Consider the following 225,901-nt stretch of genomic DNA (forward strand, 5'->3'; position numbering starts at 1 on the left):
GCTGTTACCGTCTTACTGCCCGTGTTTAACGGCGCTGATTTCATTCAGGAAAGCATCGACTCCATCCTCGCGCAAACGCTGCCCGACATGGAGCTGCTGGTGATCGACGATGGCTCTCATGACCACACCCGCGACATTCTTGCGCGCATCGACCATCCCCGTTTTCGCACCCTGCTGCTGGCCGACAATGGCGGCGCGGCCAATGCGCTGAATCAGGGCTGGCAGCAGAGCGACAGTGACTTTGTCGCCTTAATGGATGCCGACGATATCGCCCTGCCGCAGCGGCTGGAAAAACAGCTGCAACTGATGAAAAGCCGGCCGCGCGTTGCCGCCTGTGGCGCACAGGTGCGTATGTTTGGCAGCCACTACAATCGGGTAACCCTGCCGCAACAGGACGGGGCGATTAAAGCCAACCTGCTTGCCGCCGTCAGCAACATCGCTAATCCCACCGCCCTTATCCGCCGCCGTACGCTGGATAAGCTCGGCTTACGCTGGGATCCGGCGATGCAGGGGATTTTCGACTGGGCATTCTGGTGTGAGTTGATGTTGCACAAAGCGGAACTGGCCAATCATCCGGATGAGCTGCTGCGCTATCGCATCCACCCGCAGCAGCAGTCGCGCGATCAGCGCCCGCTGCGGCCGCTGTTTATGCAGACCCGACTGAAACTGATGGCGCAGTTGTTTCCGCGTTTGTCAGAAGAGCAGCACCGCACCGCGGAGCCGTTGTTGCAATGGGTGAATCCGCCAGGCATGTCGATCGCGGCGTTACAGACAGGACTGACGGTGCTGGAGCAGTTGCTGCGCCAGCCCGCCAGTGCGCTGGGGGAAAGTCGGGCCGCGCGTGATGCGTTGATTCTGCGCTGCATCACGCGCTGGCAGGAGGCGCTGGAGCGCGCCGGTTAATCAGGGAATAATGTGGTTGGCTTTCAGCCGATCAAACAGTTCAAAGAAGCAGTCACGCGTGCTGCGGTAGCCGGTGAAGCCCGCCTTGCGGCTTTTGCTGATGTCGGTGAACACCTCCATCGGCCTGCCGAGATCGGCATCGGTGTGCCACCATGATGCCAGGCGCGTAACGTCTGCTTCTTTCAGATCGTAGCGCGCAGCAATCTCGCGCCACTGCGCATCGGCCTGCTGCATGCGCGCTTCCAGCGGCTGCGGCTCGCCATCAAAACCCACTGGCTCGATATCAAAATAGCGGGCGATTTCGCCCCACATCCATTTCCAGCGGAAAACGTCGCCGTTGACCACGTTGAAATCCTGGTTTTTGGCATTTTCGCTGGTGGCCGCCCACAGCAGCTGATCCGCCAGCAGATGCGAATCGGTCATGTCGGTGACCCCTTCCCACTGCGCCTGCGAGCCAGGGAAAACAAACGGCTGATTGTTGACCTTGCACAGCGTGGCGTAAACCGCCAGCGTCTGGCCCATGTTCATGGCGTTGCCCAGCGCAAAACCGATGATGGTATGCGGACGGTGCACGCTCCAGCTGAAGTGATACTTTTCCGCCGCGGCGAACAGTTCATCTTCCTGGGCATAGTAGAAGTTGTCGACCGGCTGACGGCCCTGCTCCTCACGGAACGGCGTCATCGGCACGTCGCCCTTGCCGTAGGCGTCGAACGGACCGAGGTAATGCTTCAGGCCGGTGATCAGCGCGGCGTGACCACCGGTTAAGCGATCGCCCAGCGCCTCAAGCACGTTGCGCACCATCGCCGCGTTGACCCGAATGTTCTCTTTCTCATTTTCCTGCCGCGCCCAGACGCTGAAAAATACGCTGTCTACCGTAATATCTTTCAGCGCCTCTTTCACCGCCTCGGCATCGGTCAGATCGACCTGAATCGCCTGACAGCCTTCCGGCACTTTGGTGCGGCCACGTGACAATCCCCATACCTGCCAGTGTTGTGTGGTCAGTGTTTCCGCCAGCGCCGTGCCATTGATACCACTGACGCCAACAATAAGTGCGCGCGAGGTCATAAAAACTCCCGTGTTGTCTGAATGAAGGGCTAATTATAGTGCAGTCAGCTGATTCCACCGGCCGAGACACAGCCTGTTGCATTTCAGTTTCCGGCAGCGGGATGGTGCATCACGATCTGAAACTGCAGCAGGGTGTTGCCTGCATTGGCGTAGCTGTGCGTTACATCGGCAGCAAAGCGCAGCGTTTCGCCCGCCGTCAGGCGCAGCCAGCGTGCTTCAATCTGGATCGCCAACACGCCACGAATTACCCAGATATGCTCCACCACGCCGGGCGGGTGCGGTTCTGAATCCCTGCGTGCGCCTGGCGCCAGCTGCAACAGGCACATGCTCATATTGAATTCGCTGTCATAGGGAAACAGCTCAGCGATCGAAATCGGCTGGTCTGGCACCTGCACCAACGGCTGGGCCGGTTCAGTGTCCAGTGATTCGGGCTCAATGAAAGTGGCTAACGGGACATGAAAACCGGTGGCGATTTTCCACAGCGTTGCTACCGTAGGACTTGATTCAACACGCTCGATCTGACCAAGCATCGCTTTACTGACGCCAGTATGCGCGGCCGCTTCTGTCAGGCTCCAGCGGCGTTGTTGCCGCAATAGTTTGAGTTGCTCAGCGATATATCGGCCTAATTTATGCATAGTGCTTCCTGAAAGTCATCAATTCTTGTGCGCTATAGCGCACGCCGCTCACTGGACGTTATAACGCACATAAGGAGTTGGTATGTCTGGTTCACTCACACATCGTGATTTTGCTCTACCTGCCGTTGTCGCCGGACTGGTTGCTGTGCTGGTGAGCTATACCAGTTCAGCAGCCATTATTTTTCAGGCAGCGCAATCGGCGGGTGCCACCCTCGAACAGATTGGCAGCTGGCTGGTCGTGCTTGGCGTGGCGATGGGCATCACCACCATCGCCCTGTCGTTGAAATATCGCCTTCCGGTGTTAACCGCCTGGTCAACACCCGGAGCGGTGGTGCTGATAACGGGCTTTCATAACGTTACGTTAAATGAAGCGGTCGGTGTATTTATATTCTGTAACGCCTTGATTTTACTCTCTGCGCTGACCGGACTGTTTGCGCGTTTGATGCGAATAATACCACAGGCGATCTGCGCGGCGATGCTGGCCGGCATTCTGCTGCGCTTTGGTTTAAACGCCTTTACCGGCCTGCAACAGAATCTGATGCTGTGTGGCGCCATGTGCCTGGTTTTCGTCGCTGGCAGGCAGTGCATGCCCCGCTATGCCATTCTGTTGACCCTGCTGATCGGGCTGGCGGTGGCCATGGCGCAGCATGCTATTCATCTGCCGTCACAACCGCTGCGTTTCAGCCTGCCTGAATTTATCGCGCCACACTTTTCTCTTTCCGTTCTGCTGGGCGTCGGCATTCCGTTCTTCATTGTCACCATGGCATCGCAGAATGCGCCCGGTATCGCGGCATTGCAGGCTGCAGGCTATCAGCCACCGGTCTCATCGCTGATTGGCTGGACCGGTTTTACCGCGCTGCTGCTGTCGCCGTTTGGGGGGTTCTCGGTCTGTATCGCCGCCATCACCGCAGCAATTTGCATGAGCGAAGAAGTACACGCTGACCGCCAGCGCCGCTATACGGCAGCCGTAGCGGCGGGTATGTTTTACCTGATCGCCGGTGCGCTGGGTGGCGCGGTCGGCTTGTTGTTCAGCGCCCTGCCTGCGGTGTTGATTCAGACGCTGGCTGGCCTCGCGCTGTTGGCTACCCTTGCCAGTAGCATTCAGCAAGCGCTGGCGCGGGATGCCGAACGCGACGCGGCGATGATCGCTTTCCTGGTAACGGCCAGCGGCATCGAACTACTCGGCATCGGTGCGCCGCTATGGGGCCTCGTTGCAGGCTTACTGACCTGCGTTATTCAACGCCTGCTCAGCCCGCGTACACCTCATTAATGGTCATGCTGCCGTGGTATTGCTAAACCAGTACAACGGTAGCGCAAAAGGTTTACCGTCAACCTAATGACTAATTCTCAGTTTACTTCATCCGCTACGTTACTAATAAAAAACCCACTCGGGCACCAGCAAAGTTGTACAAGCCATGACAACCTTGTCCAATATTAAGGCGAGCAACAACCGCCTGCAGTTAAATAGCATCACCCTATAATCTACAGCGAAATAAAAGTAACAATTGCTAGCATTGAATCAAATTCACACATCGCCATGCATCTCAAAAAAAGAATTCACCTGCAATTAAACGCGGCATCATTAATAAAAGGAGGACGTAAAGAATTTTAAATAGAAGACAGAGAAGAAGAGCCAGTGCATGCTGTAATTTCTCCCGACGATAAATCGCAATATCGCCGGGAGAAATTGACTACAAAATAGTAACGAAGGACGTAACGGATGAGCTGGGGTTGCCGTCTTCAGCAGCCTTAGCTGGCATTGTTGGTTTCCGCAGCCTGCGCGGGCTTGCGTCCGCCGCCATGGCTGTTCTTGCCGCCCTTGCGGCCTGCTTCAGACGCCTTTTCAGGGTTATTTTTAAAGTTACCGCCACTGCGCTGTCCACCAAGCTTTCCAGCTTCAGATGCGCGCTGACGATCCATTGCAAAATTACCTGCACCACCACGATGTTGAGCCATGGTAAAACTCCTCTTTGACATAACGTTAAATACGCCGCGCAAAAAAGGCGCACAGCGAGAGTACGAGCACCATTAAATGTATCGGGTTTCATAACAAGCGCAAGGTAAAATATATAAATTTCACGATTCAAAGGGAGATCGGTTAAATTATCCATGCTGCTTACTTCGCAGCCCTTTAAATACGGGAACTTTACAGATGAGAATACATTATAAGAAAACTCTTAAAATCTCCATGACACCGCGTACTGTTATTTAATCAGTGATAATCGGCCCCATCTTATGCAAAGCACATTATTTTTTTGACAGGAAAAAAATGAAGAAGTGGTATCGCTGCGCCCTGGTCTGTGAACAACGCAAATTCGTCGCACTGCTGCTGGGTGCGCACGTCTATTTATTGATGGAAGATGGTACGACTATTAAACATTCCCGCGCATGGCTAGCAATTAATAACAAACATTTTATCGCAGTGGAGTAAGCCCGGAGCGTTAAATGTCACACGGTTTTACCTGCGGTCACGCCAGTTTCCTCTGCTTATGCGATCCCCATTGCGCAAAAAACCACCGGCCGTGATGAAAACAGCCCGCTTTAACGCTCTTATCAGGCGTTTGATTTGCCATAATCAGAATTAAAATCATCACAATCGCAGATATCACCCTATTTTCTGCCTCTGGCAACGTCACAAAAGGGCTCAGCAGGTGACAAAAACATTTCTTCGTAGCGGCACGCTTGATGCCGTACTGGCACTCGGTGAAAACGGCCAGCCGGTGTTCGCCTCCGCCCGACAGCTGCGCGAAACGCTGCGCCTGCGCAAGCAGCACGCGCTGGCTGACTGTCTGGCCATTCCGCAGATCAACGACGCGGGCGACCGCCTCGACTGGTACGCGCCCTTTTCTGGCCGTCTGAAATCCTGGCGTTCCGCCAGCGACAGTGAAAGACGCCACGCTATTCAGCTACTCGAAAGCCATCAGCTCAGCGTGAATGCCCTGAGCCAACAGGCGTTGCAGGCGGAAAAACCCGCCATGAAGCTGTTTGGCGCCCTGCTGAGCAAAGCCTTTCAGTTTCCTGACTGCCAGTACGTTTATCTGGTGGATGGCAAGCCGGTCATTACCTTTTGGGGCTTTGTCGAACTGGATAAAAAAGCCCGTCAGGATGCGCTGGAGTGCCTGCGTGACACCCTTGATGAAGAACCGCCGCTGCTGGTGCAGCCCGCCGACGCGCCGCCGGTCATCGTTGTCCCTCCCGTCGTCATGGTGCCTGAAGCCGTGGCGGAACCGGCGGTGATTGCGCCGGAAGCCGAGCCAGAGAGTGTTGCCCCATCGCCGGTCATCGCCGCGCCGGTGAGTCAACCCCGTCGCCGACTGCCGATCTGGTGGCTATTGCCGCCGTTAGCGATTGCCGTTGCCGGTGCGGTGGTGTTTCTGACGCCGTCGCAGCAGCCGCCTGTGGCCAGTGCGCCCGTCGCCAGCGACCCGACGCCTGCACGCGCGCCAGCCATTCAGCTCTCTGCACAGAAACTGGCGCAGACGCTGCCACTGCTACCGGCCAGCGTTGCCTCCGTCGCTCCGGCTGCGGCTGCTGCGCCCGAAGCGGCAACCGCAGCCAGGCCCGCAGCCAAAGATGATCTGGTGATCACCGCCGATACCATGCGCATCGGCTCGACCCGCTTCCTTGATGGCCGCTGGCGCGTTACGCTGCCTAATGCCACCCAATCCACCGGCAAACCTGTCACCCTGCGCTATACGCTGCGCCGCGGCAAAGGCAGCGCCAGCGTGGTACAAAACGACGGCCTGCGTTGTCAGGCAGATGAAATCACCGCTGGCTGGACCAGCACCGGCGATCTGGCGATCAACAGCCGCTTTACCGCTAAATGCAGCGATGGCTCGCGATACCGCATGCCGCAGCTGGTCTGTAAACAAGGTGACGGCGCCGCCCAGTGCGAAGCGCAGTTTGGCGAGACCGCCTCCCCGATGACAATCAAGCGCGAGAGTAAGTAAGCATGCTGGCAACCATTACCGACAATCTGCAAAAGATCGCTTTAATTGAAGAGAGCGGCATTCAGTTTCTCGACTTTGCGCTGCGTGTCAGCGACAGCAGCCAGACGCGGAAATTCGTGCGTCAAACCGCTAACGGCCCGCTGCTGGCGCTGCAACAGGTAGAGAACAGCGATAAGTGCCTGCTGATGCCGCAGAACGGCGGTACCGCCGAAGTGGTCAAGGCGGAATCCAGCGTGGTGCTGGCAGACTCGCTGGCGCTGCTCGACAGCCTGTGGTTGCCGCTGCCGATCCTGCGCTGCACCGCGCCGCGCAACTTTATTGGCGGCCCGGAAAACTGGGCGCGGGTACAAATTCTTGCGCTGCCCCAGCCGGATGCCGAAGGCAACACGCACCGCATCTGTCTGGCTTTTGATACCCGCCTGCTTGGCGACGGTGACGAACAGCTTGGCCTGTGCGCCAGCGACGCGCAGAACGGCGTCAATTTTGCCCTTGCCTGGCACAACTATGAGCTGGGCGAGTTTCTCGATCTGCCGTGGGTGGATGGCTGGCTGCGCGAAGTGTTCAGTCAGCAAGTCAGCGCCCTGCAGCAGCGCCGTGAGGCGGATATCAATTCAGCGCTGCGCGAATTTGAGTATCAGGCGCACTACCTTAATTTACTGGCGCTGCTTGGCAGCCAGCTCGGCCTTAGCGATATTCATATTCACGCGGCCACGTTGCAGGAGCCGGTGGTGAATGTCGATCTGATCCTCGATGTCGGTAACTCGCACACCTGCGGCGTGCTGGTGGAAGATCACGCCGATGAGAGCAACGGCCTGAAGCAGACCTATGAGCTGCAGCTGCGCGATCTCTCCCGCCCGCACTATGTCTATAACGAAATGTTCGACAGCCGGGTGGAGTTCGCCGAGGCGCGCTTTGGCAAAACCCATTTTTCCGTGCAGAGCGGCCGTGAAGAGGCGTTTGTCTGGCCTGCGCTGACCCGCGCCGGTCGTGAAGCGAGCCGCCTGGCGTTGCAGCGTACCGGCACCGAAGGTGCGACCGGCCTCTCCAGCCCGCGCCGCTATTTATGGGACGAAGAGCCATGGCTGGCAGGCTGGCGGTTCAATCAGGATCAGGAGCCGATGGCCGCGGCCAGTCCGCTGATGACCCTGTTAAATGATGAAGGCGAACCGCTGTACGCGCTGCCCGCCGACGAACGTCTGCCGGTATTTTCCGCGCAGTACAGCCGCAGCGCACTGATGACCTTTATGCTCTCCGAGCTGCTGGCGCAGGCGTTGATGCAGATGAACAGCGCGGCGCAGCGGCAGAAAATGCCGCACGTTACGGCGCCGCGTCAGCTGCGACACATTATCCTGACGCTGCCGTCGGCAATGCCAAAGCCTGAACGTGAGATTTTCCGTCGCCGCATGCAGCAGGCGATCGCACTGGTGTGGAAGGCGCAGGGCTGGCATCCGCAGGATGCGGGCTTTGACAGCGAGGCGGATAAAGCACTGAGCCGTAAACCGGTGCCAGACGTCCAGATGGAGTGGGATGAAGCAACCTGCGGCCAGATGGTTTGGCTGTTTAACGAAACCCAGGTGAACTTTGCCGGTCGCGCCGAAGCCTTTTTTGCCAGCATGGCGCGCCCCGATCGCCCGCGCGATGCCGACGAACCGGCGGGCAAGAGCCTGCGCATCGCGTCGATTGATATCGGCGGCGGCACCACCGATCTGGCCATCACGCAATACACGCTGGATGATGGCCAGGGCAATAACGTCAAAATCAACCCGCGCCTGCTGTTCCGTGAAGGCTTTAAGGTGGCGGGCGATGATATCCTGCTCGATATTATTCAGCTTTATGTGCTGCCCGCGATGACCAGCGCGCTGCGCAAAGCGGGCGTCGCTTCACCCGATGCGGTGATGAGCAAACTGTTTGGTTATGACCGGGTTGATGCGCACGCCACGCTGCGTCAGCAGGTGACGCTGCAACTGTTTATTCCGCTGGCCGAGGCGGTGCTGGAGCAGTATGAGCGCTTTGATCCGCTCGACAGCCGCGCCGAAATTGATGCGCTGTTTGGCGAGTTGCTGAGCCAGCCACCGACGGCGGCGGTGCTTGATTTTGTTAACGGTGAGATTCAGCGCGTCAGCGACAAGCCGTTTAACGTGCTGCAACTGCCGCTGGTGGTCAGCCTGGCTCAACTGCACAACGAATTTCTCCAGCATCGCATGGCAATTATTCCGGCGCTGCGCTCGATGGCGGAAGTGGTGTCGCTCTACGGCTGTGACGTGCTACTGCTGACCGGACGCCCTTCGCGTTTTCCTGGGGTGCAGGCGTTGTTCCGTCATTTGCAGCCGCTGCCGGGCAACCGCATTCTGTCGCTGGAGGGCTACCACACCAGCGACTGGTATCCCTTTAATAAAGATGGCCGCATCGACAATCCGAAATCCACGGCGGCGGTGGGCGCGATGCTCTGCCTGCTGGCGCTGGATTTGCGCCTGGCGAGCTTCTATTTTCGCGCCGGCGATTTTCAGCCTTACTCAACCATTCGCTATCTCGGCCTGCTGGATGAAAACCAGGTGCTTAGCGAAGAGAACGTCTGCTACAGCGAGATCGACTTTGATGACGCCAGCTATGCGCTGGATCGTAAAGCGAGCCTGCAGATCCGCGGCAACGTCTGCCTTGGCTTCCGCCAGCTGGATAACGATCGCTGGCCCGCTTCGCCGCTTTACAGCCTGAGCATCACCGACACGGCGCTGGCGCGCAAAGTTGCCGGCGAGAACCTGCTGCGTGTTAAGCTTGCCATCGCGGCCGGGGAACAAGGCCATGAGACGCTGGAGATCAGCGAAGCCCGGCTGGATGATGGCACGCGCGTGCCGTTACACCAACTCAGCCTCAAACTGAACACGTTATCTGGCAGCGGCAATGCCAATGCGCAGTACTGGATCGACAGCGGGAGCGTATATAAGCGATGAAAGTGGTAACGCCGAAACAACAGACCACCCAATTGACCAAACAGTTAACCGCCCTGAATAACGGCATCGCCGCCGCGCTGGAGTGGATTGAGCAGACGCGCGATCGCACACCGCGTCTCGATTTAGAAGCGGATGGCCTGGCGCTGCGCCTGCGCCGTCATCGCCGTCAGCTGCACGGCATGGCTAACAGCCTGGCGCGCGACAACAGCCTGGCGCTGTATGGTCATTCACAGCCGGGCAAAGCCTGGTTGCTGAAAGAGATGGTGGCCGATGCGCAGGGCCATCTGGTGACCACCCTTGGCGGTAAGCAGCTGGAGTGGTTCAGCCACATTAACCCCGGCCATCAGGATTATGGTGTGGTCACGCGTTTCAGCCATACCGCTGAGGTAAAGTCCGCCGCCTGGCCGGTGGCCATTAGCCTGTTCAACGAAGGCGAAGTGACCCGCATGATGCTGGCCGCCTGGCGGCAACAGCCAGGCACGCCGCCCACCAGCCAGGCGATCGATAATGCCCTGAGTCAGTTGCAACGTCACCGGCAGAGCGAGCCGGTAGCCGGTCTCGACAGCGATGAGCTGGTGGCACTCTGGCAATGGAGCGCGCGTCACGATGCGCAGCACAACGCGCTGTTTGATCGTCACTTCTGGCCGCAGGCGCTGGAGCTGGCGCCGTGGCTGTCGGTGGATGACCGTGCGCGCCTGTTCGCCCTGCTGTGGGCAGAAGATGACACCCTGACCGAAGCCTGGCGCCAGCTGGTGCATCAGCTGCATCAATGGAAGCTGGCCACCCGCGTGATGGCGCCGCTGTCGCTGCTGGTGGATGAGTCGCAGCTACCGGCCGAACTGTTGATCAACCCGCAGGCGGCCGATGGTTTTGGCCAGTCGCAGGATCGCCAGCTGGAAATTTGCCCAATGAACGGCAACCGCATGGGAAAACCGCAGCCGGTGGCGCTGGCTACCCTGCTGCTGCTCAGCCGTGAATTGCTGATCCCGCTTGATACGCCGCCGCGTCAGGCGATTTTCGATCAGGCAGATATGCTGGATATTCCCGCCTGGGGCGAGCCGGAAGATGAAGATACCCGTTTTGAACGCCGTCGCAGCCAGCAGCGCAATCCGCTGGCCGCACGCTTAATGGCCGCGCGCCGCGCGCTATTTCTCAGCAGCTACGCCGAGCGCCGCGCTATCGATCTGATTCTGGTGTGCAACGCCGCCAGTGAGCGCGCCGATGCGGCGACGGCAGGCAAACTGCTCGGCGACTGGGCCAGCCAACAGCCCGCGGCGGAAAAACCGCGCCTGCTCTGGTCGATTACCCGTCACGATGCGCGCCATCGTCAGCAGCACAGCGTCGATGAAGCCGTGCAGCGTCGCGTGGGTCAGCCCGGCAGCGATTGGGGAACCATGCTGGTGGAGGATCGCGCCGGCGTCGATCGTATGGCGAGCTGGCTGGAAGCGGAGATCCGTCCGGAAACCAGCCGTCAGCAGCTGGCAGAACAGCTTACCGCGCTGCAGCAGGAGATCGCCGAAACCCTGTTTGCCAACTGGTTGCAGGCCGATGCCACGCCACAGCAGGCAGAGCAGAAACAGCAAATCGCCAATCGCCTGCTGAAGGCCCTGCAGCACCGTACCGGATTACATGGCGAGCTGCTGGAGCGTCTGCAACCGTCGCGTGAAGCGCTGCGTCAGCTCTGGCTCCAACCCGAACGTCAGCATGTTGCCGCCGCCGCAGGCCCGCAGCAGCACTTTGGTATTGGCTTTGAATTTGATCTGTTCAACGATGCGCCGGTGACCACGCCGTCGCAACCGGGCCGCGATGCCGCCGACGATGAGAGCCAGTTCGCCCGTCAGGTACAGCGTTTCTGGTTGCAGCATCTGCGGGCACTGCCTGACAGCAGCAGCCTGCTGAGCCTGCTGGATGTGGATAAAACCACGCTGACCCAATTGATTGAAGAGCTGATCGATGCCAGCTTCCGGCTTGATATTGCCGGTGCCCTGCAACGTGCGCTCAGCGAGCATGAGCTACCGGGCGGCAATCGTGAAGCCAAGGCCGATCGCCAGGTATCGCGGGCGCTAACCGTACTCGGTGATTTTGTGGCCTGGCTCGGTTTTTCTCAGCTGCCTGAGGCGCAGCGACCGGCCAGCCGGGTCAATCCGGGCCAGCCGATTTTTGCCCGCCCGCCAGGGCCGTCAGTAACCTTTGGCCAGGCCAGTCGCCTGACCAAACTCTCTGCCACGCCCGCTAACAATACCGCGTTCTATATTTACGACTGGCTGGTTGGGCTGGATCGGCTGATCGTTGATAACAACGGCTACGCCAGCGGCCGTGAACTGGATGCCGCCGCGCGCAATGCGCTGGCAGATATCGTGCGTCAGTTTGCGCCGGTCAAACGGTTCTAATCGATCCTCACGTTGAGCTGGCCCGCCAGCTCAACTTCCGCTTCCCGTAACAGGGCAATCAGCGCCGCAAAGGTTTCCTGCCTGGCGGCGCTGTGCAGATGGCACAGCGCAATCTCCGCCGGTAACGGCATTTCACCGGTTAGCACATCCCATAACGCATCGAGGTTGTTGCCAAAATGCGCGCCGCTGTGGGTCAGCCGGACGAAATGGCGATAGAAGGCGCTCATGTCGGCGATCTGCCGAAAATCAAAGCTCAGCCGGTGCAGCGTCATCACGGCATCCGGGTAAAAGTGCGATAGTGATCGCGCGTCAGCCAGACGGTGCCGCTGGTTGACCAGATCAGGCGGTCGGCGTTGCGGTGTCCGCACTGGTAATTCACATCGGCTTCAAAGAAGCGTTCTCCGGCTGCGGCGGGCAAACGCCCTTCACGATTGGCAAAACGATCGCCACCGATGGCATGGCCCGGCAGACTCACGCATAAATTGCCTTTGGCGGGATCCCAGCCCTGACGACGCGCCTGACTTTTTGTCAGGTAAAACGCAGGTAACTGCTGATGTTGTTGAAGATAACGGGCAACCACCGGCGCAGCGGTGAGCGCACTGATGTCCTGTTGGGCCAACGGAGGCGCGGAAAAATGGGGTTTCAGGCCGATCCAACAGACGATCAGCGCAGCAGCAAGAACGATCCAGCGAAGTGTTGACATGATTAACAGAGAGCGAAGTGAACGAACTGCGAACTATAACATTTTTTGAGCGTAACGCGGGCCGACGGTGAGATCGGCCCAACGCGCACATGACTATCCGCGGCTGGCGGTCTGGCTGCTGCTGTTATTGCGGTGTTGATGCGCATAAGTGCGACGCCATGCGCCTGGCGCCTGGCCAAACTGGCGTTTAAAGCTACGATTAAACGACTGCTGTGAATCGAATCCGAGGGCGATCGCCACGTTAAGGATCGGTTCGTTACTGGTGGTCAGGCGATCGGCTGATTTCTTCAGCTTTTTCTCGCGGATGTACTCACCCAGCGGATGGCCGGTATGTTCTTTAAACATACGTTGCAGATGCCATTTGGAGTAGCCAGCCCGTTCAGATACGGTATCGAGATCAAGGCGGCCTTCAATGTTGTTGTCAATCCAGTTAATCAGATCGTGAATAAATACGTCGGTTCTCATTCTCTGTCTCCCGTCGCGGCAGCGAACAGTATTAGTATCAGTTGCAATTACATTTAAAATGGCCCACCTCGGCGTTTAATGCAAGTTTTATTATTACATTTTCGTCCCTGCTCGGCGTGTGGCTATTGCTGTGTCATACCGATGAGCGCCCGACTGGCCTGTCTTTACAGGATAAATGTATCTGTCACTCTTGCAGATACATTTACCACTTCTTACAATTCAGTGTCGTTGCCGCAGCGCCGATCCGCTTTTTCTTTAGCGCTAAGTAAATGCAATGTCTTGTAAATTGCGCGCCCTGCCGCCGATTTGCCGCCAGACTTATAGCCGATCATATTGCGACCGGCCCGCCTGGCCGGTGCACATCAAGGAGAAAAACCGTTATGCTTACGCTTTCCCGCAGCGCACTGCTTTGTGGTGCCCTGCTCGGCTCTACCGCCGCCGTTGCCGCCACGCCGGTTTATGGCCCGGAGTTACAGGGCTTCACCTATCCCTATCCGCTGCAGCAGTTCAGCTTTCAGTCGCAACAGCAAACGCTGCACATGGGTTTTATGGACGTGCAGCCACAGGGCAAGGCAAACGGCCATACGGTGGTGCTGATGCACGGCAAAAATTTCTGTGGTGCCACCTGGCAGGCCACCATTGCCGCACTGAGCAGCAACGGCTATCGCGTCATCGCGCCGGATCAGATCGGTTTTTGCAGCTCCAGCAAACCGGCGAGCTATCAGTACAGCTTTCAGCAGCTGGCGGACAATACCCATGCCCTGCTGAAAAGCCTGCATGTTGATAAGGCGATCGTGATCGGCCACTCCACCGGCGGCATGCTGGCCACACGTTACAGCCTGAGTTATCCGCAGGCGGTTGAAAAAATGGTGTTGGTGAACCCGATCGGGCTGGAGGACTGGAAAGCCAAAGGCGTGCCGTGGCGCAGTGTCGATCAGTGGTATCAACGTGAACTGAAAACCAGCGCGGCGGGCATCAAGCAATACGAACAGAAAACCTACTACAGCGGCCGCTGGGATAAATCGTACGATAAATGGGTCGATATGCTGGCGGGCCTGAACAATGGACCGGGTAAAACGCGGGTGGCATGGAACTCGGCGCTGATTTACGACATGATTTTTACCCAGCCGGTTTACTACGAGTTCAAAGACCTTAAGGTGCCAACCACGCTGATGATCGGTACCGATGACACCACCGCCATTGGCAGCGATATTGCGCCAGCGGCGGTTAAGTCACAGCTGGGTAACTATAAGCAGCTGGGCAAAACGGTTGCCGGCCTGATTCCCGGCGCTCAGCTGATTGAGTTTCCGGGCCTGGGGCACGCACCGCAGATGGAAAAACCTGACCTGTTCCATCAGCGCCTGCTTGGTGTGCTGCAAAAGTAATAAAAAAGGGCCGCTTTTGCGGCCCTGTTTGCCCGTGTTGAGGGCTATTTTTTCTCGCTGCTCTGCTCGCAGATATCCGGCACGCGTAAGCAGCCGCTGGTATCACCTTTCTCCAGCTCAAGCAGCGCATCGGCGATGGTGCGTTTTTGCAGCACCTCCAGCGACGCCTGCTCCGCCTCTTCGGCGATCGCCTTGAAGTACCAGCAGGTATTGGCGCTCACCACGCAGCGCGCCTGAACATCCGGTCGCGACGCCCACAGCTTTTTGTCTTCAATCACCGAGCTGTAGATATCACGCAGGGTAATCTCATTAGCTGGACGACCCAGGTGAATCGAACCGGTGCGGCCGAGCGTCGACACAATAATGCCGTCTCGGGTTAAAGGCACCATCAGCTTGCGGATCAAGCTGGGGTTGGCTTCAAGGCCGTAAGCGAGAATAGCGCTGGTAGAGCGTTTACCCATTTGCTCCGCCATCGCTACGCTTAAGACCATCTGCAAAGCTGTCGGGAAGCGGTAATCAAGCATTTGATATTCCTGAGTAGCGGTGAATCTTATTCTTTTTCGCACCGGGGCTGTGAATGTTCATAGGCGATAAATATAACAAACACTGTTGCTTTTTAGAAGCTGGTCAGATGTGCGGGGCACGTAATAACCATTTTGCCGACGCTGCCATGCTGGCTGAACGCCTGTTTTTCAGGCTCTCAGCGAATACAGCGTGACGTTGTCACCACGTCGGCACTTATTGTGGCGAACGGCGTGCTATCAACACGTATCTCAACCCGAGCACCAACAGCACGTTAATCAAGGCCAGCAGGCATAACAGCCAGAGTGTAGCGCTGGCCCCTGCCCGATCGAAAACATAACCGCCAATCACTGGCGTCAGCGCCTGGCCGATCAGTGCCGGGCGGGCCATCCTTCCTACCACCAGCGCATACTCCTCCGGCGGCACCATCGCCAGCGGCAGCGTACCGCGCACAATCGCCCGCAGGCCATTGCCGGCACCGTAAAGCAGCATGCTGAGCAGCGCCATGCCGGGCCAGATCGCCAACACAATGATGCCAATGGCGACCAGCGCTACCGAGAAAAAGGCGGTCCAGATCGGATGCCCGCGCCGAAAGGCGATGTCGACCAGACGGGATCCAACCTGGCAAGGCCCAAGAATGGCGCTGATGCCCAGCGCGGCGGCCAGCGAATATCCGCTCGCCTGCAACAGCGTGATCAGCTGCAGCGACATCGCGGTCATGATCACCGATGCGAGGGTAAAAATGGCGCATAACAGCCAGAACAGCTGCGGAGCCAGCGAACTGCTGCGCGTTATGGTCGCCGGGCGAGCTGCCCGTTCTGCCGCCGACGTGGCAGGCAACGCGTAGAGATAGATGGGAATCACGCTAATCAACAACAGCAGCGCACAGAGATAGCAGGCGTCACGCCAGCCAAAAAGGTGAATCAAACCCGCCGTGCCCGGCCACACCAGCGAGGTGCAAAAGCCGGAGATCAGCGTAATGCCGGTAATCATGCTGCGCGCCTGGCCGCCGTACAGCGTGCCTAAAACGGAAAACAGCGCGTCGTAGAGCCCCATCGCCATGCCAACGCCAATCACGCACCATGCCAGGAAGAACAGCGCATAGTGATGAGCGAAACCCATCATCACCAGCCCCACCGCCATCACTATGCCGCTGCCCGCCAGTAGTCGCCGTCCGTGGCCTGCGGCGATCAGCCGACCGGTTAACGGCGCCAGCAGGCCCGAAATCAAAATGCTGGTGGAGAGCGCACCGTAAACCCACTGCTGCGACCAGTGCGTTTCAGCGATAATCGGCCTGGCCATCACCGCCAGTAGATAAAACGATCCGCCCCATGACAGGATTTGTACCACGCCAAGCAGGAAAATTGGCATAAGGCCGGGCTTAACAGAGTGAACAGGCACTATCGCGACTCTGGCTATAAAAGGAGAGCAGCAGAGTAATGCAACCCCGGCAGAGGGTAAACCCTGATTGACAGCAACGATATAATCTGATGGAAAACCAATTATAAGTTCAAATTATTTGAAAGAATTCAATTTATTTGTTTAGCGGAGGTAATGTGTATTCTGCAAAGGCGCTGAATGTGCTTTAATCAGCTCATTCTGGTCAGATCACTGGCTGATGCGCTTGACGTCAATAATAATCATTTTCACCTGAAAGCTCATTACAGCGGATCCGATTGGCAGATTAATCTGATATTCATGATTAATGGCCTTTTTGCAATTTATCCTAAAGAAGTATTTTTTCAAGAAGTTATGATGCAGACATAACGCAAATCAGGATAAATCAGGCTATATTATCGCTGCGCTTATAAATGAATATTTGAGGTATAAAGAGGTACAAGGCGCCTATTCTAATATTTTCAGCGCCACTAATTTTTAATAAAAAATTCTCGGCTATAGTTATTTAGCCTGATTGTCTTGATTTGACTTAACACAGCAAAAGAGGTGACCTTTCATGGGTAAATATTATTACGTCAACAAAAATTCTGGATATAACGACAACCACGTCGTCCACGCATCAGGCTGTTCGTGGCTGCCAAAAATTAGCCAGCGCCAGTTTTTAGGCACCTTCTATTCTGTGAACGCCGCCCTGCAGCAGGCACGGAAATTTTATCAGGGTGCCATGGCCTGCGATGAATGCTGCCCGATCATGGTAAAAAAAAGCCTGACCACTCAGAATAAATCGGCCCTGAACATGATGGCGAAATTCTGATAACCCTGGTGCTCACGCCGTCACGCGTGATGATCAGGCGCAAGACGCGCGGCTGGAAATGCGCTGGATCCCTCTCCGGCGCATCAGCTTTTCGCGACAGGCCGCAAAATCTCACCTTTTTTTCGGTCCGCTGTTTTACTTTTCTGCCTGATAGACCACAATAAGCTCATTCAAAATTGTGACGGACATCACTTTCCGTCCGGTGGGTTTTCGCGTCGGCGAAAGGTCTCTCTTCTCTTATAAGTTATTGAACGCCATGCAAACATCTACTGTTTCTCGTAAAAAGGCCTGGGTGCGCGTTGTGCTGCTCGCCGTGGCTGCCTTTGTCTTTAATACCACCGAATTTGCACCGGTTGGTTTGCTCTCGGATATCGCCGACAGTTTTGCCATGAAAACCGCTGACGTTGGCATCATGCTGACCATTTATGCCTGGGTTGTGGCGCTGATGTCACTGCCGCTGATGCTGGCAACGCGCAACGTTGAGCGACGACTGCTGCTGGCGCTGCTGTTTATCCTGTTTGTGGCCAGCCATCTGTTATCGACCTTTGCCTGGAGCTTTGCTTCGCTGGTGGTCTCTCGCATTGGGATTGCGCTGTCGCATGCGGTGTTCTGGTCGATTACCGCCTCGCTGGCTATTCGCGTGGCGCCTGCGGGCAAAAAAAACCAGGCGCTGAGCATGCTGGCCACCGGCACCGCGCTGGCGATGGTGCTTGGCGTCCCGATTGGTCGTATTGTCGGCCAGGCGCTGGGCTGGCGCACCACCTTTGGCATGATTGGGCTGTCCGCGCTGGTGTTAATGCTGATGCTGCTTAAGCTGCTGCCGAAGTTGCCAAGCGAGCACACCGGTTCCCTGAGCAGCGTGCCGATGCTGTTTCGCCGACCGGCGCTGGTTAGCCTGTATGTCCTGGTGACGCTGGTGGTGACTGCGCATTACACCGCCTACAGCTATATCGAACCCTTTATGGAAAGCGTGGCGGATCAGGGCGCGAATTTCACCACCCTGCTGCTGCTGGTGTTTGGCTCCGCCGGGATTCTGGGCAGCATCATTTTCAGCACGCTGGGCAATAAGTTCCCGTCTGCACTGCTGATCAGCGCCATTGCGCTGGTGGTGCTGTGCATGGGCTTGCTGTTTTTTGCCGCCACGCACCCGGGTGCGATCATGACGTTGTGCGTGATTTGGGGCATGGCGATGATGATGATTGGCCTGGCGATGCAGGTGCGGGTACTGTCACTGGCACCGGATGCAACCGATGTGGCGATGTCGCTGTTTTCCGGCATCTATAACATCGGCATTGGCGCCGGTGCGTTGATCGGTAATCAGGTCAGTATTCATCTGGCGATGGCAGATGTGGGCAATATTGGCGCGATGCTGGGACTGGTGGGCTTGCTGTGGTGTGTGTGGATTTTCCGGCGCTATCCGCAACTGCGAACCAACGGATAAATGAAGCAGGCTGGCAGGCGCCAGCCTTTGCTTTCAATCTTAATTATAAACGGTTGCCGTGCCATACAGACTGCTGCTGCCAGAGGTCGAAATCATGCGGTAGGATTTGGCTCCTGCCGCGTTGGCCTTTCCCGATAGCTGGCTCTCCAGCGACATCAAAGACGTACTGCCGGTGGCATTGACCGCGATAACCTGCGGCCGCTGCGCCTCGTTGAGTGTACCCTGCTGCGCTGCGAAGCCGGTTAGCGGTGATATGCCAAATGCAACCAGCGCCACTACCAGAATGCTTTTCATGATCGCCTCTCGCGTTTCATTCAACTCGTCGATTACTGATAAATGACTGCGGTGCCGTGCAGGTTGTTCTGGCCGCTGGTAGAAGTAATACGGAACGATTTTGCGCCCGCTTCTTCCGCTTTGGCATTCAGTTGTGCTTCCAGCGAGCCCAGGTTGGCGCCGCCCTGTGCGGAAATGGTACCGATAGCCTGCTGCTGAGCCGGTTCCTGGGTCACCACATCAGCGGCAAAAGCACCCCATGAAGCGGCAGATAAAGCGATAGTAGCAAGGATCATTTTTACGTTTTTCATGGTCGTCTCTCTTTAATTTTTCAGGGTTATCAGGTTGCCGTCGTTATTAACTTAACGATCGATAACTAAATGATAGGCCTCCCCACCTCTGTCGTCAATATTATTTTTTAATGACCGTTAATTTAATAAAACCCTTATACGAAAAGGCCTGCAGGGCCGATCTCATCACTCAATCCCGGCAGCTTAACGCCCACAGAGCACAAAGCGTCAAAGCCAGCTGACGCGGCAGCGGTTGCTCTTGATTAATTTATTAATGAACGGTAATTTAATTGGACACTCCATCCAGCCAAATGAGGATCTATGAGCGTTACGCAGGAAACAAAAGTAAAAAAAGGGCGCGGTCGCCCCAAACTTTTTGACCGCGAACAGGCTCTGGATCGCGCACTGGAACTGTTTTGGGCGCACGGGTATGAAGCCACTTCGCTGGCCGATTTGGTCGCCGCGACTGGGGCAAAAGCCCCGACACTCTACGCCGAGTTTGAAAATAAAGAGGGATTGTTCCGTGCGGTGATGGAGCGCTATGTGGAGATGTTCTCAGCCCAGCGTAATGCCACCCTGCAATGCAAAGAGAGCGGCGTTGCCACCGGTATCGAAAACTATTTTCGCTCCACCGCGGCCTGCTTTACCGATCGTGATAAGCCTGCGGGCTGCTTCTTTATCTGTACATCGACGGCGCTGTCGGCCGATTCAGAAGAGATTGCTGACATGCTGCGTAAAAAGCACCGCAGTCAGGAAGCGACGCTGAACGCCTTTTTACAGGAGCGTAAAGCGTTGGGCGAACTGGCCGAAGCCACGGACACCGCGGCGCTGTCGCGCTATTTGACCTGCGTGTTGCAGGGGATGTCGGTGCGCGCACGGGAAGGTGCCGATCGGGCTGAACTCGACGGCATTGTCGATACCCTGATGCAGCTGTGGCCGATGTTGTCCGGCGTGTGCCATCAAAAAACGGGCCGCTAAGCGGCCCGTGGGTTTATTCCAGCCAGAACACCGGCTTTAACTCATGACTGACCGGGCTGTTATCGGCATTGCACACCATCAACTCTCGCATCGATGCCCACCAGCGCTGGCACACGTCGGTTTCGGCAACGGCCTGCCAGCGCGCCTCTGACTCAATCTCTACGCTGGCAAACAGCAGGCTGCGCCCGACGTCGAGATAGATAGCGTAATGGTGCGCGCCATGCGCCTTCAGCGTTTCCGCCAGCTCAGGCCAGATCGGCGAATGACGCCGCTGATATTCAGCATGGCAGTGCGGAAACACCTCCATGACAAAGGCTTTACGCACCATGTGCCGGCCCTACGTCCAGCGCCGCCTGCCAGGGCTTGACGTTAAAGCGTTCGCCCAGCGCAATCAGCTCGTCGGTAGTAATGCCCTGGCGCATGCCGCCCATCGACAGCACTTTGACCACCACTTCCGAGGCTTTTTCAGCGGTATCAATCAGGCCAAACGCCTCATCCAGCGTTGGTCCGGTACCAAAAATGCCGTGGAATGGCCACATCACCAGCGTATGCGAGCGCATCTGCTCGGCGGTTTTAGCGCCGATACCATCGGTGCCCGGCACCATCCACGGCAGAATGCCAACGCCATCGGGGAAGACCACCAGACACTCGGTGCTGCCTTCCCATAACAGGCGGGTAAAGCGGGCGGCATCCAGCTCAACCACATAGCTCAGCGCCATGAAGTTGGTGGCATGGCAATGCATGATGACGCGATCCTGGCCATTGGTGACCGCTTTGCGCACGCAGTGTGACTGAAAATGCGAGGCGAGCTCCGAGGTCGGCACGCCGCCGTTACTCAGTCCCCAGTGAACTTTGCAGGAGAGCCCTTTGTCGTCAACCTGCAGCAGCGCCAGGCTGTCGGCGGGATCGAGCTGCACGTTGCGGAAAAATTTGCCGGAGCCGGTGACCAGAAACCAGTCATTAGCCAGCGCGGGCGCAGGCTGACTCAATTCAATACAGCGCGGTTCAGCGTAAAAATCCGCGGCCCACGGCTGTACTTCTTCTGCCGTCAGGCGCAGGCTGACGTTGCCGCCATTGCGTTCGTCCCAGCCCTTTAGCCACATATCACTGGTGGCTTTGACCATGCCCTGTACAAAAGGCGAAGTTAGTATGCTTTGCATCGATAATCCTTAACGTTGAGACAGAATCTGTTGTTCGTAATCACGGACGTTGCTTAACCAACTGGCATCCGCTGGCACGTCGTGGCGCAGGCACCAGGCTTCCCACACCGCCTGCCACGGCAGCGATTTTTGCTCTTCCAGCAGCGCTAAACGGCTGGTGAAGTCACCCTGCATTTCCAGCTGACGCAGCTGGTCGGTTGGCTCCAGCAGCGCGCGCAGCAGCGCTTTTTTAGCGTTGCGCGTGCCGATAACCCAGGCAGCAATGCGGTTGATCGAGGCGTCAAAAAAGTCGAGTCCGATGTGCACTTTGTCAAACAGCTGCTGACGCACAATCTCGCTGGCAATCGCCTGCGTTTCATCATCCAGAATCACTACGTGATCGCTGTCCCAGCGCACCGGACGGCTGACGTGCAACAGCAGGCGCGGCACATAGAGCATGGCGGTGGAAATTTTGTCAGAGATGGTTTCCGTGGGATGGAAATGCCCGGCATCCAGCGTCAGCGCGGTCTGGCGACTGGTGGCGTAACCGAAATAGAACTCGTTGGAGCCGACGGTGTAACTTTCGGCGCCGATGCCAAACAGTTTGCTCTCTACCGCATCAATGTGGTGCTGCGGGTTAAGCTTTTCGCTGATGATCTCATCCAGTGCCGCCAGCAGGCGCTGACGCGGCGCCATCCGGTCTACCGTCAGATCTTTCATGCCGTCCGGCACCCAGATATTCATCACTGATGGCGTACCGAGCTGCTCGCCAAAGTAAGCGGAAATTTTGCGGCTCGCCTTGCAGTGATCGATCCAAAACTGGCGAATGGCATCGTCGGCATGCGCCAGCGTAAAGCCGTCGGCGCTCAGCGGATGCGAAAAGCAGGTCGGGTTAAAATCGAGGCCAATCTGATGCTGTTTCGCCCAGCTGACCCAGCGGCTGAAATGCTCGGGTTTGATGACATCGCGATCTACCGGCTCATCGCTGTCCAGATAGATAGCATGCAGATTCAGCCGCTTGGCGCCCGGAATCAATGACATCGCCATATCGAGATCGGCGCGCAGCTCTTCCGCGCTGCGGGCCCGGCCCGGATAGTTGCCGGTGGCCTGAATGCCGCCGGTCAACGTACCCTGAGGATTTTCAAAACCACGCACGTCATCGCCCTGCCAGCAGTGCATGGAAACAGGAAGAGTATCAAGCTGCTGCATCGCTGCTTCAACATCGACGCCAATGGCGGCAAAGCGCTGCTTCGCCAGATCAAAAGCCTGCTCAATAAGCCGTGTCATAAACAAAGTTCCTTAGTGGTTTGGCTGAGCGACTGAAAACGCTGCCAGTACGTTAAAGCGTGCTCCTCGGGATGAGGCTGCACGGTGTGCACGGGAAAGTTAGTGGCGATGCAGTGACGCAGCGCCTGAAGATCGGTGAGTTCGCCAAGGGCGATCAGCTGACAGCCGACGTTGCCCAGCGTGGAGGCCTCCACCGGCCCCGCCTGTACCGCCAGATTGCAGTGGTTGGCGCAGAGCTGATTGAGAAAATGGTTCTGGCTGCCGCCGCCCACGATATGCAGCTGGCTAAAGGGTTTGCCGCGCAGCTGCGTCAGCTGATCCAGCACCTGCCGATACAGCATGGCGAGGCTGTCAAAGATGCAGCGCGCCAGCGCCGCGGTGCTTTGCGGCACCGGCATGCCCTGTTCGGCGCAGGCATCCTGAATCGCCTGTACCATGCTGACGGGATTGATAAAACGTTCATCATTGGGATTGATCAGGCTGCGACAGGCGGGCTCAGCCTCAGCGGCGCTCACCAGATCGGCAATATCCGTGACCTGCAGCTCATCGCAGATACGCTGCAACAGCCACATGCCCATGATATTTTTCAGCACGCGGTAGCGCCCTTCAACACCGCCTTCGTTGGTCACGTTAGCCGCCAGTGCCGCGGCGCCGGTATGCGCGTGTGGGCTTTCAAATCCCATCAGCGACCAGGTGCCGGAACTGATCCATGCTGTATCGCTGTGCTCCAGCGGTACAGCCATTACCGCACTGGCGGTATCGTGGCTGGCTACGGCGATCATCGGCACCGCTTTGCCGCTGGCGCTTTGCCAGTAGCCTACGGTGTTACCCGGCTGGGTTGGCTTTCCGAACCAGCTTTTATTGCCGCCCGCCCACGTCAGCAGCGTCTCATCCCACTCACCGCTCTGAATATTTATCAGTTGGGTCGTGGTGGCATTGGTGTATTCCCAGTTCATTTCGCCGGTAAAGCGGTAGTGTAGATAATCGGGAATCATCAACGCATGGGCGACCCGGGCGCACTGCGCCGGTTCGCGCTGACTGAAGGCGCGCAGCTGCCAAAGGGTGTTAAACGGCAGAAACTGAATGCCGGTACGCTGCCACAGCGCCTCACGTCCCCACTGCTGCTCCGCCTGCGCCATCACGCCGTGAGTGCGGCCATCACGATACGAGACCGTTTCACCCACCCGCTCGCCGTGCTGATCGAGCAGCACCATATCCACGCCCCAGGTATCGATACCGATACTGTCGATGTCGATACCCTGCGCATCCAGCATCGCCAGCCCAGCGCGAATCTCCTGCTCAAGCGCGTCGAGATCCCAGCAGTCATATTCGCCGCGCATCACCCGCCGGTTGGCAAAGCGATGGATCTCCTGCAGGGCGAGCGCACCGGTGTCACGGTGATAGCGCGTCAGCATCACCCGCCCACTGGAGGCGCCGAGATCGACAGCTACAACATTGCGTATTGTCATGGCTTTAGTTTCCTGATGTTCCAATGCCATCAGTGTACGTTTCAGCCGTGCGGCCACCTTGCCCGCAGTGCCAGAGCCTGTAACGCGTTGGCAAGGTTACAAAGAAGCATGCGTAGCAGCTCACAAAATAAGGTTTCAACCCGCTGTGATGCTGCACGCATTTCTGACACTTTTAAGCGCTTTCTTGAAGTTTTTGCCTGAATACGCGCTTAGCCTGTTCAAAATTCAAGGTAAGTTCTTTGGTCGCGTAATAGGCTGCAGAATTGTTAAAGGAGGATCAATGATGACCATATTGCACAGCGCAGACTTTTTCGCCGACGGTGATTTTCCCATCACTATCGAGCCACGGGCACCGCAGGATGCGTTTCCCGAGCATCATCACGACTTCCACGAAATCGTGCTGGTGGAACAAGGCGCGGGCATTCACGTGTTTAATGGTCAGCCGCAGAGCCTGTGCGGCGGCTGCGTCTGCTTTGTTCGCGATCACGACCGCCATCTTTATGAGCAGACCGAGAATCTCTATCTGACCAATGTGCTCTACCGCAGCCCGGACGCGTTTCGCTTTCTCAGCGGATTGCAGGATCTGCTGCCGCAGGAGCAGGATGGCCGTTACCCTTCCCACTGGCGCATTGGCAACCGCGTGATGAGCCAGGCGAGCCAGCTGGTGGCGCAAATGACGCCGCTGACGCTGAGCTATTCGCTGGAGAAGCAGGCGCAGCAGGAGCTGTTGTTTCTGCAGCTGCTGCTATTGCTGCGCCAGGGGCGCCATGATGAGCAGAGCAGCGATCAGGAAGCGCGGCTGCATCGCCTGCTCGACTGGCTGAACGATCACTACAGCGAAGAGATTGACTGGGAGGCGCTGGCGGATCGTTTCTCGCTGTCGCTGCGCACCCTGCATCGCCAGATGAAACAGCAAACCGGCATTACGCCACAGCGTTATCTCAACCGGCTGCGGCTGCTGCAGGCGCGCCATCTGTTGCGGCACAGCGAGGCGCGCATTACTGATATCGCTTTTCAGTGCGGGTTTGGCGACAGCAACCACTTTTCCACCCTGTTCAAACGCGAGTTTGGCTGCGCGCCCCGCGCTGAGCGGCAGCATATGCTGTAACCGGAGCGCCCAATGCCGTTGATCCTGTCACGCGATGACTACTTTCCTTCGCCCGCCATGTCGGTTGCGGTGGCTGAACGCATGCCGCAGCCCTCGTTTCCGCCGCATCAACACGCCTTTGAGGAGATTGTGATTGTCTGGCGCGGTAATGGCCTGCATGTGTTAAACGATCGACCATGGCTGATCACCTGCGGCGATATTTTTTATCTGCGTGAAGGCGACTGCCACAGCTACGATTCGGTTAATGATCTGGTGCTGGATAATATTCTGTTCTGCCCGGATCGCTTTACGCTGGGCTTTGACTGGAGTGAGCTGCTGCCACCTCGAACCCCAGATCAATCAGCATCATGGCGGCTGACTACCCGCGGCATGACATTAGCGCGCGGCGTGCTGGTTCAGTTGGAGCGCGAAAGCCGCAAAACCGATCGGCTTTCGGTGCAACTGGCTGAAGCGCTGTTTCTGCAGCTGGCGTTGATTCTGCGGCGTCACCGCTATGTTGCGGATGGCAGCCGGGCCTTGCCGGAAAGTGAACAGTTGGATCTGCTAGTGGCGGCGATTCAGGGACACGGCAGTCGACCTTTTGACCTGACGCTGTTCTGCCAGCAGAACCGCCTCAGTGAGCGCGGTCTGAAGCAACTGTTTCGCCAGCAAACCGGCATGAGCATTGGCCATTACATTCGTCAGCTGCAACTCTGCCAGGCGAAATATCTGTTGCGCACCAGCAGCTGTTTGATTGGCGAAGTGGCCGCGCGCTGCGGTTTTGATGACAGTAACTATTTCTCCGTGGTGTTTACCCGCGAAACCGGCCTGACACCCAGCGCCTGGCGGCAACGCTTTCATCCTGCCAGTAGCGCCATCATCAGCGAGGCGGGCGCGCCCTGACGCGCACCGCCGTTGCACTACGCTGCCAGACCCAGCCCAACGATATTGGCCGCAATAATAATCACTACACATCCCAGCGACAGCACGCCAACCGGACGACGGCCCGCCGATTTCCACTCTTTCAGCAACAGCCCAACCAGGCCACCGCAGAGCACGTACAGGCTCATGTGCAGCATCCAGCTGACAAAGTCATACTGCGGTGGAATTTTTGCATGGCCCCAGGCGTAAAAGAAAAACTGCAGGTACCACATCAGGCCGCCCAGCGTGGCAAACAGCACATTAGCGATCAGCAGCGGTTTTGCCACTGAGAAATCAGCCTTCACCGACAGCGATGATTTAGTGGCCAGACGGATAAAGCAGTAGCCGAGGTTGACGATCGCCCCACCGCCCATGATCACCACATAACTTGGCAACGCGACATACAGTGGGTCGATACCCAGCTGTGCTGCAGCGTCATGCATCGGCTTTGCCGCATCCATGGCAAAGGACATACCGGCTGAGAAAAAGCCGCACATTACCGCCAGCACCAACCCTTTCTTCAGGTTGAACTCTTCAGCGTTGATGCCCAGCGCCCGCTCTTTCAGCAAACCGGCGCGTGACACAATGGCCACGCCGATCACCGCCACAAATACGCCGAGTAGCGTCATCCGGCCTCCGGTGGAGGCAAACAGCTCCATAAAGCGCCCCTGCAGCAGCGGCGTCATCAGCGTGCCGACCACCAGCGTCACGCCGATTGCGATGCCAATGCCCATCGACATGCCAAGATAGCGCATGGTCAAACCATAATTGATGTTGCCAATGCCCCACATCGCGCCGAACAGAAACACCGGCAGCAGCTGCGACAGGCTAAAGGAGGCGTAGTAAGCCCAAAAGTTTGGCAGCAGCACCGCGCTCACCGCCCACGGCAGAATCAGCCAGGAGGTAATGCCGCCCACCGACCACATGGTTTCCCACGACCATCTTTTTACCTGTTTGAAAGGGGCATAAAAGCAGGCGGCACTGGCGGCCCCCACCAGATGCCAGCAGATTCCGGCGATAATGGCACTGTTCATTGTTATTCCTTCGTAAGGTTAAGGCCAACGGGATGCCGGGCCCCTGCCCGGATACGAAGGAGTGTACGGCGAGCCCGATCCTGGCCTCCTTTGAGTGGCTGCCTGCAACCGCAGCGCTCTGGCAATATTCAGGGGGTGCCACAGACCGCGATCACAAATCTGTTTTTCTCCTCTTTTTTGCCCGCATGCAGCCTAAATACATTATTTTCAAGGATTTTTGTAATTTTGTTGCCTTCGGCTGCTCATTATTGCCATTGTTGCCATTAAGGCGTCAAAGCTGGCACTCAGAAAAAGGTGTTTCAGGCTGGAGTAAGCGAACTTCCCCGGTAGTTACTACTTCACCTCAGCCTTATAACATCCTGTTTTACGGAGAACGCTAACATGGCAACAATTCAGAAAAATATGTACATCAACGGTGAGTTCACCGAACACCGCAGCGGCAAATGGATTGACGTAATCAATCCCGCCACCGAACAGCTGATTGCTCAGGTACCGGAAGGCAGCAAAGAGGATGTGCAGCGCGCGATTGATGCCGCCGAACAGGCCCAGGAGGCATGGGAAGCGTTGCCTGCGGTTCAGCGTGGCGTCTGGCTGCATAAAATCGCCGACGGTATCCGTCAGCGTGAGGCAGAACTCACCGCCACCATTGTCGCCGAAGGCGGCAAAACGCAGGGGTTAGCGCAAACCGAAGTGCTGTTTACCGCCGATTATCTCGACTACATGGCCGAGTGGGCGCGGCGCTATGAGGGCGAAATCGTCAACAGCGATCGTCCCAACGAAAACATTTTTGTGTTTAAGAAAGCGATTGGCGTCACCACCGGTATTCTGCCGTGGAACTTCCCATTCTTCCTGATCGCCCGTAAAGCAGCGCCAGCGCTGATTACTGGCAATACCATCGTGATCAAACCGAGCGAAGTCACGCCGCTGAACGCGGTAATTTTTGCTGAAATCATCGACGCGATTGGCCTGCCCGCGGGCGTGTTGAATATCGTCTTTGGTTACGGCCCGGTCGTCGGCCAGGAGCTGGCAGCCAACCCGAAAGTGGGCATGGTTAGCCTCACCGGCAGCGTTAACGCAGGTATTGCCACGATGGAAGCGGCGGCGAAGAATGTCACCAAGGTGTCGCTGGAATTAGGCGGCAAGGCCCCGGCCATTGTGATGAACGATGCTGATATCGATCTGGCGGTGAAGGCCATTGTGGCATCGCGCATGATCAACAGTGGACAGGTCTGTAACTGCGTGGAGCGCCTCTATGTTCAGGAAGGCATCTACGATACGTTAATGGCGCGCCTGACCGAGGCATTTCGCGCAGTAACCTTTGGCGATCCGGCGCAGCAACAGCAGCTGGATATGGGGCCGCTGATCAATGCCGCCGCCCTTGAGCGCGTTGAGCAAAAAGTTGCTGAGGCGGTAGCCGACGGGGCACAGGTGGTGCTGGGCGGTCAGCGTGCAGGCAACACCGGCTATTTTTTCCAGCCAACGCTGCTCAGCCACGTTCGTCAGGAGATGGCGATCATGCACGAGGAGATTTTTGGGCCGGTGCTGCCGGTGACTACCTTCAAAACGCTGGATCAGGCGATCGCCTGGGCCAACGACTGTGAATATGGTTTGACCTCATCGATCTATACCCGCGATCTGAATACCGCCATGACCGCGCTGCGCAAGCTGAAGTTCGGTGAAACCTACGTCAACCGCGAGAACTTTGAGGCGATGCAGGGGTTCCACGCCGGCTGGCGTAAGTCAGGCATTGGCGGCGCTGATGGCCGTCACGGGCTGGAAGAGTATCTGCAAACCCACGTTGCCTATCTGCAGTTCAGCTAACCTTTCCCAACCCGCCAGCATCACGCTGGCGGGTTGCGGCTTATGCCATGCGTTGGCGGCTGCGGAACAGCGCGACGCCACTCAATACCGCGACCATCATCAAATAATAGCCCGGTGCCAGGCTGGTACCGGTTGCGCTGATCAACAGGGTACAAATCAGCGGCGCGAAGCCACCAAACACGGTGACCGCAACGTTATAGCTGATCGCCATGCCGCTGGCGCGCGTATGAATCGGAAACAGATCGGCCATGACCGAAGGCACGGTAGAGAAATAGACCGATTTGAGCAGTGCCAGCCAGCCCACCATCAGCATCAGGGTCAGCGGCGTGGTGTGATTTACCACCATCGCAAACGCGGGATAGATGGTCAGAATCAACAGCCCGAGCGCGCCCCACATCAGCGGCGCACGACCAATTTTCTCAGCCCACAGCCCCATCAACGGTGTCACCACGGTTAAGATAATCCCCGCCAGCAGGGTGGCAGAAAAGGCCACGGAGCTGGAGAGGTGTAAATTTTTGGTGGCGTAGGTTGGCACATAGTTCAGCATGTAGTTAATGGCGGTAGAGACCACCATCAGCCCGATGGCCAGCAGCATCAGCTCTTTTTGCTGCCCGATCAGCGTTTTCAGCGGCGCGGCGCTTTTCTCCGCCTTTTTAAAGCTGGCGGGCTCCTGCACATGCCGACGAATATAGAGGCCCACCGGCCCAATCAGCAGGCCGAAGGCAAAGGGAATGCGCCAGCCCCACTGCTGAATATCCGCCTCACTTAACAGCTGCGTCAGACCAAGTCCAAACGCCGAGGCCATCAGCGTGCTGGCGCCCTGGGTGGCAAACTGCCAGCTGGCAATAAAGGCTTTGCGTTCCGGAAAGTGCTCCACCAGAAAGGCAGTGGAGCTGCCAAATTCGCCCCCGGCTGAAAAGCCCTGAATCAGGCGCGCCAGCAGAATCAGCAACGGTGCTGCCAGCCCAATCGTGGCATAGCCAGGCATACAGGTGATCATTGCGCCGCCCAGCATCATCAAACTGAGCGAAAGCAGCAGCGCATTTTTGCGTCCGGCGCGATCGGCGTAAGCGCCGAGCACGATGGCACCCAGCGGCCGAATCAAAAACGAAACGCCAAAGCTGCCGAAGGTCAGCAGCATCGAAACCGACGCATCGGCAGTGGGGAAAAAGGCGTGAGCGATATAGCTGGCAAAAAAGCCGTAAACCGCAATATCAAACCACTCCAGCGCGTTGCCAATGCAGGTGGCAAACAGCGTTTTGTGCAGATTGGGCTTTATCTGTGTTTCACTGGCAACCAGGCTGCTCATTTTGCCTCCGGCGTGCGATGGGCACGATGACGGGCGATAATCGCATTGCCCTGCTCGCCCAGCTGCCACAGCAGCCGGGTCATGATCAGCAGGCCTTCGCGGGCGATCGATTTCAGCATGTGTTCATTGACGCCGTGCTGGCCGCAGGCGGGATAGGAGTGCGGGATCCACAGCGTCGGCAGACCGAGGATATCAGCAAACACATCATTGGGCAGCGAGCCGCCGAGGTTAGGCAACAGCGCCGGTTTTTTGCCGCTGCTCTCTGCCATGATCGCCAGCGTCCAGTCCACCAACGGGTCAGTGGGATCGAGGCGCGTGGCCGGTGAACCGCGCAGAAAAGTCACCTCAACCTGCGGAAAACCGTGCGCCACCAGATGCGCCTGCAAATGACTGACCAGATTTTGCCAGTCGGTGCCGACCACAAACCGCAGCTGGCACACCGCCGTTGCCGTGGGCGGAATGGCGTTCATTGGTCGTTGCGGGTTGCCGGCGACCATGGACAGCACCTCCAGCGTGTTGGCCGCATAGAGCCGCTCGCTCTGGCTGAGTCCCGCTTCTCCCCAGGTTATATCAGTTTGCGGATCGCCAGGATTTCCGGCCACGATAATGTCACTCAGGATGTCGCGCACCGCCGCGCTCACCGGCGGCGCCTTGAGCGCCGTCACCTGCAGTTGTCCCTGCTGATTAACCAGCGAAGCGATAGCGTTAGCCAGTTGAGTGGCAGGATTACTCAGCAGGCCACCCCAGTTGCCCGAATGACAGGCGTTATCCCGCGCGTTGATGCTCAGCTGGAAATTGACGCAGCCGCGCGAGCCTAAAAACAGCGTGGGTCGTTCGGCATTCACGCGCGGGCCGTCAGAGGCGATGAACAGATCGGCCTGCAGCAGCTCGCCATGCTGCTGACACAGCGCTGCCAGGCCTGGTGAGCTGATCTCTTCGCCCATCTCGAACAGCAAGGTGCAGTTAAAACCCAGATGGCCGCCGCGCGCCTGAAAAATCTGCTGCAGCGCGGCGATGTTTACGCTGTGCTGCCCTTTGTTATCGGCGCTGCCACGGCCATACCAGCGATCGCCCTCTTCGCTAAGCTGCCATGGCGTCAGGCCGCTGCGCCAGTTCTCATCGTCGCCAAACACCACGTCGCCGTGGCCGTAACAGAGCATCGTCGGCAATGCATCATTCTCACGGCGTCGCGCCACCAGAAACGGGCAGTGCGTTGCCTCAGCATTCTCCAGCCAGTGCAGCGTAAAGCCCATTTCCACCAGCGACGGCGCAATCTCCTGATGCAGATAGGCGCGCAGTTGCGCCTGACGATCGCTGCGCTGGCTTTCGGTTGCCATCGCCACCCGACGCGCCAGCACTTCACGAAATTCACCCCGGTCAAACCAGGCGGCGGCCTGTTCACTTACCTGTTCTGCTGTCATTGGCTCTCTTCCTGCACGCTGTGAATGGTTTCATTCCATCTAAGCCAATTAATCGCTTTGCCACAATTATCAAATAAACAAACAAGCGTTGCTTTAAAAGCAAAGGTATAGTGCCCTGTTACAAGGCATGCACCAGCGGGGGGCAACATCATGCTCAGTACGGAGATTCGTTATTTTCTTGCCGTCGCCAGCACCGGCTCGCTCAGCGCCGCCAGTCAGCAACTTTATGTGGCGGTTTCGGCCATCAGCCGCCAGATTCAGCGGCTTGAGCAGCAGGTTGGCGCGCCGCTGTTTGAACGTCATCCGCGCGGCATGATTCTGAATGAGGCGGGTGAGATTTTTGCCCATCACGTCCGCAGGAACATGCTGGAGATGGAGCTGGCAGTGGCGGAAATCAAAGGGTTGAATGCGGTACGCCGCGCCCTGATTCGCATCGCCTGCACCGATGGCATGGCGTTTGATCTGCTGCCGACGCTGATGGCGCGCTTTCGTCTGCAAAATCCCGCGGTCACCTTCAGCCTGCAGATTGCCAGCAGCAGCACGGTGGCAGGGCTGATTCGCGAAGGTGAATGCGACGTGGCGTTTCAGTTCAGCCTGCAACCGGAGCGCGCCGTTGACGTGGTAGCAAGCTGGCCCGCCCCGGTGTTGCTGGCGATGCAACAACAGCATCCGCTGGCCGGTGCGGCAATCGGCCTTGCCGACCTCAGCCATTATCCGGTGGCCCTGCCGCAGCAAGGATCGACGGTGCGTCAGCTGTTTGACCTGACCTGCCATATGAACGGTATTTTTATCGAGCCGGTGCTGACCTGCGACAGTTTTGCCACATTGTGGCACTTCCTGCTCAACACGCCCGGCGCGCTGACGCTGTGCAGCCAGTTCACCGTGCTTTACCAGACCGACAGGCTGGCGCTGAAATCGATTGGTATTAACCAGCTCAGCCAGCGAACCTTGCAGGTGCAGACGCCGACAGGCCGCCGCCGCAGCGCAGCGCTGGCGCTGTGGCTCGATTTTGTCTGCGAAGAGATCACCCGACAGAATCAGCGCATCCAGCCGATGTGGCAGGATGCATGATGATTGAGACGTGGCGTCAATGATAAACGGCCCGCCGGAAGCGACGGGCCGTGCGGAGACTCAACGTGACGTTGTCACGCACAAATCACTGACAAAACAGCGTGATGCTTATTTTGCGATATCAACCTGATAGAAAATATGCTTCCCAAACGGATCCACTTCGTAGCCGGTAACCTCTTTGCGTACCGGTTCAAATATGGTTGAATGGGCGATCATCACCGCGGGCGCCTGGTCATGCATGATCTGCTGCGCTTCGGTGTAGAGCTGGATACGTTTGTTGTGATCCTGTTCGGCGCGCGCGGTGGTAATCAGCTTTTCAAATGGCTGATAGCACCATTTTGATGAGTTCGATCCGCCGTTGGCTGAGGTGCAGCTGTAGAGCGGGCCAAAGAAGTTATCGGGATCGCCGGTTGCGGTGGTCCAGCCCATCAGCGCGGCCTGATGTTCACCACTCTTCACGCGCTTCAGGTATTCGCCCCATTCATAGGTCACGATATTGGCTTTGATGCCCACTTTGGCCCAGTCTGACTGAATCATCTCCGCCATGCGGCGTGCATTGGGATTGTAAGGACGCTGCACCGGCATCGCCCACAGCGCAATGGTGGTGCCAGGTTTGATGCCCGCTTCGGCTAACAGCGCTCTGGCCTTTTCCGGATCGTAGTCGTAATCTTTCAGCGCCTGATCGGCGCTCCAGACGCCCGGCGGCAGGATATTTTTAGCCACCGTCCCGGTGCCCTTGAATACGGCCTCAATGATCGCCGGTTTGTTGATCGCCATGGTCAACGCCTGGCGCACTTTGACATTATCCAGCGGCGCTTTCTGCGTGTTAAACGACAGGAATCCGGTGTTCAGCCCCGCCTTCTGTACCAGCTTAATATCCGGGTTCTCTTTCATGCGCGGCAGATCGGCAGGATTGGGGAACGGCATGCCCTGGCATTCGTTTTTCTCGAGCTTGGCGTAGCGCACCGACGCATCGGGCGTGATGGAGAAGATCAGCCGATCGAGCTTCGCTTTGCCCTGCCAGTACTGCGGAAAGGCGCGATAGAGAATGCGTGAATCTTTCTGGTACTGCACCAGTTCAAACGGCCCAGTGCCGATCGGATCGCTGTCGACCTTCTCCGGCGTGCCCGCCTTCAGCATCGCATCGGCATATTCCGCGGAGTGGATAGAGGCAAAATACCAGGCGAGATCGGCGAGGAACGGCGCTTCGGCATGCGCCAGCGTGAAGCGCACGCTGTGATCGTCGACCTTCTCAATTTTCTTGATCAGCGAACCAAATTCCAGACTTTCAAAATTGGAGTAGTTGCCGCTGGAGACGTTGTGGTAGGGATTTTTGGGGTCCATCTGACGCATAAACGAAAAGATCACGTCGTCGGCGTTAAAATCGCGACTCGGCTTAAACAGCTTGTTGCTGTGGAATTTCACACCATGACGCAGATGAAAGGTATACACCGTGCCGTCTGCGCTGATATCCCAGCGTTCCGCCAGGCCTGGCTGCAGTTCAGTGGTACCGGTTTTAAAATCGACCAGCCGGTTGAACACCGGTACGGCGCTGGCGTCAACGCTGGTGCCGGAGGTATAAAGCTGCGGGTTGAAGTTCTCCGGTGAACCTTCAGAACACCAGACCAGCGTTTTCGCTGATGCACTTCCCGCCAGCGCCATCACCAACGCCGCCAGGGCAAAACGACCTCTTTTTTTCATGCCGATCCTCGCTTTTTATTTGACTTCCGCTCGTTACGGTTGGTAAATGAAATTCACATCTTTTTAATAAATAACATGAAATCGCCGCGTCGCAGAACATTTCTGGCGTGCTATCTATAAGGAAAAATGATGACTGATAATCTTGCCGCTACCCTTACGCAACGTTTTTTTCGCTATCTGGCCGTCAGCAGCCAGAGCGATGCCAGCGCAACCGAGCTGCCCAGCACGCCACAGCAGCATCAGATGGCCCAGCTGCTCGCCGATGAACTCAACGCCATGGGTCTGCACAATGTGGTCATCGATCGTCACGCCACCGTGACCGCACTCAAGCCTGGGACGAAGCCGAACGCGCCGCGCATCGGTTTTATTGCGCATATCGATACCGTTGACGTTGGCCTGTCGCCCGATATTTTTCCGCAGAAGATCGTCTTTCACGGCGATGACGTTTGCCTTAATCCGCAGCAGGACATCTGGTTGCGCACCGCGCAGCACCCGGAAATCCTCGCCTATGAAGGGCAGGAGATCATTTTCAGCGACGGCACCAGCGTACTGGGCGCCGATAACAAAGCGGCGGTCACCGTAGTGATGACCCTGATGGAGCGGCTACAGGGCGATCACGGCGACATCGTGGTGGCGTTTGTTCCCGATGAAGAGATCGGCCTGCGCGGCGCCAAAGCGCTGGATCTGGAGACGCGCTTTAACGTCGATTTCGCCTACACCATCGACTGCTGCGAACTGGGCGAAGTGGTTTATGAAAACTTCAATGCCGCTGCCGCGCAGATTGTGTTTACCGGCGTCACCGCCCACCCGATGTCGGGCAAAGGCGTACTGGTTAACCCGTTGCTGATGGCCCATGACTTTATCAGTCAGTTTGACCGCTATCAGACACCGGAACATACCGAAGGCCGTGAAGGCTATACCTGGTTCAACGACTTGCAGGCCAACGCCAGCGAAGCGCGGTTAAAAGCCTCGGTGCGTGATTTCGATCTGGCACAGTTTGCCGAGCGCAAAAAACAGATTGAGCGCGTTGCCAGTGACATTGCCGCTGCGTATCCCACCGGTAAGGTCGAGGTCAGCATCAGCGACACCTACAGCAATATCAGTAATGCGCTCGGCGACGATCGCCGTGCCATCGACCTGCTGTTTACCGCGCTGGATGAGCTGGCGATCGCGCCAAAAGTGATTCCCATGCGGGGCGGCACCGACGGCGCAGCGCTGTCGGCAAAGGGCCTGTTAACGCCGAACTTCTTCACCGGCGCGCATAATTTTCACTCAAAATTTGAGTTCCTGCCGGTGCCTTCGTTTGTGAAATCTTATGAAGTGGCGGAGAAACTCTGCCTGCTGGCGGCGCGTGACTGAATAAAGGGGCGGCTTTCGCCCCTTTTGTTATTTGCCGGTGGCGACGTCAATGCCAGGGAAATATTTCTTCGCCAGCGCGGTCAGCGTGCCATCCGCCTGCACTTTGTCGATTGCCGTATCCAGCTGCTGCTTCAGCGCGCTGTCATCCTTGCGCAGACCAAAGCCGATGCCGCTACCGAGGATTTTGTCATCTTCTACCGGCTTGCCGATGAAGGCGAACCCTTTGCCCTGCGGCTTATCGAGAAAACCAGACTGACCGGCGGCTGACATCACCAGCGTGCCGTCGAGACGGCCAGCGATCATGTCGTTATAGACCTGATTTTGATCCTGATACGAGGTCACGGTTACGCCTTTTGGCTCCCAGTGTTTCTTCGCGTAGGTTTCCTGAATCGAGCCCTGCAGCACGCCAATGTTCTTACCCTGTAAGCCTTCCGCCGTGGCCTGTTTCAGCCCGGAATCCGCCTTGCCCACCAGCATGCTCGGAATGCGGTACACCGGTTTGGTGAAAGCGATACTCTTTTCCCGCGCTTCGGTGATGTTCATCGCTGAGTTAATGGCGTCAAACTTTTTAGCCGCCAGCGCCGGAATCAGCGCATCAAAACTGCTCTCCACCCAGCTGCAGGAGAGCGCCGCCGCCTTGCAGATCGCATTGCCCAGTTCAATATCAAACCCTTCCAGCTCACCCTGCGCGTTACGGCTTTCAAACGGCGGATACTGCGATTCCACGCCATAACGCAGCGTCTCCTGCGCCAGGACAGAAGCCGATGAAAACAGACCCACAGCCACAAACAGTGCACTTAACTTTTTCATTGATTTTCCCTGCGGTAAGGTGGTTAACGAGGCAGTACCTGACACAGCGCCTGTGCCCCAAGCAGTAAGGTAGCATCATCTTTAGCAAAGGAGAGACGAATCAGCCGGTTATCGGTGCCGTCGGTGTAAAATGCCGACAGCGGAATAGTCGCCACACCGTGGTCGACTATAAGACGTTTTACCATTTCGCTGTCGCTTTCGTCACTGAAATGTCCGTAGCTGGCGAGCATAAAGAATGAACCGGCGGAAGGCAGCAGCCTAAACGGCGAGTCGCCCAGCGCCTGCGCCAGCAGATCGCGCTTGCGCTGATAAAATTCACCAAGCGACAGCCAGGTATGCGGATTGCGCAGATATTCCGCAAAGCCGACCTGCATCGGCGTATCGGCGGAGAACATCATGAACTGATGGACTTTAACCACCTCCTCCATTAGCGCGGCGGGTGCCAGACAGTAGCCGACGCGCCAGCCGGTAACGTGAAAGGTTTTGCCAAATGACGACACCACCACGCTGCGCTCGGCCAGTTCCGCATGGGTGGCCATGCCGCAGTGGCGACGGCCATCAAACAGAATGTGCTCATACACTTCGTCGGAGAGCACCACAATGTCGGTGTGGCGGGTCAGCGCGGCAAGCTGCGCCAGATCGGCATCGCTCAGTACCTGCGCACTGGGATTGTGCGGCGTGTTGATAATGATCATCCGCGTGCGCGGCGTGATTGCCGCACGCACCTCGTCCCAGTTGATGGCGAAATCGGGCTGCTGCAGTTTGAGGGCGATCGGCGTGGCGCCCTGCAGACGCACTACCGGCGCGTAGCTGTCAAACGCCGGCTCAAAGAAAATCACCTCATCACCGGCGTGCACCAGTCCAGCAATCGCCATATAGAGTCCCTGGCTGGCGCTGCCGGTGATTAATACTTCGCTGCCGGCATCGTAGTCACGGCCATACAGACCCAGCACCTTTTCTGCCAGCACTTCGCGCAGCGCAGGTAAACCGAGCATCGAGGCATATTGATTATGACCTTCGCGCATCGCGCGGCTGACCGATTCAACCAGCAGCGGATCGCACGGGAAATTGGGCGCGCCCTGCGACAGGTTAATGGCGTTGTGCTGTGCGGAGAGCTGGCCAATCACGCTGAAAATGGTGGTGCCGACGTCGGGTAACTTCGAACGTGGCGCGACGGCTGAGGACAGGGTCATAATGGCTCCCGCGGAGTGCATAAGATAAGCGTAAAATTGATTAGCTATTCAACGACCTTGTGCTTGAGGCGACAACTGATATGTTGTCATAATAGCCATGCAAAAAACTCATAGCTAAGGATGATCATGCCTCGTCGCCCGCTGCCGTTGAACGCCCTGCACGCCTTTCTGGTCACTGCCCGCCATCTCAACCTGACGCGCGCCGCGCAGGAACTCTGCATAACGCAGGGTGCGGTGAGCCGTAAAATCGCCGCGCTGGAAGCCTGGCTGGGGTTTTCGCTGTTTGAGCGCCATGCGCGCGGACTTTATCTCACCTCGCGCGGTGCGGCGTTGCTGCCCGAGCTGAATCAGGGTTTTGCGTTGATTGCCGACGCCGCCGATAAGGCCACCAGCCAGAGCGCCCGCATGACATTGAAAGCGCCCACCTGCGCCCTGCGCTGGCTGCTACCTAAGCTGATGGCGTTTGAACAGCAGCATCCTGAAATTGAAGTGGCGTTGACCACGACGCTCGATCACAGCCAGCAGCTGGACGGCTTTGATGCCGCCATTCTGTATGGTGCCCCGTTGGATCAGGCCGATGTGCTGTTTGCAGAGACACTGACGCCGGTGGTGAGCCGCTCGCTGCTGGATGGCGACACGCTGTCGCTGGCGGCGCTTTCCCGGCTGACCTTTTTACACCCGACGCAGGATGATATTGACTGGCGCTTATGGCTGCAGGCGCAGCGGGCCGAGGTGAAAATGGCGCGTAATCAATACTTTGATACTATGGATTTGGCGATCAGCGCGGCGATTCAGGGGTTTGGGGTGACGGTTGCCGATGTCACCTTGATTCAGGCCGATCTGGCGAGCGGCCGACTGCATGCGCCGTTCAGCGCCAGCGTGAAAACCGGCGCCGTCTACAGCGTACTGTATCGGCGCCAGGAGACCACGGCAAACCAGGCGGCATTGATCGCCTGGCTGCAGGGCAATTAATCAGAACGACACCCACTCATCGCTGCTGCTGGCAGCGGCAGTGGGCGCAAGACGCGGACGCAATGGTGTTTGCGGAGCGGCAACCGGTGCCGCAGCGGCCTGGGGTGCCAGCCGGAAACGCGCCACTGAACGCTGCAGCTCTTCGGTCTGACGCTCCAGCGCACCGGCGGCGGCGGAAACTTCTTCCACCAGCGAGGCGTTCTGCTGCGTCACGCTGTCCATTTCCGCCACGGCGGTGCCCACCTGCGAAATGCCTTTGCTCTGCTCGTGCGACGCGTCGGCGATCTGCTTCATGATCTCATTCACGTCAGACACCGCTTTTAACATCTCATCCATGGTGCTGCCCGCGGCATTCACCAGCTGAGAGCCTTTGTCGACGCGCTGTACTGATTCACTGATCAGCGTTTCGATCTCTTTGGCAGCACCGGCACTGCGCTGCGCCAGATTACGCACTTCGCTGGCAACCACGGCAAAGCCACGGCCCTGCTCACCGGCGCGCGCCGCTTCTACCGCCGCGTTCAGCGCCAGAATATTGGTCTGGAAGGCGATGCTGTTGATCACGCTGGTAATCTCAGCAATTTTCTTCGAGCTGCCGGTGATCTCCTGCATGGTTTGCACCACGTCATTGACCAGCTCGCCGCCCTTGCTGGCGGTTTTAGTGGCGGTCTGTGCCAGGCTACTCGCCTGTTGCGCGTTGTCAGCGTTGAACTTCACCGTGGCGGTGAGCTGCTCCATGCTGGCTGCGGTCTGCTCCAGCGCGGCGGCCTGCTGTTCGGTGCGTGAGGAGAGATCGTTGTTGCCCATCGAAATCTCGGCCGCGCCGCGATAGATATTGTCGGTGCCGCTGCGAATGGCACTCACCGCATCACGCAGGCTATCCTGCATGGCGTTGAGTAACGGCACCAGCTTGCCGACGCAGTTGCGGCCGAATTCCTGTACCGGATGGCTGAGGTCGCCATCGGCAATAAACTGGAAATGCTGGCGAATTTTATCCAGCGGACGCACCAGCATAGTGACCAGATAACGATCGGTGAACAGCAGGATCACCAGGCCAAAAACCACCGCCGCGATGATGATCGATTTAGTGATATCGGTCAGACGATCGACCGTAACGCGCGTTTGATCGAGCAATTCGCTGGCACGCTGATTGTACTGCTCAGCGCTGGCGCCGAAAGCGCGACTCAGTGCCGGCGTTACGTTGCTGGCGTGCGTGCGAAACGCCGCCAGATCGCCACTTTTGGCCAGTGTCATCTGTGGCACAATGCCGGCATCAAGCAGCTTCTGCCAGCTGTCGATCACCGCAGCTGACGTCGCCGCGTCCATCGGGCCAGGCGCGCCCGCTTTAAATTTCACCAGCTGTGCTTCCATCGCATCAAGCGCGGCAGCGGCTGGCGCGTAATCGGCGGCCTGCGGTGTTTTACCGGCAGCGGCACCGTCCATCACCCGCGCCAGGCGCGTAATAAAACGAAAATATTGGTCATTGCCTTTGCTCAGCAGGGTCATTTGCGACACCAGCTGACGGTCAACAGTATTACCATCGCCCAGCTTACCCAGCGCATGCACGCTGTAGAGACCAACCCCTGACCAAAGAAGACAAAAAACGCCGAGTATCCACAACATGACACTGCGAATAGAGAAGTTTTTAAGAATTGCCATAATGAGTTCCTTGCTGACCCATACTGTTATTGCCCGATACACGCGGGATTAAGCAGGTTATCGGCAGCAAAGAAGGAAAACATAAGAGAAAACGTCGCGGCACTATTTACCCGCGACATCAGTGTGGTTACTTGAGTTTTACCATCGCCTGACGAAACAGCGACAGAATACGCAGCCGACGCTTCATAAAGTTCTCTTTCAGTGAGATATGAGCTTCGCCCTGTCGTCCCAGACAGAGGGTGATGTCATTATCCGGTCGCCAGGCAGGCCACGCGATCTTGCCGTCCAGCGTTGAGGAGAACGGCGTGGCGTAATGGGCAAAGTTAAGCCAGTACTGGCTCACCTCTTCGGCAAAGGCGCGGTCGCCGTCGGTGATTTCCCGACCGGCTTCAATGGCCGGCATCTGATCCAGCGTGTTGAGCGTATAGACGATCTCCGCGCCGTGCCACGCGCCGTCAGGACAGAGATCGCGCGAGCGTTCGGAAACATAGTCGAACCAGTAGCGCCAGCCCGGCATGCCCACCCGGCACTGCGCGGCAACCACCAGCTGACTCATCGCGGTAAAAGCCATATCGCGTGATACTGCCCGGCCCAGCGCGCGATCGTCATGCAGGTCATACATCCAGTTCAGCAGCTTGTAAACCGGCCGCTGCCGACGACGCAGATCCGCCACTAGCGCCGAGGCGTTTACGCCAAAATAGTCGAGCACGCTGCTTTCGTCGCTGTTGCTGCCGATCAATATGGGCAAATTATGTTGCCGGGCGCGGGCAAACACCTTGAGCATGGGCAACGGCAATACCGCATCCCCGGCAATCGGCGTCGGCCCGATGCGCATGCCCGGCGGCAGCAGGGTCAACGCCTCGGCAGGCAACGCGCGCAGCTGTTCGGCGCTGGGCTGCTCAAGGGAGAAATGACAGGCAACTTTTTCGCCTAACGCCAGCGCGTCAGTGCGTGATACGTCGGGCAGTGCATAGGCGCTCTGCACAATGCCTTTGTGAAACAGCCCCTGCGCCAGCGGCGAACAAAACAGCGACAGCACACTGCGCGCGCCGGAAGATTCACCCATGATGGTGACGTTGTGGCGATCGCCACCGAAAGCGGGAATATTGCGTTGCACCCACTGCAGCGCGGCGATTTGATCGAGCAGCGCAAAATTATTGATGGTTTTGCCCGCCGGATATTCCGCATCCAGCGCCGGATGTGCAAAAAAGCCGAGATGGCCGAGGCGATAATTAAGGGTCACCATCACCACGCCGCGCGCGGCCAGGGGTTTACCGCTGTAGGGTGCCAGCGAGCCAGCACCCAGCGCGTAGCCGCCGCCGTGGATCCAGACTATCACCGGCAAAGGGCGAACCGGTTCAATCTCCGGCGTCCAAACGTTAAGATAGAGACAGTCTTCATCCGGCAAAGCGGGATCGCCGCCGCCAATTTCCATGCACACCTCACGGCTCTGCCAGCTGGCGCTGCCCCAGGCCAACGCATCACGGCAACCGTGCCAGGGCGTGACCGCAGCCGGTGGTCGCCAGCGACGTTCGCCTGTCGGTGGCGCGGCGTAAGGGATGCCTTTAAATACCGCGATCTCTCCCTCGGCGGTGCCCGCCAGTTGGCCTTCGGCGGTATTCACCGTGATGTGCTGCTGATTTTTCATTTTCTGTTCCATGGCTTTACCTCTGCTTATTATTTCCGTCAGCAGCGGTCTTGTCCATGTTGTGGGGCGATTTGCAGAGTAAGTCGGGGGGAGACTGGCTGGCAACAGAGCAGGCCCGCTTTCGGATGAAGCGGGCAAAAAAATCAGCTGGCAAAGCGGCTTTTAGCGATCAGCATCAGCGTGGTTAATACCGCCGGGATCGCCAGCAGCAGGAAAACCTGGCTGAAGCTCCAGCCGAGCGTCAGCATTTCAGCACCGGCAAAGGCGCTGAGAATGGCACCGATGCGGCCCACGCCGTGCATCCAGCTGGAGCCGGTCGCGCGGGCATGCGTGGGATAATAGCTGGCGGCCAGCGCGTTCATGCCGGTATTAGCACCGTTGAAACAGAAACCGCTGCAGAAGGCGATACCACTCATGATGGCGGCATGCGCCGGGCTGAAGCCCAGCGTCACGATGGCGATGCCGCCGCAAAAGTAGATCGCGGCCAGCGCCAGATTGGCGTTGAAACGATCCATCAGCCAACCCGCAAACAGCGATCCAACGGTGCCGCCCGCCTGATACATGGCGGTAATAATCGCCGCTTCGGTGACCGTCATGCCGACGTTATTGACCAGCGTTGGCAGCCAGCTGCCAATCAGGTAAACCAGAAACAGCCCCATAAAATAGCTGCCCCACAGCATCAGGCTGCCGAAAAGGTATTGCTGCGACAATACGGTGCTGATGGCGCCCTGCTGCTGAGTGCGCGGATCGGGCAAACAGTAACGATCGCCCACTTGGGTGGTGCCCGGCAGCAGACGCGACAGAATCTGATGAATACGCTCGGCGGGTGCGTGACGAGAAATCAGGAAGCGCACCGATTCCGGCAAAAAGAGGATCAGCAGCGGCAACACCAGCAGCGGCAGAATGCCGCCCAACAGCATCACAGAGTGCCAGCCATAGCGCGGGATCAGCCACGAAGCCGCAAAGCCACCGGCGGCCGCACCAAAGGTGAAGCCGCAGAACACCACGGTAATAATAAAGGAGCGCCGACGCTCGGGGGAAAACTCTGCCACCAGCGTGCCGACGTTGGGCATCGCTGCGCCCAGCCCCAGGCCGGTGAGGAAGCGGAACAGCATCATCTGTTCGATGGAATTGGCCATGGCGGTGGCCAGCGTCCACAGGCCAAAAAAGAACACGCTGAAGATGATAATCATGCGACGGCCGTAGCGATCGGCCAGCGGCCCGGCAAAAATCGCGCCCAACGCCAGGCCAATCAGCGCGGCGCTGATCACCATACCTAGCTGGTGATTGCTGACCTGCCAGATAGCGCGTAACGACGGCGCGATAAAGCCCATCAGCGCGATATCCATGCCATCCAGCGCCACCACGATAAAACAGAGTGCGATGATTTTTTTCTGCCAGGCGCTCAACGCGCTCTGATTAATAAGTTGGCGAACATCAATCGCCTCAGCCTGGCTCGCGCCTGGAAATAGCATTTTTACCGCCATCAGTTTTGGTAAAAAATTTGGCCGCTATGATAGCGGATCGTTAACTATCCCGCCTGCGGATTTTAATAATAATGAGAATTATTCAAAGCAACAGCGTTTCAAGCTGCTGTATTCCAAAAGGTTAATAATTTGGCTTTTATGCAGCAGAGGTGGATTTTGAGCTAAGTCTCTCTTTTACGGCTATTTTTGACGCTGACGCGCAAATGTTAAATATATTTTGCAATAAGGTTAACAAAACAGAGTTTTGTTGCTTGCCTGACCGGCCCTGCATTCACTAATTTGCAGCTATGGACAAAAACTATATTTTTAATCAGCGCATCCGCCTGCGCCACCTATACACCTTTGTTGCCGTTGCGCAGCAAGGCACTTTAGGCCGCGCCGCAGAGACGCTGAATCTTAGTCAGCCTGCCCTTTCCAAAACGCTTAACGAGCTGGAAGAGCTGGCCGGGACACGGTTGTTCGAACGGGGCCGACTTGGCGCGCAGCTCACTACTATGGGTGAACAGTTTCTCACCCATGCCGTACGGGTGCTTGACGCGCTGAATCATGCCGGGCAAAGCTTCAGCCCGGCGGTGGAAGGCCAGCCAGAAATTATTCGCCTTGGCGCACTGACTACCGCAGCAATGGGCATGCTGCCGTTGATTCTCGATCGCTTTCACAAACAGCAACCGCAAACCACCGTTCAGGTGGCCACGCTGCATAACAACGTGCTGCTGGCGGGCCTGAAAGGCGGTGATTTTGATGTGGCGATTGGGCGCATGGCGGACGCCGACATGATGACCGGCCTCACCTATGAACTGCTGTTTCTCGAATCGCTGAAGCTGGTGGTCAGGCCCGATCATCCCCTGCTCAACGACAACGTGACGTTGTCACGGGCATTGCAGTGGCCGGTGGTGATTTCGCCGGAGGGCACGGCACCGCGTCGCATTGCAGAAGCGATGATGGCTGAGCAGCAATGTTCACTGCCAACGCACTGCGTGGAGACCTCATCGACCTCGCTGGCACGGCAGCTGGCGCAGCGTTACAACTACGTCTGGTTTGTGCCTTCTGGCGCAATAAAGGAAGATTTAACGCATAACGCGATGGTTGCGCTGCCGATCGCCTCCAGCGGTCCCGGCGAGCCGGTGGGCATCATTACCCGCACCGGCCACGCGCTGACCCTGAGCGGCGAGATTTTACTGGCGACCATCCGCAAATGCCATTCCGGCTAACGGCTGCGCTTGGCGTGCCGCTCGCGATTATCCAGCCGCGCCTGCTCACTTTTACGCAGGCCCACGTACAGCGCGCCCGAGCCACCATGATGCGGCTGTGCGGCGCAGTAAGTCTGCACCTCCTCAAACTGCTGTAGCCAACAGGCGAGGTAGCTGCGCACCACATTAGCGTGCGATTCGTCATCGCGCCCTTTGCCGTGAATAATAAGCAGGTTACGCAAATTGTCCTTGCGCGCCTGAATCATAAAATTGAACAACGCCTGACGGCAGCTCTCCACTGGCTGACGCCGCAGATTCAGGCTGGCGTCCAGCTGATATTTGCCTAACCGCAGTTTATCGAGCACGCCCTGCTGAATGCCTTCCGCTTTATATTCCAGCGGTGTATCCAGCGGGACCACATCAATAAAATCGCGAGTAAGAAAGTTATCTACCAGCGCCTGCTCGTGTTGCGCACGCGTTAATTTGGGGGTAGGTGATTTCAGCCAGTGAATATTGGCACAATCTTTCAGTGGTGTGACGTCTTCCATGGCGTCCAGAAACAGGTTTTTATCATCAAGGATCATGGTTTCCTCTCACGCCGCTAAGGCCTGCGCTGTGGGCTGATGCACAGACAACCGCGAAAGTTTAGCAAACCCCGCCGGATTGCCTCAACTGGCAACCGAAGAATTCTCGGCGACGCTCGCAATTGGCAATAAAATAAGAAAACCTTATCTCAGATCAAACCGTGGGCTTTTTAATCAAAAAATCCCTGTAATTTATATGCCTTCCTGTCCGGCTATCGGTTTATTCTGATAGGGGAAAATGTTAAAATTGATGTCAGTCAATTATCGTCGAGCGTACATTATGATCCCGGAAAAGAGAATTATTCGGCGCATTCAATCTGGTGGTTGTGCAATCCACTGCCAGGATTGCAGCATTAGTCAACTCTGCATTCCCTTCACTCTGAACGAACACGAACTGGATCAACTGGACAATATTATTGAGCGCAAAAAGCCTATTCAAAAAGGCCAGACGCTGTTCAAGGCGGGCGACGAACTGCGTTCACTTTACGCCATTCGTTCCGGCACCATCAAAAGCTACACCATCACCGAACAGGGCGACGAGCAGATCACCGGTTTTCATCTCGCCGGGGATTTAGTCGGCTTTGATGCCATCGGCAATGCGCAGCATCCAAGCTTTGCGCAGGCGCTGGAAACCGCCATGGTGTGCGAGATTCCTTTTGAGACGCTCGATGACCTCTCTGGCAAGATGCCGGCGCTGCGTCAGCAGATGATGCGACTGATGAGCGGCGAAATCAAAGGCGATCAGGATATGATTTTGCTGCTGTCGAAAAAGAACGCGGAAGAGCGTCTGGCCGCTTTTGTCTGGCGTCTGTCGCACCGTTTTGGCCAGCGCGGCTTTTCTCAGCGCGAGTTTCGTCTGACCATGACGCGCGGCGATATCGGCAACTATCTTGGCCTGACCGTGGAAACCATCAGCCGCCTGCTCGGACGTTTTCAGAAGAGCGGTATGCTGGCGGTGAAAGGCAAATATATCACCATCGAAAATCACGCTATGCTGACTGAACTGGCTGGACAAAGCCGCGGCGCAGCCTGATTCCGTGCCGGATCAATAAATGTTATTTTATTGATCCGGCTGGAACTTTTTCACTTCTTCCGCGACTCTACTTAGGCTATCTTTAAACCAGACTAGCTTTGGAGTAAGGAGTTGCCATCATGCTTAAATTCAATAATATCCTGGTTGCCATCGATCCCCAGCAGGACGATCAGCCAGCGTTGCGCCGTGCGGTTTACCTCAATCAACGCATTGGTGGCAAAATCAAGGCCTTCCTGCCCATCTATGACTTCTCTTATGAAATGACCACCCTGCTGTCGCCAGATGAGCGTACCAACATGCGCAAAGGGGTGATCAGTCAGCGTACCGAGTGGATTCGCGAGCAGGCAGCGGCCTACGTTGAAGCCGGTGTCGATATTGAAATCAAGGTGATCTGGCACAATCGTCCGTTCGAGGCGATTATTCAGGAAGTGCTCAGCCATCAGCACGATCTGGTGCTGAAAATGACCCACCAGCACGATCGACTGGAGGCGGTGATCTTCACTCCAACCGACTGGCATTTACTGCGCAAATGCCCTTGCCCGGTATGGATGGTGAAAGACCAGCCGTGGCCGGTGAATGGCAAAGCGGTTGTGGCGGTCAACTTAGCCAGCGAAGAGCCGCATCATGATGCGCTGAATCAGAAGCTGATTCGCGAAACCACTCAGCTGGCTGAAATGGTTAACCACACCGAAGTGCATTTAGTCGGCGCCTATCCGGTTACGCCAATCAATATAGCTATCGAACTGCCTGATTTTGATCCCAGCGTTTATAACGACGCCATTCGCGGCCAGCACCTGGTGGCCATGAAGGCGCTGCGTCAGAAGTTCAGCATCGGCGAAGAGTTTACCCACGTTGCCAAAGGCATGCCTGAAGAGGTGATCCCGGAGATTGCCCTGCAGCTTGACGCTGGCGTGGTGGTGCTGGGCACCATCGGTCGCACCGGCTTATCTGCTGCCTTCCTCGGTAACACTGCCGAACAGGTGATCGATCATTTACGCTGCGATCTGCTGGCAATTAAGCCAGATGATTTTGTCTCGCCGATTGAGCTGGATAATGATGAAGAGGATTAAGCTGTCGGTATGACGGTGTAATGAGGAAACGGGGCTAACGCCCCGTTTTTTTATGGCCTGACTACGCGTCCAGCGCCTTCAGAATTGCCTCGACGCTCTGTTTGGCATCGCCGAACAGCATCTGCGTATTCTCTTTAAAGAACAGCGGATTCTGTACCCCGGCGTAGCCGGTATTCATGGAGCGCTTAAACACGATGACATTGTGTGCCTTCCACACTTCCAGCACCGGCATCCCGGCAATCGGGCTGCGTGGATCGTCCTGCGCCGCCGGATTCACCGTATCATTGGCCCCGATGACCAGCACCGTGTCGGTATCGCTGAAATCATCGTTAATCTCATCCATCTCCAGCACAACGTCATAAGGCACTTTGGCTTCGGCCAGCAGCACGTTCATATGGCCAGGCAAGCGCCCTGCTACCGGATGAATACCAAAGCGCACCTTAATGCCGCGCTTACGCAGACGCGCGGTAATGTCAGCCACCGGATACTGCGCCTGCGCCACCGCCATGCCATAGCCAGGGGTGATAATTACCGAACTGCTGTTTTTAAGCAGCTCGGCGGTCTCAGCCGCGCTGATTTCACGGTGCTCACCCGCCTCTTCTGCTTCGCTTGCTGCACTGCTGTCGGTACCAAAACCGCCGGCAATCACGCTGATAAACGAGCGGTTCATCGCCTTACACATGATGTAAGAGAGGATGGCACCGGACGATCCTACCAGCGCGCCGGTGACAATCAGCAGGTCATTGCTCAGCATAAAGCCCGCCGCCGCCGCCGCCCAGCCTGAGTAGGAGTTAAGCATTGACACCACGACCGGCATATCCGCGCCACCGATTGAAGCGACCAGATGCCAGCCAAATGCCAGAGCAATCATCGTCATCACCAGCAAGGCAAACGCCTGCGCACCGGTGCTCTCGGTGCTGACAAACCACAGCAGCAGCAGAAACGACACCACCAGCGCCAGCAGGTTAAGCCGATGACGATGCGGTAACATCAGCGGTTTCGACGACAGGCTGCCACGCAGCTTGCCAAAGGCGACAAGCGAGCCGGTAAAGGTCACCGCCCCGATAAAGATGCCGAGGAACACTTCCGTAAGATGAATGTTTTCCATCACCGGCAGCAGGCCTGGTGCATGATCGAGATAGCTGTTAAAGCCGACCAGCACCGCGGCCAGACCAACAAAGCTGTGCAATACCGCAACCAGCTCCGGCATCTGCGTCATTTCAACTTTTTTAGCCAGCCGAATACCAATTGCGCCGCCAATCACCATCGCCACCAGCACCCAGCCGATATTGCCGCTGTAAGGGCCGAAGATGGTGGCCAGCAGCGCTATCGCCATGCCGCTCATGCCAAAAAAATTGCCCTGCTTCGAGGTCTCGTGCTTCGACAGTCCCGCGAGGCTACAAATAAAAAGAATTGCGGCAACAATGTATGCTGCAGTCACTAATCCGCCAGACATGCTGTTACCTCTCAGTGTTTACGGAACATTTTCAGCATGCGCTGAGTGACGGTGAAACCACCGAAAATATTGATGCTGGCAATCAGCACCGCCACAAAAGCAAAGAACGTGACCCAGCCGCCATGACCAATTTGCAGCACCGCGCCAATCACAATAATGCCGGAAATGGCGTTGGTGACCGACATCAACGGCGTATGCAGCGCATGACTGACGTTCCAGACCACGTAGTAACCGACCACGCAGGAGAGCGCAAACACGGTAAAATGCGACAGAAATTCGGCGGGCGCGACGTTAGCCAGCGAAGCAAACAACACAATCGCCAGCGCGATCGGGCCATATTTGCGCCACGGGGAAGCGGGTTTGGCTGGCTGAACCTCGACCGCCGCGGCTTTCGGTGCGGCCGCTTTCGGCGTGGCTGAAACCTGAATCGGTGGTGCGGGCCAGGTCACTTCGCCGTCGCGCACCACGGTCACACCGCGGATCACCACGTCGTCGAAATCAATGGTCACGCGGCCATCTTTCTCTTTGCACAGCAGCTTCAGCAGGTTGACCAGGTTGGTGCCATAAAGCTGAGAAGATTGCGTCGGCAGGCGGCTGGGCAGATCGGTGTAGCCAATGATTTTTACACCGTTATCCGTCACCACGATCTCATCCGCGCGGGTTAAGGCGCAGTTTCCGCCGGTTTGCGCTGCCAGATCGACAATCACGCTGCCCGGTTTCATCGCGGCCACCATTTCTGCGGTAATCAGCTCCGGTGCCGGTTTGCCCGGAATCAGCGCCGTGGTGACGATGATATCGACATCACGTGCCTGAGCGGTGAACAGCGCCATCTCAGCGGCAATAAACGCCGGTGACATCTCTTTGGCATAGCCATCACCGCTGCCCGCCTCTTCTTCGACATGCAGCTCAAGGAACTCGGCACCCATACTCTGCACCTGCTCTTTAACCTCCGGCCGCGTGTCGAACGCGCGTACGATAGCGCCCAAACTGCCAGCCGCGCCAATCGCCGCCAGCCCGGCCACGCCTGCACCAATTACCAGTACTTTGGCCGGTGGCACTTTACCCGCCGCGGTGATCTGGCCGGTAAAGAAGCGCCCAAACTCATGGGCCGCTTCGACAATGGCGCGGTAACCCGCAATGTTAGCCATTGAACTTAGCGCATCCAGCGACTGCGCTCGCGAGATACGGGGCACTGCATCCATCGACATCACGCTGACCTGTTGCGCGGCCAGCTTCGCCATCAGCTCTGGGTTCTGTGCTGGCCAGATAAAGCTGATCAGCAGCGTGCCCGCGCGCATCAGCGCTATTTCGCTGTCGGTTGGCGCATTAACCTTGAGAATAATCTCTGACTGCCAGACGGTAGCCGTGTCGACCACGCTGGCGCCCGCCTCACTGAAGGCGCGATCGTCAAAGCTCGCCCGCTGACCCGCCTGCGCTTCAATAGCCACACTGAAACCCAGCGCGATCAGCTGCTCCACCGTTTTCGGTGTTGCCGCCACGCGGGATTCATTGGGCAGCCGCTCTTTCGGTACACCAATCAACATAATGTTCCCTTTCATCAAATGAACGATATCTTGTTATATAGCGTTTTGAATTAGCGTGATACGACCTGTATCAAACTGTTAATAAGCTACTGAAATTCGGGATAGCGATCTATTGCTTATCGCAAGGCAGGAAGTTTTTGCCTTTATATTGTCGAATTGTTGCGTTGCACTATCCTGCTCTGCGGTGAATGGGCTATTTACTGACATATTCTGCTGAGCCGAATCGTGTCGAAGATGATTTACTGCTGATAAAAAACAAATATTTAACAGCGAGTTAGCTGATTTTCCGTTAAGTCTAACCACGCCAGGTGGTTAATGTGCCGTCGCAGAGGAGATATTTTGCGAAATTGTTATTTTATGCGCGGTAATTTGTTATTTTTTGCCGCGATGAAAATCAATAAAAAGATAACATCGCACAATGTTTTCACAATAAAGCATTGCGAAATAAGCGAGAAAACGATCGGCAACACTATCACCGCTTTATGACATTATTTAATTCCTTATCCTCGGCTTAGCGATAAATATTATGCCTTGCGCGCCGTCTTGCGGAGGGATCGGCCGTCTGCTATGGTGGCTACCGCCTCCGGCGGCGCAGATGCCGTCGTCTATTCCCTCGTGCAGATAACTGACCCTCTCGACAACCGCGTTTCTCCACAGCACGGCCGGGCAGAAAAATCACAGGACGGTGAGGCAGTAAAATGAAAAGCCGATATTGTGGGCGGTGCAGACCGGTGCGTTTTTGATCTTTTTTGCGTAAGGCGAAGGACACTTTATATGAAGCTGAAGAATTCCATTCTGGCGTCAACCCTGTTAACGCTGCTGGCGGCAAATGCCTGGGCAGCCGAGGAGATTTCGCCAGAGAAAGCGGCCACGTTGCAACCATTCGAACGTATTAATGTCAGCGGCCGTTTTAATGCCATCGGCGACGCCAGCGACGCGGTCTCCAAACGTGCCGATGAGATGGGCGCGGCGTATTACTATATTCAGGGTATTAACGATACCAACGGCAACGGTGGCAACTGGCGTGTGACTGCCGATCTCTATCGTGCCGATGCCCCTGCTGCCAGCGATAAGCAAACCTACCGCAAGTTCAACGGTGTACGTGAACTGCCAAAGGCCGAGGCATATCAGCTGGAGCCGTTTGATACCGTTTCAGTAAGCGGGTTCTATCGCAGCCAGCCCGATGTGAATGATGCCATTTCCAAAGCCGCCAAAGAAAAAGGCGCGGAGTCATTCTTTATCGTTCGTCAAATTGATGCCAACAACGGCGGCAACCAGTACGTTACCGCCTATGTTTACAAAGCCGACGCGAAGAAACGTGCGGTGCAGAGTCCAAACCTGATCCCACGTGATTCAGAAGCGGGCAAAGCGGCACTGGCGGCGGGCGGCGCGGCGGCGAAACAGGTTGAACTGCCGGGCGTTGCCTCGTCAGAAACCCCAAGCGCCAGCGTGGGCCGTTTTTATGAAACACAGAGCTCAACCGGCAAACGTTATACCGTCAATCTGCCAAATGGCCAGTCGGTGCAGGAAGTTAACGCCATCAGCGCGGCGCAAATGCAGCCGTTTGATACCGTTACCTTTACCGGTCACTTCGGCACGCCAACTGAAATTTCAGAAGAAGTGGCGAAACGCGGTGCCGCCAAGGGCGCGAAGTATTATCACATCACGCGTCAGTGGCAGAACCAAAGCGGTGGTAACCTCACTGTTACCGCCGATTTGTTCAAGTAATTCACTTCGGGCAGCATTTATGCTGCCCTTTTTGCTTCATCCCCAGTCTTTTCTGCATATCCATGCATTGCACTTGCCTGCCGCTCTCCGTAGAATCAGCCGCCGATAAGTCGGCGCAACGTTGCCCCGAACAGATGATTTTTAACGGCACAGTTGGCGTATAACAGGCCAACGCAGGACAGCATTTTGGAAAAAAAACTTGGTCTTACCGCGCTAACCGCACTGGTTCTCAGCTCGATGCTTGGCGCGGGCGTTTTCAGCCTGCCGCAAAACATGGCGGCGGTGGCCAGCCCGGCCGCGCTCCTGATTGGCTGGGCGATTACCGGCGTCGGCATTGTGATGCTGGCGATGGCGATGCTGCTGCTGACCCGCATCAAACCTGAACTCGACGGCGGCATTTTCAGCTACGCGCGCGCTGGCTTTGGTGAGGTGATGGGCTTTTGCTCCGCCTGGGGCTACTGGCTCTGCGCGGTGATCGCCAACGTCTCCTATCTGGTGATTGTCTTTTCCGCCTTCAGCTTCTTTACCGACACGCCCGATCGGGTGATTTTCGGCGACGGCAACACCTGGCAATCGATGATCGGCGCCTCGGTGCTGCTCTGGCTGGTGCACTGGCTGGTGTTGCGTGGCGTACAGACAGCGGCGGGCATCAATCTGCTGGCCACGCTGGGCAAGCTGGTCCCTATGGCAGTGTTTGTGGTGTTGGCGATTGCTGCGTTTAACCTCGACAAGTTCCGCCTCGATTTCACCGGCATTGAACTGGGCCAGCCAGTCTGGCAGCAGGTAAAGCAGACCATGCTGATTACGTTATGGGTATTTATTGGCGTTGAAGGCGCGGTGGTGGTTTCATCGCGCGCCAGCAATAAGCGCGACGTTGGCCGCGCCACCATGTTAGCGGTGCTGGCGGCGCTGGTGGTTTACCTGCTGGTAACGATGCTGTCGCTGGGCATTATTCCGCGCGCTGAGCTGGCGGAAATGCGTAACCCTTCAATGGGTGGCCTAATGGCGCTGCTGCTGGGCGGTGGCGGACATGTGCTGATTGCGGTTGGGCTGCTGATTTCCGTCTGTGGCGCCTATCTCAGCTGGACCATCATGGCCGCTGAAGTGCCGTTTATTGCCGCCCAACAGGGTGCCTTCCCGCGTTCACTCAGCAAGCAAAATGCCCGTCAGGCTCCGGCCGCTTCACTGTGGCTCACCAACGGCAGCGTGCAAATTTGCCTGATTCTGATCGCCCTGACCCATGCTGATTACAACACGCTGCTGACCATCGCCTCAGAGATGATTCTGGTGCCTTATCTGCTGGTTGGGCTGTATCTGTGGAAAGTGGCGGCGGGCAAACCTAAAGTGCTGTTTGTTGCCGCAGGCGCGACGATTTATGGTTTGTGGCTGCTCTACGCATCGGGGCCGATGCATCTGCTGATGTCCGTGGTGCTTTACGCGCCGGGGCTGCTGCTGTTCCTGTTCGCCCGTCGTGGTGGACGCGGCACCAGCCCGTTGCATATCGCGGAAAAAGCGCTGATGGTGCTGTTGATTGCGGCGGCAGTGCCGGCGGTATGGATGCTGCTGCGTTAGTGCGCGACGGCAGGAATTAACACGGTAAGCCGCTCATCCTGTTGCGACAGCTCGAGCGGTTTGCCATATTCCTGATGGATGGCGGCAAGCTGTTTATCGGATAGCGCATACGGCAGCAAAATATCAAACTGAGCGATCTGCTGCTGCTCAGCCAGCGTGACCAGGCGGGCGAGATTGATCTCATCGCTGACCTGAGTAGAAATGATTTGTAATGCTAATTCTTTCAGGCGGTCGTTGTTTGCCTGTGGCGTGCTGGCTGACTGACGTGTCACCATGCCAAAGATAGGCAGGACGCCGTAAATGGCATCAACAAAGCTCCAGCGTTTCTTACACGAGGCGGAGAGAAAATCAATATAATTGAAGCAGATGCGGCCACCAATTCCAGCCGTTACCGGCGCCTTGTCAGACACTCTCGCTCTCCTCACGTTCATCCCGTTAAACTGCTGTCTGCACCCTTGCAGCTGCCAATGATGGCACAAACCAGGGGCTTGATACTATAGATAGCAGGTTATTTAATATTGATGAATAGAGCTGCAAACTCAGAAAGGATATGCTGCGCTAATCGGTGACCATGGCTCATAAAGATGAATAAAATTGTATTTGTAGAAGATGACGCTGAAGTCGGCGAGCTGATTGCCGCCTATTTAGGCCGACATGATATTCATGTCATCGTTGAGGGCCGCGGCGATCGCGCTGAAGAGGTGATTCAGCGGGAAAATCCTGAGCTGGTCATGCTGGATATCATGCTGCCGGGCAAAGATGGCATGACGCTGTGTCGCGATTTACGCGCCAGCTGGCAGGGGCCAATCGTGCTGCTGACCTCGCTGGACAGCGACATGAATCATATCCTTTCGCTGGAAATGGGCGCCAACGATTACATTCTGAAAACCACGCCGCCCGCAGTGTTACTGGCACGGCTGCGCCTGCATCTGCGTCAGGCAAGCAGCAGCGGCGAAGAGATTGCACCGGTGGCAAGCCGCCACAAGCTGCTGCAATTTGGCACGTTGAGCATCGACCCGGTGAATCGCCAGGTTCAGCTGCAGGACGAAGAGATTGTGCTCTCCACCGCCGACTTTGATCTGCTGTGGGAGCTGGCGACCCACGCCGGACAGATCCTTAATCGCGATGCGCTACTGAAAACCCTGCGCGGCGTCAGCTATGACGGCATGGATCGCAGCATCGATGTCGCGATATCGCGCCTGCGTAAGAAGCTCAACGACAGCGCCACTGAACCCTATCGCATCAAGACCATACGCAATAAAGGTTATCTGTTTGCGCCGCACGCCTGGCAATCGGCATGAGAAAGCTATTTATTCAGTTTTACCTGCTGCTGTTTGTCTGCTTCCTGGTCATGGCGATGATGGTCGGGCTGGTATACAAATTTACCGCCGAGCGCGCGGGACGCCAGTCGATGGATGACCTGATGAAAAGCTCGCTGTATCTGATGCGCAGCGAGCTGCGGGAGATCCCGCCCCGTGACTGGAACAAAACCATCAAGAATCTCGATCTCAACCTGTCGTTTAAGCTGCACATTGAGCCGTTGAGCAAGTTCACGCTCGATCCGCCGACGCTGCGCCGCCTGCGCGCCGGTGAGATCATTGCTCAGGACGATCAATACACCTTTCTGCAGCATATTCCGCGCAGCCACTATGTGCTGGTGGTCGGACCGATTCCCTATCTGTTCTATTTACATGAGATGCGCCTGCTGGATATCGCGCTGCTGGCGTTTATCGGCGTTTCGCTGGCGCTACCGGTATTTATCTGGATGCGGCCACACTGGAAAGAGATGTTAAAACTGGAAGCGGCCGCACAGCGTTTTGGTAAAGGCCATCTTGATGAGCGAATACATTTTGACAGCGCTTCCAGCCTGCTGCGGTTGGGCATTGCCTTTAACCAGATGGCCGATAATATCAACACCCTGGTCGCCAGCAAGAAACGGCTGATTGATGGCATTGCTCATGAGTTACGCACGCCGCTGGTGCGGCTGCGCTATCGACTGGAAATGAGTGAAAACCTGACCGCCAGCGAATCGCAGGCGCTAAATCGCGATATCGGCCAGCTGGAATCGCTGATTGAAGAGCTGCTGACCTATGCGCGTCTCGATCGTCCCCGGGTCGATCTCCAGTTGCAGCGCGTCGATCTCGCCGCCTGGCTTCGGGAACGCATTGAGGATGCCCGTTCGCTCAATCCGCAGCACGATATCGAACTGGATATGCCGCAGCGTGAAAATATTGGCCTGTCCGATAACCGGCTGATGGAGCGTGTGCTGGATAATTTGATCAACAACGCGCTGCGCTATGCGCAACAGCGTCTGCGCGTCAGCCTGTGGTTTGACAGCGGGCTCGCCTGCTTGCAGGTTGAAGACGATGGTCCCGGCATACCGCAGGCGGAACGCGAGCGAGTGTTTGAGCCCTTTGTTCGTCTTGATCCCAGCCGCGATCGCGCCACCGGCGGCTGTGGGCTGGGGCTGGCGATTGTGCACTCTATTGCGCTGGCATTTAATGGCGAGGTACTGATTGAAAGCAGCCCGCTGGGCGGCGCCAGCGTTCGCTTTTGCTGGCCGGTTGATCTACCCTTGCGTACTATCCAGCAGGTTTAATTAAAGATAAATCAGGGAGTTCTGTTATGAGCACCGCCTACCAGCAGCTAACCGCTACCTTTTTGCGCCTGTCGCGCTTTGGCCACCTTTCCGCTATTGCCGGCTGGGATATGCAGACCATGATGCCGCCCGCCGGTAGCCGCGTGCGCGGCGAGGCGCTGGCTGAGCTCAGCGTGTTGCAGCATGAAATCCTCACCGATAAACGCACCGCGGCGCTGCTGGACGAAGCAGAACAGGCGTCGCTGAATGACGTGGAGCGCGCCAACCTGCTCGAAATGCGCCGCGCCTGGCAACAGGCAGCGCTGCTGCCCGCCTCACTGGTTGAAGCGAAATCGATCGCCGGTTCGCGCTGCGAACACGCCTGGCGTCAGCAGCGCCCGGCAAATGACTGGCAGGGCTTTGCTGCCAACCTGAAAGAGGTGGTAAAACTCAGCCGGGAAGAAGCGGCGATGCGTGCCGATGCCAACGGCGGCTCACGCTATGACGCCCTGCTCGACCTGTTTGAACCGGGTATGAACAGCGCACAGCTCGATCAAACCTTCGGCGATTTGAAAACCTGGCTGCCCGATTTGCTGCAGCGAGTGCAGGAAAAACAGGCACAGCAGCCGATCGACTTTCCGCTGGGGCCGTTTGCCGTTGAGGGCCAGCGTCAGCTTGGTCTTGCGGTAATGAAGCAGCTTGGCTTTGATTTCAACGCGGGCCGACTTGACGTCAGCGCGCACCCATTCTGCGGCGGTGTGCCGGAAGATGTCCGCATCACCACTCGCTACAGCGAAAACGAATTCCTCAGCGCGCTGATGGGCGTCATCCATGAAACGGGCCATGCGCGCTATGAACAGAACCTGCCGAAGCAGTGGCCAGGCCAGCCGGTTGCACTGGCGCGCTCCACCGCCATTCATGAGTCGCAGAGCCTGTTTATGGAGATGCAACTCGGCCGCAGCGCCCCTTTCCTGCAGCTCATCCTGCCGCAAATCAAAGCGCAGCTCGGCGACCAGCCCGCGCTGGATGCCGACAACTACATTCGCCTGACGCAGCGGGTTAAATCGAGCCTGATTCGCGTCGATGCCGATGAGGTGAGCTATCCGGCACACGTCATTCTGCGCTACGAAATCGAGCGTGCGCTGATCGAAGGGGAAATCGAGGTAGACGATATTCCTGCTATGTGGGATGAAAAGATGATGGCCTATCTTAATCTTGATACGCGTGGCAACTATCGTGACGGCTGCATGCAGGATATTCACTGGACCGACGGCGCCTTTGGCTATTTCCCTACCTACACGCTGGGTGCGATGTATGCTGCGCAGCTGTTCCAGGCGGTCAAACGTGCGCTGCCACAGCTCGACAGCCTGATCCAAAGTGGCGATCTGCAGCCCATTTTCGACTGGTTGCAGCAGAACATCTGGCAGCACGGCAGCCGTTTCAGTACACAGCAGCTGATCGTTAATGCCACCGGTGAGCCGCTCAATCCGCACTGGTTCCGTCAGCATCTTGAAACACGTTACCTCGGCGCATAAGCTTTTCGGCGGCCTGCGGGCCGCCTTTATCTCTCCCTTTGAGTTGCTGCTTACCCACCGCTGTACAATCGGTTACACGCCGATACCAAACACTCACGGAAACTTGTCATCGCTTCTCATATAGTCTTTTCACCGGCCCCGCAGTGGGCTGCTACATGAAAAACACTTTTGAGGGTTTAACGATGAAAAAATTAGTCACTCTGGTTGTCGCCGCTGCAATGGGTCTTTCTTCAGCTGCGTTTGCTGCTGAAACTACCGCCGCTCCTGCCACAACAGATTCAGCTGCAGCAACTACCCACACCACACATGTTGCTAAAAAGCATCATAAAATGGCGAAGAAAACCGTTGCTCAGAAAGCGCAGGCCGCTAAGCAGCACAAGAAAACCGCTAAAAAACCTGTTGCCCAGAAAGCGCAGGCGGCTAAGAAGCATCACAAAGCCAGCAAAAAACCTGTAGCGCAGACAGCTCAGGCCGCTAAAAAGCACCACAAAGCAGCGACCAAACCTGTAGCACAGAAAGCGCAGGCGGCTAAAAAGCATCATAAAGCCACCAAAAAACCTGTCGCGCAGAAAGCGCAGGCGGCTAAAAAGCATCACAAAGCTGTTAAGAAAACCGCTGCTAAATAAGTTTCATGCAGACGTAATGGTATCAGCGAAACACCCGGTTATGCCGGGTGTTTGTTTAATGGAGGCGCGGAAATGGCCCGTCGCTATCGCTTCGAAATCATTTTATTTGTGATGATCCTCTGTGGGATCGCGGCCGCCTGCTGCTATATTTGAACGCTGTAGCGTGCTGATATTTCGTAGTAAACTCCCTGTTTCACTTTGCACCGTCTATAGTTAACGCATCTGCGACAATCTACTATTTGTTGGTACTTACGCTCTTCTGAGAGAACTATGCGCCTATCTGCTCTGTTTTTGGTTGGACTGTGCTCTGTTTCTTTTACCAGCCACGCTGATGACGATGCACCTGATGCAAACGACACCCGTACGCTTTTTTTTGGCAAAGATGACCGTGTGGCCATCACCGACCCGGCAACTCTGCCGTGGGAAGCGATTGGACAGCTTGAAACGGAGAGCGGAAATCTCTGCACCGCAACGCTGATTTCTGCGCATCTCGCCCTGACGGCTGGCCACTGCCTGCTCACCCCGCCGGGAAAGTTTGACCCGCCGGTTGCCGTGCGCTTTATGGCCAATGCGAAAGGCTGGCGTTACGAAATTCATGATGTGGAAGCACGCGTTGAGCCCTCTTTAGCAAAAAAACTCAAGGCAGATGGCGAAGGCTGGATTGTCCCGGCAAAGGCGGCACCCTTTGATTATGGGCTGATTGTGCTGCGTAACCCCCCTTCTGGCATTACGCCGATTCCGCTGTTCAGCGGCAGTCGCAGCGATTTAACCGCCGCGCTAAAACTCACCGGCCGCAAGGTGACGCAGGCGGGCTATCCCGAAGATCATCTTGATACGCTCTATTCTCACAGCGATTGCCTGATCACCGGCTGGGCGCAAAACGCCGTGCTTTCGCACCAGTGTGACACGCTACCGGGCGACAGCGGATCACCGTTACTGCTGAATACCGCCGACGGCTGGCAGCTGATCGCGGTGCAAAGCTCGGCGCCGGCGGCGAAAGATCGCTATCTGGCCGATAATCGCGCCATCGCCGTCACCTCGTTTCGCGATCGCCTGGAAGATCTGGCGCTGTAAAACAGCGCCCTTGTTTACTGCCCAATTGCCTCCATCGCCTGCTGAATACGCTTCTCTGAAATTGGAAAAGGCGTGCCGAGTTGCTGCGCGAAATAACTGATGCGCAGCTCTTCAATCATCCAGCGGATCTCTTCCACGTCGCTGTCATGACGTCGCGTTGCTGGCAGCTTATTCAGCCAGCTCTGCCTCGCCTGCTCCATCGCCTGCACTTTCAGCATGCGCGCGCGATCGCTGTGCGGATCCACCGGCAGCTTTTCCAGCCGACGTTCAATGCCGTGCAAATAACGCAACGTATCGCCCAGCCTTTTCCAGCCGTTGCCGGTCACAAACCCGCGATACACCAGGCCGCTCATCTGCGCCTTGATATCCGACAATGCCAGTGCCATGGTCATATCGACCCGTCCTTTCAGGCGTTTATTGATGTTAAACACCGCGGTAAGAATCTGCTCGACCTGTTTAGCAATCTCCACCACCGTATCGTTAAGCTCACCGCGTACCTTTTCATGCAGCCGCTCAAACTCTGCGGCTTTCCAGGTTGGGCCGCCAAAGTCGGCAATCAGCTTGTCGATGCCGCAGGCGATGCAGTCGTCGATCAGCTCCAGCACTTTGCCATACGGGTTGAAATAGAGACCCAGCTTCGCCTTATTGGGCAATTTTTCATGCAGGTATTTCACCGGCGACGGCACGTTTAACAGCAGAAGACGGCGCTGCCCCTGCCACATCGCCTGTTGCTGATCGTGTTCGTTATCAAACAGTCGAATGGCGACACTCTCTTTCTCGTCCACCAGCGCGGGCCAGGCTTTCATCTTGTAGCCGCCCCGTTTCTGCTCGAAGTGATCCGGCAGGTCGCCAAAGCTCCAGATATGCAGGCCACTCTGTTCCAGGCCATCATCGGCCACCAGCGACAGCGTTTCCTGCACCTTCTCTTTCAGGCTCGCCTTCAGCGCGTTGAGATCTTTGCCCTCACGCAGCTTGCGATTATGCTCGTCCACCACGCGGAAGGTGATTTTCAGATGATCGGGTACCTGATCCCATTGCCAGGCGTCCCGCTCAATGGTCACGCCGGTCATGCGGCGGAACTCGCGCTCCAGCGCATCCAGCAGCGGCATCTCCATCGCCGTGACGCGCCCCAGAAAGGCGTCGGCGTAATTAGGCGCAGGCACCAGATTGCGTCGTACCGGTTTTGGCAGCGATTTAATCAACGCGACGATCAGCTCACGCCGCACGCCGGGGATCTGCCACTCAAAGCCCGCTTCTTCCACCTGATTCAGCAGCGGCAGCGGAATGTGCACGGTCACGCCATCGGCATCGGCGCCGGGTTCAAACTGGTAGCTGAGCTTCAGCTTGAGATTGCCCTGATGCCAGAAGTTAGGGTAATCGAGCTGGCTAATGTTGCCTGCGCCCTCTTTGATCAGCATCTGTTTGTCAAAGTTGAGCAACTCTGGCGTCTCGCGGCTCGCCTTTTTCCACCAGCTGTCAAAGTGTCGGCCCGACACCACATGCTGCCCGATACGCCGATCGTAAAAGGCAAACAGCGTTTCATCATCGACCAGAATGTCGCGGCGGCGGGATTTGTGCTCCAGATCTTCGACTTCACTGCGTAATTTCTGGTTGCTGCGGAAGAAGGCGTGGCGGGTTTGCCAGTCACCTTCCACCAGCGCATGGCGAATAAACAGCTCGCGTGACAGCACCGGATCGATGCTGCCGTAGTTAACCTTACGGGCCGCGACGATCGGCAGGCCATACAGCGTCACCTTTTCCGTGGCCATTACCGCGCCCTGGGCTTTTTCCCAGTGCGGTTCGCTGTAACTGCGTTTGATCAGATGCTGCGCCAGCGGCTCAATCCATTCCGGATCGATGCGCGCCGCAATACGGCCCCACAGGCGGCTGGTTTCAACCAGCTCGGCCACCATGGTCCACTTCGGCGGCTTTTTAAACAGCGCAGAGCCCGGAAAAATCGAAAAGCGGGCGTTACGCGCGCCGGTGAATTCCTGCTTTTCGGCATCCTTGAGGCCGATGTGCGACAGCAGGCCGCTCAGCAGCGCCAGATGGATTTCGCGGAACGGCGCAGGCTCGCTGTTCACCGGCATGCCCAGCTCACGCACCACCTGCCGCAGCTGAGTATAAATATCCTGCCATTCCCGCACGCGCAGGTAGTTGAGGTAATCGACTTTGCACTGGCGGCGGAACTGATTGCCGGAGAGCGATTTTTGCTGCTCCTGCACGTAGTTCCACAGATTAACCCAGGCCAAAAAGTCCGACTCTTTATCGGCGAAGCGGCGATGTTTTTCATCGGAGGCCTGCTGTTTATCCGCCGGCCGCTCGCGCGGATCCTGAATGGACAGCGCGGCGGTGATAATCATCACCTCGCGCACGCAGCCATATTTCTGCGCCGCCAGCACCATGCGCGCCAGGCGCGGATCCACCGGCAGCTGCGCCAGCTGGCGGCCATCTGGCGTCAGCGTATAGCGCTGATCGTCAACCACCTCAATCGCGCCCAGCTCTTCCAGCAGGCGCACGCCATCCTGAATATGCCGCTTATCCGGCGCCTCAACAAAGGGAAAGGCGCTGATGTCACCGAGGCCCAGCGCGGTCATCTGTAAAATCACCGACGCCAGATTGGTGCGTAAAATTTCCGGATCGGTAAATTCCGGGCGGTTATTGAAATCTTCTTCGGCATAGAGGCGAATACAGATGCCTTCGGAGACGCGTCCGCAACGCCCTTTACGCTGGTTAGCTGATGCCTGTGACACCGGCTCAATCGGCAGGCGTTGCACCTTGGTACGGTAGCTGTAGCGGCTGATGCGTGCGGTGCCGGGATCGATAACATACTTAATGCCCGGCACGGTCAGCGAGGTTTCCGCGACGTTGGTCGCCAGCACGATGCGACGGCCGCTGTGCGACTGGAAAACCCGGTTCTGCTCGGCATTAGAGAGCCGCGCGTAGAGCGGTAAAATCTCGGTATGCGGCAAATCTCGACGGTTCAGCGCGTCGGCGGTATCGCGAATTTCACGCTCACCGCTCATAAAAATCAGGATATCGCCGCGACTTTCGTTGCCCAGCTCATCAACGGCATCAAAAATGGCCTGTAGCTGATCGCGATCGCCCTCGTCGCTCTCTTCGCTGACCGGACGATAGCGTACTTCTACCGGATAGGTGCGGCCCGAGACTTCCACCACCGGCGCATTGTTAAAGTGGCGCGAAAAACGCTGCGGATCGATGGTTGCCGAGGTAATGATCACCTTTAAATCGGGACGGCGCGGCAGCAGCTGACGCAGATAGCCGAGCAGGAAATCGATGTTCAGGCTGCGTTCATGTGCTTCATCAATGATGATGGTGTCGTACTGCATCAACAGGCGGTCCTGCTGGATTTCTGCCAGCAGAATACCGTCGGTCATCAGTTTTACCTGGGTGGTTTCACTGACCTGATCGTTGAAGCGCACCTTATAGCCGATGCAGCCGCCGAGCGTGGTCTCCAGCTCTTCGGCGATGCGGTTGGCGACCGTGCGTGCCGCCAGTCGGCGCGGCTGCGTGTGACCGATCAGCCCTTTAATTCCGCGCCCCAGCGACATACAGATTTTAGGCAGCTGCGTGGTTTTGCCGGAGCCGGTTTCACCGGCCACAATCACCACCTGATGATCGCGAATGGCATCGGCAATCACCTGCTGCTTTTGGCTGACCGGCAAATTTTCCGGGAAAGTGATACGCGGCGTGGCCGCGCGGCGCTGGGCAACCCGCTGTTCCGCCTGGGCAATCTCAGCGGCCAGTGTTTCAGCGATATCCTGCTGCGCAGCGCCCTGTCTGGCTTTTTTAGCGCCCTGCAACCGGCGCATCAGTCGCTGGCGATCGCGCAGCATCAGGTTGTCCAGCCGGGGCATTAGCGCAGAAAGTTGGGCGTGCTGTGAATCTGAAGACATAGTTATATTTACCTGGTCGGCGCGGCGCCGGCTAACGTGCCGCCTGTTACTGACGGCTGAGATGCATTGTTTTGCCACGCATTTTAGCACAAAGCGAAAGGGGCAGGTTTAAGCGGATGTTGTTCAATAAATTCGAACATAGCTCTCGAAATATTCAACTTTCACTGGCAGAAGTTTGTCCCTAAAGTGTACTGCATTGAGCGGATATCCCTCCGCGTAAAACAGGAAACAGACATGAGCAAAGTATTGGTTCTCAAATCCAGCATTCTTGCCGGTTATTCGCAATCAAGCCAGCTGGCTGATTTCTACATTGAGCAGGCTAAAAGCAACGGCGATGATGTCACCGTACGCGATCTGGCTGCTAACCCGATTCCGGTGCTGGATGGTGAACTGGTTGGCGCATTACGCCCTTCCGACGCCGAGCTGAGCGCACGTCAGCAGGAAGCGCTGGCGCTGTCCGATGAGCTGATTGCTGAACTGCAGGCACATGACGTGTTTGTTATTGCGGCACCGATGTACAATTTCAACATCCCGACGCAGTTAAAAAACTATTTTGACCTGGTGGCTCGTGCAGGCGTGACGTTCCGTTACACCGAAGCGGGCCCGGAAGGCCTGATCACCGGCAAACGCGCGATTATCATCTCCAGCCGCGGCGGGATCCACAAAGACACCCCAAGCGATCTGCTGACCCCTTACCTGAAGCTGTTCCTCGGCTTCCTCGGCATCGCTGACGTTGAGTTCGTTTTTGCGGAAGGCATCGCGTACGGTCCGGAAGTGGCAGCTAAAGCCACGGACGACGCTAAAAAATCATTAGAACAGCTTGCTACCGCTTAATTTTTCGCGCTAACACCGCACAGGGACAACCGGCCATTTTCTGGCCGGTTTTTTTTCGCCTGTCAGTCGGCGCCTTTACGCAGCCACTGGCCGTTAATGCCGCGCACGTATTCACCCGCCGCCGCCCGCTGCACCAGCTTTTCGCCCGCAATGCGCGCTACCTCATCGCGGCTAAGGTGATTTTGATCGGCCAACCGCTGATAGTGTTCCCGTCGGCCATCGTTAATGCGTGCCACCAGCGCCTGCGTCTCGGCATCGTCACGCACCGCAGCGAGATAGCCGCTGAAGGTTTCCCCGACCCGTCCCTGCTGCCGCCCCTCTTCCAGCGTCAGTGACCATGCGGCGGGCGTCAGCAGCAGGCCAGCAATCAGCAGTGCCCAGGAGGTTCTCAAAACAGATCGCTCTGATTTTTCAGCAGCGCCTCCACGTCTTTATCCACCTTGATGTGGATCTCATGCTCGATTTTCACATTCATGTTAATGGTGATCGGCTCTTTTGGTGCCGCCACTTCGATACGCGGAATGCAGCCGCTGAGCAGAACCAGCGCGGGCAGGCAGCCGAGTACGTAAACAAACAACCTCATGGTGAATTTTCCTTTTGCGTGGGCAAGCTGGCGTGCTGCTCAATCCAGGATTGCAAGTTATCGCCAAAGCGCAGGCTTCGCCACAGCTGGAACAGATTTTCCTGCTGTTGATAACTGAGATTTACCCGCTGATCGCGGTTACTGAAACGGCTGGTGCCCTGCACCTGCGCGCCGAGCCGGGCGTTGCCCAGATTATCCAGGTTCAATGTCGCCCAGGCGCGCGAAATTTCCATGTAGCGCAGCCAGTCAATCGCTGCCCCGGCGGCGATATTATTGCTGGCGATAGCATCAGCCATATCTTTATCCATCCGCAGCGTCAGATTGCCACTGTTGGCAATCCACCCCTCTTTCACCAGCCATTGCGGATGATTGAGCCACAGCGGCAGCTCGCCGTTGATGCGGCCCGACAGCGCAATTTGCTTGGGTTTAATCGCGGTGATCAGTTCACTGAGGCTAATCGCCTGTAGCTTGAGCACCGCTGCTCGCCGCTGCGGCAGACGCAAGCTGGCCATGCTGACCTGGCCGCCCAGCAGATCGACGCTGAGATTTTGCAGCGTTAACGGCCGCGCCTCATTAAAGGGATACCAGCCCTGAAGCTCAGCATGGATATTTTTCAGCGTGAACTGGTTTTCAATAGCGGCAATTTGCAGGCTGACCGGACGGCGGGCACCAAACTGCCACTGCTGCGCCCTCAGCCGAAACGGCAGGGAAAAATCGACGCCGCTGATGCGATTATCGGGCGTCCAGACGCCGCCATCTTTCACCGCCCAGTGCCCGCCCGCCTCAAATCCCTGATCGGCGGCGGCCGAAAACGCCACCTGCGCGCGCAGCGTACCGCTGTTGATTTTCATTTTCAGATCGGGGCTAAGCAGCGGTTGAAACACGCTCAGCGGCTGCGTCGGCCACCACGCCTGTCCGCGCAGCCGGCTACCATCCCAGCGCCCGTTGACGCTGACCGGGCCAATATTCTGCGCACGCAAAGCGCCTTTAAACTGAAAGCGGGCCGGATCGCTGCCTTTGAGCGCCAGCTCCAGCTGTGACGGCGGCAGGTAGCCACCGCTGGTAAAGCGGGTTTCCTGAGCATCCAGCCTGACGGCCCCCGAAAACGCCGGCTTTTCAGCATCGCGCTGCCAGCGGATGGGCTGCGTCATGGTAAGGCGCGGCGCACGCACAGTGGCCAGACCGTAGCTCAGCTGGTCGAAGCCGGTTGAGAGCCTGTCCAGCGTGATCAGCGTCTCCTGCCAGCTGCCGGTGCCGCGCACATCCCATTTGGCGGCCAGCGGCGCCAGTTCGCCCTCGCCCCAATATTTCCATAACCAGCGGCCTTTATCGGGCCAGAATCCGCGGGCACCGCCGTCGAGATGTAGGCTGAAGCGGCCGAAGCTCGGATCGTGCGCCTTGAGGATCGCCTGCAGGCGCCCATTGACGCCCTGCGATGAGACGCTGACACCGGCCAGCGGCCAGCGTGCCTCGTCCACCTCCAGCGTCGACAGCAGCCGTCCCCGCATGCGCAGCAGCGCGCCGGGTTTGAGCTGCAGCAGCGGATCGGCGAGCGGCCCAACCAGCACGCCGGGCAGCGCGGCAAAAAACTGCAGCGCGGCCAGCTTCATGTCGCCGGTGAGCTGAAACGGCAACTGGCTGTTAAGCAGATCCAGATGGCCCGGCCCAAAACTCAATACCGCATTACCTTTGCCACCGCGCCCCTGCGTCAGCACGTTCAAACGGCCGTCGATCGTGGTGGCGGCCAGCCCTTGCTGCCAGTCGCTCAGCCGCAGGGCAACATTGCCCGCCAGCGGCTGCGTCGCCCACGGCCAGCGCCACTGCCCCCCGTCAATCACGATCTCGCGGTTATCGGCTCGCCACGGCAGCGTCAGCAGCGGCGTTTTATCCTGTGCGGTGCTGAGCAGCAGCGTGCCCTGCTGACCCTGCCAGTGCAGCGCGGCGTTGAGCGGCTCAGGCGCAGCATTAAGCGCCAGCCTGGCCTGTAATTCGCCATCGACCGGCAGGCCGGTAAGAAATTTTCCGAGGTTTAGCTGGCCGCTAAGGGTCAGCGGCGCGGCGGCGGCGATCAGACTCAGCTCATCGACCTTTAGCGTCTGACCGCTGAGGCTGGCATGCAGGCGCAGGTTATCGCCCTGATAATCGATGTGTTGGTGCTGTGCGCTCAGCGCCAGCGTCAGACGCCCGGCAAACTGCTGCCACGGCAAAACGGTGAGCTTATCGAACTGCACATCCGCCGCGGGCAGCATCGCCTGCCATTCAGCCAGTGAGCGTGGCGCGTCCGCGTTCTCCTGCTGCGGCAACCGATCAAGGCATTGGGTGTTGATCTCTACGTCAGCAGCATGCAGCTGCCAGCGATGTTCATGCCAGCCCAGCGAGGCTTGTTTGATCTCAGCCAGCTGGCAAGCCTGCGCATGGTAACGAACCACCGGAAAGAACAGCGCGCCGTCATGCCAGCGCAGATTGCCAGCCAGTTCAATGCGCGTGTCGTCGGGTAGCCAGAAGCCCGCCAGACGCGGTAACCATTGCCCGGTAGTCAGCAGCAGCCCGAGCACCAGCAAAATCAGCGCCAGTATCGCTGCCAGAAAAATCTTTAACGCCCGCGTCATGGCAATAACAACCCTGTTTTCCGGTGGGAAATCCTGTGGCAAATGATGGCATGTTCATCGATTAGGGTGAAGTATTTCCCCTTTCGTCTGTGGCCGAAAACGTTTTATGCTGAGCAGCCGTTATTATGACCCTACTATTCAGGCTACACTGAGACCATCAACCAGAGGAATCAGCGATGAAATTAGCGGTTTACAGCACCAAACAGTATGACAGGAAATACCTGGCACAGGTTAACGAGCGCTACGGTTTTACCGTAGAGTATTTCGATTTTCTGCTCAGCGAAAGCACGGCTAAAACTGCCGTGGGGTTTGATGCGGTGTGCATTTTCGTCAATGACGATGGCAGCCGTGCGGTACTGGAAGAGCTGGCCGAGCTGGGCGTGAAGGTTATCGCGCTGCGCTGCGCCGGTTTCAACAACGTCGATCTCAAGGCAGCGGAGGAGCTCGGTCTGCAGGTGGTACGCGTGCCGGCCTATTCACCGGAAGCGGTGGCCGAGCATACTATCGGTATGATGATGACGCTCAACCGGCGTATTCATCGCGCTTATCAACGCACGCGCGACGCCAACTTTTCTCTGGAAGGCCTGATCGGCTTTAATATGCACGGCAAAACCGCAGGGGTGATCGGCACCGGTAAAATCGGCCTGGCCACGCTGCGGATTTTAAAAGGGTTTGGTATGCGCCTGCTGGTTTCCGACCCCTATCCGAGCGCTGCTGCGCTGGAACTGGGCGCGGAATATGTTGATGTCGCCACGCTGTTTCGCGAATCCGACGTTATCAGCCTGCACTGTCCGCTGACAGAAGATAACTATCACCTGCTTAATGAAGCGGCGTTCAGTCAGATGAAAGATGGCGTGATGATCATTAACACCAGCCGTGGTGCGCTGATCGATTCACAAGCGGCCATTGATGCGTTAAAGCAGCAGAAAATCGGCTCGCTGGGCATGGATGTCTATGAAAATGAGCGCGATCTGTTCTTTGAAGATAAGTCGAACGACGTGATTCAGGATGATGTGTTTCGTCGCCTGTCAGCCTGCCACAACGTGCTGTTCACCGGCCACCAGGCCTTTCTGACCGCGGAAGCGCTGATTGCGATTTCGGAAACCACGCTGAATAATTTACAGCAGGTTACCGCGGGCGAAATTTGCCCCAATCTGGTCAAGGCGTAACCACAACGGCGGCCGCAATGCCGCCTTTTTGTTAACGGGCGCAGCGACCGCCGACCAGCGCACCTTCATCGCAACGACGGCCATTTGCCAGCTGGCACATGCCCACCCGCGAACCATCCAGCTGATGGGAAAAGGCCAGCGTTCCACCGGCGCTATTGCAGTTGGTTTCCGCTAGTGAGGACATCACAACGCTGGGTTGAATATGGGCTGCGGTGGCTTGTTGCGGTGGTTCGTTGTCGTTGTCAACGTCGCTGCTGCAGCCAGAAAGCAGCAGAGCGGCGCCGACAAGCAGAGTAATCGCTGCTTTCATGTATCGGGCTCCGGGAGAGAGAAAAGAGGACGCCTGAGCAGAATATGTCACCTTCTCCATCCGGTCGAGGGCTGACATGATTTTTTACCAAATTAGTTGCCGACAAAATGCAATCGGCCAGCTCTTATTTCACATCCAGGTCCGCATTTGAGTGACACTGTCACCATAAGGCATTTCGCTCAGGGCGTGGTAAAATGAACAGATTATGAAAACCCAAGGAGAACATCATGAGTGATAAAGCGATTGTGATTGTCGCCAAGTTTATGGCGCAACCGGGTAAAGCGGACGAGCTGAAAAAGGTGCTGAGTGCCGGTGTACCGGGAAGCCGGGCCGAAGATGGCAACGTACATTACGATCTCTATCGCAGCGTGGAAGATGGCAACGTCTTTCTGTTTCACGAGCGCTGGAAAAGCCAGCAGGCAGTGGATGCCCACGGTGAACAGCCGCATTTCAAAACGCTGATGGAGCGCTCAGCGCATCTTATTCAACAGCCGCCTGAAATTACGCTGTTTTAAGCGGTAGTCGGGGCGCCTGGCGCCCCGCTTTTCTTATTTACTGCAGCAGCATGGCGCGACAGGTTTTTCCTTTGATCTTGCCCTGCTTGAGTTTAATCAATGCCTGTTTAGCCTGTTTTGCGCTGATGGCCACGTACGCGTGAGTCGGTGTCAGATCAATCTTGCCAATATCAGCAGCATCCACACCCGCATCACCCGTCAGCGCGCCTAAAATATCGCCCGCTCTGATTTTCGCCTTGCGCCCACCATCAATGCACAGCGTCATCATTTTTGCTGGCAACGCTTTGATCGGCTGGTTCTTCAGGCTGGCAGCATCGCTCCACGTCAGCGGCTTTTGCAGATAATCTTCCAGCGCATGCGCGCGCACCATCTCATCCGGCGCGACAAAACTCACCGCTTTACCTTCTTCACCGGCGCGTGCGGTACGACCAATGCGGTGCACGTGCACTTCCGGATCGAAAGAGAGCTGGAAGTTGACCACCATCGCCAGTGATTTGATATCCAGCCCGCGTGCCGCAACGTCGGTTGCGACCAGCACGCGAATGCTGCCGTTGGAAAAGCGGATCAGTACCCGATCGCGATCGCGCTGTTCGAGGTCGCCGTGCAGCGCCAGCGCGTTGATCTCTTTGCTGTTGAGCATCGCCGCGACGTCGTCGCATTCGCGTTTAGTGTTACAAAACACCACGCAGGATGAGGGCTGTTCACTGCTTAACAAGCCGAGCAGCAGCGTGATTTTGTCGCGGCTGCCCACTTCATAAAAGTGCTGTTCAATTACCGGCAGTTCGGTGACATCTTCTGTGGAAACCGCCAGCGCATCGCGTTGAAAACGGGCGCTGATCGCCACAATGTCCTGCGGCCAGGTGGCAGAAAACAGCAGCGTCTGGCGCGACGCAGGCGCGTGGCCAATGATCGCATCCATGTCGTCACGGAAACCCATCTCCAGCATACGGTCAGCTTCATCCAACACCAGCGTACGCAGCTGAGACAGATCCAGCGATTCGCGCTTCAGATGATCGAGAATACGGCCAGGCGTGCCGACCACAATGTGCGGTGCATGCACCAGCGAATCGCGCTGGGCGCCCATCGGCTGGCCGCCGCACAGGGTAAGAATCTTAATATTGCGGGTGAAACGGGCCAGACGGCGCAGTTCATTGCTGACCTGATCCGCCAGTTCACGGGTAGGACAGAGCACCAGCGCCTGGGTCTGATAGATCGTGGTGTCGATCTGCTGTAACACGCCCAGCCCAAATGCTGCCGTTTTACCGCTGCCGGTTTTTGCCTGCGCACGCACGTCGCGCCCTTCAAGGATCGCGGGCAGCGCCGCCGCCTGAATAGGCGTCATGGCGTCGTAACCCATTTCACGGAGGTTATCGAGTTGGCTGGCAGGAAGTTGGGTCAGGGTAGAAAAAGCAGTCACGGGAGATTCTCATTAACAGGCAGATTTGCGGCTGTCAGTCTGGCAGAAAGTCAGGCTGACAGCAATTCTGATGGCCGGTTGACGGGTGGTGCCGATAAAATAATTACCGCGGCTGGCTAACATTCCGTGCCCTTTTCCGTCTCAGCGGCGATTAGCCTAAAATCGCACTGGAAATTAGCACGCTAATCCGTACCATACGGCCAGAGAATCCTTTCCACTGGCCCGAGGCCAGTATGCGTGCAACAGGCCCGAGACATCCGTGACCAGTCAAAAAGAGCAGTACAACCTCAATAAACTTCAGAAGCGCCTGCGTCGTAACGTTGGCCAGGCGATTGCCGATTTCAATATGATTGAAGAAGGCGATCGCATCATGGTCTGTCTTTCCGGCGGCAAAGACAGCTATACCATGCTGGAGATCCTGCGCAATTTACAGCAGAGCGCGCCGGTGAACTTTTCGCTGGTGGCGGTCAATCTCGATCAAAAACAGCCTGGCTTCCCGCAACACATTCTGCCGGAGTATCTGGATAATCTTGGCGTTGAGTACAAGATTGTCGAGGAAGATACCTACTCCATCGTCAAAGAGAAAATTCCGGAAGGCAAAACCACCTGTTCGCTCTGTTCTCGTCTGCGCCGCGGCATTCTCTATCGTACCGCGACCGAACTCGGCTGCACGAAAGTGGCGCTGGGCCATCATCGCGATGACATTTTACAGACGCTGTTTCTGAACATGTTTTACGGCGGCAAACTCAAAGGCATGCCGCCTAAGCTGATGAGCGACGACGGCAAACAGATCGTTATCCGCCCGCTCGCCTACTGCCGTGAAAAAGACATCATTCGTTTTGCCGAAGCGCGTCAGTTCCCGATCATTCCGTGCAACCTGTGCGGCTCGCAGCCAAACCTGCAGCGCCAGGTGGTGGCTGATATGCTGCGCGACTGGGATAAGCGTTTTCCTGGCCGCATCGAGACCATGTTCAGTGCCATGCAGAACGTGGTGCCCTCGCATCTTGCCGACGGCAACCTGTTTGATTTTAAAGCGCTGCAGCATGGCGATCCGATCGTTGACGGTGGCGATATCGCCTTTGACCGCGAAACACTACCGGTACAGCCAGCGGGCTGGCAGCCGGAAGATGGCGACGATGCGTTGCCTGAGCGTTTGCCGGTGATGGAAATCAAATAAACGCCAGCAATAAAAAAGGGCACCTGCGGGTGCCCTTTTTTTTGCTCACATATGTGGCGGCGGATCGAGAATGGGATCCGGATCGCTGGGTGAGGGATCGGGCATCGGTTGCGGTGTTGGAATGGGATCGGGAATCGGCGTTGGGTCAGTTGGGACCGGATCGGAAGCGCGAATAAATGGCATGTCCTTCTCCTGTAATCAATGAGGATGCTGAGGCGCCAAAGCGCACGGGGCATCAGATAACACCCTTTAAGCGTAGGCCAAATTCAGCGATCCTGGCGCGCAGGCAAAAAAAAAGCCGGCGTTAAGCCGGCACATCAAGCATCGAAAGGTGCTATGCAGTAACTCAAATTGGAAGTCAGACAATATGGAGCGCAACGCCCATCGCTTGACGTTGCATTCACCTGCGGGACTAAGTCTGCCTCAGCCCCGGCGGTGAGTTCTTGACCTCGATCAGCTTTTAGCCGGTTGCTGTGGCTAATCTCCTGGCGGCTACAGCCACTTGCGTTTTTTTAACCACATCGCAACCGCCACTACGATCACCACCAGCGACAGGCAAAACACACCAAAACCTAAATGCCATTCGCCGCCGGGAATACCGCCCAGGTTGACACCAAACAGCCCGGTAAGAAATGTCGTGGGCAGGAACAGCATCGCCATCAGCGACATGGTGTAGGTGCGTCGGTTCATTGATTCGGCCATCACCGAGGCGATCTCATCGGAGAGCACGCCGGTACGCGCAATGCCGGAATCGAGATCTTCCAGCCCGCGACCGAGTCGGTCGGCAATCTCCTGCATACGACGCCGTTCATCATCATCCATCCAGCCCAGCTTCTCGCTGGCCAGCCGGGCGTAAACGTCGCGCTGCGGCGTCATATAGCGACGCATTACGATCAGCTGTTTGCGCAGCAGTGCCAGCTCGCCGCGCGGCGGCACCTGCTGATCCATCAGCGCATCTTCCAGCGCGATAATTTTCTCGTGCAGCTCATCGATAAACTCACTGGCGTGATCGGTGAGCGTGTCACATAAATCCACCAGCCAGCCGCCGCAGTCCACCGGGCCGTTACCGTTTTGCAACTCAATCAGCACGTCATCAATGGCGGAGACTTTGCGCCGCCGGGTAGAAACGATCAGTTTGTCATTGATAAAAACGCGCACCGCCACCAGCTGATCCGGCCGCGAATCGCTGTTCAGGTTGACGCTGCGCAGGGTAATCATAAAGCCATCGCCAAGACGACTGACGCGCGGACGCATGCTGTCGCCCGCCAGCCCGTCACGCACGGCATCGGGAATCAGATGGGTTGACTGCAACCATTCGGCGCTGCGCTGCTGCGTGTAGTTAAGATGCAACCAACAGGGCCGATCGCAGTTGATCACGTCGTTCTCCGCAATCGGGATCACGCCGCCCTTGCCGTCAAGCTGGCAGGCGATGATGGCGTCGGAGACCTGGAGAGCTTTACCTTCAATGACGTTCAATTCGGGAGCCTCAATAAAAAAACATGCGCCCTCAGGCGCAGTAAGAAGTCGTGGTGGCGTCAGCGCAACAGGCTGGCTAACGCCTGGCGGTTAATGTTTCAGCAGATAGAGTTCGCGGCTGTAAGCGACATCTTCCGCATTCTGGATCGGATAGCCTTTAACCCAGGGTTTAATCAGCCGCCCATTGGTGTACTGATAAACCGGTGCGATCGGCGCCTGCTCGGCCAGGATATGCTCGGCACGGTTGTAATCATCGTTACGCGCGCTGTCACTGCTCTCCATGCTGGCCTGCGCCATCACCGCATCATAATCGCTGTTCTTGAATCGCGCGATATTGCCACTGTGTCCGGACGTTAACAGGCTCAAAAAGGTGGAAGGCTCGTTGTAATCGCCTACCCACGAGGCGCGGATAACATCGAAATTGCCGCTGTTACGGCTGTCGATATAGGTTTTCCACTCCTGATTTTGCAGCTTCACGTCGGCGCCGAGCGTTTTTTTCCACATGGAAGCCACGGCGATCGCCAGCTTCTGGTGATTTTCAGAGGTGTTATAGAGCAGGTTGAGATGCAGCGGTTTAGAGGGTCCGTATCCCGCAGCGGCCAGCAGCGTCCTTGCCTGCACGTTCAACTCCTCCTGCGAATGCTGCTGCAACATGCTCTGTGCCGGGGTAAAACCCGCGGTGACGTCTGGCGTGAAGTGCCAGGCGGGCTTCTCGCCGGTGCCTAACACTTTCTCAGCGATGATACGGCGATCGATGGTCATCGAGAGCGCCTGGCGCACACGCACGTCAGCGGTGGGCCCTTTTTCAGTATTAAAGGCGTAGTAATAGGTGCCGAGCTGATCCGGCGTATAGACCTCTCCGGGCAGGGTTTTCTTCAGCAGCGCATACATGTTTTTGGGAAAGGATTCGGTGATATCGATATCACCGGCGCGATAACGTTTGGTGGCGCTCGACTCTTCATTGATTGGCAGGAACGTCACTTTGTTCAGCACCGAGTGCGCGTTGTCCCAGTAACGATCGTTGCGCACCAGCACGATTTTTTCATTCACCACGCGGTCCTGCAGCTTATAGGCGCCGTTGCCCACCAGGTTGGCTGGCTGGGTCCAGTCGCTGGCGTGCTGAGCAATAACCGTTTTCGATACCGGATAGAGGCTAAAGTTGGCGGTGAGGCTGGGAAAATAGGGTACCGGACGCACCAGCGTGACTTTCAGGCGATGTTTATCCAGCGCCGTTACGCCGAGCTTATCAACGCCCATACTGCCTTTGGCAATCGCATCGGCATTTTCGATGCCGCTCAACCCGGCAAACCAGGCAAAAGGGGAACTGGTTTTAGGATCGACCAGTCGCTGCCAGCTATAGACAAAATCGTCGGCGGTAACCGGCTCGCCGTTGGACCAGCGCGCGTCTTTTCGCAGGGTGAAAGTCCAGGTTTTGTTATCGCTGCTCTGCCAGCTTTCGGCAACGCCGGGCACCACTTTGCCGCTGGCGTCCTGATTGGTTAAGCCTTCATAGAGATCGCGAATGACCTGAATTTCCGGCAGGCCCACCGCTTTGGCCGGATCCAGCGAGGCGGGCTCATCTTTGATATGCCGTACAATTTCCTGCTTTTCGGCCAATTGCGTGCCGGGTGGCACATCGGCGGCAAACGCAGTGGAACCGTAGCTGGCGACCAGCAGTGCGGTCAGGGTAAAACGCAAATTTATCATCAAGCCATCCTCACGCCGTGCAAGACAGAACGCTGTCGGGAAACAGCAGGCACTGTAGCGCAAATCCTTGATCGGCAAAAAGCTATTTTCTGTTGGGCCGATCCAGGCTAGCTTGTTTTGAGATGACCTTCACAGGAGCCAAAAGATGAGTCCGTTACATCCCCGCCAGGCACGCGGGCAGTTGCATGCCCATCGTGAAGTTTATGGTCAGTCGGTGTTGGGTGCACCGCTGCTCTGGTTCCCGGCTTCGCAGGCGGACGCCGATAGCGGGCTGATTCTTGCGGGCACGCACGGCGATGAAACCGCCGCTATCGCCACGCTCTCCGGTGCGCTGCGAACTCTGCCCGATGCGCTGCGGCGTCATCATGTGGTGCTGGCGGTCAATCCCGATGGCTGTCAGCTGGGTCTGCGAGGCAACGCCCGCGGCGTCGATCTCAACCGCAATTTTCCGGCCGCCAACTGGCAGCCTGGCGGCACGGTTTATCGCTGGAACAGCGCGGCGGATGAACGTGACGTAGCGATCTCAACCGGTGACCGCCCCGCTTCAGAGCCAGAAACCCACGCGCTGTGCGCCCTGATTCATCAGCTCAAACCGGCGTGGGTGGTGACTTTTCACGAACCGCTGGCCTGCATTGACGATCCGCAACACAGCGCGCTCGGGCAGTGGCTGGCGGAGCAAACCGGCATGCCACTGGTAGGCAGCGTCGGCTATGACACGCCGGGCTCGTTCGGTAGCTGGTGCGCCGATATTGGCCTGCTCTGCATCACCGCCGAGCTGCCGCCGATTTCGGTGGATGAAGCGAGCGAATGCTGGCTGCAGCCGATGATCAACCTGCTGCGCTGGCAGGCGTAAGATGCAGCACACCGCTGGTAAAACGCAGCGCGGGTTCAGCATCGACCGCCAGCCAGGTAGGGCCATCAAGATCGGCCCAGGTGGCGCGGGTGGCCAGCGGTAAGGCAGCACGAATGGCGCGTGAGGTGCACAGCATGCAGCCCAGCATCAGACCAAACCCCGCCGCTTGTGCCGCATCGGCCAGCGCCAGCGCTTCGGTTAAGCCGCCGGTTTTATCCAGTTTGATGTTGATCATCTCATAGCGCCCGCGCAGCGCGGGCAGGCTCTCCCGCGTGTGGCAGCTCTCATCCGCGCAGATCGGCAACGGGTGAATAAAGTTGGCAAGGGCTTCATCCTGATCGGCGGGCAGCGGCTGTTCGAGCATCGCAATGCCGAGATCGGCCAGCAGCTGACAGCGCGCCGCCAACCCTTCACTGTGCCAGGATTCATTAGCATCAACAATCAGCGTCGCCTCCGGCACCGCGGCGCGAATCGCCATCAGCCGTTCGGTAATAAAATGATCGTCCATTTTGATTTTCAGCAGCCGCGCGCCGTTCTGCCACAGCGCCAGCGCACTGCTGGCCATCGCTTCCGGCATATCAATGCTGATGGTTTGCGCGGTAATCATCTGTTCCGGCGCCAGCTGCTGCGTCATCTGCCAGAGATCTTCGCCGCGCTGCTGCGCCGCGAGGTGCCAAAGCGCACTGTCAATAGCGTTGCGGGCGGCACCCGCTGGCAGCGCCAGCTGTAACGCCTCGCGGCTCATACCCTCTTCAAGCTGCGACTGCAAAGAGGCGATCTGCGCCAGCACTGATGCTTCGCTTTCACCGTAGCGCGGATAAGGCGTCGCCTCGCCAATGCCCTTCACGCCGTCCTGCTCCAGCTCGACCACCACCACGCCGGTTTCGGTTCGGCTGCCGCGGGCAATCACAAAGGGAGTATGCAGAGGCCAGGCTTCGGGATAAATTTTTACACTACGCATTCCGTTTCCTTGAGGTAAGGTCAACTGGTTACTGGCAGAACAGGAAGGCTCATCACAGGATGCGCACTGTCATCGCAGCGTCACGCTTTTTCGCTATCCCTGACCTGAGCACTTCACTACACTGAATATGATTCTGAACCTAATTAAGGAAAAACTATGTCTCAGACCGTCCATTTTCAGGGCAATCCGGTTAACGTCAGCGGCACGCTGCCTGCGCCAGGCGACGTTGCTAAGCCCTTCACGCTGGTGGCAAAAAACCTTACCGATGTCTCTCTTACAGAGTATGCGGGAAAACGCAAAGTGCTGAATATTTTTCCAAGTATTGATACCGGCGTCTGCGCCGCGTCAGTGCGTAAATTTAATCAGCTGGCGAGTGAAATGGATAACGCCGTCGTGTTGTGCATTTCATCTGACCTGCCGTTTGCCCAGTCGCGTTTTTGCGGCAGCGACGGCCTCAGCAACGTGGTCACGCTCTCCACGCTGCGCGGCACCGATTTCAAAGAAGATTATGGCGTGGCGATCGTTGACGGTCCGCTGAAAGGCCTGGCTGCTCGCGCCGTGGTGGTGCTGGACAGCAATGACAAAGTGCTTTACAGCGAACTGGTGAATGAGATCACCACCGAACCTGATTACGACGCTGCGATGGCCGTGCTGAAATAATCAGTGGCTTCCCCGCGGGGAAGCCTTTTTTATCTCCTATTCGCCGCCCGTCGCTTCCCCTTTCTTCTGACTCAGACCATATTCACGCAGTTTGTTAGCAATTGCCGTATGGGATACGCCCAGCCGTTTTGCCAGCTTACGCGTGCTGGGATAGGAGAGATAAAGCCGGGTCAGCACTGAACGCTCGAAACGGCCGGTGATCTCATCCAGCGTGCCTTCGATCGCCTCTTCGCCCAGCGACACGTCCATCGCCTGCTCAGGCAGGATAATATCCTGTGGGCGCAGTTCATAGCCTTCCAGCTGCGCCAGCGCGCGATAGAGCGCATGCTTAAGCTGACGCACGTTGCCCGGCCAGCTGTAACGCGCAAGATAGGCATTCAGCTGCGGCGACAGACGCGGCCGCGAGATGCCCTGCTCATCGGCAAATCGCGCGACGAACATTTCGGTCAGCGGCAGAATATCCTGCGAGCGTTCGCGTAACGGCGGCAGGTTCAGCGTCAGCACGTTGAGCCGATAAAAGAGATCTTCACGGAAATCACCGCGACGCACCAGCTCCACCAGGTTCTTTTGCGTGGCGCAGATCACCCGCACATCCACCCGCACCTCGTGCTCTTCGCCTACCCGACGGAAGGTGCCGTCATTCAGGAAGCGCAGCAGCTTGGTTTGCATGCGCGGCGTCATTTCGCCAATCTCATCCAGCAACACCGAGCCGCCGTTGGCCTGTTCGAAAAAGCCTTTTTTGCCGGTAAGCGCATTGGGATAGGCACCGGCGGCATGGCCGAACAGCTCGCTTTCCGCCACGTCGTCGGGCAGCGAGGCGCAGTTCAACGCCATAAACGGCTTTTTACCGCGCGCGCTGCGCAGATGACAGGCGCGCGCCAGCATATCTTTACCGGTGCCGGTATCGCCGATGATCAGCAGTGGCGCATCCAGCATCGCCAGCTTGCGCGCCTGATCCAGCACCTGGCGCATTTTCGGGCTAACCGCCACAATGTGCTCGAAATCGGAATCGTCATTGACGCTGAGGTTTTGCAGCTGACGCCCCATGCGCGCGGTGGATTTAAGCATCACCATGGCGCCCACCAGCGCGGTGGTATTGCCTTCCTGCTCATCGGCCAGGTAAAGCGGACGCAGCTCCAGCAAAAAATCGCGGCCATGGATCACCACGTGCTGGGTTTGTGCGTCGGGGCGCTCGCCCTCGAGCCAGCGGCTGAAGTTAAAACCGGGAATCAGGGTGCTGGCATTTTGATTGCGCAGCTTCTGCTCTTCCAGGGCAAACACCAGCTGCGCCGCCGGGTTGGCCAGTTCAATTTTGCCCTTCATGTCGATGGACAACACCGGTTCCGGCATCGCCACCAGCAGCGCGCTGAGCGCCCTGTGCTCGCGTTCTGAAGGCATCCACGACACGGTGCGCACATCGGTTACGCCAGGAATACGACGGATTTCAGCCATCAGTTGGCTAAAGGGCTCAAAGGCCACGGAGGAGAAATTCAGGTAGATACGCCCGATAGGCGCAATTTCGATGCCGCGTAAATCGATACTACGTTCGACCAGCAGATCGAGCAGTTCACGCGTAAGACCAATTCGGTCCTGGCAGAAGACTTCCAAACGCATGGTTTAGCCTTAATCAGATGCGGAAAAAGCGAATAAATAAATCATACGCCAACTTCAGTAACGGCTGTAGCCTGGGTGTCATTTATTGTTGACACCCAGGCCAGCCTGAAGCGCGCTATGTTATCGCGACCACCAGATTATTCACCAGCAACCTTTACTTCAACAGTGATTGAAGCCGATATTTTCGCCATTATCTACCTTATACAGCTACTAAGCAGGTTATAAACAGCATTATTTGCTGCTTTTATCGCCGCTTTTTTGTATCGCCTCTTTTAACTGACTGGTCAGCTCGCCGCGAAAATCGCCCAGACGCGGTTTATCTTTTTCCAGCCACGGCAGCGGACGGCACAGCTCCATCGCTTTAATACCGAGGCGTGCAGTGAGCAGCCCGGCGCCGATACCCTGCGCGGCGCGCGCCGACCAGCGTGCAGCAATATCCTGGGAAATCCAGTCCATGCCCACTTCACGCACCAGCTCTGAAGCACCGGCAAAGGCGATATTCAGCAGCACCAGCCGGAACAGGCGCAGGCGGCTGAAATAGCCCAGTTCGATGCCATAAATGGCAGCAATGCGGTTCACCAGACGAATGTTACGCCAGGCGATAAACGCCATATCCACCAGCGCCAGCGGGCTGACGGCGATCATCAGCGTCGATTCTGCGGCGTGACGGCTGATTTCGCGGCGAGCCTGGCGATCCATCACCGGCTGTACCAGCTGCGCATAGAGCGCTACCACTTCATGATCGTTGTGGGTTTCATGCAGCGAGGCGTGCCAGCGTTGCAGCGCCGGATGACCGTTGTCGAGACCAGCCTGCTGCGCCAGTTTTTCGCAGAATGGACGACCGCGCCCCATGGCCTGACTGTTGAGCAATTCACGCCCGATCTCGCGCTCTTCGGCGCGCTGCCGCAGCTTATACAGCCGACGCCATTCGCTGGCTAATGCGCCAACGCCAGCGATCACTATCAGCGCGCCAGCGGCACCGGCGCCCAGCGTGATCCACTCTTTTTGCAGCCAGGCCTGATGCAGGGTCTGCGCACCCTGCGCCACCACGCTGGCAGCAAACAGCAGCGCCGCAGCGCCGGTCAGCCGCCGCCACAGGCTGCGCTTCGGGCGTAAGGCCTCATCCACCATGCGCTCGCCTGCGCCTTCCGGCAGCGCATTGCTCTCGTCGTCATCGACCGCGACAAAATTCTGCTGCTGCGCGTCAAAATCCACCGCCGGTTTTAGCGGCGGTGATTTCTGCGGTTCCAGTGGCTGTGTAAAATCGATACGCGGTTTAATCGGGGCGTTCATCGCAGTTTATCTCCCAGTAAAAATTCCAGCGCAGCATCCATCCTGATGTGGGGCAACGGACGATCGGTATCCAGCTGCTGTGGCCGAAACTGTTCAAAATGAAAGCCTTGCTCTTGCCAGAACGCGTTGCCCGGCAGACGCGCTGGCACTTCACCCGGATAGACGGTGAGCGGCGTGCCGTCATCCAGACGGTTGCCACGCAAGGCAGGCAGCTTTTCGCCCTGATGATCCACTAACCCGCCCTGCGTTGCCTGCACCGACGCGAGGCCAATGCACTCCATGGCGATGCCTTCAAAGGCGGCGTTTTGCCAGGCGTCCTGCACCAGCTGTTGCAGCAGTGACACCATGTTCGCATGCTGATCGCCGGTAATATGATCGGCCTTGGTGGCCGCAAACAGCAGCTTATCGATCACCGGCGAAAACAGGCGGCGAAACAGCGTGCGCTGACCATAGTGAAAGCTTTGCATCAGCTGGGTAAGTGCCAGACGCATGTCATTGAACGCCTGCGGTCCGCTGTTCAGCGGCTGTAAGCAATCGACCAGCACAATTTGCCGGTCGAAGCGCAGAAAGTAATCTTTATAAAAGCCCTTCACCACGTTCTGACAGTAGTAGTGATAGCGCGCACGCAGCATGCCGATGTTGGTCTCTTTGCCCGCCTGCGCCAGCTTCGCTTCGCCCGCTTCATCCACGTTGGGCCAGGGGAAAAACTGCAGCGCCGGTGCGCCAGCCATATCGCCAGGCAGCACAAAGCGGCCAGGCTGAATAAAATGCAGCCCTTCACGTTTGCAGGTCAGTAAATAGTCGGTCCACGCCTGGGCAATCGCTGCCAGACGGTTCTCATCAGCAGGAGCCAGCGGATCAAGATCCTGACAGAGTGCGCGCCACGGTTTTGCCCATTCGGCCCGATCGCCCTGCAGCAGGCCGGTCATCTGGCGTGACCAGCTGAGATAATCCTGCGCCAGCATCGGCAGATCGAGCAGCCATTCGCCGGGATAATCGACGATTTCAAGGTAGAGCGTGGAGGTCTCTTTGAAATGGCGCAGCAGAGAATCGCGGGATTTGAAGCGCAGCGCCAGGCGCATTTCGCTAACGCCGCGCGTGGGCGTCGGCCAGGCCGGCGGCACGCCATACAGCTGCGCCAGGCCTTCATCGTAGGTGAAACGCGGCGTGCCCATGTTGTGATGCGGCACGCGCTTAACACCGAGCAGTCGCTCATCGCGGGCGGCGGAAAACAGCGGCAACCGTGCGCCGCCGTGAATGTTCAGAAGTTGATTGACCAGCGAGGTAATAAAAGCGGTTTTTCCGCTGCGGCTCAGGCCAGTGACCGCCAGCCGCAAATGGCGGTCGACGCCGCGGTTAACCAGTGAAGCAAACTCATCTTGTAATTTTCTCATCACTTTCCCTGATAAAACGCGCCGTCATCCTTTTCATGGCCCGTGCCAGCAACGGCTCCAGAGCCATCGTTAACAGCAGGCGCAATGGACGACGGGCGACTGATTTCACTGCCCAACCGGCCACGCCCGCCGGGCCATACGTAACGGCGTTGATAATGATAAATTTTCCTGCCGACTTCAACGCGGGGGCCGCGCGGCGGCGGAATGTCGATTGCCATGATGACGGCATGAAAACCTCCAGCAACAGTATAGAAGGTGGCTCGCAACCCGAGCCGGGTAATGATAATCAGAGCTGGCGGAAACGGCTGCGCACGCTGAAGGTTTCAGAAGTCACGTAGCGCTCCATCTCACGGATGGCGGTTTCGCCGCCCTGCAAGGCGTGCTCTAAATCATCCAGCAGCTCACTGGCGCTCGGCGTGCCCTGCTCTTCAGCGTCAGCGGGCATCGGATCGAGCACGAAGCCGAGCGCGAAATAGGCTACCAGCGTGAAGAAAAACAGGCCAAAAATCATCGACAGCACGACGATCACGCGCAGCAGGCGCACCGGAATATCCAGATAGTGAGCCAGACCGGCGCAAACGCCCATCAGCTTGCCCTGCTGCGGAATGCGCCACAGCGTTTTTCCACGAATAGCAATGCGCGTCATGGCTGCCTCCAGTTTGGATGCTCGGCATCGAGAATCGCTTCCAGTGCCTGAATGCGTTCACGCATCCGGCGCGCGTCCTGCGTCATCTGCTGCAGGCGCTGCAAATCGCTGTTAGAAAGTTCGCTGCCCGCGTTGCGACGGCCGCTGTAATGCAGCCACAGCCAGATAGGTGCCACGAACAGAACAAAAATGGTTAGCGGTATCGCTAGAAATAAGGCGCTCATTCAGACTCCTTGCAAAATTAACCCCTCTGCCGGACGCCTTAGCGCGTCCGGCAGCTGTGCTTATTCACCGGCCGGGCGGTTCATCTTCGCTTTCAGTGCCGCCAGCTGCTCGCTGATTTCATCGTCGGCATGCAGTTCGGCAAACTGCTGGTCCAGCGTTTTTGATTTGCCAAAGCTGTGGCTTTCCGCCTCGGCTTCCATATGGTCGATGCGGCGTTCAAACGATTCAAAACGCGCCATTGCTTCGTCAATTTTACCGCTGTCCAGCTGACGACGAACATCGCGTGATGAGGAAGCAGCCTGATGACGCAGCGTTAACGCCTGCTGGCGCGCGCGGGTTTCGCCCAGTTTTTTCTCCAGCTCGCCGATTTCGCCTTTCATGCGCAACAGGCTTTCATCAATCTGCGTCGCTTCGCTGGTCAGCGTTACCATCAGATCGGTCAGCTTCTGTTTTTCAATCAGCGCCGCACGGGCCAGATCGTCTTTGTCTTTACGCAGGGCCAGCTCCGCTTTTTCCTGCCATTCGGCCTGCTGCATATCCGCCTGCTCAATGCGACGGTTGAGCTGCTTTTTCTTCGCCAGCGCACGCGCTGAGGTGGAACGCACTTCAACCAGCGTATCTTCCATCTCCTGGATCATCAGACGAACCAGTTTTTGTGGATCTTCTGCTTTTTCCAGCAGGGAATTAATGTTGGCGTTAACGATGTCAGCAAAACGAGAAAAAATACCCATAATCACGATCCTCCAGGACTGTTTAAAAGTTATCAAGCGCTGGTTTCTCTATTCAATTAGCGTGCCAATTATTAAGCTGCTGTTTTTTAAAAACTTTTAAATTACACGCCACGCAATCCAGCAGGTAATATGGTGAAATTAATCAACATCTGGTGAAATTGATGATGGCCGACCACATTGAAAACCTGTTAGGCGAGTCGAATAACTTTCTTGAGGTGCTGGAACAGGTGTCACGACTGGCACCGCTCAATAAGCCGGTGCTGGTTATCGGTGAACGCGGCACCGGTAAAGAGCTGATTGCCAGCCGCCTGCACTACCTTTCCGACCGCTGGCAAGGGCCTTTTATTTCGCTGAACTGCGCGGCCCTGAATGAAAACCTGCTGGATTCCGAACTCTTCGGTCACGAAGCGGGCGCCTTCACCGGCGCACAAAAGCGCCACCTTGGACGCTTTGAGCGCGCGGACGGCGGCACGCTGTTCCTCGACGAGTTGGCCACCGCGCCCATGCTGGTGCAGGAGAAGCTGCTGCGGGTGATTGAGTATGGTCAGCTGGAACGCGTTGGCGGCAGCCAGCCGCTGCAGGTTAACGTTCGGCTGGTCTGCGCCACCAATGAAGATTTACCGGCGCTGGCGCAGGCGGGTGAATTCCGCGCCGATCTGCTCGACCGCCTGGCGTTTGATGTGGTGCAACTGCCGCCGTTGCGTGAGCGACGCAGCGATATTCTGGTCATGGCGAATCACTTTGCTATTCAAATGTGTCGCGAGCTGGGCATGCCGCTGTTCAGCGGCTTTAGTGAGCAGGCGCAGCAGGTGCTGCTTAACTGGCGCTGGCCGGGCAACGTGCGCGAACTGAAAAACGTGGTTGAGCGTTCAGTCTACCGGCATGCCACAGTGGATGATCCGCTGGATACCATCATTATCGATCCCTTTGCCCGCACCTCGCTGGCGCAGCCGGAAAACACCCAGGTTACGACGCCGCAAGCCTTGCCGACTTTACCGCTCGATCTGCGCCACTGGCAAAATCAGCAGGAACAACAGTTGGTGGAGCAGAGCCTGGCGCAGGCGAAGTTTAGCCAGCGCCGTGCCGCTGAACTGTTAGGTGTGACCTACCATCAGCTACGGGCAATGATGAAAAAACATGGCATTCAGGTTCGCGACGAGCTGAGTTAACGGCAGCCTTGCTGCCCTTCTTTCATCCAGCGCGGGCAAAAAAAAGCCCGCACAAGGCGGGCAACTAATACTGGAAGCAATGTGAGCAATGTCGTGCTCTTCTTCGGCAGAGCCGCCGTTGAAGCGCAAATGAATAGTAATCATTCTCAATATCATCTGTAAAGCAGTTTGTTGAGAATTCTTCTCATTACCACAGCGATATTGGGTGTATTTACAGCAGCCTGTCTTGCGGAATGACGCAGAGAGCCAGCAAATTTGGGCGACAGCGCGGAGTAAGATACACTTTCATTAACGAACTATAGCCCGAAGAATCTATGTCCAGACTTATAATGATGCTCCTTTTGGGGTCAGCGCTGCTGAGCGCTGCGGCCAGATCGGCGCTGCCTGCCGATATTCGTCACAGTGGCTTTGTCTACTGCGTAAACGGCGCGATTAACACTTTTAATCCGCAGCTGGCCAGCAGCGGATTGATTGTCGATACTCTTGCCGCACAGCTTTACGACCGGCTGCTGGATGTGGATCCCAATACCTATCGTCTGGCACCCGAGCTGGCGAGAAGCTGGGAAGTGCGCGACAACGGTGCCACCTGGCGCCTCTATCTGCGTCACGATGTGAATTTTCAAAAGACCGCGACCTTTACGCCCAGCCGTCGGTTGAATGCCGATGATGTGGTGTTCAGCCTGGCGCGGATGTTTGATGTGCATCATCCGTGGCACAACGTTAACGGCGGCAGCTATCCCTATTTTGACAGCCTGCAGTTTACCGACAGCGTGCAGAGCATCAAAAAGCTGGATAACTACACGGTGGAGATCCGGCTCAACAGCCCGGACGCCTCGTTTTTATGGCATCTGGCTACCCATTACGCGCCGGTGCTGTCGAAAGAATACGCTGACCAGCTCACCGCGCGCGGCATGCAGGAAGCGCTGGATCGCGAGCCAGTTGGCAGCGGCCCGTTTATGCTCAGCGAGTACCGCGCCGGACAATATATTCGCCTCGCCCGCAATCCAGGCTACTGGAAAGGCGTGCCGCGCATGCCGCAGGTAGTGATCGACATGGGTGCTGGTGGCACCGGTCGTCTGTCAAAACTGCTGACCGGCGAATGTGACGTACTGGCGTATCCGGCCGCCAGCCAGCTGACGATTCTGCGCGACGACCCGCGGCTGCGCATGACGCTGCGCGCCGGTATGAACATCGCCTATCTGGCATTTAATACCCGCAAACCGCCGCTAAACCGCCCGGAAGTCCGGCAGGCGCTGGCGCTGGCGATTAATAATGAACGCCTGATGGAGTCGATCTATTACGGCACGGCTGAAACCGCAGCGTCGATTTTGCCGCGCGCCTCCTGGGCCTATGACGGCAGCGCGCGCGTGACCGAATACAATCCGCAAAAATCACGCGATCAGTTACGGGCGCTGGGCGTGGAAAATCTGGAGATGTCACTGTGGGTGCCCGCTGCCTCACAATCCTGGAACCCGAGTCCGCTGAAAACCGCCGAGCTGATTCAGGCCGATCTGGCGCAGGTCGGCGTGAAAGTTACCATCGTGCCGGTGGATGGCCGCTTTCAGGAGGCGCGGCTGATGGAGATGAATCACGATTTGACGCTCAGCGGCTGGAGCACCGACAGCAACGATCCCGACAGCTTTTTCCGTCCGCTGCTGAGCTGTGCGGCGATCACCTCGCAAACTAACTATGCGCACTGGTGCAACAGCACCTTTGATCAGACGCTGCATAAAGCCCTGCTGTCACAGCAGCTGGCAAGCCGCATCGACAGCTATAATCATGCCCAGAAAATTCTGGCGCAGGAGCTGCCGGTACTGCCGCTGGCGTCGTCGTTACGTATTCAGGCCTATCGCCATGACATTAAAGGCCTGGTGCTGAGCCCGTTTGGCAACGCCTCGTTTGCCGGTGTTTATCGTGAGGGCGCTACGCCATGATTATCTACTCGCTGCGGCGCCTGGTACTGCTGCTGATCACGCTGTTTCTGCTGTCGCTGGTCAGCTTTAGTCTGAGCTATTTTACCCCCAACGCTCCGCTGCTGGGCGCCTCGCTGCTTGATGCCTGGTGGTTCTGGTTTAAAGGCATGCTGACCTTTGATTTTGGTATCTCGAGCATTAACGGCCAGCCGATCGGCGATCAGCTGCTTGAGGTGCTGCCCGCTACGCTGGAGCTGTGCATCGTCGCCTTTGTTCTGGCGCTGCTGATTGGCATTCCGGTGGGGATTATTGCGGGTGTGATGCGCAATAAATGGCAGGATAAAGCGATCAGTGCCGTCGCGCTGATCGGTTTTTCCATGCCGGTGTTCTGGCTGGCGCTGCTGATGACGCTGTTTTTCTCGCTGACGCTCGGCTGGCTGCCGGTGTCGGGTCGCTTCGATCTGCTCTATCAGGTGAAAACCATTACCGGCTTTGCGCTGCTTGATGCCTGGCTCAGTGATTCGCCGTGGCGCGACGAGATGATGACCAGCGTGCTGCTGCACATGCTGCTGCCGGTGATAACGCTGGCGGTGGCGCCAACCACCGAAGTGATTCGCCTGATGCGCATCTCCACCAGCGAGGTGATCGATAAAAACTATATCAAGGCCGCCGCCACGCGCGGGTTGTCGCGCTTTGCGGTGATTCGTCGCCACGTGCTACACAATGCGCTGCCGCCGGTCATACCGCGGCTGGGGTTACAGTTTTCGTCCATGCTGACGCTGGCGATGATCACCGAAATGGTCTTCAACTGGCCCGGCCTTGGGCGCTGGATGATCAACGCTATTCGTCAGCAGGATTATGCGGCTATTTCAGCGGGCGTAATGGTGGTCGGCGGGATGGTGATCGTGGTGAACGTGCTGTCAGATATTCTTGGCGCGGCAACGAATCCGTTGAAACATAAGGAATGGTATGCCCTCAGATAATATTTATGCCGAGAAGAAGCTGCCTGGCCCATTTCTGCACACCTGGCGGTTGTTTTATCGCGATACGGTAGCGATGATCGGCTTTTACAGTTTCATCGCTCTGCTGTTGCTCTGTATTTTTGGCGGCCTGATGGCGCCGTATGGGCTGGATCAGCAGTTCCTCGGCTATCAGCTGCAGCCGCCATCGTGGTCGCGTTACGGTGACGTCTCTTTTTTCCTCGGCACCGATGATTTGGGCCGCGATGTGCTGAGCCGGCTGTTGAGCGGCGCGGCGCCTACCGTCGGCTCGGCGCTGTTGGTGACGCTGTTTGCTGCGCTCTGCGCCACCGGGCTGGGCATGCTCGCCGGGATGACGCACGGTCTGCGCTCAGCTTTTTTGAATCACCTGCTTGATACGCTGCTGTCGATCCCGTCGCTGCTGCTGGCGATTATCGTGGTGGCCTTTCTTGGGCCGCGGCTGGAGCATGCGCTGTTGGCCGTCTGGCTGGCGATTTTACCGCGCATGGTGCGCGACATTTACAGCGCCATTCACGATGAGCTGGAGAAGGATTATGTTGTCGCCGCCCGGCTGGATGGTGCCAGCAACATCAATATTCTCTGGCATGCGATTTTGCCGAATATCCTCGGCCTGCTGATCGCTGAGTTTACCCGCGCTTTTTCGATGGCGATTCTGGATATCGCCGCGCTCGGCTTTCTCGACCTCGGCGCTCAGCTGCCGTCGCCGGAATGGGGAGCGATGCTGGGTGATTCGCTGGAGCTGATCTACGTTGCCCCCTGGACGGTTATGCTGCCCGGTGCGGCGATTACCGCCAGCGTGTTGTCGGTTAACCTTCTTGGCGACGGCATCAGACGCGCGCTGGATGCGGGAGTGGAATAATCATGCCATTACTTGATATTCGTAATCTGACCATTGAATTTATGACCGCCGACGGACCGGTAAAAGCGGTGGATCGCGTGAATCTTACCCTTAACGAAGGGGAAATCCGCGGCATTGTGGGTGAATCGGGTTCGGGCAAAAGTCTGATCGCCAAGGCGATCTGCGGCGTGACCAAAGATAACTGGCGCGTTACCGCCGACCGCATGCGCTTTAATGATATCGATCTGCTGCAGCTGTCGCCGCGCGAGCGACGTCGCGTAATGGGACACAACGTCTCCATGATTTTTCAGGAGCCGCAATCCTGTCTCGATCCCTCCGCCAGCATTGGCCGTCAGCTGATGCAGGCGATTCCCGGCTGGACATGGAAAGGCCGCTGGTATCAGCGTTTTCGCTGGCGCCACGTGCGCGCTATTGAGCTGCTACATCGCGTTGGCATCAAAGATCACAAAGACATCATGAGCAGTTTTCCCTATGAGTTAACCGAAGGGGAATGCCAGAAAGTGATGATCGCCATTGCGCTGGCCAATCAGCCGCGGCTGTTGATTGCCGATGAGCCAACCAACGCCATGGAGCCAACGACGCAGGCACAAATTTTTCGCCTGCTGAGCCGACTCAATCAGAACAACAGCACCACGATTTTGCTGATCAGCCACGATTTACAGATGCTGAGCCACTGGGCGAACCGCATCAACGTGATGTACTGCGGGCAAACCATGGAAACGGCGCAAAGCGAAGAGCTGATCGCTGTGCCGCACCATCCTTATACTCAGGCGCTGATCCGCGCCATGCCCGACTTTGGGCGGGCGATTCCGCACAAAAGCCGCCTGAATACGCTGCCCGGTGCCATTCCTTCGCTGGAGCATCTGCCGATCGGCTGTCGGCTCGGGCCACGCTGCCCTTATGCGCAGAAAAAGTGCATTGAAACGCCGCGGCTGGCGGGTGGCAAAAGCCATCTCTTCGCCTGCCACTTCCCGCTCAATCGCGGAGGCCAGTAATGAACGATATGCTGCTCAGGGTTAGCAACCTCAGCAAGACCTGGCGTTACCGCACCGGGCTGTTTCGCCGCCAGCACGTTGAGGCGGTGAAAAATGTCAGCTTTACCCTGCAAGAGAGGCAGACGCTGGCGATCATCGGCGAAAACGGCTCGGGTAAATCGACGCTGGCCAAAATGCTCAGCGGCATGGTGCCGCCCAGCGCCGGTGAAATGGCCATCGACGATCATCTGCTGCAATGGGGCGATTACGCCTGGCGCAGTCAGCGTATCCGCATGATCTTTCAGGACCCGTCTACCGCGCTGAATCCGCGCCAGCGTATCAGTCAGATTCTGGAATTCCCGCTGCGACTCAATACCGACCTCGACGCCGTGGCGCGGGAGAAACGCATTATCGATACTTTGCGTCAGGTCGGCTTGCTGCGCGATCACGCCGCCTATTATCCGCACATGCTGGCACCAGGCCAGAAACAGCGTATTGGCCTGGCGCGCGCGCTGATTCTGCAGCCGCAGGTTATCGTCGCCGATGAGGCGCTCGCGTCACTGGATATGTCGATGCGTTCACAGTTGATCAATTTGATGCTGGAACTGCAGGAGAAACACGGTATTGCTTATATTTACGTCACCCAACACCTGGGCATGATGAAGCACATCAGCGATCAGGTGCTGGTGATGCATCAGGGTGAAGTGGTCGAGCGCGGCAACACCGCTGAAGTGCTGGCAAATCCGCAGCACGACCAGACCAAACGGCTGATTAATAGCCACTTTGGTGAACCCTTAACCGCTGAAGCCTGGCGGCAACATAGCGAATGATCCGATAGCGAGGTCAGATTAACGCTCGCTGGAGACTCGTGCTAGAATCGCCGGGTCGATTATCGTCGGTCGCCTGATTTTTAACCTGCGGCCGCCAACAACAATGACCACAAGGACTACAACTATGGGTTTTCTTTCCGGTAAGCGCATTCTGATTACTGGCGTTGCCAGTAAACTCTCTATCGCCTACGGTATTGCGCAGGCGATGCACAAGCAGGGCGCAGAACTGGCATTCACCTACCAGAACGACAAATTGAAAAGTCGTGTGGAAGAGTTTGCGAAAGATCTGGGTTCAAGCATCGTATTACCTTGCGATGTCGCTGAAGATGAGAGCATCACCGCGCTGTTTACCGAACTGGCTAAAACCTGGGACAAATTTGACGGTTTTGTTCACTCTATCGGCTTCGCCCCTGGCGACCAGCTGGATGGCGACTATGTGAACGCCGTTACGCGTGAAGGCTTTAAAATCGCTCACGACATCAGCGCCTACAGCTTTGTTGCCATGGCCAAAGAGTGTCGCGCCATGCTGAACCCAAATTCAGCGCTGCTGACGCTCTCTTACCTCGGTGCCGAGCGCGCTATTCCAAACTACAACGTGATGGGCCTGGCGAAAGCGTCGCTGGAAGCCAACGTGCGTTACATGGCCAACGCGATGGGTCCGGAAGGCGTGCGTGTTAACGCCGTTTCCGCTGGTCCAATCCGCACCCTGGCAGCATCAGGCATCAAAGATTTCCGTAAGATGCTGGCCCACTGCGAAGCGGTTACCCCGATTCGTCGTACCGTAACCATCGAAGATGTCGGCAACTCAGCGGCTTTCCTGTGTTCTGACCTGGCAGGCGGCATCACCGGTGAAATCGTTCACGTTGATGGCGGCTTCAGCATCGCCGCAATGAACGAACTGGAACTGAAATAAGTTTTACAGGGCGAGGTTCTCTCGCCCTGCTCTCCCTGCCTGCACCGCCCACCCTGCGTTATAGCATCTTGCTATTTATTATCACCGATCATTCTTTTGCAGCCTGCCAGCCATAAGCGACGATAGCGACAGCTATTCAGAGCCGCTGCGCCTTCGCGTACCGGAAGCTGTTAATCTGTAAAAGGAATCCACATGGAACATCGCCGCCTCTCCGGCAACAGCCACTGGTATCATGAAACACAATCCTGTCGCTGTTCAGCACCCGCGCCGTCAGGCGACTCTTCTGCCGCCGCTGACGCCTTCCTGCTGGATCTTACCTGGTCTGTTCCGCCGCAGCTGCAGGAGGTTTTTCATACCGCCCGCCATCTCGGCGCGACGCTGTTTCCACAGCATTGCCCTACCTCGTTAACCCATACGCTTTCTCTTTACGATCGTCTGAGCACGGCACTGACCGTGGCGCAGGTAGCGGGTGTGCAACGACTGTGCAATCACTATGCTACCCGACTCTATCCCCTTTCCAGCACCGACTCATCGCGGGAGAGCAATAATCGCCTGACGCAGATGACCCAGTTTGCCCGTCAGCTGGCGATGCAGCCGTCGCTGATCGATGGCGACGCAATGGCTGCGCTGGATGCGGTGGGTCTGACCGAGCCCGACATCGTGACGCTGTGTCAGATTGTTGGCTTTATCAGCTATCAGGCGCGCGTCGTTGCGGGCGTACAGGCGCTAAACGGCCTGCCGGTGCGCTGGCTGCCCGGCCTCAGCGCTGCGCCCGATGCGGACGAGCAGCACCCGCGCGCGGCCTGTACGCTTAACCCGGTCACGTCCGGCTATGCCACGCCTGAACAGCAGCAGGCGGTGCGCTTTGCCGCGACGACGCTCTCTTCTGAGACGCTGCGCTGGCGGCTGGCACACGATGCCAGCGCCCTTAGCGCATGGTGTGCGTTGCATCAACAGCTGGAGACCTTGTCGGCAACGGCATTGGTGATGGCGGTCACTGCGCGCCTCAACGGCAATCGCCTCACCGCGGCTACGCCACCTGATGCAACCTTAACCGCTGAGACGGAGAATGGGCTGATTCAGCTGGCGACGCAGCTGACCCGCCTGCCGGCCACCTTTAGCGCGGCGCATCTGCAGACGTTAAAAGAACAGGGATTTGATGAGCCGACGCTGGCGCTGCTGATTCAGCACGTTGCGCTGGCTAACTGGGATGACCGGCTGCTGCCCGCCTTTACTGGCTAAGGTGCCGACGCAGCTCATCGAAGAAGTGCTGAGCCAGCGGTGACGCCCGCCCTGGTTCAGCTACCACCAGCGCCGCATGGCGCGACATCGGCGGGATATCCAGCTTACGGCGCGCCAGCTGTTGCAGATTGCTTTCCAGCAGATGTCCGACCGGCGCAATCATGCAGCCCAGCCCCACCTCCACCGCCTGCAACAGTTGAAATACCGATGTGGTTTCGAGAATAACCCGCGGCTGCAGTCCTGCATCGCGAAAATGGTTATCAAGATAGCGGCGAAAATAGCGCGTCGGCTCTGCCAGACAGAGCGGCAGATCTTTAAGCTGCGCGATGGTCAGCGCCTCAGCCTGTTCCAGCGCTGGAAAATGGTGCGGATGAAAAACCAGTTCCACGCCTTCATCGGCTAAAAGCTCAGCCTGAAAGTGCAGTTCGCGCAGCGTGGAGAGTTCGAAAAATCCAATACCGGCATCCACCGTATGGCTGTTAAGCGCCTCAAGCAGCTGATCGGCGCTCAGCACCGCGATGCGATAATCGAGCTGGGGATAGCGCTCCTGCACCGCCTTCAGCAATTTTGGCAGTGATATGCTGCACTGCGGCACCACGCCAATGCGCAGCGTGCCATTTACGCCATGCTTGAGCGACTCCACTTCCAGCTTCAGGCCCTGATAAACCGACACGATTTCCCGCGCCCAGGTCAGCACGCGTTCCCCTTCGGCGGTAAAGCCATCAAAATTGTTGCTGCGGTTGATCAGCGACAGGCCAAGCTCACGCTCCAGATTCTTCAGGCGCATGGAGAGCGTTGGCTGACTGACAAAGCTCGCCTCGGCCGCCCGGCCAAAATGGCGTTCGCGCTCAAGATTACAGAGATAGATAAGCTGTTTTATGTCCATTATTTTTATTTATCAACCACTTAAAATTATCATAAAACTAAAATAAAAAAATTATGTACTAAGTTGTGTACTAATAAAAATTTTACCATGCTCATTCTGATGCTTATCTGCCGAATAGCGGCTTTTAGCCTCAGTTAATGCGCGATTTATCTTAGCATGGCAGAAATAGTGGGCTTTGCGGATCAGGCTATGAGCTAAAACGGCAGGCCAAACTGGTCATCGTCGAACGCTTCCAGTCGAGGTTTTATTTTTTCCAGCGCCAGCAGATAGTTGATTCCCTGCGCCAGGGACGTCGGCTGCCCGAACTCCAGCCAGAAGTAAAAGGCATACGTCCGGCCAAACCAGTAGCCGCCGCCGCGCTCCTTAGGGCGCTGGAAGAATACCCACTCACCTTCCCTGAAGTGCTCCAGCTCCTCGCCCCGATACACAACCCTGAAATTACTGTCCTTGCCGCCCATAAACTCACCCCACCAAATAACTGTATAGAAAAACAGTAATATCTGTGGGTAATTTCGATCAGGCGAAATGGCTCAGGAGATTTGTAAGGTGTGGGTTATGCGTCCAGACCGTCAATAGCTTTCATGCGCGACTGAAGTTCGGCAATGATAGCGTCTTGCTTTTCAATTCGGCTGTGCCGTGCTTTGATTGCTGAACCATTAAGAGCGGCGGCGGCTTTGCCCGGATCGATGCTTTTTAGGTCATTAACAATCACGATTTCGTCATTATCTTCACGGCAGCGATACGCGAATTCATCCGGTTGTCTTTGAGTTGTTACGGCATCAGGCAGGTATTTCTCCAGGTCAGCAGCAAGATAGCCAACGCTTCTTCCACTTTCTACCCACCCACCCTCTCCGTCAGGCCTGTCGCGCATTTTAAATGTGACATGGCGAAGATTCAGAACAGCAACCAGAGCAAATTCCGGGTCAATCTCTTTAATGTCTTCTTTAATTCGTTCGTCTGAACCGGTTATCCATCCGCCGGGTGCATATCCAACCCCTGTATATGCGAGGTTGAACAAAGTGATTTCCGAGGTGTTTGTATTATTAACTACGCGGAATTTAAAACCACCATTCCCTCCGCCCCGGTTGCATTGAAGCGTCGCCCCGCCATCATTGTATTCATTCCAGCCTAAATATGTTCCCTGAGAAGATGCAGCCATATCCAGACCGCCTAACGTGGTGCGCCATACCTTCGGCCATTCGTGAACCATCTTCAGTCCGCCGTCATCTTTCAGGATGTCGAGAACGTCCATCTCGTCGGTTTCAACCAAGCGGCGGAGCACGTAATCCGCGTTGATCTCTACCCTTTCGTTTCGACTTGATTTAAGGTCAATGATGCGTTGAGCAATGTCCGGTTTTGTGAGGTTTTCACTACCAATCTTGCGGGCTGTATTATCGCTATACCCCGCCCAAATGGCCGCTTGCGTGGTGTTCAAATCGATGAGGTACTCGCGACAGAACATTTCTTGTTTGTCGGTGAGTGCCATTGTTAAAACGGTATCCTAATGAGAGGTTAAAGACGTAATGAGTTGGTTTACATATGCTACTGCCCCTATTGACTGGAATTGGGAGTTCATGGCTACAGTCGAACAGACAGCTGCGAGAATGGCTGAAAAATCCGCGTCAGATTTTCCTGACGGTGATGAACACAGACTGAGTGAATTAAAGCGATTCATTGATGATTGGGAACATGCACGAAATTTAGCATACTCTGGTTTATGGGAAGGGGACTATAGAGAGCCTCCTAAAGTTTTTTGGATTCCCGATGATCATTCCTTTAGTTATGCCTTTGCATGGAAGCAAGACAATAACGGCACAACTTTCATCGTAAGCCCCGTGCCTCTTCCACATCTTGATCAATACTCTCTGTAAATATCTTTCATTTGTATTGATGCCTGTTAAAAGCAGGCAATACAGAAAACAGACGACAAACAGCACGGTAAGCCGACTCGATGGCCTCCCAGCCTAGTGATGCCACACTACTGCAACAAAAAAGGCCCGCCGAAGCGAGCCTTACATAAAATCAGATTTTTATCTTTTGGGCTGAGTCTTTTTCACTCTCTTGAACGCATCTTCAGTTATATAGAAAATGTGAATCCACATAGAAAAAATGAATACTACAGCAGCGCTGATCCACGCAACTACTGGAAGCCTTACATCAATAAAGCATGCATAAGGAATTACGGACCAACAAAAACTGACATATATGTAGCATATGAAAAGGGGTATAAGGTTCCATCTGCTCAAAATTAATAAGGCAGCGGAAACCCCAAAAACGACCGCAAAGGTAAACCCCAGGGAGACCCGTGCATGCTCAACTGTCATGAACACAAGACAGAGATTAAACGCAATAACCTCGGCAATTATAACCCAAAGATTTCCTACAGATGGGCCGCCGTAAGCTATGCGGTGTAAACTTTGTTTAATTTCTTTCAGATCATCTTCTGTACGCATTTCTATACCCTTCTTTTAAAGCGAACAACGTCCGCGACGGCAAATGAGCCAAAGGTGAACACCCTAACTGTGCTCAGGTATATTTTTTTCCCTTTTTCACAATGCGTTTTCAACATCTTACTAACTCAGTAAGACTGGTTCAAGTTACTTTTATAAAGCCTATTTTGAACAATTCATTTTTAAATCAAATAGATAACTCATGTAGCAATCATCGCATTTTTAGATTTAAACAACTTCATTGATGCATCACGCCTTAAATAGTCCCCCGCAACACCTCACATCATTGCCTGCTGTCATCCCTTGGTTAAAGAGATTCTTAATCGACACAAATCTGTTAAAGATTGCGCACAGTTTTACGATAACTAATCAGTAAAAGGAGGCTGTCATGACAATAAAATGCCCAAAATGTGGATCAGAACAAGTTGATAAAAAGAATTATGCTACCAGAAGCCTATCTGTCTTAGGCGGCGCGGCGGCTGGTTTAGCTGTAGGCCTAAAGGCTTTCGATATAATCTCAGATGATACGAGCTCCGATAGCTCATTGTTTACCAGTGGAAGCATAGTTGTTGCAGCTAGTGCAGTAGGTGCCGCATTAGGCGCCGCAACTGGTGGGGTACTAGTAGGAGCTACCCTTGGTAATCAAATTGACGATAAGGTCTTGGACAATTTTTCATGCTTAAAATGCGACTACTGTTTCTCTAAAGATTAATCACTTAAGGCATTGCTCTCTTATGTACTGCTGCAACCCGGCTATTTGCTTTCCGGCAACTTCGATTCGCTCTCTAAGGGTGAAATAATCCCGCTGAGCGGCGTCAGTAAGTCGGGCGCTGGCTGCATCATCCATGCTGGCGGTACCGGCGGCGGATTGTCTCTGGCAGGTTGCGTTGAGCTGCAACCGACGCTTGCCAGCAGCAACATCGTCATGCAGCTGATCGATAGTGGCTTTAGCATCCGCTAACTCCTTCGTGTATTTCTGGTCGAGGGCTGCAACGCTTTTCTGTCGGCGCTGCATGTCGTTGATGGTTTCCTGTCGCGTTTCCGCCAGGCTGGCTGCTTCGGTGTATTCGTTGTGATAATGCCCGGCTACCGAACCAAACAGGACTATGCAGGCACAAAGCAGGAACCACAGCAACGAACGCCAGTTATTTGCCAGCCAGTTCATCAGCGCTCTCCGCCAGGCACATTGACCGCTCCATATCGCGGCGATTCATCAGTCCACGCCATTTCTGACCACCGGCGTAAATCCAGCGGCGCAGCTCTTCGCAGGCGCCGTCAACATCACCGGCATTAAGTTTCCGTAGCAGTGATGATTTAGAGAACGCGTTTGTGCCAACGTTATAGGTGAAGCTGTAAAGTGCGGCGCGCTGATACTCTCCCAGTGGAATTTTGACCATCCCATCAACAGCTTTCTTGACTGGCTGCAGGTCGTTCCACATTAGGCGATCACATTCGCGGTCGGTGTACTTCTTGCCCTTGATGATGTCGGTGCCGATGTGGCCGTCGCAGACAGTCCAGACGCCTGCCACATCTTTGTAAGGCTCGTACACCCTGCCCTTCTACACCATCCCTACCACCGAGAAATACAGTGGCGATAAGCATGGCTCCGCCGCCTGCAGCAGCAATCAGCTTGTTGCGCAGGCTGTTTGACATAGCCATGGATTAACCTTCTGTGATGTCTGGCGCGGTGGGCCAGCGTTGAAGCGCCTTAATCTGCGCCAGTGTGGCCTTACGTTTGTAGTACCAGTTGATGCCAAGCGTGAACAGCGCCACCAGAATACCGGCCAGCACGCCTACAGCACTCCACTCGTCGGGACTTAACCGGGTCAGGAGACCGTTGGCAATGGTCCCGGCAGATGCGCCATAAGCAGCGCCTGATGCCAGTTTGCTCATATTAAATGCCATATACACCTCCCATGGGGGTCGGTGCTGTGTGTGATTAGAAAAAAATTTAAAGTTCAAGAGCAAGCCGACCGATAATTTGCAAATGCCATAAATAACAAGGAGTCATTATGGAATCGGTATCAAGTTATAAAGAGCTAACCCGAGCAATCGCAATCGACTCAAACAGGATCGAAATTTCAGGAGATATCACTAAAGGAACTGTGAAAATTGTATGCACTGGTTCTGTAACTTGGGTAATAGCCTTTGGTGCCATCGGGATTGCTTATGCAGCTCTTGCTTTAGCCCCAACGACTGCGGGTACAAGTGCTTCAGTTTCTGCGCTTGCAGCCCCAGCTGCTATCGCGACACTAGGATTACCAGCAACCATAGCCGCCATTGCTATTTCAACTGCTGCTGGCTCAATTACGACTCTTAAAAAACTTCGTCGTTACAAAGTCGAGTCATGCAGTGATGGACACGCAATTTTGATAAGAAAATAATTCATTCATTATTAAATTGCTTTCTTTGCAGTCGATAATGCGGGGGAATTGCTGGCTCTCAATAAATGCAGATATCGGCCTGCTTAATTCTGCAAGCTAATGAAAAAATATAACGAACATTTTATAGGCATTTTAATTTATAAATTACGTTTTAAAATGCTGAGCCTCAATAATAATTTGCGAGAATACCCTTATATGGCAAAAAAACATCCGGGAACCTGCCCACATTGCAGAACAACAGTTACTCCCCTCATTTTGGAAGAAAATTTCGTTCGTAGGGATAAATGTCAGTGCACCAACCCAAAATGCCTAGGCATTGTTTACGCTTGCCGATCACCAGGCTGTGACCATTACGCCAAAGGTGGAAATGCATGGGATGAAGAGCTTTGTCCTGCATGTACAAAAGGAATGAGTGAGTCAGCCAAGCCTATTATCGAAAAAGCAGCAGTAGTCATAGCTGGGCTTGCTGTTACAGCAGCTGTTGCCAAGTTTAAAAATGAAGAATCATAAAATCAAAAAGCCCAAGGCGTTACCCTCGGGCTTAAATTCGTTAACGAATGCAGAAATCCCATCGTTGGAGCCAAATTACCACGGTTTCGGGAAAAGTAAATAGCTCACGATAAAATAACGCACTATATTTACTTTACGCTGTGACTTTCGACAGGGAGCGGTTGGCCCATGCCTCTTCAATCTCAAGCTTAGTTATGAGTGAATCGTAAAACGGCTTAACGCTTTTCTTCCAGGTGTCGAGCGATATCTCCTCAGTCACATTGCAGGTTGCCCGATACGCTTCGGTTGAAGGGATTCGCTCATAGCCTCTCCCTGAGCAACGCTTGCAGTCACCCATTACTGGCACGCCCTGCGCTTCTGTCTGTTTGCTATCGAGCGCACGTCCCCGGCCAGAACAGTCGTTACATGATGCTGATACAACTCCGCGGCCCTCGCAGGGTTTGCAGCGCACCCGCACCACTTCGCGCACGTTCCGCTTGAAGCCGCCCGCCAGCGGTGACTTCATCGTGAAAACTTCAGTATCAATGAAGCCAGCGCCCGAACAGCATTTGCATGACTTCAGGCTGACCGCGCTGCGGCAATAATCCAGATAGGCATATGTTGCGAGCACTTGCATTACGGCTGGTTTACTATCACTTCCGAGCTTACGAAGGGCTGCAACCCTGTCGCAGGTTTGAAGTGCATGCTGAGTTAACAAGGTGATCGCCCGAGCACTGTCATGTTTACTGATTCCCATCTTTCCCAGGAACGCGCTGTAGCCCATTTCAGCGCGACTCTGAGCCATACCCATTGCCGCCATAACATCAGTACCCGTCAGTGCTTCTGACGCAGTGGCTGGTGTGGTTGCCGTGTAGTTTGGAGATTTTGGTGAGTGGAATTTAATGGTACTTTCGAGATTCATGCTGTCTCCTGTCTTGTTTTTATCAGCTCTCTGGTCTTCTTCCGGTAATCCGCCGCCAGCTTCTGCAGCTCTTCCCGTGTCCACTTTTTCAGCTCATGCGGACCCATCAGGCGATCGAAAGCGGCCTGGCCGATTTTGGCTATCAGGTTCGGCTTGTACTCGCCGATATTCCCGGACAGGTATGAATTGCAGTGCTCACACTGGAGATGGCAGTTGGTTTCGTCGTAACCCGGCGGCGAGGTAGTCACCCTGCCTGCACCACTCGATGAACTGGCCGGGCGATGGCAGAAACGGCGATCCACTGGCTCGGGCCTGCTTCATACCGGCTGACAGCTGCTGTTTGTTGCTGATGCCGTTCCCGGCGAAGGCGGCGATCCACTGGCGCTTTGCTGCGGCTTCGTCGCGCGGGTCACGCCAGGCGGTGCTGACCGATGCGGGGAATACCTGCTTCAGGTTTGCGAACAGCGCGTCAACCAGACGTTCAACGCCCTCATGCTCGCCGCGCTCGACAGGCTGCGGGCCTTCGCCTGCGATGCGGGAAAGTGCGCCAGCGTCGCGACTCTGAATTGCTGCTACAAGGTTTCTCATATGAAATCGTTCTCCCATGCTTGGCGGCTGTTCCAGTGCTCAACTGGCTGCTGAGGCGCTGGCGTTCTGTTGCGGCCCGGCTGGCTCATCTGCGCCTTCAGCGTTTGCCACTTGGCGCGGAGCTTTGCAGGACTGAGAATGTTGGTCTGCCAGAAGTGATCGGCGCTAGCCCACCTGAAGGTTTCGCAGATATCAGCTCTTTAACCATATGGCCCTGTGAATACACAGGCCGAGGCGAGTGCTTCGGGCAAGAGAGAGGTGGAGCTTACGGCGCGAGTTTACCGCCGGACCTGAGAAGCCTCTTAAATTCGGAAACGTCACGGGTTCCGGCTCTTGCACCCAAGCACTCATTGAGGAAAACCCATGAACAGAAATCAACGACGTATGGCGGCTTTTAACTCCCGCAAAGCATCACAGTCTATCGAGCAGGCACGTTTCGAGCGCCGAATAGTCAGTACCTTATCCAGCTGCAACCAGAGAGTAGAGAAAGCAGTAATCTCACCCTCTCTGCGGGATAAGCATGAGAGCACAGCAATGTGCTTACCAGAAATCGCGATATTCGCTGCCGACTATCGCAACTCAAAAGATATCGTAACGGCGAGGTAAAGTATGGCGGGTGAAATGAAGGCGTCCATACGGATAGACGCCAGTGATGTAATTGAACAGGTTAAGGGTCTGGTTGATTTATTTAAGCTTGAAGCTGGTTCCCTTGAAAGCATCCCTGAACAAAGCATCGATTTGCTGTTTAGCCACGTCAGCACCCTGCTAGACAACGTCGTCGCGAGTGATTTCACGACCACAATCGGCGCAGGAGACGTCAGTGAAATTACTGTCAAAGTCAAAATCATCGGGCCGCTTGATGAGCTCGCTGCCGCAATCCGGGCAGGCGACCTTCATAGTTTTACTCTCCAGCATAATTAGTGCCTTTTTATACTGTTGGGTAGTTCAGATTTTATACAGATTTCTGCTGTTGGGAATAGCAGGAACCACCTCGCCTGATGTGGATAAAAGCAGGCATAAATTATCGAACAGGCGGCCTGATGGCGGCCTTTTTAAAAGCATCTATGGAAGGTCAATTTCTTTCAAACCTCGCTATGCTCGTCCCGCCGATTCGCTAACCATCACTTCGGGTGTCGGGATAAACTTTGAAACTATCAGGTAAACATTATCGAGCACTTTATTGCGCGACAAATATCCTGAAAAAGTAAATTTGTCCCGAGGCAACCTTAACTTCGCTCCGGATTTATCAGTAACGCTGTGCTTTAACCCGTTTTCGGTCATTGCATCTCGCATGCTTATATAAACGCCATTAGCATCAATTTCGCCACAAAATGCGATTGAAATATTAAAACTTGCCATCACGCCCACCTCATCACAGTTAGTTTAAGTTTACTTAACCATGATACTGCAGCTCATTTAGTGCACCAATAAATCCAGTTAGAACAACCATTTTGCCTAATGACAGCTTTTTATGCACAAAAAAGAAGAATAAATAAAGCTGCAAAAAGCCACACCAAAAGAATCATTTGGTTTAACCACGAGGCGGGCAGCTGAAATTGAGCCCGCGTTAGCAGGTAGTGGCTGTAGTAATAATTTTCAAACTACGGGCGCGCTATATTAATTCTAACCACTAAGTTCTGTTGGTGTGTTTTCGTCGCCCCTGTCAGGCGTTCGATTGCTGTTACCTGCCAAGCATGAGTGAAGGGTTAGCGGTGTACCACATTTCGCGCAAGCAGCGCCATGTCTGGTATGGGTGATTTGACAATAATCCGTAAAGACAAACTTTTTGTAACCACAACGAGGGCAGCAAAAGCTCAGGCCACACATACCATCTCCGTGGGTGCCGGATTGGCACCAATAGTTAAATACCTGATAACACAGCCATTAACTCCATATTTAAATCTAACTTAGATCAAATTTTAAGTGTTTTGAACTATTAATTTGTGATTAAAATGCATTTTTTACCTGCATCTGGAAGGAGTGATACCACAAAAATACTTTAGTAATCAGCTCAGTAGTGCATTCACACCGGCGCACTTCGGTGCGATATAGCTGAGAAATCTCATTGACCCGCCAGAAATGACTGGCCCTTATTACTTCAGCTCAAACCTAAACAATTAATCAGGAATCCCACGATGAACTATGCCGTCGTGGGCGCCGCTCAGCTTAATGAATCACTTCTCGACGTAATCACCCGCCGCCTCCGCACTGGCTGGCGCACCCTTCTCAACTTACTGGAGAGCCAGCCATGAAAATCAGCTATTTCAAACGAGCGCAGCAGCTTTGCCGTGAAGCGCAGCTGTACAGCGATAAAGCGAAGTGGGCTATGGCGATGCAACTGTTGCGGAGAGCGTGCCAGTGATGACCTGCAATCCATCAGATGCTTACCAGCGCCAGCAGAAGGAAGCGGAACGCCAGCGCCGCGAGCAAGAAGAGCGCGATCGGCTGGCGGATAACGACTTCATCCGGGCGCTGTACGAGATGATTAACGTGGGAGTGAAGAAATGAAACTCAGCATCAGAGACAACAAAGAGATTGAGGCAATCATCGAAAACCTCTCTGAGGGTGATAAGGAAATTATTGCTGAAGAGGTTGAGCGCCTGGCTGAACTGAAGTGTGCAAATCCCATTATGGGAGCAATTAGCGGATATGAGCCGTCAGAGTTTACCGCGCTGGCCTGCGAGTGGCTGGATGAATCTGACAGTGAGTATCAGGTGAAAGTGAGCGAGGTGCTGTGGGATTTGCTCAACTTTCGCGTAACCCGTGAATATGCCCTCAATATTTTCCGCAACCGGCATAGCTTTGATGAGGTGGCCTGATGGAACCGGGCGTCTACTTCGACATCAGCAACGAGGCGTATCACTCCGGGCCGGGCATCAGTAAGTCACAGCTGGATGATATCGCCATCAACCCTGCAATCTTCCAGTGGCGGAAGCTGGCGCCAGAAGATGACGAGAAGAAGGCCGCGCTGGACATGGGGACCGCCTTGCACTGCGTTCTTCTGGAGCCGGATGAGTTTGATAAGCGGTTCATCGTGGCACCTGAATTTAACCGCCGCACTACCCAGGGAAAGGCCGATGAGAAAGCCTTCATGGAAGACTGCGCCGGGTGCGGGATGACGGTGATGGATGCCGAGCAGGGACGCAAGCTGAAGCTGATGCGCGCCAGTGCCCTCGCCCATCCCGCCGCACGCTGGCTGCTTGAGGCTGAAGGCCACTGTGAAGCCTCAATATTCTGGAACGACAATGAGACGGGGGAGCTGTGCCGCATCCGACCAGACAAATTCCTCAGCTCTCAGCCAGTGGTTGTGGACGTCAAAAAAGTGGCGGATATGTCCCGATTTGCCCGCCACGTTGAGGAATTCCGCTATCACGTGCAGGACGCTTACTACCGCGAGGGATTCAGCCGGCAGTACGGCGAATACCCTCTTTTCGTATTCATCGCCGTCAGCGAGTCGATCGACTGTGGCCGCTACCCGGTGCGCGTCTTTCAGCTTGGCGAAGATGATGTGCAGGTCGGTTATGACCTGTTCCGGCGCGACCTCAACACCTATCACGAATGTCTGGCTTCAGGTAACTGGGGCGGGGTTGAAGAAATTACGCGCCCTGACTGGGCTAAAAGAAAGGACTACTCATGAGCAACGAAATTATGCACCTGCCGGTTAACGAGGCCGACCCCAAAGCAGCCATCTTCAGCCCTACCGGCCTGCAGAAGCTTCAGGCGTTTGCCGAGGTTGTGGCGCAGGGCAAAGCAACCGTGCCCGCCCACCTTGCCGGTAAGCCTGCTGACTGCCTGGCTATCGCATTGCAGGCTGCTCAGTGGGGAATGAATCCTTACGCCGTGGCACAGAAAACACACCTGGTAAACGGCGTGCTGGGCTATGAAGCGCAGCTGGTCAATGCGGTAATCACCAGCTCCACCGCCATGCAGGACCGGTTCAAATACGATTACGGCGGCGACTGGGGCAAGTTCAAGCCGGGCGTGGCGAATGCTGCCAATGAAAAAGGCCTGTTTGTGCGCGTTGGCGCTGTGCTGCGCGGCGAAACGGAAATCACCTGGGGCGAACCGCTCTATATGGAGTTCGTCACCACCCGCAACTCCCCACTGTGGAAAACGGCTCCGAAGCAGCAGCTGGCGTATCTGGCCGTTAAATACTGGGCGCGCCTCTACTGCCCGTACGTGATTCTCGGCGTTTAATCACCGGACGAATTTGAGCAGCAGGAGCGTGCAGAACGCGACGTTACTCCGGTCCGCTCCCGGCAGGATTTGAACAATCTGATCAATAGTAAGCCAGAAAGTCATCCGTCCGAGCAAGAAATTAATACGCCGGCGAACATCAATAACCTGGCTCGTACGCCGGATCAGCTACTTGTCGATTTCACCGAAGCCTCTGCTAATGCTGATTCGGCTTCAAGTCTAGACCGCTGCTACAAATATGCGGCGAAAATGCTGTCTGGAAATACCGGCCACCTAAAGAAAGCTACAGAAATTTATCAGCTGTGCTATACAGAATTAAATAATAAAAATCATTAGCTACATTAATAAAATCGCATAAATATCAACTTAAAAGGAAGAACTTATCATCAAATGCATAAAATTGCCCGCATAATGCGGGCTAAAAATACTTTTCACATAGATGGGGTTTTCCCAACTAAATTAGCACAACCCTTTCAAAAAAATTAATAAATGAAAACCTCAAAATTGCATATACTCCAAAGGATAGGATCATTAACCCAACACCTTCTAATAATAAGACCCACGGGAAACGGTAATTATCAATGGAATATACAATTATAGATAGCAAAAAAACACCACCACCCATGGCACAAATTCCAGCACACCCTATTGAGAGAAGTGAAAAAAACACTACCCACAAAGACTTGTAAAAATTTTCTTCAATTGCCACCAATATAAAACCAATAAAAAAACACACGCCTAACAAAGCACTAAAAAACTTAAAGGATCCATAAGCAATCGCAGACTCCAACCTTAAATCAAAAAGATATAATAAACCACGCCAAGAAGGATCAAATGAATCTGGTATATCAGTTTTGGGCTCAATCAGACCAAAGTAAAAAAAAAATAAAAAATAAGATTGCAAGGGTGATAAAAAGAGCTATTTGAAACAAAGGAATAAAAAACTCTTTAGCTCGATAATTTAATAATTTATCCAATAACCAAAAAATACCTTCTGGCTCTTCAAAATTGACCTTACTGCTTGAAAAACTGCTCCTTACAACTCTTTTCATGTTTAACCTAGACCCCTTATTAATATGATAAAATAAATAAGATAAAATCGCATTATAGAAAAACTTCTCTCATCTGATATTGCTTAGATATAAAACACCGTATAAAACATTTTTAGTGAATGATCAACAGATTTTAATGAATAATTTCATTTTACAGAGCCATGTCTCATGTTTAGCGCATAATTTTTAGATTTATAAATGCCCAGAAAAAACGGATTGGCGATAATAAAAATATTGAAAACACTAACAACGGAATTGAAAAGGTATTCAGACATATGATTGAATCACTATAGTAACTTTGCGCGGCAGTATCAGCGCTGCACTATACGGATTTATCAGAAGGGGAAAAGTGATGGCAGATTGCATAGTTTTTTAAAAAATATAAGGCCCTGGTAAAGCATTCGGCAGAGAACAGCTCAACTTATCTCGTGCTCACAGATGCTAGCACCAAAAATATCGAATCATACTGGATTGATTTTTATGAAAGGCATGAGGGGAACTTGAGGGCTATCTATAAAATTGCATATCAAACTCGCCCGCCAGATGAGGCAATAGAAGCAGCGCTAAATGAACTGAAACCGTATCCAGTAGAGCTCAGGCAATGACTGAAATTAAATTAACCTGCTCCGGCAGGTTTTTTTACGTCAAAAATCGGAGTAACCACCATGCATGCAGTCGATATTGATAATGCCGCTGAGCTGGAGATGCTCAATATTGAAATAGCTCTGGCTAACAGGCCGCGAACAACTATGACATTTACCGGCATCTGCCAAAACGGCGACTGCGGTGAGAAGCTGGAGAAAGGATTCTTCTGCTGTCCTGAATGCAAGGATGACTATGAGCGTATTGAACGCGCCAGGGTGATGCGGAGGGTTGCATGCGCACCTTCACTGCCTACATGGAAGAGTTAATCGACAACGGATATGGCGGCACAGACAAAAGGAAAAATGTCTGGTCCATTCCACGGGCAAGGCAGGCAGAGCAAGTCTGGAATGATTGCCTGCAGCGCAACGGAGTAACGGAGAATGCAGCCTCAGATTGAAAACGCAGTCCGGGCAGTAGCGCGCAAATGCCGCGAGGCAATCATCACCGCTATCAAAGACAAACCCCGAGCCGATTACGACCCCATCATCACCGAAATCCTCAACTTCCACGCCAAACAAATATAGTGCCTGTCGCCCAACACGTTCACGCCTAAATTGTGGCTGACCTACTATGTGCGGCTGGTCGATAAGGAGTCTCGCAATGACGCAGGATGAAATCAGACAACTGCCAAAGGATCGGCTAATTGCCGTGGCTAAGCTTGCAGCTGAAGCGGCCGGGGGCGGTGACTATCACGACCGCATTATTCTTGAAGCCTGTGGTGAACCCGGTGACTTCAATCCGCTGACCACCTGTGCTCACGCGATGATTGTGGCCGCCCGGCTGGAAATGAACATCATCTTTGGCGATTCAGTAGTTCTGGTGACAGAGCCGGACGGTCTGGAATCGCGCACCATCGAATATACAGCTTCTGGCCGCATCGCTGCCATGCGCAAAGCTATCACCCTGCTCGCTGCCGACTCCGCGCAGTATATCTAACCAAACCCATCGACTTTAACTATCGCGCCCTGCGTGAGGAATAACTCTGTCTGAAATCAGCATCCTCGATATGTGCTGCGGCTCCCGTATGTTCTGGATGGATAAGCAGGACAGCCGAACCGTGTTCACAGATAAGCGTGAAGAGACGCATATTTTATGCGATGGCCGGTTACTGGAAATCAGCCCCGACATTATCGCTGACTTCCATGCTCTTCCATTCCCTGACAGCACATTCTCTCAGGTTGTTTTCGATCCGCCTCACCTCGAACGCGCCGGTAAAAAAGCTGGATGCGTAAAAAATATGGCGCGCTGGATAAGCAGAGCTGGCGTGATGATATCCGCGCTGGAGCTGCGTTTAACTGGCGTGAACGACTGATACACCTGTTAACGCTGGCTGGGGCATGTTTTTGCCCTCTTTTTACAGGCTATTTTAATTCTATTGGTTAGCAGAACTGATTTCCCTGGTGCGCTTACTGCTTATTTAGTGGGATACGGCCATGCGTGATCCATACCGATCATCGATAGTGAACCGCTGGCGGCGAAGTACACAATCATTAACGTAAATATTACAAATGCCGTGATTTCAAGAGATTTGATCAGATGATGCTTAGCCATAAATAGCCCTCTTACGGTTGTGTGTATTGAACTGCTCCTGTGTAATTTAGAATGTTACCGGTAAAGTGCAAGCCTGCTTTACATAAGGAAACATAAAGAGTTAGCCGTCTCATAGCGCAGTACGTGAGTGCTAGGAGGGTAAGTGAACAACAGGTTGGAAATGATGAAATTGCAGTGAATGATGTTTGCCCTGGCGCATGGCTTATCTTTCTGCATGAGCTTCAAGGCGGGCGATGCAAATAGCGGAAAATGCCTGATGAGGGATCGGCCAGCAGCCTGCGGGTTTCAACAGATTCAGCGAAAGCGAGCAGAACGCGATAACTCAGACCAAGAGAATGCGCCGTTGCCGCAGGGCAATGGCGCAGGGGTGAGCATCAGAGGATGGCGGCTTCGCTACATCGTTGAGGCGGCTACGTTATCAAGTGCCCGACTAGCTGCTCAGCGATTTAGTCTGTACCAATATTAACGGGCATTTTCTGACCTTGCAGGCCTGCGAATAGGCCAACTCGCAAACGTCACAGAGATCTCTTATATCTGACTCATATTCATATTCCATGTAATAACGAAAGTTGCCATCACAGGGCTGGGTTCTCCAGAATCGTTGCGGCTCCAGCACTTCATCAAGTTGCCTGAATGTCAGGCCCGTTGGGTTATGAAAACCCACTCTTACCAGGTATGTAGTCATGCAACGATTATTCCCCTAACCGTGACCGGGTAGCCAGCCGGTATTAATTCTCATTGAGATAGGAGAAACCTAACCTGAAGGCTTATGGCCGCCACGTTATCAACGGGATAATACCTGAGAATCACCGTAAGCAGCTGAGAGTGAGCACGCGGAAGATAAACGGCGGCAGCTTCCTTTGGTGGTTAAAGAAAGAGTAATGGTATGGCGTGAAAGGTAGAGATGTTTGCCGGACAACGCCGCAGAGAAAAGCAAGGTTGCCAGGCGAGACGAACGTCTCTTATAGGGTGTCGAAAAAGCTGAGAGCAAGGAATGTGCTGAGAAAAGGTGCCTGCTTTCGCGGCAGGCGTTATATCCCTTCCGCGTGGTTAGCCTGCTGAGCGCTGTAATACCGGCTCGGCCTGAAGCTCCAGCAGCTGCATCACTTTATTCATGGTATTCAGCTCATCGGCTGAATAGGTTTTATTGGCTATGAGGTCGATATTCAGCAGTGTCATAATGCTTTCAGCACAGGTTGGGCTGGCCACCGCCATTGACAGCATCGCCTGTCCGACCAGAAAGCAGGTATTTTTATACTGCGGATTCACGTCATTATTCTTAGCCATTTGCCCTCCGGGATAAGTTAACACAACGGATTAAAACAGACACATCAGCTAATGACTACGTCTGATTATCGTCAACCCGATGATTGTAAAAGAGTTCTGAATTATTATGCAGGCAGTTTCATTACGTCTGATTTCCCATTAATTGCGTTGAGCCATCCTTCATTTCAGCCGCAACGGCAGATCAAGCGAGGGCGTGTCGCACTGTCAGCGCAAGCGGATGCCTGGACTTTAACCTGGCATCATTTGCTGTGGATCATCACCCTGAGCGCTGCGTAACAGGCCATTTCCCCCCAACGAAACGTCAAGATTTGTCAATCTTCTTACCGCGCCGTTTTCAGCCGCCGTTACTCTGCCGCCATTCAGTAACCATCTGTTTATTCACTTCTTTTTTGTAGCATATCGGCGCATAGCCGCCCGCTTTGCTCTAGGCACTGCGCCTGCCGCAACTGCTGCCGTTACGGGCGCTGTTAAACGGGCAGGCACAGGTGCCCGGATAGTCAGCGATCGAATCATCGATAATCTGCTGTTTCACTTCATCGTCACTGAGCGCGTTTTTTTTAGCCAGGGCTGGGTTGCCAGAGAGCATGCCCGCTATTAACACCATCAGCGGTAAAAGCGTTCTGCATCGCATCATTATTCCCTCCGTGATGAAGAAGAAAAATTAACCTTTTTCAGCCTGTTTCAATTGGCCGATTAAACAGCAAAAATGCGTTTTTGCGCTGAAATCGTTCGGTGCGGTCAAAATAACGGCACCTGATAACAGGCTATATCGCCGTGACGTTGCTGCTGCGCTTGAGTCCGCGGCGCTTTGCAACTAAACCTGGTAATCTGGCTTGCAACGTTAAGGATGAAAAAATGAAGAAGTGGTTTGTTTCGTACGTGGTAAAGCCGCAGGGTCAGGAGCACAAAACCCTGCATGCGTTTATTGAAGGTGATGACGTTGAGGAAGAACTGACGGCCTATATTTATGGCATCAAAGCGTTGATGAAACTGGAAACGGAAGAGATTACCGTGCTGTCGGTAAGCCTGGTATAAGTGGGAAAAGAGATCGCCCCGCTGCTGCGGGGCGCGTCTTACAGAATATTGCTGTCGCCGTTAGCTTTTACTGAGCACATAGCTGAACACCCTGCCGTTTTTCATCTGCACCGTCAGCGTTTTGCCTTCGGTGGTGTCCATCGCTCTGGCTTCGCTGTATGTCCACATCAGCAGTTGCTGACCATCGGGATAAGGCGTTTCGGTGTCAGGCTGACCAAACAGCGAGATCAGTTCCGTCCGTGTGGTGCTGCCTTTGTGGATTTGTTGCACGCCATCAGCATCGATATTGCGCCCAACTGAGTTTGAACAGGCGCTAATTAATACAATGATCGCGCTGAAAATTATCGCTTTATTCACAACCGGCTTCCTGTGAAAACCTTGAGCTGATGGGTAAATGGCGTAACAGAAGCCGCCCGCAGGTGGCTTGGTGATAACCTGCCCGGTTCAGCGAGCGCGTGGCGCCAGCCAGTGCTCAATGTCGCTGGCAGGAATGGGCTTCGAGCAAAAATAGCCCTGTACCTGATCGCAGCCGTACTGCTTGAGCAGAGTCAGCGTCGCTTCGGTTTCTACCCCTTCAGCCAGCACCGTGTAGTTCAGCTCCTTCAGCATATGAATGATATTACTGACAATAATCCGCGAGGTGGCATCGTTTGCCAGCCGCGTAATCAGCGACATATCAATTTTAACCACGTCCAGCGGCAGATCCTGCAGGTAGCTGATGTTGCTGTAACCGATGCCGAAATCGTCCAGCGAGATGTCAAAGCCGTGTGCTTTCAGCGATTGCAACCCTTCCACCGCCACGCGACTCTCTGTCACTAATTCGTTTTCCAGACATTCGATGCCCATCACCGATGCTGGCAACTGTGCGTCCTGCAATTTTGCCGCCAGCGCATCGGCAAAGCCTGGCTTGGAGAAATCCCGCTCACTGGCGTTAATCGATACCGGAATCAGCGTATATTCCTGATTCCAGGTTTTCAGCTGCGCAATCACGCGATTGATGACCCAATCGGTCAGCTCAGACAGCAGATTGGTTTTCTTCGCCAGCGGAATGAACTGTGACGGGAACAGCTCGCCGCGCAGCGGGTGATCCCAGCGTATCAGCGCTTCCAGACCCACGGTTTTACCGCTGTGCAGGCAAATCTTCGGCTGATACACCAGATATAAATCTTCATCCATTTTAAGCGCGCTGGCGAGATCGTTCATGATCAAAAAATCGTCGGTGCGCCGGGAATCGTATGAGGTGTCAAAAGGCATGGCGGTAACGTTGGTATGAATACCTTCGTGCAGCGCGCTGACCGCCTGACGCAGCGCCTCGTTGGCGCTGAGCTGGCCTGGCAAAAACTCGGTTTCGCCGGTGAACACTTCCAGCGCAATGGAGATATTCTCGCCAAGATCGGCATTCATGTTGCTGAGCGTGTTAACCACATCCTGAGCCTGCAGTGCTGTCTCGCTCGGCTGAAGGATAGCAAAACGGCCCGGGGCGAAGGCATACAGCGTGGTTTCGCCATTCATCTTGAGACGATGGAAAACGGAAATAGCGATGTGCTTCAGCAGCTGCTCGGCCGGGCCGGTGCCCACGGTGCGAGCCAGCTCATAGGTGCGCTGGATCTCAATGCAGTCAATCAGCATCAGCTTGTGAGATTGTTCGGGATTATCCAGCGCCAGTTGCTGAATATCGCGCACCAGACGTTGACGGTTTGGCAGATTGGTAATGAGATCCACAAAACCGGCGTGGCTCCAGGCATCCAAAAATGAGGTCACCAGTTCCGACAGAAACTTCAGCGTGATGAGCTGCTCGTCAGAGAACACCCGTGGTTCAACATCGGTGACGCACAGCGTGCCCAGTACAAAGCCATCTTCATTGGTCAGCGACACGCCCGCGTAAAAACGCATAAACGGCTGGCCGGTCACGAAAGGATGACTCACAAAGCGATCGTCAAGCAGCGTATCTTCCACCACCAGCTCACCATTGCCATCAACAACATGTCGGCACAGGGAATCACCGCGGGTCGACTGCTTTAAATCGAAATTCTGCGACGCTTTAATGTATTGGTTATTATCATCAATGATTGAGATAAAACTGCCTGAAATACCTAATACGCGGCTGGCCAAACGGACAAACTTATCCAGTGCTTCATCTCTGGTTTCATCGGGTGACAGCAATGTATTCACCGCTCTGAGACGACTTTTCTCAGTATCACTTTGATTATTATGCACTTAGGCCTCCCTGTATGCTGGCCATAAAAACTTAACAGAGGTTAAGATTAATAACGTTCCGGGTGAAATTTAATTAATTGCTGTCACTTTAATATAATGATTTCACTGGTGAATAGTGTCATAAGGCAGCCTTTTTTTCCAAGCATTTAGGCAGCAGCGGACACGAAAAACCGCGCCCTGTTTTATCGGGCCGCTACGCGACGCTGCGGCTGATGCGGCATCGTGGCGCGCTACGTCGGGGTGTGTACGCGGGATAACACGCGCCGCATCATCTGTTTAGCAGGAAAGTTAGCCCATGTGCCGCTGCACAATAATGCCCTTGTCTCCGCCTCGGTTTAATTCGCAGTAAAAACTCGAATGTTAAAAATCAGATTAAGGCGAAAGCACACTAAAATATTATTGCGGCTGGCAGTCATAGTCGCCGGAAATACGAATCTGGCTTTGCTGAGTACGCATGATCTCCACATGCATCGTCGGCTTATCATCAGCGTTAACATAATCCATCGCGTAATTACCGCTGAACTTTGTCGCGGCCACCACCCAGTGTATTTTCACCCGCTGATAATCGCCTTTTTGCTGCAAAAAGGTGACCTTTTGCACTTTAGGCTTTACCCCATTAATGCGCACCGTGCCGTTGGCACCGGGCGATACGCTAAACGCGCCGCATTTCATTGCCGGCACGGCGTCGAGGGCCGCAGAGACGTTGCCCGCCATGAGCATGGCGCTGGCGATCAGGATAAGGGTTTTCATTTTCACGGCGTCAGGGTTCTCGCGGTAAGGGTCATGTCGAATAGATAAGCTGATGCCCGCACGCGTCGTACAGGCAATCAGATCAGTAAAAGGTGGTTTCCAGCGTCGCCTTAAGGGTCACGCCTGCGCTGTTAGCACCCGGCTGGCGCACAATATCGCAGGCCACAGGAATTTTTTTCTGGTATTCGCAACGCATCGAAATGGTGCTTTCCCCTTCTGGCGTCTTGATGTTCATCGTGTAGTCAGCGGGCCTGGCGGCTTTTTGCGGCCATGTGTAATGAATCTCTTCCAGTGTTCTGTTCTCCGCACTGCCGATCACGCTGAGCTGCAATCCAGCATCGTCGTAGGCGTAGCGATAACGCACGCCCGCGTATTCCGGTATCGATTCCACCAGCCAGCCCTGCTCGTTGTAACGGAAGCGGGTGCGCTGTTTCTTAGCAATATTGAGCTTGCTTTCAATTTCACACTGTTGATTCAGCTCATACACCACCGCCTCGCCATTTTCATCACCGGTCAGCTGGGCAGCCTGTCGCTTAAGATGGACGCGGCCGGAAAGATCGCTGTCCATGGCAAAGGCAATAATGCAGCCCTGACGATCAAACTCGGCATTCACCTCGTGCACTACGCTGCCGCTGCTGTCGGTGGCGCGCTGGTGCAGCTTATGCACGCGGCCGGGCAACGTTTCGAAATCGTAAAGTGATGAGAGAGTCATCATGTTGCCTTTGGTCACAGGCGCTTCGCGGTCACAGCCCATCAGCATACAGAGCGGTAACAGCACAAGCCGATGCGTTTTCATTATTCACCCTTGTTGTTATTGAATGACATGCCCTGTCGCCTTATTTGCGGTGCGCTTGTGTGACCTGCCCGGCAATCCGGTGCGTTAAAAAAAGGCTTTCGCTAAAAGGAATTATAATCAGGTTACTGCTGCCCACGAAGGAAGGTTTTTATGCTGTGGATCGAACAAGGCCTCTATTTACGTGTGGAGGAGTTAACCAACGGCCCGCGTCCGCTGCCGTTGCTGAGTGGATTTAATCGCGATACCGCCTATCGGGCGCTGGGCTGCTTCAACCCTTCAGAAACCTCCGACGCTTACTATATTCTCTCCAACGACCGCGATGAAATCTGGTTTATCTGTAATCGCCATCTGCGCACCGCTTTTCTGGCACCGGCCAGCGACGCTTTTCGGCTGGCGCTGACCCCCGCTGCATTGCTGGCCCGCGCTGCCGAGGCGTTGCCAGCGGCCGTTCCGCTTCATCTTAGCCGCTAGCATGCCAGGATGGCTCGTCAGCCGGGCCATCCCGCCTCAGGCGATACCCAATGCGTTTTTAACATCGTTGGCTATTTTTTCCACCTGCGGACCGTAGATCACCTGCACATCATGATCGCTGACCCGATTAACGCCGTTTGCGCCGGTGGTCATCAGCGTCTGATCCACCACCTCTTTCATCTCTTTGACCCGCACGCGCAACCGGGTGAAGCAGCAGTCGACCTCTTCGATGTTGGCCTCGCCGCCCAGCCCGCTGATGATCACGCTGGTGCGCTGATCGGCGGCGACCACTTCTGGCTTCGCTTCTTCTTCTGATTCCCGTCCCGGCGTTTCCACATTCATACGGGTAATCACAAACCGGAAGCCGTAATAGTAAACGGGCACGTAAACCGCACCGAGCACCAGCGTCCACCACCAGTGCGTTTTACTGCCACCCAGAATACCGAATACCACCAGATCGATAGCGCCGCCCTGCACGTTGCCGATCATCAGGTGCAGCATCGACATCAGCATAAAGGAGAGGCCGGTCAGCAACGCATGCAGCACATAAAGCACCGGCGAGACGAACATAAAGCAGAACTCCAGCGGCTCGGTAATGCCGGTGGTGAATGAGGTCAGCGCGCCGGCCATAACCAGCGCCTTAACCCGCTGTTTATGTTCCGGGCGTGCGGTGTGATAAATCGCCAGTGCCGCTGCCGGCAGACCAAACATCATCACCGGAATTTTACCCTGTGCCAGAAAGCGGGTGGCAGAGCGAATGGTGTCGTCGGGAATGGTACCGGGATGGGTCAGCGAGGCGTTGAAAATATTCAGCGCGCCCACCAGCGTCTGGTTATCCACGGTGGCAATGCCGCCAATCGGCGTAAAGCGCACCGTCTCATTCAGAATGTGGTGCAGCCCGGTAGGAATCAGCAAACGTTCAAAGGTGCCGAGCAAAAACGCACCGTACTGGCCGCTTTTGCCAATCATCATGCCAATCCATGCAATGCCCTGCCCAATGGTCGGCCAGACCAGCGCCAGTAGCACGCCAATCAGCGGTAATACCACCACGGTAACGATCGGTACAAAACGGCGTCCACCAAAAAAGCTGATGGCGGTCGGCAACTGTTGGGTATAAAAGCGGTTGTGCAGGAACACGGTAACCAGGCCCGCGATCACTCCGCCCAGCACGCTCATGTTGTAGGTAAAGATGCCCAGCGTGTCGATATATTCGGCGGAGACCATCATCGCCGCGGTTTGATCCATTCCCGCACGTTGCAGCGCTTCCGGCGTGGTAGTGGCGGCGGTCAGCCCTTTAGACGCCAGCGTGGCGCTGATGCCGACATGCATCGAGATAAAGCCGATAACAGCGGCAAAGGCGGCGGTCGGCTTCTCCGCTTTCGCCAGGCCAATGGCGCTGGCCACGGCAAAGAACACCGGCAGATTGGCAAACAGCGCCCCCGCGACTTTACGGATGAAGCCGATGATCAGCTGCGGAATCTGCAAACTGGCAAAGGCTTCGCCGGTGATAGCGGGATTCTGCATCGCGGCCGCCACACCGAGAAAAATACCGGCAGCGGCGATCACCGAAATCGGCATCATCAGCGCCTTGCCAAAGGCGTGAATCTGGCTGGCCATTTTTTTCATCTTCATCGCTCTCTTGTGCGGTTGAAAGCTTCATTATTAGCCAACAAATCCTGCAGGGCGCCGCAGAGGCCGCCTTGCAGCGGCCAAAGTTTGACCTGCATCACAAATAAAAGCGCGACGCGATAAACGGCACCTATCACACCATTAAAGCAATCAATTAGACAATTCTGCATGTCGGGAGCAGACTCCTGCGAAAAGAAGACATAACTTCTTAACAACTCATAAACAAGAAAAGCCTGCAAATATCATGAAATTTAAAACTAAAATTCAGCCTTACCGGGCCGCTGCTGGCGGCTGGGGTTCACTGGAAGCCACCACCCGTTTTGTTTTTGACAGCAAACAAGCGTTGAAAAACATGCGTAACCTGATGCGCATGAACAAAGCCAAAGGCTTTGACTGCCCTGGCTGCGCATGGGGCGATGACAATAAAAGCACCTTCAGCTTCTGTGAGAACGGCGCTAAAGCGGTGACCTGGGAAGCGACCCGCCGCTTTGTGGATGCCTCCTTCTTTAAAAAACACAGCGTGTCGGCGCTCTATCAGCAGAGTGATTACTTCCTGGAATATCAGGGCCGTTTGACCGAGCCATTGCGCTACAACGCCGAAACCGATCACTACGAAGCGGTGAGCTGGGATGAGGCTTTTGCGCTGATCGCGAAGCACATCAAGGCGATGGATAATCCGCATCAGATGGAGCTATACACCTCCGGCCGCGCCAGCAATGAAGCGTCATGGCTCTATCAGCTGTTTGGCCGCATGAACGGCAGCAATAACTTCCCTGACTGCTCTAACATGTGCCACGAAGCCAGCGGTAGCGGCCTCAAACGCAGCATTGGCGTAGGCAAAGGCACTATTCGCCTCGACGATTTCGACCATGCTGATGCCATTTTTGTTTTTGGCCAGAACCCGGGTACAAACCACCCGCGCATGCTGCACAGCCTGCGTCATGCGGCCGATCATGGCGCAAAAATTGTCACCTTCAACACCCTGCGCGAGCGCGGTCTTGAGCGTTTTGCCGATCCACAAAAGCCGCTGGAAGTGGTGACCTCAAAAGCGGGCACCATCAGCTCAACCTATTATCAGCCCAACCTCGGCGGCGATATGGCGGCGGTACGTGGCATGGTGAAAGCGCTGGCGGAAACCCATCGTGCTCGCGTGGCCGCAGGCGAAAAAGGCCTGTTTGATGAAGCCTTCCTTAATGCTAAAACTCAGGGTGTCGACGCCTATCTGGCGGCGGTGGACAACACCAACTGGGCGCAGATTGTGCAGCAGTCAGGCCTGAGCGAGCAGCAACTGCGCGAGGCCGCGGCGATTTACCAAAGCGCCGACCGCGTCATTTGTACTTGGGCGATGGGTATCACCCAGCACAAACATTCTGTGGATACGGTGCGCGAGATCGTTAACCTGCAGCTACTGTTTGGACAGCTGGGAAAAAAAGGCGCAGGCCTCTGTCCGGTGCGTGGCCACAGCAACGTACAGGGCAACCGCACCATGGGCATTGATGAGAAGCCGAGTCAGGCATTTCTTGATGCGCTGGGTAGCCATTTTGATTTCGAGCCGCCTCGCGCCGCCGGCCACAACACCGTGGAAGCGCTGGAAGCGATGCTGCGCGATGAAATTCATGTGTTTATCGCGCTGGGTGGCAACCTCGCGGCAGCAGCACCGGATAGCCCGCGCACCGAAGAAGCCCTGCAGCGTTGCGGCCTGACCGTGCATATCAGCACCAAGCTGAACCGCAGCCATCTGGTGCCGGGCGCAGAATCGCTGATCCTGCCTACCATTGGCCGTACCGAACTGGATATGCAGGCCACCGGCTCGCAGTTTATTACCGTTGAAGATTCGTTCAGCATGGTGCATGCCTCAGAAGGCATCGGCAAACCGCTGGCGACGACGCAGCGTTCAGAAACCGCCATTGTGGCAGGCATTGCTAACGCAGTGCTGGGCAGTGAAAAAGTGGACTGGATGGCGCTGGCCGCGGATTACAACCTGATTCGCGAGCACATTGCGGCGACTATTCCTGGCTTCCAGGATTTCAATGCTAAGTGCGAGCAGCCAGGCGGTTTTTATCTCGGCAACGCGGCGGCAGAACTGCGCTTCAATACGCCATCGCAGAAAGCGGAGTTTAGCGCAGCCGCCCTGCCAGTCTCACTGTTCCCGGATTTAGGCGAAGGTGTTACCGCACCGTTTACCCTGCAAACGCTGCGTTCACACGATCAGTACAACACCACGATTTACGGCCTCGATGACCGTTACCGCGGCGTATATGGCCAGCGCGAAGTGCTGTTTATTAATCCGGAAGACCTGGCTGAGATGGGCATGACGGAAGGTCAGAACGTTGATATCGAAACCCTGTGGAACGACGGCATTACGCGTCGCGTCAGCAACTTCAAGCTGGTGCCGTACAATATTCCGCGTGGCAACCTTGCGGCGTATTATCCGGAAACCAACCCGCTGGTGCCGCTTTCCAGCTATGGCGACGTGAGCTTTACGCCGACCTCAAAATCGGTGCCGGTGAAGATTTCCCTCTCTGCCGCCGTAGTCACTCAACGCATTGCCTGATAGAGTGTCAGCGCCATGTAAAAAGCCGGTTCGTCCGGCTTTTTACGTTTTTTTCACCTTGCCGCCAGGCAGTGATTCGCGTAAAACTGTCAGCCGCTTACAGCCACGAAATTAAACGACTATGTTCCAGGATAATCCGCTGCTCGCGCAGCTTAAAGAGAAGCTCCACGCGCAGACGCCTCGTGTGGAAGGTGTGGTAAAAGGTACCGAAAAAGGTTTCGGATTTTTAGAAGTGGATGCGCAAAAAAGCTACTTCATTCCACCACCGCAAATGAAAAAGGTGATGCACGGTGACCGCGTCGCGGCGGTGATCCAGACGGATAAAGATCGTGAAATCGCTGAACCCGAAAAACTAATTGAGCCTTTTCTGACGCGCTTTGTTGGCCGTATCCAGAAAAAAGACGATCGCCTCTCCATCGTTCCCGATCATCCTTTATTAAAGGATGCGATTTCCTGTCGTCCCGATCGCGGCGTAAAGCACGATTTTCAGGCGGGCGACTGGGCGGTTGCCGAAATGCGCCGTCATCCGCTGAAAGGCGATCGAGGCTTCTACGCTGAACTGACCGAGTTCATTATCGAAGGCGACAATCATCTGGCACCGTGGTGGGTGACACTGTCACGCCATAATCTTGAGCGCGAAGCGCCAGGCGTCGGCTTTGGCGAGATGCTGGATGAACAGCTGACCCGCGAAGATCTTACCGCACTGAATTTCGTTACCATTGACAGCGCCAGCACGGAAGATATGGATGATGCGCTGTATGTGGAGGCGCTGGATGATGGTGCGCTGAAACTGACCATCGCCATTGCCGATCCTACCGCCTACGTGGCGGAAGGCAGCGCGCTGGATGCGCTGGCCGCAGAACGCGCGTTCACCAACTATTTACCGGGCTTCAATATTCCGATGTTGCCGCGTGAGCTGAGCGATAACGTCTGCTCGCTGCGCGCCAACGAACGTCGTCCGGCGCTGGTGTGCCGTGTCACCATCGCTAAAGATGGCACGCTCGGTGACGATGTGGCCTTCTCCGCCGCGTGGATTGAATCGAAAGCCAAGCTGGTGTACGACAACGTTTCTGACTGGCTGGAAAACAGCGGTGAATGGCAGCCGGAGAGCGACGCGATTGCTCAGCAGATTCGTCTGCTGCACGCCGTTTGTCTGGCCCGCAGCGAATGGCGTAAAACCCACGCGCTGGTGTTTAAAGATCGCCCCGATTACCGCTTTGTGCTGGGTGAAAAAGGCGAAGTGCTGGACATCGTTGCCGAACCGCGCCGCATCGCTAACCGCATTGTGGAAGAGGCGATGATTACCGCCAACGTCTGCGCCGCGAAGGTGCTGCGTGAGAAACTCGGCTTTGGTATCTACAACGTGCATCTGGGCTTTGATGCTGCCAACGCTGAATTGGCGGCGGCGGTGCTGGCCAATCATGGCGTAACGGCCGATCCGCAGGCTATCGCCACGCTGGAAGGTTTCCGCGTATTGCGCCGCGAACTGGATGCCCAGCCAACGCAGTTCCTTGACAGCCGTATTCGTCGCTTCCAGTCGTTTGCTGAAATCAGCACCGAACCCGGCCCGCACTTTGGCCTTGGTCTGGAAGCGTACGCAACCTGGACCTCACCGATTCGTAAATTTGGCGACATGGTCAACCATCGTCTGCTGAAAGCGATCGTACGTGGCGAACAGGCGCAGCGTCCGGCTGATGATATCACCCTGAAAATGGGTGAACGTCGTCGTCTGGGCCGCATGGCCGAGCGCGATGTCGGCGACTGGCTCTATGCTCGTTACCTGCAGAAAGCTGCCGGTACCGATCAGAAGTTCAGCGCGGAAATTATCGATGTTTCCCGTGGCGGTATGCGTGTTCGCCTGCTGGATATCGGCGCCGTAGCCTTTATTCCTGCGCCTTTCCTGCACAGCGTGCGTGATGAACTGGTATGCAGCCAGGAAAACGGCACCGTGCAGATCAAAGGCGAAGTGGCCTATCGCGTGACGGATGTGATTGACGTGACCATCGCCGAAGTGCGCATGGAAACGCGCAGCGTTGTCGCGCGACCAGCAGCATAAAGACCTTCCCTGCGGGACAGTTCTGTCCCGCAGTTTTTCATCCCGCTCTGTGAAATTCGCTTTGCCGCTCACACTTCTCCTCTGATTCACTTTCCTTAACAAACTATTACATTACTTTTAACTTGTTGTTTATCTGACGGCCTTTTTTGGTTTCAACAAGGAGTGGGTTATGCAAAACGTCAAAACCGGCGTTATCTGGTTAGCAGTGGCGTTAGTGGGAGGATTCGCTTTTGCAATGCTGGCGCTGAGCCGCGGCGAACATGTGAACGCCGTCTGGCTGGTGGTGGCCTCCGTGGCCTGTTACAGCATCGCTTATCGTTTTTACAGTCGTTTTATCGCCAAAAATATTTTCGAGCTGGACGATCGTCGCCGCACCCCTGCGGAACGGCTGAACGACGGTCTGGACTATGTACCGACCAATAAATGGGTGCTGTTTGGCCACCATTTTGCCGCCATCGCCGGCGCCGGTCCGCTGGTCGGCCCGATTCTCGCTGCACAGATGGGCTTTTTACCCGGCACTATCTGGATTTTAGTCGGCGTGATGCTGGCCGGTGCGGTACAGGATTTTCTGATCCTGTTTATCTCTACCCGCCGCGATGGCCGTTCGCTGGGTGAAATGGCGCGTCAGGAACTGGGCGCTTTCGCCGGCGTGGTGACCATGCTCGGTGCGCTGGGTGTGATGATCATTATTTTGTCAGCGCTGGCGCTGGTGGTGGTTAAAGCGCTGGCAAACAGTCCGTGGGGTCTGTTCACCATCGCGGCGACCATTCCGATTGCCCTGTTTATGGGCGTATACATGCGCTTTATTCGGCCAGGAAAAATCGCTGAGGTCTCGCTGATCGGTTTTGTACTCATGATGGCAGCGATCATTTACGGCGGCGATATTGCCCAGCATCCTTACTGGGGCCCGTTTTTTACGCTGAAAGGCACTTCGCTGACCTGGGTGCTGGTGATTTACGGCTTTGTCGCCTCGGTGTTGCCGGTATGGCTGCTGCTGGCGCCGCGTGATTATCTCTCAACCTTCCTGAAAATCGGCGTTATCGTCGGTTTGGCTGTGGGCATCGTCTTTGCCATGCCGGAGATGAAAATGCCGGCGGTATCGCGCTTTATTGACGGCAGCGGTCCGGTATTCTCTGGCGCGCTGTTCCCTTTCCTGTTTATTACCATCGCCTGCGGCGCGATTTCCGGCTTCCATGCGCTGGTCTCCAGCGGCACCACGCCGAAGCTGATTGAGCGCGAAAGCCACATTCGCTTTATCGGTTACGGTGCGATGCTTATGGAATCCTTTGTCGCCATCATGGCGCTGATCTGCGCTTCGGTGATTGAACCTGGCGTTTACTTCGCCATGAACTCACCGGCCGCACTGATTGGTACCACGGTTGAAACCGCTTCTCAGGCGATTAACGGCTGGGGTTTTGTGGTGACGCCGGAGATGCTGAGCGGCATTGCCCGTGACGTCGGCGAGACGTCGATACTGTCGCGCGCCGGCGGCGCACCGACTTTCGCCGTGGGCATGGCGCATATCATCACCGAGGTGTTTAACAGCCGGGCGATGATGGCGTTCTGGTATCACTTTGCTATTTTATTTGAGGCGCTGTTTATCCTCACCGCGGTGGATGCCGGGACCCGCGCCTGTCGCTTTATGGTGCAGGATCTGGCCGGCACCTTTATTCCATCGATGGCCAATAACCGCTCCTGGCTGGGCAACATGGCGGGCACCACCGTGGCCGTCGCCGGTTGGGGCTTCTTTGTTTATCAGGGCGTGGTGGATCCGCTGGGCGGCATCAACACCCTGTGGCCGCTGTTTGGCATCGGTAACCAGATGCTGGCGTCGATGGCGCTGATCCTCGGCACCGTGGTGCTGTTCAAGATGAAGAAGCAGCGCTACGCCTGGGTGACCATTCTGCCTACGGTCTGGCTGTTCATTACTTCAATGACCGCCGGATGGCAGAAAATTTTTCACGAGAAACCGAGTATTGGCTTTCTGGCGCAGGCCAACAAGTTCAGCAAAGGTATCGATCAGGGCGTGATTATTGCACCCGCGAAAAGCGTGGCGGATATGCAAACCATCGTGCTGAGCAACCATATCAACGCGGCGCTGTGCGGCTTCTTTATGCTGGTGGCGGTAACGATGCTGGTAGCAGCGGTATTGGTGATTCGTCGGGCGCTGAGCAATCCGCAACCGAGCGTACATGAATCGCCGGTAGTGTTACGTGAGGAGGTACGTCATGGCTAAACTGGTTTATCGGGTTGCGCGGCCTTTAGTACCGCCGGTGATTATACGCTGCCAGCAGACAGCACCGCCGTCGCCGGAAAAACTCACCCTGCGGCTGGTGATGCAACGGCTGGCGCAGTGCTTTCGTTTAATGGTGGGCGTGCAGGATTATGGCAACTATGTGCGACATATGCAGGCGCATCATCCGGACCAGCCAGCGATGAGTGAACGCGACTTTCATCGCTACTGTCTCGATGCGCGATTTCCTGGTAAAGGGGGCAAGCTGGGTAAGTGTCCCTGCTAGCCCTGGCCCCTGCGGGGGCTTTTATTGTTACCATGAGATTGTCAATAAAAATAGTTTTTAAATGCATCTTGTGCCGGGACAAGTTGACGAATACTGTTGCTGAAATAATAAGATAACGGCCTGCATTGCTTTCCCGGAGGAAGATTTCATGACCGATGAACAAGGGCAAACGTTAATGTATGCCCTTTTTGGTACCACCAGCCCTCATTGGCGCCTTACTGCAGACAGCGATGCTCTTAATTTTGCCGAGGATGAACAGGCGAAAACCAATCTTGCCATTCCCCTCACCTCTTCTCAGGCCGGGCTGCTTCGCGCCATGACGGTGATCACCTCCAGCGTCAACATCACGCTTTCACTGCGTGGCGAATATCTCGCAATGCATTTTGTTGGCCGTAAGGTTGATCAATATACCTGGGCGGGCAGCGCGTCAGCCTGGGGCGACACTACCGCCGTGGCCAGGGATTTGACCCAGGGCTTGTCGTTTGCTGAGCAGGTTGTCTCCGAAGCGAACTCGGTGATCGTGATACTCGATCAGCGGGGAAACATTCAGCGATTTAACCGTTTGTGCGAAGAATATACCGGCCTGAAGGAACAGGAAGTTATCGGCCGTAATGTGTTTCAGCTGTTTATGACTCGCCAGGAAGCCAGCGAGTCGCGCCGCAATATTGCCGGTTTTTTCCGCGATGGCAGCTCTTACGAAGTGGAACGCTGGGTGAAGACCAAAAAAGGTCAGCGGCTGTTCCTGTTTCGCAACAAGTTTGTGCACAGCGGCAGCGGAAAAAACGAGGTTTTTCTAATCTGTTCCGGTACGGATATCACTGAAGAACGACGGGCGCAGGAACGGTTACGCGTGCTGGCCAATACCGATACTGTGACCGGCCTGCCAAACCGCAATGCGATTCACCAGCAGATTGCGCAGGTGATTGAAGCCCGCGAAAACTCTACTATTGGCGTGGTCTATCTTGACCTCGACAACTTTAAAAAAGTGAACGACGCCTACGGCCATATGTTTGGCGATCAGCTTTTACAGGCTGTTTCACTGGCTATTTTAAGCTGCCTCGATAAAAATCAGACACTTGCCCGCCTTGGCGGCGACGAGTTTCTGGTGCTGGCTGAAGATACCTCGCAGGAGAAGATGGAAGCGATGGCCACGCGGATTCTTGAGCACCTGCGCCAGCCTTTCCGCATCGGCTTAATCGAAGTCTACAGTGGCTGTTCCATCGGCATTGCGCTGTCTCCTGCTCATGGTGAAGAGCGGGAAAGCCTGATTCGTAATGCCGATACCGCCATGTATTACGCCAAAGAGCATGGCCGTGGCCGCTATTGCCTCTTCTCGGCGGAGATGAACAAGCGGGTTTTCGAGTATGTCTGGCTCGACACCAACCTGCGTAAGGCGCTGGAGCAGGATCAACTGCTGCTGCACTATCAGCCTAAGATCGACCAGGGCGGCGCGGTCAGTAGCGTTGAGGCGCTGGTGCGCTGGAACTCACCAGAACGCGGCATGGTGTCGCCAGGGGAGTTCATCGCCTATGCCGAGGAGTCGGGTCTGATTGTGCCGCTGGGGCGCTGGGTGATGCTCACCGCGGTGAAACAGATCGTGGAATGGCGCAAGCAAGGCATTATGCTGCGCGTTGCGGTAAACGTTTCTGCGCGCCAACTGATCGATCAGAGCATCTACCTCGACTTACAGCAGGCGCTGCAGGAGAACGGGCTGGATGACTGCCCGATCGATATTGAGCTGACCGAAAGCTGCCTGATTGAGAATGAAGAGAAGGCGCTGATGCTGATGAAGCAGTTTCAGCAGCTGGGCGCCGAAGTGCATCTGGATGATTTTGGTACCGGCTACTCGTCGCTGTCACAGCTGGCGCGCGTGCCTATCGACGCCATCAAGCTGGATCAAAGCTTTGTGCGCGACGTAAATACCCAGCCGGTGGCGCAATCGCTGGTGCGCGCTATCGTTGCCGTGGCCAAGGCGCTGGAGCTGAAGGTGATTGCAGAGGGCATCGAAACTGAAGCGGAAGAGACGTTCGTGATGGAAAGCGGGGTCGATGTGCGGCAGGGTTACCTTTATGCGAAGCCAATGCCCGCAGAAGATATCGGGCATTGGCTGGTTAAGCGTACTGCCCTTGGCTAATTATCCCGCTTTACGTAACTGCGCACTGTGGCGGTTTTGCAACTGCACCAGGCGTGTCATGTAAGCGAGGTCCTTTGGTTCGATGGTAAAGGCGAAGTCGACCCAGTCTTCGGTAATATCCATGAGTTCAGCGCGCGACAACTGCAACACACGCTGGCGCGCTTTTAACATCGCTCTGACCCCGTTGAGCTTGGGCTGTAACGTATCAATAAAGGTGCGCACCGCCCGATAGCCTTCACCGGGTTGAAACACCTTGTCCACCAGGCCACGGGTTTCAAACCACTCCGCAGAGTGTGATTCCCCCTCACAAATCAACTCTTCCGCCAGCTTCATGCCGGAACGGCGCGCCACCAGCGAATAGCCGCCCATTCCCGGAAACAAGTTAAAGGCAATTTCCGGAAAGCCCATCCGTGCGTTGTTCTGCGCCAAAATAAAGTGATGCGCCAGCGCAGCCTCAAATCCACCGCCCAGTGCGCTCCCCTCAATCATCGCCAGTGACACCGCGCCGGTGTCAAAACCTCGAGCCGCCGCATGGATGCAATCCACACAGGCGCGCGCATACGCACGCAGCGCCTCACGACGGTTGTTTTGGATGCAGTCAACAAAGAAGCCGAGATCGCCTCCTGCGTTGAACATCGATGGCACCAGCGACCCGGTGACCCAAAAGTCAATCTTCAGGCCCGAGCGTTGCGCGGCATAGCTCAGATTCATGATCTCTTCAATCAGAGCATGGTTAAAACTGGGACGCGGTTGCGCACGCAACATCATCCACATGGTTCGGCGGCCTTCCTCGTAATAAGCAGAAAGTTGCGTGGTTTGTCCTGCTTCGGTAAACACTCTGCATGTCGCCTGATTTAAAACTGTCATAATCGTATCCTCTCGTTATATGAATGCGTTAACCGCAACACCAGCGTAAACGAGAGTGAGACCAAACTTAATAAGAGTAAGATTTTTAAGAAAAAACCATGCTAAATCGCTGACTTAGCACGGTTTTAAAACATTAGCACGGCTATTTTATTGCGGCATGCTGCGCCGAGGCCACTTGCAGACGCTTAATGCGTCGTGAATAGAGCGCGGTGAGTATCGGCACTAAAATCGAAGTGACAATCACCGACGTCGCGACCAACGCGGTGGCAGCGGGCGCTACCGCCTTAAACTGCGGCAACATTTCAGCAATCAGCACCGGCGTGGCTACCGCGGCACCAGCGGAACTGGAGGCGGCGATCCCTGCGGTGCCGTCACCGCCGCCAATCCAGCGGTCGGCGAAAATCAGTGGGATGCCAGTGACCACAATGACCGCCAGGCCGAGCATGATACCGAGCAGACCGGTTTGTGCGATGACCGTCAGGTCGATGGTGTTGCCAAGGGCAAAGGCGAAGAAAGGGATCAGCGTCTGAATCGCCTTGCTGAAAAACTCGCGCAGTTCAGGATCGATGTTACCCAGCGCAAAGCCAATCACAAATGGCAGTACCGCGCCAACAAACACGTGTGGTTCAAAAGAGGCGATACCGGCGGTGCCAAGAATAACCATGGTCATCAGCGGGCCCGATTCCAGCGACATTAGAACAAAGGCGCCCGCCTCTTCTTTGGTGCCATACTGTTGCATCACCGAGGCGTAGAGGCCGCCGTTGGTCATGTCCATTGCCGCAACCAGCGCCAGGGTGGACAAGCCCGCCAGCATGCCGACCTCAAAGCCATTCTCCGGAATCAACCGCGATGCAACCGCGGCGACGATCCAGGCCACGGCAATTTTTGTCACCACCAGCGTACCGGATTTGCGTAGCACGGTGCCGGTAGCGCTGAGCTTGATCGACGCGCCCATGCAGAAAAACCATACCGCCAGAATCGGTACCGTGCCGCCAATCAGGCCGTTGGTAAATGAGCCAAAATATTTGCCGGCACCGGGCGCAAGCGTGTGGCAGAGAGCACCAAGGAACAGCGGCACTAACATCATGCCGCCAGGGATTTTGTCAATCGCGCGTTTGATATGCATTTTGTTTTCACCTTGATTCAGCAAGACGACGTCGTCGGTTGCAGAGGCCCGGATGGGCGGTGAAAGCAAGATAGCGGAATAGTCACGCAGCAAAAGTGATCTGGTCGATATTTTTAAAACAACGTTTCATTTTTATAGATCTGCCATTTTGAAAGGCCAGTCACTCCTTTTGACCGTACCAGGCATCTTTGCCGTGCTTGCGCAAATAGTGCTTATCCAGCAGAGCCGGATTGATGGCGGGCAGCTGCGGCGTCAGTTGCTGGCTGAACAGAGCCATGTAGGCCACCTCTTCCAGCACTACCGCGCTGTGCACCGCATCCTGCGCACTTTTTCCCCAGGCAAAAGGCCCGTGTGAATTGACCAGCACGGCAGGAATCGCCAGCGGATCGATCTGCCGTTCGCGCAGCGTCTCAATGATCACCTGCCCGGTTTGCCACTCATAGCGCTCAATGATTTCATCATCACGCATGGCTCGTGAACAGGGAATGGTGCCGTAAAAATCATCGGCGTGCGTGGTGCCCCAGGCAGGAATATCGCGTCCGGCCTGTGCCCAGATGGTCGCATGTCGGGAATGGGTATGGACAATTCCGCCTGCTTCTGGCCAGGCCAGATAGAGTGCACGATGGGTATCGGTATCAGAAGAAGGACGTTTTGTGCCCTCCACTACGCGGCCGGTTTCCACTTCAACCACCACCATGTCGGCTTCCGTCATCTCACTGTATTTCACACCAGAGGGTTTGATCACCATCAGCCCAGAGGCGCGGTCTATCTCGCTAACGTTACCCCAGGTAAAGGTCACCAGATTGTGCTCCGGTAAGGCCAGATTTGCCTCGAGCACCTGCTTTTTCAGTTGTTCCAGCATCCTGTTTCTCCTTGCAAATAAACAGCAACAGTGTTGCCTGAAGCGAGCCTAGAGAATATGGATTGACTGGCTGTAATGCCGTTGGAAAGTCGCTGATGAGAGGAAACTGTGATGGAAATTGAGAGTTTTTAACCTGTTCAGGCGAAGCGGAAAACCTACAATACTCGGGTCAGCTACCTGTGCACAGGATATGACATTATCGCGTTATGCCTGGCTTATGCGCACATAATGAAAAATTATACACAGAGCGGAATAAGAGAAACAGAAGACCATCTATACTTGTGGTGTTGTCTCTGAGATCAATAACAAAGGAGTAGTGATGACAATCAATTTTAAACGCGTATCAGCGGTGGTTTTGGCCACCACGTTAGTCATTTCATTGAGCGGATGTTCTAACTGGTCAAAACGCGATCGCAACACGGCAATCGGCGCAGGCGCAGGTGCTATCGGCGGTTCTGTACTGACCAACGGCAGCGGCCTGGGCACCGTAGGTGGTGCAGCAGTAGGCGGCATTATCGGCCACCAGATCAGCCGCTAACGCACTTACCTGATACTTCACACAGCGTAATAACACTAAGCAAAAGGCCACTAATCAGTGGCCTTTTTTTATCCGCCCGCCAGCTTAACCTTGAGCCCTTTCGCTTCCAGCAGGCTTTTCAACAGATCGCGCTTATCGCCCTGGATTTCGATGACGCCGTCTTTAATCGCGCCACCGCAGCCGCATTTCTTTTTCAGCTCGGCGGCCAGCGTGCTCAGCGCCGCATCATCCAGATCGAGGCCGGTGATCAAACAGACGCCCTTGCCCTTGCGTCCGCTGGTTTGCCGCTGAATACGCACAATACCGTCACCTTTGGGCCGCACCGGTGCTGCTTTTGGTGTATCGATACGGCCGCTGTCGGTTGAATATACCAGAGGATTGTCGCGACTCATTTTGCCTCCTGTAACGATGCCAGAATAGCGTTCAGTGTAGCGGCCGGCTCGGTGGATTGGGTGATCGGGCGTCCAATGACCATGTAATCCACGCCGGCGCGCTGCGCATCCACCGGCGTCATGATGCGACGCTGATCGCCAGCCTCGCTGCCCGCTGGACGAATCCCTGGCGTTACCAGCTTGAATGCGCTGCCCAGCTCTGCTTTGAACGTTGCGGCTTCCTGCGCCGAGCACACTACGCCGTCCAGGCCATTTTGTTGTGCCAGCCGTGCCAGACGTCCGGCATATTCTGCCGGTGACGCCTGAATGCCCAGATCAAGCAGATCGCTGCTTTCCATACTGGTGAGTACGGTAACGGCGATCAACAACGGCGCATCTTTGCCAAATGGCAGCAGCGCCTCCTTGGCCGCCGTCATCATGCGCGCCCCGCCGCTGGCATGCACATTGACCATCCAGACGCCAAGATCGGCCGCTGCGGCAACGGCGTGCGCGGTTGTGTTGGGAATATCATGGAATTTAAGGTCGAGGAAAATCTCGAAGCTACGCTGCTGCAGTGTGGTGACAAAGTCAGGGCCAAAGCGGGTAAACATCTCTTTACCCACTTTCAGACGGCAACTGCGCGGATCGATGCCATCCACAAAGGCCAGCGCACGGTCGCGATCGGCATAATCGAGAGCGACCAGAATCGGTGAAGTGATCGGAGCAGGTGAAGTCATGAATTGTCCTTGGCTGAGCACCGGCGGGCGCATTGATAAACGGCAGCATTCTACCTGCGGTCACCACCCTGTGACAACGTTGCAACGGCCGGTCACCGTTGTTCTTTTGCCAGACTATTAGGCGACCTGTGCTCCGGAGTAAGGATAATCTTGCCTGTGCCAAATAGTATGTTGTAACTAGATTAGCCATTAAAAAAATGGGCAACATTATTGCCCATCCAGCCCGCGAATCGGTTTTACCGAGGACCATGCGCGGCACGAAGGACAGTGCCAGTAAAGCGCATGCGCGGTAAAACCACACTTGTGACAGCGATAACGCGGCTTGGTGCGAATCTGTTCGCCAACCATATCGCGCAGCACCATCAGGCTCTCTTTCGCGCGACCGTCTTCAGCCTCCTGCAGGTGAAAATCCATCAGACGATGGAAAACACGCATTGTGGGATGGCGTTGCAACTGGCGGTTTACATAGGCTTCGGCGGTTTCTGCGCCTTCTTGTGCTTCCACAATATCCGCCAGATAAAGTTCGGCTGCCGCGCCGGTGTTCTCTTCCACGCAGCGCTGCAGATATTCCGCCCACTGATCGGCACGTTGCAAATGGCCATAACAGGTTTCCAGCATCGGCAGCGTTTCGCTCACCAGCTCTTTGTCCTGCTCAATCACGCGCTGCAGGAAACCGGTAGCTTTGGTAAACTCTTCCTGCGCCATTAGAATACGGCCCATCATAATGGACACGCGTGCGCTCTGCCGATCGGCCGCCTCGCCCTTTTTCAACAGGCTCATCGCCCGTTCAAGATCGTCACTGCCCATCGCCTGCAGCGCCAGCTCGCAGTAAAAGTGCGCAATCTCCATCTTCTGCTTATCTTTACCGAGCTTGACCAGCCGCTCAGCGACGTCAATGGCCTGCTGCCATTCGCTGGTTGCCTGATGAATCAGCAGCAGCTGTTGCAGGGCGCTGACGCGAAACTCAGTTTCATCGGTCAACTGGGTAAACATATCTTCCGCGCGGTCATACATACCGGCGGCCATATAGTCGCGGCCCAGCTGCTGCACTGCCAGCAAGCGCTGATCGTAGTTCAGCGAGGCGCTTTCCATTAAAGACTGGTGAATGCGGATGGCGCGATCCACTTCGCCGCGCGAACGAAACAGGTTGCCCAGCGTCAGGTGCGCTTCCACGGTGCCGCTGTCCTCTTTCAACATATCGAGAAACAGATCGACCGCTTTGTCCTGCTGATTTGAGAGCAGGAAGTTAACCCCCGTCACGTAATCCCGCGACAGGCGGCTCGCTTCCTGTTGCTTATCCTGCTGTGCGCTTCGTCTGCCCATATACCATCCGTAAGCAGCGGCAACGGGAAGGAGCAGGAATAGCAATTCCAACATAAGAGGTTATTCCTTGACCACAACACTGCGCGAGGCGGCAGATTTCGATTCGTTCTGCTGGCTGGTCTGCTGTTGCAGACGTTTTAGCTTACGTTGTGTGTGGCCCAACGAGACGCGCACGCGCAGCCAGAACAGGCCGCATATCGCCCAGCCAAGCAGGAAGCCCGCGGCAAACAAAGTCGCCAGAAGCGTAGAGATGCTGAACTGTCCCTGTGCGAGCAGGTAGTTAAAGGTGACCACCTGATCGTTATGTGCGCCAAGCGTGACGGAAATAATAAAAATGACCAGCACGACTAAAAAAATCAGCAAATATTTCACGTTTCTTCCCGTATGGAATGGTAACTAAAAGAATTATGCCAAAAAAGCGCGGCGGATGCTGCAATGTCATCATCCGCAGCGCGCGCTTTTCCTTTCCTGGCTGCCTGAATTATTTGGGGGCGAAATGTGTCAATGCAATCACTTGCCCTGCTCTTCCCGCTGATTTATCTCCTGCGACTCTTCAACCGGCACGGTAAGCGGGCCACACACTCTTTGCGCCAGCCATACGGCGAGGGTAACCAGCAGCCAGCTTATCAGCGTGGCCACGATCAAATCACGCGGCCAGTGCATGCCCAGCAGCATACGGCTGACCATCACGCCGGTAGCCCACAGCAGCAGTACCACGATAGTGAAGGTGCGGCGACGCGGCCACAGTAGTCCTACGCCCAACAACGCCCAGCTGGCGGCAAACAGGGTATGACCAGATGGAAAAGCAAAGCCGGTTTCAAATGCCCAGTGCTGTTTTAGCCATCCTGGAAGCTGCTTGTCATCCTGCAACAGGTTCGTGACCATTTCGCCACGCGCCTTGCGCTTGAGCTGATAGAACGTCTCTTCATTGACGCCGTGCGTTTTCTCCAGCCAAAGTACATAAGGCCGCGGTTCCTGCACGCGCTCCTTAATGAAAGATTTGGTGTACTGGCCCGCCATAATGGCTGCAAGCATAATAGCGACAAGGAAAAGCGCGGGTTTGAGGCGAAAGCGTAAACACCATAAAAACCAGGCGGTCAGCAGGATAAAGGTGATGATACCCCATGGGCGGGTCACGGTTTCAGTCATCCAGAACAGGCCTTTCAGCCAAAAAGTATTATGTCCCGGCTGCCATTGCCAACCTGACAGCCATACCACCAGCGGTATGATCAGCAACAGCAATGCGCCCAAAGCGGTTCGCCTGGCGATGTCAAACATCCGAGCTCCTTGGTGATGGCAAAAAATCTGCAAAGCAATACAATAGCTTAAAAAATAATAACATAACGAATACCACTTGGATAATTGTGCTTTATCACTACAATCGCTGATACAGGTTACCCCTTACAATAGTGGTTATGGCAAAATAGCCGCCATCATTCAGGTCAGTCGGGCCTGCAAGCGTTATCATTATGATAGCGCAACAGATCAAGGTTCTGGAGAGTTACATGCAGCTGAAACGGGTGGCAGAAGCCAAACTGCCAACGCCATGGGGAGATTTCCTGATGGTTGGATTTGAAGAACTGGCCACCGGGCACGACCATGTTGCCCTGATTTATGGCGATATCAACGACAATGAGCCAGTGCTGGCGCGTATCCACTCCGAGTGTCTGACTGGTGATGCGCTGTTCAGCTTGCGCTGTGACTGCGGCTTTCAGCTGGAAGCGGCGCTGACCGCCATCGCTGAAGAGGGTCGCGGTGCGCTGCTTTATCATCGTCAGGAAGGTCGCAATATCGGCTTGTTAAACAAGATCCGCGCCTATGCGTTGCAGGATAAGGGTTACGACACGGTTGAGGCTAACCATCAGCTCGGCTTCGCTGCCGATGAGCGTGACTTTACCCTCTGCGCCGATATGTTCAAGCTGTTGGGCGTCAATGAGGTCCGTCTGCTGACTAACAACCCACGCAAGGTTGAGATCCTCAGCGAAGCGGGCATCAATATTGTCGAGCGCGTGCCGCTGATAGTGGGGAGAAATCCTAAGAATGCCCATTATCTCGATACCAAAGCTGAGAAAATGGGCCATTTGTTGCCTAAAGGATAAGAGGAAAAAGGCCGTTACCGGCCTTTTTTTTTAGCTCTTCAGCATGTTCCTGATAACAAAATGCAGGATGCCATCGTTACGGTAATAGGTCAGTTCATTACCGGTATCAATGCGACAACGCGTCACCAGTTCCTCTTTGCTGCCATCGGAACGCGTTAAGGTCACGCGCACCGTACAGCCTGGCTGCAAATCTTCCAGATCTTCCACGTCAATCAGCTCTTCCCCGGTGAGATTAAGGGTTTTACGCGTGACGTCTTGCGGAAACTCCAGCGGTAAAATCCCCATGCCAATCAGGTTTGAGCGGTGAATACGCTCAAAAGACTCAGCGATTACTACGCGAACGCCCTGCAATCGTGGCCCTTTTGCCGCCCAGTCACGGCTGGACCCTGAGCCGTACTCTTTGCCGGCTATGATCGCCAGCGGCACGTTCTCCTGCTGATATTTCATTGCGGCATCGTAAATCGCCAGCTGCTCGCCACTGGGGTAATGTTTGGTTATCCCCCCTTCCACGCCGGGCACCATCTCATTGCGAATACGGATATTAGCAAAGGTGCCACGCATCATGACTTCATGGTTACCGCGGCGTGAACCGTATGAGTTAAAGTCATTGCGCTCGACGCCATGCTGTTGCAGATAGCGTCCCGCTGGACTTTCGGCTTTGATGCTGCCCGCAGGTGAAATATGGTCAGTGGTCACCGAATCGCCGAGCATAGCCAGAATCCGGGCGCCGCGAATATCTTTCACCGGCTTAGGCTCCGCTTCCATATCGTCAAAGAACGGCGACAGACGGATATAGGTTGATCCTTCATCCCAGTCGTAGGTTGCCGCCTCGCTGACCTTGATCTCCTGCCATTCCGGCGTGCCGTCGAACACTTCGGCATACTCTTTGTGGAACATGTCCACCGAAACCTGCTGCACCGCTTCCGCAATCTCTTCCGGCGTCGGCCAGAGATCTTTCAGATAAACCGGCTTGCCGCTGAGATCGTTACCCAGCGGTTCAGTTTGCAGGTTGATGTGCATATTGCCCGCCAGCGCATAAGCCACCACCAGCGGCGGTGAAGCGAGCCAGTTGGTTTTGATCAGCGGATGAATTCGCCCTTCAAAGTTGCGGTTGCCTGAGAGCACGGCCGCAACGGTGAGATCGCCTTCTTTGATGCCGTTTTCAATGGCGTCCGGCAGCGGCCCGGAGTTACCGATACAGGTGGTGCAGCCGTAGCCGACCAGATTAAAACCAAGCTTATCGAGATGCGGCGTCAACCGGGCTTTGGCAAGATAATCAGAGACCACTTTCGAACCCGGCGCCAACGACGCCTTCACCCACGGCTTACGCCGCAGTCCCAGTGTGACCGCTTTTTTCGCTACCAGGCCCGCCGCCATTAACACACTGGGGTTGGATGTGTTGGTACAGGAGGTAATGGCGGCAATCACTACCGCGCCATCCTCCAGCTCATATTCGTGTCCGCTTTCACTGTCGGACCATTTCACCGTCTTATGGGCTTTCTGGGCACGGTTAACTTCCAGTTCGTTGCTGGCGTTGAACGCATTAGGCACATCGCCCAGCGATACGCGGTCCTGCGGACGTTTTGGTCCGGCAATACTGGATTCAACATCGTGCATATCCAGCGACAATGAGCTGGTAAAGACCGGCTCGTCCCCTGGATTACGCCACAGGCCCTGCGCTTTGGCATAGGCTTCCACCAGCGCGACCTGTTCATCGCTACGGCCTGTCAGACGTAAATAGCCCACCATTACCTCGTCGACCGGGAAAAAGCCGCAGGTTGCGCCATATTCAGGGGCCATATTGGCGATGGTGGCACGATCGGCAAGCGGCAGATCGGCCAGGCCGTCCCCGTAAAACTCAACAAATTTTCCCACCACGCCATGCTTGCGCAGCATCTGCGTAACCGTTAATACCAGGTCGGTCGCGGTAATACCCGGCTGTAGCTTGCCGGTGAGTTTAAAGCCAACCACATCCGGAATGAGCATGGAGACCGGCTGGCCAAGCATTGCTGCCTCGGCTTCGATGCCGCCTACGCCCCAGCCAAGCACGCCGAGCGCGTTGATCATCGTTGTATGGGAATCAGTGCCTACCAGCGTATCCGGCCAGGCGTAATGTTCGCCATCGCGCTCTTCCTGCCAGATAGCTTTTCCGAGATATTCCAGATTGACCTGATGGCAGATGCCGGTGCCTGGCGGCACGACCCGGAACTGATTAAAGGCTTTTTGTCCCCAGCGCAAAAACACATAGCGCTCGTGGTTACGCTCCATTTCCAGGCGCACGTTCTCTTCGAACGCATCGTCATTGCCAAAATGGTCGACGGTCACCGAGTGGTCAATGACCAGATCGACCGGGGAGAGCGGATTGACCTTCGCCACGTCGCCGCCCAGCCGGTTAACGGCTTCACGCATTGCCGCCAGATCAACCACCGCCGGAACGCCGGTAAAATCCTGCATTAACACACGTGCCGGGCGATAAGCAATCTCTCGATCGGCATGAGCGGTCTGCTGCCAGTCTGCCAGCGACTGAATATCTTCAGCCGTAACGGAATCCCCGTCCTGCCAACGCAGCAGATTTTCAAGCAGGACCTTGAGGGATTTGGGCAGACGATCAACATTGCCCAGCTGCTCAGCAGCACGCGGCAGGCTAAAGTAATGGTAAGACTTACCTTCCACATCCAGCCTGTCCTGACTTATTTCGTGTAGGGATAACGACATAGCTCCTCCATATTATTGTACGAGCGTTCACCCTAAAGGCTCAGGGCATACAATAAAGATAGTCCACACAGTCATTAACGTTTTGATAACAACACAAATTGACACTTTTAAATAAAACGACAGAAACAAAAACGCCCCGCGAATAACTCGCAGGGCGTTTATTAAAATTTGTGTTAATTACATTACCAGAACTGCAGCGCCACTCCAGAATGCACAAGACAGGGCCCAGGCGCTATACCACGTAATTTTAGTAAGATTCATATATAACTCGCTCAGGCCGGAATACGGCCAATAAAAAACGTACATTCAGAATCAAGCAGTTAGCGCCGATCCAACCGATTTTTAGAGACCCAGAAGTGTTGATGTTTATGGACATCAAACGCTATAAGCGAAAACAATATTACTTAAATCAAATTAACCACATTGCGCAGTTAGCTTTACGGCAAATATAACAAACAGCTTATTTTACTTTCTCATCGAACATCGATTCGATGAAATTTCTCTGCTTCTCGTTCAGGTTCCATGATGGGGGTATATTCACTGTGTCCGCATCCCTGGCTTTGCAGTAGGGAGAGGCTTCAACATTGCGCGCCTGCTTCGGTTTGTGACTCAGCGTATGTCCCAACATGATTTACCCCCAGAAGCGCCAAATCATTACTGCAATCCCCACCCAGAACAGGGCAGACACAGCAAAAACGGATAACCATGCGTTGCGGCGGGTGTTACCACTACGCTCGACCTTAGTGCTTTTTGCCCGGAAGCCGGGTTGTACAGTTATTCTGGTAGCCATAGTTTTTGATAATCACTCTCAATGAAACGATTGTTAGGACCGATGAAGAATTAGGACGAATCCTAAACTCTTACCCAATTAAAATCCAGCTATTTTTATTGAACACAACGATTAACGTTATTAATCAAATTGGCAATTATCGTTGAGTAAACTGCTGCTCTTTAACTGCGACATAATTGCTCCGTAACTTAAATTAAAATAATCGGCACAAAAATCAGATCCATCTATTAATAGAGCCACCCTGTTGCATTAGCGGTGTAGCTGACCTAAGCCACATCGGATAACTGGAGTATGAGATTTATCCTGGCTTTCTGCAAAAAAGAACATAGGAAAATGTGCTGCATTTCTCATTTAAGAAACAACAATGAATAAACCTGTGAGCCATGTTTCATTTACAATAAATTAATAAAACAGATGTGAAAATGGGGCTTTAGGACCAACCAGACATAAAAAAAGCCGCATAAGCGGCTGAGAAAAGAAGGAAATGCTGACTAAACTCTATTTGACAGGCAATTTTATATCTTTGAACATGGCTTCAATGTCATCGTTAGATCGTAATGCCACGGCGGTATCCACGACGTCTCGCGTCAGGTGTGGTGCAAAACGTTGAATAAAATCATACATATAGCTTCTCAGGAATGTGCTACGGCGAAAGCCAATTTTGGTCGTGCTATAGGTAAAAGTATCTGTCGCTTCTATGCGGATTAAGTCAGGGTCTGCAACAGGATCGACTGCCATGCTGGCAATAACCCCTACTCCCAGCCCTAAACGCACGTAAGTTTTGATCACGTCGGCATCGGTGGCGGTAAAAATTATTTTCGGCGTCAGGCCGGCGCGATTGAAAGCAGTATCCAGTTCAGAGCGTCCAGTAAAGCCGAAGGTGTAGGTTACCAACGGATATTCAGCCAACTCCTCAATTGATACTTTGCTCTTCGCCGCCAGTGGATGGTCCGGAGTGACCACGATAGCGCGGTTCCAGTGATAGCAAGGCAGCATGATTAAATCGTCATACAGGTGCAGCGCTTCGGTGGCGATAGCAAAATCGGCATTCCCCTTGGATACTGCCTCTGCAATCTGCGTAGGCGAGCCCTGATGCATATGCAATGAGACACGCGGATAGCGCTCGATAAAGCCCTTAATGACGTTTGGCAGCGCATAGCGCGCCTGAGTATGTGTAGTGGCGACGTATAGCGATCCCTTATCCGGCCAGGTGTGCTCGCCTGCTACCGACTTAATCGCCTCAACCTTTGACAACACTTCACGGGCGATGCGGATAATCTCCTCACCGGCCGGTGTAACCTGCGTCAGGTGTTTGCCACTGCGCGCAAATATTTGAATGCCAAGCTCGTCTTCCAGCATGCGCACTTGTTTACTGATGCCCGGCTGCGAGGTGTAAAGCCCTTCAGCGGTAGAGGAAACGTTAAGATTGTGGTTAACGACTTCGACGATATAACGCAGCTGCTGCAGTTTCATAATGGTGTTCCCGGTTAGCGTCCAGTGCACGCCCTCTTTCCGTTCGTGAAATGATGCAGGCGACGGGTAAAGGTCAGGCAAAATGGTGGGGTTTTACTATAACGACTATATCATTTTACGTTTGGATGTAGAGGATATTGTTATAAGCAGCGCCATAAAAAAAGGCCAGCAAAGCTGGCCTTTTCATTAGCGAACGTTAAGCGAGGGCTACTTTTTCGCTTCCTGCCATTTGCCATCAACAAAAAAAGCTGACCAGCCGGTGGCTTTTCCCTCTTTTTCTGAGCTGACATACTGCTGTTTTGTCTTGCGACTGAAGCGAACGACCGTCTTATTCCCCTCTTTGTCGGCTACAGGCGCATCGGCCAGGTAGCGCAATTTCTCAGGCAGACGATCTTTAAAGCGTTGCAGCTCTTCCACCAGCGGCGCACGGGTTTCGCGCGATTTCGGGAAGGTGTTAGCGGCAAGGAACACGCCTGCCGCGCCGTCACGCAACACGAAGTAGGCATCGGACTTCTCACACGCCAACTCAGGCAGCGGTACCGGATCTTCTTTTGGTGGCGCAACGTCGCCATTACGCAGAATTTTACGCGTGTTTTTGCACTCTTCGTTGGTGCAGGCCATGTATTTACCAAAACGCCCCATCTTCAGGTGCATCTCAGAACCACATTTCTCACACTCTACGATAGGGCCGTCGTAGCCCTTGATGCGAAATTCGCCCTGCTCAATTTCGTAGCCATCACAGCCAGGATTGTTACCACAGACGTGCAGCTTGCGCTGGTTGTCGATCAGATAACTGTCCATGGCGGTGCCGCACTTCTCACAGCGGCGACGGGCACGTAACGCATTGGTTTCGGCATCGTCACCTTCAAGAATGTTCAGCACTTCATTTTCAGGAATCAGGTTAATCGTCTGCTTACAGCGCTCTTTAGGCGGTAACGCGTAACCTGAACAGCCTAAAAACACGCCGGTGCTGGCGGTACGAATACCCATTTGACGGCTACAGGTTGGGCAGTCGATGGTGGTCATCACCATCGCATTCGGCTGCATGCCGCCTTCTTCCGGATCTTTTTCAGCCTGCTCAAGCTGCTGGCTAAAATCGCTGAAGAAGCTGTCGAGCACCCCTTTCCATTTCGCTTCGTTGTTCGCGACCTGGTCAAGGCTGTTTTCCATATGCGCGGTAAAATCGTAGTTCATCAGCTCGCGGAAATTTGCTTCCAGCCGATCGGTAACGATTTCACCCATTTTTTCCGCATAGAAACGGCGACTTTCAACGCGCACATAACCGCGATCCTGAATAGTCGAAATAATTGACGCGTAGGTTGACGGTCGGCCAATGCCGCGTTTTTCCAGTTCACGCACCAGTGAGGCTTCGCTGAAGCGCGCCGGCGGCTTGGTAAAGTGCTGACTTGGCGTCAACTGCACCAGCGTGAGATCGTCACCGACGTTGACCGGCGGCAGGGTGCGATCCTCATCGCCTTTGCGCAGCGCTGGCATCACTTTGGTCCAGCCGTCAAAACGCAGCGTACGGCCTTTCGCTTTCAGTCTGAAATCACCAGCATTGACGGTCAGCGTCGTTGAATCGTACTGCGCAGGCATCATCTGACAGGCAACAAACTGGCGCCAGATCAGCTGATAAAGCTTCTGCGCATCCGCTTCCATATCCTTCAGGCTTTCCGCCAGCACATTGACATCAGAAGGACGAATCGCTTCGTGTGCCTCCTGCGAATTGTCTTTGCTGGCGTAATGATTTGCCGCTTCCGGCAGATACTTTTTACCGAACTCGTCGCCGATATAGTCGCGTACCATGCTTACCGCATCCTGACTCAGATTGGTTGAGTCAGTACGCATATAGGTGATGTGACCCGCTTCATACAGCCTTTGAGCCATCATCATGGTTTTTTTGACGCCAAAACTCAGGCGGGTACTGGCGGCCTGCTGCAGCGTCGAGGTAATAAAAGGTGCGCCGGGTTTGCTGCTGGTCGGCTTATCTTCACGATCGGCAATGGTAAAGCGCGCTTTTTCCAGCAGGCTCAACGCCGCCTGGGTCTGCTCACCGTTTACCGGGCGAAATGCTTTGTCGCCCTGATGCGTGACCTGCATGGCCAGATCGCTGCCTTTTGGCGTGGTGAAATCTGCATCCAGCTCCCAGTACTCTTCGGGAACGAACGCTTTGATCTCACGCTCACGTTCAACGACCAGACGTACCGCTACCGACTGCACGCGTCCCGCGGAGAGACCACGTGCGATTTTTTTCCACAGCAAAGGGGAAACCATGTAACCCACCACGCGATCCATAAAGCGTCGCGCCTGCTGTGCGTTAACCCGGTTAATGTTCAGTTCGCCCGGCTTTTCAAACGCCTGGCGGATGGCATTTTTGGTGATTTCGTTAAAGACCACGCGACTGAAGCGGGAATCATCACCGCCGATCACTTCCCGCAGGTGCCACGCAATGGCTTCCCCTTCGCGGTCAAGGTCAGTTGCGAGATAGATGTGGTCAGCGTTTTCAGCCAGCGCTTTCAGCTCGGCAACCACTTTTTCTTTGCCCGGCAGAATTTGATAATCCGCTTCCCAGTCATGCCACGGGTCAACGCCCATGCGGTTGACCAGCGCCGCTTTCTCATCTTTCTTAACTTTTTTGGCAGGTTTACTGGTTGTAGAGTCAGCGCTCTTTTTAACTGTTGATCCACTGGTCGGCAAATCACGAATATGACCTACGCTGGATTTCACCACGAAGTCATTGCCGAGATATTTATTGATTGTTTTGGCTTTTGCCGGGGACTCAACGATTACCAGAGCTTTTCCCATAATTACCTTTACCTGAATATAACGTCTGACCGTAAATGAAATGAAAGGATGACGACCGGTTGCGGTACAGAGGAATCTGATGCCTCATCAGAACCACAACGAAATGTCTTTATCCAACCTACTGAAAAGGCATGCCTTTTAACAGCGATGCAACTCCAGCACAACAAAATTTACTGCCAGAACCTGAATCGCCCACACTCTACCTGATAAAATCTGTTACGCAACCTTATTAGCACTCAGGTTAAAATCGCGCCATAAACTGCGAAGCAGCAAACAGATTTGAGCGAGTGTAACCCGGCCAGTAATATAGAAGGATTCTCTTCACTGTCAAAAAATGAGGCAATAATGATGCTGACCACAACCGCTCTTTCGCGTGAAGCATTACTGGAACGGGCAAATGCCATGCTTGAAGCGCACGACGATTATTTTCCGGGTGTGCAGGTTGATGGCGTGGAGCAAAAAGGCGACGTGCTGGTGTTCAACGGCAATTTTTGGCTGGATGAACAGGGATTACCCACGGCTAAAAGCACGCGGGTATTTAATCTGTATAAATTTCTGGCAACCGAACTGTCGAAACAGTATCACCTGGCGTAACGCCCGGCGATGAACCGGGCAACATGGATTACAGCAGCGGTTTATCGCCGCGCTGCCACAGCTTCAGCAGCGAGCGTTCGGCGCTGGCGGCTGCGCTCTGCGTAAAGCGATCGAACATTTTTTTGCGACGAGCATAGCGCACGCTCAACACGTCAAAACGCTCCAGCTGCGAGATGATCAGCGTATCGCTGGTGCCAATCTCATCGACCAGTCCCAGCTCAAGTGCCTGACGTCCAAACCAGTGTTCGCCGGTGGCAACCTGCTCAATATCCAGCGATGGACGCATCTCATGGACAAAATCTTTAAACAGCAGATGCGTTTCGTTTAAATCCTCACGGAACTTTTCACGCCCTTCTTCGGTATTCTCACCAAACAGGGTCAGCGTGCGCTTATATTGCCCGGCGGTATGCAGCTCAACATCAATATTGTTACGCTTCAGCAGGCGATTAAAGTTAGGTACCTGCGCCACTACACCAATCGATCCAACAATTGCAAAAGGCGCGGCGACGATACGATCGGCCACGCAGGCCATCATGTAACCGCCACTGGCCGCCACTTTATCCACCGCAGCGGTAAAGGTAATACCGCTGTCGCGCAAACGCTGCAACTGTGATGCTGCCAGACCATAACCGTGCACTACGCCGCCCGGGCTTTCCAGTCGAAGCAGCACTTCATCACCAGGTACGGCGACGGCAAGGATGGCGGAGATCTCTTCGCGTAATGACGCCACTTCGCTGGCGTCTATGCTGCCCTTGAAATCGAGCACATAGAGTGAAGGTTTGGTGCTGTCACGCTTAATGCCTTGTTTCGCGTTGCGCTTAGCCAGCTTGTTTTTTTCTTTCTCGCGCTTTTTATGCTCTTTCAGCCAGGTTTTTTGCTCCAGCGGCGGCAGTTTAGCCAGCGTCATCTCCTCTTTGACATGACGATAGTCATCGCCAATACGCACTACCTTCAGCTGTCCTGCCTGGCCGCGTTTACGCTGCGCCACGTTCACCAGAATAATGGCGATGGCCGCGATAGCGGCCACAATGGTGATGGTTTTCGCCAGAAACAGTCCATACCAGAAAAGTAATTCCATTCGTCCGCCCTGTTGCACATGTTGTTAATTGTCTTTCAGTTTATCACAGCGTGACCGCTTCACATCACGCGCCCTGTGCTGGTTTGCACTGCCTGGTTTTTTCAGGCATAAAGCGAACACCATGAACAATTTCACGTGACGGCAATCTGCCGAGGAGCCGCTATGGATTACCAACCGAAAAACAACCTGCTTGAAGGCCGCATTATTCTGGTGACCGGTGCCACTGACGGTATCGGCCGTGAGGCGGCACTGACTTATGCCCGCCATGGCGCCGAGGTTTTGCTGCTGGGGCGCAACGGTGAAAAGCTCAGCCAGGTGGCTGCAGAGATCGCGACGATAACCGGCAAATCCGGCAAAACGTTCGTGCTGGATATGAACAGCGCGACACCCGAAACCTGCCAGACGCTGGCAGCGAGCATTGCCGCTGAAGTTCCGCGGCTGGATGGCTTGCTGCATAACGCTGGCGTGCTGGGCGACATTGCGCCAATGTCAGAGATTAACCCGCACGTCTGGCGCGAAGTAATGCAGGTTAACGTGGACGCCACTTTTTGGCTGACGCAGGCGCTGTTGCCATTACTGCTGAAATCGGCTGCCGGCTCGCTGGTGTTTACCACCTCAAGCGTTGGCCGTACCGGTCGCGCCGGATGGGGCAGCTATGCGGTTTCCAAGTTTGCTACCGAAGGCATGATGCAGGTGCTGGCCGATGAGTATAAAGATCGCCATTTACGGGTGAACTGCATCAATCCTGGCGGAACGCGTACCAAAATGCGTGCCAGCGCTTTTCCACAGGAAGACGCCAATAAGCTGAAAACGCCGGCTGATTTAATGCCGCTTTATCTCTATCTGATGGGTGACGACAGCCGTAACGAGAGCGGGGTCAGCTTTGATGCTCAGCCGGGCCGCAAGCCAGGAGCCGCAGAATAATGGCCGCTGAAGATCGTCATCAGCAGCGCCAACAGCGGTTGAAAGATCAGGTTGACGCCCGCATCGCCGCGGCAACGGACATGCGCGGCATTGTGATGGTGTTCACCGGCAACGGTAAAGGCAAAACCACCGCGGCTTTCGGCACGGCTACGCGGGCGGTCGGTCATGGCAAGCGCGTCGGCGTGATTCAGTTTATCAAAGGCGAATGGCCAAACGGTGAACGCCAGCTGCTGGAGCCGCAGGGCGTGGAGTTTCAGGTGATGGCCACCGGTTTTACCTGGGAAACACAGAGCCGGGAAACGGACAGCGTCGCCTGCGCGGAAGTGTGGCAACATGGCCTGCGCATGCTGGCTGATGCGCGTCTCGATCTGGTGATTCTGGATGAGCTAACTTACATGGTGAGTTACGATTACTTGCCGCTGGACGCGCTGCTCACGGCATTACGGCAACGCCCCGCTCATCAGAGCGTGATCATTACCGGCCGCGGCTGCCATCGTGACATTCTGGAACTGGCGGATACGGTGACGGAGATGCGACCGGTCAAACATGCGTTTGATGCCGGCATTCAGGCACAGCAGGGAATTGACTGGTAAAAAAAGGCGCCCCGAAGGCGCCTTTTTTGTTATCCGCGTTTGCTGTTGCTGTTAGTGCGACGCGAACCGCTGCTGACATTGCTGTGACGTTTCACCGCCCGGCGAATCTGGTTCGCCTTGGTGCGACGGCGATCTTTTTCTACCGCCACCTTGGTGACCGTTTCCGCAGGCAGATCCACCAGCTCGCGCAAATAGTTAATTGGCGGCAGCTCCAGTTCGGTCCAGCCACCGCGTGGCAGACCTTTTGGCAATGGAATATCGCCATAACGCACGCGAATCAGACGGCTAACCTGTACACCCACGGCTTCCCACAGGCGGCGCACTTCACGGTTACGGCCTTCGGTCAATGTGACGTTGTACCACTGGTTGATGCCTTCACCGCCGGCAAACTTGATGGTTTTGAATGCTGCCGGACCATCTTCCAGTTGCACACCGCGGCTCAGCTGGCGAATTTTATCATCGTCAACCTGGCCAAAAACGCGTACCGCATATTCACGCTCAACTTCACGACTTGGGTGCATCAGGCGATTGGCCAGCTCACCATCGGTGGTGAACAGCAACAGACCACAGGTGTTAACATCGAGACGCCCCACCGCTACCCAGCGCGCGCCGCGCAGGCGTGGCAGGCGATCGAATACGGTTGGGCGACCTTCGGGATCGTTGCGCGTGCACAGCTCGCCTTCCGGCTTATAGTAAGCGAGCACACGGCACACTTCCGTGGCCGATTCGGTGATGGCAACAATGTGCCCATCAATACGGATTTTCATCGATTTGTCGACTTCAACGCGATCGCCGAGGGTGGCAATTTTGCCATCGACGCTGACGCGTCCGGCGCTGATCATCGTTTCAATTTCGCGTCGTGAGCCATGGCCCGCGCGCGCTAAAACTTTTTGTAACTTTTCGCTCATTGAGCTGCCTCGCTGTCGCCTTCACAGGCGTCGTGGAAAAAACATTCAGGCAATTTTGGTCATTCCGCAGGAATTAACGCCGGGGATTGCACACCGCACTCTGATCGCGGCGAATCGTCGCTCTGCGCAGAGGCGGCATATTCTATACCAGTTAACTGCATAAAGCTGTGAAATCTTCACCCTGTGGTTAATGTCTGCGTAACGGCTCGCGCCGCATCAGTTTATTGATTCAATTATCGCGTAATTAACCGCATGGATTATTTTCAACAAATAAATATTATCGATAATTATCGATATAGTCTTATTTACAAGAATGCGTACTGCGCTAGGATTTGGCTGGAAAATTAACACCAGGGAAATAGTCGTTACAGCAACCCGTAATATATAGACCGCCCGCGCAGGCTGAATATCTGCACGCTTATTTTTTAATAATTATCTCACAACAGCAATTAAAAGGATTCAGGATGAACATGTTTTCCTGTTCGGCACTGCTACGCAAAGGAACGCTATTAGCTCTCTTTTTTACACCCCCATCCATGGCGCTGATCGAAATACGTGACGGCTTTGTTTACGGTCCTTCTGCGCCCTATGATGACTATGTAAAATGGAACAACCCGGCGCTGCTCGATTTCCACTTTTCTCATATTCGTTCAATACGCAGCGTCGCGCCTGAGGGTGAACACGGCTCCGTCACCGTGTTTCTCAACGAAACGTTAGTGTCAGGTGCGGATGGCACAGCCATCGATCTCACCGCTCAGGACCACAGTTTCCTGGTCGGCCCCTGGCTGGATGTTAACAACAGTACGGTAACCAGCAATCGCGACAGCGTGGTGAAATTAGACGAGCGCGGCATTATTCGCATGGACAATGGAAAAATCATTGCAGGGGAAAATGGCGAGCATGGTGTTGAATTACGCAGCGGATATATGACGTTAACCAATGGCAGTGAAATTATCGGCAACGATGTCGGTTTATTATGGGGAGGCGGCTATTACCCAAACCAGCCTAATACATCAATTGGTGTTGACAAGGGATCGATTATCTCAGGACGGAATGGTCCGGCTGTACGCGTTGAGGATAATATAAAACACATCAAATATCTCAACATGACGAATGACAGCAAATTAATCTCCGGCACCGACACGATTGTCGAAGCGGTGGGTGAAAATACCCTGCTTGATATTCTGTTCAGAAATACCACCATTGAAGGCGATGTGGTTGCCCGTAATGGTGCAGAAATGCTGTTGTGGCTCGATCGCAACGCAAATTTTACTGGCAACGTACGGAATGCCACGCACATGACCTTAAGTCGCAACAGCACCTGGTATCTACCCGCCGACAATGATTTACAACAGCTTGAACTGGATGCCGACAGCAAAATTGTGTTTGGTGACGGTTCCGCACCGCGTACCCTGACGGCCAACGACCTCTACGGTGGTGGCCATTTTTATATGAACGCCTGGACAGCCGACAACCGCAGCGATTTTCTGCGCATCAATAATCGCGCCACCGGCGACTATTATCTGCATTTCACGCATCAGGGCAGCGAGCCGGGTAAGAATAACCAGCCTCTTAATGTGGCGCATATCGCCGGAGGCGATGCCTCATTTTATCTTCCGGGCGGCAGCGTTGATTTAGGCACCTGGCAATACACGCTGGTACAACAGGATCAGGATTACTTCCTCTGCCAGAACAGCGTCACCTGCCTGACTGGCGAACCGGTTACTCCTGAAGAACCTGAGGAGCCGGGTAAGCCGGAAGAACCCGAGGAGCCGGTTAAACCTGTTGAACCAGAAAAGCCTGTCGATCCCTGCGCGCACGGCGGCTGTGTAACCACACCCTCTACCGATGCTCTGATTGCCATGGGTGTCGCACCGCGAATGATCTTTAATGCGCATCTGCCCGCCTGGCGAACCCGCAGCGGCGACACCGGCGGCGTTAAGCGACAGCAGGAGCAGGTTAATGCTCGTTTCCTCGGCGGTACCCGTCGTTATCAGGGCGCGGCTAACAGCGAATGGAAAATGCAGAGCCGTGGCGTGGAAGTGGCAATCAATACACCCTTTGCTTTTGAAGGAGGAGAAGCTTATTTCGGGCCGGTTGCTACCTTCTCTTCGCAGACCCTTACCGATCGTCGTGGTGCAAACGGTCAGGTTGACAGCTGGGGTATTGGCCTGGAGGCCAGCTGGGTATTCGACAATGGCGCCTGGATCGATACGCTGCTGACCACCAGCCGATATGACCATCGGCTGGGTACCCGAATGAGCAGCGGCACAGAGGTAAGCGGAGAATGGGCTCGTCAGGGTTTTGGCGCCGCGCTGGAGTCAGGTTATCGCATTGCCACCACCGGTGCCGTGTGGCTCGAGCCCTATGCCCGGCTGACCGCCTTCACCGCTGACAGCAAAAATGTGGCGTTGGATAACGGCATGCGGGCGCATTTCAGTCGTGACCGTTCGCTAATGGGTGAAGCGGGCCTCTATGTAGGAGGAACGTTGCAGCTGGCTTCTCTACCGGTTACGCCCTGGCTTAAAGCGGCCATGAGTTATGAAACGCTAAAAGGCAAGGACACGGTGATCAACGATCGTTATCACTTTGATAACGACTTTAGCGGCGCGTCTGCCACCTATGCCGCCGGCGTTTCATTAGCCGTGAGCGATACGACGCGTCTGTTCGGAGAAATTGGCGGTCAAAAAGGCGCCTCAATATCCGCTCCGCTTAACGCATCGCTTGGCGTGAACATCGCGTTTTAATCGCTCACTTGTCGTTTGACGCAAGGTTTCTCAACCTGACGCTGAGCCACGGTTTCCTTCTGCCTGCGGCCTGAATGACTGTCAGCTCGCAGGCAGACCAGGATTTTCCTCATAAAACAAGGAATTGTAATATTAATCAGCAAAAGACACTGCAAAAAACAACCCTAAAAGCAGCTTATAACGCCTTAAGCTATATTTTCTGTTTTATCCTGACACCGGCAGTGAAATTTTCAGCTCAAGTAATTCATGGATTAACTTAACTCTATATCATTAATATTATTTGATTCTTCTCCTTTTGAATTACGTTGTCGAATTAATTAATCAGTGTATTATTCAATCACTGATGCGCAAAGGTTTAATGACTTAACTAAAATATAAACTCCGCATTATTAAAATAATTAAAATAACTTATTTTTAACAAAAAATATCATCTGCCGGACTGGATGAAATAATCTGCAATTGACTGCCCACTTAATATGCCATGAGTCTTCACCAGGGATTTTTCGGCATATAACACTAACGATGTGAACACCATGAAAACACTGCCATTATTGTCAGTAGTAGCTGCGCTATTACTCAGTGGCTGCTCAGTGGGAAAATATGAGTACAGCCGGGAAGCGATGGAACGCGTTGATATGAGCGTAACGGGTATACCGACCATTCTGGGCCTCGGCACAATGGGGACCAGCATACCGCTCACGCCTGAATACAGCCTGACCGCTGCGCACGTGGCGAAGTTCGCCGTGCAGCGCGTAAAGGCCTACCATCCCTATTGCGATCTGGCGATCATTTATCATAAAAACGATTTGAAAACGCTGCCCGCTTTTCGTGCCGGTAAGCCGGGTGACGCGGTCAAAATGTTTGGCTACAGCTTTTATTCTGCCATGCCGGTCGAGTCCAGCGGCGTTAATTTAGCGCGCACCGGCATTCGCAATGAGTGGAATAAAAGTCCCTGCATTGCTATGGCGTCAAACGCTGGCGTGGTGCAGGGTATGTCCGGCGGCGCGGTATATAACAGCGATAACACCGTTGCGGGCGTGATTATTGGTTATTCACGTGAAATTAAAAGTCGTCGCCGCGATCAGCCAGTGCTGAAAGATGTCTCGCTCTATATTCCTTATAGCGACTTCTCGAAATGGCTGGCGCGCGAAACCACTTCCTGAATAATCATTAATACAACAAGCAGGCGCATTATTGCTTAAAAACAATAATGCGCCGCGTATTTATTCAAACGGTTTTGTCGGGCCTACGCCTTCGCGAATGATCTCCGGTGCGTCACCGGTGAGATCGATTACCGTAGTCGGATGCTGGCCAATCGCCCCGCCATCGATAATTAAATCCACCACTTTGCCTATGCTGTGCTGAATATCTTCGGGATCGGACTCGGTAAAATCATTGCCTGGCAACATTAACGAGGTCGACATCATCGGCTCGTTTAGCGCCTCCAGCAGCGCCAGCGCAATAGCGTTTGAAGGCACGCGTAATCCAATGGTTTTACGCTTGTCATTCATTAACCGCCGCGGCACCTCTTTCGTCGCCTTGAGGATAAAGGTATAGCTGCCCGGCGTATTATTTTTAATCAGTCTGAATGCACTGTTATCAACATAGGCGTAGGTCGACAGCTCAGAGAGATCGCGACACATCAGGGTGAAGTGATGGTTACCATCCAGCTGGCGAATACGGCAGATACGCTCCATAGCATTTTTGTCTTCCAGACGGCAGCCCAGCGCGTAGCCGGAATCCGTTGGGTAGACGATCACGCCGCCTTTAGTGAGGTATTCCACCGCCTGTTTAATCAGACGTGATTGGGGATTCTCGGGATGTACGGGAAAAAGTTGACTCATAATATCCTCTTGTCACTGTGCCATATCGACCAGCTGTGGCGTGATATGTGGATGGCGCGTCCAGACTGGCTCCACACCACCGGGCAACCACAGTTTTCGACCCAGCTCGATCCACGGGCAAGGTTGATGAAAATCGGAACCTTGCGAAGCGGCCAGGTCATGATCTCTGGCGTAGACCGCCAGTTGGCTACGTTCATTGGGCGGTTGCTGACACTGCGCGACTTCCATCGCATCGCCGCCGCTCAGGGTAAATTGGGCGATCAAACGCTTAAGCCATTTTGCTGAGAGTCCGTAGCGGCCAGGGTGCGCCAGTACCGCGCAGCCGCCTGAATGATGAATAGCATCAATGGCTTGTTTCATTGTACACCACTCTGGCGGCACGTAACCGGTTTTGCCCCTGGCCAGATAATTTTTAAACACTTGCGCCATATTCTCCGCTTTTCCCTGCTCGATTAAAAAGCGGGCGAAATGGCCACGGGTGATATTTTCGCCCTGAGCCAGCCGCTGCGCGCCAGCAAGCGCATCCGGTATGCGCGCCTTCTCCAGCCGCTCAGCAATACGTTCAGCCCGCTGCCAACGCGTGCTGGCCTGCCCGGCAAGAAATGCGGTCAGCGCAGGATGGGCGATATCCATGCCCAACCCGACAATGTGTATCTCATGATTCTCCCATAGCGTGGACGCCTCAACGCCAGCAACGATATGCAACGGCAGGTCGCTCTGCTGCACCGCTGCGCGAGCGGGTACGACCCCGGCGACGGTATCGTGATCGGTGATCGCCAGCACACCTACTCGCATGTCCACCGCACGTTGCACCAGCGCTTCCGGGCTTAGCAGGCCATCGGAGGCGGTGGTATGGCTGTGCAGATCGTATAAAGGAAAGGTGCTATTGGGGATTGAAGCGGTCAAAGGTACTCCGGAAATCGTGGCAAACAACTGACATGATAACCAAAGCTGGCCGTCAGAGAAAAAGAGTATTGACATTTTTCCGCTGAACCAGTTAACTAGTACACAAGTTCACACGTATGGGGTGTTAATCATGGCTCAGTTTGGTACGTCTTTAAATGGTTGGTGGCGCGCTTCTCCCGAATCAGGGCGACGTCGTCATGCACATTTCGCGTAACTGCCGTGCAGACACCCAGCCCGCTTAAGCGGGCTTTTTTTTGAGTGAAATTCAGAGAAATCATCATGCCAAATGCGAAACCTACAGTGAAGTTGATTACCGGGAATGCGCCTTATCGCGAAGATCCGGCCGCGGTATTCCATCAGTTATGCGGCGCACGTCCGGCAAGCCTGCTGCTTGAGTCAGCGGATATTGACAGCAAACATAATTTAAAAAGCCTGCTGATCGTCGACAGCGCGCTGCGGATTACCGCGCTGGACAACGTGGTCACCCTTCAGGCCCTGTCTGAAAATGGCCGCGCGCTGCTGCCGCTGCTGGATGCCGCGCTGCCAGTCAGCGTCATCAATCAGCCCCGCCCTGATGGCCGTGAACTGCGTTTCCCTGCCGTTGAGGACGTTCAGGATGAAGATTCTCGTCTGCAGTCGCTGTCGGTGTTTGATGCCCTGCGCCTGCTGCCGCAGTTAGTGAATACGCCTGAAGATGAGCGCGAAGCGATGCTGCTCGGCGGCCTGTTCGCCTACGATCTGGTCGCTGGCTTTGAGTCCCTGCCCGCGCTGGATAACCACCAGCGCTGCCCGGATTTCTGCTTCTATCTGGCCGAAACCCTACTGGTGATCGACCATCAGAGCCGCAGCGCACGTTTACAGGCGAGTCTGTTTACACCGTCTACTCATGAGTTTCAACGTTTGCAGGGCCGCATCGAGCAGCTGCACGGACAGATGCTGCAACCGGCGCCCGCATTGCCGGTGCAACAGGTGGAAAGCATGACGCTGAACTGCAGCCAGAGCGATGAAGCCTACTGTGATGTCGTACGCAATATGCAGCAGGCGATTCGCGTGGGTGAGATTTTTCAGGTCGTGCCCTCACGCCGCTTCTCACTGCCTTGCCCTTCTCCGCTGGCGGCTTATGACACACTGAAGCGCAGCAACCCAAGCCCGTACATGTTCTTTATGCAGGACAATGACTTCACGCTGTTCGGCGCCTCGCCTGAAAGCTCACTGAAATATGACGCGCAGTCGCGGCAGATTGAAATCTACCCCATCGCCGGTTCACGCCCACGGGGCCGTCATGCCGATGGTTCACTCGATCGCGATCTCGACAGCCGCATTGAGCTGGAAATGCGTACCGATCATAAAGAGCTGGCTGAACACCTGATGCTGGTTGATCTGGCGCGCAACGATCTGGCCCGTATCTGTGAACCCGGCAGCCGCTATGTTGCCGACCTGACTAAAGTCGATCGTTACTCTTTTATTATGCATCTGGTTTCACGCGTGGTCGGTACGCTGCGTAACGATCTGGATGTACTGCACGCCTATCGCGCCTGTATGAACATGGGCACGCTAAGCGGTGCACCAAAGGTTCGCGCCATGCAGTTAATTGCTGCTGCTGAAGGCACACGACGCGGCAGCTACGGCGGCGCAGTGGGCTACTTTACCGCCAGTGGCGATCTCGACACCTGTATCGTGATTCGCTCCGCCTATGTTGAAGATGGCATCGCCACCGTACAGGCTGGCGCTGGCGTGGTGCTTGACTCCAATCCGCAGGCGGAAGCCGATGAGAGCCGTAATAAAGCCCGCGCCGTGCTGCGCGCCATCGCTACCGCCCATCACTGCAAGGAGATCTTCTGATGGCCGATATCTTACTGCTCGATAATATCGACTCCTTTACCTATAACCTCGTCGACCAGTTACGCACCTTCGGCCATAACGTGGTGATTTATCGCAACAGCGTGCCGGCAGAAACGTTAATTGAACGTCTGCAGCACATGGAAAATCCAATACTGATGCTGTCGCCTGGTCCCGGCGCACCGGCAGACGCGGGCTGCATGCCTGAGCTTCTACAACGCCTGCGCGGCGAACTGCCGATTATCGGTATCTGCCTCGGTCATCAGGCGATTGTCGAAGCCTATGGCGGCCATGTTGGCCAGGCGGGCGAAATTCTGCATGGCAAAGCCTCAGCCGTGACCCATGACGACAGCGCCATGTTTGTCGGGCTGCCTAATCCGCTGCCGGTGGCGCGTTATCACTCGCTGGTTGGCAGCAACACGCCACAGGAACTCACGGTGAATGCCACCTTTAACGGCATGGTGATGGCGGTGCGTCATGAAGGCGATCGCGTCTGCGGCTTCCAGTTCCACCCGGAATCGATATTGACCACGCACGGCGCAACCCTGCTGGAACAGACTTTAGCCTGGGCACTGGCGTAACAAGGAGAAGCACATGCAAAACTTACTGGAGAAGCTTTACCAGGCGCAAACCCTTACTCAGGATGAGAGCCACCAGCTGTTTAGCGCGATTATCAGTGGTCAGCTGGAGCCTACTCAGCTGGCAGGTGCGCTGGTTGCCATGAAGGTGCGCGGCGAAAGGCCGGAAGAAATCGCCGGTGCGGCGTCAGCGCTGCTGGCGGATGCCAAACCTTTTCCCCGTCCCGATTACGCTTTTGCGGATATCGTTGGCACCGGCGGCGACGGCAGCAACAGTATCAATATTTCCACCGCCAGCGCCTTTGTTGCCGCTGCCTGTGGCCTGAAGGTGGCGAAACATGGCAACCGCAGCGTGTCCAGCAAATCCGGTTCCTCCGACCTGCTGGCCGCGTTTGGCATCAGCCTGGATTTGCCTGCTGAGCAGGCGCGCCAGGCGCTGGACGATCTCAACGTCTGTTTTTTGTTTGCGCCGCAGTATCACAGTGGCTTCCGTCATGCGATGCCGGTACGTCAGCAGCTGAAAACGCGGACGCTGTTTAACGTACTTGGCCCGTTGATCAACCCGGCTCGTCCGCCGCTGGCGGTGATCGGTGTTTACAGCCCGGAACTGGTGCTGCCGATTGCACAGACGTTGCGCGTTCTCGGCTATCATCGCGCGGCGGTGGTACACGGTGGCGGCATGGATGAAGTGGCAGTGCACAGCGCAACCTTAGTAGCAGAGCTGCGCGAAGGTGAAATCACCAGCTATCAGCTCTCGCCGGAAGACTTTGGCTGCAGCATGCACAGCCAGGATGCGCTGGCAGGCGGCACGCCGGAAGAAAATCGTGACATTCTCACACGTTTACTTCAGGGTAATGGCGACCTCGCACACGAGGAAGCCGTCGCCGTTAACGTCGCGATGCTTTTAAAAGTTTTTGGACATGAAGACCTGCGCGAAAACGCTCAGCGTGCGCTGGCTGTTATCCGTAGCGGCCAACCTTATGAGCGTGTTACCGCGCTGGCAGCCAGGAGAGGTTAATCATGCAGGACACCGTACTGACAAAAATCGTGCAGGATAAGGCCATTTGGGTCAATGCACGTCGGGCACAACAGCCTTTAGCCTCGTTCCAGAATGCGATCACCCCCGCCACGCGCCACTTTTATGAAGCGCTTAAGGGCACGCGCACCGTATTTATTCTGGAATGCAAAAAAGCATCGCCTTCCAAAGGCGTTATCCGCGAGGATTTCGATCCTGCCGCCATTGCTGACGTCTACCGTCATTACGCTTCTGCCGTGTCGGTCTTAACCGACGAAAAATATTTCCAGGGCAGCTTTGATTTCCTGCCGGTGGTAAGCGCCGCGCTGACGCAACCGGTGCTGTGCAAAGACTTCATCATTGATCCTTACCAGATTTATCTGGCGCGTCACTATCAGGCCGATGCCATTCTGCTGATGCTGTCGGTGCTGAATGATGACGAGTATCGCCAGCTTGCCGCCGTGGCGCACAGCCTGAACATGGGCGTGCTGACCGAAGTAAGCAATGAAGAAGAGCTGGAGCGCGCGATTGCACTGGAAGCAAAAGTGGTGGGCATCAATAATCGCGATCTGCGCGATCTGTCGATCGATCTCAATCGCACCCGCGAACTGGCGCCGCGCCTTTCTCATGGCGTGACGGTGATCAGCGAATCGGGCATCAATACCTATGCGCAAATCCGCGAGTTGAGCAATTTTGCCAACGGTTTCCTGATCGGCTCAGCGCTGATGGCAGAACAGGATCTGCACGCCGCCGTGCGCCGCGTGCTGACCGGCGAAAACAAAGTGTGCGGCCTGACCCGGACGGAAGATGCGCAAACCGCGCATGCGGCCGGGGCCATTTTCGGTGGCCTGATTTTTGCCGCGGGTTCACCGCGCCAGATTGATGTCAGCCAGGCTGCGCGCGTGATTGCCGCGGCGCCGCTGAAATATGTTGGCGTATTCCGCAATGCGCCTGTTGAAGAAGTGGCGCAGGTGGCCCGCGAGCTGGGCCTTGCTGCGGTGCAGCTGCACGGTGATGAAGATCGTGACTTTGTGGCTGCTCTGCGCGACATACTGCCCGTCAGCACGCAGATCTGGAAGGCGTTCAGCGTCAAAGAGACCTTGCCTGCGCGCGACTGGCCACACGTCGATCGCTACGTGCTGGATAACGGCGCCGGCGGCAGCGGCCAACGCTTCGACTGGAATCTGCTGCAGGGTGAAAAGCTGGACAACGTTCTGTTGGCAGGCGGACTGGCCGCCGACAATGCGGTCTCTGCCGCCCAGTTGGGCTGTGCCGGCCTGGACTTTAACTCCGGCGTTGAAAGCGCACCCGGCATCAAAGATCACAGCAAACTTGCCGCCGTGTTTCAAACACTGCGCGCCTACTGATTCATCGGGGCGGCGGCGATCGCCCCGAACTGAGAAAGGGAGACATAATGACGCTTTTAAATCCATGGTTTGGTGAGTACGGCGGCATGTTCGTACCACAAATTCTTATGCCGGCGCTCAATCAGCTTGAAGCGGCGTTTGTTGAGGCGCAGCAGGATCCTGCGTTTCAGGCGGAGTTCACCGATCTGCTGAAAAACTATGCCGGTCGCCCTACCGCGCTGACGCTCTGTCAGAATCTGACCAAAGGCACCAAAACCCGCCTCTATCTGAAACGTGAAGATCTGCTGCACGGCGGCGCGCACAAAACTAACCAGGTGCTGGGTCAGGCGCTGTTAGCGAAGCGCATGGGCAAAAAAGAGATCATCGCAGAGACCGGCGCCGGTCAGCACGGCGTGGCATCAGCGCTGGCCTGCGCACTGCTCGGCCTGAAGTGCCGCATTTATATGGGCGCGAAAGATATTGAACGTCAGTCGCCTAACGTTTTCCGTATGCGGCTGATGGGCGCGGAAGTTATTCCGGTACACAGTGGTTCCGCCACGCTGAAAGATGCCTGTAACGAAGCGCTGCGCGACTGGTCCGGCAGCTATGAAACGTCACATTACATGCTCGGCACCGCCGCTGGTCCGCATCCTTTCCCGACCATCGTGCGCGAATTCCAGCGCATGATCGGCGAAGAGACCAAAGCGCAGATTCTGGAAAAAGAGGGCCGTCTGCCTGATGCGCTGCTGGCCTGCGTGGGCGGTGGTTCCAATGCCATCGGTATGTTTGCTGATTTCATCGACGATACAGAGGTTAAGCTGATCGGCATTGAGCCCGGCGGACACGGCATTGAAAGCGGTGAGCACGGCGCGCCGCTCAAGCATGGCCGTACCGGCATCTATTTCGGCATGAAAGCGCCGATGATGCAGACCGAAGATGGTCAGATCGAAGAGTCTTATTCGATTTCAGCTGGCCTGGACTTTCCGTCGGTAGGACCGCAGCACGCGCACCTCAACAGTATTGGTCGCGCAGACTACGTTTCGATCACCGATACCGAAGCGCTGGACGCGTTCAAGCTACTTTGCCGCTCAGAGGGGATTATTCCGGCGCTGGAATCGTCGCATGCGCTGGCACATGCGCTGAAAATGATACATGCCGAACCGGAGAAAGAGCAGCTGCTGGTGGTTAATCTCTCCGGCCGCGGTGATAAAGACATCTTCACCGTTCACGACATTCTGACCGCGCAGGGAGAAATCTGATGGAGCGTTATCAGCAACTGTTTAACCGCCTTGCCGAACGCAAGGAAGGTGCCTTTGTGCCCTTTGTTACCCTCGGCGATCCCTCTCCGGAACTGTCGCTGCAGATTATCGACGCGCTGGTCGCGGGCGGTGCCGATGCGCTGGAGCTGGGCATTCCCTTCTCCGATCCGCTGGCTGATGGCCCAACCATTCAGAATGCCACGCTGCGCGCCTTCGCTTCCGGTACCACGCCAGCGCGCTGCTTCGAGATGCTGGCCACAGTAAGGCAGAAGTATCCCGATCTGCCAATCGGCCTGCTGATGTACGCCAACCTGGTGTTCACCAACGGCGTTGACAGTTTTTATGCCCGCTGTGCGGAAGTGGGTGTCGATTCCGTTCTGGTGGCCGACGTGCCGGTGGAACAGTCTGCGCCTTTCCGCGAAGCAGCGATGAAGCACAACGTGGCACCAATTTTCATCTGCCCGCCGAATGCTGATGACGATTTGCTGCGTGAAATCGCCTCGCACGGCCGCGGCTACACCTATCTGCTGTCGCGAGCGGGCGTCACCGGCGCAGAAAATCGCGCTCAGTTGCCGTTGAAGCATCTGGTCGACAAGCTGAAAGAGTACAATGCGGCGCCTTCTCTGCAGGGATTTGGTATTTCTGAACCTTCGCAGGTCAAAGAGGCGATTGCGCTGGGTGCCGCAGGTGCGATCTCCGGCTCGGCTATCGTAAAAATCATCGAAAAACATCATGCCACGCCGGATGTGATGCTGGCTGAACTGCAGCAGTTTGTCAGCAACCTGAAGGCAGCCACGCGTCAATAATAATCTGTGCCTTATCGCTGGATAAGGCACTCTTTCCCCTCTCTTTTATTTTCTTCCGCCATTTGTAGTTCCGCCAATCCTGAACCACACTTAGGACGCATTCACCGCCCGGTGAAGCGTGACCAATGATTATGACAGGGAGATAAAATAATGAAGATGGTTAAAGTCCTGGCAAGCGCAGCAATGGCAGCAGTAGTGGCATTAACGTTAAGTGCCTGTGCCCCAACACCAACCAAAGAAGGCACTGGCGGTTATATCGATGACACCGTGGTAACCACCAAAGTTAAAACCCAGCTGTTGGGCGATGACGCGCTGAAAGCACGCGAAATCAACGTTGAGACCTTCAAAGGCCGTGTGCAGCTGAGCGGTTTTGTTTCCTCGCCACAGATGGCGCGTCACGCGGTGGAAGTAACCCGTAGCGTACCTGGCGTGAAATCTGTTGTGAACAACATGCAGGTTAAATAAGTTTAGCGATCAACCGGGCCCTGCGGCCCGGTTTTTTTATGTTCAGAAGCGGTAACCGACGCCAAAGAAAAATACCCATGGATCGATGCGCATATTAATGTTCTTCTGCTGTCCATTGGCCTTGAATTTCACTTCCGTATCGATGTCCATGTACCAGACAGAGGCGTTGATCATCCAGTTGTCATCGACCTTATAATCCAGCCCCGCCTGACCCGCCATACCCCAGGAATCTTTGACGCTTAAATCGCTGAGCCCGGCATCACGTCCGGTCTGATTAAAATCAGCGTCATAAAACGTGGTGTAGTTAATACCGGCGCCGACATATGGACGCAGCTTGCTGGCGCTGTCAAAGAAGTAGTATTGCGCCATCAACGTCGGCGGCAGCTGACGAACGGTAGCCAGCGTGCCGGTAGCGGCTAAGCCGACCTTATGACGAAATGGCGTGGCGGCCAGCAGCTCAACACCAATATTATCGGTGGCCATCCAGGTAAAGGTCAGGCCAAGCTGCGTATTGTTATCGACGTCAAACGAGCCCAGCCCCATGACGTTATCAGAACCCTCGGTTGGCCTTACGGTTGCGCTGCCTGCGCGCATAAAAAAATCACCTTCCTGATGTGCACTCGCGACAATCGGCATTGCCGCCACCATAGCCAATGCAAGGGCTGCCAGTTTCATAACCACTCCTGTTTTCTCTTCGGGAAGCGGGCCACCGCCCAGACGATGCACCCGTGTTTTCAGCGGCCTCTTTTTTACAATGAAAACGGGCAAAGATCATGCGGAGAACGTCTTCTATTCTGCTTAAAAAACAATGATTTGATCTGGATCAAAAACGCCATCATCCTGAGGTCCGGTAAACCCCTGTTGTGCGCATTATTCTGCTGATAGCCAGCGGAGAACCGATTATCGCGGGCGCAGACCGCAGCGGCTTTTCACATTTGCGGAAAGTTATGTAAGTCGGGGTGCCAGCATCCCCTCAGACCATGTACAATCGCCGGGTTAATTAACCCGGTTTTTCCAAGGAGAGTACATGTCTATCACGGCGGGTTCGCTATACCGTGACACAGGAAATTTTTTCCGCGATCAGCTGGTAACCATCGTGCTGATGGCCCTGCTGACCTCATTCATTACGGTGATCGTCGGTCACGCCCTGACGCCCAACGCCGAGCAGCTTTCCCTGCTGGCTGAAGGCAGCAGCGACAGCGCCAGTTCGCTGTTTGAAATGGTGCAGAATATGTCTCCTGAACAGCAAAGCGTGCTGCTGCGCACCTCGGCTGCCGGTACCTTTGCGTCGTTGATCGGCAATACGCTGCTGCTTGGTGGCATGCTGTGTTTGATTCCAATGGCATCGTCACAGAAGCGCGTCAGCGCGCTGCGCGCCATCGGCACGGCGGCGCCGCTGCTGCCTAAGCTGCTGCTGCAGACCTTTCTGATCACCCTGCTGGTGCAGCTGGGATTCATGGCGGTATTTGTGCCGGGGGTCATTCTGGCGATTCTCTTTTCGCTGGCGCCGGTTATGCTGGCCAACGATAAGCTGGGCGTGTTTGGCTCACTCAAGGCCAGCAGCAAGCTGGCGTGGCGCAACGTGAAGCTCATCGCGCCGGCCATCATGTTATGGCTGCTGGCAAAAGTCGCCATCATGCTCTTCTTTTCCACGCTGACGCTGCTGCCTGCTAACGTCTCAGCGGTGGTGCTGAACGCGCTGGGCAATCTGGTTTCCGCCCTGCTGGTTATCTATCTGTACCGTCTCTATATGCTGGTACGTTAATGCACAGGCGGCGCCCGCTGCGCCGCCCCTACTCTGGACGCGCTATGAAGCAGTTACTCGATTTCCTTCCGCTGGTGGTGTTTTTTGTCTTTTACAAAATGTACGACATTTTTGTCGCCTCGGGCGCACTGATCGTCGCCACCGGTCTGGCTCTGGTCGCCAGCTGGATCCTGTTCCGTAAAGTTGAAAAAATGACCATCGTGACCTTTGTGCTGGTCGCGGTGTTTGGCACCCTGACGCTGGTATTCCACAACGATGAGTTCATCAAGTGGAAAGTGACGGTGATCTACAGCCTGTTTGCGCTGGCGCTGCTGTTCAGCCAGTTCTTTATGCAGAAGCCCCTGATTCAGACCATGCTGGGCAAAGAGCTGCAGTTACCCACCCACGCCTGGCGTCGGTTGAACGTTGCCTGGGCAATTTTCTTTCTCGCCTGTGGCGTTGCCAATATTTATGTCGCGTTCTGGCTGCCGCAAGAAGTGTGGGTTAATTTTAAAGTCTTTGGCCTGACCGGTTTGACCCTGCTGTTTACCCTGCTGAGCGGCATCTATATCTACCGCCTGATGCCGCAGGAACAAAAATAAGCCAGCGGCTTTTGATACGTGAACCCTAAGGGAGCCATCAGGCTCCTTTTTTTATTCTGGCCTAAAAAAACGTTTAACTGCGGTAAAAACATACACGCGTTGAGTGCGCGGGCAATCTGTGTTTTTCCAGGAAGTCACGAAGAACAGGCACCGCTGCAAGGTCATTATTACGCCCCTGGCCCGGATATTTTATTCATGAAGTCATTAAAGCGTCCCGCAGGCAGGCCGATAATCTGCTCACTTAGTCGTGGATAAATTGACAATTTTTTCAATAGTGAGTGACACCATGTTCAAAAATCTTCCTGTGCGGATCAAATTTATTATTTCTTTTGGCTCAGTCGCGACGCTATTACTGGTACTTTGCAGCACTTTTTACCTTAACTTTTCGCGCATTGTTGATTCCAACTACTGGAACGTTCACACCTGGCGCGTAATTGATGAGAGCAGATCGCTGGCCCAGAACCTGGTCAATATGGAAACTGGTTTACGCGGCTATGCATTAAACGGTAAAGAAGAGATGCTCGATCCCTGGACTGAAGGTCAAAAAGCCTTTACTCAGCATATTGCGCAGGCAAAATCGTTGACCTCTGATAACCCAAGGCAGCAGGCACGCCTGACGGCACTGGCGGCACAGCAACAGGCCTGGCAAAACTCATTTGTTACGCCTTTGCTCAATCATCGTCGGGCGCTTAATGCGGGCTCGTTATCTCATGACGCTTTTCTGGCCTCGTTTGAGGCAAATACCGGGAAGGCACAAATGGATGATATGCGAAAAATCATCGCTGATATCGCCACAGAAGAACAAGGTTTACTGCTTGTCCGCCAGACTGAAGTCGATACGCTGGAAAAGCAGACCACCCTTACTCTGATTGTGGGCGCATTGCTGGGGCTGGGCATCGCTTCTGCCCTCGGCTATCTGCTTGCACGTTCAATCACCGTGCCGTTGCATCAGGCAGTAAAAGCGGCGAAGGCCATTGCCGCAGGCGATCTCTCTACGGTACTGGTTGCTCAGTCTAAAGATGAAACAGGCATATTAATTTCGACGTTTGCGCTGATGCAGGCACAGCTTACTCAGGTCGTATCAGACATTCAGAGCGCCACAGCATCGATCGATAGCGCAGCAAAAGAGGTGGCGATGGGAAATAACGACCTTTCCAGTCGTACTGAACAGCAGGCCGCGTCGTTGGAAGAGACCTCAGCCAGCATGGAGCAGCTTACCGCCACGGTGCGGCAGAATGCATCCAATGCCCGGCACGCTACTGAACTCGCCTCCGATGCTTCCCGTATTGCCGAGCGCGGCGGTCATGTCGTGGGCCAGGTTGTTACCACAATGTCCGCTATTCATGACAGCTCAAAAAGCGTGGTAGATATCATCAGCACAATTGAGGGCATCGCATTCCAGACCAACATTCTGGCCCTTAATGCAGCGGTTGAAGCGGCAAGAGCTGGTGAACAGGGCCGTGGATTTGCCGTTGTTGCCACGGAAGTAAGGGCACTGGCACAACGCAGTGCCAACGCGGCCAGAGAAATCAAGGCGCTGATTGAAGCCTCAAATCTGCGTATTTCACAGGGGAGCGAGCTGGTCACGCGCGCCGGAGCAACCATGGGCGATATTGTCAATTCCATCAATAACGTTGCGCATATCATGTCCGATATCTTTACCGCATCCGGTGAGCAAGTTAATGGTATTGAGCATGTGAGCCTTGCGGTAAATCAGATGGATGAAGTAACGCAGCAGAATGCGGCCCTGGTTGAACAAGCAGCGGCCGCGGCAGCCTCGCTGGAAGAGCAGGCTGCGCAGTTAACCCGCACCACTGCTATTTTTAAAGTAGCCTGATTACAGGACTCAGCGTGGCGTTCCTACCTGCCCGGACAGCAGCCTTGCGAGTGCAGAATCACTGCTGTCCTTCTCCGGTTGGGTCAGGGCTGGATAATGGCGTAATAGAATGGCTGCCAAATCAGCAGTCGATACGTTTCACACCACTTTTGCGCTGACAGAATGTGTGAGCAGGATTGAAATTTTAGAGCAGCATTCATAGCGTTATCTTTTACTGCGCTGCTTTGTTACACCGAGCTTGATGGCTCAGCCTCTACCTCACATCGCTATCCGGCAAACCCGGATTGGTTTCCCCTGCAAAAGAGTTGAGCAATGAACAAAGATCGTAAAATGCCGCAAGGCGAAATGGTTATGCGCACCCTGGCGATGCCAGCTGATACCAATGCCAATGGCGATATTTTTGGCGGCTGGCTGATGGCGCAGATGGATATGGGCGGCGCGATCATGGCGAAGGAGATCGCTGAAGGTCGTGTGGTAACGGTGCGGGTGGACGGCATGAGTTTTCTTAAGCCGGTCGCCGTGGGTGATGTGGTGAGCTGTCACGCGACCTGTTTACGCACCGGCGGCAGTTCCATCACCATCAACGTGGAAGTGTGGATCAAGAAGGTCTCTTCTGAACCCATTGGCCAGACCTACTGTGCTACCGAAGCGGTGTTCATCTATGTTGCCGTGGACGAAGCGGGCAAATCGCGTCCGTTACCGGCGGATAAAAGCCACTTTACGGCTGAAACCGATCCTGCCTGAAACCGGGGCGGCAATGCCGCCCCTCTGCGTTACTCGACGCTCGCCCCGCCGTTGATCCGGAACACAATGTTCATGGTCATGTTCTGCCCGGGTTTGCCGCTCTGATAGCGCCACTTTTTCATCGCCTGCTTCACTTCACGCTCAAACATATTGCGCGGCTCAGCCGAAAGGATACGAATGTTGTCCACGCGGCCATCGCTGTCGACATCAAACTGCACGCGTACTTTTCCTTCGACCCGCAAGGCAGACGCACGCGCCGGATAAGCCGGTTTGCTGACGCTCAGCGCCTGTGGGCCTGTTGCCACGCTTTGCGACGGTGCAGGTGAAGGTTTAGGTGCCGTTTGCGGCTTGCTCTGCGTGGTGGGTGCCTTCTGATCAAACGGCGATGCAGCACGCGGCTCCGCAGGCTTAACCGGCTGCTTTGGCTTTACCGCCTCGTGCTTAACCGGTTTGGGCTTAGGTTTGGGTTTAGGCTTTGGCTCGGGTTTTGGAATCGGCACCGGCTCGGGTTTTGGCGGCTCGGGTGCAGGTTCCGGCACGGGCTCCGGCTCAGGTTGCGGCTCGGTAACGGGTTCAGGCGGCGGCTGTACGGCAGGCGCTGGCGCCGGCATCGGCTGAACTTCCGGCGCGACCATCGTGACGCTGATCGGTTGAGACGCTTTAGGCACTTCAATAACCTGGTGAAAAGATGCATAGAGCAAGCCTGCAATCACCGAGCCGTGAAGCGCAACGGAGAGCAATACCGGAAGAGAAAGTCGTTTGGGTAATGTCGAAGTCAGCGTCGTCATAACAATCTGGTTGATAGAGTGAGGCGATAATTTTAAATGCAAATAGCAATCAGTTTCAATAACATTAGGCCATCGCGGCCATAAAAGCGTTTCGTGCCCGGCAACGGCGCTTTCGCAGCGGCAATTTTATCTTTCAATTGCACTCTCGATCACGATGACTTACCGTGTCAGCCACATCATTTGATCCGACAGGAGTCACTCTGTGCTCTATGTAATTTATGCCGAAGATACCGCTGATTCACTGGAAAAACGCATGGCGGTTCGTCCGGCGCATCTGGCACGCCTGCAGCTGCTGCAGGACGAAGGCCGCGTGATCGCCGCAGGCCCGCTGCCCGCAGTGGACAGCAACGATCCAGGTGCCGCGGGCTTTACCGGCTCGGTGATTATTGCTGAATTTTCATCGCTGGAAGCGGCGCAATCCTGGGCGCAGGATGACCCTTATGTTGCGGCGGGCGTCTATAAACAGGTGGCCGTGAAGCCATTTAAACGTGTGATGTAATTCAGGGCGCTTCGGCGCCCTGATTATTAATGATGCTGTGAGATAAACAGAATGGAGCGTCGCTGCTGTTGCGCCAGCTGATGACGAACCGCATGAATCCGGCCATAGCGCCGCGATTGCCCTTCAACCCAGCGCGCACGCCGCCGTTGCACCTGCCGCATCATTCTCCAGCGCGCCACTTCATTCCTGCTTCTTCTCATCTGACTTTCTCCGCGATTTAATACGCGGCGCAGTATAGACCTTTCTTCGTCGTAACCAGATCGGATCTGTTATCGTAGTCATTGCCGCCAAAGGGTTCCTTAACCCGCAATCTGCACGTAAACTTCTCACATCAATGCGCGAACGGGATGTCCACGTAATGTCCACTTTTTTTACTTTTGTTAGCTGGTTACTGCTGTTTGGCTATTGGTTGCTGATTGCCGGTGTGACATTGCGCATTTTAATGAAGCGCCGGGCGGTCACCTCGGCGATGGCCTGGCTACTGATTATCTTTATCCTGCCGCTGGTGGGCATCATCGCCTATCTCTCATTCGGCGAACTGCACCTGGGTAAGGGTCGCGCCGAGCGCGCGCGGACTATGTGGCCCTCCACCGCCAAATGGCTGTCTGAGCTCAAGCAGAGCCACCATATTTTCGCGACCGAATACAGCGACGTGGCGCGTTCGCTGTTTCAGCTGTGTGAAAATCGCCAGGGCGTCGCCGGGGTGCGCGGCAATCAGCTGCAGCTGCTGACCAGCGCGGAAGAGACCATGGCGGCGCTAATTCGTGATATTCAGCTCGCCCGGCATAATATTGAGATGGTGTTTTACATCTGGCATCCCGGCGGTTTGGCCGACGAGGTTGCTGAATCGCTGATGGCGGCGTCGCGGCGCGGCGTGCATTGTCGACTGATGCTGGACTCTGCCGGCAGCGTGACCTTCTTCCGCAGCCCGATGGCCGCCATGATGCGCAATGCCGGCGTGGACGTGGTTGAAGCGTTACAGGTGAGCCTGCTGCGCGTATTTCTGCGCCGTATGGATCTGCGTCAGCATCGTAAAGTGGTGCTGATCGACAATTACATCGCCTATACCGGCAGCATGAACCTGGTCGATCCGCGCTTCTTCAAGCAGGATGCCGGTGTCGGCCAATGGGTTGATTTGATGGCGCGTATGGAAGGCCCGATCGCCACCACCATGGGCATTGTCTACGCCTGCGACTGGGAGATTGAGACCGGCAAGCGCATTTTGCCCCCGGCGCCGGACGGCAATATCATGCCGTTTGAACAGGAAAGCGGCCATACTATTCAGGTGATCGCCTCCGGGCCCGGCTTCCCGGAAGATATGATTCATCAGGCGCTGCTGACCGCGGTTTATTCCGCGCGTGAGCAGCTGATCATGACCACGCCCTACTTTGTGCCCAGCGACGATCTGCTGCATGCTATTTGCACCGCCGCTCTGCGCGGCGTCGACGTCAGCATTATCGTGCCGCGTCACAACGATTCCCTGCTGGTCGGCTGGGCCAGCCGCGCCTTCTTCAGTGAACTGCTGGAAGCGGGCGTGAAAATATATCAGTTTGAAAGCGGCCTGCTGCACACCAAAAGCGTACTGGTCGACGGTCAGCTCAGCTTAATCGGCACGGTTAACCTGGATATGCGCAGCCTGTGGCTAAACTTTGAAATCACGCTGGTGATCGATGATGCCGGTTTTGGCGGCGATTTGGCCCACGTTCAGGATGATTATATTGCCCGTTCCCGCCTGTTGGATGCGCGCCGCTGGTCGCAGCGCGCCTGGTGGCAGCGCATTGTGGAACGACTGTTTTACTTCTTCAGCCCTTTGCTGTAAAACGAGCGAAATTGCAAACTGCCCGCGGGCAAACAGGACATATTATGGATCTTAATAATCGTCTTACTGAAGATGAAACACTGGAACAGGCTTACGATATTTTTCTTGAGCTGGCAGGCGATAACCTCGATCCGGCAGACATTATTCTCTTCAATCTTCAGTTTGAAGAGCGCGGCGGCGCGGAGTTATTTGATCCGTCCGAAGACTGGCATGAGCATGTTGATTTTGACGTCAATCCCGATTTCTTTTCAGAAGTGGTGATTGGTCTGGGTGATGCTGATGGCGAACCGATCAACGATATTTTTGCCCGCGTGCTGCTGTGCCGGGAAAAAGATCACAAGCTCTGCCATATTTTGTGGCGGGAATAAGACGATAAAAAAGGCCGGAAATTATCCGGCTTTTTTTTTATTACAGCGGATCGACTTTCAGGCAGGAGACCGCATGGCGGAAGCTGCCTTCCAGCAGCGGACGGGTTTTCGCGCACTCCGGACCGGCAATCGGACAGCGGGTGCGGAAGACGCAGCCCGACGGCGGATTAATCGGCGACGGCAGTTCCCCTTCCAGCAGCTGAATGACTTTGTTCTTCTCCAGATCGGGATCGGGAATTGGCACTGCAGACATCAACGCTTTGGTATAGGGATGCTGTGGATTGTTGTACACCGAATCGTAGGTGCCTAATTCCACCGCGTGTCCGAGATACATCACCAGCACGCGATCGGAAATGTGTTTTACCACCGCCAAATCGTGCGCGATAAAGATCAGCGACAGCCCCATTTCACGCTGCAATTTCTGCAGCAGATTAACCACCTGCGCCTGAATAGAAACATCCAGTGCGGATACCGGCTCATCACAGATGATCAGCTTAGGTTCCAGAATCAGCGCACGCGCGATACCAATACGCTGGCACTGACCGCCGGAAAACTCATGCGGATAGCGGTTGATCAGGTTAGGCAGCAGGCCGACCTTCATCATCATGTTTTTGACGCGCTCTTTGACTTCCTGGCGCGGCATTTCTGGATGATAGGTGCGCAAGGGCTCAGCGATGATATCGCCGATGTTCATGCGTGGATTGAGCGAAGCAAGCGGATCCTGGAAAATCATCTGGATATCGCTGCGTGCGCGGCGCCACTCCTCTTCGCTCTGCCCCAGCAGGTTACGTCCCAGCCAGGCAACGCGGCCATCGGTAGCTTTCACCAGGCCGATAATGGCACGCGCCAGCGTCGATTTACCGCAGCCTGATTCGCCCACCACGCCCAGCGTTTCGCCTTCGTACAAACGCAGGCTAACGCCATCGACCGCCTTCAGGGTTTTAGAAGGCTGCCAGAACCACTGACGGCCATCTTTAATATCAAAGTGGACCTTCAGATCGGCTACTTCAAGCAGGACTTTTTTCTCGGCAACATCACTCATACTAACTCCTCAACCGGCTTAAAGCAGGCGCGCAGGCGGCCTTCGCCAAAAGCTTCCAGCGGTGGCGGGCTGGAGCAGATTTCCATGGCATAAGGACAACGTGGCTGGAACGGACAACCTGACGGCAAGCGCAGCAGGTTCGGCGGGTTGCCCGGAATGGTCATCAGGGATTCCCCTTCAGCATCCAGACGCGGCACCGCGTTGAGCAGACCAATGGCATACGGATGCGCCGGACGATAAAAAACGTCGCGTGCCTGACCATATTCCATAGTACGCCCGGCATACATCACCAGCACTTTATCGCAGATACCGGCCACCACGCCGAGATCGTGGGTGATCATGATGATCGCCGTATTGAACTCATGCTTAAGCTCATTCAGCAGCGTCATGATCTGCGCCTGTACAGTCACATCCAGCGCCGTGGTCGGCTCATCGGCAATCAGCAGTTTTGGCCGACACAGCAGCGCCATGGCGATCATCACGCGCTGGCGCATCCCGCCTGAAAATTCATGCGGAAACATTTTCATGCGTTTCCGCGCTTCCGGCATTTTCACCGCGTCCAGCATGCGCACCGACTCTTCAAACGCCTGGCTGTTACTCATGCCTTTATGCAACTGCAAAACTTCCATCAACTGCTCGCCCACGCGCATATACGGGTTCAGCGAGGTCATCGGATCCTGAAAAATCATCGCAATCTGCTCGGCGCGCAGCTTGTTCAGCTCGTGCTCCGGCAGGTTGAGGATTTCGCGGCCGTTAAAGCGCGCTGAGCCGCCGATGCGGCCGTTGTTGGCCAGCAGTCCCATCAGGGCAAAGGCGGTCTGTGATTTCCCGGAACCGGACTCACCCACGATACCCAGCGTCTCACCGGCGCGCAGGTTAAAGTTGAGGTCGTTCACCGCGGTAACATCACCATCTGCCGTGCTAAAGGTCACGCGCAGATCTTTTACGTCTAATAACAGATCGCTTCCCGCGCTCTGCACCGTTGCTGGCTGCATTTCAATCGTACTCATCGGGAACTCCTTAGCGATCTTTCGGGTCGAGGGCATCACGCAAGCCATCGCCGATAAAGTTAAAGCAGAACAGCGTAATCACCAGAAAACCTGCCGGAAACAGCAGCAGCCACGGTGACACTTCCATCGAGTTAGCGCCATCGCTGAGCAGCGCGCCCCAGCTACTTAACGGCTCCTGCGTACCCAATCCCAGAAAGCTGAGAAAAGATTCAAACAGGATCATGCTCGGCACCAGCAGCGAAGCGTAAACCACCACCACGCCAAGCACGTTCGGCACGATGTGGCGGGTAACGATTTTCATGGTGGACACGCCGCCCACGTGCGCAGCTTCGATAAACTCTTTGCGCTTCAGGCTCAAGGTCTGACCACGTACGATACGCGCCATATCCAGCCACGACACCATGCCGATCGCCACAAAGATCAGCAGGATGTTCTGACCAAAGAAGGTCACCAGCAGGATAACGAAGAACATGAACGGAAAGGAGTTGAGGATCTCCAGCAGGCGCATCATCACCGAATCGGTTTTTCCGCCCAGATAACCCGCCAGTGATCCGTACAGCGTGCCGAGCACCACCGCCACCAGCGCGGCAGAGACGCCCACCATCAGCGAAATACGACCGCCAATGGCGACGCGCACCAGCAGATCGCGGCCGGAGGAGTCGGTACCAAACCAGTGGCCGGAAACGGTGTCCGGCGGCGCGGACATCATCGCCCAGTCGGTGTCATCGTAGGTGAACTGCGCCACCATCGGTGCAATCGTCACGAACAACGCGATTAACAGCAGCACAAACAGGCTGGCCAGCGCCGCCTTGTTGTGGATAAAACGACGGCGGGCATCCTGCCACAAGCTACGGCCTTCTACTTCCAGTTTTTCACTGAATGTGTCGAGAGCCTCGCTATTTTTTTTAGTCAACATCACGGCGAGCCTCGCTTAATAACGAATTTTAGGATCGATAACGGCGTATAACACATCAACAATCGCGTTAAACAGAATGGTGAGCGCCCCCACCAGAATGGTCAGGCTGAGCACCAGCGAATAGTCGCGGTTCAGCGCGCCATTGACGAACAGCTGGCCAATGCCAGGTAATCCGTAAATGGTTTCAATGACCATTGAACCGGTGATAATGCCGACAAAAGCGGGACCCAAATAGGAGAGCACCGGCAGCAGCGCAGGCTTCAGCGCGTGACGCAGAATAATGCGGCGCATCGGCAGCCCTTTAGCGCGTGCGGTACGGATGAAGTTGGAATGCAGGATTTCAATCATCGAGCCACGCATGATACGCGCAATACTGGCAATATAGGCCAGTGACAACGCCACCATTGGCAAAATCATAAATTTCAGCGCCCCGCCGTTCCAGCCGCCGCCCGGAAGCCAGCGCAGCAGAATCGCAAACACCAGCACCAGCAACGGCGCAACGACAAAGCTGGGGATAACCACGCCGGTCATCGCCACGCCCATCACCGCATAATCCCATTTGGTATTTTGCTTCAGCGCCGCGACCACGCCCGCGGTAACACCCAGCACCAGCGCCAGCAGGAACGCCGCCAGGCCAAGCTTGATCGAAACCGGAAACGCACCGGCGACCAGATCATTGACGCTGTAATCTTTGTACTTAAACGACGGCCCTAAATCACCGTGCGCCAGTTGCAACAGATAGTTGCCGTACTGTTTAATCATCGGATCGTTCAGATGATATTTCGCTTCAATGTTGGCCATCACTTCCGGGGCCAGCGTTCGTTCGCCGGTAAACGGGCTACCGGGTGCTAAGCGCATCATAAAGAAGGAGATAGTGATCAGAATAAAGAGCGTTGGAATCGCTTCAAGACAGCGACGAAAGATGAATTTTAACATTGCCTGTACCCACGTGCTGCCAGTTCCGCCCCCGCAGGAGCGGATCCACATTGCCTTATCAGAGGCGGAAAATTCCGCCTCTCAAACTGTCATTAGTGCTTAATGATATAAAGGTTCTTGTCGTAAACGTTGTCCAGCGGATCTTTGCCGGTATAACCGCCGACATAAGGTTTCACCAGGCGCGCGTTGACGTAATAATAAACCGGCACGATCACCGAATCTTTATCCAGAATTTGCTCTGCCTGCGCGTAAAGCGCGCTGCGTTTTGCATCATCCGGCGCCTTCAGTGTCTCACTCATGATCTTATCGAACGCCGGGCTCTTATAGTGCGCGGTGTTGTTGCTGCTGTCTGACAGCATGGTGTTCAGGAAGGTGGTCGGTTCGTTGTAATCCGCACACCAGCCAGCACGCGCCACGTCAAAGTTGCCCTGATGACGCGTGTCGAGGAAGGTTTTCCACTCCTGGTTTTCCAGCTTGACGTTGACGCCGAGGTTTTTCTTCCAGATCGACGCCACGGCGATAGCCAGTTTCTTGTGCAGGTCAGAAGTGTTGTACAGCAGATCGAAAGTCAGCGGTTTATCCGCGGTATAACCCGCTTCAGCCAACAGCTTCTTCGCCTCTTCGTTGCGCTTTTCCTGTGACCAGGTAAACCACTCCGGTGGCGTTAACTTGATGCCGTCGGTGTAAGGCGGTGTATAACCGTAGGCTGGCAGATCGCCCTGGTTTTTCACTTTGTTAACGATGATATCGCGATCAACACCCAGCTTAAGGGCAGCACGGACGCGCGGATCGTTAAATGGCGGCTTCTGGTTATTGATTTCGTAATAGTAAGTACAGAGATAAGGATCGACGTGTACCTCGGTCGGGATCTCTTTCTTCAGCTTCTGGAACAGCTCAATTGGCATGTTGTTGTAGGTCATATCGCTGCCGCCGCTGCGATAGCGGTTAACATCGGTGACTTCAGAAGAGATCGGCAGGAAAGTCACTTTATCCAGTTTGGTATTGGCGTTGTCCCAATAATTGGTGTTGCGCACCAGCACCAGACGCTCATTCACCACCCACTGCGACAGCTTAAATGCGCCGTTGCCGACCCAGTTTTCTGGCTGCGTCCACTTATCGCCAAACTTCTCAATGGCGGCTTTATTCACCGGTGACATGGAAGGATGGATCAGCAGCTTAAAGAAGTACGGTACCGGCTCGCTCAGCGTGACTTCAAGCGTATGTTCATCAAGCGCCTTCACACCGAGCTGATCGGGTTTTTTCTTACCGGAGATAATGTCATCAACGTTGAGCAGGTGACCATATTGCAGATAGCTGGCATACGGAGACGCGGTTTTAGGATCGGCCAGGCGCTGCCAGCTGTAGACAAAGTCCTGCGCCGTCAGCGGTTCGCCATTTGACCATTTAGCATCTTTGCGCAGGTGGAAGGTCCACACTTTGCCCTCTTTATTGTCCCAGCTCTCTGCCACGCCAGGAATCGGATGCCCCTGCACGTCACTGATGATCAGCCCTTCCAGCACGTCGCGGTTGGCGTTGGATTCGGGTACGCCCTCGATTTTATGCGGATCGAGTGACTGCAGTTCCGCACCGTTGCCTTTCACCAGCTCTTGTTTCGGAGCCAGTTCAGTGCCGGCAGGAACGGTTGCCGCCATAACGATGTTGCTGCTCATTGCGCTGAGCGCGGTGAAAACACCAATAGCAACAAGGCTTTTCTTTGTGATGTTGGTCATTATTACACTCCAGTGTTTTTTATCATCGCTGAGCCAGTCTGCTCAGCGTTTTTCCGTTTTCCGGAAGGCGCTTCACGGCGAGGAACGTCAGCCGCTAACGCCGTGACCCGTAATGGTCTTATCGTGACTCAGGCGCGCCCGGCTGTACCGCCGGATAACGCCTGCGCTCAATGATTCCTGATAAAGTAGTATTTCAGATCGGTGTAGTCCTGCGGATCTTTACCGGTGAACCCACCCACCCACGGCTTCACCAGCCGTACGCTGACGCGATAGTAGACCGGCACGATTACCGAATCCTTATCCAGCTGCGCTTCCGCCTGCTGATAAAGCGCTGCCCGTGCATCGCTGTCGGGTGCCGCCAGGGTTTTCGCCATAATGGCGTCGAACGCCGGGCTGCGATAGAACGCGGTGTTGGTCGATGAGTTCGACAGCAGCATATTCAGGAAGGTTGACGGCTCGTTATAGTCAGAGCACCAGGTGGCGCGTACCACGTCGTACTGCCCTTCATGACGCGTGGTCAGCAGCGTTTTCCACTCCTGATTTTGCAGGGTGACTTTCGCACCAAGATTTTTCTGCCACATTGACGCCGCCGCAATCGCCTGCTTTTTATTCTGATCGGAGGTGTTGTAGAGCAGAGTAAATTGCAACGGGTGCCCGGCGTTATAGCCCGCTTCAGCCAACAGCTTTTTCGCTTCGTCGTTACGTCGCTGCTGCGTCCAGCCAAACCAGGCCGGTGGCGTGAGCTTAGCACTGTCGGTGAACGGTGGCGTCAGGCCGTAAGCCGGGATTTGTCCCTGCCCCATGATTTTCTGCGCGATGATGTCACGATCGAGCGTCAGCTTGATGGCGCTGCGCACGCGCGCATCGTTAAAGGGCGCGCGCTGATTATTGATTTCGTAATAAAAGGTGCAGAGATAAGGGCTGACGCGCATCTCACCGCCCAGCTCTTTCTTCAGTCGGCCATAAAGCTCTGGCGGCACGGCACTGTTGGTCATATCGATACCGCCGGCACGATAACGGTTGATATCGCTGTTTTCGGAGGCGATCGGTAAAAAAGTGCCCTGCTCAATCACCGTATGCACGTTGTTCCAATAGTGCGGATTACGCTTAAGCACGATTTTTTCATTCACCACCCACTCGCTCAGCGTATAGGCACCATTACCAACATAGTGATCCGGCTGCGTCCATTTATCGCCCCAGCGCGCGATGACCCGAGCGTTGACCGGGCGCATGGCAGTGTGGGTCAGCATCGATAGCAGATAAGGCACCGGCTCACTCAGCGTGACCTGCAAACGATGCGCATCCAGCGCTTTTACGCCTAAGGTATCGGGGGATTTTTTGCCGCTGATAATCTCATCAACGTTGGCAATGTGCGCATATTGCGCATAGCTGGCGTAAGGCGATGCGGTTTTGGGATCGACCAGGCGACGCCAGCTATAAACAAAGTCCTCAGCGGTCACCGGCGTGCCGTCGCTCCATTTGGCATCGTCACGCAGGGTGAAGATCCACTCTGTGCCCTTCTGCTGCCAGGATGCGGCCACGCCAGGCACAACATGGCCATTATTGTCAGTTGAAACCAGCCCTTCCAGCAGATTAAGAATCACGTTGGATTCCGGTACGCCTTCGACTTTTTGCGGATCCAGCGAGGAAACTTCCGTGCCGTTGTTAATAACGATATTTTGCTGTGTAGCGAGAGAGGTTCCCGCAGGGACCTCAGCAGCACAGACAGTAAATGAGAACAGAATGCCTGCGACAGCCGTGCCTAAGCGCGTAAGGGAGAGCTCATTCATTAAACGTTAACCAACCTCAATTAGATGACCTTACTGGCTACTAGCAAATATCGTTCTCATTTTGCCGGTAAGCGCAAAAAATTCTGAATGCAGGCAAGCTATCAGAAGGAAACGACGTGCGCTAAGAGTAAATAACAAAAATGTTACCTATTTCTCTTTTAACATTTTTATTCTGGTGTGCAAAGTATTAATTTTCGCTAAAAAATAATAGCTAACTTAATGAAAAATAATGCTTTACCGGAGATTTCCTCTCTGCATCGGCGGAATACCGAAACTCGCCGTTCGCGGCAACGCAATTCGTTCCAAATGCCTTTTTTGTAGCACGATCGCCTACTATTAATTGCATTTCAGGCGGGTCTCACTGCTTCTTAAATTTTAACCAGCATTATTTAATGTTAGAAAAATCACATTTTTTCACGCTGTTTTGCCGGGTTTATTTTTAAGAAATAAAACTGATGGGCTGTTGTTCCTGTTAAGCCGCGTGAATAATTGCACCTTAATGGAACATAAAAATGGCCCACTGCACTATTTAAGTGCGGCGAGCCATTATCAGTACGAAATAAGCTGCGATTGGGTTGGTTAAATGCTGAGCATTCAGAGCGTTATTTAATTCACTAGGCCAGGAAATAGCGCACGCAATCCGGTCACTACAAATTCGATGCCTAACGCCATTAGCAGCAAGCCCATAATACGGGTAATGACGTTAATGCCGGTTTGTCCCAGTACGCGTGCCATCAGCGGCGCGGCACGGAAAAGCAACCAGCAACAGCCCGCAAATAAGGCGATAGCCAGGCTGAAGCCCAGTAGGTTTATCCAGCTGTGATAGCGCGTACTCCAGACAATGGTGGAGCTGATGGCACCCGGACCGGCCATTAACGGCAGCGCCAGTGGTACCACGCCGATGCTTTCACGAATCGCGGTTTCTGATTTCTCCTGCTTGTTCTGTTTATCCTCACCCAATTTACCGCTGATCATCGACATGGCAATGGTCACCACCAGAATGCCACCAGCGATACGGAATGAATCGATTGAAATGCCAAACAGACGCAGGATGGCGTCACCTAAAAACAGCGAACTCCAGAGAATAATCGCGACCGCCAGGTTGGCGGTAAAATTGGTTTTATTACGCTCGGCGACCGCCTGATAGCTGGTCATGCTGATAAAAACGGGAATGATGCCCACTGGATTCACCAGGGCAAAAAGACCGACAAAAAATTTTATGTAGCCTGATAAATCTAGAATAGCCGGATTCATTGCGCGCTCCTGAGCCGGTAAATCACTGTGCTAAATACGTTTAACCCCCTGACAGACAGCCAGCCCGAGGCCACCGGTTTTCTGCCTTTATAAAGTAACTCTGTCAATACTTGATCCTTAACAAGCTGAATGGTGTCAGCATGCGTAAAAATTGATCCAAATCATTATTCACTGCCTCCGATAAGAGTAATCTTTAATCAGACAAAGCAGATAAACACTCATAGTAAAGCGCTCAGGGCAGCATTTTAGCCAAACACTTTTAGTAATAAGCATGATAAAGCACTATTTAATGCAATTCTCGTTTATCTCAGCCAACAGAGGGCGGACAAACGAAAAACATGCTCCTTAACTAAAAGAGTTTACCTTTATCAGGAGAGCATTATGGCCGTTACTAATGTTGCTGAACTAAATGCAATGGTTGCCCGTGTTAAACAGGCACAGCGTGAGTACGCAAACTTCACGCAGGAGCAGGTTGATAAAATCTTCCGTGCTGCTGCCTTTGCCGCCGCCGACGCCCGCATCCCGCTGGCAAAAATGGCGGTTGCCGAATCTGGCATGGGCATCGTTGAAGATAAAGTGATTAAAAACCACTTTGCCTCTGAATATATTTACAACGCCTATAAAGACGAAAAAACCTGCGGCATTCTGGAAAGCGATGACACCTTCGGTACCATTACCATCGCGGAGCCAACCGGCTTGATCTGCGGGATTGTACCGACAACCAACCCAACGTCCACCGCAATCTTCAAGGCGCTTATCAGCCTTAAAACTCGTAACGGCATTATTTTCTCTCCGCATCCACGGGCAAAAAACGCTACCAACAAAGCGGCGGACATTGTCCTGCAGGCCGCGATTGCTGCCGGAGCGCCTAAAGACATTATTGGCTGGATCGATGCGCCTTCCGTCGAACTCTCCAATCAGCTGATGCACCATCCCGATATCAACCTGATCCTCGCAACCGGTGGTCCGGGCATGGTGAAAGCGGCCTACAGTTCAGGCAAGCCGGCTATCGGCGTAGGTGCGGGTAACACGCCGGTGGTAATTGATGAAACCGCTGATATCAAGCGTGCCGTCGCCTCTATTCTGATGTCAAAAACCTTTGATAACGGCGTGATTTGCGCCTCTGAACAATCCGTCATCGTGGTCGACAGCGTTTATGATGCGGTGCGTGAACGTTTTGCCAGCCATGGTGGCTATTTGCTGCAGGGCGCAGAGCTGAAAGCAGTACAGAATATTATTCTGAAAAACGGCGGCCTGAATGCGGCCATTGTAGGTCAGTCAGCGGTCAAGATTGCTGAAATGGCCGGAATCAGCGTGCCGGTCAATACCCGTATCCTGATTGGTGAAGTGGTGTTGGTCGATGAGTCCGAGCCGTTCGCTCATGAAAAACTTTCGCCAACGCTGGCGATGTATCGAGCCAAAAGCTTTGAAGATGCCGTAGAGAAAGCGGAAAAATTGGTGGCAATGGGCGGCATCGGCCATACCTCCTGCCTCTATACTGACCAGGATAACCAACTGCAGCGCGTGCACCACTTTGGCGACAAAATGAAAACCGCGCGCATTCTGATCAATACGCCTGCTTCTCAGGGCGGCATCGGCGACCTCTACAACTTCAAACTGGCACCATCCCTGACGCTGGGTTGCGGTTCATGGGGCGGTAACTCTATCTCTGAAAACGTCGGTCCAAAACATCTTATCAATAAGAAAACCGTGGCTAAGCGAGCAGAAAATATGTTGTGGCACAAACTGCCGAAATCTATTTACTTCCGTCGCGGTTCACTGCCGATTGCCCTGGAAGAAGTGGCAACAGACGGTGCGAAACGCGCGTTTATCGTGACCGACCGTTATCTGTTTAACAACGGTTATGCCGACCAGATTATCAACGTTCTGAAACGCCACGGTATTGAAACCGAAGTGTTCTTTGAAGTGGAAGCGGATCCAACCCTGAGCGTGGTGCGTAAAGGCGCTGAGCAGATGCACTCATTCAAACCGGATGTGATTATCGCCCTGGGCGGTGGTTCGCCGATGGATGCGGCTAAAATCATGTGGGTAATGTACGAGCATCCGGAAACCCATTTCGAAGAGCTGGCGCTGCGCTTTATGGACATTCGTAAACGCATCTACAAATTCCCTAAAATGGGCGTTAAAGCCAAAATGGTGGCGATTACCACCACTTCCGGTACCGGTTCAGAAGTGACACCGTTCGCGGTAGTAACTGATGACGCCACCGGTCAGAAATATCCGCTGGCAGACTATGCGCTGACGCCGGATATGGCTATCGTCGATGCAAATCTGGTGATGAACATGCCGAAGTCTCTCTGCGCTTTTGGCGGCATTGACGCGGTAACCCATTCACTGGAAGCCTACGTTTCTGTACTGGCAAATGAATATTCAGACGGTCAGGCATTGCAGGCACTGAAGCTGCTGAAAGAGAACCTGCCAGCCAGCTATCGTGACGGCGCGAGCAATCCGGTTGCCCGTGAACGCGTACACAATGCTGCGACAATCGCTGGTATCGCCTTTGCCAACGCCTTCCTTGGGGTCTGTCACTCCATGGCGCATAAGCTGGGCTCTGAATTCCACATTCCGCACGGTTTATCGAACGCGCTGCTGATTTGTAACGTCATCCGCTATAACGCGAACGACAATCCAACTAAGCAGACTGCCTTTAGCCAGTACGACCGTCCGCAGGCGCGTCGTCGCTACGCAGAAATCGCCGAGCATCTGGGTCTGGTTCAGCCTGGCGACCGCACCGCCCAAAAAATTGAGCGGTTACTGGCCTGGATTGAAGAGCTGAAAGCGCAGTTGGGCATTCCAAAATCGATTCGCGAAGCAGGCGTGCAGGAGGCAGATTTCCTGGCCAAAGTGGACAAGCTGGCTGAGGATGCCTTTGATGACCAGTGTACCGGTGCTAACCCACGCTATCCGCTGATTGCTGAACTGAAACAGGTTATGCTCGACAGCTTCTACGGTCGTCCGTATGACGAACCTTTTGCTTCAGTAGCAGAAGCAATTGCCGAGCAGCCGGTGAAAGCAGAGAAAAAAGCGAAGAAAGTGTAAAACGCTGACAATAAAAAACCCGCTAAGGCGGGTTTTTTTTGGCCTGCTGGCGGTCAAATCGAACGCACGGGTACGCCATGAACCTCTTCCAGCGAACCGCTGCTCAACGCCTGCTTATAATGCTTACGGCAGACCGATACATAACGCTCGTTGCCGCCAATCACAACTTGCTCCCCTTCGTGACGGGGACGCCCTTCGCTGTCCAGCCGCAGCACCATGGTCGCTTTGCGTCCGCAATGACAAATCGTTTTCAGCTCGACCAGCTTATCCGCCCACGCGAGCAGATATTCGCTACCGCTAAACAGCTCACCGCGAAAATCGGTGCGCAAACCGTAACAGAGCACCGGTATATCCAGTTCGTCGACCACATCTGACAATTCCCTGACCTGCTCTTTCGTCAGGAACTGGCATTCATCAATAAGCACGCAGTGAATAGGCTGCCGCTGATGTTCAGAGGAAATTTCCGTATAAAGCGCGGTTTGGGTATTAAACAGGCTGGCCGGCGAACTGAGTCCGATACGTGAGCTGACCTGTCCGGCACCAAAGCGATCGTCAATTTCTGCGGTGTAAACCACGGAGCGCATGCCTCGCTCCTGATAATTGTAGGAAGATTGTAACAGGGCAGTAGATTTTCCGGCATTCATCGCCGAATAATAGAAATAAAGCTGCGCCATCGGGCTGGGCTCCGCAGTAAAAGATATTTATGCCGCCGATTCTAACATGCAGGCGAAAATTTTCACTAAGACAGCAACCTGCCCCAGGTTAATGTTAAGCGCGTTATCTGTTTTAAAAGCCTGCCGTTAAGATTTAGCCGACAGGATGAAATGCCGCTGCAACGGATTAAATGCCATTACGTTCTGCCGCAACCGCTAATCAACAAGGCGATTAACGGCATATTCAAATGAGAAAAGGCTTAATGAATCTGTTTATGGCTGACAAAAGATTACGGATATAACTACGAGCGTAGCGGCAGTTAAAAAAGGGCACTTTGCTAGCTATCAATGATTAATTCTAATTTTATAAGGGACTACGCGGGTTAAGTGCTCGCGTTATAGGGTTTATTTTTCATTACACAATGCTGCTAAAATAGGATTTGTGAGTTTCTTACAAAATTAACTATTGCAGTTCTTTTTTGCCATCACTACTATTACCTGGCAGAACAACTCTCCCGATGAATATATAAAAGAGATTAGGATAATGAGCGAAGCCCTTAAAATTTTAAACAACATCCGCACCCTTCGCGCTCAGGCCAGAGAGTGCACCCTCGAAACGCTGGAAGAAATGCTGGAAAAATTAGAAGTTGTCGTTAATGAACGCCGCGAAGAAGATAATCAAACCGCAGCAGAAAACGAAGAGCGTACGCGCAAACTGCAACAATATCGTGAAATGCTGATTGCTGACGGTATTGATCCTAATGAATTACTGCAGACCATGGCGGCGACTAAAGCACCTGGCAAGACCAAGCGTGCGGCCCGTCCGGCTAAATATCACTACACTGATGAAAATGGCGAAGCCAGAACCTGGACCGGTCAGGGCCGTACGCCAGCGGTGATTAAGAAAGCTATCGAAGATGAAGGCAAACAGCTGGATGACTTCCTGCTTTAACGCTTTTAAGGTGCTACGCTTTTAGCCCCATCTATTAATGGGGTTTTAATGACGAAACTTTGTCACTTAAACACATCATGCAGGGCATAAAAAAAGGAAGCCTGGCTTCCTTTTTTTAATTCCACTGGTTTATTGTTGATAGAATGCTTTATACCAGCTGACAAAGCGGGCAATGCCCTCTTCCACCGTTGTTTCCGGTTTAAAACCAATCGTCTCGTAAAGCGCGCTGGTATCGGCACTGGTTTCCAGTACGTCGCCAGGCTGCATTGGCAGCAGATTCTTTTTGGCCTCAATACCCAACGCTTTCTCCAGCGCCTCAATATAAGCCATCAGCGTCACTGGCTGACTGTTGCCAATATTATAGACACGATATGGTGCAGAGCTGGTTGCTGGCGAGCCCGATTCTACCGTCCAGTTTTCATCACGTTGCGGAATCACATCCTGCAAACGCACGATAGCTTCGGCAATATCATCAATATAAGTAAAATCGCGGCGCATTTTTCCGTGGTTATAAACATCAATGCTTTCGCCCGCGATGATTGCTTTAGCAAATTTAAATAAAGCCATATCAGGCCGACCCCATGGACCATACACGGTAAAAAAGCGCAGGCCGGTGGTGGGCACATTATAAAGATGGGAATAGGCGTGCGACATTAACTCATTAGCCTTTTTCGTCGCTGCATAGAGCGATACCGGATGATCGACGCTGTCATTGGTAGAAAAAGGCGTTTTACGATTTAATCCATAAACAGAACTGGAGGACGCGTATAATAAATGGCCAATCTTATGATGGCGGCATCCTTCAAGAATATTGAGGTGACCCACTAAATTAGCATCAGCATAGGCGTGAGGATTATCAATGGAATAACGTACGCCAGCCTGGGCGGCCAGATGTATTACCCGTTCAAAGCCGTTCTGCTCAAACAACGAGGCTATTGCCTGCCGATCGGCAAGATCGCCATGACTGAACGTAAACTGAGAATGGTGAAGGAGTTGATCCAGACGGGCTTGCTTGAGGCTGATATCGTAATAATCATTCAGGTTGTCGAGACCGACAACCTGGTGACCGGCGTCCAGCAGGCGCTGGCTAACATGAAAACCAATAAAACCTGCTGCGCCGGTAACCAGATATTTCATACTTTCCTCGTTAATTATGCAATGTCGATAGACTTCCCGCGGCCGATTGCATAATAAACGAAACCGCGTTTGCTGATTCTTTCTGGATCATACAGGTTACGACCATCAAAAATCACGGGTTCTTTTAGGGCATTTTTAATGACATCAAAATCCGGTGCGCGGAAGTTCTGCCATTCGGTACAGATGACAAGGCCATCAGCACCCTGCAGAGCAGATTCTTTCGTGCCCATCAGTTTCAGGTCACTACGATGTCCGTAGATGCGCTGTGCTTCATCCATCGCTTCTGGGTCAAATGCCTGTACGCTGGCGCCCGCTTCCCACAGCGTTTCCATCAGTACACGACTTGACGCCTCACGCATATCATCGGTATTCGGTTTAAAAGAGAGACCCCACAACGCAAAGGTTTTCCCTTTGAGGTCATCACCGAAATGACGTTTGATAAACGTTGGCAGCTTGGTTTTCTGCTTGTCATTCACATCTTCAACCGCCTGCAGCAGGCGCGGTGTGTAACCGATAGATTCAGCCGTGCGAATTAACGCCTGCACATCTTTCGGGAAACATGAACCGCCGTAGCCACAGCCTGGATAGATGAAGTGGTAGCCAATACGTGGATCAGAACCGATCCCCTGGCGCACTTTCTCGATGTCGGCTCCCAAGCGTTCCGCCAGGTTAGACATCTCATTCATAAAGCTGATTTTGGTGGCCAGCATGCAGTTAGCCGCATATTTGGTCAGCTCAGCACTACGGATATCCATCAGGATCAGACGATCGTGATTGCGGTTAAACGGCTCGTAGAGTTCACGCAGCAGTTCAACTACGTCGTCGTTGTCAGTACCGACAACAATACGCTCAGGACGCATACAGTCACTGACCGCCGCGCCTTCTTTCAGAAACTCTGGGTTCGACACCACGTCAAACGTGACGTCAAGGCCGCGCGCCTTCAGGGTCTCTTCCATTACTGCGCGTACTTTATCTGCCGTGCCAACCGGTACGGTAGATTTGTCCAGCACCACTTTGTGCTCGGTCATGTACTGAGCAATGGTACGGGCTACTGCCGTCACATATTTCAGGTCTGCTGAGCCATCTTCGTCAGGAGGCGTGCCCACTGCGATGAACTGCATCACACCGTGGTTAACACCCTCTTCCGCGTCGGTAGTGAACTTCAGGCGACCCGCTTCATAGTTCTGTTTTACCAGCGGGGTAAGGCCCGGCTCATAAATAGGGATGATGCCCTTTTTCAGATTTTCGACTTTGTTCGCGTCAACATCGACACAAAGAACGTCATGTCCAACTTCAGCCAATACTGCAGCCTGAACCAGACCAACATAGCCGATACCAAATACGGAGACTTTCATTGAGTTATCCCGTTCCTAATAATTACTTGTTGCTGCCAACTTCGCTTTCAAGCCACTTTTTAAAGTCGCTGCCCAGCGTTTCATGACGCACGCCGTATTCAACGAATGCCTGCATGTAGCCCAGCTTGTTGCCGCAGTCATGGCTCACACCTTTCAGGTGATACGCTTCAACGGTCTCTTTTTCCATCAGCATTGCAATGGAGTCAGTCAGCTGTACTTCGCCGCCTGCGCCCGCTGGGGTTTTAGCCAGCAGAGGCCAGATATCAGCAGACAGGACATAACGACCCACTACCGCCAGGTTAGAAGGCGCTTCAGCCGCTTTAGGCTTCTCAACTACGCCCACCATCGGTGCGCTGTCACCTGGGTTCAGGGTTGCGCCCTGGCAATCAACCACGCCGTAAGCGGTTACATCGGCAACGGGCTCAACCATGATCTGGCTACGGCCGGTTTCGTCATAACGCTGCAGCATTTCTGCCAGGTTTTCTTTAGACAGATCGGATTCATATTCATCAATGATCACGTCTGGCAGGATAACCACGAATGGCTCGTTGCCAACCAGTGGCTGCGCACACATTACAGCGTGGCCCAGGCCTTTAGCGATACCCTGACGAACCTGCATGATGGTCACGTGTGGTGGGCAGATTGACTGGATTTCGTCCAGCAGCTGACGCTTAACGCGTTTTTCCAGCATGGACTCAAGTTCAAAGCTGGTATCAAAATGGTTTTCGATAGCATTTTTTGAAGAGTGGGTAACCAGTACGATTTCGTTGATACCGGCAGCGATACATTCGTTCACGACATACTGGATCAGTGGCTTATCAACCAGCGGTAACATTTCTTTTGGAATTGCTTTGGTGGCAGGCAGCATACGCGTGCCTAAACCTGCAACTGGGATTACCGCTTTTTTTACTTTTGACTTATAGGCAGACATTAAGATACCCCTCTTAGGCAGTTCAAGTTATTACTTGATATGTCGATTTAAAAACGAAATGAGTATATCAGGTGAATAGCGCCGGATTTATCCTGGTTAGGTCATATCCGACGAAATTAAGATTATTACCCAAGTGTAAAGCTTAAATTTGGCACTGCTGAGAAGTGCCAAAAAATATATTTTTTACTGGCTTAATCGGTCGCTAACATCAGGCGCAGCCTGCCACCAGCGCCCCATACCTGACATTGCCAGGCATCGCCTTTTTGGCTTATTTGATTAAGATGTGTGCTTCCCATTGTGCCGAGCGGAACACCATTGCTCAGCTGTATTTGATGAGTATTAATGTTCAAAGTGGCGTTTAAACCAGCAGAAACGAGGATAAGGCTCTTTAAGGTCTGATGGTAATAACCTACCAGCAGCGGAAATTGCCCCTGTAAATTAGCCTGCCGTAATAAAAGGTTCACCTGTTTTAACAGCCCGGTTAATTCCGGCAGCCTTTGTTTGCGCTCTGAAATCTGCTCCTGCAACAGGCCATTAAACAGCGCACGCAACAACAAGGCGGCCAGCACACCGTTATCTCCTGCTCGCGTGACATCCAGACAATAGAACGCCAGATCTTTATCCGAGAGCGCAGCAATATCCAGGACCAGGCCTGGCTGCTCGGCCATCGTCAGCTGGCGATAATTGATACGGCAGTTAGCGATGGTTTGCTGCACCGGCGGCTGCAGCTGTTTCAACAGCTTGGCGGCGGCGCTGGGATCGCGCACCAGCGCATCCCAATCCTGAAACAGCTGTTCATCCTCTTCTACTTTTGAGGTAAACATTGAGGGATAGAGACATTCGTAAACGGCTTCGCGCAGACGCTCAAGATTTTTAAGCGGTTTCAACAGCACATCTTGCACGCCAAGCCGCAGTACGTGGGCAATATCCGCCATATTTTCGGTGGCCGAGATTACCAACACAGGGATCACCGAGCCCTGCGTACGCAGATGTTCTACAAACTTGATGCCGTTCATGCGAGGCATTTCAAGATCGCAAATAATCAGATCCGGCGCGGCGACCTTAAGCTTCTCAATCCCTTCAAGACCGTCACCAGCGGTAGCGATTTCGCCACCCATTGCCTGGAGGAAGTTTTCCAGCAGAGAGCGGAAAATGACCTCATCTTCAATGATGAGAATCTTTTTCCCAATTAGCGGCTTTTCCATTTATCTCCCCCTGGTACCAGATATTTCAATAGTGGCTCAAAAACTGCTGTTTTGCCTGTCAGAATTGGCTGAACTCGTTGTGTTTTTTGTTCAGACACAATCAAATGTTTCGTAATAGTGGTAAAAGCTCGTCCATTTTCTTGTCTACGGCCGCTTTCCCTGCGGCAATCGCCTCTTCTGCCCGATGAAAATCCAGCGTCGATATCTGCGGGCAGAAGGGCTGAATCAGCACATCTGGCGGATCGCCTGCCATACGATGGCGCTTGACGCGGTTTTCCAGCATTTGAATAGAGGTCGTCATGATCTCCATTGCACCGGGCGTCTGATTACTCCGCCTTTGGGTCATACCCATTAGCCGCTGGCGGATTGACGTACGCCAGCCGCGGCTTTCAGGTGCTACCGACTCATCCACCGGCGGCGTGACGGACAGGAGATCCTGCTGCATGAGGTGAGCATCATGTTGTAAATCAACGGCGATCACAATATCTGCTCCAAGGGCGCGGGTCAGTGAGACAGGAACCGGGTTGACCACCGCGCCATCCACCAACCAGTATCCATTGTAGCTTACTGGTGCCAGAAGGCCGGGCATACTGCAAGAGGCGCGCACGGCACGCTGTAGATCACCATCGGTTAGCCAAAGCTCACGCCCGGTGCTTAAGTTGGTGGCCACCACGCCGAAGGGTTTGCCGCATTCCTCGATGGTCTCGTGCGGAATCAGACGATGAATATGATTAAATACCTTCTCGCCGCGCAGCAGGCCGCCACGCCGCCAGGAAAAATCCATAAGCCGGATGACATCCCAATAGCTGAATGAGCAGACCCACTTTTCCATCCGCGGAAGACGCTGGTTAACGTAGGCAGAGCCGACTAACGCGCCGACCGAACAACCCGCCACGACATCTATCTGAATGCCCGCGCGCTCCAGCGCCTTAATCACGCCGATGTGCGCCCAGCCTTTTGCCGCGCCTGCGCCAAGGGCCAGGCCTATTTTTACCTGTCTCATACAACCTCTACTCTCAGCGGCATCACCCTGATGACTTCAATTCCCTGACTCGGGTAACATAGGGCGCTTGTAAACGCTCTCATTAATCACAGTTTGGAGTTAACGTGTCAGAACCCTGTCCCTGCTGCAGTGGCCAGCAGTATAGCCTATGTTGCCAGCCCTACTTAGCGCGGGCTGCTCAGCCCCCTACAGCAGAAGCCCTGATGCGTTCACGCTACAGCGCCTACGTGAAGCACGACCTTGCCTGGCTGCTGGCCACCTGGCATCCCGCTCAGCGTTCGCCTTCACTAAGTGCGTCATTATCTGAAAGTTTTCAAAATACACAATGGCTTGGATTGAATGTAACCGCTTGCGAAGCAGGAAACCATGAGAATGAAAGCCTGGTAACCTTTTTTGCGCGCTATGTCGAAAACCATACCAACGGCTTTATCTATGAACGTTCGCGCTTTCTTCGCGAGGATCATCGCTGGTACTATGTCGACGGTACGTACCCGCAGCCAGGCCGCAATGACGCCTGTCCATGTGGCTCGGGCAAAAAATACAAAAAATGTTGCGGCCTTTGATGTCTGGCTCAAAAACCAGCGGATTGATTGTTTCACAGGATGCTAATTGATATGCAAGCGCAAACCATCGAAAGAAAAGTGCTTCGGACCGTTTGTCCGGATGCAAAAGGCCTGATCGCCAAAATCACCAATATTTGTTACAAGCACGAGCTTAACATCGTGCAAAACAACGAGTTCGTTGACCATCGCACCGGGCGCTTTTTTATGCGCACCGAGCTGGAAGGTATTTTCAACGACGCAACCCTGTTGGCCGATCTGGATGGCGCCCTGCCGCAGGGTGCCACTCGCGAGCTGAACTCTGCCGGTCGTCGGCGCATCGTCATTCTGGTCACTAAAGAAGCGCACTGTCTTGGCGATCTGCTGATGAAAAGCGCTTACGGTGGGCTGGATGTGGAGATCGCAGCAGTCATCGGTAATCACGATACGCTGCGCACGCTGGTTGAACGCTTTGACATTCCGTTTGTGTTAGTCAGCCATGAAGGCCTGACGCGCGAAGAGCATGACACTAATATGGCCGTGGAGATTGAGCGCCACCAGCCTGACTATGTTGTGTTGGCCAAATATATGCGCGTGTTAACGCCTGCCTTTGTTCAGCGCTTCCCCAATCAGATTATTAATATTCACCACTCATTTTTACCGGCGTTTATCGGCGCACGTCCTTATCATCAGGCGTATGAGCGCGGGGTGAAAATCATTGGCGCCACGGCGCACTATGTGAATGATAATCTCGATGAAGGCCCGATCATCATGCAGGATGTGATTCACGTTGATCACAACTACACCGCTGAAGATATGATGCGTGCTGGTCGTGACGTCGAAAAGAACGTGCTAAGTCGTGCGCTGTATAAAGTGCTGGGGCAACGGGTGTTTGTTTACGGCAACCGCACCATCATTTTATAAGCCTTTTCATGCTGGTTTGTATGACGAACCAGCATGATGTTTAAATAATGGGCAAACGCCGCGGCTTTATGATGATGGCGCTTTACAGCCACATTTCATTTGGTATGATGCGCCCGCTTTCAGTAATAAGCAGCCCCGTGGTGGGGTTCCCGAGCGGCCAAAGGGAGCAGACTGTAAATCTGCCGTCACAGACTTCGAAGGTTCGAATCCTTCTCCCACCACCATTTACTTTGCTGCTGCTAAGCACGTTAAACTGAATGCATGTACTACAACATGATCCCCGGTGGGATTCCCGAGCGGCCAAAGGGAGCAGACTGTAAATCTGCCGTCACAGACTTCGAAGGTTCGAATCCTTCTCCCACCACCATTTCAGTTCGCCTCGCTCCTTCTTGCTATATTTTCCTGAACACGTCTTGTTCTTTCCTGTTCTGTTAATTTCATACGCTTCATCCTGCCCGAAAATGACGCTTGTTGATTCGCAATGCCAGGGTGTCTGCCGCCCTTCCGCCTCGTTAAATTCACCCTCGCGCCTGTAGAAGCTTCGACAATCCGCCGGGCTCTCTGCTACCATCGCGGCATATTTTCCCTGCACTATGGCAACTGAAATGAAATTTGTTTCTTTTAACATCAATGGGCTGCGTGCGCGTCCTCATCAACTGGCCGCGTTGGTTGAACAGCACCAGCCTGACGTCATCGGCCTGCAGGAAACAAAAGTCCATGACGATATGTTTCCGCTTGAAGAGGTCAGTAAGCTGGGCTATCACGTCTTTTACCACGGCCAGAAAGGCCATTATGGCGTGGCGCTGCTGACCAAAACCGCCCCCACCGGGGTGCGTTATGGTTTTCCCGGCGATGAAGAAGACGCGCAGCGTCGGCTGATCATGGCCGACATCCCGAGCCCGCTGGGCGACATCACGGTGATCAACGGCTATTTCCCCCAGGGCGAAAGCCGCGACCATCCCACCAAGTTTCCGGCCAAGGCGCGCTTTTATCGCGATTTACAGGATTATCTGCAGGCGCAGCCAATGGATAAGCCCATCCTGGTGATGGGTGATATGAACATCAGCGCAACCGATCTGGATATTGGCATTGGTGAAGAGAGCCGCAAACGCTGGCTGCGAACCGGCAAATGTTCATTTTTACCGGAAGAGCGTGAATGGATGGATAGGCTGCTGGGGTGGGGGCTGGTCGATACCTGGCGCCTGCAGCATCCTGAAGATAACGAGCAGTTCTCGTGGTTTGACTACCGTTCCAAAGGGTTTGATGACAATCGCGGATTGCGCATCGACCTGCTGCTGGCCAGCCAGCCACTGGCGGAACGCCTTGCTGAAACCGGCATCGATTATCAGATCCGTGCGATGGAGAAGCCCTCCGATCATGCGCCGGTCTGGGCCAGCTTTACGCTGTAATCGCAACGAGCCGCGGCTAATCCGCGGCCCGTTCGACTATTTCAGGACTTTCCAGATCAAATTATTGGTGCCCAGTGATTTCTCGTCACGGGAACATTGCAGAATAATGCCCTCCGCTTTAACGAGCGATCCTTCACTGTAGCGCCGATTCTCGTAAGTACAGCAACGCTGACAGTCATCCTGCTGCCGCTGCTGATTTTGCGTCCAGACTTCCGGCGGTAGATCAACCACCACATCCGCGTTACCGCCCTGAGAAGGCATTGAGTTGTACTCTTCACGGTGCGCCATCGCTGCACTACTGACCATCAACATTATTGCTATTGCCGCCGCTCTTTTTCGCACTGGTCTTTCTCCGATAGGTCGTCTGTTTAGCCGGGCGGCTGCCTTTTTTTGCTGCGGGCAGGCCACGGAATGCATGCGCAGCGGGTTGTTGACGCGCCTGCGCAATAAGCTGATAGAGCGTCTCAACCAGCGGCTGCATAAAGTCCTGATAACGACACTGCTTCTCGCTGATTTTAGTCAGCGTTGATTCCCACTGCGCGGTCATATCGGGCCGGGCAGCCATTTCCGGCAGCGAATGAATCAGGGCGCGCCCCGCTTCGCTGGCATGAATGGCGCGCCCCTGCTTAAACAAGAAGGTACGTTTGAATAGCAGCTCAATGATGCCGGCACGTGTCGCCTCAGTGCCTAAACCATCGGTCGATCGGAGGATTTTCTTTAGATCTTTATCCTGCACAAAGCGGGCAATGCCGGTCATGGCGGAGAGCAACGTCGCATCGGTGAAGGGCCGCGGTGGCTGCGTTTGTTTGGCCAGCACTTCACCATGCTCACAGTGCAACTCATCGCCTTTAGCCACCACCGGCAGCGGCGTACCGTCATTTTCCTCATCGCGCTCTTTGCTTCCCAGCATGGCGCGCCAGCCCGCTTCCGCCAGAAAACGGGCTCTGGCGCTGAATTTGCCGCCCGCAATATCAAGATCGATCACGCATTTGCGGAACAGCGCATCCTGACAGAATTGCATCAAATATTGTCTGGCCACCAGCGCATAAATATTGGCTTCGTTTTCACTGAGATTAACGCTGCTGCTGCGTGCAGTTGGAATGATGGCGTGGTGAGCATCAACTTTTTTATCATCCCAACAGCGGTTACGCCGATTGGTATCGGCATCTTCCGGCAACGCCAGCGTCGGCTGATGCTGCTGAATCGCCTTGAGCACCGCGTGACGTCCGTTGAAGTGCTCATCGGGCAGATATCGGCTGTCCGAGCGCGGATAGGTGATCAGCTTGTGCGTTTCATAGAGCCGCTGGCAGGTATCCAGCACGGTTTGCGCACTCAGCCCAAAACGCTTAGCGGCTTCAATTTGCAGGCTGGAGAGAGAGAACGGCAGCGGCGCGGTTTCACTTTCACGCTTATCCTGATAGCCGCTGACCATAGCTGGCACACCCTGAATACGCGCGACTACGTGATCGGCCAGCGGACGGTGCAGCAATCGGCCCTCTTCATCCTGCCAGGGTTCACAGGATTCGCTGGGCTGCCATAGCGCGGTAAACCGTACGCCATCGGGCGTAATAATGTGCGCTTTGACTTCGAAATAGTCTTTGGCGACGAAGTTTTCGATCTCTTCATCGCGGCGCACCACCAGCCCTAACACCGGCGTTTGCACCCGTCCGACCGAAAGCACACCATCGTAACCAGCGTTGCGCCCCAGCAGCGTATAGGCACGGGTCATATTGATGCCGTAAAGCCAGTCGGCGCGAGAACGGGCCAGCGCAGAGACACAAAGTGGCACAAACTCACGGTTTTCACGCAGCCGGCCAATCGCCTTCTCCACCGCCTGCGGATTGAGATCGTTAATCAGACAGCGCTGCACTTTTTCGCGTTTCTCTGCCGACAGACCAAGATAGTCGATCACTTCATCGACCAGCAGCTGGCCTTCACGGTCCGGATCGCCTGCGTGCACCACTTGTGAGGCCTGCGTCAGTAAGCCTTTGATCACTTTCAGCTGTTTCGCCACCGAGGGACGCGGCTGCAGCTGCCATTTTTCCGGTACGATAGGCAGATCGGCCAGTGACCAACGGGCGTACTTACTGTCATAGCTGTCCGGCTGAGCCTGCTCCAGCAGGTGACCTACGCACCAAGTCACCATTTGATCGTTGCCACAGGCAATGAAGCCATCGCCGCGACGATGTGGCTTGGGCAGCACATCTGCAATGGCGCGGGCGAGGCTGGGTTTTTCTGCAATAAACAAACGCATCTGTTGCCGGCAACCTTCTACTCGAAAAGACAAAAATCCTCGGCGTTGTCTTGCGCCGAATAAATCCGCCAGGGCTTAATCAGCCCTGAGCAGAGAGGCGAAATCTTAACGTGCTGCGGCGCCTGCGCACCAGCAGATTGCGCCGAGATGCGCGCGGCATCGCAAGATTTTGCGGCGGCTATAGTAGCGTTTTCAACGTAAGCTGATAAGGGGATTGAGAAATTTCGCGGACAGGGCACACGGCGAGCCCGGCAGGGCAAGCACTGCCCTGCTTTACGTCATCAGAAATAACGGACAAACGGCGCGTGATCGGGTGGCAGAACGGTAGTAGAGGATTTAAGTTGCGGCGTACCTAAGTAGAGAAAGCCCACAATGGCATCCTGCTCGCGGCAGCCAAACGCCTCACGCACCGCCGCGTGATCGGTCCATGGGCCGCTACGCCAGATGCCGTTAAAGCCCTGCGCCTGCGCCGCCATCTGCATGGCCATCACCGCACAGCCTGCGGACACCACCTGTTCCCAGCGCGGGACTTTATGATGTGCTTCGCAATGCGCCACCACAGTAATGATCATCGGTGCGCGGAAAGGCGATTTTTGCGCTTTATCAATCGCCTTCTGTTCCATGTCATCATCGCGCGCGCATTTTTCCAGCAGCTGGCTGAAGCGGTCGCGCCCTTCCCCTTCGACAATAATGAAGCGCCACGGCTGAAGTGTACCGTGATCGGGGGCGCGCATGCCCGCCCTGATGATATTCTCCAGCGCCTCGCCGGCTGGCGCGGGCTCACTGAGCCGCGATGCAGAACGTCGGTTTACCAATAAATCCAGCGCATCCATCTGAGCCTCCTGATAATGATTAGCATTAACAACAAACTAGCACAGGCCAGCACTTTGTAACAGTCGCGCTCGATTTCATGCTGACTTTTAGCACGCCGCTCTTTAGGATGAGTGCGGTAATCGGACCTCTGCGGTCTGAATGAGATAATAGGGAGATGCTATGCGCACCTTGTGGCGAATTATTGCGGGTTTCTTTAAGTGGAGCTGGCGCGTTTTAAATTTTATCAGGGAATTTATCCTGAACCTTTTTTTGATTTTTTTAGTGCTGGTGGGCGTAGGCATCTGGCTGCAAATTAATCATGCGTCTGCTCCCGCTGATGTGCAGCGCGGCGCGCTAAAAATCGATCTGACCGGCGTGGTGGTGGATAAGCCATCGGTCAGCAATAAGCTCAGCAAACTGAGCCGTCAGCTTCTGGGTGCCAGCAGCGATCGCCTCAAAGAAAACTCCCTGTTTGATGTCGTTGATGCCATTCGCCAGGCAAGAGATGACAAAAACATCACCGGTATTGTGCTCGATTTACGCGATTTTGCCGGCGCCGATCAGCCTTCGCTGCAATACATCGGTAAAGCGCTGCGCCAGTTCCGTGATGCGGGCAAACCTATATTCGCCACCGGCGACAGCTACACGCAGGCACAATATTATCTGGCCAGCTACGCCAATAAAATCTATCTTTCGCCGCAGGGCGCGGTTGACCTGCATGGTTTTGCCACTAACGGCCTTTACTACAAATCGCTGCTGGATAAGTTAAAGGTCAGCTCGCACGTTTTCCGCGTGGGTACCTATAAGTCTGCCGTGGAACCCTTCCTGCGTGATGACATGTCGCCTGCCGCCCGCGAAGCGGACAGCCGCTGGATTGGCGAGCTGTGGCAGAACTATCTCAATACCGTTTCCGCTAACCGCCAGATTACCCCGGATCAGCTGTTCCCGGGTGCTCAGGGCGTGATTGCCGGCCTGCAGAAAGCAGAAGGCGATACCGCGAAGTATGCGCTTGATAACAAGCTGGTAGATCAGCTCGCCACGCGAGCCGACATTGAGCAGCTGTTCAGCAAAACCTTTGGCTGGGACAAGCAGAGCAACGATTATCATGCGATCAGCATTTACGATTATCCGCTGCACGCCAGCACCCAGGATAACGGCAATATCGCGGTAATCCTGGCTAACGGTGCCATCATGGATGGCGAAGAGACCGCCAGCAGCGTTGGCGGCGATACCACCGCCATGCAAATTCGTGAAGCGCGTCTCGATCCTAAAATCAAAGCGATAGTGTTCCGTGTGAACAGCCCTGGCGGCAGCGTTACCGCTTCTGAGGTGATTCGCGAAGAGCTGGCGGCGGCGCGTGCAGCCGGCAAGCCGGTGGTAGTCTCAATGGGCGGCATGGCGGCCTCCGGCGGCTACTGGATCTCCACGCCAGCGGATTACATTTTGGCCAGCCCAACCACACTAACCGGTTCAATTGGTATTTTTGGCGTCATCAACACCGTTGAAAACAGCCTGAACGAAATTGGCGTGCATGGCGATGGCGTTGCTACATCGCCGCTGGCCGACGTATCAACCACCAAGGCGTTGCCGCCAGAAGTGCAGCAGATGATGCAAATCAGCATTGAAAGCGGCTATAAAAACTTCATTGGTCTGGTTGCCAAATCGCGTAACAAAACGCCGCAAGAGATCGATCAGATTGCGCAGGGCCATGTCTGGACCGGCAGCGATGCCAAAGCCAATGGTCTGGTGGACGCGCTGGGCGACTTCGATGATGCCGTCGACAAAGCGGCCGCGCTGGCCAAACTGAGTCAGCCGCAACTGAGCTGGTATCAGGATGAACCAGGACTGGTTGACATGATGCTTAATCAGGTTGATGCATCGGTTCGCGCCACGCTGCCTGCTGCCGTCCAGGCGTTGCTGCCTGCGCCGGTTGCCGAAGTGATGTCAGCCATGCAATCTCAGCCTGGCATGATGACCAAAATGAACGATCCGGCCCATCGTTATGCCTTCTGTCTGACCTGCGGGCAGGTGCGATAAAGTTCACAGCCCGGCCACTGGTCGGGCTGTTTTTCCCCCGCTTTCCTTCTATAATGCGCCTTTCGTGGCAAGCCTGAGTTACCCATGCATAAGAAAAATATTTACGTCGCCTATACGGGCGGAACCATCGGGATGCAGCGTTCAGCGCAGGGCTATATTCCGGTTTCAGGACATCTTCAGCAGCAGCTGGCCAATATGCCCGAGTTCCACCGCGCCGAAATGCCGCTGTTTACCATTCATGAATATCAGCCGCTGATGGACTCTTCAGACATGACCCCTGAAGACTGGCTGGCCATCGCCAATGACATCAAAAAGAACTACGATCGCTATGATGGCTTTGTGATCCTGCACGGTACCGACACCATGGCGTTCACCGCATCGGCGCTGTCGTTTATGCTGGAAAACCTCACCAAACCCGTGATCGTCACCGGCTCGCAAATTCCGCTGGCTGAGTTGCGTTCTGATGGTCAGCAGAATCTACTCAATTCGCTGTTTGTCGCGGCCAACTATCCCATCAGCGAAGTCACCTTGTTCTTTAATAACACGCTGTTTCGCGGCAACCGCACCACCAAAGCCCACGCCGACGGTTTCAATGCTTTTGCCTCGCCAAATCTGGCGCCGTTGCTGGAAGCGGGTATTCATATCCGCCGCCTCGGCACGCCGCCTGCGCCACAGGGCAAGGGGGAGCTGATCGTTCATCCGATCACGCCACAGCCAATCGGCGTGGTCACTATCTATCCGGGTATTTCTGCGGAGGTGGTGCGCAACTTTTTACGACAACCGGTCAAAGCGCTGATTTTGCGCTCGTACGGCGTTGGTAATGCGCCGCAAAACCCGGAGTTTATTAATGAGCTGAAGCAGGCAGCCGAACGCGGCATCGTGGTAGTGAACCTGACGCAGTGTATGTCCGGCAAGGTCAATATGGGCGGTTACGCCACCGGCAACGCGCTGGCGCATGCTGGTGTCGTCAGCGGTTCTGACCTGACGGTGGAGGCGACGCTGACCAAGCTGCACTTCCTGCTCAGCCAGTCATTGACCAGCGATCAGGTCCGCCAGCAGATGCAGGCTAACCTGCGCGGCGAACTCACCCCTGACGAATAAGCAGGAGAAACAATGAAACGGGCACTGGTACTTATCGATCTGCAAAACGATTTTTGCCCCGGCGGGCCGATGGCGGTAGCCGAGGGCGATTTAACCGTTGAAATAGCAAATCAGTATGCACAGGCGTTTAAGCAACGTGGTGAATGCGTAATCGCTTTACAGGACTGGCACCCTGCCAGACATGGCAGTTTTGCTTCGGTTTCGGGCGAACCGGTTTATACCCTCGGCGAACTCAACGGCCTGCCGCAAATTTGGTGGCCCGATCACGCGATTCAACACAGCCCGGGTGCCGATTTTCATCCCGCGCTCGATCGCAGCGTCATCGAAGCGATTTTCCACAAAGGCGAAGATGTGGATGTCGACAGCTACAGCGCCTTTTTCGATAACGGTCACCGGCGCCAGACAGAACTGCACGGCTGGTTGCAGGCGCGCGGCATTACGCATTTAGTGATGCTGGGGCTGGCAACCGATTATTGCGTGAAGTACAGCGTGCTGGATGCGCTGGAGCTGGGTTATCAGGTTGAGGTGATCAAAGCAGGCTGTCGCGGGGTAAATTTGTCGCCGGAAGACAGCGACATCGCGTTCGCACAGATGGCCGCGCAGGGCGCGACGCTGATTTAAAAACAGAGGCTGCCGCGGCAGCCTTTGTCATATTAGTGCAGAGTAAGCCGGGTAATATCGTCATCAATACCCAGTTCTTGCTTGAGCTGTTTTTTGCTTTTGGTGACGATCTCGCCGCCCTTCGCAATGCTCATATGCTGCGCCTGCTCGTTGTGCTGAGACTGCCACAGCATCACCAGCTGCAGCGAATGCGCTTTTTGTTCCGGGGTCAGCGCCACGCCGTCCGGCCATTTCCCCAGCTCAACGGCCGTCGCCAGACGTTGATAAACTTCTGGCGTCATTGCCGCCAGTACACTCTGTAGATCCTTATCCATGGCTTACCCTTTTACCTGATTGCCGTCGTCGTCGGTAAAACGCATTGACGCAGAATTTACGCAGTAGCGTTCGCCGGTAGGCTGCGGGCCGTCAGGGAAAACGTGGCCCAGGTGCGCATCGCAACTTCCACAGCGGATTTCCGTGCGGTGCATGCCGTGAGTATTATCTTCCAGATAACGAATCGCATCATCCTTCACCGGCTCATAAAAACTGGGCCAGCCACAGCCAGAGTCGTACTTGCTTTCAGAAAGAAACAGCGGTGCATTACAGACCAGGCAGTGATAGATACCTTCAGCTTTGTTGTGCAATAACGCGCCTGAGTAAGGCGGTTCGGTGCCACGTTGCTGGGTAACGTAACGCTGCATTTCGTTCAGCTCAACGTCTGATGCATGGTGCGTATCGGGTTTTGCCATAATTGAAGGTCTCGAGGAAGGTGAATCTGGAAATTTCGGCTAATATTCTAACAAACACCTAACAATGGCAGCTGAATAATTTGTGCCCTGCCCTGTTCGGTAGCAACAAGAGTCTGAATTTGTGATGAAGATCACTCTTAGCGATGCAGGGTCTTTTCGGGACTGTGCAGAGCAAAGCGAAGTGAGCAAAAATCAGCTGTCAGAGGCGATCGGCAGAGGAATAATTCCTCGCCGAGGAATTGACCTGTCGCAACTATTGACACGATTCCGCTTGACGCCTGGTAAGGTTTTTGTAATTTTACAGCCAACCTTTTATTCACTAACAAATAGCTGGTGGAATATATGACTATCAAAGTAGGTATCAACGGTTTTGGCCGTATCGGTCGCATCGTTTTCCGTGCTGCTCAGCAGCGTTCTGACATCGAGATCGTGGCAATCAACGATCTGCTGGATGCAGAATACATGGCTTACATGCTGAAGTATGACTCCACTCACGGCCGTTTCGACGGTACCGTTGACGTGAAAGATGGTCATCTGGTCGTAAACGGCAAAACCATTCGCGTTACCGCTGAGAAAGATCCGGCTAACCTGAAATGGGGCGACGTAGGTGTTGATGTTGTTGCTGAAGCAACCGGTATCTTCCTGACCGACGAAACTGCACGTAAACACATCGCTGCAGGCGCGAAGAAAGTGGTTCTGACCGGTCCATCGAAAGATGACACCCCAATGTTTGTTCGCGGTGCCAACTTCGACAAATATGCTGGCCAGGATATCGTATCTAACGCCTCCTGTACCACCAACTGCCTGGCGCCACTGGCTAAAGTTATCAACGACAAGTTTGGTATCGTTGAAGGCCTGATGACCACCGTTCACGCGACCACTGCCACCCAGAAAACCGTTGATGGCCCGTCTCACAAAGACTGGCGCGGCGGCCGCGGCGCATCTCAGAACATCATTCCATCTTCAACTGGCGCAGCGAAAGCTGTAGGCAAAGTGCTGCCAGAACTGAATGGCAAACTGACCGGTATGGCTTTCCGCGTACCAACGCCAAACGTTTCTGTGGTTGACCTGACTGTACGTCTGGAAAAACCAGCGTCTTACAAAGAAATTTGTGAAGCGATCAAAGCCGCTGCTGAAGGCGAAATGAAAGATGTACTGGGCTACGTTGAAGACGACGTGGTTTCTACTGACTTCAACGGCGAAGTGCTGACCTCTGTATTTGATGCGAAGGCCGGTATTGCGCTGAACGACAACTTTGTGAAACTGGTTTCCTGGTACGATAACGAAACTGGCTACTCAAACAAAGTTCTCGACCTGATTGCACTGGTTTCTGCAAAATAATTTGCAGCTCCGTTTCAGGCAAAGGGCGACTTCGGTCGCCCTTTTTTATCGTGCCGCTGATGGAAGGATTAGCTTATGACCCACACCATTTTTTCGCTGCCGGTGGTTAACCAGATTTCACCTTATCTCTCACAACGCCAGCTGGGAGAACTGCCAGTTATCGCCATTAATCACCCGTTATTTCGTGCAGCTGTGACCCTGCAGGGTGCTCAGCTGATTGCCTGGCAGCCCAATGGCGAAGCGCCAGCGATTTGGCTCAGTGAAAAATCCGCATTCTCGCCGGGTAAGGCGATTCGCGGCGGCGTGCCGATCTGCTGGCCGTGGTTTGGTCCGGCGGGAGAACCGGCGCACGGCTTTGCGCGTACGTTGCCGTGGACGTTAAGCGCCCACGATGAAAACGATCAGAGCGTCATGTTGACCTTTGTGCTGGAAAGCAGTGAACAGACGAAAAAGCTGTGGCCGCACGACTTCACGCTGTTTGCCCGCTTCCGCATTGGTGAACGCTGTGAAATCGAGCTGGAAGCGCATGGCGACTACACCGCTACCGCAGCGTTGCACACCTACTTTGCCGTGGGTGATATCAACCAGACGGAAGTCACTGGCTTAGGCAACACCTTCATCGATAAGGTGAAAAACGGTGAAAACGGCACCTCTGATGACGGCAAACAGCGTTATACGCAGCGGGTTGACCGCATCTATACGCAGCCCGAAGATTGCAGCCTGATCAACGATGCGGCCAATAACCGCATCATTGAGGTATATCACCATTATCATCAGGATGTGGTGACCTGGAACCCAGGCGCTGAGCTCTCCTGCAGCATGCAGGATATGGCCAACGACGGCTACAAAACCATGGTTTGCGTGGAGACCGCGAGCATCAACCAGCCGATGAAAAGTGCGGGCGAAACGCCTGCCCGACTGGCTACCACCTTCCGCTTGCGCCGCAAAGCGTAATCTCTCCGCGGCGAGCATCGTCTCGCCGCGTCATACCATATCAAGCGGCTGTTTGCCGGTCGGCGGCGGAAAAGCCTGATTGATCAGCGCCAGTTCTTCACTGCTCAGCGTGACCTGCATCGCCAGCGCATTCTCTTTCACATGCGCCGTTGAACTGGCTTTGGGAATCGCCATTACGCCCTCTTTACGGATAACCCATGCCAGCAACAGCTGAGCCACGCTGATGCCCTTTTGTTGTGCAATTTCCTGCAGCAACGGATGCGTAAGCAACTGATGGCGCAATTTACCTGCCTGTGCCAGCGGACAATAGGCCATTATCGGCAGGCTGCGCTGCTGACATTCCGGCAGCAAATCGTATTCGATACCGCGTGAAGCCAGATGATAGAGAACCTGATTTGTCGCACAGGCATCACCGCCCGCTTCCTGCCACAGCTCATGCAGATCCTCGACGTCAAAGTTAGAAACGCCCCAGCGACCGATTTTACCCTGCTGCTGAAGCGTCTGCATGGCCAGCAGCGTCTCTTCCAGCGGCACGTTGCCACGCCAGTGCAGCAGATAGAGATCAAGATAATCGGTCTGTAGCCTTTTCAGGCTGCGCTCGCACGCTTCTATCGCCTCAATCGCGCTGGCGTGCCAGGGATAGAATTTCGATACCAGAAATGCCCGATCGCGACGTCCCTTCAACGCCATGCCAACCACCTTTTCCGCGCCGCCTTCAGCATACATTTCCGCGGTATCGATCAGCGTCAAACCGGCATCAAGGCCCGCCTGCAGCGCCGCTATTTCGCGCTGCTGTTCAGCAGGCTGCTCACCCATGAACCACGTACCCTGTCCCACAGCGGGTAATGCGATACCGCCAAGGTTTACATGCTGTGTCATCTTGCCTCCTGTTGCGCCATTGTTGCGCCCCGGAAATGCACAAAAGGGCGCAAGCGCCCTTTTATCGTGCAGATCAGCGGACGATTAGAATGAATAGCTGATGCCTGTCCAGACAGAAACCTGATCATCGCGATCCACCATCGGACTGTCTTTGACTTTGCTGGAGAGACGGGTATAGCGACCCGAGACAGTGGCATTCCACTGCGTGCTGAGCTGATAGCTGGCGTTCAGCTCAACGTACGGATTCCAGCTGTCATCAGGATCGTAGCTGTTAATGCCGGTACGCGTCGATTCATGATCTGACACGCCAAAATAGTAGCGGTTTTGATTGGCGCTGCTCCACAAGGCACCAATGCCCGGCGTCAACGTAAGCTGACCAAGCTTAACCGGATAGAGCCAGGTTAAATCCCAGATGATACCGTTGCTGTTGTTCAGCACGTCTCCTAATAACGCGGTGCGCACCACGCCCCACTCGGCGGTGTGGCGATAGGTTGCGCCCGCCATCAGCGTCATGCGGCGCTTATCCAGCGCTTTCATGTCGCTGTGATCGTTGTCCTTAGGATCATATTTCTGCGGCGATCCCACCAGCGTTAAAGACAGCTGATCCTGCTGATCTTTCCACAGGTAGTAACCTCCCTGCAGGCTACGGAACCAAAAGCTGTCGCCTTCATAATTAATGATCGGAATCGGCAGATAACGATCCTGCCCACCGCGATAAGGGCTCTGTGCATAAAGCACTGAGGCGCCCAGTGAGAGCGTTTCCGCCTGAGTTAATGCAGAGGTAAAAGCACAAGGTAAAATAACGGTCAGCGCGCTAAGTTTGAAATAGTTCACAATTTATTCATTCCATAAATATAACAATGACAATATCGGTGCCACAGCTAAAGCGACAGCGTATACCTGTTTGTGTGGCGCAACGTATATAGCAAAATAGCATCAACCGTGACAGAGTGAAGGGCACACGAGATTTACAAATCCCCGCCAGGCCGCGCTATATGCAGGAACCACGCAAGTTTCGCAAACTTTCTTATTGAAAAATCATCAAAAAGGGCTTTTTGCCCGAGAATTAATCTGGAGGTCGATCTACAGTTAACTCTCATACCAACTCAATTCTGAGAGAAGAGTAACCCTATAATTTGTGTATTTCCAGGAGAATACGCCAGGTTGGCATAAGGGTTGCTGTACTTAATTAAAGGATATCTTCCGGGAGCAGCTGGGTTTCCTTTTACGCTCCTTACCTGTGCTAAAAACAAAAGGACGGGCATTGCTATGAATATATTCGATCACTATCGTCAGCGTTATGAAGCTGCCAAGGACGAAGAGTTCACACTGCAGGAATTTCTTGCTACCTGTAAGCAGGATCGCAGTGCATACGCCAACGCGGCAGAGCGACTGTTAATGGCCATTGGTGAGCCAGTAATGGTCGATACTGCTCTCGAGCCACGCCTTTCCCGCTTGTTTTCCAATCGTGTTATCGCGCGTTATCCCGCCTTTGAAGAGTTTTACGGCATGGAAGAGGCGATCGAACAGATTGTCTCTTATCTGCGTCATGCAGCCCAGGGGCTGGAAGAGAAGAAACAAATTCTCTATCTGCTGGGCCCGGTAGGTGGCGGTAAATCCTCGCTAGCTGAACGGTTAAAAGCGCTGATGCAGCGCGTGCCTATTTACGTACTTAGCGCCGATGGCGAACGCAGCCCGGTCAACGACCACCCGCTCTGCCTGTTTAATCCGCAGGAAGATGCGCATATTCTGGAAAAAGAGTATGGCGTGCCACGGCGTTATCTCGGCACCATCATGTCACCCTGGGCGGCCAAACGCCTGCATGACTTTGGCGGCGATATCACCCGCTTCAAGGTGGTTAAAGTCTGGCCGTCGATTCTCGAGCAGGTGGCGATAGCGAAAACCGAGCCGGGTGATGAGAACAACCAGGACATCTCCGCGCTGGTCGGTAAAGTGGATATTCGTAAACTGGAAAACCACGCGCAAAACGATCCCGATGCCTACGGTTACTCCGGTGCGTTGTGCCGCGCCAATCAGGGCATCATGGAATTCGTCGAGATGTTTAAGGCACCGATCAAAGTGCTGCACCCGCTGTTAACCGCCACTCAGGAAGGTAACTATAACGGCACCGAGGGGATCTCTGCCCTGCCCTTTAACGGCATCATTCTGGCTCACTCTAACGAATCAGAATGGGTGACCTTCCGTAATAACAAAAATAATGAAGCGTTCCTTGACCGTGTTTACATTGTCAAAGTGCCGTATTGCCTGCGCGTGTCGGAAGAGATCAAAATCTACGACAAACTGCTGACCCACAGTGAGCTGACCACCGCGCCCTGTGCGCCAGGCACGCTGGAAACGCTGGCACGCTTCTCAATCCTTTCACGTCTGAAGGAGCCGGAAAACTCCAGCACCTACTCAAAAATGCGCGTCTATGACGGTGAAAGCCTTAAAGATACCGATCCGAAAGCGAAGTCCTATCAGGAATATCGCGATTATGCTGGTGTCGACGAAGGCATGAACGGCCTGTCGACGCGTTTTGCCTTTAAGATTCTGTCACGCGTATTTAACTTTGATCATGCCGAGGTCGCAGCGAACCCGGTACATCTGTTCTATGTCATTGAGCGGCAGATAGAGCGCGAACAGTTTCCTCAGGAGCAGGCGGATAAATACCTCGAGCATCTTAAAGGCTATCTGATCCCTAAATATGCCGAGTTTATTGGCAAAGAGATTCAGACCGCCTATCTGGAATCCTATTCCGAATATGGTCAGAACATCTTTGATCGCTATGTCACCTACGCTGATTTCTGGATTCAGGATCAGGAATACCGCGATCCCGATACCGGACAGCTGTTCGATCGTGAATCACTCAACGCTGAACTGGAGAAGATTGAAAAACCGGCTGGTATCAGCAATCCCAAAGACTTCCGTAATGAGATCGTTAACTTTGTCTTACGGGCGCGGGCGCAGAACAGTGGACGAAATCCTAACTGGACCAGCTATGAAAAATTGCGCACGGTGATTGAGAAAAAAATGTTCTCGAATACCGAAGAGCTGCTGCCGGTTATTTCATTCAATGCCAAAACCTCAACGGATGAGCAGAAAAAGCATGACGACTTTGTCGATCGCATGATGGAAAAAGGCTATACCCGCAAACAGGTACGTTTGCTGTGTGAATGGTATTTGCGCGTGCGAAAATCGTCATAAATCATTGCGTACCATCAGGCCGGGGAAGCCCGGCCTGCCAGCCATGTGGTTTGGGGGAAAGTTATGGCCTATTTCATCGATCGGCGTCTTAACGGTAAGAACAAGAGCGCGGTTAACCGCCAGCGCTTTCTGCGCCGTTATAAGTCGCAAATTAAGCAATCGATATCCGAGGCCATCAATAAGCGTTCGGTTACCGATGTGGAAAGTGGCGAATCCGTATCCATTCCCGTTGATGATATTAATGAGCCGGTATTTCATCAGGGTCGCGGCGGCAACCGCCAGCGCGTCCATCCTGGCAACGATCACTTTGTGCAGAACGATCGCATCGAACGCCCACCGGGCGGAAGCGGTGGCGGCGGAAGCGGCCAGGGCAATGCCAGTCAGGATGGCGAAGGAGAAGATGAATTCGTCTTTAATATCTCCAAAGATGAATATCTCGACCTGCTGTTTGAAGATCTCGCCCTGCCCAACCTGCGTAAAAACCAGCATCGTCAGATGAATGAGTATAAAACCCACCGTGCCGGTTACACTGCCAATGGCGTACCGGCCAATATCAGCGTGGTGCGGTCATTACAGAATTCACTCGCGCGTCGCACCGCGATGACCGCTGGCAAGCGGCGCCAGCTTGGTGAACTGGAAGAGGCCCTGTTAACGCTGGAAAATGCCGAACCGGCACAGCTGCTGGAGGAGGAACGGCTGCGCAAGGAAATTGCCGAGCTGCGGGCACGCATTGCGCGCGTGCCGTTTATCGACACCTTTGATCTGCGCTACAAAAACTTTGAGAAGCGGCCAGAACCGTCCAGTCAGGCGGTAATGTTCTGTTTGATGGACGTTTCAGGCTCAATGGATCAGGCCACTAAGGACATGGCTAAACGCTTTTATATTCTGCTCTATCTGTTCCTGAGCCGAACCTATAAAAACGTCGATGTGGTCTATATCCGCCATCATACACAGGCGAAAGAAGTGGATGAGCAGGAGTTTTTCTACTCGCAGGAAACCGGCGGCACTATTGTTTCCAGCGCGCTGAAGCTGATGGATGAGGTGGTGAAAGAGCGTTACGATCCGAATCAGTGGAACATCTACGCTGCACAGGCTTCAGATGGCGATAACTGGGCGGATGATTCACCGTTGTGTCATGAGATTTTAGCGAAAAACATCCTGCCCGTGGTGCGTTATTACAGCTATATTGAGATTACCCGGCGGGCGCACCAAACCCTGTGGCGCGAGTATGAACATCTGCAGTCGATGTTTGATAACTTTGCTATTCAGCATATTCGCGAGCAAGAAGATATCTATCCGGTATTCAGAGAGCTGTTTCATCGCCAGGCCGCAGAAGCCTGACGCAAGCACTAAAAAGCCGGCTAATCACCGGCTTTTTTATGGGCTGCAAGATAAAAAGAGAACGCCTGGCATCAGGCCGCTGCGCCCCGCGGATGTGCCGCCAGATGCGAAGCCCACAGGCTGGCAATCCACTTCACCCCTTTTGCCGTAAAGCGCGCCTGTGAAAAAGTGTGTGCGTTTTCGCCCACACCAGCACGCAGCGTAAAGCGGCCAGCCGCGATGTGCTGCTGATGCGGCGCCATGCTGTTATTGATGCGGTACATCACGTTGCGCTCCAGCAGGAACTGGCGGAAATCGGTCTCTTTCGCCTTGAGCATTTTACACACCTGGCGAAAACCCAGTGACTCATCCACCGTGACATAGCGATCAAAAAACTCCGCCTTCGGCGCAAACAGGGCTAGCTGTTTTTCTGCTGCCTGCCGCTGTTCAAACTGCTCTGCCCAGGCGCGAGCCGCTACCGCCGGATTGGTAAAATCGGGCAGATGGTTGACCTGTTCGCGCGCCTGCCAGCGATCCAGCGCTTCCGCGGTAAAGCCAGGCGATAAACGGGCAACCGCCAGTAACGAGTCGCGTTTGTTAAGGCGATACTCCTGACGAACCTCGCCCGAGGCAGATTCATAGTCCCATGCCGTTAACGGTTCAGTTAAACGCTGGGCGGTTTCCAGGCTGTTAATCAGTCGCTTAACTTCGCCGTGCGTGATGCCTGTCAGTTCGGCAATTTCACGGCTGCTCATTGTGACTGATTGATGAAGAGAATTAAGGCTCTCAGTTGAAATCATCATAGGCTTCACCAGGTAGTTGTTAACGACATCCACTCTGACCAGAGTTCAAATATTATACCAAACACTGTTTAAACATCCAGTATTTATTTTAACCATTTCCATGTTTATTACTGCTGCAATTAACAGCTTGTTTTTACTGTTAAAAGATCAACAAGTTATTGATAATGCGTTATGTTTTGACAACCCATTGGCTTATGCAACACACTGGAAGCCTGAATGTTTATCTAACTGAGGAGAAAATGTCTTGGAAGACAGCGCGATTTACAGTTTGTATATCATTGGTTCGGTGTTGGTCGCTGCCAGCATCCTGCTGAGTTCTTTTTCATCGCGCCTTGGCATTCCTATTCTGGTTATCTTTCTTGCACTTGGCATGCTGGCGGGCGTGGATGGCATCGGCGGTATCGCCTTTGATAACTATCCCATGGCCTACCTGATTTCTAACCTTGCGCTGGCGGTGATTCTGCTCGACGGCGGCATGCGTACTAAAGCGACCTCCCTGCGCATCGCGCTTGGGCCCGCCCTGTCGCTGGCAACCGTGGGCGTTCTGATTACCGCTGGCCTGACCGGCATGGCGGCGGCATGGCTGTTTAATCTCGATATGATGCAGGGCTTTCTGGTCGGTGCCATCATCGGCTCCACCGACGCTGCTGCGGTGTTCTCACTGCTGGGCGATAAGGGGCTGAATGAACGTGTCAGCTCAACGCTGGAGATTGAATCAGGTAGCAACGATCCGATGGCCGTGTTCCTGACCATCACGCTCATTGAGATGATTCAACAGGGCGAAACCGGCATCAGCTGGATGTTTGTTGTGCATCTTATTCAGCAGTTCGGTCTGGGAATTGTGCTGGGGTTGGGCGGCGGCTGGGCCCTGCAGCAATTAATCAACCGCATCACCCTGCCACAAGGGCTCTATCCCCTGCTCGCGGTCAGCGGCGGTATTCTGGTGTTTGCGCTGACCACGGTGCTGGAAGGCAGCGGTATTCTCGCCGTTTATCTGTGCGGTTTTCTGTTGGGTAACCGGCCGATTCGCAACCGTCACGGTATTTTACAGACCTTTGACGGCATGGCCTGGCTGAGCCAGATCGGCATGTTCCTGGTGTTGGGCTTGCTGGTCACGCCTTCCAGCCTGTGGCAGATCGCTGTACCGGCTATGCTGCTCTCATTGTGGCTGATCCTGGTTGCCCGCCCGTTATCGGTGTTTGTTGGCCTGCTGCCTTTCCGGGCCTTTACGCTGCGCGAGCGCGGCTTTATTAGCTGGGTGGGTCTGCGCGGCGCGGTGCCGATTATCCTCGCGGTATTCCCGATGATGGCAGGCCTGGAAAACGCCACGCTGTTCTTTAATATCGCGTTTTTTGTGGTGCTGGTTTCGCTGATGGTTCAGGGCACTTCGCTGGGGTTTGCGGCGCGTAAAGCTAAGGTAGTGATACCGCCGATGGCCTCGCCAATTAACCGCGTGGGTCTGGATATTCACCCGGAAAATCCGTGGGAGCAGTTTGTTTATCAGCTCAGCGCCGATAAGTGGTGCGTAGGCGCGGCGCTGCGGGATTTAAAAATGCCGCGTGAAACTCGCATTGCCGCGCTGTTCCGCGACAATGTCTTGATGCACCCCACCGGCAGCACCCGCCTGAAAGAGAACGATGTGCTGTGTGTCATTGGCCGTGAGCGCGATCTGCCTGCGCTGGGCAAGATGTTCAGCCAGACGCCACCGGTTGCCCTCGATCAGCGTTTCTTTGGTGACTTTATCCTTGAGGCTGACGCGCGGCTGCGCGATGTGGCGCAAATCTACGGTCTTGAGCTCGATGAAAACACCAACGACCGCCAGACGCTGGGCCAGCTGATCATGGGCCTGCTTAACGGCACGCCGGTTATCGGCGATCAGGTGGAATGGAATAACCTGATCTGGACAGTAGCGGAAAAAGAGGAAAATCAGGTGGTTCGTATCGGTGTGCGTATGGCAGAAGAGAAGGATTAATCCTGGAGAATAAGCCTCGTAATTCCTGCGGCAGGAGCTACGCTTAATGTTCACCGTATTAACAGGAGGTCATCATGGGACATGTAGTCAAAATTGGTCGCTACGAAATTGTAGACGCCGAACTGGACGTGCAAAACCTCGATACGGTTAGTATTCCTTGCAATACTAATCCGGGCTTAATAACCCAGCTTGATGGCTGGGATAAAGAGACCAGCGTGCCGGCATGGATCGATGGTAAGAAGGTTGATTTAAAGCTTGGTCATTATGATAAAGAGCAGGACCTCTGGATATTAAAGAAGCCTGCCTGAGCCAATAATCTGACCCGCTATTTCACCTGAATAGCGGGTTGTCCTAATTGTTACGCTTGACACTCCCCACTGCACTTAACGTCATCGATAATAAAATCTTATATTTCAATAAATTAAGATAATTTCCCTAATAAGCATTTCTCGCCTTTTCAGACAAACTCCATATTAACTAAGTCCCACTTCTCCTGCATACTCTGATCCGTTGCTGCACAATTTCGTGAGTTTCATCACGCTACGTTTATTCTTTTTTATGCAGCGCCTATGGCAGCAAAAACTTCATGTACTGGTAATTAATCCTTATTAATTAACCGGTGAGAACCCCTGAGCGTGTACTTGATTCTGGTCAGGCATCTTTTACTTTAGAAAAGAGAGCAGGTTTTATGGCAAGTACCATTGTGTTAAACAGTGCGGGTCGCACTTATAGCGGCTTGCGTAAAAATATCATCGCCAAAGTGACGTTATCCCTTTCCGATCTTCTGGCGTTGAATCTGGCACTTTTTCTCTCGGCCGCTACGGTGCAGGGTATTTGGGGCAATCTCGACCACTTTATTCCGCCGCAGCAAATTGAAAACCGCTTCATGGCGCAATTTGTCATGTCGGTATTGTGCACCGGATGGTTTTGGATACGCATGCGCCACTATACGTATCGCAAACCTTTCTGGTTTGAGTTGAAAGAGATCATCAAAACCTTGTTTGTGTTTTCGCTGCTGGATCTGGCGCTGATCGCCTTTTCCAAGTGGGATTTCTCACGTCTGATTTGGGGCTTCAGCTGGACCTACGCGCTGATCCTGCTGCCGCTGTTCCGGTCGCTGGTGAAACATGTGATCCACAAAGCGGGTCAGTGGCATAAAGAGACGGTGATCATCGGCTCCGGCAAAAACGCCATGGAAGCCTATGCGGCGTTGCAGAGCGAAGAGATCCTGGGCTACAAGGTCACTGCCTTTGTGGCGCTGGAAAATGAGCGCTTCCCGGAGAGCGTGAACGGCGTACCGGTTATTACCCAAAAAGATATCAACTGGGAGAAAATGGACCTGGATAACACGCAGTTCATCGTTGCCATGGAGTACGAACAGCAGGCCACGCGGGATAAATGGCTGAAGTTCCTCTCCAAAATGAAATGCCGCTCGGTTTCAGTCATTCCAACGCTGCGCGGCGTGCCGCTGTATGGCACCGATATGTCGTTTATTTTCAGCCATGAGGTGATGATCCTGCGCGTCAGTAATAACCTCGCCAAGCACTCATCGCGCTTCCTGAAACGCACCTTTGATATTGTGGTGGCATCGATGCTGCTGCTGTTCCTCGCACCGGTGTTTGGCCTGATCTGCTGGCTGGTCAAACGCGACGGCAGTAACGCGATCTATGGGCATGAGCGTGTTGGGCAAAATGGCGTGAAGTTTAAATGCCTTAAGTTTCGTTCAATGGTGACCAACTCGCAGGAAGTGCTGCAAAACCTGCTGGCGACCAGTGCCGAGGCGCGCGCTGAATGGGACAAAGATTTTAAACTCAAAAACGATCCGCGTATCACCCGCATCGGCGGCATCCTGCGCAAAACCAGCCTCGACGAACTGCCGCAGTTGTGGAACGTGATTCGTGGTGAGATGAGCCTGGTGGGCCCGCGCCCGGTAATTGAAGCCGAGCTGGAACGCTACGCCGGTGACGTCGATTACTATTTGATGGCCAAGCCTGGCATGACTGGCTTGTGGCAGGTCAGCGGACGTAATGACATTGATTACGATACGCGCGTTTACTTTGACTCCTGGTATGTCAAAAACTGGGCGCTGTGGACCGACATCGCTATCCTGTTTAAAACCGCGGGCGTGGTGTTCCGTCGTGATGGCGCCTACTGATCCCGCTCAAAAGCCTGTGCGGCGCTGCCGCGCAGGCTTTCCTGCCGAAACGCACAATCCGCCTTCCTTTTTGACGCTGAACTCACTACCCTGTCCGGCTTGATTTTACGGGATGTGAATCGACTGTTATGCGCTCTTTTACTTTATTACTGCTGAGTCTGGTGCTGTTAGGGCCGCTCGGTATCGATCTTTATCTGCCTACCCTGCCCCAAATTGCCGCCGGACTGGACACGCCGATTGCCTCAATTCAGTCGACGATTCCGCTGTTTCTGCTGGTGATGGGCCTGGGCCAAATTGTTGCCGGTCCGCTGGTGGATAATTTTGGCCGCAAGCCGCTGGCCCTGATCGGCCTGGCGCTTTATGCCGTCGGCAGCATCGTCGCGGCAACGGCGGCATGGTGGCCGATGTTCCTGGTAGCACGCATTATTCAGGGCTGTGCCGTGTGTTGCACCGCGGTGGTCGCCTTCAGCGGTGTACGCGATCGTCTTTCCGGCGACGATGCCGCGCGCGCCTACGGCTTTCTCAACGGCGCATTAAATATCGTTCCTGCGCTGGCGCCGATGCTGGGCGGTTTTCTGGCCGAAGCCTTTGGCTGGCGTGCTAACTTCTGGTTTCTCACCGGTTATGCCGTGTTCATCACGCTGATTGTCGTGCTCTGGCTACCGGAAACGCGTCCGGCTGACACCCAGCGCGTCGCAAGCCTGCCCTTACGCCAGTATGCCGCGATTTTACGTGAGCCACGTTTTCTCGCCTTTGCCTTTGCCAACGCTGGCGCGCTGGGCATGGTATTAACTTACGTTTCGCTGGCACCGCACGTCTTGATGAGCACCGGCGGGCTGAGCGCCCTGCAGTTCTCGGTGGCGTTTGGCGCCAACGGCCTGTGGATCATGCTGGTCAGCGTGCTGGTGAATAAGATCATTCGCAAGGTTGGACGTCCTTTCTGCCTTGCTGCGGGCTGCCTGACCATGCTGAGCGGTTGTATATTGCTCAGCGCTGGCGAGCATTTGCTGCCCGGCAGCTGGCAGACGCACTGGGCGCTCTATATGATTCCGGTGGCGGTTTCCGTTGCGGGACTGGCGTTTACCGTGGGTCCGGCAACCAGCTATGCGCTGGAACCTTATCAGCAGCAGGCAGGTGTGGCATCAGCGTTACAGGGATGTATTCAGATGGCAGGCGGTGCCGCGGGCGGGCTACTGTTTATGGCGCTGCCGCTGACTGAAAAAACGGCGCTGGCGGGTATGATGCTGCTGGGTTCATTGCTGGCGTTCATCGCCTGGCGCTGCAGTCGAAAAATGCGCGGTACGCTGACCGCGCTCTGATTCAGATAACGTTAACCGGTACCCGCGGGGCGAGCGCGCACATTAGCTCATAACCCACGGTGCCGGCAGCCTGCGCCACATCATCGATTTTTACCTGATTGCCCCACAATTCCACCGATGTACCGATGCCTGCCTGCGGGCACGGCGTCAAATCGACCATCATCATATCCATGGAAATTGCGCCAATGGTTTGGGTTAGCACGCCATCCACCAGCACTGGCGTGCCGGTTGGCGCATGACGCGGATAGCCATCAGCATAGCCACAGGCCACGATACCGATACGCTGTTCGCCACTGGCGCGATAACGGTAGCCGTAACCCACGCCATCACCCGCAGCCAGTTGCTGCACGCCGATAATTTCACTCTGCAGCGTCATCACCGGCTGTAAGCCGCTACTGGCGATATCGCACCACTGACCGCTGGGCGAAGCGCCATAAAGAATAATACCGGGCCGCACCCAGTCGTAATGCGTTTCAGGATGCCACAGCGTCGCAGCGGAGTTTGCCAGCGAGCGCGGTGCTTCCAGCCCTTCTGCCGCCTGCTCAACCAGCCGCAACGGCGCGGTGATGCCATCCGCTTTCTCCGCTTCGGCAAAATGGGCCATCAGGGTCATTTCGCCCACGGTCGCTAAGCTGCGCAGCTTGCGCCACACGGCATTAATTTGCTCTGGCCGAAAACCAAGCCGGTTCATCCCGCTGTTCATCTTCAGATAGATGTCGACCGGCGCACTCAGCTCTGCTCTTGCCAGCGCCTGAATCTGCCAGTTACTGTGAATGCTGGTGGTGAGGCGGTAGCGATCGATGATCGCCAGGTCATCCGCATGAAAAAAGCCTTCCAGCAGCAAAATGGGCTTTTTCCAGCCCTGTTCACGCAATAACACCGCTTCTTCAAGATTCAACAGCGCAAAACCGTCAGTATCGCTGAGCGCCTGCCAGCAGCGTGCAATGCCGTGACCATAGGCATTGGCTTTCACCACCGACCAGACACGAGAATGCGGGGCCGCCTTACGGGCAACCTGCAGGTTATGCCGCAACGCAGCGCTATCGAGGGTTGCGACAACTGGGCGTGACATAAAACGTCTCCTTGTAAAACTTATTGCGCCACATCCGCACGCTGCAATGGGCGATGAGAGTCTGCGCTAAAGCCAGGCAGATAACGGAATACCGACAGATCATCAGCCGCAATCGCTGGCGTAGTACCAGAGATGATGTCCGCCAGCAGCTGACCCGATCCGCAAGCCATCGTCCAGCCAAGCGTGCCATGTCCGGTATTCAAAAACAGATTGCTCAGCGGTGTCCGTCCTACAATCGGCGTGCCATCCGGCGTCATCGGACGCAATCCGCTCCAGAAAGTGGCCTGTTCAATATGGCCGCCTTCAGGATAGAGATCCTGCACCACCATCTCCAGCGTTTCACGTCGTGCCGGCAGCAGTTTGCTGTTAAAACCAACGATTTCCGCCATGCCGCCGACGCGAATGCGCTGGTCGAATCGCGTCACGGCAACTTTGTAGGTTTCATCCAACACGGTTGATAGCGGTGCCGCCTCGGCGTTTTTAATCGGGATAGTCAGTGAATAGCCTTTCAGCGGATAGACCGGCACGGCGACGATATTGCGCAGCAGCGCCGTTGACCAGGAACCAAAGGCCACAACGTAAGCATCACCTTTGATCACCTCATCGCCACATTTAACGCCGTAGATGCGGTTGCCTTCACGCAGCAACTGATCAACGCTGAGATTGAAACGGAAGGTCACGCCCGCCTCTTTGGCCATTTCCGTCAGCCGTTGGGTGAACAGCTGGCAGTCGCCGGTTTCATCATTCGGCAAACGTAAACCACCGGTGAGCTTATGCTGCGTTGCCGCCAGTGCGGGTTCAACGCGCGCCAGCTCATGAGCTTCCAACAGTTCATAGGGCACGCCCGCTTCCCGCAGCACGGCAATATCTTTGCTCGCGCTTTCATACTGTTGCGCGGTGCGAAACAGCTGCAGCGTGCCGCCCTGGCGACCTTCATAGGCAATCGCGGTCTCTTCACGCAGCGCCTTCAGGCAGTCACGGCTGTATTCCGCGATGCGCACCATGCGGCTCTTGTTTTGCTGATAGTGCGTCATGTCGCAGTTGCGCAACATTTGCCACATCCATTCCATCTGAAAGCGACTGCCGTCCGGGCGAATCGCCAGCGGCGCATGACGCTGAAACATCCATTTAATCGCCTTTAACGGCACGCCCGGTGCAGCCCATGGCGCAGCATAGCCCGGTGAAATTTGCCCGGCGTTTCCGGCGCTGGTTTCCATCGCTGAAGCGGGCTGACGATCGATCACCGTGACCTCGTGTCCCGCTTTAGCCAGATACCAGGCGCTGGCAACGCCGACTACACCACTTCCAAGAATGACAACCCGCATAGTGTCTCCACCGCATCAACAAAAGAGGAATAAACCAGTTTATCGCCTGCACTCAGGTTGAATATGCTACTCAACTTTGTCGTACAGTTCATGAAGGTATTTCACATCTTTTTTACTTTTTTGGTAACTAAAAACAGACGCTAAGGTGAAATACAGAATATTGTGCGCAGGACAGGCGTTTTATGGCGGCTTATGAGTTTGTCAGCGGCAAAAAACGAAGTCAGCAGCAGAAAAGAGTCGCATCATCGCTTTCACTTATAAACAGAGCTTTATTCTTCATAAATAGCCAAAGCCCAACAGATACTTCAGGCAACCGGCTTAATTTGGCTCACAGCCTGTTTTTCCTCAAACTTTTCCGTTGAGTTCATGATTCGGATGGGTCACAGTGATCTATCATTGAAGTGTTCGCTCAGTTTATTTGGGCTGTCTTTCTCAGGATGAAGCCTTGAACAATCTGAACTGGTCGTGATGCCATCAGGGTGCGCGGCAGGTTTGCAAAACAGAGGTGCGCTATGACGACTATCTTTGACGATCCGATTAAGGACAGCAAACGACTCAGTGATGGACCCGACTGGACATTCGACCTGCTGGACGATTATCTGGCTGAAATTGACCGCGTGGCCAAGCTCTACCGGCTCGATACCTACCCGCATCAGATTGAAATCATTACCTCCGAACAGATGATGGATGCCTATTCCAGCGTCGGCATGCCTATCAATTATACCCACTGGTCGTTTGGCAAAAAATTCATCGAAACCGAACAGCGCTATAAACATGGTCAGCAGGGCCTGGCTTATGAAATCGTCATTAATTCGAACCCCTGTATCGCCTATCTGATGGAAGAGAACACTATCACCATGCAGGCGCTGGTGATGGCGCACGCCTGTTACGGCCATAATTCGTTCTTCAAAAACAACTATCTGTTTCGCAGCTGGACCGATGCCAGCTCGATTGTCGATTATCTGCTGTTTGCGCGTAATTACATCTCGGAATGCGAAGAGCGATACGGCGTTGAAGAAGTGGAACGGCTGCTCGATTCCTGTCATGCGCTGATGAACTATGGTGTCGATCGCTACAAGCGCCCGTCGAAGATCTCCCTACAGGAAGAGAAGGCACGGCAGAAGAGCCGTGAAGAGTATTTGCAGAGTCAGGTGAATACGCTGTGGCGCACGCTGCCACGCCGCGAAAAAGAGGAAGTGCATGTCTCCGCCGCGCGCTATCCATCTGAGCCGCAGGAGAACTTACTCTATTTTATGGAGAAAAACGCCCCGCTGCTGGAATCCTGGCAGCGTGAAGTGCTGCGTATCGTGCGCAAGGTCAGCCAATATTTCTACCCGCAAAAACAGACGCAGGTGATGAACGAAGGCTGGGCGACCTTCTGGCACTACACCATTCTTAATCATCTTTATGATGAGGGTAAGCTGTCCGATCGGGCGATGCTGGAATTTCTGCACAGCCATACCAACGTTATCTATCAGCCGCCTTACAACAGCCAGTGGTACAACGGCATCAATCCTTACGCGCTGGGTTTTGCCATGTTCCAGGACATCAAGCGCATCTGTGAATCCCCTACTGAGGAAGATCGCTACTGGTTCCCGGATATTGCTGGCAAAGACTGGCTGGAGACGCTGCACTTCGCCATGCGCGAGTTTAAGGATGAGAGCTTTATCAGCCAGTTTCTCTCACCGAAAGTGATGCGGGATTTCAGGCTGTTTAGCGTGCTGGATGACGATCGCAATAACTATCTGGAGATCGCGGCGATTCACGACGAAGCGGGTTATCGTGCGATTCGCCAGCAGCTTTCTGCGCAATATAATCTGAGCAACCTTGAGCCAAACATTCAGGTCTATAACGTCGATTTGCGTGGCGATCGGTCACTCACCCTGAGCTATGTGCCGCAAAGCCGCGCGCCGCTTGATAAGAGCCGCCGAGAAGTGCTGAAACACGTTAACCGGCTCTGGGGCTTTGATGTTTATCTTGAGCAACAGAATGAAGATGGTAGCGTGGAGCTGCTCGACCGCTGCCCGCCGCGCCCGGCTTCACTCTGAATCAGCGCCATAAAAAAAGCCGGAGCAATCCGGCTTTTTTCTGGCTGATTAACGCCGCGCGGGCGGCAAATCGGCGGGCATCGATTTTTGCATCCCGTGCCAGATTTCTCCGCTGCGACGGCCATATTCACGTACCACGTCAACCACCGCCTCTTTTTCTCCTTTCTCACACAGCGTCAGCAAATGGCGGTAAAAATCGCGTGCCAGCTGACGTGCTTCAGGATTGGAAAAATAGTAGCGACCCACGCGGGTGTACAAACCTTTCAGGCCGTTGAGAATCAGACCATAAATAGGATTGCCGGAAGCGTAAGCCAGCCCACGGAAAATACGGTAATCGAGTTGGGTATAGGCATCCGCCTCGTCAGCGGCCAGTTCAGCGGTAAGCAGCACTTCCCTCGCCTTCTCCGGGTGGTGTCCAACGGCGCGACGGATAAAAATCGAGGAAATATTGGTGCGGACAGAGAGCAGATTATCGATCAGCTGCGGCACGCTATCGTGATCCAGACGCGCCAGCGTTTCGAGAATATTCAGGCTGGAAGTTTCCCAAAAATCATTAACCTGCGTCGGTTTACCATGTTGAATGGTCAACCAGCCATCGCGCGCCAGACGCTGCAACACTTCACGCAGCGTAGTGCGCGTCACGCCAATTAATTCTGACAGCTCACGTTCGGCGGGCAGAATGGACCCGGGCGGAAAGCGGCTGTTCCAGATGCTCTCAATAATATACTCTTCAGCGAACCCGGCAGGGCTCTGCGCCTTAATGACCATAGCGTAATAATCTCGTTGCTTTATTAATCGGCGTAATGGACTCATCATACCAGACGGCCTGGCGCGGATACAGACTACGTGCGGATTTAGGCCATTTCGCAGCAGAAAATACTGCCCCGATCGCTTTCCGGGGGTAAGCCTGCGTCTACCCGATCGATGCTGCCTGCGTAAAAGTGCCTGACAACCCCTAATAAGTTAATTTAAGTCATTTTTTTCCGCGATTTCTGGTCGCGCGTGCTGGCAGCGCCTGGCTTTTGGTTTACACTGCCGTGTCGATTTTCACTGTATGGGAAGAGGTATGTTGCGATATTTGAATCAGTGTTCTCGCGGGCGCGGTGCCTGGCTGTTAATGGCTTTTACCGCGTTTGTGCTTGAAATGGTTGCGCTTTACTTCCAGCATGTGATGCTGCTAAAGCCCTGCGTGATGTGCATTTATGAGCGTTGCGCGCTGTTTGGCGTCATGGGCGCCGGGATTGTTGGCGCAATTGCGCCGCGCACGCCGCTGCGTTTTATCGCGCTGGGTATCTGGATCTACAGCGCGTGGCAGGGTATTCGTCTCTCTTATGAACACACCATGATTCAGCTCCATCCTAACCCCTTTACCACCTGCGATTTTGCCGCACGCTTTCCGGCCTGGCTGCCGCTGGATAAATGGTTGCCTTCGGTGTTTGTGGCCAGCGGCGACTGCGCCGAGCGCGGCTGGGCCTTTCTGTCGCTGAGCATGCCGCAATGGATGATAGTGGTATTTGCCTTTTACCTGATCGCCGCTGTACTGGTCACGCTGGCCCAGCCTTTCAAGCCGAAGCGTCGCGACCTCTTCTCCCGCTGAATCAGCAGCAATAAAAAAGGGCCCTGCGGCCCTTTTATCTTATTCAATGGTCCATTCAGGACGATTGATGATGTGCTCTTCCCAGTCTCTTACCTGGCTTTCGCGTACGGCGATGTGCCGGACAGAAATGCGCGCGCTGTGCATAGCGGCTTTATTGCCCGCCCGCAGCGGATGCCACTGCGGTAAGCCTTTGCCCTCGCCTAACAGACGATAAGCGCAGCTGGGCGGCAGCCAGGAGAAGGTGGTGAGATTTTCACGCGTCAGTTTGATGCAACCCTCTTCCATTTCAAAACGGCGCTCATAGTTACGGCACTGACAGGTTTTGATGTTAAGCTGGTTGCAGGCGACATTAGTGAAATAAATCTCGTCGGTATCAGCATCCTGCAGTTTGTTCAGACAGCACTGGCCGCAGCCATCACACAAGGATTCCCATTCCTCATCGCTCATCTGCTCAAGGCTTTTTTGTTGCCAGAATGGAATCTCAGTCATGATGATTGTCCGCTAATGAAAAACCGCACCTTATATAAGGTTGCACGCTGTGATGCAACCTTTTAAAGCACGCGAGTAGAAATGCGTTCGCCGTTAAGCGAGATATCCAGCTTGTCACCCGAGCTCATCGGACCAACGCCTTCCGGCGTGCCGGTGAGAATAACATCGCCCGCACGCAGCGTGAAATAGTGACTCATGTAGGCAATCAGCGGCAAAATCGTGTGAATCATATCAGCGGTGCTGCCGTGCTGGCGTACCTCGCCATTGACCGACAGCTGTAACTCGCAGTTTTGCGGATCGCCGGCAAACGCGTTAACCGGAATAAAGCCGGAAAGTGGGCAGGAGTTATCGAACGCTTTGGATTTTTCCCACGGCTGCCCGGCTTTCTTCAGCATCGCCTGCAGGTCACGCAGGGTTAAATCCAGCGCCACACCGTAGCCCGCAATCGCCTTCAGCACATGATCTTCAGATGCCTGCTTCAGCGTCGCGCCAATCAGCACCGCCAGTTCCACTTCATGATGCACTTCGCCAAATTGGGTGGGCAACGAGAGTGGCTGACGCAGATCGCACAGCGCGGTTTCCGGCTTGATAAAAATCACCGGCTCGGTTGGCGTTGCACTGCCCATTTCTTTGATGTGTTTCGCGTAATTGCTGCCCACGCACACCACTTTACCTGCGGGATAATCTAATAAGGCGCCCTGCCAGTTACGATGCTGATACATGCTAACCTCTGCATTCAATGAGTGATGATGCCAGCCGAAGCTAACCTCTGTTTACGGCGAGATCGCATCGGCCAGACGACCAATGCTGATGGCAAAATAATAGGACCGATTCCACTGCATGATAGTGCGAAAATTGTCATAAACCATAAACGCGCGTCCCTGTAGGTCATCGGGCAGAATAATCCATGCGCGCTGCGTATCGGCTGAGGACGCGCCCGCTGACGCCTGCGCGCCGAGGCGACGCCATTCGGCAACGCTTTTTGCCTTGCGGGTCTCAATACCGGCCAGTGACGCGGTAAACTCAGCAGGTAGCGTCACTTCTTCTCCCCAGCGTTGCGTCTGATGCCACCCCTCTTTCGCCAGGTAATTCGCAGTGGACGCAAAGACATCGTCGAGATTATTCCAGATATCGATTTTGCCGTCGCCATCTCCGTCCGCACCGTAGTTGAGAAAGGAGCTGGGCATAAACTGATTCTGCCCCATCGCGCCCGCCCAGGAGCCAGACATCGCATGATCTGGCAGATGCCCTTGCTCGATGATGGTCAGTGCAGCCAGCAATTCACGGGTAAAAAACGCCTCGCGGCGGCCTTCAAACGCCAGCGTTGCCAGTGCAGAAATCACATCTTCTTTACCCTGAATACGACCAAACTGGCTCTCCATCGCCCATAACGCCACGATGTACTGTGGCGGCACACCATAACGCTGGCTGACACGTTGCAAAGCCGCCTGGTGATCCTGCATGGCAGCTTTCGCCTGTGTAATTTTACTGTCAGGCAGAACGCGGCGCAGATAGTCATCAAGGGTAATCTGCTGTTCCGGTTGCTGCTGATCAGCCTTGATCACCCGATCGACAAAATGCACGCTGGCAAAGGCGCGCTCGAGAGTGGGCTGGCTGATGCCCTGCGCGCGCGCTTTGGCTTTAAGCGACTCTACAAAGGCGGGAAACTCGGCGGGGTCGCGCCCCTGTTGCGACAAGGTTTGTTGCGCTTGATCCGGGGCAGCCGCGCGGCTCGCTGGCACGACGCATCCTGCCATCAAAAGCGCACCCAAAATGATGCCTGGCGCAGGATGTTTCATGTTGAGTTCCTTATATTACGACGCTTACAAAATTAAATATTGTGTCGCGGAAGACAAGGGGGTGTATATATTTACAGATGAATCCGAATTAATCCTGACCGCTATTTTCCAGATGCATCTTTAACAGGCTTTCCGGCGGCGGCGGTATTTGTAAATAATAGCCCTGATCTAATAAAGCCTGCTGCACTTTTTTAATATCCGCGCCCGCCAGCTTCTCCCGCTTGCCCAGGTTTAAAACCATAGATAACTGTGGCTTACCAAAGCTCTTCAGCAGCGCTTCCGGCACCCGCGAAAAATCGTCTTTTTTTTCAACATAAAGGTAAGTTTGGTCGCGCAATGCGCTTCTGTAGATCACACAAAACATATTTTTTACTCGAATTAACGGGAATGGTGGCTTGCCTGAATATAGCGGTAACTATAACATGCTTGCAGTACTTCGGAATAATGTCCCGCCGCGATTAAGCATTGATTAAATCAGGCATAATTTAACCAGGTAAGACATAACAGGACTGAGTCAGGACAGATGTCGCAAACGCCAATCGAGTTAAAGGGCAGCAGTTTTACGCTGTCTGTCATTCATTTACACCACACTCAGCCCGAGGTGGTTAGTCAGGCGCTACAGGACAAGATCGACCAGGCTCCGGCTTTTTTGAAAAATGCACCTGTGGTGCTGAATGTATCCAGCCTTAATGGCGCGGTGAACTGGAAAGAGATGCAGCAGGCGATAGCAGCCACCGGGCTGCGCATCGTCGGCGTCAGCGGCTGTAAAGATGACGCGCTGAAACGCATGATCACCCGCGCCGGGCTTCCGGTCCTCTCCGAAGGTAAAGAATCAAAGCCTCAGGCTGAGGCACTGCCAGAACCGATTGTCCAGGCGCCTGAAGCGTCGAAAACGCGCATCATTAATACGCCAGTGCGATCGGGTCAGCAGATTTATGCGCGGAATGCGGATTTGATCGTAACCAGCAGCGTCAGCGCCGGTGCCGAACTGGTTGCTGATGGCAACATTCATATTTACGGCACGATGCGTGGCCGTGCGTTGGCCGGTGCCAGCGGCGATCGCGATTGCCAGATTTTTTGCACCAGTCTCTCAGCGGAGCTGGTCTCAATAGCCGGTGAATACTGGATTATGGATCAACTGCCGGCTGAATTTTTCGGTAAGGCCGCCCGCCTGTGCTTACAGGACGGCGTGCTTACCATTAAGACTTTACTTTAGGCCCCTTTTCTTTCGTTAAGGAAATCACTCTATATGGCACGCATTATTGTTGTTACATCAGGCAAAGGGGGCGTTGGCAAGACCACGTCAAGCGCGGCCATCGCGACCGGTCTGGCGCAGAAAGGTAAGAAAACAGTCGTTATCGATTTTGATATCGGTTTGCGTAATCTCGATTTAATCATGGGTTGCGAACGTCGTGTGGTATACGACTTCGTCAACGTTATTCAGGGTGATGCCACGCTGAATCAGGCGCTGATTAAAGACAAGCGCACGGAAAAACTGTTTATTCTGCCTGCGTCACAGACCCGTGATAAAGATGCACTAACCCGTGAAGGGGTTGAGAAAGTGCTGAATGACTTGGCCGCGATGGATTTCGATTTTATCGTGTGCGACTCACCAGCGGGCATCGAAACCGGTGCGTTGATGGCGCTCTACTTCGCCGATGAAGCGATCATTACCACCAACCCTGAGGTCTCCTCAGTACGCGACTCCGACCGCATTCTGGGCATTATCGCCTCAAAATCGCGCCGTTCGGAAAACAGCCAGGATCCGGTAAAAGAGCATCTGCTGTTGACCCGTTACAATCCGGGACGCGTCAATCGCGGCGACATGCTGAGCATGGAAGACGTGCTGGAAATTCTGCGTATTCCACTGGCTGGCGTGATTCCGGAAGATCAGTCGGTACTGCGCGCCTCTAACCAGGGTGAGCCGGTCATTCTGGATACCGAATCTGACGCTGGTAAAGCTTATTCCGACACCGTTGATCGCTTGCTCGGTGAAGAACGCCCCTTCCGCTTCATTGAAGAAGAGAAGAAGGGTTTCCTGAAACGCCTGTTCGGGGGATAAACCATGGCCTTACTTGACTTCTTTTTATCCCGAAAGAAGAACACCGCAAACATCGCTAAAGAACGGCTGCAGATTATCGTGGCTGAGCGCAGGAGGGGCGACAGTGAGCCCCACTATCTGCCGCAGCTGAAGCGTGACATTCTGGAAGTGATTTGCCGTTATGTGAAAATCGATCCGGAAATGGTTACCGTGCAGCTGGATCAAAAAGGCGATGATATTTCAATTCTGGAGCTGAACGTGACGCTGCCGGAAGTGGAAGAAGCCGACACTAAATGATCACCCAACGCGTATAGCGTTCCCCTGCTGTTGAGCAGGGGAATGTTTACGGGTCTATTCCACGTTCAGTAAGTGTTGGATGCGTGCGGCCAGCAGTTCACCGCGCCAGCCTGCTAACAGCTCTGGCTCGCGTTTTTGCGGCTTCAGCTTCCAGTGCCAGCTTAATAACTGGTTGATTTGCCTGCGTGATGCCAGCAGTTCCGGGCTAAATCCGCTCTCTTCCGATACCGACTTAATCAGCGCCTTAATCTCTTTGAACGCCGTTTTGTATTGCGGATGATCGATCAGGTTAGCCAGCGGCTCAGGCAGGCTGCTTTCGTCAGCGGCCATCGCTTCCGCGACACAGGCAAGCATCGCTTTGCCATGAAACCGAATCTCATTGCCTGCCAGGCCAAGATGGTCCAGTTCGCCCAGTGAACCGGGCAGAAAACGTGCCACTTTCCAGAGGTGTTCTTCGCGTACGACAAAATTAACCGCCATGTCTTTCTCGCGCGCGACCTTCAGGCGCCATGCCGCCAGGCGCTGCAGCGCCGCCAGCTGACGCGGGCGCAGCTGCCAGGCGTTGGTGATTTCCCGCCAGGCGTCTTCCGGCTGCAGCACATCGGTACGACGCTGGCAGAGCAGCGCGCATTCGCTTAATGCCGCGGCCATATTGCCCGCTTCCTCGGTTTCCTTCATCAGCTGATGCGCGATGGGCAGCAGATACCAGACGTCGGCGGCGGCATACTGACACTGCTTCTCGGTCAGCGGACGCGCCAGCCAGTCGGTGCGCGATTCGCTCTTATCCAGCGCAATGCCGGTAAAAGATTCCACCATGGTGGCGAAGCCGCAGGAGAGCGCGCGACCGCTGAAGGCTGCCAGAATTTGCGTGTCGATAAGAGGTTCAGGCAGCTGGCGAAACTGGTTGAGGAACACTTCAAGATCTTCACTGCCGGCATGCAGAAACTTGGTGATGCTTCTGTTGCTCATCAGCGCGACAAACGGTGTCCAGTCAGTGATTTTAAGTGGATCGATCAGGCTAACCTGTTCGCCATCAAACAGCTGAATCAGCCCCAGCTGAGGATAATAGGTGCGGGTGCGCACAAATTCTGTATCCAGCGCCACGCTGTCGTGGCGGCCAGCGGCTTCACACACTTCAGCCAGCAACTGGTCATTCTCAATCAGTAAATAATCCAATGTCATTTCTCTCTCAGTCCGCGTTTAGCGGCGGACCGTTAAAATTATCTCAATAAAAACGCCGGTAAGGATACCGGCGTAATGCGTCTGTTGTTAACAACAACGTTAAGAGGCGGTTTTCTTCAACGCTTCATCGCGCAGCTCACGGCGTAAAATTTTACCGACGTTGCTTTTCGGCAGTTCGTCACGGAACTCAATGATTTTAGGTACTTTGTAGCCGGTTAACTGGCGGCGGCAGTGATCCAGCAACTCTTCTTTGGTCAGCGACGGATCTTTCTTCACTACGCACACCTTCACAGCTTCACCCGACAGGTCGCTGGGCACACCAATCGCGGCGGCTTCCCGTACCTTGCTGTGCTGCATCAGCACATCTTCAATCTCGTTGGGATAGACGTTAAATCCGGAGACCAGAATCATATCTTTCTTGCGGTCGACGATGCGGATAAACCCTTCACGATCAACGGTAACAATATCGCCGCTGTGAAGCCATCCATTTTTCATCACTTCTTCAGTGGCTTCAGGATGTTGCCAGTAGCCGCGCATCACCTGGGGCCCGCGAATGCACAGCTCACCGGGTTCGCCCGGCGCGACCTCATTGCCCTGCTCATCGCTGACCCGAATGTCGGTAGAGGGAATCGGCAGGCCGATGCTGCCATTATGGCAGGTAATATCGTAAGGATTGACCGACACCAGCGGCGCGCATTCGGTCAGGCCGTAGCCTTCAAGCAGATAGTGACCGGTGAGTTTTTCCCAACGCTCGGCAACCACTTTCTGCACCGACATGCCGCCACCGGCGGAAAGGCGCAGGCTGGAGAAATCGAGCTTCTGAAAATGGCTGTCGTTCAGCAGCGCGTTGAACAAGGTGTTAACGCCGGTAATGGCGGTAAAGGGGTATTTCGCCATCTCTTTCACAAAGCCCGGAATGTCGCGCGGGTTGGTAATCAGCAGGTTGGTGCCGCCGAGATCGAGAAACAGCAGGCCGTTTACCGTCAACGCAAAGATGTGATACAGCGGCAGTGCGGTGACCACCAGCTCTTTGCCATCGCGGAGCACCGAACCGTAGGTCGCTTTTGTCTGCTCCAGATTCGCCTGCATATTGCGGTGGGTCAGCATTGCGCCTTTGGCCACGCCGGTGGTGCCGCCGGTATATTGCAGAAAGGCCAGATCGTCATTGCTCATCGCTGGCCGTTTGTAGCTCAGCGCTTTTCCCTGCTGCAGCACGTCGCGAAAGGAGATAGCGTTAGGCAGATGATATTTTGGCACCAGCCGTTTGACATATTTAACGACAAAGTTGACCAGCGTGCCTTTTACCGGCGACAGCTGATCGCCCAGCCGGGTCAGCACTACCTGTTTAATCGCCGTCTCTGCCACCACTTTTTCCAGCGTATGCGCAAAGTTTGAGACGATGACAATGGCGCTGGCGCCGCTGTCGTTCAGCTGATGCTTCAGCTCGCGCGGCGTATAAAGCGGATTGACGTTAACCACGATCATCCCGGCGCGTAAGACGCCAAACAGCGCCACCGGATATTGCAGCAGGTTCGGCATCATCAATGCCACGCGATCGCCTTTTTTCAGACCCAGCCCCTGCTGTAACCAGGCGGCAAACGCACGACTGCGCTCCTCCAGCTGGTTGAAGCTCATGTGCTGACCCATATTGATAAAGGCCGCCCGGTCGCCATAGCGTTTCACCGCCGCTTCAAACAGCCCGACCAGTGATTCATAGCGATCGGCATTAATTTCAGCCGGTACATCAGCTGGATAGCGGTTAAGCCATACTTTGTTCAACGCATCACCTCGATACTCGTTTTTGATCGCCATCGCCGCCTCAAACCGGTTCAGTGTTAACAATATTTTAACTTATTAGACCAGTTGAGCCTTCATGTCCGTTTGCAGCTTGCGAGACGCATCACTAATTTTCTCATTCCATGAGAACACCAATAAAAAGGCCCGCTCACATCGCTGCAAGCGGGCCGTTTTCTATTTTATCCTGGACAGCCGGTTTATTCAGTTAAAAAGGTTTGTACCTGCGCCGGTGCACCCATATTAAAGCCGTACCACGGGTTTGGACCCCAGTAACCGTGCCGGTGGCGCGTCGGGCCATACCAGATCCATGGATCCATCGACTGCGGTGGCATCACGACCTGCTGGCTGACGCGCCAGCGCTGATAGCCACTGACATCAATAACCAGATAGTTGTAGCTGGCCTCGCCAATCTGCCCTTTTTCAGTGCCTTTAATGGTGCCGACCACGGTGACCATCTGCTGGTTAACATCTACCGGATCGACAAAGCCGTTGATGTCGGCGTAAAGGCGACCGTTAGAAGCGGCACCTAACGTCGGACGCGCACCTTCATCCAACGGCTGGGCGGCAATTTCCAGGCGGGTTTTACCATTGAGATTGCTGACTTTGACTACTTTGCCGCCGAAACGAGACTCCTGACCTACGTAGAGCTGCGGAGCATTCATTACCCGCACCAGATCATCCTGCGGCGTGGCCGAATGACCTTTAATTGCATCAGGGACCGTCACACAGCCTGCAAGTAACACTGTGGCCAACATCAGAGCAGCGCGCTGCCCTATTACCGCGTAACGCATCGCCATCTCCTGTGGAAAATCTGACCATTGTCTGAATAGTACAATCTTAGCAATTAGACTATGCCGCCAACGTTAAGTTGCTGCCTTATTCGCGGCCAGGTAACTTTTTCCATGCGACGGTATTACGCAGATAGGTTGGCTCCGCCTGCTCCACCGCAACCGCCTGATTTGCTCGTAGCGCGGCCTGCGCCAGCGGCAGCATATCTTCTGCGACAGGCAGTTCCACACCGGCAGAACGCAGTTGCAGAGCGTGGCCCGTCGCCAGTTCAGGATAGGCCTGCCAGCCGGTGCCCACGGTGGACCATTCGCCGCTCAGCGCCGCCATGCGCTGCTGCGCTGCGGCGGGCGTCAGCACCGCTTCGCTCGCTTCACCGAGCCAGTTGCCCTGCTCATCGCGCTGGTATTCCGCCCAATAGACTTCGCCCATACGCGCGTCTATCGCAGCCAGCACGCGGGTTGCACCGGCCAGACGCCATGCGCCCTGCGCCATGGTTGCCAGCGTGGAGACGCCAATCATCGGCAGATCGGCGCCCAGCGCCAGACCCTGCGCGATGCCAATACCGATGCGCACGCCGGTAAAGCTGCCGGGTCCGCGGCCATAGGCCAGCGCATCCAGCGTATGCAAAGTGGCCTGCTGCTGCTGCAGCACCGACTGCACCATGGGCAAAATGCGCTGCGTGTGCTCGCGCGGGCAGATTTCAAACAGGGCATTAACGGTGTCACCGTTGGACAAGGCAACCGAGCAGGCTTCCGTTGCCGTATCAACGGCTAAAATTCGGGCAGACATATTAACCTCTGGCAGGAATGACTTTTTTGCGGCGCGCAGTTTACCATAGCGCGCCAGTAATTACCGATCTTCGCGCTCACGGAGAAAGGCGGCGGCGCGGTCAATATCACGCGTACGTGGCGTTGGCGGCAGGCTGTTGAGAAACAGCGCACCGTACGGACGCATGACCAGCCGGTTATCACAAATCACCAGCACGCCACGATCGTCAACGTCACGGATCAGGCGACCAACGCCCTGCTTCAGGGTAATCACCGCGTCAGGCAGCTGCACATCGTCAAATGGCTCGCCGCCACGCAGACGGCAATCTTCCATGCGCGCTTTGAGCAGCGGATCTTCTGGCGAGGTAAACGGCAATTTGTCGATAATCACCAGCGACAGCGCATCGCCGCGCACGTCAACCCCTTCCCAAAAACTGCTGGTGGCCACCAGCAGCGCATTGCCCGCGGCAACGAACTGTTTGAGCAACTGTCCTTTGCTGGTTTCTCCCTGCAACAGCACCGGTAGCGTCAGCATGGCGCGAAACTGGGCCGCCAGCTCACGCATCACCTGATGTGAGGTACAGAGAAAAAAGCAGCGGCCATTGTTCGCTTCGATCAGCGGCGCCAGCATAATTGCCAGCTGGCGTGCACCGCCCGGCTGATTCGGCGACGGCAGATTACGTGGCACGCACAGCAGCGCCTGACGGGTGTAATCGAACGGGCTGGAGAGGATCAGCGTTTTCGCGCCTTTAACCCCTAACCGGTCGATAAAGTGATCCATATTTTCATTCACCGCCAGCGTTGCCGAGGTGAAGATCCACGCCGCAGGCCGATCGTTCATCACTTCGCGAAAACGATCCGATACCGACAGCGGCGTTAATGCCAGAATGAAGTGGCGCGAGTTACATTCGTACCAGTAGCTAAAGCCGGGCTGGCTGGTATCCCGCAGCCGTTTCAGGCGTGCACGATAGAGCGCGGCTCGGTCAAAGGCGGCATCCAGCAGTGCGGAGCGTCCCAGCGAGAGTTTGATCACGTCATAACAGAGCTCCAGCGCATCGTCCAGCAACGTAAACGCGCGCTGAACCTCTTTATCCTGCATCAGTTCACGCAGGTTGCCACGGAAGCTCGAATCGCCAAGGCGCAAACGGAAGTCCTGTGCGCACTGCGCAAGACGATCGGCCGACTTCTGCAGCTGCTGCACAT

The 225,901-nt window shown here is 54.7% G+C and carries 215 protein-coding genes, 2 tRNA genes, 5 pseudogenes and 1 other annotated feature (2 of these 223 running past the window's edge); of the genes and pseudogenes, 104 read left to right on the top strand and 118 right to left on the bottom strand.

Annotation, left to right across the window (positions count from 1 at the left end; genetic code table 11):
- A protein-coding gene (locus tag ACJY2L_RS00790; RefSeq protein ID WP_439212066.1) for a glycosyltransferase family 2 protein crosses the window boundary here: on the top strand, positions 1 to 903 show its 3' portion. The gene continues 6 nt to the left of window position 1, outside the view; only the last 903 of its 909 coding nucleotides appear in the window; its start codon lies beyond the left edge, outside the window; it ends in the stop codon at positions 901 to 903.
- Here the strand turns inward: ACJY2L_RS00790 and ACJY2L_RS00795 are convergent, their stop codons facing one another.
- Together ACJY2L_RS00795 and ACJY2L_RS00800 are read right to left on the bottom strand one after the other, a co-directional pair.
- Positions 904 to 1,968 (bottom strand): SDR family oxidoreductase, encoded by a 1,065-nt coding sequence (locus ACJY2L_RS00795; protein WP_439212067.1) that lies wholly within the window; start codon positions 1,966 to 1,968, stop codon positions 904 to 906. It abuts the gene before it with no gap.
- 83 nt (positions 1,969 to 2,051) lie between these two features.
- On the bottom strand, positions 2,052 to 2,603 hold the full coding sequence (locus ACJY2L_RS00800) for a helix-turn-helix domain-containing protein (protein WP_439212068.1): 552 nt from the start codon (positions 2,601 to 2,603) through the stop codon (positions 2,052 to 2,054).
- A gap of 82 nt (positions 2,604 to 2,685) precedes the next feature.
- On the opposite strand from ACJY2L_RS00800, the gene ACJY2L_RS00805 reads away from it, so the two are divergent.
- On the top strand, positions 2,686 to 3,873 hold the full coding sequence (locus tag ACJY2L_RS00805; RefSeq protein WP_439212069.1) for a benzoate/H(+) symporter BenE family transporter: 1,188 nt from the start codon (positions 2,686 to 2,688) through the stop codon (positions 3,871 to 3,873).
- 479 nt (positions 3,874 to 4,352) lie between these two features.
- Here the strand turns inward: ACJY2L_RS00805 and ACJY2L_RS00810 are convergent, their stop codons facing one another.
- Positions 4,353 to 4,559: a general stress protein gene (locus tag ACJY2L_RS00810; protein WP_439212070.1), complete on the bottom strand. Its 207-nt coding sequence runs from the start codon at positions 4,557 to 4,559 to the stop codon at positions 4,353 to 4,355.
- A gap of 313 nt (positions 4,560 to 4,872) precedes the next feature.
- On the opposite strand from ACJY2L_RS00810, the gene ACJY2L_RS00815 reads away from it, so the two are divergent.
- The 4 genes from ACJY2L_RS00815 to ACJY2L_RS00830 all read left to right on the top strand — a co-directional run bounded on the left by ACJY2L_RS00815 (position 4,873) and on the right by ACJY2L_RS00830 (position 11,891).
- Positions 4,873 to 5,034 (top strand): hypothetical protein, encoded by a 162-nt coding sequence (locus ACJY2L_RS00815; protein ID WP_439212071.1) that lies wholly within the window; start codon positions 4,873 to 4,875, stop codon positions 5,032 to 5,034.
- 220 nt (positions 5,035 to 5,254) lie between these two features.
- The gene (locus ACJY2L_RS00820) at positions 5,255 to 6,553 is read left to right on the top strand and encodes an SrfA family protein (protein ID WP_439212072.1); all 1,299 of its coding nucleotides are present in this window, start codon (positions 5,255 to 5,257) and stop codon (positions 6,551 to 6,553) included.
- Positions 6,554 to 6,555: 2 nt separating this feature from the next.
- Positions 6,556 to 9,501 (top strand): virulence factor SrfB, encoded by a 2,946-nt coding sequence (locus ACJY2L_RS00825; protein WP_439212073.1) that lies wholly within the window; start codon positions 6,556 to 6,558, stop codon positions 9,499 to 9,501.
- Positions 9,498 to 11,891: a virulence factor SrfC family protein gene (locus tag ACJY2L_RS00830; RefSeq protein ID WP_439212074.1), complete on the top strand. Its 2,394-nt coding sequence runs from the start codon at positions 9,498 to 9,500 to the stop codon at positions 11,889 to 11,891. Before ACJY2L_RS00825 ends, ACJY2L_RS00830 begins: the two co-directional genes overlap by 4 nt.
- Here ACJY2L_RS00830 and ACJY2L_RS00835 read toward each other — a convergent pair.
- The 3 genes from ACJY2L_RS00835 to ACJY2L_RS00845 all read right to left on the bottom strand — a co-directional run bounded on the left by ACJY2L_RS00835 (position 11,888) and on the right by ACJY2L_RS00845 (position 13,059).
- Entirely contained in the window at positions 11,888 to 12,163 is a 276-nt protein-coding gene (locus ACJY2L_RS00835) for a barstar family protein (protein WP_439212075.1), read from the bottom strand. The genes ACJY2L_RS00830 and ACJY2L_RS00835 overlap by 4 nt on opposite strands.
- Positions 12,163 to 12,594, bottom strand: coding sequence for a ribonuclease domain-containing protein (locus ACJY2L_RS00840; RefSeq protein ID WP_067430699.1), 432 nt, complete (start codon positions 12,592 to 12,594; stop codon positions 12,163 to 12,165). Before ACJY2L_RS00840 ends, ACJY2L_RS00835 begins: the two co-directional genes overlap by 1 nt.
- A 93-nt stretch (positions 12,595 to 12,687) precedes the next feature.
- Complete coding sequence (locus tag ACJY2L_RS00845) at positions 12,688 to 13,059, bottom strand: helix-turn-helix domain-containing protein (protein WP_067430701.1); 372 nt, start codon at positions 13,057 to 13,059, stop codon at positions 12,688 to 12,690.
- A 380-nt stretch (positions 13,060 to 13,439) separates the two neighbouring features.
- On the opposite strand from ACJY2L_RS00845, the gene ACJY2L_RS00850 reads away from it, so the two are divergent.
- Positions 13,440 to 14,444 (top strand): alpha/beta fold hydrolase, encoded by a 1,005-nt coding sequence (locus tag ACJY2L_RS00850; RefSeq protein WP_439212076.1) that lies wholly within the window; start codon positions 13,440 to 13,442, stop codon positions 14,442 to 14,444.
- Between the two features lie 44 nt (positions 14,445 to 14,488).
- Here ACJY2L_RS00850 and ACJY2L_RS00855 read toward each other — a convergent pair whose 3' ends face one another.
- Both ACJY2L_RS00855 and ACJY2L_RS00860 read right to left on the bottom strand, forming a co-directional pair.
- Entirely contained in the window at positions 14,489 to 14,968 is a 480-nt protein-coding gene (locus tag ACJY2L_RS00855) for an RrF2 family transcriptional regulator (RefSeq protein ID WP_067430705.1), read from the bottom strand.
- Positions 14,969 to 15,182: 214 nt separating this feature from the next.
- Positions 15,183 to 16,337: an MFS transporter gene (locus tag ACJY2L_RS00860; RefSeq protein WP_439212077.1), complete on the bottom strand. Its 1,155-nt coding sequence runs from the start codon at positions 16,335 to 16,337 to the stop codon at positions 15,183 to 15,185.
- 583 nt (positions 16,338 to 16,920) lie between these two features.
- Here ACJY2L_RS00860 and ACJY2L_RS00865 point away from each other — a divergent pair.
- Together ACJY2L_RS00865 and ACJY2L_RS00870 are read left to right on the top strand one after the other, a co-directional pair.
- Positions 16,921 to 17,178, top strand: coding sequence for a hypothetical protein (locus tag ACJY2L_RS00865; protein WP_439212078.1), 258 nt, complete (start codon positions 16,921 to 16,923; stop codon positions 17,176 to 17,178).
- A 256-nt stretch (positions 17,179 to 17,434) separates the two neighbouring features.
- The gene (locus tag ACJY2L_RS00870; protein ID WP_439212079.1) at positions 17,435 to 18,619 is read left to right on the top strand and encodes a sugar transporter; all 1,185 of its coding nucleotides are present in this window, start codon (positions 17,435 to 17,437) and stop codon (positions 18,617 to 18,619) included.
- A 39-nt stretch (positions 18,620 to 18,658) separates the two neighbouring features.
- Here the strand turns inward: ACJY2L_RS00870 and ACJY2L_RS00875 are convergent, their stop codons facing one another.
- Both ACJY2L_RS00875 and bhsA read right to left on the bottom strand, forming a co-directional pair.
- Positions 18,659 to 18,913, bottom strand: coding sequence for a DUF1471 domain-containing protein (locus ACJY2L_RS00875; RefSeq protein ID WP_067430720.1), 255 nt, complete (start codon positions 18,911 to 18,913; stop codon positions 18,659 to 18,661).
- 32 nt (positions 18,914 to 18,945) lie between these two features.
- Positions 18,946 to 19,203: a multiple stress resistance protein BhsA gene (bhsA, locus tag ACJY2L_RS00880; protein WP_439212080.1), complete on the bottom strand. Its 258-nt coding sequence runs from the start codon at positions 19,201 to 19,203 to the stop codon at positions 18,946 to 18,948.
- A 300-nt stretch (positions 19,204 to 19,503) separates the two neighbouring features.
- On the opposite strand from bhsA, the gene ACJY2L_RS00885 reads away from it, so the two are divergent.
- Positions 19,504 to 20,160: a TetR/AcrR family transcriptional regulator gene (locus ACJY2L_RS00885; RefSeq protein ID WP_187485981.1), complete on the top strand. Its 657-nt coding sequence runs from the start codon at positions 19,504 to 19,506 to the stop codon at positions 20,158 to 20,160.
- A 13-nt stretch (positions 20,161 to 20,173) separates the two neighbouring features.
- Here the strand turns inward: ACJY2L_RS00885 and rhaM are convergent, their stop codons facing one another.
- The 4 genes from rhaM to rhaB are packed head-to-tail and all read right to left on the bottom strand — an operon-like array spanning position 20,174 to position 24,055.
- Complete coding sequence (gene rhaM, locus ACJY2L_RS00890) at positions 20,174 to 20,488, bottom strand: L-rhamnose mutarotase (protein ID WP_439212081.1); 315 nt, start codon at positions 20,486 to 20,488, stop codon at positions 20,174 to 20,176.
- Positions 20,478 to 21,320, bottom strand: coding sequence for a rhamnulose-1-phosphate aldolase (gene rhaD, locus ACJY2L_RS00895; protein ID WP_067430730.1), 843 nt, complete (start codon positions 21,318 to 21,320; stop codon positions 20,478 to 20,480). Before rhaD ends, rhaM begins: the two co-directional genes overlap by 11 nt.
- 9 nt (positions 21,321 to 21,329) lie before the next feature.
- Positions 21,330 to 22,586, bottom strand: a complete 1,257-nt coding sequence (locus tag ACJY2L_RS00900) for an L-rhamnose isomerase (RefSeq protein WP_439212082.1) — start codon at positions 22,584 to 22,586, stop codon at positions 21,330 to 21,332.
- Positions 22,583 to 24,055 (bottom strand): rhamnulokinase, encoded by a 1,473-nt coding sequence (gene rhaB, locus ACJY2L_RS00905; protein WP_439212083.1) that lies wholly within the window; start codon positions 24,053 to 24,055, stop codon positions 22,583 to 22,585. The genes ACJY2L_RS00900 and rhaB overlap by 4 nt, the downstream gene beginning before the upstream one ends.
- 283 nt (positions 24,056 to 24,338) lie before the next feature.
- Between rhaB and rhaS the strand changes: the two genes are divergently transcribed.
- Positions 24,339 to 25,163: an HTH-type transcriptional activator RhaS gene (gene rhaS / locus ACJY2L_RS00910; RefSeq protein WP_439212648.1), complete on the top strand. Its 825-nt coding sequence runs from the start codon at positions 24,339 to 24,341 to the stop codon at positions 25,161 to 25,163.
- 12 nt (positions 25,164 to 25,175) lie between these two features.
- Positions 25,176 to 26,045, top strand: a complete 870-nt coding sequence (rhaR, locus tag ACJY2L_RS00915) for an HTH-type transcriptional activator RhaR (RefSeq protein ID WP_439212084.1) — start codon at positions 25,176 to 25,178, stop codon at positions 26,043 to 26,045.
- A gap of 17 nt (positions 26,046 to 26,062) precedes the next feature.
- On the opposite strand, the gene rhaT is transcribed toward rhaR, so the two are convergent.
- Positions 26,063 to 27,097 (bottom strand): L-rhamnose/proton symporter RhaT, encoded by a 1,035-nt coding sequence (gene rhaT, locus ACJY2L_RS00920; RefSeq protein ID WP_187485985.1) that lies wholly within the window; start codon positions 27,095 to 27,097, stop codon positions 26,063 to 26,065.
- On the opposite strand from rhaT, the gene ACJY2L_RS00925 reads away from it, so the two are divergent.
- Both ACJY2L_RS00925 and aldA read left to right on the top strand, forming a co-directional pair.
- Entirely contained in the window at positions 27,097 to 27,477 is a 381-nt protein-coding gene (locus ACJY2L_RS00925; RefSeq protein WP_439212085.1) for a hypothetical protein, read from the top strand. The two genes, rhaT and ACJY2L_RS00925, sit on opposite strands and share 1 nt — an antisense overlap.
- A 1-nt stretch (position 27,478) precedes the next feature.
- The gene (gene aldA / locus ACJY2L_RS00930) at positions 27,479 to 28,918 is read left to right on the top strand and encodes an aldehyde dehydrogenase (RefSeq protein WP_187487701.1); all 1,440 of its coding nucleotides are present in this window, start codon (positions 27,479 to 27,481) and stop codon (positions 28,916 to 28,918) included.
- Positions 28,919 to 28,958: 40 nt separating this feature from the next.
- Here aldA and ACJY2L_RS00935 read toward each other — a convergent pair whose 3' ends face one another.
- Together ACJY2L_RS00935 and ACJY2L_RS00940 are read right to left on the bottom strand one after the other, a co-directional pair.
- Positions 28,959 to 30,227, bottom strand: a complete 1,269-nt coding sequence (locus ACJY2L_RS00935; RefSeq protein WP_439212086.1) for an MFS transporter — start codon at positions 30,225 to 30,227, stop codon at positions 28,959 to 28,961.
- The gene (locus ACJY2L_RS00940) at positions 30,224 to 31,648 is read right to left on the bottom strand and encodes a M20 family metallopeptidase (RefSeq protein ID WP_439212087.1); all 1,425 of its coding nucleotides are present in this window, start codon (positions 31,646 to 31,648) and stop codon (positions 30,224 to 30,226) included. Before ACJY2L_RS00940 ends, ACJY2L_RS00935 begins: the two co-directional genes overlap by 4 nt.
- A 150-nt stretch (positions 31,649 to 31,798) precedes the next feature.
- On the opposite strand from ACJY2L_RS00940, the gene ACJY2L_RS00945 reads away from it, so the two are divergent.
- On the top strand, positions 31,799 to 32,719 hold the full coding sequence (locus tag ACJY2L_RS00945; RefSeq protein ID WP_209502055.1) for a LysR family transcriptional regulator: 921 nt from the start codon (positions 31,799 to 31,801) through the stop codon (positions 32,717 to 32,719).
- Positions 32,720 to 32,827: 108 nt separating this feature from the next.
- Here ACJY2L_RS00945 and ACJY2L_RS00950 read toward each other — a convergent pair whose 3' ends face one another.
- Positions 32,828 to 34,420, bottom strand: a complete 1,593-nt coding sequence (locus tag ACJY2L_RS00950) for an ABC transporter substrate-binding protein (RefSeq protein WP_439212088.1) — start codon at positions 34,418 to 34,420, stop codon at positions 32,828 to 32,830.
- 129 nt (positions 34,421 to 34,549) lie between these two features.
- Here ACJY2L_RS00950 and pepT point away from each other — a divergent pair, with 129 nt between their 5' ends.
- The gene (gene pepT, locus ACJY2L_RS00955) at positions 34,550 to 35,779 is read left to right on the top strand and encodes a peptidase T (RefSeq protein ID WP_209502234.1); all 1,230 of its coding nucleotides are present in this window, start codon (positions 34,550 to 34,552) and stop codon (positions 35,777 to 35,779) included.
- A gap of 27 nt (positions 35,780 to 35,806) precedes the next feature.
- Here pepT and ACJY2L_RS00960 read toward each other — a convergent pair whose 3' ends face one another.
- Complete coding sequence (locus ACJY2L_RS00960) at positions 35,807 to 36,589, bottom strand: transporter substrate-binding domain-containing protein (protein WP_187485993.1); 783 nt, start codon at positions 36,587 to 36,589, stop codon at positions 35,807 to 35,809.
- Positions 36,590 to 36,612: 23 nt separating this feature from the next.
- Positions 36,613 to 37,782 (bottom strand): methionine aminotransferase, encoded by a 1,170-nt coding sequence (locus ACJY2L_RS00965; protein WP_067430764.1) that lies wholly within the window; start codon positions 37,780 to 37,782, stop codon positions 36,613 to 36,615.
- Between the two features lie 126 nt (positions 37,783 to 37,908).
- On the opposite strand from ACJY2L_RS00965, the gene ACJY2L_RS00970 reads away from it, so the two are divergent.
- Positions 37,909 to 38,754 carry a LysR substrate-binding domain-containing protein gene (locus ACJY2L_RS00970; RefSeq protein ID WP_187485994.1) on the top strand — a complete coding sequence of 282 codons (846 nt, stop codon included), beginning with the start codon at positions 37,909 to 37,911 and terminating at the stop codon, positions 38,752 to 38,754.
- Here ACJY2L_RS00970 and ACJY2L_RS00975 read toward each other — a convergent pair whose 3' ends face one another.
- From ACJY2L_RS00975 to ACJY2L_RS00985, 3 genes are all read right to left on the bottom strand, one after another.
- Positions 38,755 to 40,410 (bottom strand): methyl-accepting chemotaxis protein, encoded by a 1,656-nt coding sequence (locus tag ACJY2L_RS00975; RefSeq protein ID WP_439212089.1) that lies wholly within the window; start codon positions 40,408 to 40,410, stop codon positions 38,755 to 38,757.
- Between the two features lie 127 nt (positions 40,411 to 40,537).
- On the bottom strand, positions 40,538 to 42,058 hold the full coding sequence (locus ACJY2L_RS00980; RefSeq protein WP_439212649.1) for a carboxylesterase/lipase family protein: 1,521 nt from the start codon (positions 42,056 to 42,058) through the stop codon (positions 40,538 to 40,540).
- A gap of 143 nt (positions 42,059 to 42,201) precedes the next feature.
- Positions 42,202 to 43,533 carry an MFS transporter gene (locus ACJY2L_RS00985; protein WP_187485995.1) on the bottom strand — a complete coding sequence of 444 codons (1,332 nt, stop codon included), beginning with the start codon at positions 43,531 to 43,533 and terminating at the stop codon, positions 42,202 to 42,204.
- A gap of 299 nt (positions 43,534 to 43,832) precedes the next feature.
- Here ACJY2L_RS00985 and ACJY2L_RS00990 point away from each other — a divergent pair, with 299 nt between their 5' ends.
- Positions 43,833 to 44,756, top strand: coding sequence for a LysR substrate-binding domain-containing protein (locus tag ACJY2L_RS00990; protein WP_067430775.1), 924 nt, complete (start codon positions 43,833 to 43,835; stop codon positions 44,754 to 44,756).
- Here ACJY2L_RS00990 and smrA read toward each other — a convergent pair.
- Positions 44,753 to 45,319: a DNA endonuclease SmrA gene (gene smrA / locus ACJY2L_RS00995; RefSeq protein ID WP_439212090.1), complete on the bottom strand. Its 567-nt coding sequence runs from the start codon at positions 45,317 to 45,319 to the stop codon at positions 44,753 to 44,755. The two genes, ACJY2L_RS00990 and smrA, sit on opposite strands and share 4 nt — an antisense overlap.
- A 280-nt stretch (positions 45,320 to 45,599) precedes the next feature.
- Here smrA and ACJY2L_RS01000 point away from each other — a divergent pair, with 280 nt between their 5' ends.
- Both ACJY2L_RS01000 and uspE read left to right on the top strand, forming a co-directional pair.
- Positions 45,600 to 46,352 (top strand): FNR family transcription factor, encoded by a 753-nt coding sequence (locus tag ACJY2L_RS01000; RefSeq protein ID WP_439212650.1) that lies wholly within the window; start codon positions 45,600 to 45,602, stop codon positions 46,350 to 46,352.
- 119 nt (positions 46,353 to 46,471) lie between these two features.
- A complete protein-coding gene (uspE, locus tag ACJY2L_RS01005) occupies positions 46,472 to 47,422 on the top strand; it encodes a universal stress protein UspE (RefSeq protein WP_439212091.1) in 951 nt (316 codons plus the stop codon).
- A gap of 61 nt (positions 47,423 to 47,483) precedes the next feature.
- On the opposite strand, the gene pntB is transcribed toward uspE, so the two are convergent.
- Positions 47,484 to 48,878 (bottom strand): Re/Si-specific NAD(P)(+) transhydrogenase subunit beta, encoded by a 1,395-nt coding sequence (gene pntB / locus ACJY2L_RS01010; protein WP_439212092.1) that lies wholly within the window; start codon positions 48,876 to 48,878, stop codon positions 47,484 to 47,486.
- Positions 48,879 to 48,889: 11 nt separating this feature from the next.
- A complete protein-coding gene (gene pntA, locus ACJY2L_RS01015) occupies positions 48,890 to 50,422 on the bottom strand; it encodes a Re/Si-specific NAD(P)(+) transhydrogenase subunit alpha (RefSeq protein WP_439212093.1) in 1,533 nt (510 codons plus the stop codon).
- Between the two features lie 774 nt (positions 50,423 to 51,196).
- Between pntA and ydgH the strand changes: the two genes are divergently transcribed.
- Both ydgH and ACJY2L_RS01025 read left to right on the top strand, forming a co-directional pair.
- The gene (gene ydgH, locus ACJY2L_RS01020) at positions 51,197 to 52,150 is read left to right on the top strand and encodes a DUF1471 family protein YdgH (RefSeq protein WP_187485997.1); all 954 of its coding nucleotides are present in this window, start codon (positions 51,197 to 51,199) and stop codon (positions 52,148 to 52,150) included.
- 186 nt (positions 52,151 to 52,336) lie between these two features.
- Complete coding sequence (locus ACJY2L_RS01025; RefSeq protein WP_439212094.1) at positions 52,337 to 53,722, top strand: amino acid permease; 1,386 nt, start codon at positions 52,337 to 52,339, stop codon at positions 53,720 to 53,722.
- Here the strand turns inward: ACJY2L_RS01025 and ACJY2L_RS01030 are convergent.
- Positions 53,719 to 54,132, bottom strand: a complete 414-nt coding sequence (locus ACJY2L_RS01030; protein WP_067430800.1) for a hypothetical protein — start codon at positions 54,130 to 54,132, stop codon at positions 53,719 to 53,721. The genes ACJY2L_RS01025 and ACJY2L_RS01030 overlap by 4 nt on opposite strands.
- Positions 54,133 to 54,306: 174 nt before the next feature.
- On the opposite strand from ACJY2L_RS01030, the gene rstA reads away from it, so the two are divergent.
- The 5 genes from rstA (at position 54,307) to ACJY2L_RS01055 (ending at position 59,535) form a co-directional block, all read left to right on the top strand.
- On the top strand, positions 54,307 to 55,023 hold the full coding sequence (gene rstA, locus ACJY2L_RS01035; RefSeq protein ID WP_439212095.1) for a two-component system response regulator RstA: 717 nt from the start codon (positions 54,307 to 54,309) through the stop codon (positions 55,021 to 55,023).
- A complete protein-coding gene (rstB, locus tag ACJY2L_RS01040) occupies positions 55,020 to 56,321 on the top strand; it encodes a two-component system sensor histidine kinase RstB (RefSeq protein ID WP_067430806.1) in 1,302 nt (433 codons plus the stop codon). Before rstA ends, rstB begins: the two co-directional genes overlap by 4 nt.
- Positions 56,322 to 56,347: 26 nt before the next feature.
- A complete protein-coding gene (locus ACJY2L_RS01045; protein ID WP_439212096.1) occupies positions 56,348 to 57,835 on the top strand; it encodes a carboxypeptidase M32 in 1,488 nt (495 codons plus the stop codon).
- Between the two features lie 182 nt (positions 57,836 to 58,017).
- The gene (gene asr / locus ACJY2L_RS01050; RefSeq protein ID WP_067435332.1) at positions 58,018 to 58,461 is read left to right on the top strand and encodes an acid resistance repetitive basic protein Asr; all 444 of its coding nucleotides are present in this window, start codon (positions 58,018 to 58,020) and stop codon (positions 58,459 to 58,461) included.
- A gap of 270 nt (positions 58,462 to 58,731) precedes the next feature.
- Positions 58,732 to 59,535 carry a trypsin-like serine peptidase gene (locus ACJY2L_RS01055; RefSeq protein WP_067430812.1) on the top strand — a complete coding sequence of 268 codons (804 nt, stop codon included), beginning with the start codon at positions 58,732 to 58,734 and terminating at the stop codon, positions 59,533 to 59,535.
- Between the two features lie 14 nt (positions 59,536 to 59,549).
- Here the strand turns inward: ACJY2L_RS01055 and hrpA are convergent, their stop codons facing one another.
- Positions 59,550 to 63,452, bottom strand: a complete 3,903-nt coding sequence (hrpA, locus tag ACJY2L_RS01060; RefSeq protein ID WP_439212097.1) for an ATP-dependent RNA helicase HrpA — start codon at positions 63,450 to 63,452, stop codon at positions 59,550 to 59,552.
- Between the two features lie 234 nt (positions 63,453 to 63,686).
- Between hrpA and ACJY2L_RS01065 the strand changes: the two genes are divergently transcribed.
- The gene (locus tag ACJY2L_RS01065; protein ID WP_067430818.1) at positions 63,687 to 64,286 is read left to right on the top strand and encodes an FMN-dependent NADH-azoreductase; all 600 of its coding nucleotides are present in this window, start codon (positions 63,687 to 63,689) and stop codon (positions 64,284 to 64,286) included.
- A gap of 62 nt (positions 64,287 to 64,348) precedes the next feature.
- Here ACJY2L_RS01065 and ACJY2L_RS01070 read toward each other — a convergent pair whose 3' ends face one another.
- From ACJY2L_RS01070 to ACJY2L_RS01080, 3 genes are read right to left on the bottom strand one after another with little or no spacing between them, the layout of a single operon-like run.
- Positions 64,349 to 64,678, bottom strand: coding sequence for a YdbL family protein (locus ACJY2L_RS01070; protein WP_439212098.1), 330 nt, complete (start codon positions 64,676 to 64,678; stop codon positions 64,349 to 64,351).
- Positions 64,675 to 64,869 (bottom strand): YnbE family lipoprotein, encoded by a 195-nt coding sequence (locus ACJY2L_RS01075; protein WP_067430824.1) that lies wholly within the window; start codon positions 64,867 to 64,869, stop codon positions 64,675 to 64,677. Before ACJY2L_RS01075 ends, ACJY2L_RS01070 begins: the two co-directional genes overlap by 4 nt.
- On the bottom strand, positions 64,866 to 67,478 hold the full coding sequence (locus tag ACJY2L_RS01080) for a YdbH family protein (protein ID WP_439212099.1): 2,613 nt from the start codon (positions 67,476 to 67,478) through the stop codon (positions 64,866 to 64,868). Before ACJY2L_RS01080 ends, ACJY2L_RS01075 begins: the two co-directional genes overlap by 4 nt.
- A 176-nt stretch (positions 67,479 to 67,654) precedes the next feature.
- Here ACJY2L_RS01080 and ACJY2L_RS01085 point away from each other — a divergent pair, with 176 nt between their 5' ends.
- Complete coding sequence (locus tag ACJY2L_RS01085) at positions 67,655 to 68,647, top strand: 2-hydroxyacid dehydrogenase (RefSeq protein WP_067430831.1); 993 nt, start codon at positions 67,655 to 67,657, stop codon at positions 68,645 to 68,647.
- Positions 68,648 to 68,678: 31 nt separating this feature from the next.
- Here ACJY2L_RS01085 and ACJY2L_RS01090 read toward each other — a convergent pair whose 3' ends face one another.
- The gene (locus ACJY2L_RS01090; RefSeq protein ID WP_067430834.1) at positions 68,679 to 68,957 is read right to left on the bottom strand and encodes a putative hemolysin; all 279 of its coding nucleotides are present in this window, start codon (positions 68,955 to 68,957) and stop codon (positions 68,679 to 68,681) included.
- A gap of 227 nt (positions 68,958 to 69,184) precedes the next feature.
- Here ACJY2L_RS01090 and ACJY2L_RS01095 point away from each other — a divergent pair, with 227 nt between their 5' ends.
- A complete protein-coding gene (locus ACJY2L_RS01095) occupies positions 69,185 to 69,472 on the top strand; it encodes a putative quinol monooxygenase (protein ID WP_067430837.1) in 288 nt (95 codons plus the stop codon).
- Positions 69,473 to 69,509: 37 nt separating this feature from the next.
- On the opposite strand, the gene dbpA is transcribed toward ACJY2L_RS01095, so the two are convergent.
- A complete protein-coding gene (dbpA, locus tag ACJY2L_RS01100; RefSeq protein ID WP_439212100.1) occupies positions 69,510 to 70,889 on the bottom strand; it encodes an ATP-dependent RNA helicase DbpA in 1,380 nt (459 codons plus the stop codon).
- A gap of 259 nt (positions 70,890 to 71,148) precedes the next feature.
- Here dbpA and ttcA point away from each other — a divergent pair, with 259 nt between their 5' ends.
- The gene (gene ttcA, locus ACJY2L_RS01105; protein ID WP_187487716.1) at positions 71,149 to 72,066 is read left to right on the top strand and encodes a tRNA 2-thiocytidine(32) synthetase TtcA; all 918 of its coding nucleotides are present in this window, start codon (positions 71,149 to 71,151) and stop codon (positions 72,064 to 72,066) included.
- Positions 72,067 to 72,111: 45 nt separating this feature from the next.
- Here ttcA and ynaL read toward each other — a convergent pair whose 3' ends face one another.
- The 3 genes from ynaL to ACJY2L_RS01120 all read right to left on the bottom strand — a co-directional run bounded on the left by ynaL (position 72,112) and on the right by ACJY2L_RS01120 (position 75,249).
- Complete coding sequence (gene ynaL / locus ACJY2L_RS01110; protein WP_439212101.1) at positions 72,112 to 72,249, bottom strand: proline-rich small protein YnaL; 138 nt, start codon at positions 72,247 to 72,249, stop codon at positions 72,112 to 72,114.
- 309 nt (positions 72,250 to 72,558) lie between these two features.
- On the bottom strand, positions 72,559 to 73,542 hold the full coding sequence (gene zntB, locus ACJY2L_RS01115; protein ID WP_067430845.1) for a zinc transporter ZntB: 984 nt from the start codon (positions 73,540 to 73,542) through the stop codon (positions 72,559 to 72,561).
- A gap of 90 nt (positions 73,543 to 73,632) precedes the next feature.
- Positions 73,633 to 75,249, bottom strand: a complete 1,617-nt coding sequence (locus tag ACJY2L_RS01120) for a peptide ABC transporter substrate-binding protein (protein WP_439212102.1) — start codon at positions 75,247 to 75,249, stop codon at positions 73,633 to 73,635.
- A 145-nt stretch (positions 75,250 to 75,394) separates the two neighbouring features.
- Here ACJY2L_RS01120 and mpaA point away from each other — a divergent pair, with 145 nt between their 5' ends.
- Positions 75,395 to 76,102 carry a murein tripeptide amidase MpaA gene (mpaA, locus tag ACJY2L_RS01125; RefSeq protein WP_067430851.1) on the top strand — a complete coding sequence of 236 codons (708 nt, stop codon included), beginning with the start codon at positions 75,395 to 75,397 and terminating at the stop codon, positions 76,100 to 76,102.
- Here mpaA and ycjG read toward each other — a convergent pair.
- On the bottom strand, positions 76,077 to 77,063 hold the full coding sequence (ycjG, locus tag ACJY2L_RS01130) for an L-Ala-D/L-Glu epimerase (RefSeq protein WP_439212103.1): 987 nt from the start codon (positions 77,061 to 77,063) through the stop codon (positions 76,077 to 76,079). The genes mpaA and ycjG overlap by 26 nt on opposite strands.
- A 156-nt stretch (positions 77,064 to 77,219) precedes the next feature.
- Between ycjG and tpx the strand changes: the two genes are divergently transcribed.
- The gene (gene tpx, locus ACJY2L_RS01135; protein ID WP_439212104.1) at positions 77,220 to 77,723 is read left to right on the top strand and encodes a thiol peroxidase; all 504 of its coding nucleotides are present in this window, start codon (positions 77,220 to 77,222) and stop codon (positions 77,721 to 77,723) included.
- A gap of 36 nt (positions 77,724 to 77,759) precedes the next feature.
- Here the strand turns inward: tpx and tyrR are convergent, their stop codons facing one another.
- The 7 genes from tyrR to pspA form a co-directional block, all read right to left on the bottom strand.
- Positions 77,760 to 79,337: a transcriptional regulator TyrR gene (tyrR, locus tag ACJY2L_RS01140; RefSeq protein WP_439212105.1), complete on the bottom strand. Its 1,578-nt coding sequence runs from the start codon at positions 79,335 to 79,337 to the stop codon at positions 77,760 to 77,762.
- A gap of 231 nt (positions 79,338 to 79,568) precedes the next feature.
- Positions 79,569 to 80,630, bottom strand: coding sequence for a YcjF family protein (locus tag ACJY2L_RS01145; RefSeq protein ID WP_439212106.1), 1,062 nt, complete (start codon positions 80,628 to 80,630; stop codon positions 79,569 to 79,571).
- A complete protein-coding gene (locus ACJY2L_RS01150; protein WP_067430867.1) occupies positions 80,627 to 82,024 on the bottom strand; it encodes a YcjX family protein in 1,398 nt (465 codons plus the stop codon). Before ACJY2L_RS01150 ends, ACJY2L_RS01145 begins: the two co-directional genes overlap by 4 nt.
- Positions 82,005 to 82,253, bottom strand: a complete 249-nt coding sequence (pspD, locus tag ACJY2L_RS01155) for a phage shock protein PspD (protein WP_187486011.1) — start codon at positions 82,251 to 82,253, stop codon at positions 82,005 to 82,007. Before pspD ends, ACJY2L_RS01150 begins: the two co-directional genes overlap by 20 nt.
- Positions 82,254 to 82,310: 57 nt before the next feature.
- Entirely contained in the window at positions 82,311 to 82,670 is a 360-nt protein-coding gene (gene pspC / locus ACJY2L_RS01160) for an envelope stress response membrane protein PspC (protein WP_067430873.1), read from the bottom strand.
- Positions 82,667 to 82,894, bottom strand: a complete 228-nt coding sequence (pspB, locus tag ACJY2L_RS01165; protein ID WP_439212107.1) for an envelope stress response membrane protein PspB — start codon at positions 82,892 to 82,894, stop codon at positions 82,667 to 82,669. Before pspB ends, pspC begins: the two co-directional genes overlap by 4 nt.
- Positions 82,895 to 82,954: 60 nt before the next feature.
- A complete protein-coding gene (gene pspA, locus ACJY2L_RS01170) occupies positions 82,955 to 83,626 on the bottom strand; it encodes a phage shock protein PspA (protein ID WP_439212108.1) in 672 nt (223 codons plus the stop codon).
- 164 nt (positions 83,627 to 83,790) lie between these two features.
- Between pspA and pspF the strand changes: the two genes are divergently transcribed.
- The 8 genes from pspF to ACJY2L_RS01210 all read left to right on the top strand — a co-directional run bounded on the left by pspF (position 83,791) and on the right by ACJY2L_RS01210 (position 92,527).
- On the top strand, positions 83,791 to 84,795 hold the full coding sequence (pspF, locus tag ACJY2L_RS01175; protein WP_264289757.1) for a phage shock protein operon transcriptional activator: 1,005 nt from the start codon (positions 83,791 to 83,793) through the stop codon (positions 84,793 to 84,795).
- 314 nt (positions 84,796 to 85,109) lie between these two features.
- On the top strand, positions 85,110 to 86,729 hold the full coding sequence (gene sapA, locus ACJY2L_RS01180) for an ABC transporter substrate-binding protein SapA (RefSeq protein ID WP_439212109.1): 1,620 nt from the start codon (positions 85,110 to 85,112) through the stop codon (positions 86,727 to 86,729).
- Positions 86,726 to 87,691 carry a putrescine export ABC transporter permease SapB gene (gene sapB, locus ACJY2L_RS01185; protein WP_439212110.1) on the top strand — a complete coding sequence of 322 codons (966 nt, stop codon included), beginning with the start codon at positions 86,726 to 86,728 and terminating at the stop codon, positions 87,689 to 87,691. Before sapA ends, sapB begins: the two co-directional genes overlap by 4 nt.
- A complete protein-coding gene (sapC, locus tag ACJY2L_RS01190; RefSeq protein ID WP_067430901.1) occupies positions 87,678 to 88,568 on the top strand; it encodes a putrescine export ABC transporter permease SapC in 891 nt (296 codons plus the stop codon). Before sapB ends, sapC begins: the two co-directional genes overlap by 14 nt.
- A gap of 2 nt (positions 88,569 to 88,570) precedes the next feature.
- Entirely contained in the window at positions 88,571 to 89,563 is a 993-nt protein-coding gene (gene sapD, locus ACJY2L_RS01195) for a putrescine export ABC transporter ATP-binding protein SapD (RefSeq protein WP_067430904.1), read from the top strand.
- The gene (sapF, locus tag ACJY2L_RS01200; RefSeq protein ID WP_067430906.1) at positions 89,563 to 90,372 is read left to right on the top strand and encodes a putrescine export ABC transporter ATP-binding protein SapF; all 810 of its coding nucleotides are present in this window, start codon (positions 89,563 to 89,565) and stop codon (positions 90,370 to 90,372) included. The genes sapD and sapF overlap by 1 nt, the downstream gene beginning before the upstream one ends.
- Positions 90,373 to 90,496: 124 nt before the next feature.
- A complete protein-coding gene (gene fabI, locus ACJY2L_RS01205; protein ID WP_067430907.1) occupies positions 90,497 to 91,285 on the top strand; it encodes an enoyl-ACP reductase FabI in 789 nt (262 codons plus the stop codon).
- A 192-nt stretch (positions 91,286 to 91,477) separates the two neighbouring features.
- A complete protein-coding gene (locus ACJY2L_RS01210) occupies positions 91,478 to 92,527 on the top strand; it encodes a CMD domain-containing protein (RefSeq protein ID WP_439212111.1) in 1,050 nt (349 codons plus the stop codon).
- Here ACJY2L_RS01210 and ACJY2L_RS01215 read toward each other — a convergent pair.
- The 3 genes from ACJY2L_RS01215 to ACJY2L_RS01225 all read right to left on the bottom strand — a co-directional run bounded on the left by ACJY2L_RS01215 (position 92,517) and on the right by ACJY2L_RS01225 (position 94,899).
- Complete coding sequence (locus tag ACJY2L_RS01215) at positions 92,517 to 93,413, bottom strand: LysR family transcriptional regulator (RefSeq protein WP_067430910.1); 897 nt, start codon at positions 93,411 to 93,413, stop codon at positions 92,517 to 92,519. The genes ACJY2L_RS01210 and ACJY2L_RS01215 overlap by 11 nt on opposite strands.
- Before the next feature lie 194 nt (positions 93,414 to 93,607).
- On the bottom strand, positions 93,608 to 93,871 hold the full coding sequence (locus ACJY2L_RS01220) for a hypothetical protein (RefSeq protein ID WP_439212112.1): 264 nt from the start codon (positions 93,869 to 93,871) through the stop codon (positions 93,608 to 93,610).
- A 95-nt stretch (positions 93,872 to 93,966) separates the two neighbouring features.
- A complete protein-coding gene (locus ACJY2L_RS01225; protein WP_439212113.1) occupies positions 93,967 to 94,899 on the bottom strand; it encodes a terminase small subunit in 933 nt (310 codons plus the stop codon).
- 88 nt (positions 94,900 to 94,987) lie between these two features.
- Between ACJY2L_RS01225 and ACJY2L_RS01230 the strand changes: the two genes are divergently transcribed.
- Entirely contained in the window at positions 94,988 to 95,284 is a 297-nt protein-coding gene (locus ACJY2L_RS01230; protein ID WP_439212114.1) for a hypothetical protein, read from the top strand.
- Positions 95,285 to 95,443: 159 nt separating this feature from the next.
- Here the strand turns inward: ACJY2L_RS01230 and ACJY2L_RS01235 are convergent, their stop codons facing one another.
- Positions 95,444 to 95,866 (bottom strand): hypothetical protein, encoded by a 423-nt coding sequence (locus ACJY2L_RS01235; protein WP_439212115.1) that lies wholly within the window; start codon positions 95,864 to 95,866, stop codon positions 95,444 to 95,446.
- 385 nt (positions 95,867 to 96,251) lie between these two features.
- On the opposite strand from ACJY2L_RS01235, the gene ACJY2L_RS01240 reads away from it, so the two are divergent.
- Positions 96,252 to 96,575: a hypothetical protein gene (locus ACJY2L_RS01240; RefSeq protein ID WP_439212116.1), complete on the top strand. Its 324-nt coding sequence runs from the start codon at positions 96,252 to 96,254 to the stop codon at positions 96,573 to 96,575.
- Here the strand turns inward: ACJY2L_RS01240 and ACJY2L_RS01245 are convergent, their stop codons facing one another.
- The 3 genes and pseudogenes from ACJY2L_RS01245 to ACJY2L_RS01255 form a co-directional block, all read right to left on the bottom strand.
- A complete protein-coding gene (locus ACJY2L_RS01245) occupies positions 96,576 to 97,028 on the bottom strand; it encodes a lysis protein (protein WP_439212117.1) in 453 nt (150 codons plus the stop codon). It lies immediately after the preceding gene.
- Positions 97,009 to 97,516 (bottom strand): annotated as a pseudogene (locus ACJY2L_RS01250) (lysozyme). Before ACJY2L_RS01250 ends, ACJY2L_RS01245 begins: the two are co-directional and overlap by 20 nt.
- A gap of 9 nt (positions 97,517 to 97,525) precedes the next feature.
- On the bottom strand, positions 97,526 to 97,768 hold the full coding sequence (locus tag ACJY2L_RS01255) for a phage holin (protein ID WP_439212118.1): 243 nt from the start codon (positions 97,766 to 97,768) through the stop codon (positions 97,526 to 97,528).
- A gap of 107 nt (positions 97,769 to 97,875) precedes the next feature.
- Here ACJY2L_RS01255 and ACJY2L_RS01260 point away from each other — a divergent pair, with 107 nt between their 5' ends.
- Positions 97,876 to 98,247 carry a hypothetical protein gene (locus ACJY2L_RS01260; protein WP_439212119.1) on the top strand — a complete coding sequence of 124 codons (372 nt, stop codon included), beginning with the start codon at positions 97,876 to 97,878 and terminating at the stop codon, positions 98,245 to 98,247.
- 99 nt (positions 98,248 to 98,346) lie between these two features.
- Positions 98,347 to 98,757 carry a hypothetical protein gene (locus tag ACJY2L_RS01265; RefSeq protein ID WP_439212120.1) on the top strand — a complete coding sequence of 137 codons (411 nt, stop codon included), beginning with the start codon at positions 98,347 to 98,349 and terminating at the stop codon, positions 98,755 to 98,757.
- A 133-nt stretch (positions 98,758 to 98,890) separates the two neighbouring features.
- Here the strand turns inward: ACJY2L_RS01265 and ACJY2L_RS01270 are convergent, their stop codons facing one another.
- The 5 genes from ACJY2L_RS01270 to ACJY2L_RS01290 form a co-directional block, all read right to left on the bottom strand.
- Positions 98,891 to 99,658: an antitermination protein Q gene (locus ACJY2L_RS01270; RefSeq protein ID WP_439212121.1), complete on the bottom strand. Its 768-nt coding sequence runs from the start codon at positions 99,656 to 99,658 to the stop codon at positions 98,891 to 98,893.
- Complete coding sequence (locus ACJY2L_RS01275; protein ID WP_439212122.1) at positions 99,655 to 99,960, bottom strand: recombination protein NinG; 306 nt, start codon at positions 99,958 to 99,960, stop codon at positions 99,655 to 99,657. Before ACJY2L_RS01275 ends, ACJY2L_RS01270 begins: the two co-directional genes overlap by 4 nt.
- Complete coding sequence (locus tag ACJY2L_RS01280; protein WP_439212123.1) at positions 99,854 to 100,246, bottom strand: replication protein P; 393 nt, start codon at positions 100,244 to 100,246, stop codon at positions 99,854 to 99,856. The genes ACJY2L_RS01275 and ACJY2L_RS01280 overlap by 107 nt, the downstream gene beginning before the upstream one ends.
- A 765-nt stretch (positions 100,247 to 101,011) precedes the next feature.
- Entirely contained in the window at positions 101,012 to 101,161 is a 150-nt protein-coding gene (locus tag ACJY2L_RS01285; RefSeq protein WP_439212124.1) for an ECs_2282 family putative zinc-binding protein, read from the bottom strand.
- A gap of 177 nt (positions 101,162 to 101,338) precedes the next feature.
- Complete coding sequence (locus ACJY2L_RS01290; protein ID WP_439212125.1) at positions 101,339 to 101,605, bottom strand: hypothetical protein; 267 nt, start codon at positions 101,603 to 101,605, stop codon at positions 101,339 to 101,341.
- Between the two features lie 776 nt (positions 101,606 to 102,381).
- On the opposite strand from ACJY2L_RS01290, the gene ACJY2L_RS01295 reads away from it, so the two are divergent.
- The 6 genes and pseudogenes from ACJY2L_RS01295 (at position 102,382) to ACJY2L_RS01320 (ending at position 104,779) form a co-directional block, all read left to right on the top strand.
- Positions 102,382 to 102,498: a protease FtsH-inhibitory lysogeny factor CIII gene (locus ACJY2L_RS01295; protein WP_439212126.1), complete on the top strand. Its 117-nt coding sequence runs from the start codon at positions 102,382 to 102,384 to the stop codon at positions 102,496 to 102,498.
- A gap of 106 nt (positions 102,499 to 102,604) precedes the next feature.
- Positions 102,605 to 102,754 (top strand): hypothetical protein, encoded by a 150-nt coding sequence (locus tag ACJY2L_RS01300; protein WP_439351279.1) that lies wholly within the window; start codon positions 102,605 to 102,607, stop codon positions 102,752 to 102,754.
- Positions 102,751 to 103,065, top strand: a complete 315-nt coding sequence (locus ACJY2L_RS01305) for a hypothetical protein (RefSeq protein ID WP_439212128.1) — start codon at positions 102,751 to 102,753, stop codon at positions 103,063 to 103,065. The genes ACJY2L_RS01300 and ACJY2L_RS01305 overlap by 4 nt, the downstream gene beginning before the upstream one ends.
- Positions 103,065 to 103,883, top strand: coding sequence for a PD-(D/E)XK nuclease-like domain-containing protein (locus ACJY2L_RS01310; protein WP_439212129.1), 819 nt, complete (start codon positions 103,065 to 103,067; stop codon positions 103,881 to 103,883). The genes ACJY2L_RS01305 and ACJY2L_RS01310 overlap by 1 nt, the downstream gene beginning before the upstream one ends.
- Positions 103,880 to 104,440, top strand: a pseudogene (locus ACJY2L_RS01315) (RecT family recombinase); the annotation flags it as partial. The gene ACJY2L_RS01310 and the pseudogene ACJY2L_RS01315, both read left to right, overlap by 4 nt.
- Positions 104,441 to 104,512: 72 nt before the next feature.
- Positions 104,513 to 104,779: a hypothetical protein gene (locus ACJY2L_RS01320; protein ID WP_439212130.1), complete on the top strand. Its 267-nt coding sequence runs from the start codon at positions 104,513 to 104,515 to the stop codon at positions 104,777 to 104,779.
- A 524-nt stretch (positions 104,780 to 105,303) separates the two neighbouring features.
- Here ACJY2L_RS01320 and ACJY2L_RS01325 read toward each other — a convergent pair.
- Positions 105,304 to 105,495 (bottom strand): hypothetical protein, encoded by a 192-nt coding sequence (locus ACJY2L_RS01325; RefSeq protein ID WP_439212131.1) that lies wholly within the window; start codon positions 105,493 to 105,495, stop codon positions 105,304 to 105,306.
- Between the two features lie 877 nt (positions 105,496 to 106,372).
- On the opposite strand from ACJY2L_RS01325, the gene ACJY2L_RS01330 reads away from it, so the two are divergent.
- The 3 genes and pseudogenes from ACJY2L_RS01330 to ACJY2L_RS01340 form a co-directional block, all read left to right on the top strand.
- Positions 106,373 to 106,537 (top strand): hypothetical protein, encoded by a 165-nt coding sequence (locus ACJY2L_RS01330; RefSeq protein ID WP_439212132.1) that lies wholly within the window; start codon positions 106,373 to 106,375, stop codon positions 106,535 to 106,537.
- A gap of 203 nt (positions 106,538 to 106,740) precedes the next feature.
- Positions 106,741 to 107,076, top strand: a complete 336-nt coding sequence (locus tag ACJY2L_RS01335) for a hypothetical protein (RefSeq protein ID WP_439212133.1) — start codon at positions 106,741 to 106,743, stop codon at positions 107,074 to 107,076.
- A gap of 70 nt (positions 107,077 to 107,146) precedes the next feature.
- A pseudogene (locus ACJY2L_RS01340) lies at positions 107,147 to 107,424 on the top strand (SAM-dependent methyltransferase); the annotation flags it as partial.
- Positions 107,425 to 108,121: 697 nt separating this feature from the next.
- Here ACJY2L_RS01340 and ACJY2L_RS01345 read toward each other — a convergent pair.
- The 3 genes and pseudogenes from ACJY2L_RS01345 to ACJY2L_RS01355 all read right to left on the bottom strand — a co-directional run bounded on the left by ACJY2L_RS01345 (position 108,122) and on the right by ACJY2L_RS01355 (position 109,582).
- Positions 108,122 to 108,376: a hypothetical protein gene (locus tag ACJY2L_RS01345; RefSeq protein ID WP_071852505.1), complete on the bottom strand. Its 255-nt coding sequence runs from the start codon at positions 108,374 to 108,376 to the stop codon at positions 108,122 to 108,124.
- Positions 108,377 to 108,741: 365 nt separating this feature from the next.
- The gene (locus tag ACJY2L_RS01350) at positions 108,742 to 108,978 is read right to left on the bottom strand and encodes a hypothetical protein (protein ID WP_067430912.1); all 237 of its coding nucleotides are present in this window, start codon (positions 108,976 to 108,978) and stop codon (positions 108,742 to 108,744) included.
- A 334-nt stretch (positions 108,979 to 109,312) separates the two neighbouring features.
- Positions 109,313 to 109,582, bottom strand: a pseudogene (locus ACJY2L_RS01355) (hypothetical protein).
- Positions 109,583 to 109,833: 251 nt separating this feature from the next.
- Here ACJY2L_RS01355 and ACJY2L_RS01360 point away from each other — a divergent pair.
- Positions 109,834 to 110,013, top strand: a complete 180-nt coding sequence (locus ACJY2L_RS01360; protein WP_439212134.1) for a hypothetical protein — start codon at positions 109,834 to 109,836, stop codon at positions 110,011 to 110,013.
- A 60-nt stretch (positions 110,014 to 110,073) separates the two neighbouring features.
- Here ACJY2L_RS01360 and ACJY2L_RS01365 read toward each other — a convergent pair whose 3' ends face one another.
- The 4 genes from ACJY2L_RS01365 to ACJY2L_RS01380 all read right to left on the bottom strand — a co-directional run bounded on the left by ACJY2L_RS01365 (position 110,074) and on the right by ACJY2L_RS01380 (position 113,776).
- Positions 110,074 to 110,370 carry a hypothetical protein gene (locus ACJY2L_RS01365; RefSeq protein ID WP_439212135.1) on the bottom strand — a complete coding sequence of 99 codons (297 nt, stop codon included), beginning with the start codon at positions 110,368 to 110,370 and terminating at the stop codon, positions 110,074 to 110,076.
- Positions 110,371 to 110,457: 87 nt separating this feature from the next.
- Positions 110,458 to 112,230 carry a putative bifunctional diguanylate cyclase/phosphodiesterase gene (locus tag ACJY2L_RS01370; protein WP_439212136.1) on the bottom strand — a complete coding sequence of 591 codons (1,773 nt, stop codon included), beginning with the start codon at positions 112,228 to 112,230 and terminating at the stop codon, positions 110,458 to 110,460.
- Between the two features lie 396 nt (positions 112,231 to 112,626).
- A complete protein-coding gene (locus tag ACJY2L_RS01375) occupies positions 112,627 to 112,980 on the bottom strand; it encodes a hypothetical protein (protein ID WP_439212137.1) in 354 nt (117 codons plus the stop codon).
- Positions 112,981 to 113,062: 82 nt separating this feature from the next.
- Positions 113,063 to 113,776 carry a YnfC family lipoprotein gene (locus tag ACJY2L_RS01380; protein WP_439212138.1) on the bottom strand — a complete coding sequence of 238 codons (714 nt, stop codon included), beginning with the start codon at positions 113,774 to 113,776 and terminating at the stop codon, positions 113,063 to 113,065.
- A 150-nt stretch (positions 113,777 to 113,926) separates the two neighbouring features.
- Between ACJY2L_RS01380 and ACJY2L_RS01385 the strand changes: the two genes are divergently transcribed.
- A complete protein-coding gene (locus ACJY2L_RS01385; protein WP_439212139.1) occupies positions 113,927 to 114,247 on the top strand; it encodes a hypothetical protein in 321 nt (106 codons plus the stop codon).
- Positions 114,248 to 114,283: 36 nt separating this feature from the next.
- On the opposite strand, the gene ACJY2L_RS01390 is transcribed toward ACJY2L_RS01385, so the two are convergent.
- Positions 114,284 to 115,873 carry a PTS transporter subunit EIIC gene (locus ACJY2L_RS01390; protein ID WP_439212651.1) on the bottom strand — a complete coding sequence of 530 codons (1,590 nt, stop codon included), beginning with the start codon at positions 115,871 to 115,873 and terminating at the stop codon, positions 114,284 to 114,286.
- Between the two features lie 247 nt (positions 115,874 to 116,120).
- Between ACJY2L_RS01390 and ACJY2L_RS01395 the strand changes: the two genes are divergently transcribed.
- The 5 genes from ACJY2L_RS01395 to pdeR all read left to right on the top strand — a co-directional run bounded on the left by ACJY2L_RS01395 (position 116,121) and on the right by pdeR (position 125,139).
- The gene (locus tag ACJY2L_RS01395) at positions 116,121 to 118,430 is read left to right on the top strand and encodes an FdhF/YdeP family oxidoreductase (protein ID WP_439212140.1); all 2,310 of its coding nucleotides are present in this window, start codon (positions 116,121 to 116,123) and stop codon (positions 118,428 to 118,430) included.
- Positions 118,431 to 118,551: 121 nt separating this feature from the next.
- On the top strand, positions 118,552 to 120,486 hold the full coding sequence (locus ACJY2L_RS01400; protein ID WP_439212141.1) for an exoribonuclease II: 1,935 nt from the start codon (positions 118,552 to 118,554) through the stop codon (positions 120,484 to 120,486).
- A 169-nt stretch (positions 120,487 to 120,655) separates the two neighbouring features.
- The gene (locus ACJY2L_RS01405; protein WP_439212142.1) at positions 120,656 to 122,722 is read left to right on the top strand and encodes a carbon starvation CstA family protein; all 2,067 of its coding nucleotides are present in this window, start codon (positions 120,656 to 120,658) and stop codon (positions 122,720 to 122,722) included.
- Positions 122,715 to 123,005, top strand: coding sequence for a YbdD/YjiX family protein (locus ACJY2L_RS01410; protein WP_439212143.1), 291 nt, complete (start codon positions 122,715 to 122,717; stop codon positions 123,003 to 123,005). The genes ACJY2L_RS01405 and ACJY2L_RS01410 overlap by 8 nt, the downstream gene beginning before the upstream one ends.
- 148 nt (positions 123,006 to 123,153) lie before the next feature.
- Complete coding sequence (gene pdeR / locus ACJY2L_RS01415) at positions 123,154 to 125,139, top strand: cyclic di-GMP phosphodiesterase (RefSeq protein ID WP_439212144.1); 1,986 nt, start codon at positions 123,154 to 123,156, stop codon at positions 125,137 to 125,139.
- On the opposite strand, the gene ACJY2L_RS01420 is transcribed toward pdeR, so the two are convergent.
- The 3 genes from ACJY2L_RS01420 to araD form a co-directional block, all read right to left on the bottom strand.
- A complete protein-coding gene (locus ACJY2L_RS01420) occupies positions 125,140 to 126,006 on the bottom strand; it encodes a crotonase/enoyl-CoA hydratase family protein (protein ID WP_439212145.1) in 867 nt (288 codons plus the stop codon).
- Positions 126,007 to 126,148: 142 nt separating this feature from the next.
- Positions 126,149 to 127,132, bottom strand: coding sequence for a 2-keto-3-deoxygluconate transporter (gene kdgT / locus ACJY2L_RS01425; protein WP_264289205.1), 984 nt, complete (start codon positions 127,130 to 127,132; stop codon positions 126,149 to 126,151).
- 160 nt (positions 127,133 to 127,292) lie between these two features.
- Positions 127,293 to 127,994 carry an L-ribulose-5-phosphate 4-epimerase gene (gene araD, locus ACJY2L_RS01430; protein WP_067430958.1) on the bottom strand — a complete coding sequence of 234 codons (702 nt, stop codon included), beginning with the start codon at positions 127,992 to 127,994 and terminating at the stop codon, positions 127,293 to 127,295.
- Between the two features lie 319 nt (positions 127,995 to 128,313).
- On the opposite strand from araD, the gene osmB reads away from it, so the two are divergent.
- Positions 128,314 to 128,532, top strand: a complete 219-nt coding sequence (gene osmB, locus ACJY2L_RS01435; protein ID WP_067430959.1) for an osmotically-inducible lipoprotein OsmB — start codon at positions 128,314 to 128,316, stop codon at positions 128,530 to 128,532.
- 68 nt (positions 128,533 to 128,600) lie between these two features.
- Here the strand turns inward: osmB and yciH are convergent, their stop codons facing one another.
- The 5 genes from yciH to pgpB all read right to left on the bottom strand — a co-directional run bounded on the left by yciH (position 128,601) and on the right by pgpB (position 132,241).
- Positions 128,601 to 128,924, bottom strand: coding sequence for a stress response translation initiation inhibitor YciH (gene yciH, locus ACJY2L_RS01440; RefSeq protein WP_187486022.1), 324 nt, complete (start codon positions 128,922 to 128,924; stop codon positions 128,601 to 128,603).
- Positions 128,921 to 129,640: an orotidine-5'-phosphate decarboxylase gene (gene pyrF, locus ACJY2L_RS01445; RefSeq protein WP_439212146.1), complete on the bottom strand. Its 720-nt coding sequence runs from the start codon at positions 129,638 to 129,640 to the stop codon at positions 128,921 to 128,923. The genes yciH and pyrF overlap by 4 nt, the downstream gene beginning before the upstream one ends.
- A 207-nt stretch (positions 129,641 to 129,847) precedes the next feature.
- Positions 129,848 to 131,017 carry a lipopolysaccharide assembly protein LapB gene (lapB, locus tag ACJY2L_RS01450; RefSeq protein WP_439212147.1) on the bottom strand — a complete coding sequence of 390 codons (1,170 nt, stop codon included), beginning with the start codon at positions 131,015 to 131,017 and terminating at the stop codon, positions 129,848 to 129,850.
- 6 nt (positions 131,018 to 131,023) lie between these two features.
- The gene (locus tag ACJY2L_RS01455; RefSeq protein WP_439212148.1) at positions 131,024 to 131,335 is read right to left on the bottom strand and encodes a LapA family protein; all 312 of its coding nucleotides are present in this window, start codon (positions 131,333 to 131,335) and stop codon (positions 131,024 to 131,026) included.
- A gap of 138 nt (positions 131,336 to 131,473) precedes the next feature.
- Positions 131,474 to 132,241 carry a phosphatidylglycerophosphatase B gene (gene pgpB / locus ACJY2L_RS01460; protein ID WP_439212149.1) on the bottom strand — a complete coding sequence of 256 codons (768 nt, stop codon included), beginning with the start codon at positions 132,239 to 132,241 and terminating at the stop codon, positions 131,474 to 131,476.
- Positions 132,242 to 132,468: 227 nt separating this feature from the next.
- Between pgpB and ribA the strand changes: the two genes are divergently transcribed.
- Positions 132,469 to 133,062 carry a GTP cyclohydrolase II gene (gene ribA, locus ACJY2L_RS01465; protein WP_067430978.1) on the top strand — a complete coding sequence of 198 codons (594 nt, stop codon included), beginning with the start codon at positions 132,469 to 132,471 and terminating at the stop codon, positions 133,060 to 133,062.
- A gap of 30 nt (positions 133,063 to 133,092) precedes the next feature.
- On the opposite strand, the gene acnA is transcribed toward ribA, so the two are convergent.
- From acnA to topA, 4 genes are all read right to left on the bottom strand, one after another.
- A complete protein-coding gene (acnA, locus tag ACJY2L_RS01470; protein ID WP_439212150.1) occupies positions 133,093 to 135,777 on the bottom strand; it encodes an aconitate hydratase AcnA in 2,685 nt (894 codons plus the stop codon).
- A gap of 631 nt (positions 135,778 to 136,408) precedes the next feature.
- The gene (locus ACJY2L_RS01475; RefSeq protein WP_071852506.1) at positions 136,409 to 136,567 is read right to left on the bottom strand and encodes a YmiA family putative membrane protein; all 159 of its coding nucleotides are present in this window, start codon (positions 136,565 to 136,567) and stop codon (positions 136,409 to 136,411) included.
- A gap of 498 nt (positions 136,568 to 137,065) precedes the next feature.
- On the bottom strand, positions 137,066 to 138,040 hold the full coding sequence (gene cysB, locus ACJY2L_RS01480) for an HTH-type transcriptional regulator CysB (protein ID WP_067430983.1): 975 nt from the start codon (positions 138,038 to 138,040) through the stop codon (positions 137,066 to 137,068).
- Positions 138,041 to 138,247: 207 nt separating this feature from the next.
- On the bottom strand, positions 138,248 to 140,845 hold the full coding sequence (topA, locus tag ACJY2L_RS01485) for a type I DNA topoisomerase (RefSeq protein ID WP_439212151.1): 2,598 nt from the start codon (positions 140,843 to 140,845) through the stop codon (positions 138,248 to 138,250).
- 345 nt (positions 140,846 to 141,190) lie between these two features.
- Here topA and ACJY2L_RS01490 point away from each other — a divergent pair, with 345 nt between their 5' ends.
- Positions 141,191 to 141,439: a DUF2498 family protein gene (locus tag ACJY2L_RS01490; RefSeq protein WP_067430996.1), complete on the top strand. Its 249-nt coding sequence runs from the start codon at positions 141,191 to 141,193 to the stop codon at positions 141,437 to 141,439.
- Positions 141,440 to 141,467: 28 nt separating this feature from the next.
- Here the strand turns inward: ACJY2L_RS01490 and sohB are convergent, their stop codons facing one another.
- The gene (gene sohB / locus ACJY2L_RS01495) at positions 141,468 to 142,517 is read right to left on the bottom strand and encodes a protease SohB (protein WP_439212152.1); all 1,050 of its coding nucleotides are present in this window, start codon (positions 142,515 to 142,517) and stop codon (positions 141,468 to 141,470) included.
- Between the two features lie 162 nt (positions 142,518 to 142,679).
- Here sohB and ACJY2L_RS01500 point away from each other — a divergent pair, with 162 nt between their 5' ends.
- Both ACJY2L_RS01500 and cobO read left to right on the top strand, forming a co-directional pair.
- Positions 142,680 to 143,441, top strand: a complete 762-nt coding sequence (locus tag ACJY2L_RS01500) for a YciK family oxidoreductase (RefSeq protein ID WP_439212153.1) — start codon at positions 142,680 to 142,682, stop codon at positions 143,439 to 143,441.
- Positions 143,441 to 144,034, top strand: a complete 594-nt coding sequence (gene cobO / locus ACJY2L_RS01505; protein ID WP_067430999.1) for a cob(I)yrinic acid a,c-diamide adenosyltransferase — start codon at positions 143,441 to 143,443, stop codon at positions 144,032 to 144,034. Before ACJY2L_RS01500 ends, cobO begins: the two co-directional genes overlap by 1 nt.
- A gap of 29 nt (positions 144,035 to 144,063) precedes the next feature.
- Here cobO and rluB read toward each other — a convergent pair whose 3' ends face one another.
- The gene (gene rluB / locus ACJY2L_RS01510) at positions 144,064 to 144,942 is read right to left on the bottom strand and encodes a 23S rRNA pseudouridine(2605) synthase RluB (protein WP_067431002.1); all 879 of its coding nucleotides are present in this window, start codon (positions 144,940 to 144,942) and stop codon (positions 144,064 to 144,066) included.
- A gap of 464 nt (positions 144,943 to 145,406) precedes the next feature.
- Between rluB and ACJY2L_RS01515 the strand changes: the two genes are divergently transcribed.
- Together ACJY2L_RS01515 and ACJY2L_RS01520 are read left to right on the top strand one after the other, a co-directional pair.
- Positions 145,407 to 147,689, top strand: coding sequence for an autotransporter outer membrane beta-barrel domain-containing protein (locus ACJY2L_RS01515; protein ID WP_439212154.1), 2,283 nt, complete (start codon positions 145,407 to 145,409; stop codon positions 147,687 to 147,689).
- Between the two features lie 533 nt (positions 147,690 to 148,222).
- Positions 148,223 to 148,852, top strand: a complete 630-nt coding sequence (locus tag ACJY2L_RS01520; RefSeq protein ID WP_067431009.1) for a S1 family peptidase — start codon at positions 148,223 to 148,225, stop codon at positions 148,850 to 148,852.
- Between the two features lie 60 nt (positions 148,853 to 148,912).
- Here ACJY2L_RS01520 and ACJY2L_RS01525 read toward each other — a convergent pair whose 3' ends face one another.
- Positions 148,913 to 149,533 carry an L-threonylcarbamoyladenylate synthase gene (locus ACJY2L_RS01525; RefSeq protein WP_439212155.1) on the bottom strand — a complete coding sequence of 207 codons (621 nt, stop codon included), beginning with the start codon at positions 149,531 to 149,533 and terminating at the stop codon, positions 148,913 to 148,915.
- A gap of 12 nt (positions 149,534 to 149,545) precedes the next feature.
- The gene (rnm, locus tag ACJY2L_RS01530) at positions 149,546 to 150,439 is read right to left on the bottom strand and encodes an RNase RNM (protein WP_439212156.1); all 894 of its coding nucleotides are present in this window, start codon (positions 150,437 to 150,439) and stop codon (positions 149,546 to 149,548) included.
- A 154-nt stretch (positions 150,440 to 150,593) separates the two neighbouring features.
- Positions 150,594 to 150,695: a sequence feature (Trp leader region), on the top strand.
- Between the two features lie 23 nt (positions 150,696 to 150,718).
- Between rnm and ACJY2L_RS01535 the strand changes: the two genes are divergently transcribed.
- From ACJY2L_RS01535 to ACJY2L_RS01560, 6 genes and pseudogenes are all read left to right on the top strand, one after another.
- Entirely contained in the window at positions 150,719 to 152,281 is a 1,563-nt protein-coding gene (locus ACJY2L_RS01535; protein ID WP_439212157.1) for an anthranilate synthase component 1, read from the top strand.
- Positions 152,281 to 153,874, top strand: a pseudogene (trpD, locus tag ACJY2L_RS01540) (bifunctional anthranilate synthase glutamate amidotransferase component TrpG/anthranilate phosphoribosyltransferase TrpD). The gene ACJY2L_RS01535 and the pseudogene trpD overlap by 1 nt, the downstream one beginning before the upstream one ends.
- 2 nt (positions 153,875 to 153,876) lie before the next feature.
- A complete protein-coding gene (gene trpCF / locus ACJY2L_RS01545) occupies positions 153,877 to 155,238 on the top strand; it encodes a bifunctional indole-3-glycerol-phosphate synthase TrpC/phosphoribosylanthranilate isomerase TrpF (RefSeq protein WP_439212158.1) in 1,362 nt (453 codons plus the stop codon).
- Between the two features lie 44 nt (positions 155,239 to 155,282).
- A complete protein-coding gene (gene trpB / locus ACJY2L_RS01550) occupies positions 155,283 to 156,476 on the top strand; it encodes a tryptophan synthase subunit beta (protein WP_067431027.1) in 1,194 nt (397 codons plus the stop codon).
- Positions 156,476 to 157,282 (top strand): tryptophan synthase subunit alpha, encoded by an 807-nt coding sequence (trpA, locus tag ACJY2L_RS01555; RefSeq protein ID WP_067431030.1) that lies wholly within the window; start codon positions 156,476 to 156,478, stop codon positions 157,280 to 157,282. The genes trpB and trpA overlap by 1 nt, the downstream gene beginning before the upstream one ends.
- Before the next feature lie 150 nt (positions 157,283 to 157,432).
- Positions 157,433 to 157,747: a BON domain-containing protein gene (locus ACJY2L_RS01560; protein ID WP_439212159.1), complete on the top strand. Its 315-nt coding sequence runs from the start codon at positions 157,433 to 157,435 to the stop codon at positions 157,745 to 157,747.
- 42 nt (positions 157,748 to 157,789) lie between these two features.
- Here ACJY2L_RS01560 and ompW read toward each other — a convergent pair whose 3' ends face one another.
- A complete protein-coding gene (gene ompW / locus ACJY2L_RS01565) occupies positions 157,790 to 158,422 on the bottom strand; it encodes an outer membrane protein OmpW (protein WP_439212160.1) in 633 nt (210 codons plus the stop codon).
- A 352-nt stretch (positions 158,423 to 158,774) separates the two neighbouring features.
- On the opposite strand from ompW, the gene ACJY2L_RS01570 reads away from it, so the two are divergent.
- The 4 genes from ACJY2L_RS01570 (at position 158,775) to yciA (ending at position 162,674) form a co-directional block, all read left to right on the top strand.
- Positions 158,775 to 159,512, top strand: coding sequence for a YciC family protein (locus ACJY2L_RS01570; protein ID WP_067431039.1), 738 nt, complete (start codon positions 158,775 to 158,777; stop codon positions 159,510 to 159,512).
- A gap of 44 nt (positions 159,513 to 159,556) precedes the next feature.
- Entirely contained in the window at positions 159,557 to 160,093 is a 537-nt protein-coding gene (locus tag ACJY2L_RS01575; RefSeq protein ID WP_209502008.1) for a septation protein A, read from the top strand.
- A gap of 286 nt (positions 160,094 to 160,379) precedes the next feature.
- On the top strand, positions 160,380 to 161,930 hold the full coding sequence (locus tag ACJY2L_RS01580) for a methyl-accepting chemotaxis protein (RefSeq protein ID WP_439212161.1): 1,551 nt from the start codon (positions 160,380 to 160,382) through the stop codon (positions 161,928 to 161,930).
- A 312-nt stretch (positions 161,931 to 162,242) separates the two neighbouring features.
- Entirely contained in the window at positions 162,243 to 162,674 is a 432-nt protein-coding gene (yciA, locus tag ACJY2L_RS01585) for an acyl-CoA thioester hydrolase YciA (protein WP_439212162.1), read from the top strand.
- A 29-nt stretch (positions 162,675 to 162,703) separates the two neighbouring features.
- On the opposite strand, the gene tonB is transcribed toward yciA, so the two are convergent.
- Complete coding sequence (gene tonB, locus ACJY2L_RS01590; RefSeq protein ID WP_439212163.1) at positions 162,704 to 163,462, bottom strand: TonB system transport protein TonB; 759 nt, start codon at positions 163,460 to 163,462, stop codon at positions 162,704 to 162,706.
- Between the two features lie 202 nt (positions 163,463 to 163,664).
- On the opposite strand from tonB, the gene ACJY2L_RS01595 reads away from it, so the two are divergent.
- Positions 163,665 to 163,961, top strand: coding sequence for a YciI family protein (locus ACJY2L_RS01595; RefSeq protein WP_439212164.1), 297 nt, complete (start codon positions 163,665 to 163,667; stop codon positions 163,959 to 163,961).
- Between the two features lie 26 nt (positions 163,962 to 163,987).
- Here ACJY2L_RS01595 and ACJY2L_RS01600 read toward each other — a convergent pair whose 3' ends face one another.
- Positions 163,988 to 164,161: a YciY family protein gene (locus tag ACJY2L_RS01600; RefSeq protein WP_157883862.1), complete on the bottom strand. Its 174-nt coding sequence runs from the start codon at positions 164,159 to 164,161 to the stop codon at positions 163,988 to 163,990.
- A gap of 158 nt (positions 164,162 to 164,319) precedes the next feature.
- Between ACJY2L_RS01600 and cls the strand changes: the two genes are divergently transcribed.
- Positions 164,320 to 165,780, top strand: coding sequence for a cardiolipin synthase (gene cls / locus ACJY2L_RS01605; RefSeq protein ID WP_439212165.1), 1,461 nt, complete (start codon positions 164,320 to 164,322; stop codon positions 165,778 to 165,780).
- Positions 165,781 to 165,824: 44 nt separating this feature from the next.
- A complete protein-coding gene (locus tag ACJY2L_RS01610) occupies positions 165,825 to 166,148 on the top strand; it encodes an HI1450 family dsDNA-mimic protein (protein WP_067431051.1) in 324 nt (107 codons plus the stop codon).
- Positions 166,149 to 166,188: 40 nt separating this feature from the next.
- On the opposite strand, the gene oppF is transcribed toward ACJY2L_RS01610, so the two are convergent.
- The 7 genes from oppF to ACJY2L_RS01645 all read right to left on the bottom strand — a co-directional run bounded on the left by oppF (position 166,189) and on the right by ACJY2L_RS01645 (position 174,826).
- Positions 166,189 to 167,190, bottom strand: coding sequence for a murein tripeptide/oligopeptide ABC transporter ATP binding protein OppF (oppF, locus tag ACJY2L_RS01615; protein WP_067431055.1), 1,002 nt, complete (start codon positions 167,188 to 167,190; stop codon positions 166,189 to 166,191).
- Complete coding sequence (locus ACJY2L_RS01620) at positions 167,187 to 168,200, bottom strand: ABC transporter ATP-binding protein (RefSeq protein WP_067431058.1); 1,014 nt, start codon at positions 168,198 to 168,200, stop codon at positions 167,187 to 167,189. Before ACJY2L_RS01620 ends, oppF begins: the two co-directional genes overlap by 4 nt.
- A 10-nt stretch (positions 168,201 to 168,210) precedes the next feature.
- A complete protein-coding gene (oppC, locus tag ACJY2L_RS01625; protein WP_067431061.1) occupies positions 168,211 to 169,119 on the bottom strand; it encodes an oligopeptide ABC transporter permease OppC in 909 nt (302 codons plus the stop codon).
- Positions 169,120 to 169,131: 12 nt separating this feature from the next.
- Positions 169,132 to 170,052, bottom strand: coding sequence for an oligopeptide ABC transporter permease OppB (gene oppB, locus ACJY2L_RS01630; RefSeq protein ID WP_067431062.1), 921 nt, complete (start codon positions 170,050 to 170,052; stop codon positions 169,132 to 169,134).
- Between the two features lie 92 nt (positions 170,053 to 170,144).
- Complete coding sequence (gene oppA / locus ACJY2L_RS01635) at positions 170,145 to 171,782, bottom strand: oligopeptide ABC transporter substrate-binding protein OppA (RefSeq protein WP_439212166.1); 1,638 nt, start codon at positions 171,780 to 171,782, stop codon at positions 170,145 to 170,147.
- A gap of 167 nt (positions 171,783 to 171,949) precedes the next feature.
- Complete coding sequence (locus ACJY2L_RS01640) at positions 171,950 to 173,572, bottom strand: ABC transporter substrate-binding protein (protein ID WP_439212167.1); 1,623 nt, start codon at positions 173,570 to 173,572, stop codon at positions 171,950 to 171,952.
- A 606-nt stretch (positions 173,573 to 174,178) separates the two neighbouring features.
- A complete protein-coding gene (locus tag ACJY2L_RS01645) occupies positions 174,179 to 174,826 on the bottom strand; it encodes a YchE family NAAT transporter (RefSeq protein WP_067431071.1) in 648 nt (215 codons plus the stop codon).
- Between the two features lie 381 nt (positions 174,827 to 175,207).
- On the opposite strand from ACJY2L_RS01645, the gene adhE reads away from it, so the two are divergent.
- Positions 175,208 to 177,886: a bifunctional acetaldehyde-CoA/alcohol dehydrogenase gene (gene adhE / locus ACJY2L_RS01650; protein ID WP_067431075.1), complete on the top strand. Its 2,679-nt coding sequence runs from the start codon at positions 175,208 to 175,210 to the stop codon at positions 177,884 to 177,886.
- Between the two features lie 53 nt (positions 177,887 to 177,939).
- Here adhE and tdk read toward each other — a convergent pair whose 3' ends face one another.
- Complete coding sequence (gene tdk, locus ACJY2L_RS01655; RefSeq protein ID WP_209501990.1) at positions 177,940 to 178,560, bottom strand: thymidine kinase; 621 nt, start codon at positions 178,558 to 178,560, stop codon at positions 177,940 to 177,942.
- Positions 178,561 to 179,083: 523 nt separating this feature from the next.
- Between tdk and hns the strand changes: the two genes are divergently transcribed.
- Positions 179,084 to 179,491 (top strand): histone-like nucleoid-structuring protein H-NS, encoded by a 408-nt coding sequence (gene hns / locus ACJY2L_RS01660; RefSeq protein WP_067435349.1) that lies wholly within the window; start codon positions 179,084 to 179,086, stop codon positions 179,489 to 179,491.
- Positions 179,492 to 179,620: 129 nt separating this feature from the next.
- Here hns and ACJY2L_RS01665 read toward each other — a convergent pair whose 3' ends face one another.
- From ACJY2L_RS01665 to rssA, 5 genes are all read right to left on the bottom strand, one after another.
- Positions 179,621 to 180,628 carry an NAD-dependent epimerase gene (locus ACJY2L_RS01665; RefSeq protein WP_439212168.1) on the bottom strand — a complete coding sequence of 336 codons (1,008 nt, stop codon included), beginning with the start codon at positions 180,626 to 180,628 and terminating at the stop codon, positions 179,621 to 179,623.
- Positions 180,629 to 180,642: 14 nt separating this feature from the next.
- The gene (locus tag ACJY2L_RS01670; protein ID WP_067431080.1) at positions 180,643 to 181,983 is read right to left on the bottom strand and encodes a UDP-glucose dehydrogenase family protein; all 1,341 of its coding nucleotides are present in this window, start codon (positions 181,981 to 181,983) and stop codon (positions 180,643 to 180,645) included.
- A 22-nt stretch (positions 181,984 to 182,005) separates the two neighbouring features.
- Positions 182,006 to 182,914: a UTP--glucose-1-phosphate uridylyltransferase GalU gene (gene galU, locus ACJY2L_RS01675; RefSeq protein ID WP_067431082.1), complete on the bottom strand. Its 909-nt coding sequence runs from the start codon at positions 182,912 to 182,914 to the stop codon at positions 182,006 to 182,008.
- 191 nt (positions 182,915 to 183,105) lie between these two features.
- Entirely contained in the window at positions 183,106 to 184,119 is a 1,014-nt protein-coding gene (gene rssB, locus ACJY2L_RS01680) for a two-component system response regulator RssB (protein ID WP_067431086.1), read from the bottom strand.
- Positions 184,120 to 184,219: 100 nt separating this feature from the next.
- Positions 184,220 to 185,122, bottom strand: a complete 903-nt coding sequence (rssA, locus tag ACJY2L_RS01685) for a patatin-like phospholipase RssA (protein ID WP_439212169.1) — start codon at positions 185,120 to 185,122, stop codon at positions 184,220 to 184,222.
- A 104-nt stretch (positions 185,123 to 185,226) separates the two neighbouring features.
- Between rssA and ACJY2L_RS01690 the strand changes: the two genes are divergently transcribed.
- The 4 genes from ACJY2L_RS01690 to ACJY2L_RS01705 all read left to right on the top strand — a co-directional run bounded on the left by ACJY2L_RS01690 (position 185,227) and on the right by ACJY2L_RS01705 (position 186,952).
- The gene (locus ACJY2L_RS01690) at positions 185,227 to 185,685 is read left to right on the top strand and encodes a YchJ family protein (protein ID WP_067431092.1); all 459 of its coding nucleotides are present in this window, start codon (positions 185,227 to 185,229) and stop codon (positions 185,683 to 185,685) included.
- Between the two features lie 51 nt (positions 185,686 to 185,736).
- The gene (purU, locus tag ACJY2L_RS01695) at positions 185,737 to 186,585 is read left to right on the top strand and encodes a formyltetrahydrofolate deformylase (protein ID WP_439212170.1); all 849 of its coding nucleotides are present in this window, start codon (positions 185,737 to 185,739) and stop codon (positions 186,583 to 186,585) included.
- Between the two features lie 139 nt (positions 186,586 to 186,724).
- Positions 186,725 to 186,809, top strand: a tRNA-Tyr gene (locus ACJY2L_RS01700).
- 58 nt (positions 186,810 to 186,867) lie between these two features.
- Positions 186,868 to 186,952, top strand: a tRNA-Tyr gene (locus ACJY2L_RS01705).
- On the opposite strand, the gene ACJY2L_RS01710 is transcribed toward ACJY2L_RS01705, so the two are convergent.
- Positions 186,914 to 187,213 (bottom strand): hypothetical protein, encoded by a 300-nt coding sequence (locus tag ACJY2L_RS01710; RefSeq protein WP_439212171.1) that lies wholly within the window; start codon positions 187,211 to 187,213, stop codon positions 186,914 to 186,916. The two genes, ACJY2L_RS01705 and ACJY2L_RS01710, sit on opposite strands and share 39 nt — an antisense overlap.
- Between ACJY2L_RS01710 and xthA the strand changes: the two genes are divergently transcribed.
- On the top strand, positions 187,191 to 187,994 hold the full coding sequence (gene xthA / locus ACJY2L_RS01715; protein WP_439212172.1) for an exodeoxyribonuclease III: 804 nt from the start codon (positions 187,191 to 187,193) through the stop codon (positions 187,992 to 187,994). The two genes, ACJY2L_RS01710 and xthA, sit on opposite strands and share 23 nt — an antisense overlap.
- A gap of 36 nt (positions 187,995 to 188,030) precedes the next feature.
- Here the strand turns inward: xthA and ACJY2L_RS01720 are convergent, their stop codons facing one another.
- From ACJY2L_RS01720 to ACJY2L_RS01730, 3 genes are all read right to left on the bottom strand, one after another.
- Positions 188,031 to 188,300: a DUF1496 domain-containing protein gene (locus ACJY2L_RS01720; protein WP_225701623.1), complete on the bottom strand. Its 270-nt coding sequence runs from the start codon at positions 188,298 to 188,300 to the stop codon at positions 188,031 to 188,033.
- Entirely contained in the window at positions 188,290 to 190,248 is a 1,959-nt protein-coding gene (locus tag ACJY2L_RS01725; RefSeq protein ID WP_439212173.1) for a DNA topoisomerase III, read from the bottom strand. The genes ACJY2L_RS01720 and ACJY2L_RS01725 overlap by 11 nt, the downstream gene beginning before the upstream one ends.
- A gap of 281 nt (positions 190,249 to 190,529) precedes the next feature.
- A complete protein-coding gene (locus tag ACJY2L_RS01730) occupies positions 190,530 to 191,081 on the bottom strand; it encodes an NAD(P)H nitroreductase (RefSeq protein ID WP_187486042.1) in 552 nt (183 codons plus the stop codon).
- A gap of 160 nt (positions 191,082 to 191,241) precedes the next feature.
- Between ACJY2L_RS01730 and sppA the strand changes: the two genes are divergently transcribed.
- From sppA to pncA, 3 genes are all read left to right on the top strand, one after another.
- The gene (gene sppA, locus ACJY2L_RS01735) at positions 191,242 to 193,098 is read left to right on the top strand and encodes a signal peptide peptidase SppA (RefSeq protein ID WP_187486043.1); all 1,857 of its coding nucleotides are present in this window, start codon (positions 191,242 to 191,244) and stop codon (positions 193,096 to 193,098) included.
- 84 nt (positions 193,099 to 193,182) lie between these two features.
- Complete coding sequence (gene ansA, locus ACJY2L_RS01740) at positions 193,183 to 194,199, top strand: asparaginase (RefSeq protein ID WP_067431114.1); 1,017 nt, start codon at positions 193,183 to 193,185, stop codon at positions 194,197 to 194,199.
- 12 nt (positions 194,200 to 194,211) lie between these two features.
- Positions 194,212 to 194,820: a bifunctional nicotinamidase/pyrazinamidase gene (gene pncA, locus ACJY2L_RS01745; protein ID WP_439212174.1), complete on the top strand. Its 609-nt coding sequence runs from the start codon at positions 194,212 to 194,214 to the stop codon at positions 194,818 to 194,820.
- Positions 194,821 to 194,852: 32 nt separating this feature from the next.
- Here pncA and ACJY2L_RS01750 read toward each other — a convergent pair whose 3' ends face one another.
- Both ACJY2L_RS01750 and msrB read right to left on the bottom strand, forming a co-directional pair.
- Entirely contained in the window at positions 194,853 to 195,134 is a 282-nt protein-coding gene (locus tag ACJY2L_RS01750) for a YeaC family protein (RefSeq protein WP_187487743.1), read from the bottom strand.
- A gap of 3 nt (positions 195,135 to 195,137) precedes the next feature.
- Positions 195,138 to 195,548 carry a peptide-methionine (R)-S-oxide reductase MsrB gene (gene msrB, locus ACJY2L_RS01755; protein WP_067431122.1) on the bottom strand — a complete coding sequence of 137 codons (411 nt, stop codon included), beginning with the start codon at positions 195,546 to 195,548 and terminating at the stop codon, positions 195,138 to 195,140.
- 342 nt (positions 195,549 to 195,890) lie between these two features.
- Between msrB and gapA the strand changes: the two genes are divergently transcribed.
- A complete protein-coding gene (gene gapA, locus ACJY2L_RS01760; RefSeq protein WP_067431125.1) occupies positions 195,891 to 196,889 on the top strand; it encodes a glyceraldehyde-3-phosphate dehydrogenase in 999 nt (332 codons plus the stop codon).
- Positions 196,890 to 196,964: 75 nt separating this feature from the next.
- Entirely contained in the window at positions 196,965 to 197,843 is an 879-nt protein-coding gene (locus ACJY2L_RS01765) for a D-hexose-6-phosphate mutarotase (RefSeq protein WP_067431127.1), read from the top strand.
- Positions 197,844 to 197,873: 30 nt separating this feature from the next.
- Here ACJY2L_RS01765 and ACJY2L_RS01770 read toward each other — a convergent pair whose 3' ends face one another.
- Positions 197,874 to 198,722, bottom strand: coding sequence for an aldo/keto reductase (locus ACJY2L_RS01770; protein WP_439212175.1), 849 nt, complete (start codon positions 198,720 to 198,722; stop codon positions 197,874 to 197,876).
- 84 nt (positions 198,723 to 198,806) lie between these two features.
- Positions 198,807 to 199,556 carry a MipA/OmpV family protein gene (locus ACJY2L_RS01775; protein WP_439212176.1) on the bottom strand — a complete coding sequence of 250 codons (750 nt, stop codon included), beginning with the start codon at positions 199,554 to 199,556 and terminating at the stop codon, positions 198,807 to 198,809.
- Between the two features lie 435 nt (positions 199,557 to 199,991).
- Here ACJY2L_RS01775 and yeaG point away from each other — a divergent pair, with 435 nt between their 5' ends.
- Complete coding sequence (gene yeaG / locus ACJY2L_RS01780) at positions 199,992 to 201,926, top strand: protein kinase YeaG (RefSeq protein ID WP_067431136.1); 1,935 nt, start codon at positions 199,992 to 199,994, stop codon at positions 201,924 to 201,926.
- 63 nt (positions 201,927 to 201,989) lie between these two features.
- Positions 201,990 to 203,267 (top strand): YeaH/YhbH family protein, encoded by a 1,278-nt coding sequence (locus tag ACJY2L_RS01785; RefSeq protein WP_439212177.1) that lies wholly within the window; start codon positions 201,990 to 201,992, stop codon positions 203,265 to 203,267.
- A 71-nt stretch (positions 203,268 to 203,338) separates the two neighbouring features.
- Here ACJY2L_RS01785 and ACJY2L_RS01790 read toward each other — a convergent pair whose 3' ends face one another.
- Entirely contained in the window at positions 203,339 to 204,049 is a 711-nt protein-coding gene (locus ACJY2L_RS01790) for a phage antirepressor KilAC domain-containing protein (RefSeq protein ID WP_067431142.1), read from the bottom strand.
- A gap of 244 nt (positions 204,050 to 204,293) precedes the next feature.
- Here ACJY2L_RS01790 and ACJY2L_RS01795 point away from each other — a divergent pair, with 244 nt between their 5' ends.
- From ACJY2L_RS01795 to ACJY2L_RS01810, 4 genes are all read left to right on the top strand, one after another.
- Positions 204,294 to 206,021, top strand: coding sequence for a potassium/proton antiporter (locus ACJY2L_RS01795; RefSeq protein ID WP_067431145.1), 1,728 nt, complete (start codon positions 204,294 to 204,296; stop codon positions 206,019 to 206,021).
- 74 nt (positions 206,022 to 206,095) lie between these two features.
- The gene (locus tag ACJY2L_RS01800) at positions 206,096 to 206,329 is read left to right on the top strand and encodes a DUF1480 family protein (RefSeq protein ID WP_067431147.1); all 234 of its coding nucleotides are present in this window, start codon (positions 206,096 to 206,098) and stop codon (positions 206,327 to 206,329) included.
- Positions 206,330 to 206,709: 380 nt separating this feature from the next.
- Entirely contained in the window at positions 206,710 to 208,176 is a 1,467-nt protein-coding gene (wbaP, locus tag ACJY2L_RS01805) for an undecaprenyl-phosphate galactose phosphotransferase WbaP (protein WP_067431150.1), read from the top strand.
- 128 nt (positions 208,177 to 208,304) lie between these two features.
- A complete protein-coding gene (locus ACJY2L_RS01810) occupies positions 208,305 to 209,495 on the top strand; it encodes a multidrug effflux MFS transporter (protein ID WP_067431153.1) in 1,191 nt (396 codons plus the stop codon).
- Position 209,496: 1 nt separating this feature from the next.
- On the opposite strand, the gene dadX is transcribed toward ACJY2L_RS01810, so the two are convergent.
- Together dadX and ACJY2L_RS01820 are read right to left on the bottom strand one after the other, a co-directional pair.
- Positions 209,497 to 210,567 (bottom strand): catabolic alanine racemase DadX, encoded by a 1,071-nt coding sequence (gene dadX, locus ACJY2L_RS01815; RefSeq protein ID WP_439212178.1) that lies wholly within the window; start codon positions 210,565 to 210,567, stop codon positions 209,497 to 209,499.
- A gap of 20 nt (positions 210,568 to 210,587) precedes the next feature.
- Positions 210,588 to 211,892 (bottom strand): D-amino acid dehydrogenase, encoded by a 1,305-nt coding sequence (locus ACJY2L_RS01820; RefSeq protein ID WP_439212179.1) that lies wholly within the window; start codon positions 211,890 to 211,892, stop codon positions 210,588 to 210,590.
- A gap of 512 nt (positions 211,893 to 212,404) precedes the next feature.
- On the opposite strand from ACJY2L_RS01820, the gene ACJY2L_RS01825 reads away from it, so the two are divergent.
- Positions 212,405 to 213,940 (top strand): SpoVR family protein, encoded by a 1,536-nt coding sequence (locus tag ACJY2L_RS01825; protein ID WP_067431163.1) that lies wholly within the window; start codon positions 212,405 to 212,407, stop codon positions 213,938 to 213,940.
- Between the two features lie 48 nt (positions 213,941 to 213,988).
- Here the strand turns inward: ACJY2L_RS01825 and fadR are convergent, their stop codons facing one another.
- Entirely contained in the window at positions 213,989 to 214,708 is a 720-nt protein-coding gene (gene fadR, locus ACJY2L_RS01830; protein WP_067431165.1) for a fatty acid metabolism transcriptional regulator FadR, read from the bottom strand.
- A 298-nt stretch (positions 214,709 to 215,006) separates the two neighbouring features.
- On the opposite strand from fadR, the gene dsbB reads away from it, so the two are divergent.
- Positions 215,007 to 215,537 (top strand): disulfide bond formation protein DsbB, encoded by a 531-nt coding sequence (gene dsbB / locus ACJY2L_RS01835; protein WP_439212180.1) that lies wholly within the window; start codon positions 215,007 to 215,009, stop codon positions 215,535 to 215,537.
- Between the two features lie 39 nt (positions 215,538 to 215,576).
- Here the strand turns inward: dsbB and ACJY2L_RS01840 are convergent, their stop codons facing one another.
- The 4 genes from ACJY2L_RS01840 to ACJY2L_RS01855 form a co-directional block, all read right to left on the bottom strand.
- Complete coding sequence (locus ACJY2L_RS01840; protein ID WP_187486052.1) at positions 215,577 to 216,026, bottom strand: YcgN family cysteine cluster protein; 450 nt, start codon at positions 216,024 to 216,026, stop codon at positions 215,577 to 215,579.
- 62 nt (positions 216,027 to 216,088) lie between these two features.
- Positions 216,089 to 216,748, bottom strand: coding sequence for a fumarylacetoacetate hydrolase family protein (locus tag ACJY2L_RS01845; RefSeq protein WP_439212181.1), 660 nt, complete (start codon positions 216,746 to 216,748; stop codon positions 216,089 to 216,091).
- 51 nt (positions 216,749 to 216,799) lie between these two features.
- Positions 216,800 to 217,825, bottom strand: a complete 1,026-nt coding sequence (locus tag ACJY2L_RS01850; protein ID WP_439212182.1) for a lytic murein transglycosylase — start codon at positions 217,823 to 217,825, stop codon at positions 216,800 to 216,802.
- Positions 217,826 to 217,913: 88 nt separating this feature from the next.
- Positions 217,914 to 218,189 (bottom strand): YcgL domain-containing protein, encoded by a 276-nt coding sequence (locus tag ACJY2L_RS01855; RefSeq protein ID WP_067431172.1) that lies wholly within the window; start codon positions 218,187 to 218,189, stop codon positions 217,914 to 217,916.
- A gap of 159 nt (positions 218,190 to 218,348) precedes the next feature.
- On the opposite strand from ACJY2L_RS01855, the gene minC reads away from it, so the two are divergent.
- The 3 genes from minC to minE are packed head-to-tail and all read left to right on the top strand — an operon-like array spanning position 218,349 to position 220,163.
- Positions 218,349 to 219,041 (top strand): septum site-determining protein MinC, encoded by a 693-nt coding sequence (gene minC, locus ACJY2L_RS01860; protein WP_187486054.1) that lies wholly within the window; start codon positions 218,349 to 218,351, stop codon positions 219,039 to 219,041.
- Between the two features lie 33 nt (positions 219,042 to 219,074).
- Entirely contained in the window at positions 219,075 to 219,887 is an 813-nt protein-coding gene (gene minD / locus ACJY2L_RS01865; RefSeq protein ID WP_067431178.1) for a septum site-determining protein MinD, read from the top strand.
- A 3-nt stretch (positions 219,888 to 219,890) separates the two neighbouring features.
- Positions 219,891 to 220,163 carry a cell division topological specificity factor MinE gene (gene minE / locus ACJY2L_RS01870; protein WP_067431181.1) on the top strand — a complete coding sequence of 91 codons (273 nt, stop codon included), beginning with the start codon at positions 219,891 to 219,893 and terminating at the stop codon, positions 220,161 to 220,163.
- Between the two features lie 54 nt (positions 220,164 to 220,217).
- Here the strand turns inward: minE and rnd are convergent, their stop codons facing one another.
- From rnd to ACJY2L_RS01895, 5 genes are all read right to left on the bottom strand, one after another.
- Entirely contained in the window at positions 220,218 to 221,339 is a 1,122-nt protein-coding gene (rnd, locus tag ACJY2L_RS01875) for a ribonuclease D (protein ID WP_439212652.1), read from the bottom strand.
- Between the two features lie 105 nt (positions 221,340 to 221,444).
- Complete coding sequence (fadD, locus tag ACJY2L_RS01880; RefSeq protein WP_439212653.1) at positions 221,445 to 223,124, bottom strand: long-chain-fatty-acid--CoA ligase FadD; 1,680 nt, start codon at positions 223,122 to 223,124, stop codon at positions 221,445 to 221,447.
- A gap of 215 nt (positions 223,125 to 223,339) precedes the next feature.
- Positions 223,340 to 223,933, bottom strand: a complete 594-nt coding sequence (locus tag ACJY2L_RS01885; protein ID WP_439212183.1) for a Slp family lipoprotein — start codon at positions 223,931 to 223,933, stop codon at positions 223,340 to 223,342.
- 85 nt (positions 223,934 to 224,018) lie between these two features.
- Positions 224,019 to 224,720, bottom strand: a complete 702-nt coding sequence (tsaB, locus tag ACJY2L_RS01890) for a tRNA (adenosine(37)-N6)-threonylcarbamoyltransferase complex dimerization subunit type 1 TsaB (protein ID WP_067431189.1) — start codon at positions 224,718 to 224,720, stop codon at positions 224,019 to 224,021.
- A gap of 60 nt (positions 224,721 to 224,780) precedes the next feature.
- Positions 224,781 to 225,901, bottom strand: the 3' portion of a protein-coding gene (locus ACJY2L_RS01895) for an ATP-dependent DNA helicase (protein WP_067431192.1). It continues 790 nt past the right edge of the window; 1,121 of the gene's 1,911 nt are visible here — the last part of the coding sequence; its start codon lies beyond the right edge, outside the window; it ends in the stop codon at positions 224,781 to 224,783.

This window comes from Duffyella sp. Ts4 (assembly GCF_051851875.1).
GTDB classification, from domain to species: domain Bacteria; phylum Pseudomonadota; class Gammaproteobacteria; order Enterobacterales; family Enterobacteriaceae; genus Duffyella; species Duffyella gerundensis.

Excerpts from the sequence above, each read along its gene's own strand:
- ACJY2L_RS00795 (WP_439212067.1), bottom strand. The coding sequence starts at position 1,968 with ATGACCTCGCGCGCACTTATTGTTGGCGTCAGTGGTATCAATGGCACG.
- ACJY2L_RS00800 (WP_439212068.1), bottom strand. The coding sequence starts at position 2,603 with ATGCATAAATTAGGCCGATATATCGCTGAGCAACTCAAACTATTGCGG.
- ACJY2L_RS00805 (WP_439212069.1), top strand. The coding sequence starts at position 2,686 with ATGTCTGGTTCACTCACACATCGTGATTTTGCTCTACCTGCCGTTGTC.
- ACJY2L_RS00810 (WP_439212070.1), bottom strand. The coding sequence starts at position 4,559 with ATGGCTCAACATCGTGGTGGTGCAGGTAATTTTGCAATGGATCGTCAG.
- ACJY2L_RS00815 (WP_439212071.1), top strand. The coding sequence starts at position 4,873 with ATGAAGAAGTGGTATCGCTGCGCCCTGGTCTGTGAACAACGCAAATTC.
- ACJY2L_RS00825 (WP_439212073.1), top strand. The coding sequence starts at position 6,556 with ATGCTGGCAACCATTACCGACAATCTGCAAAAGATCGCTTTAATTGAA.
- ACJY2L_RS00830 (WP_439212074.1), top strand. The coding sequence starts at position 9,498 with ATGAAAGTGGTAACGCCGAAACAACAGACCACCCAATTGACCAAACAG.
- ACJY2L_RS00835 (WP_439212075.1), bottom strand. The coding sequence starts at position 12,163 with ATGACGCTGCACCGGCTGAGCTTTGATTTTCGGCAGATCGCCGACATG.
- ACJY2L_RS00840 (WP_067430699.1), bottom strand. The coding sequence starts at position 12,594 with ATGTCAACACTTCGCTGGATCGTTCTTGCTGCTGCGCTGATCGTCTGT.
- ACJY2L_RS00845 (WP_067430701.1), bottom strand. The coding sequence starts at position 13,059 with ATGAGAACCGACGTATTTATTCACGATCTGATTAACTGGATTGACAAC.
- ACJY2L_RS00850 (WP_439212076.1), top strand. The coding sequence starts at position 13,440 with ATGCTTACGCTTTCCCGCAGCGCACTGCTTTGTGGTGCCCTGCTCGGC.
- ACJY2L_RS00855 (WP_067430705.1), bottom strand. The coding sequence starts at position 14,968 with ATGCTTGATTACCGCTTCCCGACAGCTTTGCAGATGGTCTTAAGCGTA.
- ACJY2L_RS00860 (WP_439212077.1), bottom strand. The coding sequence starts at position 16,337 with ATGCCAATTTTCCTGCTTGGCGTGGTACAAATCCTGTCATGGGGCGGA.
- ACJY2L_RS00865 (WP_439212078.1), top strand. The coding sequence starts at position 16,921 with ATGGGTAAATATTATTACGTCAACAAAAATTCTGGATATAACGACAAC.
- ACJY2L_RS00870 (WP_439212079.1), top strand. The coding sequence starts at position 17,435 with ATGCAAACATCTACTGTTTCTCGTAAAAAGGCCTGGGTGCGCGTTGTG.
- ACJY2L_RS00875 (WP_067430720.1), bottom strand. The coding sequence starts at position 18,913 with ATGAAAAGCATTCTGGTAGTGGCGCTGGTTGCATTTGGCATATCACCG.
- bhsA (WP_439212080.1), bottom strand. The coding sequence starts at position 19,203 with ATGAAAAACGTAAAAATGATCCTTGCTACTATCGCTTTATCTGCCGCT.
- ACJY2L_RS00885 (WP_187485981.1), top strand. The coding sequence starts at position 19,504 with ATGAGCGTTACGCAGGAAACAAAAGTAAAAAAAGGGCGCGGTCGCCCC.
- rhaM (WP_439212081.1), bottom strand. The coding sequence starts at position 20,488 with ATGGTGCGTAAAGCCTTTGTCATGGAGGTGTTTCCGCACTGCCATGCT.
- rhaD (WP_067430730.1), bottom strand. The coding sequence starts at position 21,320 with ATGCAAAGCATACTAACTTCGCCTTTTGTACAGGGCATGGTCAAAGCC.
- ACJY2L_RS00900 (WP_439212082.1), bottom strand. The coding sequence starts at position 22,586 with ATGACACGGCTTATTGAGCAGGCTTTTGATCTGGCGAAGCAGCGCTTT.
- rhaB (WP_439212083.1), bottom strand. The coding sequence starts at position 24,055 with ATGACAATACGCAATGTTGTAGCTGTCGATCTCGGCGCCTCCAGTGGG.
- rhaS (WP_439212648.1), top strand. The coding sequence starts at position 24,339 with ATGACCATATTGCACAGCGCAGACTTTTTCGCCGACGGTGATTTTCCC.
- rhaR (WP_439212084.1), top strand. The coding sequence starts at position 25,176 with ATGCCGTTGATCCTGTCACGCGATGACTACTTTCCTTCGCCCGCCATG.
- rhaT (WP_187485985.1), bottom strand. The coding sequence starts at position 27,097 with ATGAACAGTGCCATTATCGCCGGAATCTGCTGGCATCTGGTGGGGGCC.
- aldA (WP_187487701.1), top strand. The coding sequence starts at position 27,479 with ATGGCAACAATTCAGAAAAATATGTACATCAACGGTGAGTTCACCGAA.
- ACJY2L_RS00935 (WP_439212086.1), bottom strand. The coding sequence starts at position 30,227 with ATGAGCAGCCTGGTTGCCAGTGAAACACAGATAAAGCCCAATCTGCAC.
- ACJY2L_RS00940 (WP_439212087.1), bottom strand. The coding sequence starts at position 31,648 with ATGACAGCAGAACAGGTAAGTGAACAGGCCGCCGCCTGGTTTGACCGG.
- ACJY2L_RS00945 (WP_209502055.1), top strand. The coding sequence starts at position 31,799 with ATGCTCAGTACGGAGATTCGTTATTTTCTTGCCGTCGCCAGCACCGGC.
- ACJY2L_RS00950 (WP_439212088.1), bottom strand. The coding sequence starts at position 34,420 with ATGAAAAAAAGAGGTCGTTTTGCCCTGGCGGCGTTGGTGATGGCGCTG.
- pepT (WP_209502234.1), top strand. The coding sequence starts at position 34,550 with ATGACTGATAATCTTGCCGCTACCCTTACGCAACGTTTTTTTCGCTAT.
- ACJY2L_RS00960 (WP_187485993.1), bottom strand. The coding sequence starts at position 36,589 with ATGAAAAAGTTAAGTGCACTGTTTGTGGCTGTGGGTCTGTTTTCATCG.
- ACJY2L_RS00965 (WP_067430764.1), bottom strand. The coding sequence starts at position 37,782 with ATGACCCTGTCCTCAGCCGTCGCGCCACGTTCGAAGTTACCCGACGTC.
- ACJY2L_RS00970 (WP_187485994.1), top strand. The coding sequence starts at position 37,909 with ATGCCTCGTCGCCCGCTGCCGTTGAACGCCCTGCACGCCTTTCTGGTC.
- ACJY2L_RS00975 (WP_439212089.1), bottom strand. The coding sequence starts at position 40,410 with ATGGCAATTCTTAAAAACTTCTCTATTCGCAGTGTCATGTTGTGGATA.
- ACJY2L_RS00980 (WP_439212649.1), bottom strand. The coding sequence starts at position 42,058 with ATGAAAAATCAGCAGCACATCACGGTGAATACCGCCGAAGGCCAACTG.
- ACJY2L_RS00985 (WP_187485995.1), bottom strand. The coding sequence starts at position 43,533 with ATGCTATTTCCAGGCGCGAGCCAGGCTGAGGCGATTGATGTTCGCCAA.
- ACJY2L_RS00990 (WP_067430775.1), top strand. The coding sequence starts at position 43,833 with ATGGACAAAAACTATATTTTTAATCAGCGCATCCGCCTGCGCCACCTA.
- smrA (WP_439212090.1), bottom strand. The coding sequence starts at position 45,319 with ATGATCCTTGATGATAAAAACCTGTTTCTGGACGCCATGGAAGACGTC.
- ACJY2L_RS01000 (WP_439212650.1), top strand. The coding sequence starts at position 45,600 with ATGATCCCGGAAAAGAGAATTATTCGGCGCATTCAATCTGGTGGTTGT.
- uspE (WP_439212091.1), top strand. The coding sequence starts at position 46,472 with ATGCTTAAATTCAATAATATCCTGGTTGCCATCGATCCCCAGCAGGAC.
- pntB (WP_439212092.1), bottom strand. The coding sequence starts at position 48,878 with ATGTCTGGCGGATTAGTGACTGCAGCATACATTGTTGCCGCAATTCTT.
- pntA (WP_439212093.1), bottom strand. The coding sequence starts at position 50,422 with ATGTTGATTGGTGTACCGAAAGAGCGGCTGCCCAATGAATCCCGCGTG.
- ydgH (WP_187485997.1), top strand. The coding sequence starts at position 51,197 with ATGAAGCTGAAGAATTCCATTCTGGCGTCAACCCTGTTAACGCTGCTG.
- rstA (WP_439212095.1), top strand. The coding sequence starts at position 54,307 with ATGAATAAAATTGTATTTGTAGAAGATGACGCTGAAGTCGGCGAGCTG.
- rstB (WP_067430806.1), top strand. The coding sequence starts at position 55,020 with ATGAGAAAGCTATTTATTCAGTTTTACCTGCTGCTGTTTGTCTGCTTC.
- ACJY2L_RS01045 (WP_439212096.1), top strand. The coding sequence starts at position 56,348 with ATGAGCACCGCCTACCAGCAGCTAACCGCTACCTTTTTGCGCCTGTCG.
- asr (WP_067435332.1), top strand. The coding sequence starts at position 58,018 with ATGAAAAAATTAGTCACTCTGGTTGTCGCCGCTGCAATGGGTCTTTCT.
- ACJY2L_RS01055 (WP_067430812.1), top strand. The coding sequence starts at position 58,732 with ATGCGCCTATCTGCTCTGTTTTTGGTTGGACTGTGCTCTGTTTCTTTT.
- hrpA (WP_439212097.1), bottom strand. The coding sequence starts at position 63,452 with ATGTCTTCAGATTCACAGCACGCCCAACTTTCTGCGCTAATGCCCCGG.
- ACJY2L_RS01065 (WP_067430818.1), top strand. The coding sequence starts at position 63,687 with ATGAGCAAAGTATTGGTTCTCAAATCCAGCATTCTTGCCGGTTATTCG.
- ACJY2L_RS01075 (WP_067430824.1), bottom strand. The coding sequence starts at position 64,869 with ATGAGGTTGTTTGTTTACGTACTCGGCTGCCTGCCCGCGCTGGTTCTG.
- ACJY2L_RS01080 (WP_439212099.1), bottom strand. The coding sequence starts at position 67,478 with ATGACGCGGGCGTTAAAGATTTTTCTGGCAGCGATACTGGCGCTGATT.
- ACJY2L_RS01085 (WP_067430831.1), top strand. The coding sequence starts at position 67,655 with ATGAAATTAGCGGTTTACAGCACCAAACAGTATGACAGGAAATACCTG.
- ACJY2L_RS01090 (WP_067430834.1), bottom strand. The coding sequence starts at position 68,957 with ATGAAAGCAGCGATTACTCTGCTTGTCGGCGCCGCTCTGCTGCTTTCT.
- ACJY2L_RS01095 (WP_067430837.1), top strand. The coding sequence starts at position 69,185 with ATGAGTGATAAAGCGATTGTGATTGTCGCCAAGTTTATGGCGCAACCG.
- ynaL (WP_439212101.1), bottom strand. The coding sequence starts at position 72,249 with ATGCCATTTATTCGCGCTTCCGATCCGGTCCCAACTGACCCAACGCCG.
- ACJY2L_RS01120 (WP_439212102.1), bottom strand. The coding sequence starts at position 75,249 with ATGATAAATTTGCGTTTTACCCTGACCGCACTGCTGGTCGCCAGCTAC.
- mpaA (WP_067430851.1), top strand. The coding sequence starts at position 75,395 with ATGAGTCCGTTACATCCCCGCCAGGCACGCGGGCAGTTGCATGCCCAT.
- ycjG (WP_439212103.1), bottom strand. The coding sequence starts at position 77,063 with ATGCGTAGTGTAAAAATTTATCCCGAAGCCTGGCCTCTGCATACTCCC.
- tpx (WP_439212104.1), top strand. The coding sequence starts at position 77,220 with ATGTCTCAGACCGTCCATTTTCAGGGCAATCCGGTTAACGTCAGCGGC.
- tyrR (WP_439212105.1), bottom strand. The coding sequence starts at position 79,337 with ATGCGTTTGGAAGTCTTCTGCCAGGACCGAATTGGTCTTACGCGTGAA.
- ACJY2L_RS01145 (WP_439212106.1), bottom strand. The coding sequence starts at position 80,630 with ATGAACGCCCCGATTAAACCGCGTATCGATTTTACACAGCCACTGGAA.
- ACJY2L_RS01150 (WP_067430867.1), bottom strand. The coding sequence starts at position 82,024 with ATGAGAAAATTACAAGATGAGTTTGCTTCACTGGTTAACCGCGGCGTC.
- pspD (WP_187486011.1), bottom strand. The coding sequence starts at position 82,253 with ATGCCGTCATCATGGCAATCGACATTCCGCCGCCGCGCGGCCCCCGCG.
- pspC (WP_067430873.1), bottom strand. The coding sequence starts at position 82,670 with ATGACGCGCATTGCTATTCGTGGAAAAACGCTGTGGCGCATTCCGCAG.
- pspB (WP_439212107.1), bottom strand. The coding sequence starts at position 82,894 with ATGAGCGCCTTATTTCTAGCGATACCGCTAACCATTTTTGTTCTGTTC.
- pspA (WP_439212108.1), bottom strand. The coding sequence starts at position 83,626 with ATGGGTATTTTTTCTCGTTTTGCTGACATCGTTAACGCCAACATTAAT.
- pspF (WP_264289757.1), top strand. The coding sequence starts at position 83,791 with ATGGCCGACCACATTGAAAACCTGTTAGGCGAGTCGAATAACTTTCTT.
- sapA (WP_439212109.1), top strand. The coding sequence starts at position 85,110 with ATGTCCAGACTTATAATGATGCTCCTTTTGGGGTCAGCGCTGCTGAGC.
- sapB (WP_439212110.1), top strand. The coding sequence starts at position 86,726 with ATGATTATCTACTCGCTGCGGCGCCTGGTACTGCTGCTGATCACGCTG.
- sapC (WP_067430901.1), top strand. The coding sequence starts at position 87,678 with ATGCCCTCAGATAATATTTATGCCGAGAAGAAGCTGCCTGGCCCATTT.
- sapD (WP_067430904.1), top strand. The coding sequence starts at position 88,571 with ATGCCATTACTTGATATTCGTAATCTGACCATTGAATTTATGACCGCC.
- sapF (WP_067430906.1), top strand. The coding sequence starts at position 89,563 with ATGAACGATATGCTGCTCAGGGTTAGCAACCTCAGCAAGACCTGGCGT.
- fabI (WP_067430907.1), top strand. The coding sequence starts at position 90,497 with ATGGGTTTTCTTTCCGGTAAGCGCATTCTGATTACTGGCGTTGCCAGT.
- ACJY2L_RS01210 (WP_439212111.1), top strand. The coding sequence starts at position 91,478 with ATGGAACATCGCCGCCTCTCCGGCAACAGCCACTGGTATCATGAAACA.
- ACJY2L_RS01215 (WP_067430910.1), bottom strand. The coding sequence starts at position 93,413 with ATGGACATAAAACAGCTTATCTATCTCTGTAATCTTGAGCGCGAACGC.
- ACJY2L_RS01220 (WP_439212112.1), bottom strand. The coding sequence starts at position 93,871 with ATGGGCGGCAAGGACAGTAATTTCAGGGTTGTGTATCGGGGCGAGGAG.
- ACJY2L_RS01225 (WP_439212113.1), bottom strand. The coding sequence starts at position 94,899 with ATGGCACTCACCGACAAACAAGAAATGTTCTGTCGCGAGTACCTCATC.
- ACJY2L_RS01230 (WP_439212114.1), top strand. The coding sequence starts at position 94,988 with ATGGCTACAGTCGAACAGACAGCTGCGAGAATGGCTGAAAAATCCGCG.
- ACJY2L_RS01235 (WP_439212115.1), bottom strand. The coding sequence starts at position 95,866 with ATGCGTACAGAAGATGATCTGAAAGAAATTAAACAAAGTTTACACCGC.
- ACJY2L_RS01240 (WP_439212116.1), top strand. The coding sequence starts at position 96,252 with ATGACAATAAAATGCCCAAAATGTGGATCAGAACAAGTTGATAAAAAG.
- ACJY2L_RS01245 (WP_439212117.1), bottom strand. The coding sequence starts at position 97,028 with ATGAACTGGCTGGCAAATAACTGGCGTTCGTTGCTGTGGTTCCTGCTT.
- ACJY2L_RS01255 (WP_439212118.1), bottom strand. The coding sequence starts at position 97,768 with ATGGCATTTAATATGAGCAAACTGGCATCAGGCGCTGCTTATGGCGCA.
- ACJY2L_RS01260 (WP_439212119.1), top strand. The coding sequence starts at position 97,876 with ATGGAATCGGTATCAAGTTATAAAGAGCTAACCCGAGCAATCGCAATC.
- ACJY2L_RS01265 (WP_439212120.1), top strand. The coding sequence starts at position 98,347 with ATGAAAAAATATAACGAACATTTTATAGGCATTTTAATTTATAAATTA.
- ACJY2L_RS01270 (WP_439212121.1), bottom strand. The coding sequence starts at position 99,658 with ATGAATCTCGAAAGTACCATTAAATTCCACTCACCAAAATCTCCAAAC.
- ACJY2L_RS01280 (WP_439212123.1), bottom strand. The coding sequence starts at position 100,246 with ATGAGAAACCTTGTAGCAGCAATTCAGAGTCGCGACGCTGGCGCACTT.
- ACJY2L_RS01285 (WP_439212124.1), bottom strand. The coding sequence starts at position 101,161 with ATGCTGGAGAGTAAAACTATGAAGGTCGCCTGCCCGGATTGCGGCAGC.
- ACJY2L_RS01290 (WP_439212125.1), bottom strand. The coding sequence starts at position 101,605 with ATGGCAAGTTTTAATATTTCAATCGCATTTTGTGGCGAAATTGATGCT.
- ACJY2L_RS01295 (WP_439212126.1), top strand. The coding sequence starts at position 102,382 with ATGAACTATGCCGTCGTGGGCGCCGCTCAGCTTAATGAATCACTTCTC.
- ACJY2L_RS01305 (WP_439212128.1), top strand. The coding sequence starts at position 102,751 with ATGAAACTCAGCATCAGAGACAACAAAGAGATTGAGGCAATCATCGAA.
- ACJY2L_RS01310 (WP_439212129.1), top strand. The coding sequence starts at position 103,065 with ATGGAACCGGGCGTCTACTTCGACATCAGCAACGAGGCGTATCACTCC.
- ACJY2L_RS01325 (WP_439212131.1), bottom strand. The coding sequence starts at position 105,495 with ATGAAAAGAGTTGTAAGGAGCAGTTTTTCAAGCAGTAAGGTCAATTTT.
- ACJY2L_RS01330 (WP_439212132.1), top strand. The coding sequence starts at position 106,373 with ATGCGCACCTTCACTGCCTACATGGAAGAGTTAATCGACAACGGATAT.
- ACJY2L_RS01335 (WP_439212133.1), top strand. The coding sequence starts at position 106,741 with ATGACGCAGGATGAAATCAGACAACTGCCAAAGGATCGGCTAATTGCC.
- ACJY2L_RS01345 (WP_071852505.1), bottom strand. The coding sequence starts at position 108,376 with ATGACTACATACCTGGTAAGAGTGGGTTTTCATAACCCAACGGGCCTG.
- ACJY2L_RS01350 (WP_067430912.1), bottom strand. The coding sequence starts at position 108,978 with ATGGCTAAGAATAATGACGTGAATCCGCAGTATAAAAATACCTGCTTT.
- ACJY2L_RS01360 (WP_439212134.1), top strand. The coding sequence starts at position 109,834 with ATGAAGAAGTGGTTTGTTTCGTACGTGGTAAAGCCGCAGGGTCAGGAG.
- ACJY2L_RS01375 (WP_439212137.1), bottom strand. The coding sequence starts at position 112,980 with ATGAAAACCCTTATCCTGATCGCCAGCGCCATGCTCATGGCGGGCAAC.
- ACJY2L_RS01380 (WP_439212138.1), bottom strand. The coding sequence starts at position 113,776 with ATGAAAACGCATCGGCTTGTGCTGTTACCGCTCTGTATGCTGATGGGC.
- ACJY2L_RS01385 (WP_439212139.1), top strand. The coding sequence starts at position 113,927 with ATGCTGTGGATCGAACAAGGCCTCTATTTACGTGTGGAGGAGTTAACC.
- ACJY2L_RS01390 (WP_439212651.1), bottom strand. The coding sequence starts at position 115,873 with ATGAAAAAAATGGCCAGCCAGATTCACGCCTTTGGCAAGGCGCTGATG.
- ACJY2L_RS01395 (WP_439212140.1), top strand. The coding sequence starts at position 116,121 with ATGAAATTTAAAACTAAAATTCAGCCTTACCGGGCCGCTGCTGGCGGC.
- ACJY2L_RS01400 (WP_439212141.1), top strand. The coding sequence starts at position 118,552 with ATGTTCCAGGATAATCCGCTGCTCGCGCAGCTTAAAGAGAAGCTCCAC.
- ACJY2L_RS01405 (WP_439212142.1), top strand. The coding sequence starts at position 120,656 with ATGCAAAACGTCAAAACCGGCGTTATCTGGTTAGCAGTGGCGTTAGTG.
- ACJY2L_RS01410 (WP_439212143.1), top strand. The coding sequence starts at position 122,715 with ATGGCTAAACTGGTTTATCGGGTTGCGCGGCCTTTAGTACCGCCGGTG.
- pdeR (WP_439212144.1), top strand. The coding sequence starts at position 123,154 with ATGACCGATGAACAAGGGCAAACGTTAATGTATGCCCTTTTTGGTACC.
- ACJY2L_RS01420 (WP_439212145.1), bottom strand. The coding sequence starts at position 126,006 with ATGACAGTTTTAAATCAGGCGACATGCAGAGTGTTTACCGAAGCAGGA.
- kdgT (WP_264289205.1), bottom strand. The coding sequence starts at position 127,132 with ATGCATATCAAACGCGCGATTGACAAAATCCCTGGCGGCATGATGTTA.
- araD (WP_067430958.1), bottom strand. The coding sequence starts at position 127,994 with ATGCTGGAACAACTGAAAAAGCAGGTGCTCGAGGCAAATCTGGCCTTA.
- osmB (WP_067430959.1), top strand. The coding sequence starts at position 128,314 with ATGACAATCAATTTTAAACGCGTATCAGCGGTGGTTTTGGCCACCACG.
- yciH (WP_187486022.1), bottom strand. The coding sequence starts at position 128,924 with ATGAGTCGCGACAATCCTCTGGTATATTCAACCGACAGCGGCCGTATC.
- pyrF (WP_439212146.1), bottom strand. The coding sequence starts at position 129,640 with ATGACTTCACCTGCTCCGATCACTTCACCGATTCTGGTCGCTCTCGAT.
- lapB (WP_439212147.1), bottom strand. The coding sequence starts at position 131,017 with ATGTTGGAATTGCTATTCCTGCTCCTTCCCGTTGCCGCTGCTTACGGA.
- pgpB (WP_439212149.1), bottom strand. The coding sequence starts at position 132,241 with ATGTTTGACATCGCCAGGCGAACCGCTTTGGGCGCATTGCTGTTGCTG.
- ribA (WP_067430978.1), top strand. The coding sequence starts at position 132,469 with ATGCAGCTGAAACGGGTGGCAGAAGCCAAACTGCCAACGCCATGGGGA.
- acnA (WP_439212150.1), bottom strand. The coding sequence starts at position 135,777 with ATGTCGTTATCCCTACACGAAATAAGTCAGGACAGGCTGGATGTGGAA.
- ACJY2L_RS01475 (WP_071852506.1), bottom strand. The coding sequence starts at position 136,567 with ATGGCTACCAGAATAACTGTACAACCCGGCTTCCGGGCAAAAAGCACT.
- cysB (WP_067430983.1), bottom strand. The coding sequence starts at position 138,040 with ATGAAACTGCAGCAGCTGCGTTATATCGTCGAAGTCGTTAACCACAAT.
- topA (WP_439212151.1), bottom strand. The coding sequence starts at position 140,845 with ATGGGAAAAGCTCTGGTAATCGTTGAGTCCCCGGCAAAAGCCAAAACA.
- ACJY2L_RS01490 (WP_067430996.1), top strand. The coding sequence starts at position 141,191 with ATGATGCTGACCACAACCGCTCTTTCGCGTGAAGCATTACTGGAACGG.
- sohB (WP_439212152.1), bottom strand. The coding sequence starts at position 142,517 with ATGGAATTACTTTTCTGGTATGGACTGTTTCTGGCGAAAACCATCACC.
- ACJY2L_RS01500 (WP_439212153.1), top strand. The coding sequence starts at position 142,680 with ATGGATTACCAACCGAAAAACAACCTGCTTGAAGGCCGCATTATTCTG.
- cobO (WP_067430999.1), top strand. The coding sequence starts at position 143,441 with ATGGCCGCTGAAGATCGTCATCAGCAGCGCCAACAGCGGTTGAAAGAT.
- rluB (WP_067431002.1), bottom strand. The coding sequence starts at position 144,942 with ATGAGCGAAAAGTTACAAAAAGTTTTAGCGCGCGCGGGCCATGGCTCA.
- ACJY2L_RS01515 (WP_439212154.1), top strand. The coding sequence starts at position 145,407 with ATGAACATGTTTTCCTGTTCGGCACTGCTACGCAAAGGAACGCTATTA.
- ACJY2L_RS01520 (WP_067431009.1), top strand. The coding sequence starts at position 148,223 with ATGAAAACACTGCCATTATTGTCAGTAGTAGCTGCGCTATTACTCAGT.
- ACJY2L_RS01525 (WP_439212155.1), bottom strand. The coding sequence starts at position 149,533 with ATGAGTCAACTTTTTCCCGTACATCCCGAGAATCCCCAATCACGTCTG.
- ACJY2L_RS01535 (WP_439212157.1), top strand. The coding sequence starts at position 150,719 with ATGCCAAATGCGAAACCTACAGTGAAGTTGATTACCGGGAATGCGCCT.
- trpCF (WP_439212158.1), top strand. The coding sequence starts at position 153,877 with ATGCAGGACACCGTACTGACAAAAATCGTGCAGGATAAGGCCATTTGG.
- trpA (WP_067431030.1), top strand. The coding sequence starts at position 156,476 with ATGGAGCGTTATCAGCAACTGTTTAACCGCCTTGCCGAACGCAAGGAA.
- ACJY2L_RS01560 (WP_439212159.1), top strand. The coding sequence starts at position 157,433 with ATGAAGATGGTTAAAGTCCTGGCAAGCGCAGCAATGGCAGCAGTAGTG.
- ompW (WP_439212160.1), bottom strand. The coding sequence starts at position 158,422 with ATGAAACTGGCAGCCCTTGCATTGGCTATGGTGGCGGCAATGCCGATT.
- ACJY2L_RS01570 (WP_067431039.1), top strand. The coding sequence starts at position 158,775 with ATGTCTATCACGGCGGGTTCGCTATACCGTGACACAGGAAATTTTTTC.
- ACJY2L_RS01575 (WP_209502008.1), top strand. The coding sequence starts at position 159,557 with ATGAAGCAGTTACTCGATTTCCTTCCGCTGGTGGTGTTTTTTGTCTTT.
- ACJY2L_RS01580 (WP_439212161.1), top strand. The coding sequence starts at position 160,380 with ATGTTCAAAAATCTTCCTGTGCGGATCAAATTTATTATTTCTTTTGGC.
- yciA (WP_439212162.1), top strand. The coding sequence starts at position 162,243 with ATGAACAAAGATCGTAAAATGCCGCAAGGCGAAATGGTTATGCGCACC.
- tonB (WP_439212163.1), bottom strand. The coding sequence starts at position 163,462 with ATGACGACGCTGACTTCGACATTACCCAAACGACTTTCTCTTCCGGTA.
- ACJY2L_RS01600 (WP_157883862.1), bottom strand. The coding sequence starts at position 164,161 with ATGAGAAGAAGCAGGAATGAAGTGGCGCGCTGGAGAATGATGCGGCAG.
- cls (WP_439212165.1), top strand. The coding sequence starts at position 164,320 with ATGTCCACTTTTTTTACTTTTGTTAGCTGGTTACTGCTGTTTGGCTAT.
- ACJY2L_RS01610 (WP_067431051.1), top strand. The coding sequence starts at position 165,825 with ATGGATCTTAATAATCGTCTTACTGAAGATGAAACACTGGAACAGGCT.
- oppF (WP_067431055.1), bottom strand. The coding sequence starts at position 167,190 with ATGAGTGATGTTGCCGAGAAAAAAGTCCTGCTTGAAGTAGCCGATCTG.
- ACJY2L_RS01620 (WP_067431058.1), bottom strand. The coding sequence starts at position 168,200 with ATGAGTACGATTGAAATGCAGCCAGCAACGGTGCAGAGCGCGGGAAGC.
- oppB (WP_067431062.1), bottom strand. The coding sequence starts at position 170,052 with ATGTTAAAATTCATCTTTCGTCGCTGTCTTGAAGCGATTCCAACGCTC.
- oppA (WP_439212166.1), bottom strand. The coding sequence starts at position 171,782 with ATGACCAACATCACAAAGAAAAGCCTTGTTGCTATTGGTGTTTTCACC.
- ACJY2L_RS01640 (WP_439212167.1), bottom strand. The coding sequence starts at position 173,572 with ATGAATGAGCTCTCCCTTACGCGCTTAGGCACGGCTGTCGCAGGCATT.
- ACJY2L_RS01645 (WP_067431071.1), bottom strand. The coding sequence starts at position 174,826 with ATGAATCCGGCTATTCTAGATTTATCAGGCTACATAAAATTTTTTGTC.
- adhE (WP_067431075.1), top strand. The coding sequence starts at position 175,208 with ATGGCCGTTACTAATGTTGCTGAACTAAATGCAATGGTTGCCCGTGTT.
- tdk (WP_209501990.1), bottom strand. The coding sequence starts at position 178,560 with ATGGCGCAGCTTTATTTCTATTATTCGGCGATGAATGCCGGAAAATCT.
- hns (WP_067435349.1), top strand. The coding sequence starts at position 179,084 with ATGAGCGAAGCCCTTAAAATTTTAAACAACATCCGCACCCTTCGCGCT.
- ACJY2L_RS01665 (WP_439212168.1), bottom strand. The coding sequence starts at position 180,628 with ATGAAATATCTGGTTACCGGCGCAGCAGGTTTTATTGGTTTTCATGTT.
- ACJY2L_RS01670 (WP_067431080.1), bottom strand. The coding sequence starts at position 181,983 with ATGAAAGTCTCCGTATTTGGTATCGGCTATGTTGGTCTGGTTCAGGCT.
- galU (WP_067431082.1), bottom strand. The coding sequence starts at position 182,914 with ATGTCTGCCTATAAGTCAAAAGTAAAAAAAGCGGTAATCCCAGTTGCA.
- rssB (WP_067431086.1), bottom strand. The coding sequence starts at position 184,119 with ATGGAAAAGCCGCTAATTGGGAAAAAGATTCTCATCATTGAAGATGAG.
- rssA (WP_439212169.1), bottom strand. The coding sequence starts at position 185,122 with ATGAGACAGGTAAAAATAGGCCTGGCCCTTGGCGCAGGCGCGGCAAAA.
- purU (WP_439212170.1), top strand. The coding sequence starts at position 185,737 with ATGCAAGCGCAAACCATCGAAAGAAAAGTGCTTCGGACCGTTTGTCCG.
- xthA (WP_439212172.1), top strand. The coding sequence starts at position 187,191 with ATGAAATTTGTTTCTTTTAACATCAATGGGCTGCGTGCGCGTCCTCAT.
- ACJY2L_RS01710 (WP_439212171.1), bottom strand. The coding sequence starts at position 187,213 with ATGTTAAAAGAAACAAATTTCATTTCAGTTGCCATAGTGCAGGGAAAA.
- ACJY2L_RS01720 (WP_225701623.1), bottom strand. The coding sequence starts at position 188,300 with ATGGTCAGTAGTGCAGCGATGGCGCACCGTGAAGAGTACAACTCAATG.
- ACJY2L_RS01725 (WP_439212173.1), bottom strand. The coding sequence starts at position 190,248 with ATGCGTTTGTTTATTGCAGAAAAACCCAGCCTCGCCCGCGCCATTGCA.
- ACJY2L_RS01730 (WP_187486042.1), bottom strand. The coding sequence starts at position 191,081 with ATGGATGCGCTGGATTTATTGGTAAACCGACGTTCTGCATCGCGGCTC.
- sppA (WP_187486043.1), top strand. The coding sequence starts at position 191,242 with ATGCGCACCTTGTGGCGAATTATTGCGGGTTTCTTTAAGTGGAGCTGG.
- ansA (WP_067431114.1), top strand. The coding sequence starts at position 193,183 with ATGCATAAGAAAAATATTTACGTCGCCTATACGGGCGGAACCATCGGG.
- pncA (WP_439212174.1), top strand. The coding sequence starts at position 194,212 with ATGAAACGGGCACTGGTACTTATCGATCTGCAAAACGATTTTTGCCCC.
- ACJY2L_RS01750 (WP_187487743.1), bottom strand. The coding sequence starts at position 195,134 with ATGGATAAGGATCTACAGAGTGTACTGGCGGCAATGACGCCAGAAGTT.
- msrB (WP_067431122.1), bottom strand. The coding sequence starts at position 195,548 with ATGGCAAAACCCGATACGCACCATGCATCAGACGTTGAGCTGAACGAA.
- gapA (WP_067431125.1), top strand. The coding sequence starts at position 195,891 with ATGACTATCAAAGTAGGTATCAACGGTTTTGGCCGTATCGGTCGCATC.
- ACJY2L_RS01765 (WP_067431127.1), top strand. The coding sequence starts at position 196,965 with ATGACCCACACCATTTTTTCGCTGCCGGTGGTTAACCAGATTTCACCT.
- ACJY2L_RS01770 (WP_439212175.1), bottom strand. The coding sequence starts at position 198,722 with ATGACACAGCATGTAAACCTTGGCGGTATCGCATTACCCGCTGTGGGA.
- yeaG (WP_067431136.1), top strand. The coding sequence starts at position 199,992 with ATGAATATATTCGATCACTATCGTCAGCGTTATGAAGCTGCCAAGGAC.
- ACJY2L_RS01785 (WP_439212177.1), top strand. The coding sequence starts at position 201,990 with ATGGCCTATTTCATCGATCGGCGTCTTAACGGTAAGAACAAGAGCGCG.
- ACJY2L_RS01790 (WP_067431142.1), bottom strand. The coding sequence starts at position 204,049 with ATGATGATTTCAACTGAGAGCCTTAATTCTCTTCATCAATCAGTCACA.
- ACJY2L_RS01800 (WP_067431147.1), top strand. The coding sequence starts at position 206,096 with ATGGGACATGTAGTCAAAATTGGTCGCTACGAAATTGTAGACGCCGAA.
- wbaP (WP_067431150.1), top strand. The coding sequence starts at position 206,710 with ATGGCAAGTACCATTGTGTTAAACAGTGCGGGTCGCACTTATAGCGGC.
- ACJY2L_RS01810 (WP_067431153.1), top strand. The coding sequence starts at position 208,305 with ATGCGCTCTTTTACTTTATTACTGCTGAGTCTGGTGCTGTTAGGGCCG.
- dadX (WP_439212178.1), bottom strand. The coding sequence starts at position 210,567 with ATGTCACGCCCAGTTGTCGCAACCCTCGATAGCGCTGCGTTGCGGCAT.
- ACJY2L_RS01820 (WP_439212179.1), bottom strand. The coding sequence starts at position 211,892 with ATGCGGGTTGTCATTCTTGGAAGTGGTGTAGTCGGCGTTGCCAGCGCC.
- ACJY2L_RS01825 (WP_067431163.1), top strand. The coding sequence starts at position 212,405 with ATGACGACTATCTTTGACGATCCGATTAAGGACAGCAAACGACTCAGT.
- fadR (WP_067431165.1), bottom strand. The coding sequence starts at position 214,708 with ATGGTCATTAAGGCGCAGAGCCCTGCCGGGTTCGCTGAAGAGTATATT.
- dsbB (WP_439212180.1), top strand. The coding sequence starts at position 215,007 with ATGTTGCGATATTTGAATCAGTGTTCTCGCGGGCGCGGTGCCTGGCTG.
- ACJY2L_RS01840 (WP_187486052.1), bottom strand. The coding sequence starts at position 216,026 with ATGACTGAGATTCCATTCTGGCAACAAAAAAGCCTTGAGCAGATGAGC.
- ACJY2L_RS01845 (WP_439212181.1), bottom strand. The coding sequence starts at position 216,748 with ATGTATCAGCATCGTAACTGGCAGGGCGCCTTATTAGATTATCCCGCA.
- ACJY2L_RS01850 (WP_439212182.1), bottom strand. The coding sequence starts at position 217,825 with ATGAAACATCCTGCGCCAGGCATCATTTTGGGTGCGCTTTTGATGGCA.
- ACJY2L_RS01855 (WP_067431172.1), bottom strand. The coding sequence starts at position 218,189 with ATGTTTTGTGTGATCTACAGAAGCGCATTGCGCGACCAAACTTACCTT.
- minC (WP_187486054.1), top strand. The coding sequence starts at position 218,349 with ATGTCGCAAACGCCAATCGAGTTAAAGGGCAGCAGTTTTACGCTGTCT.
- minD (WP_067431178.1), top strand. The coding sequence starts at position 219,075 with ATGGCACGCATTATTGTTGTTACATCAGGCAAAGGGGGCGTTGGCAAG.
- minE (WP_067431181.1), top strand. The coding sequence starts at position 219,891 with ATGGCCTTACTTGACTTCTTTTTATCCCGAAAGAAGAACACCGCAAAC.
- ACJY2L_RS01885 (WP_439212183.1), bottom strand. The coding sequence starts at position 223,933 with ATGCGTTACGCGGTAATAGGGCAGCGCGCTGCTCTGATGTTGGCCACA.
- tsaB (WP_067431189.1), bottom strand. The coding sequence starts at position 224,720 with ATGTCTGCCCGAATTTTAGCCGTTGATACGGCAACGGAAGCCTGCTCG.